This window comes from Shewanella submarina (genome assembly GCF_042646185.1).
Classification (GTDB): domain Bacteria; phylum Pseudomonadota; class Gammaproteobacteria; order Enterobacterales; family Shewanellaceae; genus Shewanella; species Shewanella corallii.
Genome location: NZ_JBHRTD010000001.1, coordinates 400,836 through 587,191 on the forward strand (window position 1 = coordinate 400,836; position 186,356 = coordinate 587,191).

The window sequence follows — 186,356 nt, forward strand, 5'->3', positions numbered from 1 at the left end:
GACATTAGCTCAGTTGGTAGAGCGATACCTTGCCAAGGTATAGGTCATCGGTTCGAACCCGATATGTCGCTCCAAATCCTGACCTCACAGTCATAAAACGTGAATGCGACATTAGCTCAGTTGGTAGAGCGATACCTTGCCAAGGTATAGGTCATCGGTTCGAACCCGATATGTCGCTCCAAATTCCGACTTCACAGTCATAAAACGTGAATGCGACATTAGCTCAGTTGGAAAAGTGAAGGAACGATACCTTCTCTCTTACCAATAGGGTGAAGTCCTTAAAAACTGTGATGCGACATTAGCTCAGTTGGTAGAGCGATACCTTGCCAAGGTATAGGTCATCGGTTCGAACCCGATATGTCGCTCCAAATTTTGTTGAAAAGCACTGCGACATTAGCTCAGTTGGTAGAGCGATACCTTGCCAAGGTATAGGTCATCGGTTCGAACCCGATATGTCGCTCCAAATTTGCTGAAAAGCACCGCGACATTAGCTCAGTTGGTAGAGCGATACCTTGCCAAGGTATAGGTCATCGGTTCGAACCCGATATGTCGCTCCAAATTTGCTGAAAAGCACCGCGACATTAGCTCAGTTGGAAAAGTGAAGGAACGATACCTTATCTCTAACCAATAGGGTGAAGTCCTTAAAAACTGTGATGCGACATTAGCTCAGTTGGTAGAGCGATACCTTGCCAAGGTATAGGTCATCGGTTCGAACCCGATATGTCGCTCCAATCTCCCCCCGATTTTTCCCCAAACACTCCACCATTAGATTGATTCATGACCTGTTTATGATTTCGCTCAAAAGTTTCCTGTGGAAACGGATTGATAATGGCGTTAGGCAAAAACGTATTCAATCAGTGGAGGGAATCTTATGCGGATGCAGCAATTGCGGGACGTGCTGGAAAGAATTGCGGAGTGCCATCTGGAGATGCAGGCGCTTTATCGGCGACTGCATAATCATTGTGATTCGGCCAGAACCAAGCTTCTGCTCGAGTATCTTCAACAACATCAACAGCATATCGCTGAGACGATAGAATCCTACATTGATGATGCCCCGAGGCGTATGCTGGATACCTGGTATGAAAACCTGGAGATGGGCGGATTTAAGCAGGCCTGTGAATCTATCGTACCTGTTGCGGGAATGAATGAAGACGATCTGATTGAACTTCATCTTAAGTTTGACAACAGGATTCTTGGATATCTGGAAACATTGGTAGAAGTCGCGCCAACAGGTGAAATTGAAAGCGCCATGTCAGATTTGCTGAGAGTGAGCAAAACCCAGCAGCAGAGGCTGGTTCATTCTGTGATGAGAATGGAAGATATCTGATTCTCTTCTCAAGGCCAGAGACTAAGCCAGAGCCTGCTTGTCTTGACGGTTTGTCTGAAAATCTATCGCAATCGCGTATATTCTTTTAGCAAATAGCCGGGCGATTCGTATTCGTCCGGTATGTTTGTAGCTGAACTCCATATTATGACCACTTCAGGAGAGTGCTATGGCAAAGCATCCCCTTCCCACACATGTTTTCAGTAGCCAGGAGATCCGACAGGCAGAACTGGATCTGGTCAGGTTGGAAAGCATCAGTCTGTTCAGCCTGGTAGAAAGAGCCGCTGCCTCGGCATTTGACCTGCTGTTTTCTCAGGGGCTGCCAGCAACTCCTGTCGTGGTGGCGGGCAGCGGAAACAATGGCAGTGATGCTTTGATGTTAGCACGTATGTTGGCTGATAAAGGTGCATCGTGCAGGGTGCTTCGACAAGATTCCCAAAAATACACTGATGAAAATGAGCAAGCCTTTGAGCGATTGATGGCAGCAGGTGTGCGAGTTGAACCGCTAAACAGAGATAGTTTGCACTGTGCCTTAACTGGTGCTGACTTTCTGATAGATGGCCTGCTGGGGACCGGAGTTAAAGGCGCTCCCAGGGAGGACGTGAGCACCATCATCGAGATGATTAACAGTACGCAGGTAAGTGTTCTGAGCCTGGATCTACCCTCAGGGTTGAATGCGAATACGGGCAGGGTTCATGGTGTCGCGGTAATTGCTGATTTGACCATCTGTTTTGGGGCGCTTAAGCAGGGACTGTTTACCTCAGATGCCAGAGATCATTGTGGCGATATCTGCTTCGGCGATATTGGCCTGCAAGCTGTCTTGCCGGTATCTCGCTGTCGAATGTTGCAGGGCGCCTTTCTTCAGCAAGTGTTCAGGCCGAGACGACAAAATAGCCACAAAGGCAATTATGGCAAGGTATGTATTGTGGGTGGCGATCAGGGGATGTCCGGTGCGGTAAGACTGGCCGGTGAAGCTTGTCTCCGGGCTGGAGTCGGGCTGGTAAAGCTGGTCAGCCATTGGTCCCACGCTTCGACAATCAACCTGACCAGGCCGGAATTGATGGTTCATGGTTGCGAATTGGTTGATATGGAAACCTATCAGGTGCTTGGTTGGCCTGATGTTCTGGTGATAGGGCCGGGATTAGGAGTGGACGACTGGGGATTTAACCTGTTTAAGGCTGCGCTCATGTCTGACAAGCCAATGCTATTGGATGCCGATGCACTTAATCTGTTGGTCAAACAACCGGAGCAGCGGCGCAATTGGGTTTTGACACCCCATCCGGCCGAGGCTGCACGCTTGCTGAATTGCAGTGTAGCGGAGGTTGAAAATGACAGGTTTGCTGCAGTAGATGCGTTGCAAAACCGATATGGTGGCGTGGTTGTTCTTAAGGGCTCAGGCACTGTGATTAGTGATGGTAATGAGGTGGTTGTGGCCCCGGTTGGCAATCCAGGGCTGGCCAGTGGTGGTTGTGGCGATGTGCTTTCGGGTATTATAGGCGCGCTGCTGGCTCAGGGCTTTGCGCCAATGACAGCCGCGGTGGCTGGTGTGATCCTACATGGTGACGCAGCAGATTTAGCCGCAGCCTATGGTATACGTGGAATGTTGGCTTCAGATTTAATGTCGGGCATTCGCCAACTGGTCAATCCTTTATAATTGAGAAATGATGAAAGAGTTAAGTTTTTTTCTGCAAAATGAAGATGACACCGTCGCATTGGGACGGCGTCTGGCGGAGGTAGTTAGCGCGCCTTTGGTCATCTATCTGACTGGTGAGTTGGGTGCAGGCAAGACCACATTCAGTCGCGGCTTGATCCAGAGTCTGGGTCACCAGGGCGCGGTGAAGAGTCCAACATACACCTTGGTGGAACCCTACGAGATTTCCGGTGTCGAAGTATATCATTTTGATTTATATCGGTTGGCTGATCCTGAAGAATTGGAATTTATGGGGATCCGCGATTACTTTTCAGACAAAAGTTTGTGTATTGTAGAGTGGCCTGATAGGGGAGAGGGATTATTGCCGGAAGCAGATTTGCACCTGCACCTCAGCTATCAGAACAATTCCCGGGATCTGACAATTTCCGCAAAATCACAAAAAGGTGAAGCACTGCTTTCAAAACTAAAATAACGATGGCAAGCATTCGACATAGTTTTCAATTTTGGCTGACAATGGCTTTTTTTCTGGTCAGCCTTGGGGGTATCTCTCCGGCAACTGCTGCCGGGAATAAGCTTAATGGTATCAGGATTTGGGCCGCTCCGGATTCCACCCGGGTGGTTTTTGACCTCTCCAAGTCACCGGATTACAGCTATTTCACCCTGACCAAACCAGATCGTCTGGTGGTGGATATGAAGTCTGCTGCCAGTGGCGTTGATCTCAGTAAAATCAGTAATAACAGTAAGCTGGTTAAGCGTGTTCGCCTGAGTAAACCGCCACAAAAGGGGACACTCAGGGTCGTTATTGATCTTAATCGTCCTGTGTCTGCCAACCTGTTTGCGCTGAAACCTACGGCTCCCTATGGGGATCGTTTGGTGTTGGACCTGGCAGACTCCAAAGCCCCCTCAAAAACGGTAACGCCTCCCAAGCGAGAGATGCGGGATGTGGTGGTAGCCATTGATGCCGGACACGGTGGTGAAGACCCGGGCTCCATTGGCCCAAGCGGCATGTACGAAAAGAAAATCGTACTGGATATTTCCAAACGCGTTGCGGCAAAAATCAATGCGACACCTGGAATGCGAGCGGTAATGACCCGCAGTGGCGATTACTTCGTTAACCTGAACCAGCGTTCTGAACTGGCTCGCAAGAGTAAGGCAGATTTACTGATCTCTATTCATGCGGATGCTTTTACCTCTCCTCAGCCCAGAGGTGCATCGGTATGGGTGTTGTCCCGTCGCCGTGCAAACAGTGAGATAGGTCGCTGGCTGGAGCAAAAAGAAAAGCACTCTGAGTTGTTGGGCGGTGCCGGAGAGATTATTCAAAGTGCGGACAGCGAGCAGTACCTTGCAATGACGCTGCTGGATATGTCCATGGACAGATCCATGGCTATCAGTCATTCCATTGCCCATGACGTGCTGTCTGACCTGGGTCATGTGACCAAGCTGCATAAGCATCAGCCTGAATCGGCCAGTTTTGCCGTGCTTAAGTCGCCGGATATTCCGTCCATTCTGGTGGAGACTGGTTTTATCTCAAATCCGGGTGAGGAGAGGTTACTGAAAACTGCGTCCCATCAGGATAAACTGGCCAAGGCGATTCACCGTGGTGTGATGAGATATTTTGAAGCCAACCCGCCGGAGAATACGCTGCTGGCATCACGGGGCTCGGTTAAACACAAGGTTCGCAGTGGTGAGTCATTGTCTGTGATTGCCCACAGATATGGTGTCACTGTTGCCAGTATCAAACGAGCCAACAAGCTCAAGTCCGATATGTTGCGTGTGGGACAGCAACTGACTATTCCCAGATAACAGGAATCCAAATGGCAATTAAAATATTGCCACCTCAGCTGGCCAACCAGATAGCCGCGGGAGAGGTGGTGGAGCGGCCAGCGTCTGTCGTCAAAGAGCTGGTAGAAAACAGTATTGATGCCGGCGCCCGTCGTATTGATATCGACATCGAGAAGGGCGGCGCCAAGCTTATTCGTATCCGGGATAACGGCGGTGGTATAGCTAAAGACGAATTGGCATTGGCGCTATCCCGTCATGCGACCTCCAAAGTTGAAACCCTGGATGACCTTGAAGCTATCCTGAGTTTTGGCTTCCGTGGTGAGGCGCTGGCCAGTATCAGCTCTGTTTCCAGATTAACCATGACTTCACGTACCGCTGAGCAATCTGAGGCCTGGGCGGCCTATGCTGAGGGTTCAGAAATGGCGGTTAAGGTGATCCCTGCGGCACATCCCGAGGGGACCACAATTGAAGTGGTGGATCTGTTCTTTAATACCCCAGCACGCAGACGTTTCCTGAAAAGTGACAAAACCGAATTCGGCCATATTGATGAATGGCTGAAACGTATCGCGCTGGTTCGCAGTGATGTGCACTTTACCCTGTCTCACAATGGTAAAACGGTACGGAATTATCGTCCTGCGACCAATGAGGCTCAATACCTGCAGCGTCTGGGACAGGTATCAGGCAGGCCTTTTGCTGACAATGCGCTGAGAGTGGACTGCCAACATGACGATATGTCATTGAGCGGCTATCTGCAGTCCCCTGCGTTGGTGCAACCGGCCGATGTCCATTACTTCTACGTTAATGGCCGCTTGGTGCGTGACCGCCTGGTGAATCATGCTGTACGACAGGCGTTTGCCCAGATGAGTGAGCTGGATCAGCCCGGGTATGTGCTGATGTTGGAACTGGATCCCCATCAGGTCGATGTCAATGTGCATCCAGCCAAACATGAAGTGCGATTCCATCAGAGCCGATATGTACACGATTTTATTCTGCAGGCGCTGCAATCAGCCTTGAGTCAGGCGCATACTTTGCCTGTTAATACCCAGTCTCAGATTGAGCAACCACAAGCGGATTACAGTGCGCAGCCATGGCAGGGAATGAGCTCTCCTGCCGGTGTGGTTTCTCAGGGGAATGATAGAGCGGTAGATGGAATGACCGGCCAGCGCAGTTATTCGGGCAACTACCCGTCCTCTTCCAGCGGAAGTGGGCGCAATGGCGACTGGTCCGGGAGTGCAGGTCGGGCTGCAGACAGATATGTCAATCCGCAGCTGGATAAAGCGGCAGTTGAAGCCTATGGACAACTGATGCAAACCCCAGAACAAAGCCGTGCCGAACAGGTAAGAGATGCGGCTGATATGCCTCCGGTGCTGGCGGGTAAATTCTGGGTGGTAGCCAAAGACAGTCAACTGGTTTTGGTCGATATTGCAGCGGCCGCTGCTGTTTGTCGTAAATCAGGGATCAGAGATAAGCTTGAAACCGGTCTCGTTGGCCAGCCTTTGTTGATGCCGGTGTCGGTAGCTGCAGATGAACAGTGGGCTGATACTATCGAGATGCGTGAGACTTTGTTGCGGCGTTTGGGAATTGAGCTGGTCATCAAGTATGGGCAGTTGATTATCAAAAAAGTGCCCCCATATTTAAGAGACAGCCAGCTGGCCAGCAATATTCCTGATTTATTACAGTGGCTGGCCGCAGAAGAACCTGCCAATGAGGCGCTTGCAGCCTGGCTAACAGCGCAAACTAAAGGCGGTTTCGATGCTGCTGCATCTGTCTGGCAACAGCTGAAACAATATCCTGAAACACAACAACAGATCCTGGCTCAGGGGCGATCGCTCCCCTGGGAATCCTGGTTAGAAGAGCAATTGAGTGAGCACACAACAACAGCCTGAAATTATCCTGCTGATGGGGCCTACGGCCTCTGGCAAAACACAGCTCGCGATTGATCTGGCCACCCATCACAACTGTGAAATTATTTCTGTGGATTCAGCCCTGATCTATCGGGGGATGGATATTGGCACGGCGAAGCCCTCTCAAGAGGAATTGGCACAGGCTCCTCACCGGCTTGTGGATATATTGGATCCGGCAGAAAGTTACTCTGCTGCAGATTTTCGTGCAGATGCGATCAAGGCAATTGAAGAGATAGTTGCCAAAGGTAAGACCCCAATATTAGTGGGTGGAACCATGATGTATTTTAAAACGCTGTTGGAAGGGCTTTCGCCACTGCCAAGTGCGGACGAGAGTATCAGAGCGGAAATATTGGCTCAGGCCACTGAACAGGGGTGGCAATCCCTGCATGATGAGCTGACACAAATAGATCCTGTATCCGCTCAGCGAATACATCCAAATGATCCTCAGCGTCTGTCCAGAGCAATAGAAGTATTCCGGATAAGTGGTAAAACTTTAACCGAATTAACGCAAACCAAATCCACCGCTTTACCTTATCGTGTGGCACAATATGCGATTGCGCCTAAAGAACGTAAAGTGTTGCATGAATTAATCGCCAAGCGCTTTGAGATTATGTTGCAGCAGGGATTTGTTGAAGAAGTCCAACAGTTAAAGCAAAGAGGTGACCTTCACCTTGAGATGCCGTCCATGCGCTGTGTAGGATATCGCCAATGCTGGCAATATCTTGATGGGGAGTTTGACCATCAGACAATGGTCGAAAAAGCCGTGGCTGCAACTAGGCAATTGGCCAAGCGTCAATTAACATGGTTGCGCGGCTGGCCAAACCTGGAATGGCTGGAAAGCGGTAATGAAGGAAATTTAAAGACAATTATAAATCGTGGTCACTAGATTATTCGACCGTGCTATATAATACTGAGTTTGAGATACAGTGTGATACAACTGTAATTCTTGATTTTGAAGATAAATTAAAAAAGGAAAGACGAAATGGCTAAGGGGCAATCTTTACAAGACCCATTTTTGAACGCACTGCGCCGCGAGCGCGTTCCAGTTTCTATTTATTTGGTTAACGGCATCAAACTGCAGGGCCAGGTAGAGTCTTTTGACCAGTTTGTTATTTTGCTGAAAAACACTGTCAGCCAAATGGTCTACAAGCATGCCATTTCTACTGTTGTGCCTTCCCGTCCATTTAACGTGGGTGGTCATCAACAGAACCAGGGTGGTTACAACCATCAGCAGGACGACGCCAATCACGGCGAATAAGCTTTAGGGGTTTGCTTCTTGTTTGATCGTTATGAGGCGGGAGAGACAGCGGTACTTGTCCATATCGATTTTTCTGACGAAAACAGTCGGGAAGATCTTGTCGAACTTCAATTATTGGTAGAGTCGGCAGGTGCACGCTCTGTAGGTGTGATAACGGGAAGCCGCCGCGCGCCTGATCGCAAGTTTTTTGTTGGTTCAGGCAAAGCTGAAGAGTTAGCTGCCATGGTTGCTGCAACAGACGCCAATGTGGTGATTTTCAATCACGCGTTGACGCCGGCACAGGAAAGAAACCTGGAGATGGTTTGTAAGTGCCGGGTGCTGGACCGAACCACGCTGATTCTAGATATTTTTGCTCAGCGGGCCCGTACCCACGAAGGTAAGTTGCAGGTGGAGCTAGCGCAGTTGCGCCACATGTCGACTCGCCTGGTACGGGGATGGACTCACCTTGAACGCCAGAAAGGCGGTATTGGCTTACGTGGCCCGGGTGAGACCCAGCTGGAAACCGACAGACGTTTATTACGGGGCCGGATTAAGGCTATTAACCGTCGTCTGGACAAGGTTGACCGTCAGCGTGAGCAAAGCCGTCGTGCCCGCCAGCGAAGTGATATGCCCACTGTATCATTGGTGGGTTATACCAATGCTGGCAAATCTACACTTTTCAATGCATTAACTTCAGCGGAAGTCTATGCCGCGGATCAGTTGTTTGCGACGCTGGACCCCACGTTGCGCAAACTGGAACTGCAGGATGGTGCCGTCTTTCTTGCTGATACCGTAGGCTTTATCCGTCACCTTCCCCACGATCTGGTCGCTGCGTTCAAGGCTACTTTGCAGGAAACCCGTGAAGCAGATCTCCTGTTGCATGTTGTTGACTGTGCAGATGAAAACATGGCTGATAACTTTGAGCAGGTGCAGGAAGTGCTGAAGGAGATTGATGCCCATGAGATCCCTCAGCTCATCATTTGTAACAAAATTGACCTGCTGGAAGAGGTTTCGCCACGTATAGATTATGATGCAGAGGGCGTTCCAACCCGTGTGTGGGTCTCTGCACAACAAAGGTTGGGGCTGGAGCTTATCCAGCAAGCGATTACTGAACTTGTGGGTGACACCATTCATGAAGTGACGCTGAAGATCCCCGCCGCTGCTGGACACTATCTGGGACAGCTATATCGACTGGAAGCTATTCAGGACCAGGAGTACGATGATCTGGGTAACTGTATACTGAATGTACGCCTGTCGGATGCTGACTGGCGAAGATTGCTCAAGCAAAGCGAAGGCGAATTGGAAACCTTGGTTGTTCATTAAGGAACAAATAAGGTACTTTTGGTAGTAATCTCTTTTATTTTATCCGCTTATGGAGTGCTAAATGGCTTGGAATGAGCCCGGAAACAAGGGCAATGACCCTTGGGGAAATAAAGGCAGCAATGATAAGGGGCCACCGGATCTGGATGAGGTGTTTCGTAACCTCTCCAAGCGCTTTGGTGGTAAAGGTTCCGGGTCCTCGGGATCTGGCATAGGTAATTATGGCGTAATTCTGATTCTGGTTATTGCCGCCATCGTCTGGTTCCTGTCTGGTCTCTACTCCGTTAAGGAAGCTGAGCGAGGGGTGGCTTTGCGATTCGGTGAGTACGTAGGTCTGGTTGAGCCTGGCTTGCAGTGGAAGCCTACTTTCATTGAAGAAGTGTATCCGGTTGACGTAGAAACTGTACGTTCTATCCCTGCAGCGGGCAGCATGCTGACGGCTGACGAAAACCTGGTTCAGGTTGAAATGGATGTTCAGTATCGGGTTACCGATCCATACAAATATCTGTTCAGTGCGGTAGACGCCAATTCCAGTCTGCGTGAAGCCACTGACAGTGCGCTGCGTTATGTTATCGGCCACAACAAGATGGACGATATCCTGACGACTGGCCGTGAAGGTATTCGTAACGATACCTGGAAAGAGCTGGAACGTATTATCGAGCCTTACAATCTGGGTCTTACCGTTGTTGATGTGAACTTCCTGCCGGCGCGTCCGCCTGAAGAAGTAAAAGACGCCTTCGATGATGCCATTGCGGCACAGGAAGATGAGCAGCGTTTCATTCGTGAAGCTGAAGCTTACTCCCGTGAAGTTGAGCCTAAAGCTCGTGGTATGGTAGAGCGTATGTCTCAGCAGGCAGAAGCTTACAAGCAACGAGTCACACTGGAAGCAGAAGGTCAGGTTGCTCAGTTCGAAAAGCTTTTGCCCGAGTATAAGGCCGCGCCGGAAGTAACCCGTCAGCGTCTTTATCTGGATACCATGCAGAAGGTGATGTCCGGCAATAACAAGGTGATCATTGATGCCAAAAACAGCGGCAATATGATGTACCTGCCTTTGGACAAGATGATGGAGCGTAAGCCATCGGGTAATGTATCTGAGTCTGCTTCTCCTAAGGTAACTTCACCTTCGGAACAAGCCAACTCTGTTAACAGTGTACATTCCAATATGCCTGCAAGCGGGCGCTTGTCCCGCGAAGAACGAATTCGACTGGGGAGGGAATAACAGATGGGTCGTTTTGGTCTGATTATTGCCGCGATACTGCTGGTAGTCGGCGTATCCTCGGTATTCGTGGTTAATGAAGGTGAGCGGGCAATTGTGTCCCGTTTCGGTAAGGTAATGAAGGTGGATGACCAGACCAAGGTATTTGCTCCTGGTATTCACCTGAAGATCCCTGTAATTGATAAAATCCGTTATCTGGACTCCCGTATCCAGACTCTGGATGGTGCGGCTGACCGTTTTGTGACGTCTGAAAAGAAAGACTTGATGGTTGATTCCTATGTGAAATGGCGCATCAAGGACTTTGCCAAGTACTACCTGTCTACCAACGGTGGTATTAAGGCAAACGCTGAGAGCCTGCTGCAGCGTAAAATTAACAACGACCTGCGTACTGAGTTTGGTCGTCGTACCATCAAGGAAATTGTGTCTGGCAGCCGTGATGAGCTGCAGATGGATGCCTTGAAGAATGCTGCAGAGAGTGCCAAAGATCTGGGTATTGAAGTGGTGGATGTGCGTGTTAAGCAGATCAACCTGCCTGCCAACGTGAGTAACAGTATTTACCAGCGTATGCGTGCAGAGCGTCAGGCTGTGGCCAAAGAGCACCGTGCTCAGGGCCGTGAGCAAGCTGAAATCATTCGCGCTACCACAGACGCCAACGTGGAGATTCAGATTGCAGAAGCTCAACGTAAAGCGCTGACGGTGCGAGGTGAGGGTGATGCGCAGGCGGCAAAGATCTACGCTGATACTTACTCCAAAGACCCAGAGTTCTATGCGTTTATGCGTAGTCTTGAGGCCTATCGTGAGAGTTTCAATAACAACTCTGACGTAATGGTACTTGAACCAGACAGCGAGTTTTTCCGTTATATGAAGAGTGAGACGGGAAAATAATCCAGTTTGCTCTGTAAACGAAAACCCGGCCTGACGCCGGGTTTTTTATTGCCTGAACAGGCACCGTACGGCTGGATAGTCTCCGACACAGAATGTTGGAACAGAAACGGAAAATACTCTCAATTGAATGTGCAGTCTGGAGAGATGGCTAATATCAGACGTAACTTATTCATAAATAGGACACTTTATTTTTGCGTTTGGCATTTGTCCTGTGGAGTAAGGGGATTGTTGGTATTGTTATCTTTGGTTTTGGCCGGTTTTTCACAAAAATGACAAAGTTACATCGATTGTTATCTGTTTTCGCTATGATCTGCTTCTAAATTTTCGTTATAATGAGCCGCGTCTCAAATTTCTGCCGGGAAGGCAGAACTTTGTAGGACGACTATTATTAGAACGAACATTCCTACACCCTCTTGGAGATAAGTGGATGAGCAATGCGCCAGTCGATACCGGACGTCGCAGATTCCTGACCGCCGCAACCGCTGTAATTGGCGGTGCTGGTGCCGTCGCTGTAGCGGTTCCCTTTATTAAGTCATGGAATCCGAGTGCCAAGGCAAAAGCTGCGGGCGCGCCGGTAGAAGTCAATATCAGTAAGATTGAACCGGGTCAATTGATCCGCGTTGAATGGCGAGGCAAGCCCGTATGGGTAGTTCGCCGTACCAAGGAAGTTCTGGATGTGCTTCCCTCTCTCGATGATCAGCTTCGTGATCCCAATTCAGAAGAGCCTCAGCAGCCTGAATATGCACAGAACCCAACCCGTGCTATCAACCCTGAGTACTTTATCGCTGTTGGTCTTTGTACTCACCTGGGTTGTTCACCTACCTACCTGCCTGATTCATTCGGTGAGCAGGTTGAAGGTGTTGCATCAGGTTTCTTCTGCCCTTGTCACGGTTCCAAGTTTGACATGGCCGGCCGTGTATTCTCGGGTGTACCGGCACCACTGAACCTGGTTATCCCGCCACATCAGTATCTGGATGATAGCACCGTGCTTATCGGTGTCAGCGAAGGAGCTGCGTAATGGCTAACAAGATTATTGATTGGATTGATGCCCGTATTCCGATGACGGCGACCTATAACCGTCACGTCGGCCAATACGCTACCCCAAAGAACTTTAACTTTTGGTACTTCTTCGGCTCTCTGGCTCTGCTGGTATTGGTAAACCAGCTGCTGACCGGTATCTGGCTGACCATGAACTATGTACCAACTGCAGAAGGCGCCTTTGCCTCCATTGAGTACATCATGCGCGATGTGGAATATGGCTGGTTGTTGCGCTATATGCACTCCACAGGTGCTTCTGCATTCTTCGTGGTGATCTACCTGCACATGTTCCGTGGTTTGATCTACGGTTCATACCAAAAGCCACGGGAGCTGCTGTGGTTGTTCGGTATGCTGATCTTCCTGGTGCTGATGGCTGAAGCCTTTATGGGCTATCTGCTGCCATGGGGACAGATGTCCTACTGGGGTGCTCAGGTAATTATCTCTCTGTTTGGTGCGATTCCTGTTATAGGTGACGACCTGACTCTGTGGATCCGTGGTGATTACGTCGTGTCCGGCGCGACCCTGAACCGCTTCTTTGCTCTGCACGTTATCGCGCTGCCACTGGTGTTGGTTGTGCTGGTATTCCTGCATCTGATTGCACTGCACGAAGTGGGTTCCAACAACCCAGACGGCGTTGAAATTAAGAAGAACAAAGATGAGAATGGCTGGCCTGTGGATGGCATTCCATTCCACCCATACTACACAGTGAAAGACATTGTTGGTGTGGCAGGCTTCCTTATCCTGTTCTGCTATGTGCTCTTCTTTATGCCAGAGGGCGGCGGTTACTTCCTTGAAAAGCCAAACTTTGAAGCGGCTAACCCAATGAAGACGCCTGAGCATATTGCACCTGTTTGGTACTTCACTCCTTTCTACGCCATTCTGCGTGCTGTTCCCGATAAGTTGGGCGGCGTGATCATGATGGGTCTGTCGATTCTGGTGCTGTTTGTACTGCCTTGGCTGGATCGCTGTAACGTTAAGTCTATCCGTTATCGCAGCATTGTCCATAAGCTGAACATTGCTCAGTTCACTGTGTCCTTTATCGTCCTGGGTTACCTGGGTGCGGTACCGGCAACACCTGCACTGACTATCGCGGCACGTATTTTCACCATCACTTACTTTGGATTCTTCATCGCACTGTGGATTTACAGTAAGAACGAAAAGACCAAGCCTGTACCAGAGAGGGTGACATTCAAATGAAAAAATTACTGATTGCATTGTTTGCTCTGGTACCCAGCCTGGTACTGGCAGCGGGCGGTCCTAAGATTGAGCCTACCGGCATCGATTGGACAGAACAGCTGAAGGATCAGGAGTCTCTGCAACGCGGTCTGGGTTATTTCCAGCAGTATTGCGCAGCCTGCCACAGCACTCAGTATCAGCGTTATGGTCGCGTGGCCGAAGACCTGGGTATCTCTGTTGATGAGATGCGAGCCAACTACATCCCTACCGACGCCAAGATCGGTGAGCTGATGGAAAACGCCATTCCTGAAAAGGATGCGGCAAAGTGGTTTGGCGCGGCGCCACCGGATCTGACCATGGTATCCCGTGTACGCGGTGAAGATTGGGTTTACACCTATCTGAACAGCTTCTATCAGGATCCATCGCGTCCATTTGGTGCTAACAACACTGTGTTCCCTATGGTGGGTATGCCGCATGTGTTGGAAGAGCTGCAGGGTGTTCCGCTGCTGCAGGAAGATGGCACTATCGTAGCGACCGGCGGCCAGCTGACTCCAGAAGAGTATCAGCAGGTAGTGAAAGATCTGACAGCTTTCCTGGCTTACTCGGCTGAACCTGTGCGACTCGAACGTGAGCGCCTGGGTTACTGGGTACTGGGCTTCCTGTTCATCTTCTTCATCTTTGCGTTCCTGCTCAAGAAAGAGTATTGGAAGGATGTACACTAGGCCTGTTTAGCAGGTAGAATATACTATCCGCATAGTGTAAACGGGGGGCTGGGCCCCTCGTTTCTTTGTTTCTGATTCTGGAGGGTATCAATGGCTCTTGCTGCCAATAAACGCTCTGTCATGACCCTGTTCTCCGGGGCCGATGATCTGTATAGCCATCAAGTTCGCATTGTTTTGGCAGAAAAAGGTGTCACTGTTGATGTGTTGCAGGTAAACCCAAGCGATATGCCAGAGGACTTGTTGGAAGTTAACCCTTACAACACAGTTCCGACTTTGGTAGACCGTGAACTGGTTCTGTACGAGTCTCGCATCATCATGGAATATCTGGATGAGCGCTTCCCTCACCCGCCTCTGATGCCGGTTTATCCTGTATCCCGCGGCCAAACCCGTCTGATGATGCACAGAATCGAAAGCGATTGGTATGTGCTGGTTGATCGCATCAAGAAAGGTGACCGTGCCGATGCCGCTCGTAAAGAGCTGGCTGAAAGCCTGACTGCTGTGGCGCCAGTATTTGCTGAAATGCCATACTTTATGAGCGAAGAGTTCGGTCTGGCTGATTGTTATCTTGGTCCACTGTTGTGGCGTTTGCCTGCTCTGGGTATTGAGCTGGACGCCCGTATTGCCAAAGACATCAATGCTTATATGACCCGCATTTTCGAGCGTGAATCATTCAAGGCTTCTCTGACCGAAGCTGAACGTGAATTGCGCATGGGGCTGTAAATGGCAAATATGACTCCCCATCGTCCATATCTGTTGCGTGCCTACTTTGAATGGTTGCTGGACAATGACCTGACCCCCCATCTGGTGGTTGATGCTCATGTCGAAGGCACCCGGGTTCCGCAGCAATATGTTAAAGATGGGCAGATAGTGCTGAATGTTGCGCCTTCGGCGGTCAGCAATCTGCAATTGGGGAATGATTTTGTTGAGTTCAGTGCCCGCTTTGGCGGTGTTCCTCAGCAAATAGTCCTGCCTTTAGCTTCCGTTATTGCCATCTATGCCCGTGAGAATGGTGCAGGCGTGGTGTTCGAAATGGAAGAAGCTTATATGGCTGATGATGCCATGATTGAAGAGCAGGAGTTGATGAGTGATGACGTGGTTAAGGCTGAAGAAGAGCCTGAAAAACGTCGCCCTCATCTGACTGTGGTCAAATAACAGGACCACAGATATTCGCCAGAAAAAACCAGCTGATTCAGCTGGTTTTTTTGTATTCAGGGGCTGAGTTGGTGATCACTCTGTCGCGACCCTGAACCTTGGCCAGATACAGAGCCTTATCTGCTCCCCTCATAATATCTTCTTCAGAGTCACCATTGCCCTTTTGATAGACGCCAATAGAAACTGTGAGGTCTATGCGTCTGGATTTATAAAAGAGGGGGGTAGATGCAATGGCAAGCCTGAGTTTTTCGGCTCGTTGACGGGCCTCCTTTGCCGGTAATATCAGCGCAAACTCCTCTCCTCCAATTCGGGCAAAGAGTTCATTTGAGCGCAAATGCTCAGTCACCACCTCTGCCAGGTGCTTCAACGCCTGATCTCCCGCATCATGACCATAGTTGTCATTTACCTGCTTAAAATGATCTACATCCATCATCAGCAAACATAGGGGAGCCTGAGCCATTTTTTGCTTGAGCTGGATGGAGAAGTAGCGACGATTGTAAAGGCCCGTCAAACCGTCTGTGAATGCCTGTCGCTGCAGTGATTGCTCCGCCTGTTCAGCGTAAACCTCGTTAATGGATTGCAATATCATCAAGCAGGAGATACAGGATGCAGCAACCATGACCTGCAGAAACATAACCTGACTTTGGTTCAGGAGTTCCATTGCCGGATCATGGGGCCAGCCAAACACCTCAAGATAGATATAGATAATCATGTTGAGCGATGTCATAGCAGCTTTACTTAACCATTCTTCATTGCGAAACAATGCAATGGGAAGGATGGCAAAAAGCATAAAGTAAAAATGGGTGTTGAAGACGGTTCCCTGTCCTGTAGTGATAGCCGTCAACACACTGATCACTGCAACTAAAAACAGCAGCCAGCGGGCTGAGGTGAAATTACCTCTATAGTTGTTCCACAATGACAGCGAGAACAGCGGGAGTAACAACATCTGACATCCCCCTGAGAACATCAGGGCTGAATTGTCGTAGATGAGATAAAGCAGGTAGTAAGCGGTAGTGGTAATAATAGAAAGCAGCGCAGCAATGTTCACCAGAATGATCTTTCGTTCCAGTGTCTTGGTATCAGAGTATTCGCACCCCAGTGTTATCAGTCGACGCAACATATAGGCTCTGGGCCATCCTTACCGGTCCAGTTAAATTAACAGCTCAGGGAAAGGCGGTGATGTTTTGGTTATAGTCATGCCTTCTGTCAAGTCTAGACCATGTTTGGTGTTGATGAATGTCGGCTTTGGCTGTGGTAGCATTCGCCGCCAGTAAGCCAATCTTGGCAATGGATTTTTCGGGACACTTTAATGCTGTTGATGATCGACAACTATGACTCTTTCACCTTTAACCTGGTGCAATATTTCCAGCAGCTGGGGCAGGAGATCATGGTTCGCCGCAATGATGAGATCAGTGTGGCGGAGATCAAAGATATTGCTCCCTCACATCTGGTTATCTCTCCGGGTCCTTGTAGTCCCAACGAAGCTGGCGTGTCCCTCAAAGCGATTGAGAGTTTTGCCGGCCAGATTCCCCTGCTTGGCGTTTGTTTGGGGCATCAGGCGATAGGTCAGGTATTCGGTGTTGAGGTGGTCAGAGCGCAAAGAGTCATGCACGGCAAGACCAGTAATATCAGCCATAATAACTGTGGTGTGTTTAGGGGGCTTGAGAACCCTTTAACAGTGACACGATATCACTCTCTGCTATTGAACAGCATTCCCAAGTGCTTTGAACTGGATGCTTGGTATGACGATCCCGTTCATGGACGCGAAATTATGGGAATGAGCCATAGTGCCATGCCGTTATATGGTGTTCAGTTTCACCCTGAATCAATCCTCACTCGCCAAGGTCACGAACTGCTGCAGAACTTTTTAGATACGGGATTGAGTTAGTTTAGGTGGTTGACCGAGGTGCCAGCAAACTGTTCCAACAGATATCTGGAAGGTGTCAACTGTATTCAGGACGGGTCAGAGGAATAAAAAAGGGCATCAATCGATGCCCTTTTTTCAGCGAAGATTTAGCTTAGAACTCGTAACGTAAACCTACACGGATTTCCCACAGCGATGCATCACCAATACGACCTTCTGCTTTTTCGCCGATAGTCACATTACCCGGGAAGTTGGCTTTTTCAAGAATGCCCCAGTCATCGTTTAACAGGTTGGTCAGGTTATCGATAACAATGAAGGCCTCAGACTTATGCTCTGCACTGAAGGCAGGCATTTGTTGAGTAACTTGCATATCCACCTTGCCCCACCAAGAGCCAATTTCTGAGTTTCTTACACCACCAACTGGCAGCACATTGTTCGTCTCATCAAGAAATGGAGAAAACTTATAAATCCCAAAACTATCATCGGCACTCAGTGTCAGACTGTAGGGTTCACCTTCTGTCAATAAACCAAACAGGGAGACAGTGGTTTCATAGCCAGCAATCAGTTCTTTGCTCCAGTTAAAGTTCGCGGTGAAACGGTGGCGAACATTATAATTAGAGCGGCTGACGACCTCTTCCTGAGGGTCGAAAAAGGCTCTATTTACGTAGTTGGAGAATGCCACTGAACTTGTCATAGGCTGCACATCTTCAGCATCATTATAGGCGTAACCGGCCATCCAGCTGATGCCATTTTCATGACTCTTACTGATACCTAGAGATGCAGTATAAGAGGTGCTGGTTTCATTAGTGTTGGTTAAGACGAAAGCTCCTAACTTGGTACTTTCATAGATGGGATAACCTTCATCCGTAGTACCCGTTTGTTCCAAGTCTGCACGTTTTACAATAGCGGCGTCTTTTGAAATTGATACCAACAGGTCGGCATTCAGCACATAGTCCTGAGGGAAGATATGGGTAACTCCGGTAGAGATTTTCCACTCAGAGGGTAACTTAAAGTTGGGATCCAGATAGTTCAGCTCAAAGTTACGGCCATCTCCAGCAGCAACCGCGTTATACAGCTCAGAAGGAACTCCATACCCTGGGCCATTAGGTACGCCGTCTTCCAGCCCGAGATAAACTACATCACTGTCAAACAACGAGCGTGAACCATCGGTGTAACCAAAGTCTTTACCTCTTTGGCCAAATTGAAGCACATTGTTATTTGAAAAGTTATTGGATAACCATACATTTGGGTTACCACCGGTAAACAGCCCCACGCCGCCACGGATTACTGTGTCGGTATCCAGCTCATAGGTTAATCCCAGGCGGGGTTGTAGCAGGCCTTCGCCATCAAGATTGGTAGAGTTGGAGAAGCCATAAGATTCAACAAACTCAGGGTTCTCAATCGGACTGTCGCTGGTTTCATACCAGTCATAACGCAGGCCAGCGACTACTCTCAGGTTGTCCGTTGGATAAAACGCATCCTGGAAATACACAGAGTTGGCGCTATACCCCCAATCGGCGGCAGCATCGTTTGGATTACCAGAAGGGGCATTGTTGTAATAGATGGCACTGGCATAGCCGTCTCTGAAATCTTCAATGCTATTGAAGCGAATTTCAGTCTCTGTATGCTGCACAAACAGGTTAAATACATCCAGAGTGTCACGCTCATAGCCAAAGGTCAGGTTGTGACCATTGTCCATGTAGTAGTAACCGCGCAGTGACAGGTTAAACAGATCATAATTCAAGTCGTTCGCCTGACGGCTGTCATCTCCACCCAAATAAACATTAACACCGTCTACTTTAACCCGCATTTCACCAAAGTCAGTGCCACCCACTGAGTTTTGGCGGTTGTCCAGCTTCAGATAGCCCACACGCATTTCGGTAGAGAAGCTATCAGTCCAGTCTGAATAGAGCGCGCCTGAATATGAGTTAAGTTCAGCCCCTCTCTCATAAAGGTGGTTTTCGAACTCAAACTCATCCAAATCACCATCGGACTCTGTGAAGTTATTGCCATCATTGTAGTTATAAGTGAAGGCAAAACGATGAGCGTCGTTGATGTTCCAGTCGAGTTTGATAAGAAGTTTTTCATCTTCATTATCCAGACTGGTTGGAATACCACCCGGATCATACTGGTACTTTGTCTTGGCAATTTCGGCGATTTCATCAAGTGCGGCTTGTGAAAGCCCTATCTCTTCGACTGCACCTGAGCCAATGGGGCCGCGGTTAAACAGGTTAGTGCCCTGCTGTTTCTCATAGGCCGCAAACAGGAATACTTTATCTTCAATAATTGGCAGCCCAACGTTTACGCCATAACGGGTTTCGTTGTAATCACCAATATTGACTTTATCGCCTTCAAGCGAGTCACCACGCATATTGTTATTGGTGTAGTCAATAAACATGCCGCCATATACTTCATTGGCTCCGGATTTAGTCACCGCGTTGATATTACAAGCGGTAAAGCCACCATAGGTAACATCAAAAGGCGCCAGTTCAACAGCAACCTGCTCGATGGCATCGTAAGAGAATGGCATTCTTTCTGTGGGGTAACCATTGGCATTCAAGCCGAAAGAGTCGTTCATTCTGACGCCATCCAGGGTCAGGCTATTAAAGCGAGGGCTTTTACCGGCGCACTGGATGGCATTGATATCACCGCGTGATTCATCCACTGAGATACGCGGGTCCATTCTGACAATGTCTGAAATATTTCTATTGATGGCTGGAAAATCTTGAAGCTGTTCCAGGTTAAAGTTTGCTGAAGGACCATTTTCACTGTAAGCAACTGCTCGGGAGATGTCTCCGGTGACGGTAATAGTTTCAATCGCCGAATTGCTCGCGTTCTCCAGCTCTACGCTCAAGTCGTATGCGCGACCCAGAGACAGGAAGATGTCATCAACGTCAGCATCCTGATATTCGTTAGAGTCCAGAATAACCTTGTATGGGCCACCAACCCTCAGGCCTTTTGCGGTAAAAATACCTGCGTCATTAACTGTAGCCACTTTCGTTGTACCAGATGGTATGTGGATAATGATGACTTCAGTTCCTGCTGCGGGTTGGCCTGTCGGCGTCAGGACACGGCCATTAATGCTGGACGTTGTCTCATTAGCGAAAGCGGCGCCGCTCATACCAAGACCGGCAACAATTGCCAGTGCAAGAGCGTTTTTCTTCAGTGCGTTGCTCATTTCAACATTTCCCTTAACGGTTATTTTTTTGGGTACTGAGGTTTGATGTTTCCGCGCCGACATCTGTCTTACCACTGACAGACATAGGTGCAGAATCATCGAAGATTTGGTTGAGTAATCCGGCAAGACGTACGCCCCCAAGAAGCAGTTGTTGCTTCACCAGCGGCATAAAGTCGTAGATATAGCGATAGGAAAGGCCGGTTTTAGGTTGCTGATACAGACGCTGGGCCAGAGTATGAGACTCCAGTACCCAGTCTGAAGGCGCGGAGTTCAGTGCTTCGTCAATCAGCGATGAATTATTGGTATCGATAAACGCCGCCAGCTCTGTGTATGACAGGTTTAAAGATTCAATCAGCTTGGTATCCCACAGGGCATGCAGGTTGGTGGGGCTGCAGAAAAACTCGACATCGACATCGTTACCGCCTTTGTCATGTTTATGTCCTGCATGCATGGGCTGATGAATATCGCCGACCATATGAGTAAGCAACTTCAGGTGAAATGCTTTTTCCTGCTGGCTGCTGGTTGGGGATTCGAGCACAGCAATCGATTTCAGAATGGCCCCATAAATGTTCTGAATATCTTTATGGGGGGTATCGGCATCCACTTTGTAGGCATGAGGGTTGAAGTCATTGGTGCCATTGATGTTGATGTAGTGCCAATGGTGCATACCCTGCCACATTTCATCCGGGTTTGAACGCATCTCATCTGCCCAGGTGGAGACTTCCGCGAGACTGTCCTCCCCCAGCAAAGCCGCCACAGTTCTGTTGGCATTGGGCGTCAGGTGATTCTCTGCTACCTGACCTATAACTCTGTGGCCGTTCTGTCCCCAGGCCAGGGCATCTGAACTGACCAGTGCCGAAACCAGAATTAATGCCAGCAGTTGCGCCCCAAATAGAATGTTTCTCATTGGTTGGTGTTGTTGTTATCTCGTTAATTTGTTGGTGCTATTGTCCAACATTTAACATAGCTCTTGAAAGTACTTATCAATATTCATAATTTCTTGTTAACAATTTAATGTAAACAATAGGTTGCGTGTGACAGGTAAATTAACCTGTTGTAACAGGTAATTTTTTTTGTTTGAATTGCGGTGGACTTGAGATTCAATGAGGATTGAATGACAGCACTGACGGATTACAGAGCATCAGGCTGGTTAATTGTTTCGTTTTTATTACTTTTTTCCGCCGTAAGTATGACGCTGGGAATGCTGCAGGGAGAGGCTCCAGATCTTTCCGGGCGTTCTCTGTTGTCGTTGTCGGCTCAATGCGAGATCCCCGGAGCCGTTAACAGAGATATGTTCGTTGTGCATATCCCGGAAGAGGCCCTTGCTGCCCCCTTGCTGGAAAAGTTGTGTCAGAACCCAGTGATCGTGAGGCAATTTGGCACAGTAGAGGTAGTCTGGGGATATAAAGTCAGTGATGCGCTTGAGTTTCTCGGTAAGGGACTGGCAGATCTGGTCATGACCAATGAAAACATTATGCAGGCTCTAATGGGGGAGCCTACGCACAACTACCACGCCATACTTCAATACCCCAGCTATTCTGCATTCCTGCTTTCCAATAAAGAAAAACCCCTGCTGGAGAAGTCTTACTACATAGGGAAAACTCTGGGCCTCCTCTCTTCACCGACCAGTCGCTCGGGTCATATTCTGCCAAAACGGCTTTTTAACACCCTGGGTCTGGATGTGGATGAGTTGGATATTCGCTATGCCAGTTCCCACGCTGAGCTGAGAAACCTGTTGGCTGCCGGTGAAGTGGATATTATTTCGACCTATTGGCAGGAGGCAGACGAAAAAGCGTTCTCCCGCAATTACATTACCCCGATACGGGAAAATATCAGCGGGGCTCGCTGGTATCTAAAGCTCGCCCAAAGAAACACAGATCTGGTTTGCGCTGTACAGGATGATCTTATCTCGCTGTCGCGGACAATGAATGGCTACTTCAGAGATGTAACTCCCGTCTGGCAGTGCGAATCGCCGGAGGGCCAATGAGTATTGGTAAACGCTGGCAGTTGTTGCCGATATTTCTGGGATTCTGGTTGCTGTTGCAGCTGATATATATTGCTGGTGTTGACTGGTCCAGGGCTGACAATCAACAAGCCGGAGTCGACACTGTTGCCAACCGTGTTGCTTTGGACATGAGCCGATTGCCACTGTCTGGCAACGCGGGGTATCAGGTTGAGCGGGGAGAAATAATATCCCGCTACATAGAGACAATTAATCAAGAGTTGCAACGTCAGGCTTCACCTGTGCTATTGATTGAGTTGGGGCCCCCCGAGAGAATCGCAGCCGATGCGGAAATCATCAAAATACTGGTTACGCCCAGTGATAAGTTGGTGCTTACTTTTTATGCGGCCCCCAGGAATATTGCGGACTATACCTCTTTTACCTGCCTGGTGTTGGCACTTATCCTGACTGCTCTTTGTTATTCGAGGCTTCGTCCGGAAGTTGTAGCGGAAATCACTCCCGAAGATCAATTGCTCAATCCCAGGCTGATTCTCGACCTGCAACAGCGGACCTTGAGGCATTCAAGCGGTGGGTCTGCCGTGGTGATGGCGAACAAGCCTATTTGCTTTTACGCGGCGTTGCTGGAGTTTTGCTCCAGGGATAACGAGACTTTACTGAGCCAGAATAAAGATATGCCGGAAGAGTTACAGACACTGGCGAACAAATACTTCTTACGTTTGGTTGAGCTGGGGCATACAGTTCGCAAACGGCCAAACTTTAAAAACAGTCTTGATAAAACTCTAAGTGATATCAGGGCTGTATTGGATGAGGTCTATGCCGAACAGCCATCGCTAAAGGGCAATTACTATCCTCCCAAGGCTCATGGTGAGGGCTCCAGATCCAAGCTCCACCATTATGGTCTCAGACAAATATCGGACCAGGATTACGAGATTCTTGGCCGGTAACCAGGGCTTTATTCTGGAATGCTCCGCAACGTATCGATTGTTTGTCAAAGTTCAGATTCAACATGGCTCAAGCTAACTGGGCATCCTGTGATATAAATTGACCATACTGCCTGATTGGGAAGAGAGATCGGGCAGAAATAATAAGAAAGGAAGGAATATGATCAAACATCTTGCTGTCAGCGCTTTGTCGCTGGCACTTCTGTCAGCCTGCAGCACGACTCAGGCTCCCGCTGATTCCAGGCCTGCTGCAACTGCAGCGGTCAATGTGCAATTGCAGGCGCCTCCACAGGCTGACCAACCTCTTACTCTGCAACAGGTTATGGCTGACCCTGACTGGATGGGAATTCGTGCGCAGGGTGCTTACTTTGCTGATGACGGACAAAGCATCTATTACAGTCGCCAGCCAAGTGCCTCAGTATTGAAAGACTATTATCAATTGGACTTGGGCAATGGCAGTAAAACCAAGCTAGAGCTGGCTCAGCTTCACAGTGCTGATCAGCGTGTTGGTGTTCTGAATAACAAGGGAACAGAGAAAGCCTATATTTATCAGGGAAATCTGTTTGTTAAAGACTTAGCGTCAGGAAAGGTTCGTCAGCTGACTCGCAGTAACAACGCCATTAAAGATCTACGTTATTTAAACGATGGCTCAATAGCATATTGGCAGGGTGGTAAGGTGTCCGTGGTTGATACTGAATCTGGCCTGACTCATCAGCTGGCGCAGATTGAGACTCAAAATGCTCCCAAAGGAGTTCAGGAACCTGACACCTATCTGGCCAAACAGCAGCACAGGTTAATCAAATACGTCGCGCTGCAACATGATAATGCCAAAGATAAAGAGCAGCGTAAGCAGGCACTGCTGGCTGTCGACCCGACCATGGCTGCCGAGCCGTTTTATGTTGGTAAGGGTAAGCGTATTGCGGAATTGAGTGTGTCACCGGATGGTCGTTACATCCTGCTTGCCCTGTCTGAAAAGTCAGATAAGTGGCGCAGTGACCACGACATTATGCCGGACTATCTGGGTAAGGATGGTTATGTCGATGCGGTCCCTGTGCGTGCCCGGGTTGCGGAGGCAAAATCCAGCGGTCACAGCTTTGTGCTGCTGGATATTCAGGAGGGTACTCAAAAGCCAATCACCATCGAAGGTTTAACCGGTTACGATGAGGATGTTCTGGCACAAGTTAAGTCAGAGAATGCGGCCGCGCAAGGTGAACAGTACGACTCAGAAAAGTCGCCGCGCACCATAGCTTTGATGCTGGACTGGGGCTGGACTCAGAGTCCGGTTCAATGGCACAGCAGTGACAACAAGCTGGCTTTGATGGTGGAAGCACTCGATAACAAAGACCGCTGGATCGCGACAGTAGATCTGGATAAGGGTAAGTTCAGCACTCAGCACAGGCTGCACGATGATGCATGGGTCAATTACACCCACAACCAGTATGGCTGGTTGCCGGATACAGACACCCTTTACTACCTGTCGGAAGAGAGCGGCTATTCACACCTTTATCTCAAACCTTTGGATGGTAAAGCGAAAGCTCTGACGCAGGGAGCTTATGTGGTCAGCGATATCACCCTGAGTCCGGACGCAAAATATATCTATTACCGTGCCAATAAGCAGCACCCCGGCATCTATAACGTTTATCGTGTCGAGCTGGCATCAGGTAAGGATGAGCAATTGACTCAGTGGGACGGCAACCTGGAATATGAGTTGAGTCCCCAGGGGGATGCGCTGCTGCTGAATGCTTCAAGGCGAACAGAGCCGTCAGAGCTTTATCTGCAGCCCATTGGCGGAGAGATGAAAAAGCTGACTGATTACACGAGTCATGAGTTCAAGTCCTACCCCTGGCAGGCACCGGAAGTGGTTGCCGTCCCCTCCAGCCATGGCGCTGAGGATATTTATGCCCGGGTTTATTTGCCGACTGGATTTAATCCGGACAATGCCGATAAATATCCTGCGGTGATCTTTAACCACGGAGCCGGTTATCTGCAGAACGCAGATTATGGTTTCTCCGGTTATTTCCGCGAGTTTATGTTTCATAACCTGCTGGCCCAACAGGGTTATGTCGTAATGGATATGGATTATCGGGGCTCCAAGGGCTATGGCCGGGATTGGCGTACCGCGGTTTACCGCAATATGGGTAAACCCGAGGTTGAGGATCTGAGTGATGGTGTGAGCTGGATGGCAAAGCATGCCAATGTGGATGCGCAGCGAGCCGGTACCTATGGCGGTTCTTATGGTGGCTTCCTGACATTTATGGCGCTGTTCACGCAACCGCAGTTGTTTCAGAGTGGCGCTGCATTACGCCCCGTAACTGACTGGGCACACTATAATGCTCCTTATACATCAAATATTTTGAATACGCCGGATGTAGATCCCATCGCCTATGAGCGAAGCTCGCCCATTGAGCACGCCGAGGGCTTGCAAAAGCCTTTGCTGATTATGAGTGGGGTACTGGATGACAACGTGTTCTTTCAGGACAGTGTACGCCTGGTACAAAGGTTGATTGAGCTGGAAAAGCCAATGTTTGAAACTGCCATCTATCCGGTAGAACCCCATGGATTTAAGCAGCCTTCGAGCTGGCTGGATGAGTATCGTCGTATACACAAGTTGTTCGAAGAGACACTTAAAGAGTAGCCACAGTCAGTTTTGGTGGCATTTATGGTGGCAGCCGGGTCCCGGCTGCTCCATATTTATTTGAAAGGGAATGATTGGCCGACTTTTGGCCTGCCACGTAATTTGAGGAAGGATACAGGGTGGTTGTTTCTATAGCGGGCGGAGTAAAGCCAGGAAAACTGTTGGACATAGAGGCCAAGCTCTATCGCTTGTTGATTGTGGGTAAGCAGAAAAGCGGCGCTATGTTGGACGGGCTCGATGAAGAAATTGAAGCCCATGCCAATAAGCTTGCAGTAGAGCGTGATGCAGTGTTGGACCGACTGGAGAAACAGCTGCAGAGCCGTCAAATTTTCGAAGCGGTATCAAGTCAACTTTCTGAGGCGGTCAGGCGCAGCATAGATTTCAGGTTGGCAGAGCCTGCAGATGTGCTCAGGCATACCAAAATCAGTGAGCAGCAGATCATGTTGCTGGAATTACTGCAGTCGCCAGCGCCTGATATGAACCAGCTATATCTTTATGTCAATGACCTTTCCTGGCTGGTCCATGATCTCACCAATCTGGTTAACAGTCCCTCCTTCCGGGCCAAGCGGCCCAACCGTTCTGATGTGAAAGTGTCTGACCTTAAGCTGGTGCTGAGCTTTATCGGTATTGAAAACCTGCAGACCCTTATCCCCTATTTCTGTGTTCGGCGGTGGTTGCCCAGCGGACACCCAAACCTGCTGTGGACTACCCGAAAGTTATGGCGTTACAACATAGTGACGGCTATCGCCAGTCAGACCCTGGCGACAGCTCAGGGCAAAGATGCAGCATTTGCTTATATTTGTGCCTTGCAATATCAGTTGGGTACGTCAGCAATATTGAATAACAGTGCTGAGATTTTCGAGCAGATATGGGGATCCTGGCTGCGAGAGGCTGAGAACAGCAAGGAAAGGGAGGTATATGATGCCGTTCTGGCAACAGAGTTCCCTGCCAAACAGGTCTATGAAAAGGTAATGGAGTACGAGCTTGAGCTGAACTGGCAGCTTTTGGATCTGCTTGGATTCGGTGAGAGTCGTATTACTGAAGTGCTCAGGGAGCTGAGCTATACCATGCGCTATGCCGATCTCTCTGAAGATGCCGCCCTGATTGCCAGAGGTAATGCCTTTGCCAAGATACTGTTTCTGGAAGAGCAGAGGAAACTCTACCCTCAGGAAAGGGAGCTGATTATCGACTATTATCAATTTACACCGGACGAGATTGAGCTGCTGCGCGGACAGAACTATCGCAAGTTGGATCTTGTCTGAAATACAGCTCCGAGGTGATTTTTAATCGGGGATGCTTGTTTATTTATTCATTATCAATGCATATAAACAATGGTTTGCGGTAAAGTGATATTTTTTATGACTAAATATGCTGTAAACCCCCGTCTAAAACGCCTGAACAATTCTTAAACTGCAATCTTTATGCACTGAAGAGTGCAGTATTCACCCTATAAGCTGTTAAAAACTGGCTTTCTCGTCACATTTTCGCTAATAATGACCCACAAGTAACAAAAAACTTCCCTGCCGTGTTCATATTCAAATAACAAAGCGGCGGGCTGGACCTGTGGTAATCGCACTGGCAATTACCCCTGATAACAACAAAGGACGAAAGCACTATGAGCAATGCAATGAATCTGACCCGAGCCCAATTCGATGAGGTGATGGTGCCTAACTATTCACCTGCAGCAGTAATTCCTGTGCGTGGAGATGGTAGCCGGGTATGGGATCAGGAAGGTCGTGAATTTATTGATTTCGCCGGTGGTATTGCTGTGAATTGCCTGGGTCACTGTCACCCAGCTCTGGTTGATGCTTTGACTACTCAGGGACAAAAGCTGTGGCATCTGTCCAATGTCATGACCAATGAGCCTGCTCTTGAATTGGCGACTCGCCTGGTGGAAGGCACTTTTGCTGACAAAGTGTATTTCGCCAACTCAGGTGCCGAAGCCAACGAAGCTGCCCTGAAGCTGGCACGCCGTTATGCTTTAGACAAGTTTGGTGCAGAAAAGGACGAGATTATCGCCTTTAATCAGGGTTTCCATGGCCGTACTTTCTTCACTGTCAGTGTCGGTGGTCAGGCTGCTTATTCAGATGGTTTTGGCCCTAAGCCACAGTCTATCACTCACCTGCCATTTAATGATGTGGCTGCACTGGAAGCTGCCGTATCCGATAAGACCTGCGCCATTATGATGGAGCCTCTGCAGGGTGAAGGCGGCATTATTCCTGCGTCTAAAGAGTTCCTGCAGGCGGTTCGCGCTCTGGCTGACAAGCACAATGCATTGGTGATTTTCGATGAAGTGCAAACCGGTATCGGCCGTACAGGTCATCTGTATGCTTATATGGATACTGACATTGTTCCGGATATTCTGACCAGCGCCAAGGCGTTGGGAGGCGGTTTCCCTATTGCCGCTATGCTGACCACTGCAGAAATCGCAACACACCTGAAAGTCGGTACCCATGGTTCTACCTATGGCGGTAATCCACTGGCATGTGCTGTGGGTAATGCGGTACTGGGCGTGGTAAATACCTCAGAAACTCTGGAAGGGGTTAAGCAGCGCGAGCAGATGATTCGTGAAGGACTGGAGCGCATCAACGCCAAGTACCAGGTGTTCTCTGAGATCCGTGGTAAAGGCCTGCTGCTGGGTGCTGTGCTGAATGATAAATATCAGGGCCGCAGCCGTGATTTCCTGGTGGCCTCTGTGGCCGAAGGTTTGATGGCGCTGGTTGCCGGGGCCAACGTAGTTCGTTTCACTCCCTCTCTGGTGATCCCTGAACAGGACATTGCCGAAGGTCTGCAGCGTTTTGAGCAGGCTGTTGCCAAGGTAGTGGCAGGCTAAGATCCAAGGCGCCACGGATTGCCCGTGGCGCAGTTCAGGAGACATCAGATGCTAATTATACGTCCAATCCGCTCTTCGGATTTCAATGCGCTGTTGCAAATCGCCCATGAGTCGGGGCATGGCTTTACCTCGTTGCCTGTCAACGAGGAGTTACTGCGCAATAAAATCGCCAGAGCTGAAGCGTCTGTCAGCAAACAGGTAGAAAAACCTTTCGACGAAGGTTACCTCATGGTGATGGAAGATTCAGAAACCGGCGAGGTTGTAGGTACCTGTGGCATTGAGGCCGCGGTAGGCATGGAAGATGCCTTTTATCACTACCGTCTGGGAACAGAGGTTTACCACTCGGAGCAGATAGATGTGCGCAACGAGGTGGAAACCCTGACGCTGTGCCACGACTACACAGGTGCAGCAGAGCTTTGTACCTTGTTCCTGCGAGAAGGTTATCGTCAGGGGAACAATGGCCGTTTTCTGTCACGCAGCCGTTTCCTGTTTTTGGCTGAGCATCCCGAGCGTTTCGGTGAAATTGTTATCGCCGAGATGCGTGGTGTCAGTGATGACGAAGGTAACTCTCCTTTCTACAATTGGCTGCAACAGCATTTTCTCGGCATTGATTTCATTCACGCTGACTATTTGTCCGGCTTGGGGCAGAAAGCCTTTATGGGGGAGATGATGCCCCGCAATCCTATCTATGTTCCTTTACTGCCTTCAGAGGCTCAGGAAGTGATAGGTGAGGTTCATGCCAATACCCGCCCGGCATTGCGTTTGCTGCATGCCGAAGGCTTCCGTCACAGAGGCTATGTCGACATTTTTGATGGCGGCCCTACGGTGGAATGCAACCTTACAGATATCCGCTCAGTGCAGGCAAGCAGAAGCCTGGAGGTCAGTACAGGTGAGGTGGATGCTGTGGGCGATACCTACATTGTGGCCAATGGTGAGGTGCAGAACTACCGCGCCATCATTGTTCAGCGAACTCTGGACGATGAGGCCAGGAACCTGATGCTGACAACGGAAGAAGCCGAAGCCCTGATGGTGAATATCGGCGATCAAGTAAGAATTTTGGCGATTTAGGAAAAGCAAGATGACACAGTTTATCAACGGAAAATGGTTGGCCGGTGAAGGCCATGCTATGGCGTCCGGCAATCCTGCCAACGGCGAACAGATTTGGCAGGGGCAGAGTGCAACTCCTGCACAGGTAGAAGCAGCAGTCACTGCGGCCAGAGACGCGCAATTTGACTGGTTTATGTTGGGCTTTGAAGGCCGATTGAAAGTGGTAGAGGCATATCGCGATCTGCTGCAGGAGAACAAAGACCATATTGCAGAAGTGATTGCTCAGGAAACAGGTAAGCCTCGTTGGGAAACCGCCACTGAAGCGGCGGCAATGATAGGTAAGATTGGTTTATCCGTCAGTGCATTCCACAAGCGTACCGGCGAAACCGAGTCTGAGACTCCTGCCGGCAAGGCGGTATTACGTCACAAGCCCCACGGCGTAGTGGCAGTATTTGGCCCCTACAACTTCCCGGGACATCTGCCAAATGGTCATATAGTGCCTGCACTACTGGCGGGTAATACTGTTATTTTCAAGCCTTCTGAGTTGACCCCAAAAGTTGCAGAAGAAACTCTGAAGCTGTGGGAGAAGGCAGGGCTGCCTGCCGGTGTTATTAATCTGGTTCAGGGTGAGGTGGAAACCGGTAAAGCACTGGCTTCGCATCCACAGCTGGATGGTTTGTTCTTTACCGGCAGTTCCCGTACCGGTCATCTGCTGCACCAGCAGTATGCCGGTCATCCAGGCAAGATTCTGGCACTGGAAATGGGTGGCAATAACCCACTTATTGTTCGGGATGTTGCCGACACCAAGGCGGCTGTTCACGACATTATTCAGTCTGGCTTTATCTCCTCAGGTCAGCGTTGTACCTGCGCCCGTCGTCTCTACATTCCTGTAGGCGAAGCTGGAGATCTGTTGCTGACAAATTTGGTGGAAGCCACCAAACAGATCCGTGTTGGCGCATGGAACGACGAACAGCAGCCATTTATGGGCTCTATGATCTCCGAAGCTGCTGCTAAAGGTATGGTTAGCGCCCAGGATAACCTCTTGTCTCTCGGCGGTAAGTCGCTGGTGGAACTCAAGCACCTCAAGGCGGGCACTGGCTTGGTTTCTCCGGGAATCATAGATGTGACCTCCGTAGCGGAATTGCCCGATGAAGAGTATTTCGGTCCTCTGATGCAAGTGGTTCGTTACTCAGACTTCGATGAAGCGATTCGTCTTGCCAACAATACCAAATATGGCTTGTCTGCCGGCCTGCTGGCCGACAGTCGCGATGACTATGAGTATTTCCTGGCACGTATCCGCGCCGGTATCGTCAACTGGAACAAGCAGATAACAGGTGCATCCGGTTCCGCTCCATTTGGTGGTGTCGGCGCATCCGGTAACCACAGAGCGTCAGCTTTCTATGCTGCCGATTACTGTGCTTATCCTGTGGCATCCATGGAATCTGATTCTGTGAGTTTGCCAGCAGCTTTGAGTCCGGGCCTGAGCCTGTAATTGAACGCCCGCTCAGCGGGCGTTTTTTTATATTTTCTTACTAATATTAAATACGACCTAAAGCCGGGACTGCCAGCCAGTGAGGCTTAAAAAGGAGACCAGATGCACACTGATGTGAATGAGCTGTTTTCTGCTCTGTGGACGGATTACATCCAGATGACCCCTTCAGCCGCCAAGGTACACGAACTTCTTGGTAAGGGTGAGGACATTATTAATGACCATATTGCCCTGCGTACTTTTAACCTGCCCAAGGTTAATTTACAGGTGCTGGCGGCTCATTTTGAAGCGCTTGGTTATAAAGCCTGTGGTGATTATAACTTTGAAGCCAAGAAGCTGAATGCCAAGCATTATGAGCACCCTGACCCAACTCAACCCAAGGTATTTATTTCTGAGTTGCTGGTTGAGGAGTTCAGCCCTGAACTTCAGGACAAGGTGGCATTTCTGGTTGAACAGATTGATGAAAAGGCTCTGACTCAGAAAGATTTCCTCTATTCCGGTCGTCACTGGAAGTTGGACAGTGAAACTTATCAGGCCTTATTGGCAGAGAGTGAGTACGCTGCCTGGGTTGCTGCCATCGGATACCGTGCTAATCACTTCACTGTTTCAGTCAATCATCTGCCCGGCTACGACTCCTTACAAGAGGTCAATCAGGCATTGAAAGAGGGTGGCTTTGTACTGAATACTTCTGGTGGTGAGATCAAAGGCTCTGCTGAGGTATTGCTTGAGCAGTCCTCAACTATGGCTGATCAGATTGAAGTCGCCTTTGAGGATACCAAGCTGAAAATCCCAAGCTGCTTTTATGAATTTGCACTGAGATACCCCAAGCCAGATGGTGAACTGTATACCGGGTTTGTTGCCGCCTCAGCAGATAAAATTTTTGAGAGCACCAATGCTGTGTTCGGGAAGCAGTCTGCCTGATACCCTCTGTTATGCATTGATAAAAAAGCGGCCTGGGGCCGCTTTTTTTACTGGGCAAACTCCAACAATATACTCAGACCGCTCAGAGACTGGCCCCGGCTGAAGCTGAGGCGAATATCGTACTGTTCACAGATCTCTTTCACTATCGACAAGCCAAGGCCATGTCCCATCACTGACTCGTCAAGACGGGTGCCTCGCTCTGTCAGCAGGTTAAGCTCATCATCCTCAACGCCAGGTCCGTCATCCTCAATGGTGACTTTGACGCCATCGGTTGTCTGGCGTACAGAAATGCTCACCCGGCTTTGGGCCCACTTATAAGCGTTATCCAGCAGATTGCCCAGAAGTTCCATGCCATCTTCTCTGTGGATGGGAAGGCGGCTGACCTGGGTGTCCAGATCAAACTGGCAGTGAAGCTGCTTATAGCCATAGACTTTGCCAAGAGTGTTGGTAAGACCATCCAGATCATCAGGCAGTTGCATTCGCGCTGCCGGCAGCATACTGCCAGTGATTCTGGCTGCGGCCAGCTTGCGCTCAATCATCTTACGGATCTGATCCAGCTGCTGTTGCATCGCTTCGGCAAGTTCAGGATCTTTTAGCCCAAGCACTTCCACCTGTTGCTGCATCACCGCCAGCGGGGTTTTCAAACCGTGACTGAGGTTGCCCAGGTTATTGCGGCTGCGTTTGATTTGATTGGCTGCATAGTCCAGCAGCTCATTGTGGCTGCGGGCCAGTGGAACAATCTCCGGGGGAAGGTCATCCAGCTCAAGTTTGGTTATGTCGCCGTCTCTGAGCTGTGACAGGGTTTGGGTCATTCGCATCAGGGGTTGGAAAGACTGGCGCAGCACCAGGAATATACCGGCTATCATGGCGGCCAGCATACCCAGATTGACTACCAGTTTGGTGCCATAGATTTCGCTGAATACCCTGCGGCCGATACTCAGGTCCTGAGCGACTGTCAGGGTTGCAGTCAGGTTGCTGGTGTTGGAGCTCAGGCCTACAGACAGCAGCTGCATATCATGATTTTTGGGGCCTTTCGCCTGCCATACCCGGGTTTCCCCTTTGGCCAGGTTTTCAATATCCAGGGTTTGATCCCACAGCGAGCGGGAGCGAATCACTTCATTGGGCAGGTTAAGCTGAAAATAGCGGCCGGAGTAGGCGGGTTTGTAAAAGATCGACAACTCTGTCTCATCAATACTTATCTCGCCGTCGTGGAAGTGGGTAGCCATGATGACATGCTCAAGGTCCTCTTCCAGACGATTGATAATCGAGTCGTGGAAGGCTTGCCTGAGCATGGATTCGAACAGCACCATGCCTATGATGGTGCCCAGCACCACCAAAGCGGTCAGCCAAAGGCTGAGTTTGGTGCGAATTGACATCATAGGTTTTGGCCGTGGAAGATATATCCCTGACCGCGACGGGTCTCGATGGCAGTTTTACCCAACTTTTTGCGCAGGTGAGTCACATAGACTTCAACCACATTGCTCTCTTTCTCATCATCAAACTGATATAGCTTGTCTGTGAGCTGAGATTTGGACAGTAGTTTCTTGGGCGACAGCAGGAAGATTTTCAGCAGACGAAACTCCATTGCGGTCAATTCAGATGTCACGCCATCAACCGTGACAGTTTGCTGGGATTCGTCCAGCGTTACACCGCCAAAGCTGAGGGTCTTGGTGGGGGAGTTCATTCTTCCGGAGGCGCGATGGATCAGGGCCTGGACCCGGGCCAGCAGCTCTTGGGCATGAAAGGGTTTGCCCAGGTAGTCATCGGCGCCGGCATTGAAGCCTTCCACTTTTTCGTGCCATTGGCTGCGTGCAGTCAGCATGATCACCGGGGTGTTCACGCCGCGATTACGCCAGCTTCCCAACAACTCTAGGCCATTACCGTCGGGCAGGCCGATATCCAGGATCACACAATCATATTGGGTTTCGCTGATCAGGTAATCAGCTTCGGAGGCCTTGTCTGTTACGTCGGTAACATAGCCTGCCTGCTTGAGTTGTTTTTGCAGTTCCTGCACCAGCAGGTGGTTATCTTCAACGAGCAGTAGTTTCATTTGGCTGACATTCACTGGGTAGAGGGAGACCGGGTACAGGCTTACCACTGCGGGCGTCCACGCTCAACTTTAACAGTTGACCTTTATGTACCTTGAGTTCCAAATCATACCGCCATTTATTACCCTCCTGATAGAGGTGCGCGTCCATTAATTTGCCTTTGCAGTAATGGCTTACGATGGCGAGAGTATCTGTCAGTGAAAGTATCTGGCCGGAGGCGACCAAAGTGACGGCCTGATTATGGTGTAGCTCTGTGGATGAGGCGGCCACCCTGACCCAGGGCTGGAAAGCTAACAGGCTGAAAAAGCAAATGAAAAACAGCCTTATCATAAAAGCTCCCCTGATTACCCAAAAGAAAAAGTGGCCCAGAATTCATTCTGCGCCACTTTAATGTTTCAGGCTTAAACCAAACTGAACCCTAACTTAGGGTTGGAGATCAGCGGGTGCCGTAAACTACGATAGTCTTACCGTGAGCCTGGATCAGGTTTTGCTCTTCCAGCATCTTCAGGATACGGCCTACAGTTTCGCGGGAACAACCTACGATCTGACCAATTTCCTGACGGGTAATCTTAATCTGCATACCATCTGGATGGGTCATGGCATCTGGCTGTTTGGCCAGGTGCAGCAGAGTCTGAGCGATGCGACCGGCAACGTCCAGGAACGCCAGGTTACCCACTTTCTGGCTGGTGCTTTGCAGACGGTAAGCCATCTGAGAAGCCAGCTTCATCAGGATCTCAGGGTTTACCTGGATCAACTGCTTAAACTTTTTATATGAAATTTCAGCAATTTCACATGCCTGCTTGGCGCGAACCCAGGCAGTACGTTCAGCCTGCTCTTCAAACAGACCCAATTCACCGATGAAGTCACCCTGATTCAAATAAGACAGGATCATCTCCTTGCCTTCTTCATCCTTGATCAAAACGGCTACAGAACCCTTAACTATGTAGTACAGAGTGTCTGAGTCTTCACCAGCATGGATCAGTGTGCTCTTGGCTGGATACTTGTGAATGTGACAGTGTGATAAAAACCATTCCAGAGTTGGATCAGGTTTTGGTTTACCAATCAGAGCCATGCCTATGTTCCTCTACTGATAAAAACGAAAGTTAGAATATTCTAAACAAGCATTTTACGTCAATTAAACCCTTAATTCCTTGACTGGCGTCTTACTATGCAAATTTCTAAGGGCAATGCGCTTGTCAAGCTTGGTTTTGACATTCGCGGTATTCTGCTACTTTAGTGATATTAGTCAACTCAGCAGACCGTTAACTCTTCAGGATTCGTTGAACTCTGTAGGTTACATCACATCTTAACCTTTATTTGGACATTATGACGTAGTTATCTGGACAGGGGCTTAACGCAATGTCAGGAGAGGTCGACTTGAGCGCAGTTTTCTGGCTAACTTGTGGCTGAGCAATAAAGCGATGACAAATCAATAACAGAGGTTAATGACATGACAAAGCGGTGGACATTCGCAGTCGCAGTAACTGCGCTGTTGTCAGTCAGTCAGGGCGCCTGGGCATTCAGTGTTCCTCAGCCTGACGCAGAGAAAGTGGCAACCAAGGTCGCCTTTATTGAGCTTAATGCTCAAAGTGGTGATGCAGAAGCCGAATACCTGCTGGGGTTGATGTATCTGTCCGGTCGTTATGTGGACCAGCAGGCTGAAGTGGGCCTGGAGTGGTTGCAGCGAGCGGCCAGTAATCAGCATGTCAAAGCGATTCAGACACTGGCCGACCTCTACTATGACGGTAAAGTCGTCCCCAGAGATCTGGAGCAATCTGTGCATTGGTATCAGGAGTTGGCGCAAACCGGCCAACCTTATGCCTATTTCCGTCTTGGGTTGATTTTCGGCGCTGGAGGAGATGGTATTCAGCGAAATTGCGGTCAGGCTGTTGAACACTTTAACAGTGCGGGCGACCAGGTTTCACTTGGCAATGTCGCCTGGATTTTGGCTACCTGCCCAGAGGGAGAGTATCGTGATGGTGCCAGGGCGGTTGAACTGTCGCTTGAGCTGCTGAAACATGATGAGCAGGACCCATCTATTCTGGATAACCTGGCGGCAGCCTATGCTGAAACAGGGGATTTTGCCGCTGCGGTGTCGACTCAACAAAAGGCGATAGATGCTCTGAGACAACGTCCCGAAGTGGCGGATATCAGTGAATTTCAGCAAAGACTGCAGATTTACCTGCAAAAGCGGGCCTATCGGGAAGTGATCCCACTGCTGTAATTGGAGTGGTCAAGACATAAAAAATGCGCTGCTTGAGCGCATTTTTGCGTTTCTGTGAGTGAAGAAACCAGATCCAATCCACAGGGTGAATTGGTATATCGGGACTGTTGACTTACTCAAGGGAACGAACAGATCAAGATGGGGGAATTCATCCCCAAGAGCAGGTCAACCATCAGTCTTTCGCCTGAAATCCCGACGTGTTGAAGCATAAAACAGTCTGCTTAAACCAATCTTAAGGGATTACTCATTTTCCGGGCTGAGCAACTGGCGACGCTTTTCCATCAGATCTCTTATCAGAGGCGTCAGGATCAGTTCCATTGCCAGCGGCATCTTTCCTCCGGGCACTACCATGGTATTGATGCGAGACATGAAGGCGCCGTCTATCATGCTCAAGTAGTAGGGGAAGTCCACATTCTCTATGCCGCGAAAGCGGATAACCACAAAGCTCTCATCCAGGCTGGGAATGCCTTTGGCGCTGAATGGGTTTGAGGTATCAACCGTAGGTACACGCTGGAAGTTGATATGGGTGCGGGAAAACTGGGGCGTCATATGGTTGATGTAATCATCCATGCTGCGCACAATCGAGCCCATCACTTTTTCCCGGGTATGTCCCCGCTCTTTGGTGTCCCGCACAATTTTCTGGATCCACTCCAGATTGACTATGGGCACCATGCCGATAAGCAGGTCCACATGTTGGGCGACATCCGCATCATCGGTCACTACACCGCCATGCAGGCCCTCGTAATAGAGCATGTCAGTGCTTTCCGGCAACGACTTCCATTGGGTGAAAGTACCCGGCATTTGGTTGTAGGGTACGGCTTCATCAAAGGTGTGCAGGTAAGAACGTGTCTCACCATTACCTGTGGTGCTATAGTCGCTGAAGCACTGCTCCAGTCGGGCAAAATCATTGGCCTCAGGACCAAAGTAACTGATATGACGATTCTCAGCCTGGGCTTTACGGATCATGACTTCCATTTCTGCCCGGGTGTAGTGATGAAAACTGTCGCCTTCCACAAACGCCGCGTTGATCCCCAGCTGTCTGAAGATGTGGCTGAATGCCGTTGTAGTCGTGGTTGTTCCTGCGCCCGAAGAGCCTGTTACGGCAATAATAGGGTGTTTCGCTGACATTCCAATTGCCTGCTTTTACTTTTGAGTTATGCCTTGTTATACGGCAGCCTTGCCGTAAAGGTCAATTTTGAGTGCCGATGATCTGATCGCGGTTGCGAATAGCGATCGACTCATCCTCTTCACCATACTCCACTACCAACTCACCCCGTTTCAGCGCATCTCTGCAGCGGCTCATAGCATGTTTCAGGGAGTCGCCGGACAGCGTGTCAAAGCCACCGTCTTCCACCTGAGTGAACAGGTATTCGCGGATCAGGTTGTTCAGGGTTTCCTCGGGCAACTCCAGCAGTGAGTTGTAGGGAATAAGCATCAGGATTCTCCGGTCAGGAAGTACAGAATTCTCGGCTCCAGATAATACCTCGGGCGCCAGGGAAGACCACCATTGATAAAGCCAACATGACCTCCAAGTGGTTGCAATTCATACTCGACATTTGGTGCAAGACCGTTAGGGGGAGGGATGACATCCGAGGTCATAAAGGGATCGTCACCGGCGTGGAGGACCAGAGTGGGTACCTGGATCTTTGCAAGGAAAGGCATGCCGCTGGCCCGCTGATAATAATCCTGCACACCCTTGAATCCATGCAAGGGTGCTGTGACTGCGTCATCAAATTGATGAAAGGTCGTTAGCTCCCTGACTTTGCTTTCGTCCAGTGGCATCTGCCTGCCCAGCTGTGGGTGGTTTACCTTTTCGAGGGTTTTCGCCTGCAGCTGGCGGATAAGGTAATTCTGGTAAACCCGGGAGAAGCCGGCTTTAAGGCGCTCAGCACAGGCGCCCAGCTGTAATGGAGCGGAAACCACAACGGCGCGGTCGATCAGGCTGTCACTGCCTGTTTCTCCCAGATATTTGGTCACGACATTGCCTCCCAGGCTGTAGCCACAGGCCCAGACAGGGGAGTCAGGCAGTCGCGCACGGATCTGCGCCAGTGTATGGCCTAAGTCCTGAGTGTCGCCACTGTGATAGCTGCGGGCTAAACGATTGGGCAGGCCTGAGCAACTTCTGTGGTGGTGGACCACGGCGGTCAGTCCCCTAAGATGGCACTGGTTAAGCATCCGTCTGGCATAGTGGGACTCTGAACTGCCTTCCAATCCGTGTATCAACACCAGCACAGGCTCTCCATTACTGGCCTGTCCACACCAGTCCAGGTCTATGAAGTCCCCATCTGCCAGCTCCAGCCTTTCGCGGGTGACCTTGGGGGATTGCTCCTTGGTCAGTACCGGCAGGATAGTTTGAATATGTGGGCTGCGTGCCCACCAGGGAGGAGAGAACTTGTCTGGAGTCATAGGGATGGCGATTGTTTTCTTTATTTATTCTGAGTGCCAACACTATACCTGATTGTCTGCTTGTGTGGTCGGATCCCCTCTGCTTGTTTATTGCGCGCTTGCCGGAATTTAAAACGTATGTTTAATTAACTCTTTATAGCCAAAGGATGAGGCGATGAAAAGAAGACATTTTATCACCGGAGCATTTGCCACGACGGCAGCCCTGGCTCTCGGTGTCAGTCTGTACCGGCCCGAGTTGGAGCCTGTTGAGGCGGAGGACAGCCACAGAGCCCTTTTTGCCGTGTTAGTGCCTGTTTTGCTGGATGGCGCCCTGCCCAGGATGTCCAGTCCCAGAGAGGCTGCAATAAACCGCACACTGGATGCAATAAGCCAAACGCTGACAGTGTTGCCCCAGTCGCAACGTGATGAACTTGAACTTCTGCTCGATGGTTTGGAAAATCGCCTCGGTGTGCTGGTGCTGACAGGCAGTATGACGCCGCTGCTGTTGCGCTCGCCTGAGCAGTTGGTGGTGATGCTGGAAAGCTGGCGTGATGGTTTCCTTGAGATGCAGCAACAGGCTTATTACGGTCTTCGAGAGCTGATTATGGCCAGCTACTACTCCTGCCCGGAACACTGGGGCACTCTGCATTACTCCAAACCCAAAATATAAGTGAAGGAACACAGATGCCGATAAAAGATCCCATTGCTGAAGGTCTGGCTGCAGGTTGGCACCATCTGGATGGCAGCACTATGACTGAGGATGTTCAGCTGGAGGCCGATGTGGTGATCATTGGCAGTGGTGCCGGTGGCGGGACTGCTGCGGATATTCTGTCTGAGGCCGGACTCAAGGTGATTGTGGTTGAGGCCGGGCCGTTGAAGTCCTCCAGTGATTTTGACATGGAAGAGCGCACTGCCTATCCCAATCTTTACCAACAGGCCGCGTCGATGAAAACCAGCGACAAGGCCATAGGTATATTTCAGGGGCGCGCGGTTGGCGGGTCGACGACGATTAACTGGACCACCTCTATTCGGACTCCCGAACCCACACTGGATTTCTGGGCTGCAGAGAAGTCTGTCAGTGGTTTGTCCCGAAAGGAGTTGGATCCCTGGTTTGAGGCGATGGAGAACAAACTCTCCATCCGCGAGTGGGCCCTGCCGCCCAATGCCAATAACGACAAGTTAAAACAGGGCTGCGAGCAGCTTGGCTGGGAATACACTGTTATCAAGCGCAACGTGGCTGCCTGCTGGAATACCGGATATTGCGGTATGGGGTGCCCGGTTAACGCTAAACAATCCATGTTGGTGACCACCTTACCTGCCATGATGGCCAGGGGGGGCACTCTGCTCAGCCGGGTAAAGGCGATTCAGATAGAGCACCATAAGGATAAGGTGTTCGGTATAAGGGCTCAGGCGCTCAATGAGCAGCTTAAGCCAACCGGAGCCAGTGTGATGCTGAAGGGGCGTCACTATGTTCTCGCCGGTGGTGCGATTCATACTCCGACACTGATGATGCGCTCAGGAGTGACCGATCCCTACGAACTGCTGGGCAAAAGGACCTTCTTACATCCAACCCTGCTTAGTGGAGCCTTGTTCGACGAAACTATCAGTGCCCACAGCGGCGCACCTCAATCCATCTATTCCGATGAGTTCGTCTGGCGGGACGGCGTGGCCGGTAAGCCGGGATACAAGTTGGAGGTTCCTCCTCTGCATCCCGTACTGCTGGCATCCAAGACCATAGGCTATGGTCGCTCTCACGCTGAGTTGATGGAGCAATTCAATCAACTGCAGGTGACTATTGCCCTGGTCAGAGATGGATTCCACCCCGAATTGGAAGGGGGCAGGTTGTCGGTAAAGGCTGACGGCAGCTTTTCGCTGGATTATCCATTGACCGATACTTTCTGGGAAGCCGCAAGGGATGCGTTTGCGTCCATGGCTGAGTTGCAGTTTGCCGCAGGTGCTCAAAAAGTCCTGCCCATTTCCGAGGGAATGGCGATGATGGGCAGCTGGAAGCAGACCCGGCAAGCGATTGCTGATATGTCTCTGGCACCGCTGAAAACAGTTGTCGCTTCGGCGCATGTGATGGGCGGCTGCCCTTTGGGTGAAGATAGACAATTGGCCATGGTCGACAGTCATGGTCGCAGCCATTATCTGGAGAATTTATCTGTGATGGATGGTTCTGTGTTCCCATCCAGTCTGGGAGCCAATCCGCAATTGACCATCTATGGTATGACTGCCCGCAATGCTACCCGGCTGGCCGGTGAACTGCTGAAAACAAAATCGCCCGCTTGAGCGGGCGAGGGAGTTTGAAGCTGAGTCAGCAGTGTCAGGCGACAGCTTCAGTTTGATCGCTAAAGGCTGCAACGGCACTGATATCCAGATCGTAAAGGGCCAGATAATGACTCAGGTTATGGCTGTGAGGTTGGATGGACTGTTGCCCCAGCCATTTCTGTACAAGCTTTTGGCCATTACGCTCGAGGGATAGCTCCACATCCAGCATCTTGCGATATTCGGCCTGAGGCAATTGCTCTTTTCCCAATTGCCGGAGACGGCGATAGGGCTGTAGCAGCTTACTTTCCCATTCGGTCAGATGTTGTAGTATCTGTTGCCACTGTTCACCTGAGAGTCCTTGCTGTCTGCCATCCAGATACCAGGCCAGCAGCAGGAGGTTGACGTTGACGCCATGCTGATTTTGCAGCTGCAGGCAGAGATCTTTGTGCTTGGCGTAGTGCAGGTCACAGAGTTGCCACAGGCGTTGTTCAAAAGTCGTCATTGATACTCCCAACAGGCTTGCTTGATTTAAGCAGATGGCGTGAACACTCCTTTGAGTTCACGCCTGCCGATTACTGCAGCACGGCCGTGGCGGCTTCCTGCTCCATCATATCAATTGTTTCCTGCAGTTCAAGCCAGTCCATTTCACTCTCTTCCAGGGTATTGGTCAGCTCGGTCCTTTCCTTCAATACTGCTGTGAGTTTGGCTTTATTTTCTGCGTCGTACAGGCTGGTGTCCGCCAGCATGGCTTCCAGCTCTGCCAGTCTGTCGCTGCAGGTTTGCTGCTGGGCCTCCAGCTTTGCCTGCTGTTTTTTCAATGGTGACAGCTTTTGTCTGAGCTCTGCTTCCAGTCGTTTTTGCAGTTTTTTGTCTACTACCGGCTTGTCCGCTGGCTTTTCTGCAGCGGCTTCCACCTTGGCTGCCTTGGCAGCGTCCAGCAACCACTGATGGTAATCCTCGAGAGTACCGCCAAAGGCTTTGACTTCTCCGCCATCAACCAGGTAGTAGTCGTCGCAGGACAGGCGCAGCAAGTGACGATCGTGGGAAACAATCAGCATGGCTCCTTCAAACCCCTGCAGTGCCATGGTGAGGGCGTGACGCATCTCCAGATCCAGGTGGTTGGTGGGTTCGTCGAGCAGCAGCAGGTTGGGTTTTTGCCATACCAGCAATGCCAGCACCAGACGGGCTTTTTCGCCGCCTGAGAAAGGCTTGACCGGTTGCAGTGCCATATCACCCTGGAAACCGAAGCTACCCAGGAAATCACGCAGTTCCTGCTCTCTGTGATCCGGTGCCAGTCGCATCAGATGCTGCAGTGGGCTGTCATCCATACGCAGATAATCAATCTGATGCTGGGCAAAGTAACCGATGTTCAGACCGGCATTGGTCTCGTATTTGCCGTTCATTGGCTGGAGTTCACTGGCCAGTAGTTTGATTAAGGTGGACTTACCCGCGCCATTACGACCCAGCAGCCCGATACGGGCACCGGGAACCAGGTTAAGGTGAACCTTTTTCAGCACTTCTTTATCGCCGTAACCGACGGAGACTTGCTCCATGCTGACCAGGGGATTGGGCAGCGCATCAGGTTCACGGAATGACATGGTGAACTGAGAGTCGGCTTTGGCCGGCAACAGATCTGTCATACGTTCCAGCGCTTTCACCCGGCTTTGAGCCTGCTTGGCTTTGCTGGCTTTAGCCTTGAAGCGGTCGATGAATGACTGCATATGAGCACGCTCACGTTGCTGACGTTCAAAGGCTACCTGCTGCTGTGCCATGCGCTCGGCACGGATGCGCTCAAAGGCTGAGTAGTTACCTTTGTAGAAGTTCAGCTTCTGATGTTCCAGATGAACAATCTCATCCACAATACCATCGATAAAATCACGGTCGTGGCTGATCAGTACCAGGGTTCCCTGATAGGCTTTAATCCAGCCTTCCAGCCAGTACATGGTATCCAGGTCAAGGTGGTTGGTCGGCTCATCGAGCAGCAGTAGGTCTGAGCGGCACAGCAGAGCCTGCGCCAGGTTAAGGCGCATACGCCAGCCGCCGGAGAAGCTCTTGACCGGATTGCTTTGCTGCTTTTCTGAGAAGCCCAGGCCTGCCAGCAAAGTACCGGCTCTGGCTCGAATACTGTACCCGCCAATGGCGTCCAGTTTGCCGTGCAGAGTGGCAATGGCGTTGCCGTCATCGTTTTGCTCAGCCTTTGCCAGTTGGCTTTCAAGTTCACGGAACTCTTTATCACCATCCAATACATACTCCAACGCCGACTTTTCCAGTGCTGGTGTGTGCTGAGCGACAGAAGCAACCGCCCAGCCGGATGGCACTTTTATCTCACCTTTATCCAGGGTTACCTCTCCCTGAATCAGTGCCAGCAGTGAGGACTTGCCTGTGCCATTGGCGCCAACCAGTCCAATTTTATGGCCTGGGTAGATAGTCAGTGAGGTCTCTGATAACAGAGTTTTGCTGCCGCGAATGAGCTCAGCATCGGTAATGGTGATCATGGGTCGGAATTCTGGCCGGATGGAACATAATTGGGCGGCATCTTACCGCAAAGGCCAAGGGTGGGGAAATCCTATACCGGTTAATCCTGGCTGATGTGATAGAACGTATTGATTTCTCGCCCAGTATGGCAAAATGGCCGAAAAAAAGGAGCAAATCCAATGACCAGAATGAAAAAACGCTTCGTGGCTGGCGCCCGGTGTCCCAAGTGTCAGGCGATGGACAGCATTATGCTGTTTATGGAGAACGGTGTGGAAACCGTGGAATGTACCGAGTGTGACTATCGCGAGAAGCAGACTGACAAACAGGTCAGCGACCAGGCTGGTGGTGACATTATTGGGGTGTTCAAACCCTGAACATTATTTGGGCTTTCACTCCCAGTTTGTAGCCTGCAATGCACACCAGCAGCAAGAATGCTGCTGACAGCGTCAGTGATAACCATGCTGGCGCTCCCAATCCAAATGCCAACATAAATGCCAGCCCGTTAATTCCTTCCCAGAGGTTAAACACAGACAAGATGCTGCCATCTGCTGACGTACCAAAAACCTGATTGAAGATCATCAGCGTGACCAAAGTAAAAGTGAGTGGTAAGGCTTTATATAAAGCTGGCATAGCCAAATCCGGGAAGTGAAGGGCGACTGCAGACAATTTTATCAAAAAGGTTCAATCTGATTACACTGCAGGTATTACGCGCTGTGATGGCTAAGCCAGTATCCGGCTTTGTTCATCTGTCTTCATTGAAAACTGTTTGTGAAACAGATAAGTAAACACATTTCTATGGCGTTTCCCTCCTATCCTGTCACTTTTGGCTGTTAGTCGTCTTTTGTTTCCTTTGGCGCTCAGAACTCTTGTGAGCTATTTTTTGAATCAAATGTTTTGAAAATGTTGCGTTGACAGCATTTAATCCTGTGTGTTTACAATTTCTCAGGCTCATTGATTCAGTGAGTGATTCAAACACCTGTTTTGAGAGTAATGTGCGGTCTTTTGTTTTCAATCGAACGAAAGACAGGGGCGTTGTTGTTTTCTGCAAACCTGTGTTGCTGTTGAGTGTGCTTACCTAAGTGTGACGATTGGAGAGGTGATGGCAATGTGGCTGTCTCACCTTATCCGGGAATGTGCCGTTTAATGCGATCATCCGGGGTCGTAAAATAACAAGCAGCGTTTCTATCGGTCGATAGGGAGATCCCGTCAGCTGCCTGAACATAAAAAAGGTTTTGTGGCATGCAAGATGAACAGCAGAATATTAAGTATTACTCTACGTTTTTGATCCGCCTTGCGTGGACCGTAGAGGTGATTGCCGTGTTGATCGGCTTCACTATCTCAATCCTGATGTCGGTTTCGGCATTCAACTCAATTTCAACCTTCGAAAATATCAGCTTTATCGACAGCGCCTCGGCGATTGTGATTGCCGGTTTGCCCTTCCTGCTGGTGGCTGCGGTAGAGCTGTGTAAAATCCCACTGGTATTTGCCTTTATGGCAACGCGTAATCTGTGGTGGCGCAGTATCTTCCTGTTTTTCGTATTCTTCCTTTGCATTATTACCTTTGAAACCATGCTTAATGGTTTCGAGCGTAACTTCTCCAACCTCAGCAGAGCCATTGATAATCGTAAGAACGAAATTCTCAATGTAGACACTGAGATTGAACTGCTCGAAAAGCGTCGGGCTCATGTACAGAAGTTCACTGAAGAGGAGCTGATGGCCGAGATTGCACAGGAGGATGCGCAATCTCAGTTGGTGTTGGATGAGAACCTGGCTCGTATTGAGGCCAGTAAGAACCAGCAGCTGACCGCTATTAATGCCAACTTCGAGCCCAAGCTTAAGCAGGAAATTGCGGAACTGATGACGATCCGCGATGGCTACTATAAAGATTGGAACGAAGAGAAAGTGCTGATTGAAGAGCGCTTTACCAGTACCGTGGTGAGTAACGTCTCTGGCAGTAAAGATGAAAGAGAAAGGTTGCTGGCGGAACTTGAGGCACTTAAGGCGGAAATGAAGCGGGAAATGGACGATGCCAGCTTCCTTACCGAGGCTTCTGTGGAGCGCAAATATCGTCAGCTTATTCGTGAGAAAGAGCAGATGCTGGCCACTATTACTACGGGTTATCTCGGTGGCGGCGCACTTGAGAAGCAGTCCCTGATGGAGAATCAGTTAAGACAGCAAATTGAGTTTGTGAACAGCAAGTATGACCGTCGAATCAAGGATATCAATGAGCGTATCGATGAGAAGAAAGCTGAGATCCAAAGTCGCTATAACCAGAATGCCCGTCTGAGAAACTCTATTGTCGCCAAAGCCAGGACTGAGCAAAACCAGTTTATCGGTATGCGGGAAGACAATCTTGCTGAACTGGCGGAGTATGAAGCGACCAAGCGCAATGAATTAGAACGCATCAGCCAACAGGTGTTCGGGTTTGAGGAGCAGATCTTCAAACTCAGAAACGAGCAACGACTGTTGAATACCCAGATTAATCACCTGATTAATCAAAACCAGGTTTACCGTATCGCCATGTATGTGACCGGCAAAGATAACGCCGCAGAAGTCGGGCGCAGTACTGTGGGTATAGTTGCACTGGTGTGGTTTGGTTCGCTGGCACTGATTGCCGCTGTAACCGGGGTTATGTTGGCACTGGCCAGCTTCTATCTAAGACGAGAAGCCCGGAATTTGGCTACAGAAGAGGTAAAACCTTCGTCTGAGCCGGTAGATTCTGAGTCGGGTGAGGTAGCACCTTCCACTACAAGTTAAGCAAATCCAATTAGATACGTAATCGACTGGCCATGGTTATCCAACCATGGCTAGTACAAAATCTATTTCAAAGGCGCTAATTAGCGCCTTTTTGTCATTCTAAATAATGATATTTCGTTGTTTTTGTTAGTTCTTTTTTCTATTTCTGCACTTTCAAATAGTCCTTTTGACAAGCCTCAGTCACACAGTGGTGGTATCCCATTTGGTATATCCCCACTCCATAATAGCCAGCAATAAAAACAACAACAGCAGGGATGGCGACGTTGAACTTCAGGTTTGGGCTGACAACATTGATGTTACTGGCAACCTCCTTATCTACAGACGCTAGTGCTCACCCGGACTTCAGTGAGTTTGATGAGCTGGGTTTGTACACTCAATCTGCTTCTGTGACTCAGTCTGGTGATCTGCTCACAGCTGATATCTCTCAAAGCGGTATAGGTAACGCTGCGGTAATCATTCAGGCCAATTACAACAATTATGCTGAAATCAAACAGGCTGGTGCCGGAAACCTGGCAATGGCTTATCAGGATGGGGTAGGGAATGAAATCTATATTACTCAAACCGGATATGCCAACGTCGCTGTGACTGGCCAAATTGGCAATGGTAACTATATCGATGTCAATCAGGTCGGCACGGGAAACGAAGCCTACATATTGCAGACTGGAGACGGCCATCGTCTCGAATTAAATCAATATCACTCCAAAGAACCGTTTTATATGTGGCGTGCCGGTATAGGCAGTTCCACCACTATTACTCACGGTTCACCAAATTAATCGAGCGTTATTTAACCAAAGGAAGGTAACACTATGAGATATTCTAAAATTGCCATTTTAGTAACAGCTGTGTTGAGTAGTTCTGCTGCGGTTGCTAAATCGACAGATAATACAGCTGATATTGATCAGTTTGGAAACCACAATACAGCAGAAATTATTCAACAGGGAGATAGTGTTTGGAACAATGCTGAAATAGTTCAGAATTCTATTGCCACGAGTGCTGAAAATAAAAATACCGCTAAAATTACTCAGGAGCTAACTGGAGCTGCTAATAACGGTGCATTTGCAAAAATTACTCAAACTGCTGCAGAGGGAAGTGAAGCTGATATTACTCAGGAGAATAATGTCGGAACCAGCCGGGCTATTATTGACTCTACTGGCGCAAATAATGATGCAGATATTATTCAAAAGAATAACTTTAAAGTGAATGCCACCGCTAATATCACCCAAGCAATGGGTGAGAATGAGGCTTATATAGAGCAGCGGAATGCAGATAATGCACAGTCAAATATATATCAGAATGGTACAGGTGATAAGGCTGACATCGTCAATGTCGGGTCTGATTACTCTGATGCAACTGTGACTCAGGATGGCAACGGGCTTGACCAGAATACTGCTAAAATTGAGCAAACAAGGGCTGATCACGCGTGGGCTGATGTGACTCAGACGGGAGATGGGAACTATGCTCTGGTCGTGCAGGATACTAAAAACTATAATGCGAGTGCCGGACCAGACGCCCGTTATACCAACACGGTTGATATTGCTCAGGATGGTGATAACGATGCGTCTGTATATCAATATGCGACCAACAATAACGTAGACTTAGAGCAGTTCGGCACGTCGACAGCGACCATCACTCAAAATGATACCGGCAATAGTGTCGACTCAAAGCAGTTCGCGGGCAGCAATGTTTTAACTGTAACTCAAAGTGGTAATGCTGGTGATGTTGTAACGGAACAAACTCAAAATGCAGGCACAGCGAACTCAATCACCATTTCACAGCATGCTGCAAGTAATGGTACTTTTGCCAAAGTTATTCAAACTGATGGTGGCAATACAGCGACAATTGATCAATATGGCTCAGAACAATGGGCTGAACTTACTCAATCTATGGGGAATACTGCAGATGTCGAGCAGTCAGGACAAAACCAGACCGCTAATTTAATGCAGTCTGGCTCCGGTGATACTGTATTCATCACCCAAAAAGTGGGTGGAGCGTCTGAGGCGGATGGTAACTTTGTAAAGGTAATTCAGCTGGAAAGTAGCGTTGAAAATACCATAGACATTACTCAAGATGGTATGGGGAACAAGGCCGGTGCCGCAACTGAAAATGGTATTGGCAGCAGCATTACCATTGTGCAGGATGGTAACAATAACGAAATTACCGGTAAAGGCCAGTTGGGTGATGATACGTATGGCCATAATATTTATGGGGAGGGCATTGGAGCCTCAACCAATGGCGGAAATAATTCAGTAGATATTTATCAGGATGGTAACTCAAACAGGGTGTTTGCCCACGCCTCTGTAAATAACTCAATCATTGAAATTGACCAAACAGGCAACGGCCATTTCGCACAAGTGAACAACTTTAATGGCAATGGCGGTGAAAGTGATATGGTCAACGTAGACATAAAGCAATATGACGTTGATCAAAACGCCTATGTTAACTTTCATGGTGACCGAGCTGATATAGATATTGAACAGTGGGGAGGTAATAATACGGCCGATGTTGAATTCTGGGGGAATGACATTCAGGTTGATATTAACCAAAGCGGGTATTTAAATACAGCGGTCGTTGATATGGATATGGAAAGTCACGCCACATGGAATCAGGTGACGATTAATCAGGGTGACACTAATAACACGGCAAATGTGTATATGAGTGGTAGCCACAATACCGCGACTATTACTCAGGGTGTATTTGGGCCAAGCAGTTAATTATTGGTAAGCCGATTATCAGGGGAGCTTCGGCTCCCCTGTGCCGTTGTTATTGTACTGATTTAACAATTAATTTACGATTGTGGCAGTTGTGAGTGGGCCAGTGAATCACCGGATGTGAATCATGCTGTTGCAGGGAGGTGTTATGGGTGAGTGCCGTTATCTTGTGTTGCTTTTTCTGTTATTGGTTAAGCCATTGCAGGCCAGTGATGAGACTTTACTCAAAGCCAAGCCACATGAAGCTGACATTAATGACAGTAAGCCTAAAATCGAGGCAGACCTGATTGATGGCCTGATCCTCAATCGCACCATGACTCGCTTTGGGCACAGATTCTACAAAGAGTTTGTGATGGATTACCGCAATATCGGTGGCATGACAGACCATGATGGTTTGACCATAAAGGAGCAGGCTTCAGCCCGTAATGGCTCCCGCATGACCATACTCCACAACCGTAAACCTGTATTTGTGACTGTGGTGTCTCCCGCCAGCAGAAACATTGATGCGCAGGCTAAATCTGCTGCTTCATACGTAGATAAAGTTTTAAGACAACAAAGAGATCAAGCTGCCTGGTCCTCGCTGATGGATCCGGACCTGGCGGCAGATGAGTTTTAGGACTCACTTTTAACAACAAGAATAAGGGTGACAGGGATGACAAGAAAACACTCATTAAGGATGATGGCATTAAGCTGTTTATTAGCCTCGTCTGCCATTTCCGCAACTCAATTGACATACACACCGGTTAACCCGGCATTTGGTGGTAACCCGCTGAATGGCTCCTATCTGATGCAAAATGCCTCTGCCCAGAACGACAATAACTCAGGCAGTGGTTATGTGCCGCCTACCGCACTTGAACGCCTGGCCAGCTCTCTGGAGTCCCGGCTGATGAGCCAGCTGTTTAATGATGCCGCTAACGGTGGCGAAGGCTATCTGCGCACCGATGATTTTGAAATTAATGTGGTCAATGAAGATGGTTCTTTGCTGGTTCATATTCTTGATATTGCCACGGGCGAAACCACAGTGATTGAGGTCGGCGGTCTGATCTCGGAGGGAGGTTGATATGAAATATTGGCTCCCTGTGTTGGCAGCGCTGGCGTTGGCTGGTTGCAGCTCAACTACAGATATGCTTGAAGAGATCGAGCACTCCTCCAGTTTGATGCCCAGAGGGCAAACCTACTTTGATTTGACTGAGTTGCCATCCCCGCAGGGGGCAATTGTCGCGGCGGTCTATGACTTCAGGGATCAAACTGGGCAGTACAAGCCTATCCCCTCCAGTAACTTTTCAACCGCAGTTCCTCAAAGTGGCACCGCTTTGTTGGCGAAAGCACTGAGTGATTCAAACTGGTTTATCCCGGTTGAGCGGGAAGGGCTGCAGAACCTGCTGACTGAGCGCAAAATTGTTCGCGCTGGACTGAATGGTGATGGTGGCAAGCTGCCTCAGTTGAACAGCGCTCAAATCCTGCTGGAAGGGGGGATAGTTGCCTACGACACCAACCTGAGAACTGGTGGCGCAGGTGCAAGATATCTGGGAATTGGCGCTTCAACCCAGTTCCGGGTAGACACCGTGACTGTGAATCTGCGAGCGGTTGATATCCGCACCGGTCGTATGCTGAGTAACGTCACTACAACTAAATCTGTTCTGTCTCTGGAAGTGACTACCGGGGTGTTTAAGTTCATTGATGCCCAGGAGTTGCTGGAGGGCGAGGCGGGTTTCACCACCAATGAACCTGTGAGTTTGTCTGTATCGGCTGCCATTGAGAGCGCAGTGACTCACCTGATTGCCGATGGGATATGGAAGGGCAGTTGGAACCTGCAGAATCCGACGGAGCAAACCAATCCGGTACTGCTTAAATACTGGATGGAAGCGTTTGGAGAGAAGCAGGTACGCAAGAGACTGAGTATTGAGGAGCAGGTTTAAAGTAATTGCTTGGCCGAATTCAAAATTCAGTCGTTTCATAATGTTCAACAGCGGGTCGCATATGGATAATTGCGGCCCGTTTTTGTTGAGAGATGACCCCTGTTTTGAAAAAGCTCTGGCTATTGTTGTTTCCTCTGCTGTTGTCCGCCTGTGCACAACAGCCTGTCACCTGCGTATGTGAATCGCCTGCCAATAACACTGCACACAGTGGAAGCAGCAGACCTGCTATCCCCGCCAAAGACAGAGAAGCTTTTGAAAAGCTGATTCAATATTTCGCCACTCAGGTTAAGAAAGAGTGGGGCGATGATGATTATATGGTGGCCAGTAAGCATCACTATGTGAAGTACATCGACGGTTATCGTACCCGTGCCCATATTGACTTTGATAAAGGCAAAATCTGGGTCAGCACAGTAGCCCGTTATCAGCCTGAAGCCAGATTAAAAAATGCCATTATCGAAACCCTGCTGATGCCATCAGATCCTTCCAAGGTGGACCTTTTCAGCGACAAAAAAGTCGTGGTATCGGGCAAGCCATTTCTGCTGGGGCAGGTGGTGGATCACGATGGGAAACCTATTGAGTGGCAGTGGCGGGCCAACCGCTTTGCTGAGTTTTTGCTGGCCAATAAGCTAACCATGAAGCAGCTGAAAAAAGGTCATGCCTACTATGTTGAAATTGATATGGTGCAGGATCACCTGAGCCAGCGTGAGTACCAGTACGCCCATCTGATCCGTGAGGCGTCCCGACGTTACCAAATCGACGAAGACCTGATTTACGCCATCATCAAAACCGAGTCCAGTTTCAACCCTTATGCGGTCAGCCATGCCGGAGCCTATGGATTGATGCAGGTGATCCCCAAGACTGCCGGGGCAGATGTGTTTAAGTTGGTAAAAAACAGAAATGATATTCCTACCCGGGACTACCTGTTTGATCCGGCCAATAATATCGACACAGGTGCCGCTTACTTCCATATCCTGAAGAATCGTTATTTAAGGGATGTGGCCAACCCAACGACCAAGCATTACTCCATGATCTCTGCATACAACGGTGGAACGGGCGGTGTACTGTCGACCTTTGACAGCGACCGTAAGCAGGCGATGCGGGAGTTGAATGCCATGTCTCCGACTCAGGTGTATAACGCACTGACTACTGAGCATCCCAAAGCTGAGGCGAGAAGGTATTTGCAGAAGGTTTTGTATTTTCAGAAGGAGTTTAACGCCGGAAACCTCTGAGGTAACTGCTGCCTGCCCAGCGTTCTGACGGCATTGCTTTCACCGCCTCAGCCAATCACGTAGCGCTGCTACGCTCATGGACTGAAACGGCTCAGTGGCTTTGTCAGAGCCTCGGGCAGATTGCAGATCGAGGTGCGGTGAGCCTCGGTGAGGTGGTCTTTCTGCCAGTATTGACGGCTTTGCCACAAGGGCCAGCTCTGTGAATATTGAGCATGATGTCATGACCAGTGGTGGGTTCGATTGTTTCTAAAGGCTTGTGTCGTTTTCTTCCCTTCCAACAAAATCCCTTAAGTTTTTCGCTGAAGTTACACAAAGTCTCAATAGTGATTTAAATTAACTGCATATTGAGCCTTTGTGTGGTGCGTGGTGGTTTTCATCTCTCTACACTGTGTCCATCAAATATAGGAGGACACAAGATGAAAGCGAGATATTTACTGCCATTGCTGGCCATGGTTTCCTTTGCCAGTTCAGCCATGACTCTTTCAAGTCAGGATATTCAGGAAGGTTCACGTATGGCCAACACCTATGCCTATAACGGCTTTGGTTGTAGCGGTGATAATCAGTCCCCACAGCTGAGTTGGCAGGGGGCGCCCAAGGGCACTAAAAGCTATGCCATTACCGTCTATGACCCTGATGCGCCAACCGGCAGTGGCTGGTGGCATTGGCAGGTAGTGAATATTCCTGCCAAGGTTCACAGTATCAAGCGTGATGCATCTGGTCATATTAAAGGCGCCGATGAGCTGATCAATGACTATGGTAGTAAAGGCTTTGGTGGTGTGTGCCCGCCAGCGGGAGATGGTATGCACAGATATGAGTTCACTGTATGGGCTTTGCCAGACGCTAATCTGGAACTGCCAGCCAATGCATCTGCAGCGCTGGTGGGTTATATGCTCAATGCCAAGGCATTGGATAAAGCCACTTTGACCGCGACGTATGTGAACCCCTGATACAAGGGGCCCCAGCAACGAGAACATGATGAGCCGTAAACCTATTCAGACCAGTGTGTTTTCCGGCGTGCAGCGTCAGCCGTTGCGCAATGTGCTGATACATGCGCCTACCATTATCTGGGTGGATAAAGGCCAGAAGAACCTTTGGTGGCACGATCAGGAGCTGGCGTTTTCCCGGCGGGAGTGGTTGCTTGTACCAGCCGGTCAGTACCTGACTTTTGTTAACGAGCCCGGCGCTACTGAGTTTCACTCCCGGTGTTTGGGCTTGCTGACGCCACCGCCCGAGGAATGGTTGCTGCAGGATGAAGGTGCAATCTCAACGCAAACGCCTCCGTCCACCGCTGTGACTGACAGTTTGGCCTGGTTGTTTGAGGCGATATTTGCGATGCCAACCCTGAGCCACACTGCCCAGCAGCAGATGCTGTTTGCGCTCTATGCTGAGCTCAGGTCGCAGCGTGCACTGGGACTCTTGTTTCCCAGTGCCAATGAGTCCTTACGCGACAGACTAAGCCGCTACTTTGCCGTAGAGCCCGGTCGTGAGCATAAGCTGGAAGAGGTATCTCTGCACTTCAATATGAGCAGAGCGACCATGATACGTAAGCTGGCGGCAGAGCACACCAGCTTCAGAGATTTGCTTGCAGAAGTGCGCATGGTACATGCGCTGTCTTTGATGCAGGAGTCCAGATCTCAGCTGGATATTGCTCTGGCCTGTGGTTATCAGTCTGAGTCCCGATTCGCCGCCAGATTCAAGCTGCTGTTTGGCCTGACCCCGAGGCAATATCAGCAAACCTTATAACAGCTAAAACCTGGCCTGTTAATCCAGTGTCAGCGCCACAATTTTCAGTGGATGATTGCCATCAAATGAAGGGAAATCCTCATGGCAGTCGAGCCACTCATGGCTGACGACTTCACGTCCCTGTTTCTGCACGCAGCGGATCAGAGCGTCAAACCACACCTGTTTATCCACTTTGGCGACGTTGTTACAGCACACCAGAGTGCCACCGGCAGCAGTTGCCAGTACGGCGGGTTTTTGCAGGCTTTGGTAGTCGTTAATCAGGTCGACAATACCAAAGGGGCTTTTGGCGTAACGGGGTGGGTCAAGAAACACCAGGTCGAACTGGGAGCGTGGCAATTTCGGGTATTTCGGCAGACGTTGGCCACGGCGTCCGCCGACATTCAATCCGGCCAACTGTCTGAGCGCCGGAAACACATCACTTTGCACAAACTCGCAGCGCTCACTGACCTGGTTCAGCTCGGCATTGCGACGCCCGGCTGCAAGTGCAAAGGAGGAAAAGTCGACATTCATTACTTTGTCGGCACCACCAACAGCTGCAGCCGTGCCGATTCCACAGGTGTATGAGAACAGATTCAGCACCCGTTTGTTGAGACTGTGTTTGCGCACATATTCACGGCCAATTCGCATATCCAGAAACAGCAAAGGGTCTTGGCCTTCATGACGCATTTTGGAGGTAAACCAGATGCCATTCTCCTGCATCAGGGATTCCTGCTCTGCGTCACCGATTTCTTCATCTGTCAGGCTGTTACTGACTCTGGAGTGGTTGCCGGATCTGTCGTTGTAGGTCACTGGCAGTGCCGCGTGTGTGATGAGGATCTGAGTGATTTCGGCAAGCTCGTCTTCTGTCAGGCTGGTATGAAACGTTTGTACCAGCCAGTTATCGCCATAGCGGTCGATGTTCAAGCCATTGATGCCTTCCACTGTGCCATGGAATACGCGATAGCAGTTGGTGTTGTCGGCGACTGCCTGGGTAAGAAAGTGCTGTCGCTTGGTAATGGCGGCGGTCAACAGGGATTGTATAGACATGTGGTGGCTCGATTGAAGCTGGGGTCAGGATTGACCCCGGCATGGTAGCAAAATGCGCTAAGGCTTACCTGTTTTATTCTGCTATGGGGCCGCCAAGCTCCCAAACTTCCCAACTTTCAAAGCCCTGCGCTTGTGCCAGTTCGATAGCTTTGCGGTGCAGCACTTCGGCCTCTTGAGCATGCCCAAGCGCGGACTGTGCCAGACTCATTTGCTGATACCAGTCGGCGCTTTCGCCTGCGGCTGACTTGATGCTGTCCAGCAGGGAGGCAGCTTTTTCCGCCTGCTTGGTCTTATTGAAGCCTTTGCTGATCCCCAGTGCAATTTCTACATAAGAGTCAGGCAACTGAGTTCTGGCGCTGGCCAGAATCTGTTCCAGCTCGTCTATCTGCTTGGAAGCAAATAGATATTTCGCCAGGTAGTATGCCTGCAACCAGTCCATACGGTATCCGGCCCATTGCGACTGCTTGTCGGCAAAGTGCTTGAATACAACCTGATAGTCCGGCATCTCCATCAGCTCATCCATATCTGTGTAATGGCTGTCGGCAAGGATATTCAGTCCATCCATCATGGCCGGTATCGCAGTGGTGTAGTGGGTATCATTGGGATAGGTATTAAAGGTCACCTGCCAGCCTGGCGCCTTCTCAGTCAGTAAGGTGTGGAAGTCTCTTATGCCCATGCCCTGTTCATTGGCGACCGACAAAAACAGGGGGGGCAGTGGTTTACCTTTATTGGCTTTTATGAACTCTGTCAGCTGATTATTGAAGCTGTAGTTGTCATACCAGAGGCTGGGGCTCATGGAGATAAAGGCGTTGAAAGGCGTGTCTTTCGCCATCATGGCCTGCAGTACAAACAGACCTCCAAGTGAGTATCCGGCAACGGCATTGCTGCCGGACGTTCGATAATGTTTGTCGATGTAAGGCACCAGCTCCTGACTCAGATGCTGCATCATTACATCAATGCCACCAAACTCATCCCCCTCTTTTTCTGATTGCCAGGTAGTACTGTAGAGGTAATCCGGGTTGCCCTGATTGGCAATACCCACCACTATCATTGGCGGCAATTTGCCCATGCGGGACTGGGTGTGGGCCAGCATGGCGGTGTGGCGAAACTGGAAGTCGCCATCCATTACATAAAGCACTGGGTAGTGCCTTTGCGGGTAGGCTTGATATCGCTCAGGTAACGACACCATAAAGCGCCGTTTTGCATCATAGGCTTTGGACTCTATATTGTCCGCAATGCCATAACTCAATACCTCTGGTGCCGCGTTGACCATAGTCGGAAGGCAGATACACAACAGCAGCCCAACGGACTTAGGCGCGAGGACTTTGGGCAGAAGTGAACTGAAAAGTGAGCGTGAAAATACCAGCCTGGCCATCATTGGCTCCGATTATTATTTTGATAAGAGTTGCGAACAGCCTACAGAGTGGCAAGGGGATGGTCTGTAGGAAGAAAGGATTAACACCTGTGCTCAGCTGTCTTAAGTCACGGCTGAGCACAGGGGCGTTCTGTAGCAGTTAAGGTTTGCGGAACAGCAAGGTCATACGGTCAGACTCACCAATGGCCTGCATGGCTTGCTTTTGCTCAGGGTTGTCCCGACTGCCGTTAAAAGAAGGAGGTAAGCGCCAGACAATGTCTGTCTCACTGGGTTTGTCCTTGGCGTTGGCGTTGATTTCACTTTTGGCAACCAGTTTGAACCCGGCATTGGTAAACAGCTTGATGATGTCTGATTGCTTCATATAACCGCGGTTACCCTGAACACTTTCATCTGAAGCACTTTCTGGCGCTCTGTGTTGCACTACGCCCACCATGCCGCCTTTTTTGAGCAGTTTACTCGCTGCCTCAATGGCCTGAGTCATTGTGCCTGCTTCCTTTTCAAAACGATTCAGATTATGCAGGGCGCGGATAAAGAGTACGCGATCCGCAGTCCCCTCTGCGGATGCAGGCACAGAAGCAAAAGTGAAGCCTTCAGCTTCAGGACCATCTTTGGAGAAACCGGCGACCAGCTCAGGGAACTTACTCGTGCTGGCAACACGCTCTTTAATGCGCTCGGGAGAGAAGAAACCGAATCTGGCCCACATGTCATCGGCATAGTTGACGCCATACAGTGTGCCGTCTTCACCCAGATAGTCCGCCAGAATTTCGGTATACCAGCCGCCACCGGGAAGCGCTTCAGCGACAACCATTCCGGGCTTTACCTGAAAGAACTCCAGTGTTTCGACCGGGTGGCGGTACTCATCTCTGGCCTTGGCCTTATCACTGCGGGATTCAACGACCTGCTCCAGCGTTGGCGCAGGACTGGCAACGACAGATGTGCTGCCCAGTGCCAGCAGCATAGCTGCACCGAGCAGGTGGAGTTTGGACTTGTTCATGGCTAACCTTCCTGTGGCGATAGAAATCGGTAAATAATTCACCAATTTCTGAAATAAGCCCGGAGATTACCAGTCGAGAATTGTAAGCGGATATTGATTGCGCTCTTGTTTACATCAGGGCTTCCACTTCAGTGCGCAGCAATCGCAGGATATTGACTGTATCCAATTGTTCTCCCTGCTGTTCTATCTCCAGCAGTCGAGCACGGATATCATTTTGATGCTGACGCATTACTTCAAAGAAATAGGGCGAGTTGGCATCTTTCAACAGGCGGTTATGCCAGTTGTCGAACACTGCAATGGTTTCTGTAAGTTCCCGGGTTATCAGATCGTCAGCGGCCAGTTTTTGTGCCTGCCAATTCAACAGGGTGAACAAGCGCAAAATAATGTTGGACCCGTGGCAGCACAGCAGGATCACTTCGGCGACACTGCTTTTGGGTCTGGGCTCGGCCAGGTACCCCAGCCAATGGTCAAACAGGTTGGTGTCGTTGCGTACGCACTGTTTGAAACTCTCCTCCAACTCCTTGCTGTCGTCAGGCTGAGACTGATTAGTCTGGGCAGGATGGCCCAAATACAGCTGCATGGATTTCAGATAGGTCAGGTAGCCGGAGACAGTCGACAACAGTTGGTTGGGGAAGGCGCGCTTTTGCCACTCGGGCGCGATAAAGAGTACGCACAATACCGGCAGAGCCACACCCAGCAGGGTATTTTCCAACCTTGGCAGCAAAATACCATCTCCATGGCCACTCAGGGCAAAGCCACAGAATACAAACAGGGTGACACAGAACACGCCAAAGCCGTAAAAACGGTTGGCTGTGTGGAAGAAGCCTATGGCGGCCAGAGTAAAGGTGGCAACCAGCAGAGGTTCGCCTATTTGCCAATGCTGCATCAGGGCAACAATTGCCAGACCGCCTATGGTTCCCGTGAGACGCTGAAGTAGTCTGGGCCAGGTCAGCGCCAGATTAGGCTTGAGCACCAATAAACTGGTCATCAGAGTCCAGAAACCAAACTCCAGATGCAGCGCAGTGACGACTGCCCACCCGAGTGTCAGGCTAATTACAGCCCGAACTGCATGGCGGAAGTGGTTGGACTTCAGAGTCAGTTGGCTGCTGAATTTCTGCCAAAGTACACTGGCGGAGGAAAGCTGCAGTGACTTGCTGCCCGTATGGCTGTTGGCTGGCACAGGATAACCGGACTCAAGTTGGGTCAGAGCGATATTGATCAGCTCAAGCTTATCGATAACAGCCAGGGTTTGCAGGTATTCATGGCGAAACTCAGGGCCGGGTTCCATCCCTTCCCGCGCGGGCATTTGACGCAATGCATCAAAGCGCTCCATAGGCAGACTCAGGTTGGCGGCCTTGGGTTTGGCGGTACGCAGACGTTGCGCCAGGTCTCCGGACAGCGCATGAATTTGTTCAAGCCAGAACTGATGTTGGGACTGATAGGCGGCTCCCGGGGTGAAGTGCAGCAGACGTGTTAACTCTGCGATTTTGTCTGCCGTGTTAATACTGCCCAGCAGCCAGCCCAGCTCCTGACTTTGCTCACCGGCGGTCAGGCGCTGCTGCACCTTTTGCTGCAGCGAGTTGTATTTACCTGCATACAGGGCACGCAGTTTGGCGGTGACCACAAAGGTCTGGCAATAGCTTCCCGGCAACAGTGGCCGGGTATGGGAAATCAACTTCTGCGCCAGCTCCTGGTAAAGCTCATGTTGCAGGTCTCTGTCTTCTCGTCCCGGCCAGCGCCAAAGGGCAAAACACTGCCACATGGCATACCAGATTGCACCTGCAGTCAATGCCAGTGGTAGATGCCAGTCTTCCAGTCCCGGCTGGTAAATCAACATGGTGTAGATACCCGCCAGCACAGTGGCGAAGCCCACGGCACCCAATCTTGGGGAGTATACAGACTGCATGAGTAGTACAAAGCTGCTGCCTGCCAGATACAGACCATAGAGCCAGGGCGTAGGGAAGAGGACTACGCTCAGATAACAGTGTATTGGGAACAGGATGAAACACAGCAGAAAATCAAGCAGCCGATGACGGGTCACACTGGCGCTGTCACCTAGGTGGCAGGCGATACTGCCCAAAGACAGGGCAAACCCAGTGGTGTAATGACCCAGAAAGAACAGCGGCAGGGCACAGCTCAGGTAGCTGAGGGCAGCAATGTTGGCGCGTAAGTTCAGCGCATAACGTAGCAAAGGGATTTGAAAATATTTAGGAAAGCGCTGTAACGATGAGCCGGATGGACTGTTCTGGTTCATATTCGTTGGTGTAAGTCACTGAGGTTAGAAGATTCTACCACTTTTGTGTTGCACCTGTAGTGGCTTGTATTTGGCTTTGAACTGAGTGAAATTTACTTATTTTTAAATAAAAACAGTTGGTTATTAGTGTGTTGATGCTCTTGTCGCTGCATGATGAATTAAAATTCAGTTTCGGGGAAACAACCTGTTGATGAACCGGTTTTTAGTTCTGAGTCAGTGATGCTGAAAATTTGATTTTTGCCAGTGATTTAGCTGGTTTGTGCAAGCGTTTTTGGCGATATAAATCGTCCTGTTGTGTGTTGCTTGAATGTTAAAATCTCCATAGATATCATCCCTCTGGATTCATGTTATGGCTGTTAAATAATTAAAAACATTAGTTTTTGTGCGGAAATTAAAGGGTGCCCCTTTTGACTGTGCAGAAGCAAGGCCTTGGGGGACGAAGAAAGTGAGATATTTAGTTGCAGGCACTTTGATGCTTGGTTTGACCGGCTGTGGTGGTGGGGACAATGATGAGACTGACATCAATGAACCTCTGGCAAATGTGCCGCCTTCGTTTATTGTGGGCAGTGTTTCAACTCCTGAGGATACCCCGCTGACCGTAGGACTCACTGCCATTGCGAGTGATGGCGATTCCAGGTCCCTGACATTTAACATAGATCAATGTCCTCAGAACATAGTTTGTAGTCTTGAAGAGGAGAGTCTGGTTCTGACTCCCGTGACTGACTATTTTGGCCAGGAAAACCTGATTGAGATGACAGTGACTGACGATGCTGGGGCGTCAGTCAGTGGCAGTTTTAACCTGATAGTCACCGCTGTGAATGATGCGCCGGTTCTCTCCTTAAGCGATCAGGTGACGGTTGAGGATAAGCCTTTGAGTATACAGTTGGCTTCCATAGCCGCTGATATTGATAACGATCCCCTTGCGTTTCAGGTAGAGAGCTGTCCTCAGTCAGTGGAGTGCGTTATTCAGGATGGCATGCTGACCATGACACCTGCCGCCAACTATTTTGGCGACACAAATACTATTTCAGTCTCTGTATCTGACGGCCAGCAAGTAGGTGTCACTGACACTTTCAACTTGGTTGTGAGCCCAGTTAATGATGTCCCTCAATGGCAAAGCCTGCCATCGCTGGAAATGGAAATATCCAAATCTGTCAGTCTTGATCTCGGTGGTTATGTCAGCGATATAGAGCAAGATCAGCTGGACCTCTCCATCTCTGCCTGCCCAGCCGGAATAGAGTGTCGGATTGAAAATAATGAGTTGATTCTGGATGGCGCGACGGAAGTTGGAACGGAGCTTCGGGTCGCGGTGACTGCGACAGATGGTTCCGACACCGCTGAAGCAGAGCTGCTGCTTAATGTGAATCGTCTCAGCGTAAGCAGTCTAAGTGGTGTGGCGTTTTACCCTGAGTTCAATGGTCTGACAGGAAACGACAATATCACTTTATCCTTTACTTCAGACCAAACAATAGAAGCTGTTTTGGTTAACGGCCAGTCTGAATCTTTACCCGATGAAGGCAAAAGTTGGCAGAAAAACTATTCGCTGGTAATGGGTGAAAACCTGTTTGATATTGAGATTAGAACTCACGATAAGAGTTGGCAATTTGAGCGAGTTTTAAAATACTCAGGGCCAATGCATCACGGCAGTTCACACGGCAAGTTTGATGGTAACAGATCTTTTATCGTCAGTGACTATCGTCGTGGAGGATTATTATCCTTTGATTTGGAAACCTTAGAAACCAAGTTTTTTGATGATGCCCTATTGCCAGAGCTTGCCGGCAACATGGATGCATTTTTAGTCCATGGCGATACCATTCTGGCGTCTGTTTATGATTACGATCTGGGTAAATACACCCTGGTAGAAATAAACACTGCAGATAGCACGTCATCGGTGATCCATTCTTTGGAATCGGGGAGTAAATATGACCTGATGACGCTGTCTGATGATGGTAACCAGCTGTATTTCTTTAATAATAATTATATTTATGATGATGGGAATGATACCTGGATAGAGGTTCAGGAATTTTATCGTTTAGACTTGGCCGCTCAAGAGCTGACTTTGCTGGCTGATACCGCGAAGGTGCCTGACGATGAGGAGATTAACTCATTAAGGCATATGATCTATGACCCATCTGAAAACCGTTTGCTGGTGATTGATGATAACTACAGGGCATCTGAGCTTCGTCTCTTGTCTATGCATTTGGACGGCGCAAATTCAGGACGGCTACAGGAAGTGAGCCTGAGTGCTGATGGTCATTGTATTGCTGGATTCTCAGATTTAAGGATCTCCTATGTTTCCCCGAATAGAGATGGCAAGTGGTTTTGGGCGAACGGCATAGATAGAGGCAATGTATACCAATTTGATATTGCGTCAGCCTGTATCACCCAAGTTCATAGCGTGCCTGATAAGCTGCAACGTAACAGGCACTCGCTGCAGGGCGTCGATATCAATACCGCGACAGGTGAGATGATTCTCGGTTTTTATCCGGGACCTATATTGTTTAATCCTGCTATCGATAACTATAAAGGCCTCGAAATAGATGGTTTTGCCGGTCCATCCTGGGAAGTTGGCGAGCCCGCTTTTATGGCGTTCGATGCCGGAACGGATACCATCTATTACACGGATCAGAAGTTTCTGCTCAGCCTTAATTTCGCTTCTGGAGAGTTCCGTCAGCTTCATGAACTGACTGATGATGCTTATGGTGTTGAGCTTGATGACATTAACAAGGTGCTTTACATCGCAGATGAAGGTGATGAACTAGGCAAGTTTGATCTGCAGAGTCAAACCTACACCCAGCTGTTGTCATCAACAGATGGATATGATTTTGAGCATCTGACACTGGGAGACAATGGCATACTCTACTTTGAGCACCGAGATGTCATTATGTCCTACGATACCCAATCCGGGTTAGTGACTGAGTTGTCGCCTGATGATGCAGAGCATACTTTGTATCGGGAAAATCATATGGTGTTCGATAGCGTCAACCAAAGGCTGATTATTGATACTGAAGATAAAGTTACGGACGCAACCTACTTTATCGCGATAGATGTGCAGACTGGAGAGCGAACCTCGTTAAACCCTGATAACACTGTGGAGTATTATATAAGTGACTATCTGGATATTACCGATGATGGTGCGGGTTTAATATTCTATGAACCATCCAAAGACAGCCTGGTTGAATTCGACTTCGCGACCGGGGCGATGACTGAATTGCTCTCTGAGTCAGAAGAGTTGAACAAAATAAGTGATGTCACAGATATTATTAAGGTCGGTGAGCATAGATATTTATTGGGCGATGATGACTTGGGTGGTTTTTGGTTGGTCAATTCGATAACCAATGAGCGTATATTGTTGAGATAAGTATTTTCCAAATCGCGCTGTCTCTATTAAAGGCCTGCACTTTGCAGGCCTTTTTTGTGACTTATATCGGCTTTTGTTAAATTAACCAAGCTTCACATTGACTCGGCTGGAGAACTCCTTAGAATCCCGCACCGTTTGCCCGGGTGACGGTGACAAGCACACACAATTTATAAAATTTAAAAAGGTGTACTATGGCGGCTGATAACAACTACAGCCTGGGGCCGGTTCCCAGTGCTGCGCGCAAAGGAGTGCTGTCCCTGACGATGGTGATGTTGGGGTTAACCTTTTTCTCGGCAAGCATGTGGACCGGGGGAACATTGGGAACGGGGCTCCCGTTTAATGATTTCTTCCTTGCTGTTCTCATTGGTAACCTGCTTCTCGGCATCTACACTTCTTTCCTTGGTTATATCGGCGCCTCTTCTGGCCTTTCTACTCATCTCCTCGCTCGCTACTCTTTTGGCCTCAAAGGCTCCTGGCTTCCTTCTTTAATTCTCGGTGGTACCCAAGTGGGTTGGTTCGGTGTTGGCGTGGCCATGTTTGCCCTGCCGGTACAAAAAGCCACAGGTATCGACACCACAATTCTGATTGCTGTTGCCGGTCTGGCTATGACAGCGACTGTCTACTTCGGTATAAAAGCCCTGATGATTCTTTCTGCCATTGCAGTGCCTGCCATCGCCCTGTTGGGTGGTTACTCTGTGCTGGAAGCAGTAGACAGCGTGGGTGGTATCGAAGGTCTGCAGGCCATCACCCCGAAAGAGCCGCTGGACTTTTCTGTGGCACTGGCGCTGGTGGTAGGCTCCTTTATTTCTGCCGGTACCCTGACGGCTGACTTTGTGCGCTTTGGTCGCAGCCCTAAAGCGGCCGTTATTGTGACCATGGTGGCCTTCTTTATCGGTAACAGTCTGATGTTTATCTTCGGCGCAGCTGGCAGTGCTGCAACCGGTCAGTCGGATATCTCAGAAGTGATGATGATGCAGGGACTGCTGATCCCGGCCATTATCGTGCTGGGCCTGAATATCTGGACCACCAATGACAACGCCCTGTACGCCTCAGGCCTGGGCTTTGCCAATATCACCGGCTGGAGCAGCAAGCACCTGGCCGTTGCCAACGGTATTATCGGTACCCTGTGTGCCCTGTGGCTGTATAACAATTTTGTTGGCTGGCTGACCTTCCTGTCGGCAGCTATTCCACCAATCGGTGGTATCATCATCGCCGATTTCTTAAGGCACCGTGAGCGTTATAAAGACTTTGCCAATGCCGAGTTTGCTACGGTTAACTGGGCAGCGATTGCCGGTGTGGCTATCGGTATTGCGGCGGGTCATTTCCTGCCGGGTATTGTGCCTTTGAATGCTGTGATTGGCGGTGCACTGAGCTACCTGATTCTGGATGCGTTGCAAGCGCGTCTGGCGAAACCTGCGCAAGCGGCTTAACTGGCCAGTGGTTTGATAGACCTGCGGTTTGATAGACCCACGGTTTGAATAGAGAGTAATAGATGTCTGATTTGCTGATTAAAAATGTGGTTATCCGCGGCCAGGAAGGCAGCAAACAAATTCTGGTGAAAGATGGCAAGATTGCCGCTATTGCCGACAATGATGCCCAGCTGGATACCACAGCGCCTGTGCTGGATGGTGAAGGCGGTATGGCGTTACCTCCTTTCTGTGAGCCGCATATCCACCTGGATACTACCCAGACTGCCGGTGAGCCAAGCTGGAACATCTCAGGCACCCTGTTTGAGGGTATCGAGCGCTGGGCTGAGCGTAAGGCGCTGCTGTCCATTGAAGACGTTAAAGCCCGTGCCAAGCAGACACTGAAATGGCAAATCGCCAACGGTGTGCAGCATGTGCGTACCCATGTGGATGTGTCTGACCCAACGCTGATTGCACTGAAAGCCATGCTGGAAGTGAAAGAAGAGATGAAGCAGTGGGTCGATTTGCAGATTGTGGCTTTCCCGCAGGAAGGCATTCTCTCTTATCCCAACGGCAAAGAGTTGCTGGAAGAAGCCGTTAAGCTGGGCGCCGATGTGATTGGTGCTATTCCGCACTTCGAGTTCACCCGTGAATACGGTGTGGAGTCACTGCACTATGTGTTTGAACTGGCACGCAAGTACGACCGTCTGATCGACGTACACTGTGATGAGATTGACGATGAGCAATCTCGCTTTGTTGAGACTGTGGCGGCTTTGGCGCACAAGTACAACATGGGTGAGAAAGTGACCGCAAGCCACACCACGGCAATGCACTCTTACAATGGCGCTTACGCCTCGCGTTTGTTCCGTCTTCTGCGCATGTCAGGCATCAACTTTGTGGCCAACCCACTGGTGAATATTCACCTGCAGGGCCGCTTCGATGACTATCCAAAGCGTCGCGGGGTAACCCGTGTGAAAGAGATGCTGGCATCCAACATCAACGTCTGTTTCGGTCACGACGATGTGTTCGATCCCTGGTATCCACTGGGCACCGCCAACATGCTGCAGGTACTGCATATGGGTCTGCATGTGTGTCAGATCATGGGTTATGACCAGCTGAACCAGTCACTGGATCTCATCAGCACCAAATCTGCCCGCACCCTGCACCTGCAGGACACTTACGGCGTTGAAGAGGGCAAGGCGGCCAACCTGCTGATCCTGCCTGCCGAGAACGACTTCGATGCTCTGCGCCGTCAGGTACCTGTACGTTACTCTGTTCGTAAGGGCAAGGTGATTGCACAGACTCAGCCTGCGACTACTCAGCTGCACCTGGACGCCACTGAGACAGTGACTTTCAAGCGCTAATCGGTCAGCTGATTCATAAACAGTAAGCCCTGCACTCCATTGGAATGCGGGGCTTTTTGTTTTTGGTATCTTTGTTGTATACGGCTGGCGGATAAATATTCTAACGTCCGGCCATCCAATAACATAAGTGAATGATTCTTAAAAATTGGTGAATTCCGGGTGTATTTATTATCACCATCCAGTTGATTGGGATTTGGGCAAGGCCAGGCTCCGTAGCCAGTTGGTGTGGTGGGCTTTTTGTGCATCAAGTGGGCGTTTTCCTGGGAGTGAATTATGTTGTTATAACCGGTGTGGGTTTAATTTTTGTGCTTTTGCCTGAAATCATGCCCGGCTGTCAGCGGTCTGCTCAGGCAGGCTTTGTTTTCAAAGGGAGCGACTTGGTGAAGACCGAATCTCAGCCTTTGTTGGGAGAGCCTGATTTTCACTTTAAACAGGAAAAGCAAAATGAAAAAGACTCAAACCCTACTCTCGGGTGCCGCAATGGCGGTTGCTATGGCTGGTCTGGCCGGATGTAACTCAACTGCAGAATCCTCTTCTGCGGCGCCCGCTGTAGCCGGTAAAACTGATTTGGTGCACTGTTATGGTGTTAATGTCTGTAAAGGTCATAACGACTGTAAAACAGCCACCAATGCCTGTGGTGGCCACGGCAGCTGCAAAGGCAGTGGCTTTGTGGCGATGCCATCCAAGAGCTGCGCAGATGTTGGCGGCGAAGTCAAAGATGACTGGGTTGGACAGATTGCACAGTCTGAGCTGGTGCATTGCTATGGTGTAAACGTGTGTAAGGGCCACAACGATTGTAAAACGGCGGAAAATGCCTGTGCCGGCCACGCTACCTGTAAAGGTACCGGTTTTGTGGCTGCCCCAGCTAAGTCCTGTGCGGATATCGGCGGCAAAGTCGGTGCCTGATTACTTGTTGTAACTGTATAAGGCTGACGTGGTTTGTCAGCCTTCATTTACTGGCTATCGGTACTGGGGTGACTTGTGACAGATAAGATTAAACGGGAGTTTTTGGGGTTCGGCCTTGGGCTGAGAACCAAACACTTTGAGTATATTTTGCAACATCAGCCCGATATCGATTGGTTTGAAATCCTGAGCGAAAATTATATGGTCGCCGGAGGTAAACCAAGATACTACCTGCAGGCAATTGCTGAGCAATATCCGCTGGTGATGCATGGGGTGTCACTCTCAATAGGCAGTTCCGACCCTCTGGATATGGACTACCTGAGAGCGCTGAAAACCCTGGCCAATGACGTCGAGCCCAAGTGGATTTCCGACCATATCTGTTGGACTGGTATTCACGGCATCAACAGCCATGATCTGTTGCCACTGCCTTACACCATGGAAACCGTCCGCCATGTTGCTGAGCGCATCTCCAGGGTGCAGGATTTCCTGGGCAGACAGGTATTGATGGAGAACGTCTCCAGTTACCTTTCTTATCAAGACAGTGAGATGGATGAGTGGACCTTTGTCAGCGAAGTGGCCAAGGCCTCAGACAGCCTTATTTTGCTGGATATCAACAATGTTTATGTGAGTGCTCGTAACCATGGTTTTGAACCCATGGATTACCTCAATCGCATTGACCCTGAACGGGTGCAACAGTTCCACCTGGCCGGACACTCAGATTATGGTGACTATGTGATAGACACCCATGACCATGATGTGCCGGACAGTGTCTGGGACCTATATCGTCAGGCTCTCGTGCGTTTTGGTGCCGTCAGCACCATGATTGAAAGAGACGCCAATATTCCGGAATTTTCGGTGTTGGAGACTGAACTTGGGAGCGCCAGAGATATCGCGACTCAGGTATTGCCGCCAAATCAGCTGAACATTGCTGACTCGGCAGAAAATAGAGGTGTTAAATCATGCCAGGCCTGAAACACACCCAAAATACCGTGATGCAATACCTGTTGCAGCCCGATGAAGAGGCAAGAGCGTCACTGGCTGAGCTGGTGGTTGCTCAGGGTAATGTCAGCCTTGAAACCCGAATGGGTATTTATGCCAATGCTTACCGTATTAGGTTGAAAGAGGTGATAGAGACAGATCATGAGCAGCTTTGTTTTTACCTGGGAGATGAACTGTTTGAGCGAATGGCCGATGAGTTTATTGCCGCAAGCCCCTCTCAAAACCGCTCCCTGAGAGGTTTTTGCGAACCATTACCTGAGTTTCTGGCTGAGGATGAGTTTTTCAGTCAATATCCGATATTGGCTGATATTGCGAGATTTGAACGACGTTTGCTGACTGCGTTCGATGCAGCGGATACCAGCAGAGAGGAGTTTGCCGCCCTGGCTGCTTTACCTCCAGAGCAATGGCCAGCAGTGTGTTTGCGCTTTCACCCCAGCGTGCAACTGTTTCGCTGTGCCAGCAATGCTGTGGAAACCTGGCAGGCGCTGAAACAGGGGCAGGAAGTGCCGGGTGCAGATTATTCCGGTTGGCGATACTGGTTAATCTGGCGAGGCAGATCACGATTGACCGAGTTCATTTCTCTGCAGCCCTGGCAATTGGTGTTGGTGGAAGCTGTGATCGCCGGAGAAAACTTTGCCGGACTTTGTGAGCTTATGCTGGACTTCTTCGATGAGTCGCAGGCTCCTGCTCAGGTATTTGAGTCATTGAAGGCCTGGTTTGAAATGGGGCTCATTCGAAGCCTTGTTGTTTCCGATTAAGTCCGACCTGTTGGCAAGCGCGGCGTTACCACAGAATAAACCCAGCGGGCAAAGCAATCCCTGCCAGTACCAGCAGGCCGCGTTTGCGCCAGGGGCTGTGTCTTCCTTTGACCATAAACAGGGCGCTTATCGCCAGAAAAATAAGCATACCAGCGTACAGATCGGAAAAAATCACCCAGGCTTTGTGTGTTTCGTTGAGGTGAAGGCGATTAAACTCATTCAGCAGGGGCCGCTTGCTGATTTTCTCCACCTCCAGGCTGTGACGCGTCAAATCAAGTGTCAGGTTGCTGGCGTCCTGCAAAAACACCTTAAACTCGCCGGGGTGACTCCAGTGAGTGGCTTTGACACCTGCTGCATCAGGTACCTGTTCAATCAGCGTCTGACTTAGCTCGCGGTCGCTGAGCGCCAGCCAGTCTCTCGGCGCTAACTGCAGCTGACTCAGCTCAACGCTATAGTCAGGGTTCCAGTCATCATTGTGATTTACCGCAATGCCTGAGATGGCGAAGATCAGCGTCATGCCAATGCAAAAGTAGCCAATATCCCTGTGCAGACTGCGGTTGAGCCGGAACCAATTCACCTTGGCTTTAGTCAAGAATACTGACTCCCACAGGCACCAGCTGATAGTAATTCATCCCTTCGGTGATAGACGCCGGGTTAAAGGATTCCCCTTGTTCTTTAGCCAGATAGGCCATCATTTTGCGGGTAGCTTCCAGGTCGAGCTCATGCTTTTGCAGCATTCCTGTGGCGATGGCTTTACTGCCTTTGGCACTCATGGGGAACACCATATCGCCATCTTTTACTTTGATTTTGAGGTTCTGAAAGCGCTTGTCTGAGGCGATACTCATCCAGCAGCCGCGCTTTTGGCATACCGCGACCACAGTGCCTTCAATGGTTACCGGAGCTTCCAGATAGTCATCCGGGGTCGCCATCAGAGTCGAAATTGGAGTGACCTTGGTTGCATCCACTGGTGAGCCAAAGTTCAAAGGTACAGCCTGAACACTCAGGCCTGTCAGTAAAACTGCGAGAGGCAGGGCTTTTATCATCCGGGGCAACATGGTGACTCCTGTCAGGGGAATGGAAACTCGGATATACATTAGAGTCTGTGGCGTTATCTTGTCCAGTGACTGGCGACAGCATTGTGAAACAGGCAAAAAAAGACAGCGCTGTGCGCTGCCTTTTGGGTGTGACTAAAGCAACCAGATTATTGGGTATAGTAGTAGATGCGGTTGGCACGCATTCCACCACCAATACATCTGGGATCGCCCGGGTCACATCCTTTGGCTGGTTCAATGGGATCCATGTGATCCCCAGCATTACCTATACCGATAAAGTACATGTTGTCATCCCCCCCTGGCGGGATCACCAGCTGTGGAGTATCTGGTACCTGCTCACCCATATCGAGATACTCTTGTTTGTATACTCTAGTGCCACGATGCAGGTCGAAGCCGTAGAAACGCCCCTGGCCTAATGCGAGGCAGACGTTTTCTGCACTGGTATCCCCCGGTACATAGGTGCTGAAATAGACTCGTCCAAAGACAACAGACGCTGCAGATAAGCTTTTTTCACCGATACCGCTATAGCTGTAGTACCAACCTCTTTTGGTTCCGAACTTGATGTGGTCAGCCTCTGAGGTTGGGGGGGCATCGGTCACTGAATACAGGTCGACAATAGTCAAAGGCGCTGGCGCTGGGTTTTCTGACACAGCAAAAGATTTGGTGACTACATTCCTGTCTTGCAGGGTAAAAAACATATCCTGTCGCTCAGTATTTGTTGGGCTTGGCCTTAACCCTGAGCCAATAACAACAGCATCATAGGGGATATTTTGATAACTGAGTCGGGTTGAGGTCTCGCCTGAAACATCGTCGCTGACAGAGGTTTCCGTAATATTGCTGAACATAGTCTGGGCGACAATAGGCTCAGCAAAAAAACGCCTGTCGGTTAAGTTCGTGTTTCCACCAAGATCTGCAAACTTAAATGCGCTCCAGGGAGCTTTAGAATCAGTTGGAGTGGGGCCAGGCATATCCATTCGCCAAACGTTGCCACCAGTATCCGTTGCATAAATTCTGTCAGCCAAACCGTCGCTGTTGCTGTCCAGTACTGCGACTGCATTGGGGATACTGTCTGTAATGCCCGGCATCTGAGTCATCTGGCTCCCTTTAGAAGGTCCAAAACTATGGACCAGCTCCCCAGACTCGGCATCTACAATAAATACTCCCCGCCCTTCGGCATCGTTAAGACCTACACCTGTGAGATCTTTCGTGCCGGGTGCATAGCCCGCCCCAAAGATGAGTACAGGCTTGGCTGTATCGGCATTGGTGTTACCTGTTGGCCAACCGGGAATTTTCGTGACCACTGGTTCGGACCAGCTTTGTCCCATCTCTGACATTCCTGGACTTTCAGGGGTGAGTTGCCACAAAAGCCTGGGATTATCAGGACTGGTAATATCCATGCCATAGTAGGACTTACCTCCTCGGCGCATACCAAAAAACACTAATGCTTTCTCAACGCCTGAGGGACCTGTTTCGACATAGCTGATCGCAGGGCTATCCAGACCATATACAGAATGAACTCCTGTCTGAGGATCTGTTACCAGTTCCTGGAGGTTGGGTAACAGCTCATAGGGCATAAAGGCCCAGGATTCAGATAGCTGATTCCCGGTGTCCCGGAACATATGCATAAAGCCATGGTTTGTTCCCATCATGATTCTGACATCTGGGGTTGAGGCTGTACCAAAGTTGATGGCCAACGGTTTTGAATGAAGTGGATCGCCGAGAATATCCTTACGTATATCCGTCTTAGATCCATCTCCGTCATCGTCATCAACGTCAATCCCCTTAGCCCAGTCAAAGTATCTATTCAGCTCGGCTTCCGGTACACCCATATGAGTCGCCAGACGAGAGGGGCTGCCTGCTGCAATCTCTGCCTGCTGAAGTGAGAAAGCTGTAAGGCTTCCTGAACCGCCGAAATTTCCATATAAAGCCCTGGTGTTTCTGGCGCTTGCCTGACGCAGAATTTCTGCAGCTCCACCAGTCTTGACATCGTTACCATCACCACCTTCATTCTGAGCAGAGCAAATTGCATCGTCGGTCCAGTAAGTACAGGCGGAAGCGGCAATATTCCCCGTTTTGCTGTCTATGGCAGGGTTGCCTTTTTTATCGACAATATCTCCGGAAGAGGTGACTCTTAGCTTTTTAAGGTTACCCATCCAACGAGGACCTCGTTGTGGCAGGAACATCGCGTAATAAACGGCGTCGAATGTGTGTGTACGGTCGAAGTTATTACTGGCAATGGATGGGGAGGTGAAACTGGCATTAACTTCAAGAATATCGGCAAATACCTCCATCAACGCATTTTGTAGGTCCAGCCCATTTTTTGCGAGGAAGTATCCACCGCCACCTCTGGTACCGGTTTCTTTCACTAAAGGCCCTACAGCTTCTGCATCCGCTCCTTTACCAAAACCAATAGCAAACGTTTTAACGTGTTGCTCACCCTCAAGGTTTGGGTTCACATCCTTGGTAAACATCCACTCAGCGAGGTTGGGCAGATGGCTGGAGAAATCTTGCTCTTCGCTCTCGAAAGGCTTGGTACTAATTCCTGGTAACCTTTTTACCTTCCCATCTGCGGCACTATCCAGAGTCGGCACGCCATCTGTAATGTAGATAATATAGGCGAGGTTATTACACTCTGAAAACGGCGTGATGTAGTTGCCGTTTTGCTCGATGCTGGTGTCTCTTGGCGGACGATTAGGTTTGTAATTATAATCGTCGGGTCTGGCATCATCATCACCAAACCACACAGATTCACCTGCAAAGTACCTTTTTGCCTCATAAAGAGTTTCACAAAGAGGGGTATTGGTATTGGGATCAAGATTATTAATTGTTGCCAACAAATCATTTTTGTTGGCATCTGTCATCTGCTGAATACCTGCTACTACACGGCCGCCATCAGCAAAGTTTTCTTTAGGAAAGTTAACGTTGAAAATGGCAAGACCAAAATCAACACCCGGCGTGGTCAGGACTGTATTACGAATCGCGTCCTTTGCAATATCCAGACGGCTTTCAGGCACAGTTTCTTTGTCGCCGTGGTGCCAGCGCAGATAGTTAGCTGTGTATAGTGTTACTGGCTGACCTGTACCAAACCCAACACCTTTTGCAGTGCCCTGGGCCGTTTTTAAGGCTTCAGGATCTAAGATGTCTACTGCTTGGTAAGGGGCTGGATCTTTTCCTGTACCATTCTTTGGCAGACCAGGGATATTTGGTTCGGCGTTGGCGGTTAAGGCTCTCTCGATATCCTGGAGGCAGTCGATAGTTTGGATATCTGCGCCATTGTTTTCTCTGACCTCTTGCCAGCGTTTTTTATTGGTTCGGTACTCCATGAAGTAGTCAGTATAGAACCCGAACTCATTGAGATAAGCTTTAGATGCTTCACAGCCATTGATCGCTTCAAGAAAACGACGGGACTCGGACGGTGAATCCGGCACCGGCATACCGGTATTGTCGATACCACCTTTGGTAAAGTACACCATGCGTTCTTGCAATGAATTATCACTTCCAAGAGCCGGGTACTCGGGACAAGTCTGGGTTTCAGCATATTCCGGGCAGTAACCTTTCTCAGACGTAGTGTCCATCGTGCTCATACTGCCCGAGTTATCAAAGATAATCAGCACCTGCGGCCGGTTTCCCGTTCTGGACGAGGATTCAAATACATAAAGCTCGGTGTCATCCGCAAAGCTGCTGCCTGCAGAGAGGGTGAGGGCGGCTATGGCCGCAGCTGTGATTTTCTTGATAAACATAAGCAACTTCCTGTCTTTGCCGACAAAAGACGCCGGTTACATCCGCAGGCGGTCCTCCGCGCTGCTTCAATTATTGAATCCTGTTGGTGGGACGACCAAGCGGGCGTGCCCACCAACTTTGGGGATATCCCCTGTTAACGTCCGCCGGGTTCGGCGAATTTGGTCATCCAATCTTCCACCTGGTTGTACCAATAGATGGAGTTGTTGGGTTTCATGATCCAGTGGTTCTCATCCGGGAAGTAGATCATGCGGGACTCTACGCCACGGCTTTGCAGGGTACGGAACAACTCGAAGCCCTGACCTACTGGCACCCGGTAATCCAACTGGCCATGGATCACCAGCGTCGGGGTATTAAAGTTACCCGCGAAGTAGTGAGGTGAGATGGACTTGTAGATTTCCGGTTTTTCCCAGTAGTGGCCGAAACGGGTTGAGTGCACTGCGAAGTCAGCCGACATCTGTGAGTACATGTTGTACACGGCCGCATGGATCAACAGGGCTTTAAATGGGTGTTCGCTGCCCAGAATGATGGAGGTGAGGTAGCCACCATAACTGGCGCCACCGGCAACCATACGGTTACTGTCAATCCATGGCTTGGCCTTGAACCAGTCAGCAGCCTTGAGCACGTCATCCAGAGACTTGTTCTTCCAGTCCGGGTTGATAGAGTCTGCAAACTCCTGACCGAAACCACTTGAGCCGTGGAAGTTGGGCCATGCGGTGACATATCCCCAGGAAGCGAAGGTCTGGGCATTCCAGCGGTAGTGGAAACCGTCGGTGATGGCATTGTGTGGACCACCGTGAACCAACATCATCAGCGGGTATTTCTTGCTCTTGTCAAAGCCCGGCGGGTAGTGCACCCACATCTGAATATCCTGACCATTGTGGCCTTTGTAGGTCACAGACTCGTAGGTACCGACATCCACATCTTTCATGATGTCGTCGTTGAAGCTGTCCAAACGAGTGGTTTTACCGTTACGGGTATTGACCTTTACCAGACGTGCCGGGTAAAGGAAGCTGTCATTGGTCGCTACCAGGGTGCCGTTTTCGCTGACATCCGGCGTGCCAAAGTTGGTGTTCTTGGTGATTGGCTTCACCTTGCCTTTGACGCTGATCTGATACAGGCGGCTGGTGCCGGCATCGTCAATTGCGGCATAGAAACCATCACTGTCTTCGTTCCAGGTCCAGCGGGAGACGCTGCGATCCCAGTCCGTGGTGATCTCTTTTTTGCTGTTGTCATCCAGATCCAGCAATACCAGATTGGAAGTGTCAGCGTAGAAGCCGGGGATCTGCTGGCGGGTGTAGGCCAACGTGTCGCCGTCTGGGCTGAACTGAGGGCTGGCATCAGGAGCCGGGTTGTCAGCGGTCAGGTTAATGCTTTCACCGCTGCCAATTGTCGCCAGGAAGATATCAATATTGGGATCGACCTGGTTTTCCCAACCGTTGGCGTTAAAGGCAATTAACTTACCATTCGGGTGAATGTCATAGCTGCCAGCACTTTGATATGAACGAGGCAATTCGGTATTCAGCGGCTGGGTAATGGCTTCTACCTCACCGCCTTTGGCTGGAATACGAAATACATGGGCCTGCTTGTTTTCATCCAGCCAGTGATCGAAGTGAGAGTAAGGCAGGGCATTCCACTGGTGTGCAGATACCTTGTCGTCCTTGTCGGCTTTCAGTTGCTTGCCCATCTCATCCCAGTTCTGGCCTGGATAGATGCGGCTGATAAAGTAGATGTAGTCGCCCACCCATTTAATGCCATACACCCCGGTGGGGACTTCGCTCAGGCGCTGGGCCTCACCCGGGCCATTCATGGGCAGCAGATAAATCTGACCTGCGTCGTCATCATTACGTTTGCTGATAAAAGCCAGAGTCTTGCCATCTGGAGAGAATACCGGCTCGCTGACACGCATGCCTTCGACAGTCAGCGGACGCTGGGTTTTGCCGTCTTCATCGAACAGGTACAGCTGAGTTGAACCCTTATCTGTGTCGACATCATATTTGGTGACTGGCGCAATGATTTGCTCGCCATCGGGGGAGATGGTGGGACTGCCAATACGATTGAGTTGCCACAGCACATCAACCGAAAGTGGCTTGGCTGCTTCTGCCACTGCTGATGCCACAGGCATCATGGCACAGAGCAATGAAATACCGACTTTCTTCACGAGTGGTTCTCCAATTAGTTGTTGATTTTATTCCCTTCTGCTAACTCGTCAGTATATCTAGTTAGGTTAACCAAATGCTATTGCAATCAGTGGTTTGGTGGTGCTCTGTGGCTATTTTGTGGGTTTTGTTTGTGAAACGTTTTTAGGTTGGTTTTTATGCTTGTTTATGGGGGTGTTGGTGGTGATTGATGCTGGCGTAATTGGGTTGGGTAGTGATGGTTATCCTCCCTGTGAATAAGGATATATTGTTCGCTGATATGCATTTGCTGTTTTTGTGTGAGAACTATGTTAATCTTTGGTTGCGAAAAGATGACATTTTTTCGTTTTTCAGTATGATGCACACCGAACTCGGACTGGTCAGAGTTCCCGAACTGGGGGGAGCTGGCGAGAAAGTCAGTTTTGGTCGGAACAGCGGGTGATGTTTTCGGGCAGGTATTAAAAAGCCGCTTACAAAGAAGTTAGGGATAATAAAATCAAATATCGCCATGGAACTGGCGCTTTGTTGTGCGGGAAAAACGCAGCCTGAGGCATTACGTCTCACATAACAAGAATGCGAGTCCACAGGATGAAACCACTACATAAAACCAAGATAGCCACTTTGATCAAGCTGTCGCTGCTGGCTACTGCATCAGTAACTTCGGGCCATGTGATTGCCGAAGAAACTGCAGCCAAAGAATCCAAACTTGAAGTGATTGAAGTTACTGCACGTAAACGAGTAGAGAATGCTCAGGAAGTGCCAGTGTCTGTTTCTGCATTGCAGGGTGAAAACCTGGATGCATACTCAAGTGCCGGTATGGATATCCGCTTTATGAACGCCAAAATCCCCAGCCTGTCTGTGGAGTCTTCCTTTGGCCGTACCTTCCCACGCTTTTACATCCGTGGCCTCGGTAACACTGACTTCGATTTGAATGCTTCTCAACCGGTTTCTTTGGTGGTTGACGATGTGGTTCAGGAAAACCCTATTCTGAAAGGCTTTCCGGTATTTGATGTTGAGCGTATTGAAGTACTGCGCGGTCCACAGGGAACCCTGTTTGGCCGTAACACGCCTGCTGGTCTGGTAAAGTTTGATTCAGTGAAGCCTTCGCAGGTGTTTGAAGGTTACGCTTCTGTGTCCTATGGAACTGAAGGTGCGGTTGATTTTGAAGGTGCCGTCGGTGGTGGTCTGACTGACCGTATCTCTACCCGTATTTCCGCCCTGTGGCAGGAAAAAGACGACTATATCGATAACATGGCTCCGGGTTTTGTACAGGATGATGTGTTGGGCGGGTACAGCGAGAAAGCTGCCCGTGTTCAGTTCCTGTATGAAGGTGATGATTTCACTGGCCTGCTGGCATACCGGGTTCGTGATCTGGACGGCAAGCCAATTATTTTCCACGCCAACCTCATGGACAAAGGCTCAAACGGTATTCGTTCCGGTTGGGATGACAAAGTGGTATTCCATGATGCCGCCAGCCGTGCGACCCAACAGGTTGAAACTCAGGGACTGAGCCTCAAGCTGGAATGGGACCTGGGTGACTATGATCTGACCAGCATTACTGCCTGGGACAGTGCCGAGATCTTCTCCCGTGCCGATGTCGATGGTGGCTATGGTGCTGCTTTCCTGCCTGACTTCCAGGGCCCTGGTGTTATTTTATTCCCCGCAGAAAGTGCCGATGCAATTCCTGACCATAATCAGATTACTCAGGAGTTCCGTCTTGCCAGTAACTTCGATGGTCCGTGGAACTACCAGACTGGCCTGTTCTACTTTTATGAAGATCTGACGATTGACAGCTACAGCTACGACACGCTGGCTGGTGGCGCTCAGAACGGCTATGCCTTCCAGAATCAGGAAACCAATGCCTGGGCGGTATTCGGCTCGGTAGATTATGACGTTAACGACCAGTTCTCAGTCAGTGCCGGTCTGCGTTACTCAAGAGATGATAAAGAGTTTTACGCCGAACGTGTGCAGGGACCATTTGGCAGTGGTACAGCCGTGGGCACTGCCAATCCTGACGATGACCATATTTCCTGGGATCTGTCCGGTGTTTATAAGCTGAATGATGATGTGAATCTGTTTGCCCGTTTGGCCAACGGTTTCCGTGCTCCGAGTATTCAGGGCCGTATTCTGTTTGGCAACGACGTGACGGTAGCCAACTCAGAAACCATCAACTCTGCCGAAGTTGGTTTCAAGTCTGACTTGCTGGATGGTAATGGACGCCTGAACCTGACCGCTTTCTACTATGAAATGAAAGATCAACAGCTGACGGCCGTTGGTGGTGACTCTAACTTTAACCGTCTGCTGAATGCAGACAAGACGACTGGTTACGGATTGGAGCTGGATTCAACCTGGGTATTGGCAAGTGAACTGCTGGCGACCTTTAATGCCAGCTACAACAAAACTGAACTGGATGATGCCAACCTGTTCCTGCCTGGTTGCGCTCAGTGCACCATCACAGATCCCTTTGTTGATGGAAAGGGTTACAGCCTTGATGGCAACAACCTGCCTCATGCGCCAGAATGGATTGCCAACCTGACGCTGGAGTACAGCAGGGATCTGGGTGAAGGTGAGTTCTATGTATTCACCGATTGGTCATACAGAAGCGAAATCGACTTCTTCCTGTATCGCTCTGTTGAGTTCACCGGCGAAGCTCTGCTGGAAGGTGGCCTGAGAACCGGTTACAAGTGGGATATGGGTGACAACCAATATGAAGTCGCTGCTTTTGCCCGTAACCTGCTGGATGAGCGTGTGGTTATCGGTGGTGTCGACTTTAACAACAATACCGGCATGGTTAACGAAGGCCGCTTTGTTGGTGTTGAAGTCCGGGTAGACTTCTTCTAAGCCTGATTGACCCGATAAAAAGAAAGCCAGCATCAAGCTGGCTTTCTTGTTATTAGAGCCGGTCTAATCGCCGGCTTTGTCCTTCCATAATGACAGTATGCCCACGGACACCGCGGCTACTGCCAGAAAGCCGCCCAGAATAATGACAGGAATGGCGCTGTAACCCAGAATGTGCCAGATAACTGATTCAAGTGTACTCATATCTGTGCTCCTTATTGCCAGCCTTCAACGCCATGCATATCCGGCAGTTTGTGGGCGATACCTTTGTGACAATCAACACAGGTTTTTTCGCCATTAGCCAGTGCCGTTGAGTGCAGTTTGGCGCTGCGGGATCCCTGCTCAGAGAAGTCCATATACTCAAACTGGTGACAGTTACGGCACTCCAGCGAGTCGTTGGCTTTCAGGCGAGCCCACTCGCGTTCGGCAAGATGCGCTCTTCGCTCCTGAAACTTCTCGGGTGTATCTATGGTGCCCATAAAGTGAAACACCAGCTCTTTGGATGCCTGCACCTTGCGCACTATTTTGTCTGTCCATTCGTGAGGAACATGACAGTCAGAGCAGATAGCCCGTACACCCGAGCGGTTGGAGTAGTGAATGGTTTCCTGAATCTCTGCGACTATAGGGGCGTGACAGCCCGAGCAGAACTCTTCGGTATTGGTTGCTTCCATCCCCATATTAAATGCGCCCCAGAACATCAGGCCACCGGCAAATCCCATAAACAGGACGATGCCGAGTGCTGCCTTGCTTGGACTTTTTAACTTTGTCCAGAATGCTTTTATCAGTTTCATATTCAGCCTCATCTCATTGCTATGGATTATTGCTGACGCAATGAGTCAACACGCTGGAAGTCATTTTTCACCAGGGGTTTGGCATTGGCCTGAGGGACATGGCATTGCAGACAGAAGTAGCGCCTTGGGGACATGTCGGCCAGCACGGCATCTTCTCTGTTTACGTAGTGAGTCACACTGATTTTAGTGGCGCCCATCTCTTTGGCGTTTTTCCAGCTGTGACAGGAAAGACACTTATTGGCATTGAGCGACACCTCATAGGAGCGAATGTTATGGGGGATCAGTGGAGGCTGATAAACATAGTCACTTTCCAGCGCCTGCTCCCGTGGGAACTTCTTCAGGTCGTCGGCTGGCCGGGTATCCTGCAGGGGAGTAACCCCGCGTAAAGAGGCCAGCCCGCCGGTATCACCCAGATTGTCCTGTTGCGCCCATGCGGCTGTCGAAAGCAGTGCAGCCAGTATGATTAAGCTTGGTTTTTTCATTATGAATTCTCCGCCTTATTGGCTTGGGGCGGAGCATGAATCCAATCATGCTCCTGCTCAGGGTTAGGCCACTTTGGTGATCTTGACCGGACACTTCTTGAAGTCTGTCTGTTTGGACAGAGGATCTGTGGCATCCAGGATCAGTTTGTTCACCAGAATTCGGGCGTCGAAGAAGGGCACAAATATCAGCCCCTGAGGTGGGCGATTTCTGCCTCTGGTTTCAACCCTGGCTTTCACCTCACCACGCTTATTGGCAATAAGTACTTCATCACCCCGGCGAAGTCCCTTGGCTTTGGCATCGGCCGGGTGGATATAGCAGAGCGCGTCAGGTACAGCCTTATAGAGTTCAGGTACCCGGCGGGTCATGGTGCCTGTGTGCCAATGCTCCAGCACCCGACCGGTACACAGCCACATGTCATATTCGGCATCCGGTACTTCTGGTGGCGCTTCATAGGGGGCGGAGATAATCAGTGCCTTGCCATCTGGCTTGCCATAAAAGTCCCAATTGCTTCCCGCTTTGGCGTAAGGATCTGAGCCTTCTTTGTAGCGCCACAGCGTCTCTTTGCCATCCACTACTGGCCAGCGAAGTCCCCGCACCTGATGGTAGATATCGTAGGGGGCGAGATCGTGCCCATGGCCGCGACCAAAGGTGGCGTACTCTTCGAACAGGCCCTTTTGAACATAGAAGCCGAAGTGTCTGGCATCATCATTCAATGCCTGTTTCTCGGGCAGTGGATACTTGTCGACCTGACCGTTGGCATACAGCACGTCGTACAGTGTCTTACCACGGTATTCCGGTGCCTTGGCCAGCAACTCTTCCGGCCATACTTCGTCTACTTTGAAGCGTTTGGAGAACTCCATCAGCTGCCATAAGTCTGACTTGGCCTCACCGACGGTCTCCACCTGTTGATACCAGGCTTGAGTACGCCGTTCGGCATTGCCGTAGGCACCTTCTTTTTCAATCCACATGGCGGTGGGCAGAATCAGGTCCGCTGCCTGTGCGGTGACTGTTGGGTAGGGATCAGAAACCACAATAAAGTTCTCAGGGTTGCGGTAACCCGGCAGACGCTCGCCATTGATATTGGGGCCTGCCTGCATATTGTTGTTGCACTGAACCCAGTAAGCATTAATTACACCGTCGTGCAGCATACGGTCCTGCAGTACTGCATGAAATCCGGGTTTTGGCGGAATGGTGCCTTCAGGCAGTTTCCATATATCTTCGGCAATCGCTCTGTGCTTGGGATTGGCAACCACCATATCTGCCGGCAAGCGGTGAGCGAAAGTCCCTACTTCCCTGGCGGTCCCACAGGCGGATGGCTGACCGGTCAGTGAGAATGGGCTATTGCCAGGAGTGGCGATTTTTCCCGTCAGCAGGTGTAGGTTGTAGACCAGACTTTGCATCCATACTCCACGGGTATGTTGATTCATCCCCATGGTCCACAGAGACATCACTTTGGTATTTGGATCTGCATATTGCCTGGCCAGCTCAATAAGTTGGTCAACGCCTACGCCTGACATCTCAGCCGCTTTCTCTGCGGTATAAGGTGCGACAGAGGCCTTGTACTGTTCAAAATCAATACTGATCAGTTTCTTGGAGTTGGGGTTTTGCGCCTGTTTTTGCAGTGGGTCATCATCTCTCAGGCCATAACCTATATCGGTTTCTGCCTGTTTGAAGTTGGTGTGCTTGTTAACAAAATCCCAGTTAACCGCATCGTTTTGAATGATGTAGTTGGCAATGAAGTTGGCGATAGCCAAATCTGACTGAGGCTGGAAGATATAGCCGTTATCAGCCAGTTCGAACGAGCGATGATAGTAGGTGGACAGTACGTTAACTTTCACATGAGGGTAGCTCAGGCGGCGGTCTGTGATACGGCTCCACAGTACCGGGTGCATCTCTGCCATATTGGATCCCCAGAGCACAAACGCATCGGCATGTTCAAAGTCGTCATAGCAGCCCATGGGCTCATCGATACCAAATACCCGCATAAAGCCGACTACAGCAGAGGCCATACAGTGACGGGCGTTGGGGTCGATATTGTTGGAACGGAAGCCAGCCTTCATCAATTTGGCGGCAGCGTACCCTTCCATGACAGTCCATTGACCAGAGCCAAACATCCCTACGCTGGTAGGCCCTTTTTTGGCGAGAGCCGCCTTCCACTTTTCTGCCATGATATCGAAGGCGGTATCCCAGGATACTGGGGTAAATTCACCGTCTTTGGCGTATTGGCCATCTTTCATGCGCAGCAAAGGTTGAGTCAGCCTGTCTTCGCCATACATGATTTTGGACAGGAAGTAGCCCTTGATACAGTTAAGCCCTTTATTTACCGGCGCTTCAGGATCGCCTTGAGTCGCGACCACTTTGCCGTCTCTGGTGCCTACCAGCACTGAGCACCCCGTGCCGCAGAAACGACATGGTGCCTTATCCCAGTGAATTTTGGTTTGGTCTGAACTGGCAATTAAGTTGGTTGCTGAAGCGGGCAGGTTTACCCCGGCGACTGCAGCTGCAGATGCTGCAGCACTTGCCTTAATAAAGTTCCGTCTTGACAGTGTCATAACCCCTCCTCGGGTCGACGCCCCTCGACGCCGTTGTTGAGCTGATCTGAAGTTGGTTCAAATTGGTGGTAAACCAGAGCGGTTCCCAAAACGTTGGGCAGGTTATTAATTTTCTCTATGGTTTCAGTAAGAAACCCCTGAGTCTCCGACTCAAGCACCACGACAATCTTGCCCTTGGGGTTATCACCCCAGACTTCGGCATTGGGTATTGCATTTATCTGCTCACTGATCCCGGCGATATGTTCGGGAGCTGTGTGTACGACCAGACTTGAAATATGGACTTCTTGCATTTGAGTCATGCCTCCCGCAGGACTAAGTTGATGGCATCGGCCGGGCAGGGGCTGATACAGGCCCCACAGCCTGTACAACTTTCTGTTTGCAAATTGGGTTGCGCGACTTTGCCGATAATGGGTTTGAATTGGATAGCCATGGGTTCGCAGGCATCTGCGCAGCTGCGACAATCAATGTTCTGCAGGGCAAGGCATCTGTCTGTCAGTTGTATATCTGCCTGCCATGGGGCTTCCGACTCAGCTTTAAAAAGGGGTTCACTGCATACGCTGGCGCAGCGGTAGCAGAGGGTGCATTCGTCGATGGTCAAATCGACATGGGGAAAACCACCGTCGCCGACCTGAATGATCTGGGTGTCACAGGCATCAACGCACTTGTTACAGCGGGTGCAGGCATCAACAAACTGCTGCTGGCTGAATAGCCAGGGAAGACTCAGTTGCCCGGCACGGCCGCGAGTCAGGGTAACCAGTTTTCTGCGTGCGAGATCGACCATTTATTCACTCGGCGAAGCGATTTATCTTTTGAGATAAATGCATTTATTGTTGTTGTGAGTCCATTTTGTGACCACTGTTGCAAATGGTGAATACTCACAAAGTGATAACATTTGTATATAACTTGATCCAGAACAAGTTTAGATGTTTTAACGTTTTTTTCTTCTGTCTTTGAGCGCCGAAAGGTATGAGTTTTGTCTTTCTATTTTGTGAAATGGCGAACCGCTTTACCCAAAAGGGCAATGTGAAGCATGGATATACTGGTCTAGAGTGGGGAGGCGTAATCTGAATCGTCCATAAAAAGGGATTTACCTATGTCCATCCGAACCTTATCCACCTTGCCTGCTTTAATGTTATCTATGCTTGCGGTCACTGCCGACGCAGAGTCGATGCCAAAGATGACAGAAGAGCAGAAAGAGATGTTTGTGCAGATGTCTATTGCGTCAATAAAGCAAGAGGCTGAGGTGCTGGCCAGATTTGCTGAATGTACAGGGAAGAGCGAGGCAGCTGTAGAAAAGAGCTTTGCCCGGGAAATCAGGGCTTGTTTTGATAACTCCAGTCACTCAGAACAAGCTATGGAAGCCTGTATGGATAATCTGTCACAGGCAGCGGTGGGGCTGTCCGAAGCTGAGATGATTAGCTGTATGGGCATTTCCGATGAGGTGGTTGCGATAGAGCAACAGCTGATGGAGATAGAAGATAGACTTGATGAACTGATGGGAATTTATCCCCGCAGTGAAGCTCAGGAGAAAGAGCTTTACAGTTTGCAGGATAAGCAGAGTCAACTTCAGATGAAGCTGTATCAGGCCGGTGGTGAGAATATGTCAGATGCCGAGTATCAGTTGACTGAGCTTGAGGCGTCAATTGGAGACAATGAGCCAACAGAGGCGCAGCTGGAGCAGTTGGACAGGCTTTATCAGCAGGTTCAGCAGGAACAGATGGCAGAGGCTAAGCGGGTGATGGAGCTGATGCAAAAAAACCGGCAGTAACGCTGGCTAATCAGATGCAAAAAGGGCCAACAGGCCCTTTTCGTGTTAAGAGAGCGCCTTGCGAGCCACAAACCAGGCATGACTGGCGAGCAGGTTAGTTTGCACCCCTTTTAGGTTTATTACCGCTGCATTTTCCATAAAGGTTTCATAATGGGGGAAATTGTCTAATTGAAATGGATCCCATTCATCCAGCTTCTGGTGACGGATTTCATCGGCCAGTTCCTGTGACGCCAGACTGTCCTCCCACGCCTTGCTGCGTTGGTTATAGACCCAGGTGACTGTCACCTTTTGGCCACCTGATACCCCAAACACCTTATTCTTTCTGGTTTCCAGTTCCTGAGTGTAAAACAGCCCCTCTTCGGCATAGCTGCTCAAGCCATCATTGGCGACGGTAATCTGTTGGTTGAAGGCCTGGATAAGCTCCTTCAGCTTGTTCCTTCCATCTTTAAACACCAGATTGTCTTCAAATTTTTTCAGTCCAAACCAATCCCGAAGCGGAACGAATAAAGCCTTTACCGACTTATTGATATTGGTTTTTTCAATATTGACGGCTGAAGCGCTGGAGTCTGGCTGCCAGTTATCCTGGGGAAAGTAAGCGCATTTGGTATTGATAAAGACATAGATACGGCTAACCCCTCTGGCAAGCAAGGGCATGATCCCCAGGTTTTCCATGTGACCACCATCAGAGTGGGCATACTCGTCGGCGACTTTGGGCGCATTGTTTTTGGTTTGAATCGGGATATGGAAAAACTCCGGGAACCCCAGCGACCTTAACCCCAGAGTGTCGGTAATCTCCTGAGGAGCCGCTCCGGAACTCGCCATAATATCCGACAGGGAAAAAGCCTTTTCATTGGTCCAGTCGCCAAACTGTTTGGGTGAGCGCCTGACCGTCATAGTGTGAACTGCCGTGCTCCTATCTTCTCTGTATGGTCCTTTGCAGTCATATCCCAGAGATTCAATATAGCCTCCGCCGAAATGATCGTCCGGGGTAAACCAATCATCATCAGTCCATTTGGTTCTGATACCTGAATAAAGTGGCGTGTACTCGACCGGGTACTTTTGTTTGAAGTTAAGGCCGTCATGGTTGAGTAAAGTTGCTCCGACAATAAGGTAAGGAGTATTACTTCTTTGTAGTTGAAAATCAGTGGCTTTCAGCCTACCTGACTGAGACTGTTCCAAATTGCGGGTCAGTGCATCATCCCGGGTATTCTGATCATAAGTGAAGGACTTATGGGGTTGGTGAAGATCGAAAGGTTTGAGAAAAATTCTGCCGATGACATCCGCATAGCTTTCATCGCCCTTGCCGCTGAGCGCTGCTGCCAGTAATCGAGAGAGTACACCGGCATTGGTCAGACAGGATTGAAAACTGCCGGGGACAATATGTTTGGCGGTCGCTTCATCCAGATGATTGGGTTGTTCTATTCCCGCAAAGTAATGTACCAGCTGCTCATTACTGATAAATAGAAAAGGGACGCTGGCCCAGCTGCCACCCGATACCGCCGAGATATACCTGACCCTTTCCAGGACACCACTCTCGTGAAGGGCTTTGAGCTGGCCCAGAGTGCAGCAGGCGCTTCGGGTTCCACCTCCGGAAAATGTCACGCCGATATTGCATTCATCGCCGTTATTGAAGCCAGTAAGAGAGGCTTCCGGAAAATCATTCGGCTGAGAGTAAGCAGCCATTGGATAGCTGGCGACTTTTAAGGTAAGTGTCATGATGTGTCCTCCTTGGTTATGAGGCTTTCACAGAGAATGACGTAAATTACGAGGGCGTCAGAGCCTTTAATCTGTCAGGTTGGAAAACTGAGGTGCTCTTCCCCGAAAACAGAAAGCAGAGTCCTATATTAGGGACTTGTGATGAAAAAGACATCTGAAAGGTATGAATGAAAATAAAACAGCCCGGCGGTGACCGGGCTGTTCTCAACAACTCAATAAGTTAGTTCGCCGGGGCGTAGGCTTTACCCTGACCGTGCACGTCGTCGCGGCCACGCTTACCCAGATCCTGTGCCAGCTTACGCATTTCGGCTTCCAGCTTTGGTGGGTCCATACGTCCACCGTTGGCACTCACAATAAGTGCTGCCACGCCTGCCGCGTGTGGTGAAGCCATGGAAGTGCCTACAGACCAATACCAGCCTTGGTTACCTGTGCTGAAGACAAAGTCAAATACGTAACAAGAGCGGGTCAAACCAGCTACTGTACATGGATCAAAGCCACCCGGAATGAAGGCGCTGCTATAGTCTCCACCCGGCGCACTGAAGTTGATTTCAGATTGGCCATAGTTGGAGTAGATTGCCAGCTGATCAAGATCAGCGCCTGGATTGGCGCCCCAGAGTTGAGGGCCCAGAGCAGAAATGGCGTTGACCGCCTGCAAGCCTGATGGCAGGTGTATAAGGCTGTCGGTGTGATCCAGATCTGTTGCATCATTACCAGCTGAAGCAAACAGAGTTACACCATTTTGACGGGCATAGGTAGCAGCCTTGGAATAAGCACCGATAAACTGAGCAATACCATCTTTTCCGCCCACGTCGAAACGAATGTCGTCAGAGGTATCATAAGGCGTGTCATTGATATCAAACAGGCCATTGCGTCGTACAGACAGACCCAGGCTCATATTGATAATATCGACATCGTTGTCCGCAGCATAAACCATGGCTTGCATGGTACCGTATGAGCTGCCACTGCCGGTATCTGCAGACAGTACTTTCAGGATCACCAGTTCAGCCTCAGGAGCAACCCCGATGCTGCCGATGCCATTATCGGCTGCAGCAATAGTACCCGCTGTGTGCGAGCCATGGTTCCCTACATCTGTACCGGCATAATCCCATGCTTCTCCATCAACAAAGGAGCGGCTGAGATCTGTATTGATATTGGGAGCAAGATCCGGGTGGCTGCCATCTGCGCCACTGTCCAGCACTGCTACTCTGGCGCCCTGGCCACGGTAACCGGCATTCCACGCATCGACAGCGCCAACAGCCACATGGCCCCATTGCAGGTCAAAGAATCTGTCATCATCGCCGCTGGCTGGAGGGTTGCCGAAACCGGACTCAATGGTAATGCTCATCTCTTCTGAGCTGGCAACTGAATCCTGTACACCTGGAACAAATGCAGTGGCGTCAGGTACCAGTGCCAGACCACTTTGGGCTGCGGTATCAGCATTTTCAAAGGCGACCTGACAAACACCGATTTGTGGGATACAGCTTTTCAGTGTACCGCCGGTGCGATTAACTTGGCTCTCTACTCGTTGCTGATTGAAATTCCCTTTTACATCAAGAATAAAGTCCATTCCATAGGAAGGGGCCGCGCAAAGAACAGCAGCGGCAAGCAGTGTCTTTTTCATATTGTTATTCCAGTGAGTCTGATTGATTAACACAACTGCTGGTAATACTTACCGACTAGTTGCAGTGCACTAGGAATAACCGATTGAGTAGATTGTTACAAGAATGTTGTTGGATTGATTTGGGGAGAAATTATCGCTGAGCCCCAATACAGCAGGATATGGGCAGGTTGAATTTTGTTACTACTTTATTTTGTTACTCTCGGTAAGTATCTGCTAGCTTGAGACAAACTCTAAAAAAACCGTTCAAAAGGAATTGGTATGAAGAAAACTCTGGTACTCAGCACTTTGACCCTGGCGATATTGGCCGGTTGCAGCAATACAAATCAAAGTTCACAGACTATCCCGGCCCAGCAGTTGGCTCCTTTAACTGAGCTGGCGGTCAGCCCCAATGATCAGCGTGGTTATCGCACCCTGAAGCTGGACAACAATCTGGAAGTGATTCTGGTATCAGATCCCTCTACAGATAAGTCAGCAGCGGCATTGAATGTGGGAGTGGGTTTGCTGCAGGACCCCATGACCCAGCAGGGGATGGCGCACTATCTGGAGCATTTGCTGTTTCTGGGCACAGAAAAGTTCCCGGATATCAATGAGTACAAAGAGTTTCTGTCTCAGAATGGCGGTATGTCCAATGCCTCTACCTGGATGACCTACACCAATTATATGTTCAAGGTGAACAACGATGCCTACGACGAAGCGCTGGACCGCTTCTCCGATTTCTTCAAGTCTCCCAAGCTTTACCCTGAATATACAGAGAAAGAGAAGAGTGCGGTGAATGCCGAATGGTCCATGCGTCGTGAGCTGGATTTTTTCGGTCAGTTCAAGCTGTCACGTCAGATGATGGGCGAGCACCCCGCCAACCGCTTCCTGATCGGTAACCTTGAAACCCTGGGCGATAAAGAGGGTAGCAAGTTACACACAGAAACCGTGGCCTTCTACGACAAGTACTACTCGGCCAATATTATGAAAGTGGCGCTGATCAGCAATCTGCCACTGGATGAGATGGAAAAGCTGGCGCGCAAACATTTCTCCCCGATCAAAGACAAGCAGATAGACAAACCTGCCGTTACCGCTGAAATGAACTTTGCGGATGTGGGTGGCAAGAAGGTGTACTACAAGCCCAATGAAGATGTGAAGCAGCTGAAGCTGGATTTCACCATACGCAACAATATGGATGAGTTCATGTATAAGCCCAATGGCTTTGTGACTTATCTGCTGGGTTCTGAAATGCCGGGCACGCCCGCACAGCTGCTGAAAGAGAAGGGTTGGATAAGCGCGCTTAATGCCAGTTCCAGCCCGAACCACTACGGTAACTATGGCGAACTGAGTATCACCATGGATCTGACCGATGAGGGCATGAAGCACAGAGATGAAGCCCTGGCGTTGGTGATGCAGTACATAGATCTGGTGAAGCAACAGGGGGTCGATGACAAGTATTTCAAAGAGATCAAAACCTCGCTGGATAACGAGTTCCGCTTCCTGCCCAAGGTCGAAGAGTTCCGTTATGCCGCCACTCTGGTTAACACCATGCAGAACTACCCAACCAACTATGCAATTAACGCCAATTACTATTACGGCCAGTTTAATGCTGATGCCATTAATCAGGTGCTAGAGCAGTTAACCCCGGAAACTCTGAGAGTTTGGTATATCAGTAAGGATGAAGAGGTTTCCGATACCCAACACTTCTATGCTGGCGAGTACCGTATTGAGGATATCCCGCAAAGCCAGGTCGACAGTTGGACAGGAACTAATACCGCTTTGGTTCTGCCTCAGGTTAACCGCATGATGCCGGAGAGCTTTGCCCTGAAAACTCAGGGTATGGAGCAAGCCAAACCTGAGCTTAAAGTGGATAAAGATGGCGTTAAGGTGTGGCATTACCCCAGTCAGCAGTTTTCCCAGCAGCCTAAAGGTGTGTTGATTGTTGATCTGAACGCCGGCAGTGCCACCGAGCAGATAGAAAACCAGGTGGCACTGGACTTGTGGCAAGACCTGTATGGGCTGCAGCAAAGCCAGCTGACCGCTGAGGCAAGTGCAGCCGGTATGTATGCCACGCCGATTGTGGGTCAGGGCATGGCGTTGCGGATCACCGGCTTTACCGACAAGCAGCCACTGCTGCTGGAAGAAATGTTGAAGTTGCAGCCTAAAGTGGATGAAACCAGCTTTGAGCAAGCTAAAGACAGATATGTGCGGGCACTGGCCAATAAGCAAAAACAGTTTGCCATCTATCAGGTTTTCCCCGCGGTTCGGAAGTTGACCCAACAGCATCAGTTTGAAGATAAGGCTCTGAGCGCTGCGGCTGAGAAAATGTCACTGGCAGATTTCAACAACAGGGTTAGCGGACTGATTAAGCAGAACCAACCCCGTGTTCTTGCCTTTGGTAACTATGACAATGCCGAGCTTGAGCTGGTGGCCAAAGAGGTTGCCAATGCCCTGGGTGCTGACCACAAGCAGACTGATTTCGTTAAAGTGGTGGATGTGATGCCACAGCCGGGCCAGGTGCTCAGCTATCAGCAGGATACCGCTGCGGCAGATATCGCGCTGGCCGATCTGGCCGTACACGCCAAACCGGGTGTGCAGCAAAAAGCGATCGCCAAGGTGCTGGCAGCCCATTTCCGTCATGAGGCGTTCAATCAGCTCAGGACTGAAGAGCAACTGGCCTATGCCGTAGGCGCGCTGGACTACCCCATGGATGACTATGCGGCAGTGGGTCTCTATATCCAGTCTCCGGTTATGGACCTGCCACAGGCCCAGGACAGGTTTGACCGCTTCAAAAAAGAGTATCAGGCCAAGTTGGATAAACTGACTGAGCAGGAGTTTGCTGCCATCAAAAATGGTGTGCTGGTGGGACTGAAAGAGGCACCCAAGAATATGTTTGAGGAAGTGCAACCTCTGATGGGGGATTGGTACGATGAAAAGTGGCAATACGACTCAAAAGACAAGCTGATTGCTGCTGTTGAGGCCGTCGGCCTTGATGATATCAAGACCTTCTATGCTGAGACCATGCTCAACCCGGACGCTGCCCGTATTAATGTGCAGCTGAGAGGCAGCAAGTATCAGGACAAGCCGTTTGCTAAGCTGCCTAATCAGATGAAGGTGACGGATGTTGCAGAGCTCAAGGGTAAGCTGAAGTATCAGCTGTAAGCTGCTTTAAACCATGAAAAAGCCGCGACAGTTCGCGGCTTTTTTGTTTTTTACAGGGTTAACCTGCGGCATCAAGCTGTGACAGCTGATTGATGATTGCGGGGTCAGGCACGATTGCTCTGGGTTCCATAATCAGACTGTGTTTGTTGTTATGGTGGATTAACCCCCGTACCAGGCGGGTCGTTTGTGCCTGCATATTAAAGCCCAGATGTGCCAGGTCATCCATCGGGTGAATGTCCTGCTCTTCCACGTCTACACTGTCTTCAACTTTATCGACAAGCAGGCCTATATCGGGCGTTATACCATCGCGGGTGGTAAAGACGATGATGGGTTTGTAATCCAGCGCAAGCTGGTCTTTGGCCACACCAAACAACCTCATCAGAGTGGCATAACTTGAGTGCTCTTCCCGGCGAAATGCTTTCAATGCTTGCTCTTTTTCGTCCCGCTCGAGCAGCTCAAGTACTTCGCCAGCCAATGCGTGCAGCTGTTTGTGGGGGGCATCGAATTTTTTCAGTAAGTCCGCAAAATCTTCATTGTCAGTCTGAAAGCTGTCATACCACTGGGCGAATGCACATTCATGGGGATCGCAGGCTTTGGTGAAGGGAGTCCCTTCTTCTATAGTGCTGCGCAGGGTTTTGAACCAGGTGACATGATCCTCTTCTCTGTCTGCGAGCAACTTTATCAGTTCCTGATTGGTCAGGCCTGTTGATACGCCATTGAGCATAATGCCCAGGTCAAAGATAGGAACAGGCTTGTTCGCATAGTCTCTGACCCCCATGAAACTGCTGGTGTTATTGGGCAGAGAAGTTAGCTTGCCGTCATGTTTTTCTGTTTGAAGTATGTCGAGAATTTTAAAGGCCACCATCTTCTGGCCGACCTTGAAATTGATAAAGTCCATTAGCTATGTCGTCCCTGAGTACAGTAAAGAAAGCATAGCTCAGCTGACAGGTATCGCTTAGTCGATGTGATACAGAATGCAGTCTTCGCTCTCTTCCAGGGCAAAGGCATCCGCGTTGGTAAGACTGCCATCCTGCTCACTCACTCTGACAAGAGTCGAACCCGCCCTGTATACCAGCTGTAAGCCGTGCTCAGGCTCCCATTCACAATTGGCCTCGACACTGATGTAAACGGCTTTATCACCATAGGCGCGGCGACTTACGTAGATCTTCTTGAATTCGATGAAGTCCCAAATCTCACTTGGGTCCTCAATCTCCAAATCCCACTCCTCCAGCTCAAACTCTTCCAGCTCATCGAGCATATGTTGGTAAGACTGAAACACATATGGCTGGACTACTTGCCGGGATTCTAGGGACAAAGACATAAAAGCCTCGATGGCTGCGACAAACTCCTGCGGAGCCGGGTCTTCTGCGATGTCTATCAGGGTGAAGGAGAGAGCCTGGTTATCCAGAACTGCTATCGTTTTAGGCTCAGTTACGAGCCAATCCTGAATATCTTCATCGGGATGCAAAGCACCCAGCGGAGAGAGTAAGTCCATGCGTCAGTATCCTTTAGGTTGAAGGCTGAACTCATTAAGCCGTTTGCCCTGTTGATAGACAATGAGCCATTAGGGCTAAAACCTGATCAAGAGTATAGGAAGTTGTTCTGCATGACAGAGAATGCATACGTATGTTTATTGCCGGTGAGGCAGGCTGCTGCATACTCGTAAGATCGAAAAGGGCAAGGAATCCGGATGAGAGCGATAACCAAGGTAGCCACAGGTGTGGCCTTACTGCTGGGGGCTGTGCAGGCGTGGGCAGAAAAAGCACCACAGGTATCTGCAGGTCAGTTGGAGCAGCTACAGGGCGTCACCTTTAAATCAGTCCAGCCGCGTACGGTTGAAGTTTGGTTGCCGGACAATGTCGACGGAAAAAAGCTGGCGGTGCTTTATATGCATGACGGCCAGATGCTGTTTGATGCGACGACCAGTTGGAATGGACAGGAATGGCGGGTTGATGAAGTAGCCCAGCAACTTATCGACAACGGAACGACAATTCCATTTATGGTAGTGGGGGTGCATAACGCCGGTGAGCACCGACGGGCTGAGTATTTTCCGCAGCAGGCTTTTGACGGCCTTGATGAGCATGGGCAGCAAGCCTTTTTTGAGTTTCAGAAGCAGTCCGGGGTTCCCGTGCGTCAGCCCTATTCTGATGATTATCTGAAGTTCCTGGTTGAAGAGCTGAAACCCTATATCGATCGTCATTACCCGGTACACACAGGGCCAGAATACACTTTCCTTATGGGCTCCAGCATGGGAGGACTTATCTCCATGTATGGCCTTACCCAGTATCCTGAGGTGTTTGGTGGTGCAGCCTGTTTATCCACCCACTGGCCCGGTATTCATGACCTGAATAACAATCCGATACCGGAAGCATTCAGAGACTACCTTGAGCATAAATTGCCTGAGGCCAACAGCCGTAAGCTGTATTTTGACTATGGCGATCAGACTTTGGATGCGCTCTATCCTCCATTGCAGCAGGCGGTGGATAAGGTGATGGCTGCACAGGGCTGGTCGAGTCCTCAATGGCAAACCAGGTTCTTCCCGGGTACCAATCACTCTGAGAATGCCTGGGCTGACAGATTGGCAATCCCCTTGACCTTCCTGCTGGGAAGAGCTGAGCTGCAGGGGGAGGAGTGAGTCGCCGCCGGTTATAAAATTGACTAGACTGGTGTCAACGTTAACAGTATGACTTTCCAGCCTGGAAGGAGAGCCGGTTGGCCACACAAACAAAAGGCAAATCAAAGAGCAGACGCACTGTCAGTTGGCTGTGGTTTTGGGGGCGGCGATTGCTGTTGGGCTTTGTGTTGCTGTCCCTGCTTATGGTGGTGTTGGTGACCTTTGTTAATCCGCCAACCTGGGCCTGGCGGATGGAGCGTGCTTTGTTTCCCCCGGATCCTGACATAGTGGCCATGCATGAGTGGCAGGATCTCAAACAGATATCACCCAATATGCAGTTGGCGGTTATCGCTTCAGAAGATCAGCGATTTCCGGTGCACTGGGGCGTGGATTTTGAGGCTATCACGGTCGCTCTGGAAGACAGGCAAGCCGGTGAGCGGTTGCGTGGTGCCAGTACCCTGACTCAACAAACCGCCAAAAACCTGTTTCTGTGGCCATCACGTTCGCTGGTCCGCAAGGGGCTGGAGGCCTGGTTTGCCCTGCTGCTTAACGCCATCGCCGGTAAAGAACGGACGCTGGAGCTGTACCTGAATATAGCCGAGTTTGGCCCGGGTATTTATGGCGTTGGCGCGGCCGCTGAGTTCTATTTTCATAAATCAGCGAGCCAGCTTACTGCCAGAGAAGCGGCTTTGCTTGCAGCGATTTTGCCCAGTCCCTGGAAATACCGTATCAGTCCACCCTCTGCCTATATGAACGAGAGAGCAAACTGGATACAAAAGCAGATGCGACAGTTGGGGATGGGAACCTTGAAACAGTTGCAGTGATGACTGGTCCGTCATCACTGCGATAAAAGTTTTTACTGTTTCAGATTCTTATCAAAAAACTCGACAAAGGCTTCCAGGGTTTCAACCCGATGGGCCTGATGAGACAGATGGTGATCGCCATCCTCAAGTTCAATATAGGTCACTTCTTTGTCGGCACTTTCCAGGGCTGACGCCATATCTCTGCTCTGACTGACAAACACTGATGCATCGTCAGTCCCGTGAACCAGTAACACTGGCCGGTTAATCTGTTTGGCTGCATTCACAGGAGATACCGCCGCCAGCTTTTCGTCATCTTCACCGAATTGGGCGCGATAGAGATCCTTGTTGGTGAAATGTCGGATACGACGGGACACCAGCTTTTCAAGGTCTGAGACGCCGGCAAAACTGGCTGCGCACTTGAATGTTTCAGGGTGTTTTACCACGGCCATTAGTGCTGCGTAGCCCCCATAGCTGCCACCTCCGATACAAATGCGCTCCGGATCGGCCAACCCTTGCTGTACCAGATAGTTGGCGGCGTCCTGCAAGTCATCCTGCATAGCGCCACCCCAGTCCTGCATGGCCGACATTTCAAACTCATAACCATATCCTGATGAGCCCCTGAAGTTTGGCTGAAGCACCAGATAACCTCGATTGGCAAGTAGCTCTGACCAGTAGTCAAAATTGGCAAAGTCCCTGGCGTGAGGCCCACCATGGGGAAGAATAATTGTCGGCAGCTTTTCCTTGTCCTGTCGGCTCAGGGGCACAGTTAAATAGCCAGCTATCTCCAACCCGTCACGGGCTTTGTAGCGAATCGCTTGTTTGCCAGCATAGTTGCTCTCGTTGATAGCGTCGTAACGGGAACCGATGTAATCCAACGTACCTTGTTTTCGATCTCCCAGCAGGTAGATCCCCGGCTCAGAGGCGGAGGTGTGATAGACCAGATAGCGGTTGCCATCCTGACTCGTATCCAACACATAGTTATTACTGTCGGGCAGGGCTGCAGCCAACGACCTTTGTAGCTTGAGCATGTCTTCATCCCAGTAAACCACTGCATCCTGGGCATTGGAGTGTGCAAAGCCAACCACTTCTCCTGTGCTGTCTGAATAAACCAGGCTTCCCTGAACATCAAATTTGGGATCGGCATAAATCAGCTCAGGTTTGTTATTACCTTTAAGTGACTGGCGAAAAAGCGCGTCTCTTCCTTCATGGATAGCGGTGAAGTAAAGGATATCTGGGTCTTTACCGAAGCCTTTTACGCTGATTGAGTCGGCTGAGAACAACTCGTATTCTGCAAACGGCTGCCACTCATTGGTATCAGGCGAGTACAAACGGTAAAACGCCTTGCCATCTTCCTGTCCGTAACCCATGCGGATATTGCCCTGGCGGTCTGATATCCAATGGCTGATTTGGCTTTTACCCCGCAGTACTCGCTGGTAGCGACCGGTTGTCGGGTTTACTCTGTACACCCCCGGCGCATTGGTTTGCTTCAGATCCAGCTGCATCAGCACCCTGATATCGTCATCGGGGAGCATACTGATGATGTTGTCCTGAAACTGGGGGGGCTTATCACTCTCTTTTAATTTCAGTGCAGATGTTAGCTTCACTCCATCGGAAAGGTCCGCATTCTGCATGCGTGTTACTGTGTACCTGATTGCTCCATCCCGTCGTACATCCCGTGCCCCAATCAGCAGGTTGGTATCGTTCAACCAGGAGAACCAGTCAAGAAATACCTCTTTGTTATCTGATCTGATGATTGGGTTGTTGGTGCGTTTTTCCAGGTCGAACACCATGAGAACCAGAGTGCCTTCCATATTTTTAATGAAAGCCAGGCGTTTTCCGTCCGGAGACAGATCAGGCCTGCTCATATCAGGCAAGCTGGCATAAGCTTCAAGGGGGAGCTCTGGTACTTTCTCTGCTTTGGCATGTGAAACCAAAACAAGTGTGCTGAGCAATGTGGCAAAAAGTGGCATGAATTTCATCGGTTCCCTCCGGGAATCATTGGCAAATTCAGTTTGTTCGCCAAGGTTGCAACCTCATATTTGCCTAGTATGTTATTTGAATGAGGGAGAATTACTATCATGCTTTTTTCCATGCAGAGAGGCAGAGAACGAAAACAAAACTTGAGGCTGAACTGGCGGCAGTGAAGAAATCCATGCTGATGACTCAGCTTATTGGCTTACCGGGGGCGATTATGTTGGGCTTGGGGGTATACGGGATATTTGTTGAGGGTGAGAAGTTTTTGCCTTTTCTTGATGATCCTATCAACTGTTATGGCTTGCTTGCTGTGGGCGCATTAATCTCAATGTGGGAGGCTATGCGGGTGCTACAACTCAACCGCCGGCAACAAGATATCCAGTCCAAACTTGATACGCTTTAAGCATATAAAAACACCCGGCAATGACCGGGTGTTTTGTTAGTAAGTCAGCAGACTTAGCCTTGCTGCTGTTGCATCTTTTCTTTAGCGGCTTCTACTTTGGAGAAGTCCAGCCCCAACTCTTCCACAGCTTCTTTAATCAGGGCAGGATTCTGCATAACCTGCATCATCAGAGCCTGCAGCTTTTCAGGTGGCAGGCCCAACTGGCCCAGAGTCGCCATGGCCATCATAGGGTTTTCAGTCAGGGTCTGAAACAGAGAATGGATCTGCTCGTCACTGACATTGTGTTCTTTTAACAGGGCAATAATTGGATTCACAATACTTCCTTAATACTCAACTTAATTCGTTCTGAGCAAGATTTTAGCACTACCGTTAAGTGGTGTGTTAGCTTGGGACGTCCCGGGGCAATTTTTGATGATTTGCCCGATATTGCCCACTGTTTCGTTCGTTTTGTCTATCGACTCGGTAATAACATGCTCTCAAAGGGTCACTGTGATGTTGAGAGGCATACAAGATGGAAGAGAGTCTGATAACTGTCCCCGCTGACACCGTTTGTTCCTTTGTTAATTTCATCCGTCAACACGGGCTGGAGCCTGAAAATGAAATCGATATGTATGCCATGGAAGCTCTGTGTCCGGGGCAGACGATTGATGTAGAAATCTATGAGCGCTTAATCAGCTTTGCCCAACAACGGCTCAACAGGCCTCAGCTTGGCTTCGAGTTTGGACAATGCGTCGATGCCGGTCAGTGGGGAATATTGGGATATATCGCCTACACATCATCGACCATCAAGGATGCATTGGAAAACCAGATGAAGTTCCAGTCTCTGGCAGGAACCTGCGGTTTACCCGAACACGAATATGGGGAGCAATTCACGCTGTTGAAGTGGGTTCCTGCTTATCACTGCAGCCACCACGTGGTTGAAGCTGTGGTGACGAGCTGGGTTGCGATGGCAAGACGGTTAACAGCAAAGAAAATACCGCTGCGCAGGGTCTGCTTTCAACACTCAGCTATGGCATCGCAACAAAGCTATGAAGAGTATTTCCAGTGTGAGGTGAGTTTTTGCAGTGACTTCAATGGAGTGGATGTGTGTAATTCTGCGTTTGGCCTGCCGCTGAACCAGCATAACCCGATAGTGCACGACTCACTGATCCGTAAGGCGGAAAACATCATGGACAGATTTGTGACCAGCTGTTCGCTGGATGCCATTGTCGGGTTTATTCAGGAGCAGCTTCCTTATGGGGTGCCGGAAATCGAGTCTACCGCTGCAAAATTCAGTATGAGTGTAAGAACCTTGCAACGACGATTGGATGACTATCAGCTTACCTATCGGGAGATTGTTGATCAGGTTCGTCGTAAGAATGCCATTCGTTATCTTGAGAATGCTGACGTCGAGATCCTACAGGTTGCTCAGCTGCTTGGCTTTGCAGAGCAGAGCTCGTTTCAAAGGGCTTTCAAGCGCTGGACCGATAAGACACCCAATGCCTTTCGCCAATCATTACTAACCGCCTCTCATTGACCCGGGATGCCATCTCAAATGGCATCTGAAGTCAGTACTCCTTATGCGCTCTTTTATAGGCTGATTACGGGGATAAACATCCTTCAGTTCGGCTGAAAATCATCGGGCTGGGATTTGTGGCTAGCAGTTGGGTCCGTTGTAACCAATAACAAAACGAACTTTTCGTACAAGGGTGTTTTCCCCGCCTTGCAGATACCTGCCAACCGCCAAAAGGCATCAGGCAGCAGTCATTAATAAGGAGATGGGAATGGATAAATTAGGGCAAAGGTTTGTTGCTGCAGCAATAGCCGGAAGTATCGCAGTGGCACATGCCGGAACTGCTGAGAATAGCTTTAATAGCTATGAGGTAAATGGGAGGACAGTTCAAGAGCAACTGACGGTGAGCGATGGCAGTGTGGCAGAAAACCTGGAGCTTATGTTCTCGGCGTTGGACAGGTCTGAGTTACCTTCTGGTTTTTGGCTGGAGAAAGGGGCACTACTGCATCGGCAATCCATTTTACAGCGTAATGGAAAGGTCAGTGATGATAGCCGGGATTCAGCTAAAGGGGCTGTATTCTCTGATATGTACAGTGAGCTGTTCCAGGCGGCAAAAGAGACTAACCAGCTTCCCTCCCTTGCCGATATTCGACTTCGTACGCAGCGCAATTTCGAGCGTTTTCAGGCTTTGCCTTTGGCAGTCTCATTAGTGAACTATGACTCGATAGACCCTGCGTCACTTGAAGATGGACGCTTGATTGTACGTGATAACAAACTGTACCACCCCCGCGGGGCACAGGCCTATTGGCGTTCAGGATTGTTTGTAAGCGCCGGTGTTACCGGGGTGAGTTCTGCCATGTGCACCAGTCCCCAAATGGTGCTTCCCAGCGACATGCTTGTCTCGAATATGAATTATCGCGGCAGTCCAGTATCTCTGCATTCTGCATCTATTCAGTTCGAGGGCAGCCGTGAAGTTATTTCAGTCAGACCAGACGTGCCTTTTGAACTCCCTGGAGAGGTCCAGAATTTGTCGGGTGCAGGCTTCAATATCACATTGAACACCAGCGCGGGCGTGTTTCATGCTGTCTCTGAAGTTGATGTGTTGCCCTGTGGTATAGGTGATTTGCCTTATCAGCCGCCTTTGCCTCACTGCGATCTTCCCCAAACCGTAGCTACCCATGCTTACGCTGGAGAGTTTGGGCGTCTCAACGCCAGGGTGTATCCGGCATCGGGAGACACAGATGACTGTCATCAGCTTAAGCGGGCGCTGGTGATTATGGATGGCTTTGACATCCTCAATAACCGCAATGCCACCACGCTGTGGAATGAGTTTGGTGAAGGCATAGACCGTTTTATCGATTTGGGCTTTGACGTTATCACGCTGGATTATCATGTGGGCAATGACTATATCCAGCGCAATGGGCAGGCGCTCAGAACATTTATGGTGGATACGCTGCCAACGCTTATGGACGCAGCCCCAGACACAACGGACGTGGCAGTTATCGCCGGAAGCATGGGAGCGCAGGTGGTGAATTACGGATTGCGTCATGCAGAGATGAATAGCGAGGAGCACAACACCAGATTATTTATGGCGTTTGATACTGAATATCAGGGGGCAAATATCCCGATCGGACTGCAACTTGAGCTCGCGTATCTGGATAGCTTGCCCGGTGATAGTGAGGCATTGGGAGGCTTCATCGATGCCATCAACAGTCCTGCTGCCCGTCAGCTGTTAATGCATCACTACAATTCAGGCTCAGGTACCTATGCTCCATCAGGTCTTTTCAACAGCTTCATGGCTGAGATTCATGGTCTGGGCTTACCTCTGCTGAGTCGCAATGTAGGTGTTGCCAATGGCAGTGGCACAGGTGACAACTTTAACAATGGTCTGGCGGCCAATTTATCCTATGTGGCTGCTTCCGAGGGCGTTAAAAAAATCTATCTGTCAGCGAATACTGACCACAATGGCAGGGTGTTTCATGGCAAGCTCAAATGGCTGGGCATATTACTGTCTGAATGGACATACGATATCTATTCCGGTGCTTTGGCTGATGATGTCAGACCGGGAAGCTTCAGGCACACCCCTATAGATATAGCCGGTGGTTATAACGGCAGCAGTGATTCTATTGGCACCATGACCTATGCCATTGATGAACATGCGTTTGTCCCCACAGAAAGTGCACTGGGTGCCGATTTTGATGATATTTATCATGAAAAGTGTAATTCCCAGCATGCCACTTTAACTGTCGGAAACCTGGAAGTCTTTGAGGCTGAATTGATTGCCATGAGAGATGGTGTAACACCGACGCCCATCGAACCCTGGACAACCCCCTGTGAAGAGCCTGAGCCAGTATTGTGCGCTCAAAATGTTGCATGGTGGGATGGCACCTTTATCTCGCCGACGATTGTTGGTGCCTCATGTAAAGTGGCCGATATACCAACAGGCAAAGTTGGGTTTGTTGAGGGACAGGACTATTACCTGGAAAATGAAGTTGAATGTCCAGGCGCTTCCACTTACGACTTCGTAAACGGTAATTGCAGATTGACTATCGTTCCACCCGGCGGTAATTACAGCAGTGCTTCAGGCAATATTACTATTTACCCGGTAACTGGTCCTGTAGCGGCATTCTGTCCACTGAATACGACAAATATTGCGGGAGGTGATGACTTTGCCAGTTACCGTGTCTGTGAGGTGAATATTCCTGTCGGCTATACACCCGGAGATATTGAACAAGAGGGCGATAGGCTGGTGATAGATATAGGTGACCCTTGCCCAATTGGGACACCGGACTATCCCGGCTGCTGGATAGGTGAGGCGCCTGCAGGCACGGCGCCAACAATTGCGGCTGATGCCTTCTACTACATAGAGTAGCGACCATAGTAAGGTCATAAAAAAGCCCCGTCTCAATGACGGGGCTTAATCTTTTGAAAGCTTAGAGTTCAGCAAGTACCTGTGCAGGTTACTTGTAGAAAGCTTCTACCTGACCCTTGATGGTCATCAGCAGTGGCTGACCACGGCGGTCCAGTGCCTTTGGAGAGGCGACTTTAATCCAACCTTCGCTGATGCAGTACTCTTCAACGTCAAAACGCTCTTTGCCATTGATACGGATGCCGATATCGTGCTCAAAAACTTCAGCAATATGGTGTGGGCTGCGTGGGTTGATAGACAGGCGGTCAGGCAGTGCCGGCAGAGATTTAGTATCAGTCATGATAATTATCTTCAATAAATAGAAACGAGCGACATTGTAGGCAATCGCTATACCGGGCTCAACAGATAATGAGCCTGTCAGCCGGTGCTTGTTAAAGTGGATTCCGCATCTGTGAGCTAAATACTCAGATTGAAGATAAAGAGAGCTGCCCCGAACTAAGCAGATGGGTGATATAAAAAGTTAATACAATCAGGCTAATGTTGATGAAAATGCGAGCAGTGATGCCCCGCCTTTTGTAGTTGATATCAAATGCGCTGGATAGCACGACCACTAATCCCATAAAGGTGAACCAGGGGGTAAAGAAAAAGATGGGTTTCCATTTGAACAGGGTAACTGCCAGATCGTGTAGTGCGCCACTGACGGCAAAGGTCATCAATATCGCCAGCCAACGGGGCAGAAATTTGACCAGAGGTCGCATCACATAACGGGATAGGTAGTAACTCCATATCGGGTTCCAGTGCTGCCAGAATTGAGGAAAGGACTCTGCACCTAACGAGCGCCTCAGCATCGCCTGTAACGACCCAGACGCACCCAAAGGCAGGCCATTGCGCTTTTTGACGTACTCTCCCAGTGAACTGGATTTACTCATATTTTTGTTACTTCCCTGTAGCTGCATTGACTGTTTACCGTTTAACCAGCCTACACAATATCTCACCCAAATGGAGCTTACGCCCTAAAACTCAGTTACGTGTCCCTTGTTATTCATACCTGAAACTTATGAGGATAACCGTCTGACTGTCGGGGGATGCTTTAAAAAGGTAGAAATGTCCTGTATGTATATTAATCATATCGTTTCCTGATGACTGAACCCGGGGGCGATATTAGATGCAAAGCACTGGGACATGACGGGAGAAAAGGATGCGCGGAGCAGGCGGCAGTAGCGGTGGGCTGGGACACTTTTTTATTGGCCTGACCATGATGATAGTGGGTTTATATTTGTTGCTAAATGCCATCCAGGTGCGCTCCAGCTTCGGCATGGGTATGTCTCTCTACGGCTTCCAGGCGGGGGGATTCAACGTCAGTATCACCACAGGTATGGTGATGGTGCCCTTTATCTTCGGTGTCGGCATCATGTTCTACAACTCAAAAAATCCCATTGGCTGGCTGCTCACCTTCGGCGCCATCGCCGCCCTGCTGTTTGGGGTTATCACCTCTGTTCACTTCAGTATGCGCGCTATGACCGCATTTGATCTGATTGTCATCCTGGTTCTCAGTTTCGGCGGTTTGGGGCTGTTCCTTAGGTCGCTTAAGAACTTTGATACCACGGCGAGTGAAGCGGATTGAGTCTCTAACTCCTCGATTGAGTTAAGGTGATGTTCTTCATCGACGAATCTATGTCTTTTTTCTGCTTTACTTCTCCAAAGCGATAAGGAAAAGAGTGATTACTCTTGAACATTGGGCCAAATGAAAAGGAAAACGGTAAGTATTGGGTCAGGTAGAACTGTTGAATTTCCTGCTGACGCCAAGCTAAGTATTTTACTGTCATCTTCACCGCCCTTTGCTTCGACGCTAATGGCCGGAAATAAAAATTGATACCAATACTCGAATCCCAAAGAATAGTGCTTCGCCCTTATCGGCAATCGGACGCTAAAAGTATCCAAAAATTAGCTGGCGCAACGGTTATTGCTGAGATGACGGCCAATATTCCTCATCCATATTTAGAGGGGATGGCGGAAGATTGGATTTCAAAACATGAGCCGTGGTTCCAAAACAGAGAAGCCGTCGTACTTGCTATTCAGCTTGCTGACACTGGGGAGCACATTGGAGCCATCAGCATTACGCAAATAGATGGCTTGTCGGGAAATTTGGGGTATTGGCTTGGTGTTCCATATTGGGGAAATGGTTACTGCTCGGAAGCTGCTTCTCTTGTTGTTAAATATGGCTTCAATAAATTTGGGCTAGACCTTATTTACGCAAGGCATCTACCAGAAAACTTGGCTTCTGGAAAAGTCCTGTCAAAAAATGGTTTCGTATTCAAGGGCGAGGTGTTGATTGGTGGTCGTGAGCTTCTACACTATGAACTACCCATTAGTCAGTGGCAAAACACTAACAAGCACGAGCTTGGGACGCATAGTTCGCCCCAGCAGTGAAGATTATGTTAGCCGTAAGCGTCAAAGGGAAATTGGAGGCTGATAATGTGGTTCGAGTGTAAATGTGGGCATCGAATACATGATATTTCAGACGCTCACCATTATAAGGCTCACATCATTCCAGACAAACAGTGGAATCCTTTTTGGGACGAAGTGGATGATGCTATCGAGAATTCTGGACCGTCTTCTAAAGATAAGGAGCGCGCATGTATGGCGCTTAGATCTAAGGAGTATGGGCGACAGAGTGTTTATCAATGCCCAGTTTGTGGGCGAATCTACTTTGAACTGGGAAATGGTGAGATGGTTTGCTTCAAGCCCGAATTGGACTCTACTTCAAAGAAGCTTTTTGATACTGATTAGAAGGCTTTAGCTTTTATGACTAACTTGGCAAGGGAGCTGCAGGAGGGCGAATGGCCACGATGTGGCCAGCTTTGAGCGCGAGATAGGGATATCGAGCTGGCAGTTAAACATGGATGTTTGCCGCTGTTGATCCCCTCTTGCACGGGTTTGGGGTGGAAACCCAAGATGTACTTCGGCCGTCAGGCCGACTTTAACACCGCGTGAGCTTAAGTGAAGTCCTGACTACTCAGGACCTCACTCCACATCATAATCCAACACTGGCTGCAACCACTTCTCTACCTCGGCAACACTCATTCCCTTACGCACAGCGTAATCTTCTACCTGATCTCTGCCCACATTGGTGACGCCGAAATAGCGGGATTTGGGGTGAGCGAAGTACCAGCCACTGACTGCGGCTGTAGGGTACATGGCAAAGCTCTCGGTGATCTTCAAGTCAATACACTCGTCGGGCTTAAGCAACTCCCACAGCAGGCCCTTTTCCGTGTGGTCCGGGCAGGCAGGGTAACCTGGGGCAGGACGTATGCCTTTATACTTTTCACGGATAAGCGCTTCGTTATCCAGCTCTTCCTCGGCAGCATAACCCCAGAATTCTTTACGAACGCGCTCGTGCATGCGCTCGGCAAAGGCCTCTGCCAGACGGTCAGCCAGTACTTTAAGCATAATGGCGTTGTAGTCATCATGGTTTGCTTCAAAGCGCTCAAGATGCTCATCAATGCCATGCCCCGCAGTCACCGCAAAACCGCCGGTGTAGTCGGCCACGCCTGAGTCTTTGGGAGCGACAAAATCCGCCAGACAGAAGTTGTCATTGCCGACACGCTCTATCTGCATACGCAGGTGGTGAGTGGTCATCAGCACCTCTGAGCGAGACTCATCGGTATAGAGCTCAATGTCGTCATGGTTAACGGTATTGGCCGGGAACAGACCAATCACGCCTTTGGCGGTCAGCCACTTTTCATCGATGATGGTTTGCAGCATTACTTTTGCGTCCGCATACAGCTTACGGGCCTCTTCGCCCACCACTTCATCTTCCAGAATCCGGGGGAAGTGACCATGTAGCTCCCAGGCGCGGAAGAATGGCGTCCAGTCGATACGGTCCACCAAGTCTTCAAGCGGGTAGTCGTCAAACACCTGAATGCCCAGCTGTTTAGGCTTAAAAGGCGTGTGAGCCTGCCAATCCAGCTGGCAATGGTTTTCCCGTGCCGCTTCAATGGAGACAATCTCTTTGCGCTTGGCCTGAGACAGGCGCTTTTCACGCATTTCGTCATACTCCTCATAGATGGCATCTATGGTGGGTTGACGGGTTTGGTTGTTAATCAGCTTACTGACCATGGGCACGGCACGGGAGGCATCCGGAATATAGATGGCGCCATGGGGGGCATGGGGCGCAATCTTCACCGCGGTATGGATTTTAGAGCAGGTGGCGCCGCCGATAATGGCGGGAATGGTCAGGCCTTCACGGGTGAAGGCTTTTACATTGTGTACCATCTCATCCAGGCTTGGGGTTATCAGGCCTGACATACCAATAATGTCGACTTTCTCCGCCTTGGCCACCTCAATGATTTTCTCCACCGGCACCATAACGCCGAGATCTATCACCTCATAGCCGTTACAGGCCAGCACCACGCCAACAATGTTTTTACCTATATCGTGCACATCGCCCTTCACCGTGACCATAAGCACCTTACCATTGCTTTGGCCTTCCACCTTTTCGGCTTCGATATAGGGATTGAGGTAGGCCACTGCTTTCTTCATTACCCGCGCGGATTTAACCACCTGAGGCAGGAACATTTTGCCTGAACCAAACAGATCGCCTACCACATTCATGCCATCCATCAGCGGGCCTTCAATCACATCCAGCGGACGGCTGGCTTGCTGACGGGCCTCTTCGGTGTCGCTATCTATGTACTCGGTAATGCCTTTGACCAGTGCATGCTCCAGGCGCTTGTTGACAGGCCACTCGCGCCAGGCCAGATCTTCCTTCTTGGCACCGGCGCTGCCGTCCCCCCTGTACTTCTCTGCGATCTCCAGCAATTGTTCGGTATTGGAGGAGTCTGCCACCGGGCAGGGCAGGTTAAGCACCACGGCTTCAACCTTTTCTTTCAGTTCGGCATCAATGTCGTCGTAAATCGCCAATTGACCGGCGTTAACAATGCCCATGTCCATACCCGCCTTAATCGCGTGGTACAGGAACACTGCATGAATGGCTTCGCGCACGGGATTATTGCCGCGGAAGGAGAATGAGACGTTGGAGACTCCACCGGAAATCATGGCGTGGGGCAGGGTACGCTTAATCTCTGCCGTGGCCTCAATAAAGTCCACCGCATAGTTGTCGTGCTCTTCAATGCCTGTGGCAATGGCAAAGATATTGGGATCGAAGATGATATCTTCCGGTGGAAAGCCCACCTGATTCACCAGAATATTGTAGGCGCGGGTACAGATCTCAATCTTACGGTTGCGGGTATCGGCCTGGCCTGTCTCATCGAAGGCCATGACGATAGTTGCGGCACCATAGCGTTTGATCAGCTTAGCCTGCTGAATAAAGAGCTCTTCGCCTTCTTTGAGCGAGATGGAGTTGACTATGCCCTTGCCCTGAATGCACTTAAGGCCTGCCTCCAGCACTTCCCACTTGGAGGAGTCAATCATCACAGGTACGCGGCTGATATCAGGCTCAGAGGCAATCAGGTTGAGGAAGGTGGTCATCACCTCCACGCCATCCAGCATGCCTTCATCCATATTGATATCGATGATTTGGGCGCCGTTCTCTACCTGATCCCGGGCGACTTCCAGCGCGGTTTCATACTGGCCTTCTTTAATCAGTCGTAAAAAACGCGCTGAGCCGGTGACATTGGTGCGCTCACCTACGTTCACAAACAGAGAGTCCGCTTCTATGGTGCAGGGCTCCAGACCAGACAAACGGCAGGCGACCGGGATATCCGGAGCGATGCGGGGAGCAAAGTGATCAATGGCCTCGCGGATAACCCGGATATGCTCAGGGGTGGTACCACAGCAGCCACCAACGATATTGAGCATGCCAGCTTCGGCCCACTCACTGATCACTTCCGCCATCTCCTCAGGCGTTTCATCATAGCCGCCGAACTCATTGGGCAGACCGGCATTGGGGTGAGCTGAAATAGCGCATTCACTGATGCGGTGCAGTTCTTCCACATAGGGACGAAGCTCTTTTGGCCCCAGAGCGCAGTTCAGTCCCATGCTGATTGGGTTTACATGGCGCAGCGAGTTATAGAAGGCTTCAGTTGTCTGGCCGGTCAGAGTGCGGCCCGAGGCATCGGTAATAGTGCCTGAAATCATTACCGGCAGTTTAAAGCCCAAAGACTCGAACACACCTTCAATGGCAAACAGCGCAGCCTTGGCGTTGAGGGTATCGAAAATGGTTTCCACCAGAATGATGTCGGCGCCACCTTCAATCAGTGCTGTGGTGGATTCTGTGTAGGCCTCGACTAGGTCATCAAAGTGCACATTACGAAAGCCCGGGTTGTTCACATCAGGGCTGATGGAGCAGGTTCGGTTTGTAGGGCCCAGTACCCCGGCCACATAGCGCTGAATACCCGTTTGGGCAGTGATCTCATCTGCTACTTCCCGGGCAAGGCGGGCACCTTCGCGGTTAATTTCTGCCGACAGCGATTGCATATCATAGTCAGCCATGGCGATAGTGGTAGCGTTGAAGGTATTGGTTTCCAGAATATCGGCGCCAGCCAGCAGGTACTCTTTGTGGATATCCCTGATAAGCTGTGGCTGACTCAGTACCAGCAGGTCATTGTTGCCTTTGACATCGCAATGCCAGTCGCTGAACCTGTCGCCACGGTAATCGACCTCCTCCAGTTTGTGCTGCTGGATCATGGTTCCCATGGCACCATCGAGAATAAGAATACGTTTGGCCAGTGACTGCTGCAGGGAGTCAAAGACTGCCTGGCTGGATTCGAGGGTATGTGGTGTAGGGCTTGCCATGCTTTACTTCCTGTGCGCTGCGCCGCTGCATCTGCAGGCGGTTGTTCATACTCAATAACTTAGTTCAATAGCCTGACTTGAGAGCCTGGGTTATTACAGAAATTGGTTTGGACATTTATACGTATAGACGTCCATAATATTCACCTTGAGTGTGCAGGGCAAGCCGGGCGCTCAAATTTTATCAAAACTCATGATGTACAAGAGATTGGAGCTAACATGAGCAGCAGTTTGCGATTGGTGTTTCTGCGTCACGGTGCCTGCGAAGGGGGAAATATTCTACGGGGTGTGACCGATGTGCCCTTATCCGCTGAAGGAGAAATGCAAATGCAGCGTCGGGCTGACGGTTTGCTATCTCGTTATGGATATCCATCAAGAGTTATTACCTCTCCCCGTATCCGTTGTCGGCAATTTGCCTGTGCCAGGGCGGCTGAGTTTGGCCTGAGTGCTGAGGTGCTCGAGGGCTTTGCCGAGATGAATTATGGCATTTGGGATGGCAAAACATTTGATGAGATATATCAGACCGATGGCGAGGCGTTTGATGCCTTTTATCGGGATCCATGGAGCAATCCGCCGCTAGCTGGGGAAACTATGGAAGCCTTTGAAAGTCGTGTTAAAGAAGCGTTTGAGCAAGTCTGTGACCAGGCGTTTTCAGCATCGAACTTAAGTCCTGGCTCAGAGCCCGTATGGGTCGTGTGCCACGCTGGTGTCATGTTGGTATTGATGGCTCATATTATGGGGCTCCAGCAGCAGGCGGGAATTTTTAATGGCATGGCGCTACCCTATGCCGCTGCCATGGAAGTGACTGTGATACGTCACGATCATAAGTACTGGCCGAGGCTGCATTGGCCCGGTTAGCTCCCCATTATGAACTAACCCAAAGTGATAGTTTGACAATATCTCTGATGCGGGGCAGTCCCCCTAATGCTATTTATTCTTAAAAACAGCATAATGCAAAACTCTTGTAAGACTTTTTGACTAGTTTGCGTCACACACGCAGGTATTCGTTTCAAGGGAATCGGGTTAAGCCCGAACTGTGCCCGCAACTGTGGTGATAGCCTGTCACGTATGGCTATCAGAGTCAGATTACTTGGCGAATATCATTTGAACACCCCGGGCGGGGCCACCCGGAAGGAGCGAGAATGCATAATCAATTATTACTAACTCTTCCTGGCATACATCAGACTTATGGTGGCTGATATGCAACATCATGAGCCAGCCGTTCTGACTGTGGATCAACTGTCGTGGTCCGCTGCAGGTAAAGCTTTGCTGCGGGAGATCAGTTTTTCTATTCCCACCGGAAGCATGTTGGGGCTGATTGGACCCAATGGTGCCGGTAAGTCCTCTTTGTTGCGCTGTCTTTATCGCTATATCAGAGCGCAGCAGGGACGGAGCTTACTGGATGGCCGGGACATAGAGAGCTTCAGTGCCAAAGAGTTTGCGCGTTGCGTTGCTGTGGTACAGCAGGACACGCCAGCGCAAATGGATCTGTCGGTGCGCGAACTGGTCAGTATGGGGCTGACTCCTCATAAAGGCTGGCTGGAGTTTGACAGCAGGCAAGACAGACTCAAAGTGTCTGCTGCATTGGACAAAGTGGGGATGCAGGCGCTGGCGGATCGGCCGTTCAACCTTTTGTCCGGCGGTGAAAAACAGCGTGCCCTTATTGCCAGAGCCATAGTTCAACAACCCAGATTGTTGATTTTGGACGAGCCGACCAATCATCTGGATATTCGTTATCAAATTCAGATACTCGAGCTGGTACGAAGCCTGGGAGTCAGTGTCATTGCTTCCATTCATGATCTCAATCTTGCCAGCGCCCTGTGCGATAAGCTGTTGCTGCTCAACCGCGGTGAGCTGGTCGCCAGAGGAGTGCCTGAAAAGGTGCTGACAGAGGCGATGATTGCTGATGTATTCGGTGTCTGCTGCCAGATTTCCCCTCACCCTCAACATGGTAAGCCATTGATCTCCTACTTTTACGGCTACCAGCGGGAGGTCGACCATGGGGTTTGAATGGCGTGAGCAGTCGTTGGCAACGAAATTCAGTTTGCTGCTGTTTGTTATTTTTGCCCTGTTAACACCATTACTGGCCACAGGGTTTGGCGCTGTGCATCTGTCTGTTGAGCAGGTGTGGCAGTCTCTGTTTGGTGGCGGGCAGGACCTGACCAGTCGAATTGTATTTGAGCTCAGGTTGCCCAGAATATTGCTGGCCTTTATTGCGGGGGCCGGACTGGCACTTGCCGGTGCCGCACTGCAACTGGCCACCAGAAACCCTCTTGCCGACCCTTATCTGTTTGGCATCTCTTCGGGTGCGTCTTTCGGTGCCATCTGTGTGATGACCTTGTTGGGAGGCAGTTTCTCAGGGCTGTTATCAGGTTCAGAGTTACTTTCCGGAGCCTGGCTCAGTCAACTGACCTTGCCTGTTGGGGCCTTGTTGGGTTCTGCACTGTCTGTACTGCTGGTGTTCTCTATGAGCGGTGGCGGTTATCAGATTGAGAGAATTTTGCTGTCAGGCGTCGCGGTGTCATTTATGTTCGCGGCGCTGGGAAGCCTGTTGTTGTATTTTTCTGAGCCACAGGCTGCCGCTGCGGTGCTTTTCTGGACATTGGGCAGTTTTGCCCGGGCCAGTTGGACCGGACTTTGGCTGCCAGCCCTCGCAGTGGCAGGAGGCTTCGTTGTGCTATTGGCACTGAAGCGTTCCTTGCTGGCCCTGTTGGGAGGCGATGAAACGGCTCATACGCTGGGGATTAAAGTCCCTTTTTTACGTATGGGCATTTTGTTACTTTGCTCTGTGATGACCGCAGTTTTAGTGGCGACCTGCGGCGGCATAGGGTTTGTAGGGTTAATGATTCCCCATATTGTCAGGCTGTTGGTGCCGGGTGTTCAGTCTCTTTGGCTGACGGCTCTGGCTGGCGGTGTGTTTATGGTATGGGTTGATGTATTGGCAAGGACGCTGTTGGATAATCAGGAGCTGCCGGTTGGGGTGATCACCTCGGCATTGGGCAGTTTGTTTTTCTTGTATGTGTTGCGCCGTCGGCGTCGGGTGATCCATGAATAATTACAATATCCATTACCTTAATCACGACCGTGACAAGGAAATTCAGACTCGAATCGATCAGATGACCAAACCCCCCGGGGCTTTGGGAGAGCTGGAAGTTCTGGCCACACAGTTGGCCAGAATTCAGGGGACTGATGAGCTTAATATCAAGCGTCCTGTGATGATGGTTTTCGCCGCCGACCACGGCATTGCGGCCCATGGTGTATCGATTGCTCCCCAGGCTGTCACCCGTCAGATGGTGCAGAATTTTATCGCCGGCGGTGCCGCTATTAATGTGTTCTGTCGCCATAATGGCTGGGAACTGGAGGTAGTGGATGCCGGTATACTTGAACCCCTCGACGGCGAGGAGGCCGAAGGCGTCACAGTCAGAAGGTTAGGAGCTGGTACCCGGGCTTTTCATGAAGCTCAGGCGATGACCCAAAGCCAGATGCAGCAGGGCTTTGAATGGGCAAAAGAGCTGGTGGATAAACACTATCAACAGGGCTCCAATGTGATTGCCTTTGGTGAGATGGGTATAGGCAACACCTCTTCTGCTGCCGCAATCATGTCCGCCATGATGGATCTGGATGTGAGCGTTTGTGTTGGCCGGGGTACCGGGATTGATGACAGTTCGCTGGAGTTGAAAAAGAAACTGATTGCTCAGGCGGTAGCGCTGCACAAACCCAATATGAATAACGCCCTGGACATACTCACCTGTGTTGGCGGCTTTGAAGTGGTGCAGATTACAGGAGCGATTCTGGCCGCAGCGGAAAGGGGCATGTTGGTGGTTATCGATGGCTTTATCGCCTCGGCCGCCGCTATGGTGGCAGTCAGCATCAATGCCGCCAGCCGGGACTATATGGTGTTCGCCCATGAATCCTCTGAGCAGGGGCATCAACTTATGTTGCGCTTGCTGGATGCCAAGCCACTGCTGCGTCTGGGGTTGAGGCTGGGTGAAGGAACCGGTGCGGCCTTGGCGTTGCCACTGATTCGGGCGGCGGCTGATTTTTATAATGAGATGGCAAGTTTTGAGACCGCAAAGGTAACCGATGTCAGTGGTAAGGAATGAAGTTGCATTAATCTGGGTTGCACTGGGTTATTTCACCCGCATACCTGTGCCTCAATGGGTGTGGACAGATCAGGATAGACTCAACCGGGCCAGCCGCTACTTTGGGCTGGTTGGTTTTTTGATGGGCGCTGCGAGCGCTCTTGTTTTCTGGCTTTCATCTTTGGTTTTACCTGCTCCAATCGCTGTAATACTGGCGATGGTAGCCAGCTTACTGCTTACCGGATGCTTCCATGAAGATGGCCTGGCCGATACCGCTGATGGTCTTGGCGGTGGTTGGCAACTGGCCGATAAACTCAGAATTATGAAAGATTCCCGTTTGGGCAGTTATGGCGCATTGGTGCTGTTAATGGCTGTGCTGCTCAAGTGGCAATTGTTGACTGAGCTGGCGAATCTTTCAGTAAATTTCACGGCAACGGCTCTGATCCTTGGTCATACTTTGAGTCGGGTCCTGGCGGCCAGCATGATTTTTACTGAGCCTTATGTTCGCGATGATGACAGTAAAAGCAAACCCATAGTGACCGAGCAAAACTGGAACGATTTGTGGGTGTTGCTGACGACGGGAGTCCTGGTTTTACTGCTCTTGCCCGGTATGCAGGCCTTGATGTTGTTGATCTCTCTGGTGGTATGTCGCTGGCTGTTGGTGAGATGGCTCAGAGCCCAGTTGGGAGGATATACCGGTGATACGCTGGGGGCGTGTCAGCAAATAGGTGAGCTTGTTGTATATCTCTTATTGGTCGCTCTCTTGATTGGTGGCGGGCAATGATTCATCTGGTGATTGGTGGTGCCCGCAGCGGTAAAAGCCGTTTTGCCGAAGCCAGGGTTGGTGAGTTTGCGGCCCGGGGTTATGAATGTCATTACTTTGCCACTGCACAGGGCCTGGATGAAGAGATGCAGCACCGCATTCAAAGGCACCAGCAGGACAGGTTGGGTTCAGATATTTATTGGCATAATCATGAGGTTGGTGTTGATTTGCTACCTGCGCTCCAGCAACACACCAGCGACAACAGGGTGATTCTGGTCGATTGTTTAACCTTATGGCTTACAGGGCTTTTGTGTGAAGAGCATGAGGAGTACCATGATGAGTCGGATAATCATTCTCACTCACTGATCAGCCAGCATATTGATGCTCTGCAAGAGGCTCTTGGACAAGTGCCAGGCGAGGTGATTCTGGTCAGTAATGAAGTCGGTTCAGGAATTGTGCCTCTGGGACAATTAAGCCGACAGTTTGTCGACGAAGCCGGACGAATGAACCAGGCTATCGCGGCAATTGCACAAAAAGTCACTCTGGTGGTGGCAGGACTGCCAGTAGAACTAAAAGGATAACAGGATGGGTAAATCTTCTCTGCCCAAGGCACCTGTGGGAAAGGACGCACATACCCTGATGGTGCAGGGCACGGCATCGGATGCCGGAAAGACTACGCTGGTTGCCGGACTGTGTCGGCTTTATGCCCGTAGTGGCACAGCAAAAATCGCTCCTTTTAAGCCCCAGAATATGGCGCTCAACAGTGCTGTCACCATTGATGGTGGTGAAATAGGCCGCGCCCAGGCACTGCAGGCCGCAGCATGCTTTCAGTCTCCCCATACAGATTTCAACCCGGTACTGCTTAAGCCAGCGAGTAACACTGCGGCTCAGGTGATATTCCAGGGTAAGGCGTTAACCCAGTTGGAAGCGGCCTCATTTTTTGGCAAAAATCGCGGTGAATATAAGTCCCGGGCTATGGAAGTCGTACTGGACTCATGGCAGCGCCTTAAATCCCAGTATCAACTTATCTTCGTGGAAGGCGCCGGAAGTCCGGCTGAGATCAACCTCAGAGAGGGCGATATCGCCAATATGGGCTTTGCTGAGGAGGTCGATTGCCCGGTAATTTTGGTGGCTGATATCGACAAAGGTGGGGTGTTTGCTCAGCTGGTGGGGACGCTTGAGCTGCTCAGTGATTCAGAGCGAGAGCGAGTCAAAGGTTTTGTTATCAACCGCTTCCGGGGTGATATCAGCTTGCTGCAATCAGGCCTTGAGTGGTTGGAAGAGCGCACCGGTAAGCCAGTCATTGGGGTGTTACCTTACCTTGAAGACTTGAGGCTGGATGCGGAGGACGCCGTCAATACCGCCTCCACAGATTCATCCGGGGCGAACTTTAAGGTGCAGGTGTTGGTTCATCCGAGGATCAGTAATCATACCGATTTCGATGCTCTGAGACTGAACCCGCATATTGATTTCAGCTATCTCAACACCTCTGTCAGTGCTCAGGGAGCCTCTGCGGCAGATTTGATGATTATCCCGGGCTCAAAGAGTGTACGGGATGACCTGAGAACCCTGATCAACAATGGCTGGGGAGAGCATATTCGCAGGCATCTGAGATACGGCGGTAAAGTCATCGGTATTTGTGGTGGTTACCAGATGCTCGGGTTAGAAGTTGATGACCCGGCCGGTGTAGAAGGGGAGGCTGGGGTAACCGATGGACTTGAGCTGCTATCACTGATCACCGAGCTCAAGCCTCAAAAGCAGGTTCACAATGTTGAGGGAACCCTGAGACTTGGTGGCCACGAATATCCGGTTAAAGGCTATGAAATCCATTGTGGTCACAGCCATAAGCTACGCCCTGTAGATTCACCGCTAACCTGGCAGCGCGCTGTTATTGAAGACGCTGGCAGCGCGATTCATCGGGGGGATGGTTTACTGGTTGATGATGGCATGATCTCAGAAGATAACCAGATATTCGGTACCTATCTTCATGGATTGTTTGACTCTCCTGAAGCCACTGCGGCGTTGTTGCAGTGGGCAGGCATGAGCGAAAATATCCATGCTCTGGATATGGATGAGCTCAGAGAGCAGGAACTTGATCGCCTGGCTGACACGCTCGCCGAGCATCTGGATATCAACCTGCTTAACGCCATTCTTGACGGTAGTGACACCATAAAAACTGAAGCTGCCAGTTGATCCCGGCAGTCTTGAATTATCGTATAACCCAGGCATTACGGCTGGCCTGACGGACTGATTATAAGTTCGCGGGCTGGCTTGCTTACATTAAAAAGAAGAAAGCCCTACCCATGTCAGAACAACAAGATAACAACCAGTCAGAAGCGGACAAAATTGCTGCAGAGAAAGCCCTGCGTCACAAGGCCCGTCAACAGAAAGTAAAACAAGCCGTAGATGCCCGAGTGGCAGAAGCCACCGAAGAGCGTGGCGTATTGATGGTGATTACCGGTGATGGCAAAGGCAAAAGTACCGCTGGCTTTGGCACTGTGGCCCGTGCAGTGGGGCATGGCCAAAAAGCTGCTGTGGTGCAGTTTATCAAGGGCAACTGGGAATGTGGTGAGCGCAACTTGCTGGAAGGTGCCGGAGTGCCTTTTGCTGTGATGGCGACAGGTTTTACCTGGGAAACCCAGGACAAGGCCGCCGACACAGCGGCAGCGCTGGCGACCTGGGAGCAGGCGGAGCAGTTTCTGGCGGATGAAAACATCAACCTGGTATTGCTGGACGAACTGACCTATATGGTGAGCTATCACTACTTGCCACTGGAAAGAGTGGTCGAGGCATTGAACAGTCGTCCTTTACATCAGCATGTCATTATCACTGGTCGTAACTGCCATAGAGAACTGGTGGAGTTGGCGGATACGGTAAGTGAAGTGGGGTGCGTAAAGCATGCGTTTAATAGTGGAATCGCCGCCCAGCCAGGCTTCGACTACTGATCCTGCTGCCTGTTCGTCGTTCTGACGGCATTGTCTTCCTTGTTTCACCCCATCACGTAGCGTTGCTACGCTCAGGGGCTGAAGCCTTTTGACGGCCTTGCCACAAAAGCGATCACTGTGAAATTACTATCCTCGGATGCCGCTGTAATGTTGAAACAAGTCGACGGCTTTGTCAGAGCCTCGAACAGATTGCAGGATGGCACTAATAGCACCTTCCGAGCTGAAACCTTTTGCTAATTATCCCCATATACCGAGATCAACAAGAGCTGGGCGGTTAGGTTTTATCTACTGGTCACTGGGGTGATCTTCGCCATCCAATACCGGCACATTCTTCAATACAAATGGGTCAACACCATCCAGACAGGCAATGTTGATAGCGTACAGTTTTGGATTGGATCTGCGTTGATGATGGGTGTAAATACCACATCTGGAGCAGAAGTAGTGTTTTGCTGTGTTGGTGTTGAATTGGTAAAGGCTCAGGAACTCTTCACCTTGCTCAATAGTCAAGTCAGCAAGTTCTACTGAGGCGACTATTGCCCCCCGGCGTCGGCACATTGAGCAATTACAGCGTCTGGGATCAATCAGCCCATTAGGTAAACGGACGCTGAATCTGACACTGCCACAGTGACATTGCCCCTGATGGACTGGCTTCACCTTGATCTTATCGACCAGAGGTTTGGAACTGTAGGTGTACTTCACACTCATCTGTATGTCCTTTACCAAAGTGTTGGGGATCGGGTGTTCCTGTTTATTACTGGCTTAACAGATAAGCAATCGCAAATGCCAGAGTGAAAGATATCAGGGTTGCACTCTTGTTCATTTGAGAGAGTTTGCAGGCAAGAGCAGCTGAGAATGTCGGTGCAAACTCTGGTTTGGTTTTTTGGTGAATCAAGAGTTCATCAAGTTTCACTTCAAAGGTGGCACACAGAGATTTGACTGATTCCGGTGATGCGACACCCGACTTTTCAATACGCTGAATGGTCCTCAGGCTGATGCCACTGACTTCAGCCAGATGAGCCTGACTCCAAGCTCTTGCTTCTCTGAGTTGCTTTAATTTGATGTGGTCTAATTTCATTTCCATTGCGGCTTCCTCCGACATTTCTCTATTGCTATTGTCGTTGAAAGCCTCTGTTTTTCGGTACGTCATCAATAGGACACAATTACGTCAACTCAGTGTCGTCAGTGCGTCTGGGGACTTTTTGTCGCAGTGAGCGGTGGCAGTTTTGGAGCAGGCCTTATTTGGCTTCAGTCACCGAGATTTTTTGTACCCCGGCGGTTCTTACCTGATCCATCACTTCCACAACCAGACCGTGTGAAGCGGCGGTTTCTGCGCGGATAAGCACTGCTGCTTCAGGCGCTTCCGCCAGCATACGTTCAACGTTGGCTGTCACACGTTCGATATCCACCAGCCGGTTTTCCATGGTAATTAAGCCACTTTGGCTCACCAGTATCAGAATATTATCTGTCTTGGAGTCAGAGTTTACGTTCGCCTCAGGCTTGTTGTAGTCAAGCCCTGAAGGTTTGACAAAAGAGGTGGTGACGATAAAGAAGATCAGCATGATGAAGACAATGTCCAACATGGGGGTCATGTCGATTTGAGCTTCCTCTTCAACTTTGGGGCGCTTTTTTAAAGACATACCTTTGCTCTCTCTTTGGTGTTGTACTGTGGGGATTAAGCACTATGTGCTGGCCGTCTATCCAACTTAAGCGATTCCTGAAATTAATACCAATCTCATTCGAATAGGGAGTGGTACTGCCAGCAAGTGAGCAGCGACTGTTGCCTGTGGCAGGGTTAGCGAATCAGCGGATTTTGTCTGATTTTCCAATGACGGCGTGATCCTCTTCGCGCTTGTTATTGTGGATGTTTTAAAGTCTTTGCTTGTCCTAAATGATTGATATCTAATTCAGGCGCACAACATAGATTGTGACGATAACGATATAAAGATGATGGTATTAATCATGAAAAAGAAACTAATCCCTGCACTGCTCTCCTCCATGTTTTTGATGGCTTGCAGCTCCGATGAAACAGTAATAGTCACCGAGCCAGCACCAGTGTCTGAAGTGAAATTCGCTCAGTTCAACCTGTCTTTTGCCGTCGATAATGATCCCGCAGAAAGCTACGAACGTTGGGTTGAATACATGTCTTTGACTGTGGCTGAGCAGGATAAGTTGATTGCAGCCTGGAAAGAAGAGCCGACTGACAGTCAGGACGTGAGTGCCGAGCATCTGCTGGCAGAGCGTGTGATTCAAATCCGTAATATTGCGGCCATTATCCAGAAGAACCGTCCAGATGTGCTGTTAATGAACGAGTTCAACAACGACGGTGATGCAGTCGATACCAAGGTGCTGGAAGGATTCCAGAACAACTATCTGGCAGTGTCTCAGAGTCTGAATAGTGTGGACGGTGGCGACATGCTGGAGCCTATCGAGTATCCATTTGCGCAAAACTATGCCACCAACACAGGTTTGATGACAGAGTTTGATCTGAATAACGATGGTAAGAAAAACGGTGCCGATGATGCGTACGGCTTTGGCTTCTACCATGGCCATTATGGTTTTGCCCTGTTGTCCAAATTTGAGATCGACACAGACAACACCCGTACTTTCCAGAAGTTCCTGCGTAAAGATCTGCCGGGCGCAGTAAATCCTGAGATTGTAGTTTGTGATGGCAGCAAACCTATGCCTGAAGGTATGAAGTGTGGTGACCTCTGGTACAGCGAGGCAGAGTGGAATGCGCTGCGTCTGTCATCCAAGAACCATGTTGATGCGCCTATTTTGGTGAATACACCAAGCGGCAAAGTGACAATTAACGTGTTACTGGCTCATCCAACGCCATCCGGCTTCGATACTGTGACCTATAACAACCGTTACCGTAACAGCGAAGAAAACGCCTTCTGGCATCACTACATCAGTGGTGAAGAGAGCCTGTATGATGACAAGGGAAACAAAGGCGGCTTCAGCGGTGAGCACTTTGTGGTAATGGGTGATATGAATGCCGATAACGTGATTGGCACTCAAATCAATAAACCCTGGGATGGCATCATTCAGTTGCTGGGCAACGAAAAAGTGAACCAGAGCGTGGCTCAGGTGGGCCAGGAGTTTACCCCAACCAGTTTGGGCGCTGCTGAGTCCAGGAACCCGGCCAATAACTGGAATCCGGTTCATACCAACCCTGAAATCCGCACCAGTGTATTTGGTTCCCGTGCCGATTACGCTGTGCCTTCAGCCAGCCTGGAGGTGGTGGACTCAGGCGTTTACTGGGCTGCAGAAGGGTACAAAGGTCGCCTGCTGTTTAACGATTCCCGTGTGGGTAAGTTCGGTGACAGTAAAGAGATCTCTTCAGACCACCGCTTTGTTTGGGTGACAGTGAAGGTTGACTAATCTTCAGCATATCAGTTGAATGAGAAGGGCAAGCCAATGGCTTGCCCTTTTTTATGAGCGGGGTTTTATATCCACCTTGGTGGTAACTGAGTTGGCTATATAGCAGTTGTTATGGGCCATCTGATGCAGCTTTTGTAGTTGCTCGTGAGAAGGTTGTTTTTCTTCGCTGAAACTGACTTTGGGGGAGAGAGTAAGTTGGCTGACACCTGTTTTGCCGTTGGCCATTTTGCCCAGCGTTCCGACCGGAGAATCCGAGTAGTGGGTGACAATATATTTACGTTTGGCTGCTATGGCGAGAAAGGCCATCATATGACAACTGGACAATGCGCCAATAAAGGCCTCTTCAGGGTCGATAGCCTGAGTTGAAGACAGAGGCTCGGCAATAATCGAAGGTGAGGATGAGGCTTTGAGTGTGTCACCGTTATCCAGCAGCCACTCATGCTCACGACTGAACTCTCCGGTTGCGAAATTGTCCGATGCTTGCTGCTGCCATCTAACATCCAGAGTGTGCTTGCTCATCCTGAATCCTCCCTGTTTTTAGCTAATTGATTACTGTGAATAGGCGGTGCGGGCCTTATCCAGTGCATCACAGGTGGCTTTGACTCCCAGTGTGACACGAGGGCCAGCACGGTGCAGAAGATCGGCATTCAACTGATAAATCTGATGCTGCTTTACTGCGGGTATATCAGGCCATTGCTGCCAGTCCACGCCCAGAATATTACCCTTATCCTGGCTTTGCAGTATGACCTGGGGAGAGGTCAGCAACACATTTTCCAGACTGACCTGTGGGTATGCAGAGGCGGCATTGGCAAATACGTTTGTGCCACCGCAGACCGCCAGAATTTGTTGGATCCAGCTGCCCTCAGCCACTGTCATCAGTGGTTGAGACCAAAGTTGATAGAAGACTTTGACTGGGGCCGCGTTGGCATGAGCCTTTCTTTGCTTCGCCAATTGGTCACGCAGTTGTTTGGCTTGTTCAGCTGCTTTTAGGGTTTGACCTGTCAGCTCGCCCAACTCTTCAAGCTCATCGGCGACCGCTTCCAGTGTTTTGGGATCTGAGTTATACAGTTTAAGTCCCAGTTGACGCATTCTGTCCATATCTTCCGGGCGGTTGCCACTCCCCCACACCACTACCAAATCAGGATTCAACGCCAGCAGCTTTTCCATTTGAATGCCATGGTAACCACCAATGCGAGGGATCTGTTTGGCCGCTTCGGGGTAGTCTGCGTGATCTGTGGTGGCGATAATCCTGTCTCCAGCTCCTATTGCATACAGCATCTCAACGGCATGGGGAGATAGGGCTACAATGCGATCGGCTTTAGCCAATGCGGCTTGGGAAATAAGCAGAGTGCCAAGAAGGAGGCTGAGGTTAATTCCGACTGAAAAAGGTTGCATTATACTTTCCTTGTTATTGCCCCAACTGCAATTGGAGTGGGCCTATTTGCTAGCCTGATGAAACTACAGGAACAGCAAGGTCGCCAGACCCAGAAAGGTCAGAAAGCCCACCACATCTGTTACTGTGGTAAGAATGACCGAGCCGGAGAGCGCAGCGTCCTGATCCAACTTCTGCAGTATCACGGGAATAAGTACCCCTGACGCAGCAGCGACCAACATATTAATGAGGATTGCGCAGGCGATAACCACGCCGATTTCCGGGCTGGTAAACCACCATCCGGCCACCAGGCCTATGACACCTGCCCACAATACGCCGTTAAGGCTGCCGATCCCTAATTCGTTTTTCAGCAGTGCCCACATATTCCCCGAGCTTATCTGGCCAGTGGCCATGGCACGAATCATCAGAGTCAGCGATTGGCTGCCGGTGATACCGCCCATGGAGGCAACGATTGGCATCAACACGGCCAAAGCGACCACCTGCGTCAGCACATCTTCAAACAAGCCAATGGTGGCCGACGCCAAAAAGGCGGTCAGCAGGTTAATGCCAAGCCAAACTGCCCGCTGGGATGCGCCTTTGATAATGGGGGCAAACAGATCGTGAGTTTCATCCAGACCTGCTGTTGCCATCAACTGAGCTTCATAATGTTCACGCATCAGCCAGGTGGCGCTGCGCAAAGTGATCCGTCCAAGCAGCCTGTCATCCGCGTCGATAACCGCCAGCTCAAGTTGCTCGCTGTGCTCCATGGCTTCGGAGGCATCGAACAAAGAGGTGTCTGCCCGGATACTTCTGGCGTCGTCAGCCATCAACTCCTTTAACGGCAGTGAGGGATCGGCGCGACGGATATCCTGATGGCTGACGCAGCCTACCAGCACGTCATCGTCATCGGTCAGAAACAGGGTGTCGTTACAGTCCAGTTCGATACGGCGGATAAACTTCTGAGCCTGACTGACGCTGGCCTGAGGACTCAGCACCAGCACCTGATGGTCCACATAGCGACCAATTTCATTTTCCGAATAGAGGTCAAAGCGGGCGTATTGTTGCCGTTGACGCTCATGCATCAGAGCCAGGGCTCTGTCTGTGAGCTCATCGGGCAGCGAGTCACTCCAGTCGATCAGTTGCTCTGCAGTCAACTGCGACAGAATGCTGTCCACCTGAACATCCGACATATGCCTGAGCATGTCGATTCTTGGCTCAGCCCGCATATCGTCAAGCACTGCCAGCTGTTCGTCTTCACTGACCTGCAACCAACGTTCGTGACGTTCATCCAGCGGCAGAGCTTCCAACAAGAGTGCTATGGTGCCGGGCTCTGCAGCTTCCAGAATTTCGTCAAAAACGACCGCCTGCTGTTCTCCTTCGGCGCCGGTAAGTTGTTCTACTACCTGGCCCACCTCAGGTTGAGGCGCGACCGGCATTTCGGTATTGGCTGATGTCTGAGGCACGAGATGGGACCTTAGTGAATGATGGCGCCACTATAGCCAAGGGGCCTGACTGCATCAAGTCTGTGTGTTTGCAGTTATTCTGAGTGTGCTCAAATGATTAGAAGAACATAGTGTGGGTTAAGTAAATAAAAATGCCTCCGGTGGGAGGCATTTTTCAGGTTTGGGTTCGCAAGAGATTAGCTGGCTTTGAACGCCTGATGACCATTATCGCTTGGATTGTCTGTCAGTGCTTCCTGCTGCTTGCGGTATTCGGTCAGCTGTCTTTCGGCACGGCTGAACATACAGGTGTCGCCCTCAACCGGGGTGCCGGTAAGAATGCTGGCAGCTTCGGTGACATGATTAACCGTCCAGATATGGAACTCACCCTTTTCAATGGCTTCCACTATGTCTTTACGCAGCATCAGGTTTTGACGGTTGGACTCGGGGATAATCACGCCCTGGCCGGGATCCCGCCCCTTGATAGAGCAAACATCAAAGAAGCCTTCAATCTTCTCATTCACTCCGCCGATTGGCTGAGCCTCGCCAAACTGGTTCATTGAACCTGTAATGGCGATGTCCTGTTTCAATGGTACGCCGGAAATAGCCGACAAAATTGTACAGCATTCGGCCATTGAGGCACTGTCGCCATCGACACCACCATAGGACTGCTCAAAGGTGAGATACATGGTCAGTGGGATTTTGGCACTCTTACCCAGTCGCGCAGCCAGGAAGGCGGTCAGGATATATACGCCCTTGGAGTGGATTTGGCCACCCAGGCGAACCTTGTGCTCAATATCCAGTACCTCGCCCTCACCGTAAGCTGTGCTGGCGGTGATGCGATTGGGCAGGCCGAACTGGTGATCTGTGGTGGCAAGTACTGACAGGGCGTTGATTTGCCCCACTTTCTCACCCACCACATCAATCAATGTAGTGCCGTTGGTAAAGGACTCCAACAGATTGTCCTGTAGCCTGGATACCCGGGTTTGCTGGGCTTCCAGCGCCTTCTCCACATGCTGTCTGGCTATGCTCTCTGCATTGTCTCCACCGGCATAGTAATTGGTTTCACGCAGCAGGTTGGCAACATCAGCAGAATAGAGTGACAGCTTGTTCTGGTTATCCGCCTGACGGGCACTGAACTCAATGATCCGCTCCATGGCATCCCGCTCACAGGGCAGCATCTTGTTGTCCTGCACGATTGAGGCGATAAAGCGGGCGAACTGGGCTTCGGACTCCTGAGTTCGAGCCATCACATTTTCGAAGTCGGCGGTGACCTTAAACAGTTCTGCAAAGTCGGGATCGTACTGCTGCAGCAACTGGTATGTGTGTCTGTCTCCAAACAGCACTATTTTGACATCAAGTGGCACAGGTTCCGGTGACAGTGAGATAGCACCTGAAAGCGAGACTTCCCGCTCCAGCGAGCTTAAATCCAGTTGGCGGGAGCGAAGAGAGCGCTTAAGACCATCCCATACATAGGGGCGCTCCAGTACTTTCTGCGCATCCATCATTAATACGCCACCATTGGCCTTATGCAGGCTACCGGCTCGGATTAACGAGAAGTCAGTAAATACAGTGCCCTTGTAGGTCGCGTTTTCCACATAACCGAACAGGCTGTGGTAGTTGGGGTTTTCCTCGACCACGATGGGGAAGCCGTCATCTTCTCCGCTCACCAGTACATTAACCTGATAGCGACGGGGCAGCTTTTTATCCAATGAAGCGTAAGAGAAGGCCAACTGCTCTTCGGTTTGCTCCAGAAAGATATCCAGATTATCGAGAATGTCCTTCTGCATCTCTTTCAGATAGCCCTGCACTTCGGGCAAAGATTTATACTGGCGCTTCAGCGGCTGCATATAGTGTTTGAGGACATCTTTGGCTACCTGCTCATCATGGGCCTGTTGCTGATCAGAAAACTCCTCTTCCCACTCAGTCATATCCCGAACAATGCGCCGCAGCTTGGTTTCCAACCCTTTGATGTCGGTCTCAAACTGAAGCTGCTCTTCGGGGGAGAGGGCATCATATGTCTCTTCACTGTGGGGTTCTTCGCCATTAAGGGCGACCAGTTGGTAGTCTCCATTGCTGCTGATGGAAAGACTGATCTGCTTGCTTTTGGCATCCTCCGCCAGTTCACCCAACACCTCTTCCTGACGACCGGCCAACTGGGCTTTGCGCTTTTCAGCCCGGCTGTAGTACATCTCGTTATCGAAGGCCATCGGCAGGGCTTTGGCCAGCTTTTTCATCAGGTTTTCTATGGATTTCTTAAAGCCGGACGCACTGCCAGCAGGCAGGCTAAGTACCTTGGGCTGGCGGCTGTCATCGAAGTTGGCGACATAACACCAGTCCTGGCGTTGCTTGTCGTTGGCGGGGTGAGTATTGAGGTAACGCAGCATCATAGTGCGCTTGCCCAGGCCGTTCTCGCCTATGGCGTAAATGTTGTAGCCCTTGTCCTTGATGGACATGGCAAACTCCACCGCCTGTCTGGCCCTTTGTTGGCCAATAATGTCATCCAGTGGCACCAGGTCGTCAGTGGTCTGACAATCACAGTGGGGAGTTTGCAACTGCGTGGCGCGGTACACTTGCTTGCTGCTGAGAGTCGTTATCGCCATATCAGATCCTTTTTTGGTGGATTCTTATTTACGACAATAAGATACGAAATCACAGATAGCAAAGACTATGGGCTCATAAGGTGATTTTTTCGCCAGTAAAAACACTAAATCAGGATAAAGTGTTAAGGCCTTAACTCCTGCTGTGTGTACGTTCCGTAGAGGGATCACAGACAGGTGAAGCGCAGGGGATTATGCTGAGCGGATAATAAGGAGAAAACCGATGACTGATATGACATCAACTGTTACCCCTCGTCCCATTATTCTTGATTGTGATCCTGGCCATGATGACGCAATCGCCATGATCATGGCTCTGGCAAACCCGCAACTGGATGTGCTGGCTGTGACCACCAGTGCCGGTAATCAAACGCCGGATAAAACCCTGCGCAATGCCCTGCGTATTCTTACCCTGTTGGGACGCACAGATATCCCTGTGGCCGGGGGCGCCGCCAACCCGCTTAAACGTGAGCTGATTATTGCTGACAATGTTCACGGGGAGAGTGGGTTAGATGGCCCTGAGCTACCAGAGCCCGCCTTTGCAGCCGTCGAGCTCACCGCCTGGGAGCTGATGGCGCAGCAAATTCAGGCCAGCGAACACCCAGTGACTTTGGTGCCCACAGGCCCTTTAACCAATATTGCCACCTTTCTGCTGGCCTATCCTCACCTGAAACCTCGTATCGAGCGCATCGTATTGATGGGGGGCGCTGCAGGTGTCGGTAACTGGACCCCGGCAGCTGAGTTCAATATTTTTGTCGACCCGGAAGCGGCAGATATTGTATTCCGCTCAGGGATCCCTTTGACCATGTGCGGTCTGGATGTCACCCATAACGCTCAGATTATGGATGAAGACGTAGCGCGTATGCGCGCTATTGATAACCCTGTTGCCCAGTGTGTTGCCGATCTGCTGGAGTTCTTTGTGATTTATCACAGAGATCCCAAATGGGGCTTTGATGGCGCACCACTGCACGATCCTTGCACTATTGCCTGGCTGCTGAAGCCAGAGCTGTTCACTGGTCAGGATTGTTATGTTGCCATTGAAACCCAGAGCGAGATGACAGTTGGAATGACGGTTGTGGATCGTTATCACCTGACCGGCAAGCCTGCCAACACTCATGTGTTGTTTGACCTGCAGCGGGAGCGATTCGTTGATCTGCTGGCAGAGAGCCTTGAGGCCTGGTAAGCCACTACCATCAAAGAATGCCACCTGAGGGTGGCTTTTTTGTGTCTCAGGTTTCTGCTTATATGGTCAAACAGCCTTTCCCATTTGGGAAACTTATCAACTCTGATATTAGCTATCTGTTTGTTTTTATTGCCACCAATTGTTGGCACATAGCTTGATGTAACTAAGCTTCTTTAAATAAGGAGCAACCAATGAAAGTCATAACAACAATAGTCATTTCCGCGATATTAACGGGCTGTGCATCTTCAGATATTAGCCCTCCGCACCCTCTTGGTGCCAGCAGCACATCTGAGCCGGTGCTAACCCGGGTTGATTCGGCCCCGGGGATCGTTCTGTGGAGCGATGGTGTAGCTGCGCCGGAGAATACTTTGCAGCTATTGATTGAGGCGAGAGCCAAGTTCAGTCGTCAGGTGGTGACTCCGCCGGATTTTAATACTCTTAAGGTGCTGAATAATGAAGCGCTGATTGCCCTTAGCTCTGAATTACCCGGGACCGCAAACTTAACTCTTACCGAAGAGATGTTTGATGGTGATGAGCACAGAACGGCCACTATAGTCAGACATGAGGCATGCCACATCATGGCTATTGAAGGTTGGAAAGCTATGGGGCTGGGCAGTCAGACAGATGTTGGATTGAGCTATGGTCATCCGGCGGTGGTAGACTGGCTGGATGAAACTCTGGCTGTGATGTGTGAACCAGAAGCGAGCCGGTTGGATCAGCCTTTTACACCAATTCCCATGGCTGACTACCTGACCATGGAGCACCCGGCATTTGCCACCATAAAGGCTCAGCTTGAAGCAATGCGGAATTCTGCTGGACAGGGAGATTCAGAAGATGGCAGCGGGCCAATGGTTATTGTGAAGGACGAACCGGAAGAGTCAGATTTGCCGGGAGACTATTACACCCAGAGCGCCTGGATAAGAGAGTTGATTTTGGATCAACTTGGGTATGAAGGGATAAGACAGATATACAAGAGTGCTGCAGCCGGTGTTAATCCCTCCAGAGTGTTAATGCAAAAGCTGGGCGCTGACAGTTGGCAACAAATGGATACTCTGTTTGCTGATTATCTGGCTCGTGCTGGTGCGCCATTAAGATAAATTCACCGTCGCTGTTTTATTACGGCAAGGAAGAGGAGCTTATGATGAGGAAAATCTTCTTTATCAGGAGGCTCCATGAAGCCACAAAACCTTGATATTCAAACCAGTGAGGTTTGGCAGCATCTGAAATCCGGTGAAGACTTTCCGACAGGGTTTACCATGCGCGGTACTTTACCTGCCGATCCCGACGGTGTTGAGCTGATGCTTGAGGGCTGGGAGGCGGGCAGTACTGAACCTCCTCACTGCCACCCGGGCGATGATATGACTGTGATGAGTCAGGGTGAAATGCATGTGCAGTTCTATCTGGAACAGGACGGCAAATTGCTGAAAGATGGCCCGATTGAAGTGTTTCATCAGGGGGAAACGGCATATATTCGTAAAGGACGTATCCACAGCGTGTTATATGCCAGTGAATGCCGTTTGGTCTATGTGCACAGTGGTGAATTCGATTTTATTGAGAGCAAGTTGCCGCAGGCGTAAGTGCTTTAGAATAATATAAAAATGCCGCAGAACTCTGCGGCATCTTTTTTTTCGGCTACTGTCAGATTGCCTGGGTGGCTTTGGTCAGCCAATCCAGTTCATCACCGCTCAGCAGTGGCGAGATAGCTCTGAACACGCGGGTGTGATAGCTGTTGAGCCAGCTGATTTCTGCCTGGGTCATTAATGACTTATCCAGCAGGCGCAGGTCGATAGGGATCAGCGTCATGGGCGTAAACTCAAACATCTCCCGCTCGGCATCTTTCAGCGCATCACAGCGGCGAACTTCAACCAGGTTCTCGATACGGATTCCGAATCCATCAGCCTTGTAGTATCCGGGCTCATTTGACAGCACCATACCAGGCTGCAGTGCGACGCCATTTGCGTTTTTACCGATACGCTGCGGACCTTCGTGTACGCTCAGGAAGTGACCCACACCATGACCTGTGCCATGGTCATAATCAAAGCCATGCTGCCACAGATGCATACGGGCAAACGCATCCAACTGCTGTCCTGTGGTGCCTTTGGGGAAGCGGGCGGTATCCAGCGCAATATGCCCCTTCAATACCAGAGTTACCATGGTTCTGTGTTCATCAGTTACTTCGCCAATGGCAATCGTCCGGGTTACATCAGTGGTGCCGTCGAAATACTGTGCGCCGGAGTCAACCAGATACAGGCTGTTCATTGTCAGTTGCGCCGGTGTGCCATTCATATGGTTGTAGTGGCACATGGCGGCGTTGCTGCCTGCGGCGGAGATGGTGTCGAAGCTTGGCTCAACATACTGTTTATCCACCAGGCGGAAGCTTTCCAGCTTGTCCGCCAATAGGGCTTCATCATACAGTTTGTCCGCGGCAACTTCCTTATCGAGCCAGGCCAGGAAACGGCTGACGGCAGCGCCATCGCGAACATGACAGGCACGCATACCGGCAAGTTCAACCGGGTTCTTGGCCGCTTTGGGCAAAGCAACCGGGTCCATCCCCTCTACCAGTCTGGCTCCGGCATCGCGGGCAATAAGCTGAGACGCTGCGTTGGCACTGTTGGCGTCGGCCAGCAGTCTTTGTCCTTCCAGCGCCTTAAGGGCGGCAGGCAATTCTGACTCTTCCGCAAAACTTACGCCTGGGCCCACATGGCTTTGAATCTCTGATGGCAGCTTGCTGATGTCGGTAAAGAAACGCATATCACCATTGGCCCAAAGCAGGCCTGTGCCCATCACTACAGGCAAGCGTGGCACAGCGCGACCACGGATATTGAGCAGCCAGGCAATAGAGTCCAGCGCAGCTATCAGGGCAACATCTGCGCTCTCTTTGGCAATCAGTTCACCAATCTGTTTGCGTTTATCAAGGCTGGCAGCACCCGTGAGCTGGTCACTGATCAGCAGTACATCATCGCATTCAGGGAGTGGGCGATTTTGCCAGTGCAGATCGACAGGGTTTTGTGCCACAGCCACCAGTTCGATATCTGCCTTGGCCAGGCGCTTTTGAGTGGCCTCATACCAGGCCAGAGTGTGCAGCCTTGCGTCCACGCCTACTTTGCTGCCTGCAGGAAGTGTTCCGGCGAGATAGTCAGCCTGTGGTGTATCGGTCAGGCTTTCGTAATCAAACAGTTTGCCATCAACCTGTTGACGAACCTGCACCGTATAGCGGCCATCGGTAAAAATTGCCGCTTTGTCTGCCATAACTATCACAGCCCCGGCGCTGCCGGTGAAGTTACTTATCCAGTGCAAACGCTCATTGTGAACGGGGACATATTCACCCAGATATTCATCAGCGCGTGGGATAATAAACGCCTGCAGCTCCTCTTTGGCCATCTCGTTGCGAACAGCATTCAGACGGGTGGCAATAACTTCTGACATACGGATTCCTTTACTCATTCGTTCGTCAGGCATTTGGCGAACGTTGATATCTTATTGTGCAGGGATTATGGCAGGGGGGAGGAAGCGGGTGCAAGTCGGCCCGCGGGCCAGTGAATTTCGCTGCGAGGGGACAGTATATTCTGTTACAGGTGTCTGGTTTTCCTTTATTTACATTCGTGAAACAATGCCTGCACGTTACGGGGAGACACGGAGTCACGCGGCATAATGAACAAAACGGTTTGGTTACTGACCCTGGCTCAGGCATTGGCCATGAGCGCAACGCCGATAATGGTGTTGTTGGGTGGCATTGTTGGCGCTCAGCTCAGTCCGACTCCGGAACTGGCAACCCTGCCATTGGCGCTGACCGTGGTGGGAGTGGCACTGACTGTGATCCCGGCATCCAGACTGATGCGCCGTTATGGTCGTCGCGTGGTGTTTCTTTTAGGTTCGCTCTGGGGGGCAGGTTCAGGCTTGCTGGCCATGGCGGCGATTCAGGCTTCTCACTTCTGGCTGTTTTGTTTCTCTGGAATCATGCTTGGGGGCGCGGCCTCCATTGTTCTTCAGTACCGGTTTGCCGCGATGGAGGCGGTACCTGTCACTCAAGCTGCCAAGGCGGCATCACGGGTGTTATTGGGCGGTTTGGCCGCTGCCATTATCGGACCTGAACTGGCAGTGTTTGGCGAGTCTTTGCTGACAACCCGGTTTGCCGGCGCATTTATGATGCTGAGCCTGATCTGTCTGGCGTCGTTTGTTGTCTTGCTGTTCTACCGGGAGCCTGAATCTCTGCAGGATGAGTCCTCTTCCCATGAGGCTGGCAGGCCTCTGCCTGAGATTCTCTCATCTCCCATGATATGGGTGGCTATTCTGGGCGGTATGCTTGGCTATGCCCTGATGAGCCTGATTATGACGGCCACGCCTTTGCATATGCACCACCATGGCAGTCATTCACTGGCTGATACCAAATGGGTGATACAAAGTCATATCATCGCCATGTACCTGCCATCTCTGTTTTCCGGCTGGTTAATTGCCAGACTGGGCATTGTCCCTATGATGCTCGCCGGGCTGGTAGCTTACCTGGCGACTGTGGTTATGGCGCTGTCCGGCAGTGACCTGCTGAATTACTGGAGTGCTCTGGTGCTTCTGGGTATTGGCTGGAACTTCCTGTTTGTGGGAGCCACAGCGCTGCTGCCTAACTGCTACCGCCCAGTGGAGAAGTTTCGGGTTCAGGCTTTCAACGACAGCTTTGTGTTCAGCGCTCAGGCGGTGGCGTCCTTAAGCGCGGGCTGGCTACTGCATAGCTTTGGCTGGCAGACCTTGTTGCTCAGTACCTTGCCCTTTATTGGCATGCTACTGATAGTCATTGCCAGCTGGCAGTGGCGTCAAAGGGCTGTATCTCAGGCATGACAGGCGTATGCTGAAGTAACACTTGTTACCGGAGCAGCTTATGACTGATAAAAAACACAGAGTCGGTAATGGCGTGGGAATAGGCGCTGTCATAGGCCTGGCCATAGGTGCCGGGCTGGGGTTTATGTTTGGCGACCTGTTTTACTTTATGGCCTTGTGGTTGGTAACCGGGGTGTTTCTTGGCATGCTGGTAGACTATGTACGGCTTGGAAAGCGTAAATAGTTTTTCTTTTTCTCTGGCTTACATTTCTTTTTAAAAACAATCCATTCAGGATTTATCTCCCTGTTGTGCCGTGCAGTTTCCAACATTATTGGGCAATTTTTTGGTCGGTTAACTGGGCATTGGTTTTTAAATTGTATATTTTATCCTGATTATCTGTTGGCCAGGTTTGTGCCGACTTCCGAATAACGAAAAGACAAAGGTGACCTTATGACCCTGGGCGTTGGGGGTTCAACCCCTGAAATCGAACTGGCTAAACTGTCAGATATGACTGGTGGTATTGAGCCAATTTCACAAGCTGAGTTGAGTGCAAGGCTGGAAAAAGCACAGAGACTGATGCAGGAGCAGGGGATTGAGGCGCTGTATCTGAATGCCGGTTCTAACCTCTATTATTTTACCGGTCTGCGTTGGTACGCCTCAGAGCGTATGGTGGGGGCAATTTTGCCTGCCAGGGGCAAGATTGAGTATATTGCTCCTCACTTTGAGATGGGCACCATCCAGGGCTTTATGAATGTTCAGGGAGAGGTGAACACCTGGCATGAAGATGAGTGTCCATATGAGTTGGTCAATACCGTGATTACCCGTATGGGTATCAACTCAGGTAAGCTGGCCATTGATGAATCCGCCGCGTTCTTCCTGTGTGAAGGAGTTCGCCTGGCCAACCCGAACATGCAGTTGCAATCTGCTCAAAGCGTGACTCAGGCCTGCCGCGCCTGTAAGTCAGAGGCTGAGATTGCCATTATCAAGCGTGCCATGGATATGACGCTGGAAGTTCATAAGGCTGTTGCCCGCATCCTGCATCCAGGTATTACAGTTGCCAACGTGGAAGCCTTTATCGAAAAGGCACACATCAAGGTGGGGGCACCGGCTGGCAACTACTTCTGCATTGTGCTTTTTGGTGAGGATTCCCAGTATCCTCATGGCGTGAAAACCCCCAAAGCGCTGGAAGCGGGTGAAATTGTATTGATAGACACCGGCTGTGAGTTATTTGGTTATAAGTCAGATATCACCCGTACCTATGTGTTTGGTGATGCTACCGAACGTCAGCGGGAGATCTGGGAACTGGAGAAAGCAGGTCAGGTGTCGGCCTTTGCTGCAGCCAGGTTGGGTGAGCCCTGTGGCAATGTAGATATCGCAGCCCGTAATACGCTGGAAGCGGCTGGGATGATGCAAGATTACGGATTGCCCGGCCTGCCGCACAGAACCGGCCATGGCATTGGTCTGGACATTCATGAGGGACCCTATCTGGTGCGCAGCGATAAAACGCCGCTGCAGGTGGGGATGTGCTTCTCCAATGAACCTATGCTTTGTATTCCCGGCGAGTTTGGTATTCGACTGGAAGACCACTTTTACATGTCTGCCAATGGACCTGTTTGGTTTACTGAGCCTGCACACTCGATTGATGACCCATTTGGTTATCAGGCGTGATTGATATCAATTGAGATAAAAAAAGCCCGGCATTGCCGGGCTTTCGTTTATTGAACTTGGCCGTTATTCGTTAATACCCAGCAATTCCACATCAAAAATCAATACTGAGCCACCTGGGATTTTTCCGGCGCCACGATTTCCATAGCCCAACTCTGCCGGAATAAAGAAACGTACTTTGTCGCCGACAGTCATCAGTTGCAGACCCTCAGTCCAACCTTTGATAACCCGGTTCAGCGGGAAAGATATTGGCTCGCCACGTTCTACCGAAGAGTCGAATACGCTGCCGTCAATCAGAGTACCGTGATAGTGCACTTTTACCGTGTCTGTGGCTTTGGGGTGAACGCTGCCATCACCCTTGTGCAGGAATTCATATTGCAGGCCTGACGGTGTGACTTTTACCCCCTCGCGGGCCTGATTGTCATTCAAAAATGCCTGACCGGCGGCCATATTGGCCTGAGCCTCTTTGTGGTTGTTCATTGTGGTGAAGAAGTAAAAAATCACACAGGCGATAACCACCACGGCGAGCAAGATACGCATATCTCTATTTCCCTGAAATTGAATTGGTATTTATGTTACTGAGGGTATATGACAGGGTAAAGCAGATTCAGTTCCAGCTGGAGTGGATTGATTGCCAATAAACCAATCCCACTAACCCACAGACATTTATCAGAGCCATCAGATAAAGCACGACCGAGAACGAGGTTTTGCTGCTTTTGTGTCTCAGCCAATGGCGGGCAATGAGTGCGCCGGGCCAGCCGCCTATCAATGCCTGAAGTTGCAGGCTCATTTCACTCAGTCGCCAGTGTCCCAGCTTTGCAGCAGACTTGTCTCTGGCATAGCTGATGAAAGTAAACAGGCTCATCAACAGGTAGAGCCCGACCACCCAGTCCGGCAGGTACCTGAGCACAGTTGCACCGGCTAAGGTTGTAAGAAATGTAATGGCGAAAAGTACGCTGAACGAAATCCAGCCGCCATGGAGGTTGATCCTGATAGCACTTGGCTTACCTCTCTGATCTGGCACCTGTTCAAAACTGATGGTGTCGCCAATGCGGGGGCGGCGTCGTTTGCTGCTGAACTGTTTGATATGGACAAAGACCTTGCTGCCTTTGTTATTCTCGGCGAAACCAAAGCCCCTTTCATCCTGCCATTCGATGATTTTGCCCTTGTGTCTTGTGCTCAAACTTTGCCCCAATGATTACAGCGATACAGCAAGCTACTGAAATACTTGGAAGACTGCAAATATTGTAGAAAAAAAGCCGGCAAACGCCGGCTCTGACAGGTCAATGAAGTAGCAAGGTATAGCTTAGTCTGGGGGCATCATGGGCGTCATCATATTGCCAGTTACGGCTGGCGGGATTATATCCATCAAGCCAAAACGAATAGCGCTGGCCGCTCAGGGTAATGGTGTTGGCTTGATGAGGTTTTATGTGTTGTACAGGGCCAACTTGCGGAACCAGCATCAAGCTGCCATCCCGGTTGTAGGAGAGAGCGAAGTGACGAGGACCCTCAGTAGTTGGGAAGGTGGCGTTATCGCAGGCACCATCCAGTTTAATCGCTTTTAGTTGATTGTCCTGATAGAGATGACGCGCCTCAAGCGAGCCCGTCGTATATTCGGAGGAAGAACGGATATCACAGTTATCACAAAGTGTTGTCTCGCTTTCCCAGTTGATAGTTTGCTGCTGGAAATTGAGTTGGCCTTTAATAAGCTGCCACTCAGTCGATGCCATAACAGAGGTTGGCAGAGCCAAGGACAGCATTAACGGGAAATAGGACATCGGTACTTTAATCATAATCAATCCCTGAAAAATCAAAAAAATAACGCATTGAAAATAGTGTTGTCTTGCAGCAGCTTTTGCAAATTAGCTAGTTTTAAATCAATCGGTTATGTTTTTCTGAACTGTCGGTGGAGAGAGTGCTTTTTGCTATCTCATGCTGATTTTTTCATCTGCTGTGACAGGGAATGTTGTCGAATCAGGTTTGGCCAAGGTTTCGACAATTTGATTAAATTTTTGTTTTGCCGAAGTGGAATGAGAAAAACCGGCCGGAGCCGGTTTTTCGTCATTGAACTGTCCGCCATAGGCGGGCAACAGGTTACAGAGCCAGCAATGTGTATTTGATGGCGGGAGCGTCATGCTCATTGTCATAACGCCAGTTGCGGCTGGCAGGGTTGTATCCATCCAGCCAGAGCGCAAACTCCTGACCATCCAACTCCAGCTTGTTGGATTGGTGTAGATTCAGGTGCTGCATTTCGCCGTTCGGCTTATGCAACATCAGACTGCCATCCTTGTTATGGGAGAGGTGGAGTTTGACTGGGGCTTGCTGATGAGGAACTGTCACCCAGTTTTTAAACTGCTCAACTTTTACTGCGCGTAATTCATCGCCTTGCAGTAACTTGTGGCTGACTGTTGGGCCAGATGGATGCACTCCGTTGTCAGTTTCTATGCTGCAGTCGTTGCAGCTATGCAGTGAGTCAGAGCTCCAATCAATAGTCTGACCTGCATAGGCAAGCTCTCCCTGAGTCAGTTGCCAGTGTTGTGTGGTTTCTGTCGTTGACTGACAGGCTGTCAGCGAGATCAGTGCAGCAAGGGGAAGCAGGGTTTTTATCATCATTCTTCTCTGAGTTGTTGTTTTTGGTTTGTTTTAATTGTGTTGATTTTGTTTGTTTTATGCAAATTAGCTGGCGCTTAACTAAATTCTGAGTGCTGGTGAGTTGTGTTGTTGGTTGTTTTTTTTGTGTTGGGTTGTTCTGTTTGTGGTTGTATTTTCCGGGTTTTGGCGTGGAATCTTGTGGTTATGGTGAAATAAGTCAGTTGTTAACGAGTTATCGGTATTATCCGGAATGAAACGGTTACACCCTATAGCTGTTGCAGGCCTCCAAGAGTAAATCTTGTGCACTCTGTCTATTCGTTGATAACAGTGATTGAAAAGCCAGCCAAACTCGCCTTATTATCCGGCTGACGCGAAGGATTGTGTTGCGGACGGTTGGTTAAGTAGTTGAACTTTCTGGAAACAATTTGTTTACCTTGGGCACTTTTTCAGCCGCCGGAATCGATAATTACAAAGCAAGGCGAAACACATTCCCTGCGCTGTCAACAAGCAAGAGACCTCTGAATGACGCTCGAACTATTCACTGAAATCCTCGGCTGGACTTCAGTCGCTTTTTATATTTCCCTGACCATCTTCAACTCGATGAAATTCACCCGCTATGCCGCCTTTGGCTCTGCGGCCAACGATGTACTTTGGTCTTTTCTGATGGGATGGTGGCCCAAGGTTATCCTTAACCTGTCGGTCGCATCATTGAATACCTATCGCTATGCCAAGGATTTCACTTCAGTATCCAAAAACGTGATAATGGCTTTGGGCGCTGTGATGGCTGCTGGGATTGGTTATATCTCCTGGGTCGCGGTAACCAACTTTCTGGCTCAACCGACCCTGACGGTAGCGCTGCAGTTTGCCGATCTGGGTATCATACTGCTGGCACTCTATATGACGACTCTGCGCAATTATCGCATGTTGATGTTGATGTCAGGCTTTGTCGGGATGGCGGCCTACTATGGTAATACCCAGATGATGATCATCAAGGCACTGGTTATTGGCATCATGACCTTTAAGTTGTTGTTTGATAAAACTGAAGAACAGCAGATCCCGGTAGTGGTTAAACCGGACGAGCAGCAGCCGGCTTAATGTGAGCTGTCAATGTTCGCACCCAAAAAGCACCTGAACCCAGGTGCTTTTTTGTTGGTTGAATCCCAGCTCGTGCCCCGATAGACTGCCGTTCACTAACGACTACAGGGAAGAAGCATGGAGCAGGATAAGTCAGTCGGAGATGAGCCATTAGCTCTGTCGGAGTTTATTCAGGGATACTGGCGTTTAGCACAATGGCAAATGACGCCACAGCAGCGACTCACCTTTATTGAGCAGCACCTGGAGTTGGGGATCAGTTCTATCGACCAGGCTGATATTTATGGTGGTTACACCAGCGAGACCTTGTTGGGGGAGGCTCTGAAACTCAAGCCCTCCATAAGGCAACAGCTGCAGATTATTACCAAGTGTGGCATTAAGCTGGTGTCTGAAAATGGCCCCGGATGTCAGGTTAATCACTATGACTCTGGGCGCGATCATATTCTTAAATCTGTTGATGACTCTCTTACCCGCATGGGATTGGAGCGGATTGATCTGCTGCTTATCCACCGACCTGATTTTCTGATGGATGCCGATGAGATCGCCGGGGCCTTCAGCTTGCTGAAAAGTGCAGGAAAGGTGCGTCATTTTGGTGTGTCGAACTTTACCTCTTCTCAATTCTCTTTGCTGCAGTCGCGGCTGGATGAGCCGTTGGCGACTAATCAGGTTGAGATTAATCCCTTTAATTTCGCCGTGACAGAAGATGGTACTTTGGATTTGTGTCAGCAACTCAGAGTACGTCCTATGGCCTGGTCCTGTTTGGCTGGTGGACGATTACTGACGGACAACAGCGACAAGGCAAACCGTCTGAGAGCCGAGTTGCAGGCCATTGCTGAGGAGTTAAATGCTGATTCCGTCGAGCAGGTGGTATTTGCCTGGATCCGTATGCTGCCATCCCGACCCAGACCAATACTGGGGAGTGGCAATATTGCCAGAGTGAAAGAAGCTGTTGGGGCGTTGCAATTGCATATGAGCCGCGAGCAGTGGTACAGAGTGTGGATTGCCGCCAAAGGACATGGTGTGCCTTAGCCTAGGGTCTGTAGACCTTTAATGGTTGAATTTTGCTCGAGATAGGCACGCTTTAATCGCGACGCAAGGTGTGCCGCCTAGGAGCCTAAGCAAGTACCTTGCAACAAAGAGTAAAGCGCGTATAGCCGAGCCCTTCGGGCAGCGTTTGTCGTCGCTTTCTACTGCATTAACGCTCATTTATGTAGAACAACTACACCGCAATCGCGTTGCTTTGTATAAAACAACGACAAAGTGCTGCAAAAACCATCTTCAAAGGTCAACAGACCCTCGAAAAGGAAGATTGATGGAAACGGAAATTCTGTTGTTGGAACCGGGCATATCCATTGGCAAGTTTAAGCTGATGGTATGGCTGGCGGTTACGGCTTTTGTTGTCACCTATATTGCCGGGCGTGTTATCAATAATAAAAGGGGACGTACAGCTTCGGTACCCAAGGCAGCTTTTATCTCGGCGCTGTTTCCCCTGTTTCTGGTGTGGACCGGATATGGGACACATATGGATACCTTTTACCGGGTGACAGTGCCAGAGTCTGGCGCCTTGACTCTGGACTACGTTTACCCGGAAGGTAAGCAGAGACAAGTGATTGCCGACTATGCGGCAGTCAAATGGCAGCGTGGTGCTCAGTGCAGTCTGACGATAGACTCAGAGGGTGAACGTCTGGTGAGTGTTATGACAGTGAATAAAGATGCCTGCCGTCAGGCGCAAAAAACCATTGCTAATCAGACTAAGTCACTGAAGAGCCTTTGATACAAGCTTTACCTGGTTCTCATCGGGATTAGGTAAGTGATTGAAATAACGTTTTCATTCGGATAACTCGAACAATACCTCCAATTTAATCTAATTTTCTAATGTTGTTTTGAAGCGTAGGCTTCGCTCTCCCGGGAAGGTAAGCAGATCTGCACTCTGATGTTGCTGGTCGCTGGTTTGCCGTTTCCATGATTTGGGAGGTAGCTGAAATGAAACCCGTAAAAGTCATTGTTTTGGTGTTTGTTTTTATCCTGTCTTTTCCGCTGAAGGCTACTGGGTTAGGCGTGTCGCTTGATTACATTCAGGGAGAAGGAGATGTTCAGGGCGTTAAGCTGGCTGCCCAATATCACACCGATTGGTTATCACGCCTGTCTGAGCATTTGCACCTCTACTTTGAAACCAGCGCCAACTTCTGGGAGTTCGGTGCCAATAACCGTTACGACTCAAATCTGGTGCTGAGTCTCTCCCCTGTCATTCAATACCCACTGTTTACCCTTGGCGAGCAGGAGGTACTGGCTGAGTTGGGGATAGGTGTTGCACTCCTGGATGACACCACATTTGCGGGCAAGGATGTCAGCACTCACTATCAGTTTGAGGATAGGTTTGGCGTGCTGACAAGGTTTGGGTCGCGGGATGAGCACAGTGTCACACTGAGGTACTTTCATTATTCGAATGCCGGACTGGACAGTCCTAATCCGGGACTGGACTTTGTCGCCCTGTCCTACGCCTATCGTTTCAGATAAACCTGAGTCAGGCAGCATCAGGTGCCCTGCTGAAAATAGCGGGCGATATTGTCCCGCTCCCTGTTCATCACGCTGAGTTCATGCGTATGCAGTCTCTGGTATTCAGTTTCCGGCACAGGTGTTGGCGCTGAAATGTAATGCTTGTGCCAACCGTTAAACAGAGCATCGAAGATCAGTTGAACTCTGGGCTGGTGGAAGTCAGATGTGACAATCAGCAGTTGGGTGTTATCCGACGTAAATCTCTCTTGAGTGGACAACCAACTGAGTGTCAGGCTGGCATCTTCAAAGGTGAAACGGCTGTCTATGCCTGGCAGTAAAGCTCTCCGTGGTACACCCAAACGCTGTAACTCTATTTGCGACCAGTGCCAATGGGGGTTATCTGTCTGATTGAAATGGCTACCAAAGCCACCGGTACACAGAATATGAGCGTCAGCATATTGCTGCCAGGTGCTGAAGGTGGCGTGGCAGCGGGAGTTGGCAATTGCTGGCAGGCTGCCATCGACATTGTTGGGGGCGCCCAGTTGGATAATCAGGGTTTGCAAAATAAAGGCCTGCATTAAGCGATTGATATGCAGGCCAGTTTAGCTGTTTTACCGGTTACAGTGTAACGCTGCTGGTGGCGTTATTTAGGCTTCTTCTCAGAGATCCACAATTTGATACTGCCTTTCACCACAACCACATCATTGCTGTCATAGGCGGTGACAGCCACATCCATATCTCCAGGCTGCCAGGCTTCAGGGGAGACTTCTGCGACACAACGGATATCGCTGCCTGCCTTGGCTGTGTAGTCCAGAGTCATACCTTTGGGGATCCAGCGCAGATGGGCGGGAATTGATGCTTCGGCCATAGCACCCATGGCGATTTCCAGTCCGTTACAGATGGCAATGACATGCATGGTTCGGATGTGGTTTTCTACCTTGCGACGTTTCTTAATGATGCATTCACAGCGGTTGGGGCGCAGGTCGGTGATCAGCGGACTGACACTGCCAAAATAGGGAGCCATACGGCAAATGGCCAGTGAAAACAGCTTGTTGCCCATGGGCCATCGTTGCAGCTTATGGTAAAGGGCGAGGGTTTTATTCTTCTTGGTCATGCCGGCGTCCTTTTGGCTGGTACTGACAGTCGGAGTGCCAGTGTTATAAAAATGATCTGGTCGGATGAGTCTATCAGTGATTTTTTCATCAACGCAAGGGGATGCCTGATTTATCAATAAACCAAGGCTTAGATGTTTCTTCGACATCAGCTGGGTATAATCCGCCTGCGCATAAGCACAGATATTTTTATAAGGACTAACTGTGAAGTACCTGCTTACTTATTTTAAGGGCCTGGCTATGGGGGCGGCAGATGTGGTTCCCGGTGTATCCGGTGGCACCATTGCCTTTATTACCGGCATTCTGGATACCTTGCTGGACAGCATTCGCCGTATCAATCCAAGCCTTTGGGGTGTGATTCGTAAAGAGGGCATCAAAGCCGCCTTCATGCATATCAATGGCCCGTTTCTGGTGTGTCTGTTCGCCGGTATCCTGACCAGTATTGTGAGTCTGGCCAAGCTGATCACTTATCTGCTGGAGCACCATCCAATCCCCGTATGGTCCTTCTTCTTTGGCCTGATCCTTATCTCTGTGGTGCATATGCTCAAGCAGGTTAAGGGATTCACCCTTGGTCGTCTGGGGTGGTTTGTCGCCGGTGTGGCAGTGGCTTATGTGATTACCATTCTGAATCCGGTATCGGTTGAACCATCACTGCTGAATATCCTGTTTGGTGGTGCCATTGCCATTTGCGCCATGATCCTGCCGGGGATTTCCGGCAGCTTTATTCTGTTGCTGCTTGGCCTGTACGGTCCTGTGATTGGTGCGGTAAAGGCGTTTGATATGACCATTATTGCCACCTTTGCCGTGGGTGCCATTATCGGCCTGCTGACATTCAGCCATGTGTTGTCGGCCCTGCTGCGTAACTTCCATGATGCGACCCTGGTATTCCTGACCGGATTAATGTTGGGTACTCTGGGTAAGATTTGGCCCTGGAAAGAGGTACTGACCTGGCGCACTAACTCCAAAGGTGAACAGGTTCCGCTGGCTGAGCAGAACCTGCTGCCATGGAACTACGAGCATGTGATGGGGCAGCCTTCTCAACTGGCGCTGGCGGTTGTGTGTTTGCTCGCCGGTATAGGTATTGTGGTGGCGCTGGAGTATTTTGGCGATAAGCTGAAAGCCGCCGAGTAATTAGGGTCTGTTGACCTTTCATGGTTGAATTTTGCTCGAGATAGACGCGCTTTAATCGCGACGCAAGGTGTGCCGCCTAGTGGGCCTAAGCAAATACCTTGCAACAAAGAGTAAAGCGCGTATAGCCGAGCCCTTCGGGCAGCGTTTGTCGTCGCTTTCTACTGCATTAACGCTCATTTATGTAGAACAACTACACGTCAATCGCGTTGCTTTGTATAAAACAACGACAAAGAGCTGCAAAAACCATCTCCAAAGGTCAACAGACCCTAGTATCCCAGGTTATTGAGACGCCCTTTTGCGTAAGCAAAAGGGCGTCTTTGTTTTTTATCAATTAAGCGAAGCTACTCTCTGGTGCACTCAGCTCCGCCGAAATCGGGGAATTGGTCGGGAAGCGATGGATGGATATTAAAGAAGCTAATCTCTCCCATCTGCTGCCAGAAAGCTTTCCCCTCAGGGCTGTCAGCTGCTTTGGGCGGGCACAGGTGTTTGACGTTTTTGCTGATATTGGCTTCAAGTGCCTGACTGTGAGTCCAATAATCATTGGAGGCTATAGCCAGGGCATAGAGGGTTTTGTAGGAGGCGACTTCTTCCGGACTGAGCTGAATTGCAGCGTAGTAGAAGCCTTCGCGGCCATCAACCCCTTTGATTTTGTAACCGTACTGGGTGAATTCGGGTCTGGCTTTCAGCCATGACTCAATCTGGTCACTGACGGGATCGCTGCAGGCGGTCAGCAGTAAAAGCGTGCCAGCCGCCAATATCCATTGTTTGAGCATGAGATTGATCCTTGTGCTGTATCGACCACCCATAGTGTTGATTCCTTGCTACCGCGACAATCCAGCTTTTGGGTTAATTTACTCGTAATGAGTAGCCCTTCTCTATGAGGTGTGATTGCTTCATCCCATCCTTGCGAACCCTTTCAGCTTACATTCATCTTGGGTTCCGTAGCTTGCTGCAACAGTGAGCAAATGGGGGATGGGAATGTTCGAGTCAATTTTAAAGTTTAATGTATGCCGGATGTTGGCCAATCAGTATGCGCTGCAGGATTTTACTGAAAACAGTGCCTGGCGCATCAACCTGGAACAGGGCAAGTTGTCATTTGCCAATGGCGCTAGTTTTGACTTTGATGTACTGGGCAGTGAATCATTTCAAAGCAATACCTGGGTATGGAGTTGGGCTAACAGCAGCCTGGGGTTGAATCAGGCTGACATGACCAAAGCCGAGGCGATTAGAATCGCAGGTGAAGAGCATGGTATGGAGTACATGACAACGCCCAGATTCTCCCTTGAGTACGTTAAACCCCACCATATTGCTATGGTCAGCGCATCCATGACTGGCGATCTTTGCTACTTTGTCGCCACTCACGAACATGGTGCACTGTACTTGTTGTTGCGGGGGTTGCCAGCGGATATGGAAATGGCGTCAGAGGAGCGCATTATGATGGTGATAGGGGAAGCCATCCAGGACTATCCCTTCGGCCATAAAGAGATGGTGCTGCCTTTTCTGGAAAGTCAGGGCTATGCACTCAGTAAGCTGGGTGACCGTATCAATGCCGTGAAAGATGACGTCGCGTTGGCGCTAATCTTTGATGGTCAGGAACGGCTACAGAAGATTCAAAGTTCAGATGACGTCCAATCTCCCACGACTCCCTGGTGGAAGTTCTGGGTGTGACACCTGAGCGCCGATATGGATGACTTTAGTGGTAATAAAAACAGGCACCCTTGGGTGCCCGTTTCGTTCATGATGCTTGAGGTTAGAACTTGCGGCCGGTAGCCTTCTCAACAAACTCAATATTCAGTTCGATTCCCAGGCCTGGCTTGTCGCTGACTTCAATGATGCCATCGATAATTGGTGGTTCATTCAAGGTCAGGTTCTGAGTCAGGGTACCGTTCCAGAAATCCGGGTGCAGGTATTCAACGTACTCAGAAATCCCCAGACAGATACCAAGATGACGGGCCGCAGCAGCTGTGATGCCTGTTTTCCAGTTATGTGGCATCAACTGGGCATTGTGGTGCTCACAGATATCCATGATGCGGATAAGTTCAGTGATACCGCCACAACGGTTGTAGTCAGACTGGACCACGCTGATACCGGTTTTCTGCAGCCACTCCTGAGCTTCAAAGCGGGTGGTGGACATTTCTGCGCCACACAGACGGGTGTTGATGCTTTCCGCCAGTCTGCGGTGACCTTCCAGATCGTCATGCTGCAAACAGGCTTCGATAAAGTACAGGTCGATATCTTCCAGCTGACGGAAAGTCCAGCGAGCCTTCTGCCAGTCGGTCCAGCGATACAGACAGTCAACCATCATGTCCATGTCCCAGCCGATGATCTCGCGCAGCTCACGCAGGTAAGCCACGACCTCTTTATCGGTGACATTGTCATCCGGGATGATGCACACCTTGATGGCCTTGGCGCCGTTCTCTTTGGCTTTGGCGATCAGCGGCTTGTAGGCTTCAACAATCTGGGCCAGGGTCGCACCGGCCGGCAGCGAAGGATACAGAGTGAAGTACGGCGTCAGTGCCTTCTTCTGCTTACCGCCCATCAGCTTGTAAGCTGGCACGCCCAATTGCTTCCCAGCCAGATCGTACAGGGCCATATCGATACCTGAGATAGCGAACATACCCAGACCACGCATACCGATCCACTTGGTGGTATCGTACATACGCTGGTAGTTGGCACGGAACTCAAGAGGGTCATGACCAATCACAGCTTCAGTGATGTTGTTCAGCCACTTGTGCTCATTCTCAATTTCGGCGAAGGCCTTCATCACCTCTGGTGGACCGTCGGCCTCACCCAGACCATAAAGACCATTCTCGTCAGTTACCTTAACGATACAGGTGTTTTCACTCCAGTTAGTGGCAGCCACTTCAACCGGGATGAATTCAACGGAAGCAATATTTGCGCGCATGCTTATTAAACCTCAGATGCAACAGCGGAGTTATTTACAGCTTGAGCCGATTCTGGCGTCGCTTTAGCAGCAGGTGCTACAACAGCATTTTTCATCAGCTCAGGGTGATCCTGACGGATCCACTTCATCAGACAAACTACCATCAGGATGTTCAGCATGATCATTGGCAGGCCAACGATGATACACATGGACTTGATGGTGTCGATGCTGCCACCCATGAAGAAGGCGGCCATAGACACAGCGCCAATACCCATAGCCCAAATCATACGGACAGACACGTCCGGATCGGCGTCGGCGTCCAGCTCTTTGGTGGTCATCATAGAGATAGAAACCGCCGCAGAGGTCATGGTGGTGGACATCAGGAAGAACTCAACCACCAGGAAGATAATCAGGATGCCTGCGCCAAATGGCAGTGCGTTGATCACTTCGATTACCGCCATGGATACACCGGCTTCGTTCATCCACTCCAGCACCGGCAGTACGCCGAACAATTCGCTGTGTACTGAGTAAGAACCGAAAATCGCGATAAAGAAGGCACAACCGGCAGAGCCGAAGAAGATGGTGGTTAGTACCAGTTCTTTAATGGTGCGGCCTTTGGAGATACGCGCCAGGAAGATACCCATCATCACCAGGTAAGCGAAGTACCAGGCCCAGTAGTACATGGTCCAGGCTTGTGGGAAGCCGGATTTTTCCACTGGATCAGACCAGAAGCTGATACGGATAAAGTCGTTCAGCATCACGCCCAGGCTGTCGAAGAAATAAGAGAAGATAAAGGCAGTTGGGCCTACCAGCAGGATAAAGATACCCAGAGCAAAGGCGGCATACACACACCAATCAGCCAGTTTGGCAACACCCTTCTTCATACCGGCCAGCATGACCACGGCATAGAACACGATAAACAGCACAATCAGGCCAACCTGCAGCCAGATATCGTTTGGCAGACCAGTTACTTTCTCAATGCCTGAACCAATCAGGTCAACCGCCAGACCCATAGAGGTGGAGAAGGCGCCCAGGGTGCCGAAGATAGCGATAATGTTGATCGCATAGCCAACCGGGCCGTTAGCATTCTTCTTGCCAATTACATCTTCCAGCAGATTGGACAGACGCAGGTTACGCTTTTTCTTTTTGTGCAGGTAGTAAGCGTAGGGTACAGCAGGCAAACAGAAAATTGCCCAACCGATAGGACCCCAGTGGAACAGGGTATAGGTGATCAACCACTGGGAGGCTTCAGGGCTGCCAGCTTCGGCAAACATTGGCGGGCTTTGCATATAGTACATAGGCTCGCCTACGGCCCAGAAAATCAGGGCTGCACCCACACCAGCGGTAAAGATCATAAAGGCGTAGGAAGAGTAGGAGAACTCAGGCTGGTCGTCGTCAGCACCAAGCTTGATGCTGCCGAAGCGGCTCAGGGCGATCCACAGCAGGAATACCAAAGCGCCGAAACCTGCCAATTGCAGGAACCAGCCCAGATCATTGGTGATCCATTTCATACCCGCGTGGGCGACGTCTTTTGAACCTTCCGGGAAGAACACAGCCATGGCCAGCGCCAGGAAGGTAAAGCTGATGGCGGGCCAGAACAGCTTGTGGTCGAGATTATTGAATTTCATTTTTATTGAATCCCCGCTGTCGGGTGTGCTTCCTGCTGCCCAACGCGAATATTGCTCGCATTGCTTAATGTAATGCTTATTTAGTTGTTTTTTATATGGTTACATTCAAGGCTGATATTCATCTGATATATCAGTCGAGTGGTGGCTAATATATCGGTATTTAAGGAATTCGCAATTTGCACCGGCAAAAATGTGATGCACAGCATTGTGCGCTTGAATTAATGTTAGTTGTTGTGAAATTAAATTAATACAAAACAATTGGTTACCTAGTTGCTTGTCGATGCCTGAAACCAGGGGAAGCAGTATGCTTGATGGTGATGCATGTCGTGGTATTGGTGTTTTTGGGGCGTCTGTCACCGTGTATTTTTGCATTAAAAACACCTCTTTTGTGATCTCGGTCACACTGGTCTGTGGCATCTCAGGTATGGCTTATATTTGGCTGTCTGCTGTTGGGGATAGATCTGGTTCTGACAGGGCTTTATAAGCATCAGGTACGCAGCCTGGGTGACCGGAGTTGGCTTTGAATCACTGCGCCCAGTTGAGTGTCCGTATGGGCAGAGAAACGGCCCATTGGATTGTGGGTTTAGCTTTTAAAATCAATTCATTCCAGTGCGAAAAAACTGACCTCTCTGAGAAGTGGTCAGTTTGGTGATTTGGTATAGCGTGTGAAATCAATCAATGTTTAAACAAAAAAAGCAGACACCTCTGAGAAGGTATCTGCTTTACGGGGGTGTGAAATCAATTACGCCATAGGGCGGTAACTGTCACCGTCAATCTGATTTTCGTTTGTTAGCGCAAAACGTTATCAGGCTTTGGCGGCGTTATCGACGGACTGCTCGTCAGCAATACCGAGGATTTTGTCCTGCTCATTTTGGTGAGCCATGATGCTGTTGTAGTTGTTCTTCAGGTACTGCAGGGTCTTCACTGCGGCGACGAAGAAGATTGGGATAATCAGGGTCACAATCAGCACAGGGAACGACTTCATAATGTTCAGGTCAGCTTCAATCACCAGGAAGATGATTGGCAGTGCAGTCAGCAGCATACACCAGAACAGACGGAACATAGGTGATACGTTTGCTTCGTCATCCAGCTGTTTGGTTGCGATACCCGCCAGAGAATAAGAAGTACCATCCAGCGTCGTTACAGTGAACAGGATCATGGTGATCAGGTAGATAGCAGTCAGGATCATCGGGATAGAGGTCGAACCGAATACTTCTGCCACCAGAGCCGCTGGCTTACCTTCGTTAATCAGCTTAACGCCATCAACCACACCGTTGTTAACCAGATCCATGGTGAAGGTACCGCAGATACCGAAGATAACGGCTGAGCCCAGAGTACCACCGATAACCAGTACCAGGATCAGGTCGCGCAGTTTCTGGCCCTGAGCAATCTTGGTGATGAATACGCCGATACCTGGAGAGTAAGAGATCCAGTTAGCCAGGAAGAATACTGTCCAGTACTGAGGGAACAGGGTAGAACCGAATGGGTCAGTGCTGGTGCTCATACGGATGTAGTCGCTCAGCATGATACCGATACCGTTGGACAGGTTGTTAATCATCAGAGCAGATGGACCGATGATAAAGATCAGACCAATGAAACCGGCACAGATATAGATGGTGGCGCTGGACAGAGCTGCCATCCCTTTTTCAATACCTATGTAAGAGCTCAGGGAGAAGATCACGGCCAGACCTAGGATCACGCCTACACCCAGCATCAGGGTATCCGGAATACCGGTCAGGCTGGCGATGTTGGAAGAGATCATTGGAATACCCAGACCCAGAGTCAGGGCAGTGGCAGCCAGAGTGGTAATGATGAACAGCAGGTCGATAGCTTTCTGGGCCCATACAGGCAGAGCATCGTTACACAGGCTGTTTACCACGCCAGACAGGCTCAGAGACTTGCTGCGCTTGAGGTAGAACACCACTGCGAAAGGCACGGCTACGATCAGGTAAGAGAACCAACCTGCAGCACCCCAGTGGAACATGTTGTACGCAGTCGCGTATTCCATGGCCATGTGCTTATCGTCAATACCGAACTGTGGATCCATGAAGTAGTAAACTGCTTCGATGAAACCCCAGTACATGGTGCTGGCGCCCATACCGGCAGACAGTGCCATGGCGAACAGCTGGAATTTGGTGAACTTTGGTTTGCAGTCACCCATACGGATATCACCGTATTTGGAGAATGCCAGATACAACAAAGCAACCGTGGCAAATACGATGTACCACAGGAAGCCGGTGCCAAGGTTGATTACGGTGAAGTCGAGCATAGTGCCCATGGTGCTTTTGACTTCGGCCGGGAAAAATACTGCGAGGATGCCCAACAGCAGAACCAGGCTGAAACTGCCCAGGGTGAGTTTCAGGTCAATGCCGGATGTGTTTAGTTTCATTGTGATGGCTACTTCTTTCTTATCATCAGAAGGATATGAAGCAGTCAATCAGGCCGGGTCACTGCGACCTTCCTGCAGAGGTTCCGGCTCGTTGACTTCCGGAACCCCTGAGGAGGCGCGTAGGCAGAGATCAGTCTGTTGCTGTCTTCATATCAATTTTTTTGCCGACAGCCATGTCGGCGTGTTTGTCGTCATCAGATAAAGGCAGTGGTTCTCAGGTCACTGCCGATATCTTGAGTATTTGCTTTTATTCAAATACGTAAGAGGCGACAGACATTTCCTTCACTTTGTCCCAGTCCATTTCAATACCCAGACCGTTTCCGGTAGGTGCGTGGACAAAACCTTCCTTGTCAGTGCGAATCGTGTTGATAGCACCCAGTTCGAAGTCTTCGTATGGGTAGAACTGCTCGAAGTACTTGCAGTTGTTGTGAGCCAGTGCCACATGCAGGTTAGCAGCCTGAGTCAGGGTGTAACCCATTGCCTGGATTTCCAGGTTCTTGGAGAAGCCTTCAGCAATGTGGAAGCACTTGTTCAGTGGAGTAATACCTCCACATACAGTGGCATCCTGACGTACGTCGGACCACATGCCCTGAGACAGAGCGTAAGTCACTTCCTGCAGCGTCAGCAGACAGTTACCGTGGCTGGAGATTTCCAGGTCAGTCTTGGCAGTCAGACGTTTGTAAGTGTTGTAGTCGTAGTCAGAAACCGGTGCTTCCAACCATTCCCAGTCGTAGCTTTCCAGACGCTTGGCCATTTTCATTGCCTGCTCTGGGGTGTAGAAGGTCGCAGTATCCAGCATAAAGCGGATGCCGGTTTTACCGTAGCGAGCCTGAACCGCATCAACCAGTGCAACGTCTTTGTCGTATACGCAGTAGCAGTGCAGTTTAATGGCAGTGAAACCGTGCTCAATGCAGTCGTCGATGTAGGGGAAGTACTCTTCCACTGTGTCGAACATAGGAGTAGAAGCGTAAGACAGCATCTTGCTGCGCGCGCCGCCCAGCAGCATGTACAGAGGCATACCGGCTTTCTTACCCTTGATATCCCATGCAGCGATATCGATTGGCGACTTGGCTGGCAGACCGCCCCAGGTACAACGAGCCATCAGCCAGTCGTACAGTTCCTGAGTTGCCAGTGGGTTCTTACCCAGCAGGCCTGGCACGATAGTGCGCTGAGATTCAATAATGCAGCGGTCAAAATCGTTTTCGGTGTAGCTGATGGTTGCACCGGCACCTTCGGTACCGTCGTTACAGATCAAACGTACGATGTTGTTGGTGTACAGCAGTGGCTCCTGGTTGTCCGCCCATGGGATCGGCGCTGCCAGACGGTCAGCTACTGCATAAAGTTCAACGCGTGCAATTTTCAAATCAGACATTTTCTTTACCTACTCTTCTCGCCTTACAGGGCAGAGCCATTGGCAATCATGGTTTCGCGAATATCGGCAACGTTCAGGTTGCGAATTGCGGTATTGGTTTCAATCGCTTTTACTGCGGCTACGCCAGCGGCGTGACCCAGTTCGAAGCACTGGGCAGTTACGCGGGCAGAGGCCAGCGCTTCGTGCTCGGCGCTCAGGCAGCGACCTGCAACCAGGATGTTTTCACCCACAGCCGGTACCAGAGTGCCGAATGGGATGTCGTAGAAATCGTTCAGCAACCAGTGCAGTTTTGGCTTGTTACCGTTGTGCAGCTCGATTGGCCATGGGGTGCGGCAGATACCGTCTTCGCGCTTGCGGCAGCTCACTACGTCGTCGTTGGTCAGGGTTTCAACGCCTACGATAGAGCGGGTCTGACGGATACCCACTTCAACACCGGTATCAACCACGTAGCCATCTTCACAGCCTGGAACGAATTCGTTCAGGAACTTGGTGTAGGCACGTACCTGACGGCGACCGAATACTTCAGCCTCGGTGAAGTCTACCGGGTCGATCACGTTCAGCATGCGACCGTCCTGACCCGCCAGACGAGTGGCGTTAACCATCAGCTCGTTTGGACGAGTAGTCGGGAAAATCCAGATTTTGTGACGTGGCAGGTCCCAGCCTTCCTGGTTGCACTTGAGGATGTCCTCAGTGACCTTTGGCGGACAGATGGTGTCGGTGCCGAAATAGTCCAGGTACTTGTCCATGTCTACACCGGCCATGCGGAAGAACATGGTTGGGTTCTGAATGCGGCCTTCGTCACCGAAGTAAGTTTCCAGACCTGCGCGGGCTACCACAGCAGCATCACCGGAAGCATCGATGATGATTTTGGCCAGAATCACGCTCTGACCGGCGTTGGATTCGATAACCACGCCTTTGAAGGTGTTGCCGTCCATGATCACGCCGCTTACTGCAGTGTGATACAGGATGTTCACGCCAACCGCAGTCAGCATGTCGTCGGCTACTTCACGCCATACCAGTGGATCGTGAGTCACTGTGTAGGTTTTACCGTAACGCTGAGGCTCAGTTACGCCGTTACGCTCGGCCAGAGCCTGGCGGAAACGCTCAGTAAAACCGAAAACAACCTGCTCAGGCTGAGCATCAGCGTCATCGGAAGCCATGTACATACCACAAATGGTACCGGACAGACCTGCTACTGCGGCGCCGCCACAGAAACCGTACTTTTCAATCAGGTAGGTAGACTTACCGCTTGCTGCTGCAGTCTCGGCAGCGGCTACACCAGCTGGGCCGCCACCGGCAACCAGCACGTCGATGTCTGCCAGCACCGGCAGATCTGGCATCTGCTCATAACGGCGGATGATTTTCCAGTTGTTCATAATAGCTCCAATATGCGGCTGATATTCATCTGATATATCAGTTGTGTGGCGCTAATATATTCCTGTAAAATACGCAGTACAAATTAGCCTTGTCTGAAATGTGACGGGGATCCCATCAAGGACTTAATAACGCCATGAACGTTATCAATGATGCTGCGAACAAATCTGAGTTCGCCTACGACAAACTGGAAAAGATGATCACCTTCAGAGAGCTGAAGCCGGGTTCCATGGTCAGCGAGAAGCAGTTGGCTGATTCACTGGAGTTGGGGCGCACGCCGGTGCGGGAAGCCCTGCAGCGGCTGTCCTATGAGCGCATGGTGGAGATCCACCCGCGCCGTGGCATCCTGATCCCGCAAATTTCACTTGAGTGTCAGCTGAAGATTCTGGAAGTGCGTCGTGATATTGAGGCCCTGTGTGCCCGCTTTGCTGCCGACCGGGTCAGCCCTTCTCAGAAAAGCCGCATGACAGCACTGGCCAACGAACTGGAAGCCTGCGCCAATAAGCAGGATGACCTCTTGTATGCCGATCTGCTTAAGGAGATCCACATTCTTTTGGTACAGGCGGCCAATAACGAATATCTGCAGCTGGCGATGGCGCCATTGCAGGGGCTTTCCCGTCGTTTCTGGTTTGCCTATAAGAATGAAACTAATGATCTGGCGGAGGCCGCCCATCTGCACGCTGCCACTCTGCGCCGTATTGTTGAGGGTGACCCGGAAGGCGCAGTACAGGCATCCCATGATCTGAACGATTACCTGAGCAAGATGGCCCACGCCACCATCAACCAGGGCGCACGGGTTAACTAATTCATTGAATTAGAGACTGCTTATTTGAAATCCTCCGGGTTTTTTGGCTAGTCTGAAAGAGACTGTCGTTTCAATAATTTGTAATTGAAACGTCTTACTCTTGAGTTCGTTGTCGGCTTTGAGTTGACAACGACAGACTGCAAAAAGGAGGATTTATGGCTTCTTGCCGTAAAAGCAGTAGTGAGCAGCTGGCGCTGCGAATTTCACTGGCCGGTACTGTATTGATGGCCGCCAGTGGTCTCGGAATGGGCTTCTATGTTAATTCCGATGCCATCTTACTCGATGGACTATTTTCCCTGCTCAGTATGGGCATGACAGGTCTGACACTGTATACGGCTCATCTGGTATCCCGCCCGGACGATGATGTTTTTCAGTTCGGCTACTCTCATCTTGAACCCCTGATCTCGGTCGTTAACGGCCTCATCATTCTTGCTGTCTGTGGCTTTGCCCTGTACGGCGGTATCAGTGCCATGTTATCCGGTGGTACTCAAATCAATCTGGATATGGCGCTGACCTATGCCGCTGTATCGACCCTGTTCAGCTTCACTATCTATTTTGCCGAGCGACATATCGCCCGGGAAGTGGACTCTGAGCTGGTGCGGGTTGACTCTCAGGAGTGGCTGGTCGACGGCATTCTCAGTACAACAATATTATTCGGTTTTCTGCTGGTGTTGCTGCTCGATGAGCTTGGTTATAACCAGTGGAACGCTTATGTGGACCCGATTTTGGTGTCCAGTCTGGCCATTGCTGCCGCCATGCTGCCGCTGCAGGTACTCAGACGTAATCTGAAAGAGGTGCTGCTGATGGCGCCGGACAATCGGGTGCGTCAGCGGGTGGAATATACGCTGGCCAATATTGCCCGTAGTCAGGAGTTTGCCGATTACTCCTGCCATTTCAGTAAGTCAGGTCGTCAGTATGATCTGGAAATCAATATTCTGGTGGAGGATAGCCATGACTGGCCGTTGGAGCGCCAGGACAGGATCCGCGAGATGATCCACAGACGCCTGGTCAGGCCCTTAGGAGACACCTGGTTGTCAGTCTCTTTTACCTCCAATGCTAAGTGGCTCTAGTCAGAGATAAATCAAGTGTATCGGAGGGATTGGTCTCCGGTACCGAAATCCGCGGTGACTCATGAGTTGCCTTAAGCTCAGTTATGTTCCTGCTGGAGCAGAGCAGATAAGAGCAGAGTTTAGTCCTGATGGGACAGGTGAAACAGCAGCACGGGTGTGAGTTCTGTAACCAGGGCTTTAACGCTGTCATCTTCTAGTTTTAATGCCAACCAGCCGTCTGTCCCCATCATTTCCAGCTCGCCGACCGACTCCAGCACTGGACTCCCCTCAGTGCCTTGAGGTTGCCACTCACCACTGATCTTGAATATGCCTCTGTGGGTATGGATGCGACTAATTTCAAATGCGGCCATGGTGCCTCCGATCTGGTTCTCTTTTCCTGTTTGCCCTTCGAACAGCATCACAAAACCTAAAGGTTGTCAGTAATTCACTGAAATAATGGCCTGTTGTCTGCTTGGTTGCCAGCGAATGGTGAAAATGAATCCTAAGCTTGGACATTTTTGCCTTGTAAAGCTGAATAAAGGACAAAAAGAGGCAACACCCTATGAAGTATTCTGTATTGACCATTGTACTGCTGGCATTTACTGGCGTGACACAAGCCGCCGATTGCAAGGCTGTATTCGGTGATGGCAAACAGGAATTTATTCTGGCGACCGGCAGCCCTGGCGAACTGGGTCTGCTGGAAGAGTTGGCCGATGCATTTAATAAAGACCATAACAGCCGTATGTGCTGGGTTAAAGCTGGCAGTGGCAAGTCACTGTCTTTGCTCAAGGCTGGTAATGTGGATATGGCCATGGTGCACGCACCGGCTGCCGAGAAGCAGGCGGTAAAAGATGGATGGGCGGCGCAGCGTACCCTGATTGGTTCCAACGAGTTTTATCTGGTTGGCCCTGCGGCTGATAAGGGCAAGGTGAAGGGTGCTGAGTCTGTGGCTCAGGCATATCGCAATATCGCTGATAACCAAGCCCTGTTCTACACCCGTGCCGATAACTCAGGTACTCACAAAAAAGAGCTGTCTATCTGGCAAAGCGCCGATATCAAACCTGCTGGTGATTGGTATCAGCCGACCAATGACTTTATGCGGGCATCACTGAAAAAAGCTAACGCCAATGGCGGATACTTTATGACAGACAGTTCCACCTGGGTGGCGACCGCCAGCCAATTGCCTGATTTGACCATTTTGTTCAAGGGTGACCCTGTACTTATCAATACCTATCACGCCCTGCGTGGCGCCGACCTGAATGATCAGGGGATGGCATTGTCCAAAGCCTTTATCGAGTTTGTGGCCTCCAGGCAGGGTCAGCAGATCATTACTGAATATGGCGTAAAAGAGCATGGTCAGGCTATGTATGACAATGCAGTAGTCGCCTCTAAATACGAGGGCTAATGAGTGTTAAGGGGGTCTGTAGACCCCCTTTATTATTGAAACATAAGCTTATTTGAAATTGCTTGATAAAAGGAAGTAGACTCATTTACAAATTATTAACCCAGCACGGATGCTGGGATAAAACATGTGAGGATAACGATGAAGGTCAAGCTTTTGGGCGTTACTGCAGCCCTGGCTTTACTGCCTGTGATGGCAATGGCAGATGACTCAGCTGAAATATATGGTCAGAGCCTGACGGTAAGCTTACCGCTCGACTGGAAAAAGGTGCATGACAGGGAGTTGGGGGGCATGCACTCAGTTGAGTTCGTACCCGAAGGGCAGACTATGTCTGAGTGGCAGGAGATCATCTGTTTGCAAGGGTTTGAGGGAATGGCATCCCGGGTAGATGTGTCAGAGTTCCTTGATGCATTTGCTGCCAGATATCAGGAATCCTGTCAGGGAGACTGGACCTTTGACTCTTTTGGAGAGATGACTGAGGCACAGGGCGTGCACGCAGTAATAGGCTGCAGCCGTATTATTAACCAGCACAGCACAGGCGGTAAATCCAGGTACCTGGCTGAAATGGGGTATTTTCAGGTACTGGCTGGCCCAAGAGATCTCTACCTGCTGCACAGATCCTCCCGCGGCCCTGATTATCAGTCCATGAAACAGGAATACAGCGATTACACCAGCCATAAGCTCTCTTCTCTTAAGCTCACTCCGGCCAGCAATTAGACATTTATACGTATAGACGGCTATAATGCGGACGCTTATTGGCTACTGCATGTTAGCCTGATGCCTGTTTAAGGTATAAGCAGTCAACTCTTCTGGTGCCCGGAACTTGATTGGTTCGGGATAATCGGGAAGCCGGTGCAGTGGTTTTTACTTGTTATACAAGTAAAGGCTGTGAGTCCGGCACTGCCTCCGCAACGGTGAATGGTGAGAGACAGGCGCGCTCTGTTGAGCGTTATAAAAGTCTGTACTCGTGCGACGTTTGAATAAGCTTAAGCGTTTTCGCAGATCCTCAGTCCGGAGACCGGCCAGCTGGGTGACTTTGGGATTTCGGAGGGCAGATCCCTGAGTGCGACAATCCGGGATCTGGTGCCAACAGGTGCAGTCTCAGGGAGGACGTGACATTTTGCCCCATTTTCTTTTTAAGAGGTAAAAGGTAAATGGGTAGATTCAATTCCGTAAAAAACTATTCTTCCAACACGGGTTCTTATAAAGCCAATTCTGTGGCTGCTGCCGTATTGCTTGGCCTGCTGGGCTCTGTACCAGCAGCGTTTGCCGACGATATTGAGCATATGCTGGTACTGGGTCGCGCCGGTGATGATGCGCTGAATATGGCGGCAGACGTGACGGTTATCGATGCGGCTGATATTGCTCAAAGTGGTGTCACCAATGTCACCGAGGCTCTGCGTAATATCAGTGGTATTCAAGTCTCTGACAATAACACCAATGCTGTGTTTGCCATGCGTGGTTTCTCTTCCGGTCAGGCCGCGAATAATACGCTGATCCTGGTCGATGGCCGTCGCCTTAATAATATCGATATTGCCGCCCCCAGTCTGAATGCGATTCCCCTGAATATGATTGAGCGGGTGGAGATACTGAATGGTAGCGCCGGTGTGCTTTATGGCGACCAGGCTGTCGGTGGTGTAATCAACATTATCACCCGGGTACCGGGTCGTGATGGTGGCTCATTGAGTGTTTCCGGTGGCAGTTTTGATACTGGTGAAGCCAAAGGTGATCTGGCTGGTCAGTTTGCCGGTAACTGGCACTACTATCTGTCGGGCAACTACAAAAAATCAGATAACTATCGTGACAACAATGCCAGCGAAACCGGCGCCGTGCTGGGACGTCTGGGCTACCGCGATGACACCACTGACTTCTACGTCGAAACCAGCTACTACGACAACTCTGTTGAAACGCCGGGTGGTTTGACGGCGAGCGAATACGCAGCGGATCCACGTCAGAGCAACCCCACTTCCTTAGGGACTTATCAGCATGATGTCACTAAAGCCGCCCGTGCCGGCGTGTCTCAGCAGATTAATGACAACTGGCTGCTATCTGCCGATGCCAACTACAGTGATACTCAGGTGGTATCTCTCAATTCTTGGGGGCCTAGCCGCAACGACCGTAAGCAATTTATGCTCTCCCCCAAAGCCGTGGCTACTTATCCGACTTCCGCCGGTGACCTGTCGATTGTTATGGGTGCTGATATCAGCCGTGGCGAGTCCGAGTTCGATTTTGGTCGCAGTAATACCCAGAGCCAGTTAAGTGGTTATGTGCAGGCGACCGTGCCTTTAACTGCCGAGCTGAGCTATGTGGTGGGGGGCCGCTACGCTGATGTTAAGGATGATTTGACCGATGCTTTTGTTTTCCCTCAGGGAACAGAGCTAAATCAGGATGCCAAAGCGTTTGAATTGGGTTTGAACTACCAATTTAATGATGCCAATAAGTTCTACCTGCGCGCCGAAGATAACTTCCGCTTTGCCAAGGTGGATGAGCAGGCCTATACACCGCCAAGTGTAGTGGGTCTTAAACCACAGACAGGGCGTTCCTACGAAGCGGGCTGGCGTTACAGCGGTAATAAGCTGCAATCCTGGGTAAATCTGTACCGGTTGGAGCTTGAAGACGAGATTGTCTATGACCCAAGTGCTGAAAGTCCTGGAGGGGGACAAGGGGCTAATATCAATGCTGAGGCTTCCCGTCGTCACGGTTTGGGCCTTGGTCTGGATTGGCAGGTATTAAGTGCGCTGCAACTTGGTGGTGAACTGCAGTTTGTGGATGCGGAATTTACCGAAGGTGCTAACAAGGGTAAGCAATTGTCCTGGGTCGCCCGTGAGTCAGGCCGTGTCTATGCCAGCTGGGATATCAATGACCAGTGGCAACTCTATTCAGATGTGGCCTATACAGGAAAGCGCTATGAGGAAGGTGACAACGCCAATGTCGCTCCTGAACTGGCCTCTTACACTCTGGTGAATATGGCATTGAACTACAGAACTAATGATTGGTTGGCCAGTGTTCGGGTGGATAACCTGCTGGATAGAGACTACGTCAGTGCGGCCTATTATGCCGAGTCGTTCCCGGGATATGAGCCCGCCAAATATTATGTTGGTAATGGCCGAAATATCAGGCTGACATTGAGCTATAGTTTCTGAGAGTGATTCAGGCCAAGGTGAAATCTGCTTGGTAGCGATAGCCGACACTCAGGTGTCGGCTTTTTAATATCAAGAACTTGGTGTGATATTAATCTCATTGAAGAAATGTTATCCTGTCGCGAACAGGCAAGGGATCTTGCCTTAGCCCTTGATAATGAAAATGAATTTCAGGTTCAGACTAACCGATGACAGAGCTAGAGCAGCAGGTATTGACCCGTATTCGGGCTATTATGGCCAACGAAGAACAGGTGATTGGCCGAAGGGGGGTGTTGTTGCCCCTGAAACAGGCCATTATCAGTGATGGTGATATTCGTGTCGTGATTGACATTGTTGCCGGTGATCCCGCGCTGTCAGCTCATCTGCTGTGGCGAAGCAGCTGCGCCCATGGCAGTGGGTCAAGCAGTAAAAATCGCTCCCTCAAAGAAGCTTTGGTTCGACTTGGGCAGGTCAATATTTATCGTTATGCCTTCACCTATTACCTCAAAGAAAGATTGGATGAGCTGCCTGAACCCTATCGAAAGTTGGTGCATGGCTACTGGCATCTGACTGAGGGCATTGCCCACGCAGCCGTAGATTATCTGGCTGAGCTGGAAGATTGCAAAACGGATCCTGATGAGCTGCACACCCTGGCGCTGTTCAGCGTTTACGGACAGATTATTGCGTTAACCGCTTTTGCTCACTTGAATGCAGATCTTGACGAGTCTTATCCCTTAGGCGTGATGAAATCGCTGATCGATACTCAGCAGCAGACGCTATCTGTTGAAGCTTTTACCGCGTTGAATATGGACCCTGAATTAAGTCGGGAATTTTTGGTGGCGCACAATATTGAAAGTACTGACTGGGAAGAGTCTCCCGGTATGTTGCTGAGGGCGGTGTTGGCCAAAAAAGGCTTGTTGTTAAATCCTTTGACTGCATAAATAAGGCCCGGAATTTCCGGGCCTTTGTTGTCCAGGGTCAACGATTTCTCTGGTGGTCGTTAAGGAGTGTCAGCAGACTTTGGATCAGGCTGGCATTGGTCGCACTGCGATGATAAGCACCAAACATGGGGCGCATCATACCTTCCTGTCCCAACCTTACTGTTTTCAAACTCAGCCCTTGAGCTTCAGACACCGACCAGCTGGGTAGAGCTGCAATTCCTTCCTGACAGGCAATACGCTGTAGCAGCATCATGGTCAGATCACAGGTCTTTTGCTCCCCGGGCAGTACCCCTGCAGGCTCCAGGAAGTGACGATAGAGATCCAGTCTTTCCAGTTTTACCGGATAGCTCAGCAGTGGCTGTCCGGCCAGATCCTGTGGTGTAACAAAGGGCTTATCCGCCAGCGGATGATCGCTGGAGACAACCAACTTCATTTCGTAATCAAACAGGTGTTGATAGGCAATCCTGTGACTGGGAGCCGGGTCCGGCGTCAGTACCAGGTCCAACTCTTCATTTTCCAGTGCATGAATTGCGTTGAACAGATGACGGCTGGAAAGGTTAAGTTCGGCCCCCGGGTGACGTTGGCGAAATTGCTCCATCACGGGCATTAGCCAGCGTACACATGAGTGGCACTCTATCGCTACAGTGAGCTGCTGGCGCTGCGTGGGGACACCTCGTTTCAGCACCTGCTCTATCTCTGTGACTCTTGGCAAAATCTCTTCAGCCAGTTGTACCAATCGAATACCTTCCTGGGTAAAGGACAAAGGTTTGCTCTTGCGGATAAAAATGGGGGAATTGATTCGGGTCTCCAGCTCTTTAATCTGGTGCGACAGGGCTGACTGAGTCACAAAACGTTTCTTCGCCGCAGCCGCCAGACTGCCACTTTCTTTCAGTGCCACCAGAGTGCGCAGGTGCCTCAATTCAATCATCTTGCCTCCACCTCATTGAATTATCCTCAGTGCTTCAATTCACGGATTGGGTATCCATAACAAGCAGGCTAACACAATAAACTTCTAGACGTCTAGATGCCCATTGTTCGCGTGGCAGAAATATTGTTTTGTGTAATTGACATTGTCTGGGGAGGCTCGGAAGCCCAGCTGCCTATCTCCGGCTTGACCTTGACGTGTCCCGGCGCTACTCATAGTAGGGTGTTGACCAATGGAGAGCGCCATGAGTCATGTATACAAAATCATTGAGCTGACCGGCTCATCCCCCATCAGCAGTGACGATGCAATACGTAATGCCATCGAGGCTGCCAGTCAGTCGTTACAACATTTGCGTTGGTTTGAGGTGATGGAAACCCGTGGCCACCTTGAGGCAGGGGGTGATTGCGCACTGGCAAGTGACCATCAAGGTAGGCTTTACCCTGGATCAGGATATGAAAGAAAGCTGACAGCTGGTCAGACAGTATTCTGGTCAAAGGATACAGAGGAGGCTTGTCAGGCGTCTCTGGGCAGGCCCTTTTCTATGCTCCGGATCAGTCGTTGCTGTTTGCGGTTGTCGGCGACCAGCTTGTCTTTGGCGGCGAGCTGACGGGCTAATGCCCATTGCAGATGTTCTTTTGCCACATCACCGGGCAGATCTGAGCCCAGCTGCTGTTGAAGTGCTGACACTATGTCGTCGGAGTAGGGAGCGTTACCCAGTGCCACTGCGATATTCCGCTGCCACCTTTGCCAGCCAATACGGCGAATGGCACTACCCTCTGTATGTTTCAAAAACTCGGTCTCGCTCCATCCGAGCAGGGTCAGTAACTCTGGCTGTTTTAACTGCTGGCGGATATAAAAGTCTGCTTCCTCAGTCAGTGGTGCGTCGGCGTTGACCGGGCAGGCTAATTGGCAATCATCACAGCCATAGATACGATTACCCAGCAAAGGCCGCAGCTCTTCCGGGATTGGGCCGTCCAGCTCAATGGTGAGATAAGATACGCAGCGACGGCTGTCTACCACGTAGGGCTCAACAATAGCGCCGGTTGGGCAGGTCTTGATACAGGCAACGCAAGTGCCACACGCTTCACTGACAGGTATGTCGACAGGCAGGGGCAGGTTAATGACCAGTTCACCCAGAAAGAACCAGCTACCCGCTTCCTGACTGAGCAGCAGTGAGTGTTTACCTGTCCAGCCCAGGCCTGCTTTGTCGGCCAGTGGCCTTTCCAGCAAAGGGGCTGAGTCGACAAATGGGCGGTTGTCTGATTGGCTGAACCCCTGCTCGCTGAGCCAGGTATCTATTCTCTGCCCCAACTGTTTCATTCGGTTACGGATCAACTTGTGATAATCACGGCCGCCGGCATATCGGGAAATATAGCCGAGGTTGGGATCTCTCAGATTGGTCGCAAAGCCTGCCGAGGGCGGCAGATAGTCCATCCGCCCACATATCACTCTCTGGGTGCCCGGGTGCAGCTCATGAGCACGGGCACGCATCATGCCGTGGCTGGCCATATAGCCCATCTCACCGTGATAGCCTGCATCCAACCAGGCCTGAAGCTTTGGCTCCTCCTCTGTCAGGTCTGTATCACTTATCCCTATTTGAGCGAAGCCCAGCTCTTTGCCCCATTGTTTGATCAGTTGGGCAAGCTGGTTAAGCGCAGCAGCATCCGGCAAATGAGCTTGAGTCTGGGAGGGATTGGAGGATTGAGGCTTGGACATGATTTCCCGGTGCAAAGGAGTGAAAACCCTACAATGATACCTGTTGGCTGGATTTGGCTCCACTGATGCCGGGGTATCGGGGTTGATACCTATCGCCCCTGAGCTCATGAAATCAGGTATAATCGGACGTTTTTTACCATATTGGACGGAGACTTGATGAGACTATTGGTACTGCTGACGGCCATGGCTGGCCTGCTTTTAACCCCGGTGGCGCGGGCAAACAGCGATCTGGAAACCTCCGGTGATGTCTTGCATCTGCTGCTGCCAGCCACTGCATTTGGTGCCACTTTGTTTCATGAAGAAGGGGATGAAGGCAGTTGGCAGCTTATCAAGGCTGCGGTCAGCTCCCGGGTTGTGGTGGAAGGTCTGAAGTGGGGAATAGACAAAGAGCGTCCCGATGGCAGTGGTAATGATTCTTTCCCATCAGGCCACACCTCAGACAGCTTTATGGCTGCAACCTTTATCAATCAAAGGTATGGCTGGGAGTGGGGTGTTCCCGCCTATGCTGTGGCCACTTATGTTGGTTATACCCGGGTGGAAAGTGACAAGCATGAGATTGAGGATGTACTGGCAGGTGCCGCCATCGGCGCGCTGGCAGGCTGGTACTTCACCACGCCTTATGAAGGTCTGACCGTGGTACCGATTGCCGGTAATGGTCAATATGGGCTTTATGTCAGTGGTCGCTTCTAACCTCAGTGTTTCTGCCGCTATAATGCACGCCATTTAACATTTGAGACCGAATAAGATGAGTGATTATCAGGATATCGCCCGTGCAGTGGCGTTAAATGTGGCATCCAAAGTGATGCCTATGGATCAGTTGCCTGAAAACCTGAAAGGGGCCTATGAGGATTTGGCCGCGCAACTGCTGGCGGATGAGCAGCAAGGCTTTGCCAACACCTGGAACGCACTGCCTGCCAGCGCACAAAAGCTGATGCCGCAGGCTGAGTTTCATGGTTTCTTTATCGCCCAGAGCTGGCTGAAGCTGAGCATGGCCGGTCAACAACTGGCTGAACTGGCTGAGACTGACAATGCCATTGCCGAGAAAGAGTATCAGGGTATTTTTGCACAGCTGATTGATGATGCGTTGAAAGAGAGCATCAAGAAGCTGAAGAAGGCCCGTACCGACCGCTCTATGCTGAACAGTTTTAAGCAGGTCATGGCATAAGCCAGTGATTAAAAAAGCCCGGCAGTCGCCGGGCTTTTTGTATTGGCAGAGATTAGAACGAGGTTCGCTTGTATTGACGATACTCGGGAGTCCAGAAGTTCTTCTCGATAGCCAGCTTGAGCAGTTCGTCGGTCTTGGGCAGTGCCAGACCCTGTTCAATTGCCACTTTACCTACGGCAAAAGCGATATGCTTGCTTACATCATGAATATCTTCCAGGCTCGGCAGCAAGCCACCTTCACCATCTCTGGCCAGTGGAGAGCACTCGGCCAGCGCTCGGCTTGAGGCCATCAGCATTTCATCGCTGACCCTGTCGGCTCGGGTAGCCAATACTCCCAGGCCTATGCCGGGGAAGATAAAGCTGTTGTTACACTGGGCAATTTCATAGGTGTTTTCACCATAGACCACTGGTTCGAACGGGCTGCCTGTAGCAACCAGAGCCTGACCTTCGGTCCAGTAGATAATGTCCTTTGGTGTGGCTTCAACCCGGCTGGTAGGGTTGGACAGCGGGAACACTATCGGGCGCTCACAGTGCTTGTGCATAGCGCGGATAATCTCTTCACTGAACAGGCCAGGTGCACCGGAAACGCCAATCAGCACGGTTGGCTTGGCATTATTGACCACATCCAACAGGGAGATATTGTCATTGACCGAGAAAGTCTCCCAGTCCTGGGTATCGTCTGAGCTCTGGGCCAGCTTCTGCTGGAATGGCAGCAGATTTGGCATGTTGTCCTGCAGCAAGCCCCAGCGGTCCACCATAAAGATGCGGGCACGGGCCTGCTTGTCACTCAGGCCTTCGGCCATCATCTGGGCGATAATCGCTTCGGCAATACCACAACCTGCGCTGCCAGCGCCCAGGAAGGTTACCGTTTGCTCACTCAGCTTGGTGTCTGCAGCCTGACAGGCCGCCAGCAGAGAACCCACAGTGACCGCAGCAGTACCCTGAATATCATCGTTGAAGCAGCAGTATCTGTCTTTGTATCGCTCAAGCAGTGGCATGGCATTTTTCTGGGCGAAGTCCTCAAACTGGATAAGGGCATCGGGCCAGCGACGGGAAACCGCATCCATAAAGGCTTCGACAAACTCGGCGTACTCTTCACCGCCAATGCGGGGATGACGCCAACCCATATACATAGGGTCTTCCAACAGGTGTGGGTTATCTGTTCCAACATCCAGCGTGATTGGCAGCGTATATGCCGGACTGATACCACCACAGCTGGTATATAGAGACAGCTTACCGATAGGGATACCCATGCCGCCGATGCCCTGATCGCCCAGACCCAGAATACGTTCGCCATCAGTCACTACAATCACCTTCACTTTGTGACGGGTGGAGTTGTTGAGGATGTCATCGATTCTGTCTTTGTTGGGATAGGAGATAAACAGCCCCCGGTTGCGACGATAGTCTTTGGAGAAACGCTCGCAGGCCTGACCGACTGTCGGGGTATAGATGATGGGCATCATCTCAGTAATATGGTTCTGAATAAGACGGTGAAACAGGGTTTCATTGGTATCCTGGATATTGCGCAGATAGATATGCTTTTCCAGATCACTGTTAAAGGCTTTGAACTGATCGTAAGCCCGGGAAGCCTGTTCTTCGATAGTCTCGATGACATGAGGAAGCAAACCTTCAAGGTTAAAGAAGATTCTTTCCTCTTCGGTAAAGGCACTGCCTTTGTTAATCAATGGGGCTTCAAGAATCGCAGGGCCGGCGAAAGGCAGATAAAGGGGGCGTTTGTTATCGTCCATGGGTAACCTTTGGCAGTATTGTGGTTTTTTCTATCATTGCTGTTAAAGATAACATGAAATCTGAGACTTGTCGGTCTGAGCAGTGATATTCCAGCCATAAAAAAACGCCGCCCATTGGCAGCGTTTTCAGATAAAAACAGGGGTTATTTACCGCGCAGTTTAACTGACAGACCTTTAATAAAGTTTCTCAGCAACTGGTCACCGCAAACTTTAAAGTTTTTATGTTCCGGCTTTTGGAACAGGGCTGAGATTTCTGACTTTGAAGTACGGAAGTCTGCCAGAGACAGCAGCTCAACGATATCATCATCACGCAGTTCCAGAGCGATACGTAATTTACGCATTATCAGGTTGTTGTTCAGTCGGGTCGGCTTGGGCGTTTCCGCACCTTCGCGCTGACCACGCTTGAAAATAATCAGGCCATCAAGGAAACGGCACAAATCCTGATCTGAACAGGCTTGAAACCCTTTCTCATCATCTTTTCTCAGCATGTTGTGCAGGGTTTCCTGCGGCATTTCAAATTTTACCTTGGCAAACAGACGGATAACTTTACCGTCGCTGAGATCCAGGGCGTAGCGCAACCGGCGCAAAACATCATTATTGGTCATTGAGTTCCCACTGAGGAAAGCGTGGCCGACACAGTTTGCGGCCCTTGTATAAACTTGCGGCACATTCTACCACAGGCTCTTGGCTCAATCTTTATTGATTGATTTGGCTTGGCAGTGAAATCACTTGTGAGAATGTCGAGACATTGCAAAATAGGGTTAGCTTATTTGTCCTAGTACTTTTCCCGAGTATTCCTTTGTATCAGGGGGATTTGATTGACACCAGCAAGGACGCTCTTAATTTGGATTCGTTGCGGTTTTACAGGTGTGAAGGAGTACGCGACTGAACTCTCAATCCAAGGGAAGGTGAACATACTGAATATTAGTTCGCCACCTTTCCTAACCAATTTGGGGAAAGACATGGACCTTTCTAACAAGCTAAAGCACAGCTGTGCGCTGGCGGTGGCAATGGCCATCTCACCAGCTCTGGTTGCAGCCGAGAATGATGAGCAAGTTGAACGCATTGAAGTGACCGGCAGTCACATTAAACGAATTGATCTTGAAGGAGCTTCACCGATAACTGTGTTATCAGCTGAAGATATCGCCCGCTCCGGCGCTCAGGATATGTCTCAGCTGCTGCGTAAATTACCAATCTCAGGTAATGGTACCTTCTCGACTCAGGGTAATAACTCTGATGATACTTCCAATGGTGGTGCGGCTATCTCGCTAAGGGGCCTGGGTGCCGACTCAACCCTGGTACTGCTTAACGGCCGCCGTATTTCAGTCAACTCATTCGCCAAGGATATCGACACAGCCTTTGTTGATATCAACTCTATTCCAATGTCGGCGGTTAAGCGCATCGACATTCTCAAAGATGGTGCTTCTGCACTTTATGGTTCCGACGCCATTGCCGGGGTAATTAACATTATCCTGAAGAAAGATTTTGAAGGTTTTGAAATTAACGCCAAGGTGGCCGATACCATTGAAGATGGTGATGGTCAGGTGTCAGTTTCCATGCTCTGGGGTACCCAGGGTGAGAAGAGTCATACTACAGTGATTCTGGATTACTTTAAGCAGAACGAGACGCTGTTTGCAGATAGAGACTATTCGAAATCAGCTAATCAAGAGTTTCGTGGAGGCGTTGACCGTCGCTCTTCTTCTGGAAATCCAGGAACTTTTATTCCAGCAACTCTTCATTCTGATGGGCGTATTGATGTTAAGCGAAAATCAGACGACGGTAATACGATTTATGACTGGACTCCAGATGCTAACTGCCCGGCAGAGAACATTAATGATGCGCCTTTTTGTCGTTATGACTATGCGCCACATATGACATCAATTCCAGAGTCGACCCGGGTTGGTCTGTCAGTGTTCCATGACTATGAGTTCAATGATGAGCTCAAGATGTTTGCCGAAGTGATGGTGCAGCATAACAACAGTGTGGTTAAAGGTGCTGCAAGTCCTTCTTTCTCTGAATTCTATATTCTGAAAGATAACCCTTTGTTTACCAGTGGTGCCCAGGTCAACCCTTTCCCCGGCGAAGACCTGACCATGCGTCGTCGTTTGACGGAAGCCGGTAATCGATTAAAAGAGGCTGAATCCAACAGTGCCCGTATGGTATTGGGTCTGAACGGTATGCTCAGCGACTGGGAGTGGGAGCTGGCTTATACCTATTCCTACAACCGTAACCATGAGTATGGTCGCCAGGGCTTTGTGCATACGCCAAGACTGCAGGCTGCGATCAATGTCGGTGAATACAACCCATTCAGCCAGACTCAGCCTCAGTCAGTGATCGATGATATTACGGTGAATACCACACGTAATGGTAAGTCCACCACCCAGGCATTTGATGGCAAGATGTTCGGCGATATATTCTCTCTGCCTGCTGGTGATGTAGCCATGGCGGTAGGTTTTGAGTATCGCGAAGAGGAGCTGAGTGATGACCCGGATGAGCTGTTCCTGCGGGGCGAGATCTTCGGTACTGAGGCGACTCAAGCCAGTGGTGACCGCGACCAGACCTCTATCTTTGTCGAGTTCGTAGTACCTGTGGCTGAGCAACTGGAAGCTCAGCTGGCAGTGCGTCACGAGGACTATAGCGACTTTGGTACCACAACCAACCCTAAGATTGGCCTCAAGTATACGCCTCTGGATAATCTGACCCTGAGAGCCAGTTGGGGTGAAGCTTTCCGTGCCCCATCATTGGTACAGTTGGGCTTGGGACCAACCCAGGAGTCTCCTAGTCTTGTTGATCAAACTAGATGTAAGCTTACTGGCGCCGTTGAAGATTGCTCAGCGCAAGAGGTAACAGTCATCTTTTCTGGTAATCCGGATCTACAACCGGAGGAGTCTACTTCATATAACATAGGTGCTGTGTGGGAGATTGTGGAGGGGCTGTCAGTTGGGGTGGATTACTGGAACTACGATCAGGACGGTTTGATTACGTCAGATACCCAATACCTGTTAAATAATAATGGCACTAATCCTGCGGTGGTCAAACGCGAGCCAACTATCGATGGTATTCCAGGTCGTCTTGTCGAAGTTTATGACAAATTTATTAATTTAGGCTCTCAGTCCACTGATGGTGTGGACTTTGACCTGGCGTACCTGATGGAAACCAATGGTGCCGGTGACTTTAACTTCAAGTACAACCTGACCTGGGTTAACTCATTCGAGCAGAAGCGAGTCGATGGCAGTGCCGAGCAACTGGTGGGTGAATATCAACACCCTGAGTTCCGCTGGGTTGGTGGTGTTGACTGGAACTATGGTGACTGGCAAACCGCGGCTCGTCTGAACTATATCGGCGAGTACGAGGATGACAGTGATGCCGGTGCCACCGGAACCATAGACTCCATGCTGACCTTTGATATGAATGTCAGCTATGTGGGCTTTGAACACTGGACCCTGACAGTTGGTGGAACCAACCTGTTTAATGAAGACCCACCATTCAGCTCAGCCCAATTTATGGGCTATGACCAGACCACACATTCCGCCCAGGGCGCCTTTGTGTATGGTCAGGCAAGCTATCGCTTCTGATGCTGAGTCTCAGCGTTTAAAAAGCGTATAGCACAGACAAAAAGCGACTCTGAATTCAGGGTCGCTTTTTATTTTGCTCAGGCTTTTCCAGCGCCTGCCAGCTCCTTATTGAGCGCTGCAGTAAAGCTGGCACGCTTGCTCATTCGCGCCATATAGGCACTGAGCTTTGGCGGGATCTTCTGCTCGAAACGGTTGGCCCACAACAGCGTCTGTGCCAGCATAATATCAGCGATACTGATCTCTTCCCCCAGCAGAAACGCCGAGTCAGGCATCCAGCTTTCAGCGATGGCGGCGGCTTTATCAAATTCAAACACAGCAACCCCAAGGAACTCTCTGTGACGATAAGCTTCCGGCAACGCAAACTTATGTTTACCCATAGTCCATAAGGGCTGTTCAAGCTCGGTAACAATAAAGCTCATCCACTGGTGATGCAGGGCTGATTCGTCAGAACCCGGTGCTGGTAACAGGTCGCCATTACCGTATTTCTCTGCCAGGTGGTAGGCGATAGCGGCTGATTCCGTCATCACCAACTCATCATCTTTCAGTGCCGGGACTTTCCCCTCCGGACTGATGGCAAGAAATTCAGGGTTGCGATTATCCCCTTTGGCAAAATCAATAAATTGATAGTTCCAGTCGAGCTCCAGCTCTTCCAGAATCCAGGAGATACGCAGCGACCGGCTGCAGGGTATGCCGTAAAGGGTAATCATTGCCAATGTCCTTTGCTTAGTGATGTCATCCATTGAAGCATAAAAAACGGCCTCCTTGGAGGCCGTCTTTGGCATAAGTCAGAGCTTAGCTTACTTCAGCTGAGTAGCCGCCCATTTGGCGCGGGCATCACGGCTTTCGCCCATGCCGTTTGTTTCACGGAAGGCTTTGTAGGACTCGACATCCAGCGCGACCAGGCTAACATCCACCTCAAGCACCAGTTTGCACTCTTTCTTGATGCGCCAGGCGGCAGTGTTGTAAAGCTCTGTCACTGGCAGGGCGGACAAAAACTCAGGGTTGTACTGCTGGTACAGTGCCTGGGTTGGATAAACCACAAACGCCAGATGACGCTTGGGCTCTTTTTTGAACAGCTCTTCAATACCATCACAGGTATTCAGTACCTGCATTTCAATGGTGTCGTCCAGGTCCAGCAGGGTCTTCTGCGCCAGACCCGGTATTTCAGCTTCACCGGCTTCCCAGGCGATAACATCGGCTTCAGTCTGCTTGGTCAGCTCAGCTACCTGAGCCTGGCTCAGACCCAGAGACAGTCGCAGATACTGCATTTCAATGGCATTCAGGCCAATCGTTTTAGCCATATCAGGCTCCTTATAAAATTGCTAATTCAGGCTCAGGCTTGTTCCAGCCAGACATCCTCAACCCATTGCCAGAAGGATTCCCAGCTGTCTTCCAGCAGTTCATCATCCTGCCACAGGAAGACTTCACCTTCCTGACTGATGCAGTAGAAATCATCACCGACCTGACAAACAGGGATTAGGTCTCTTGGCAGACCAATAGACCAGGCATGAGCAGCCACCTCTGGCAGGTATGTATGACTGCCTGAGTCCGCAGCGGTAACCGGCTCCAGTGTGCCGTAAACCACGTCGCTGGCATGCAACAGATACTCTTTCAGTTCGGCCGGCAGGGGGATCAGGATCTCTTCCTCTACTTCAACCAGTTGGTCAAAGTCAGGCAGATCCAAAGGCACAGGAACCTGTTCGCTCAGTTCCTGCAGTTTATCTATCACTTCATGCATGGCATTGGGGGAGAGGGTGGGTAATGGCGGGAGTATAGCGGCAGATGGGGTAAATCCAAAGCAAACCGGCACTCAATGAGTGCCGGTTCAGTCTTGTTAAGCCACCTTAAGTTGTTCGTCCTGACGTTTATAGTGCAGCCATGCTTTGTGGTACAGCTTATGGGAATCCTGTTGAAGGCGGACAATCCGGGCCCTTTCGAGTTCTGTCAGAGCACGGCTTTGTTGACTGGCTCGATACTCGATACCCTGAACTTCCTGATACACCTGATGCTCTATACCAGATTTGATGTCGGCAATCTTACGCAGGTGCAGTTGCACTTCTGCAATCATGCCTGTTTCGGGGAGCTCTACCAACAGGTTAAGGTCACGATAACCTGAGCGCTTGGGCTCGGCGAAACGATTTTTCAGCTGCACAACGCGAGCCTGTTGTTCCAGCTGGTGGAAGCTGGCCATCAGGTCTTCCAGACTGTCGGCGATAATTGAGCCACGGACAATATCTGTCAGACGGCTGGCATCACCCTCAAGTTTGCCAGCCACTTTCTGCTCCGCCCTTTCTCGGGACTTAATTTGGCCAACGATGGGCTGGGTGCGGCTGTTTTCTGCGGTCAGGTATAATAGCTGAGTCAGTTCAGCCTGAGCATGGGGAGCATCCAGATAGAGGGTATTGAGGTCGGAAGAGGACTGACAGGTATTATGATCGCCACTGCGTCTCAATTGAGTCAGCCCAAGTCTGTCCCAGCCGGGAGCGGGTCTTTGGGTTTGATGATGGGCTGGCGCGCTCAGCAGTGTAGTGAGTGTCAGGCCAACAGGGGCTGCGATGCCAGCTTTGGCACTCAGTACCACCATAAGAACCAGCAGGCTGCGAAACAGTTTGTTCATTCAACTCCAGCGAATTTGATGAAACTGGAGCCCAGTATGCACAGGCAAGTCTGAACCAATACTGAATCAGATTTTGACTGCCGTCATCAGTGTGATCTGATGAGTATAAAAAAGGCGCCTTTCGGCGCCTTGAACACACTATCAATATTGTCAGACAGGGATTACCAGATCTTCACCTGCTTCTCTGCCGGGATATACATCTCGTCGCCTTCTTTTACTTCGAAGGTCTGATAGAACTCAGGCATGTTGGACAGTGCACCAATGGCACGGAACTTGGCCGGAGAGTGAGGATCTGTGGCAACACGGTTGCGCATTGCTTCCTCTTTGAACTTGGCTCGCCAAATCTGGGTAAAGCCAATAAAGAAGCGCTCATCGCCGGTCAGGCCATCAATCACTGGGGCTTCTTCGCCGTTCAGCGACATCTTATATGCTTTATAGGCGATGGTCGCACCTGACAGGTCACCGATGTTTTCACCCAGAGTGAGCTCACCGTTAACGGTAAGATCATCAAATACCTGATAGCCGTTATACTGGGCTACCAGTGCCTTACCCAGCTGCTGGAATTTTTCCAGATCGCTGTCAGTCCACCAGTTCTTCAGGTTGCCCTCACCGTCGTACTTGGACCCTTGATCGTCGAAACCGTGGCCCATTTCGTGGCCAATAACCGCACCGATACCGCCATAGTTAACTGCGTCATCTGCTTCCATATTGAAGAAAGGAGGCTGAAGAATCGCAGCTGGGAACACGATTTCGTTCATGGTTGGGTTGTAGTAGGCGTTTACCGTCTGAGGAGTCATAAACCACTCCCACTTCTGGATAGGGCCACCCAGTTTGGCCAGTTGGCGATCATGCTCTACACGGGAGGCGCGGATTTTATTGCCTACCAGTTCATCGGATTTAATCACCAGAGCGTCGTAATCCTGCCACTGATCAGGATAACCGATTTTAGGATTGAACTTGGCCAGCTTCTCCTTGGCTTTCACCTTGGTTTCAGGGCTCATCCACTCCAGCTCATCAATGCTGGCACCATAGGCCTTGCGCAGATTCTCAACCAGCTCCTGCATGCGAGCTTTGGCTTCCGGGGCAAAGTGCTCTTTAACGTATACCTTACCAACGACTTCACCCAGGGTGCTGTTAACTGAGGATACACCGCGCTTCCAGCGTGGCTCCTGCTCCTGTTGACCGTTCAGGGTCTTGGAGAAGAAGTTGAAGTTCTCCTGATCCAGCTCTTCACTCATCAAAGAAGCGTAGTTGGTCAGCAGTTGCCACTTCAGGTAGGTTTTCCATTCGTCCAGTGGCAGGGTATCTACCAGGCCAGTCAGCCCTTCAATAAAGCTTGGTTGGTTAATGATGATATCTGGCTGCTTGTCGCCGCCCAGAACCTTAAGATAACCATCCCAGTTAAAGTTGGGTGCCAGGGTCTTCAGATCAGCCAGTTCATACTTGTTGTAGCGCTTGGTGGAGTCACGTACGGCGACTTTATCCCAGTGATGCTCGGCAATCGCAGTTTCCAGTGCCATCACGGTTTGCGCCGCTTGCTTGGCATTGTCGAAACCGGCCAGGTTGAACATCTTCTCGATATGTTCAACGTAGGCTTTACGGATATTGACGAAGCGCTCTTCCTCGTTGAAGTAGTAATCCCTCTCAGGCAGGCTCAGACCATACTGCCAGATATGGGTGGCATAGCGGCTGGAGTTCTTGGCGTCTACACCTATGTAGAACGCCATTGGGGTACCGCCACCAACAATCTGGCTGTGGGCAAAGTACTCGGCCAGTTGAGCTTTGTTTTCAATGGCGGCGATCTTCTTTAATTCGGCTTCCAGTGGTTGTACACCCAGCTTATTGAGGGTTTCCACATCCATATATGAGCGGTACAGATCTGCCACCTTCTGCTCGTCGCTGCCTTCGGCCAGATCTTTTTGGGCTGCCACTTCTTCAATGATGGCTTTTACATCTTCTTTGGACTTTTCACGCAGATCGTAGAAGGCACCGATGGAGGTACGGTCACCCGGGATCTCGGCGGACTTGAGCCAGCCGCCGTTAACATAGGAGTAGAAGTCATCCTGAGGGCGCACGGTGCGGTCGAAGTTGTCGAAGTCTACGCCTGAGCTCAGGGTCGCGCTGACTGCCTCTGCAACAGGCGTTTGAGTCGCTTCAGGTTTGGTGTCGGTTTGCGTGGTTGCTGGCTTGTCATCACTGCAAGCCGAAAGTGTGGCGATGGCACACAGGCCCAATACGCCCAAGACTGATTTTTTCATGGTTATTCCCTGTTATCTTCCCCTGGCAAGTATTGTCATTGCCTTTTAATCCAGCTCACATGCTAAAGCATGTTGATTAAATGTAAATATCTGCGGGCTTGTATCAGCCTGATAACTGTAACGAATCGTTAACTCACTGGTTTCTGTGGTTTACGGGACGAAGCAGGCCTGTGAGACAGGGATAAATACAGGCTAAAAAGGGGCAACTGTATTGGAGAAGGGGAGCGGACAGGGGATAATAGCCTCAGTGATTATGTTGATGAGAGAACACGCCCGTGCGTTTGGATAAATTTATCTGCGAAGCCACCTACCTGACCCGCAGTCAGGCCAAAAAAGCCATGCACAGAGGTGAAGTGTTCTGTGATGGCGTCATGGTGAAAGATCCCTCTTTTAAAGTGAAAGAGGACACTAAAGTGACGTTGGATGGTGAAGAGCTTAGCCTGATCGGCCTCAGATACCTGATGATGCATAAGCCTGAAGGGGTGATTTGCTCCACTCAGGATGAAGAGTATCAGTGTGTTATCAGTCTGCTCGATATTGAGAAGCCTGAGCTATTGCGTATTGCTGGCCGCCTGGATGTGGATACCACAGGCCTGGTGTTGATGACGGATGATGGCCAATGGTCCCATCAAATCACCTCTCCTAAGAAAGCCTGTGGCAAGCGTTACCGGGTTGAAGTGGCAGACCCCCTGACCGAGGAGGTGGTTGCTCAGTTTGAACAGGGCATCATGCTTAACGGTGAGGACGAACCAACCCGTCCAGCCAAACTTGAGATCCTTTCTGCCAATGAAGCGCTGCTGACGATTGTTGAAGGGAAATACCATCAGGTTAAGCGTATGTTTGGTGCGATAGGTAATAAGGTAGTCGGCCTGCACCGTGAGTCCGTGGGGCGTATTGAACTGGATGCAGATTTGGAGCCGGGCGAGTGGCGCTACCTGACTGAGGCGGAGATCGCATCAGTACAGGGCAATAAAGCCTGAGTTTATGAAACTTAAGCTTGCTGTGGTCTGAATTAAAAAGGCCTTCCGCGTGGAAGGCCTTTTGCTTTTAATTGATTGCCAGCTTACCGCTGATAGTATTTATCACCACAGTACCGTCACCTGAGCCGCTGGTAAATTGAAGGCTTTGCTGGCGGGTGTATTTGGCTTTGTTTGGCTTATCGTCAGTCAGTTGATTGTCGATACGGCCACCCGGTCCGCCGTTAATACGGAACCTGGCATTGGGAGCAGAGTCAAAGTTGATACTGATATCGCCACTGACACTATCCAGTTTGGCTTGCTCCAGTATTCCTGAGGTTTTGATATCTACGTCGCCACTGACGCTGTTGACCATAAGTTGCGTCAGTTGTGGCGCTTTAAGTTCCACTTCCCCTGAGACGGTTTCCAGCTTAATGCCGGTGGCATTGGTGTTGGCCTCTATTTCGCCACTGACAGTGGACAGTCCCAGTTTACGTTCGCCGCCGTTGACCTTAATCTCTCCGGAGATAGTAGACAGGTCCATCGCGCTATCTATGTCTGTTGCTTCGATATCGCCGGAAATCGTAGTGAGGCTGGCGCCACCACCGATTTTGGATACTGTGACATCGCCGCTGACATTCTGCATGGACACCAGCCCGCCAATTTCGGTAATTCTGTAATCGCTGGAAACCCCTTCTGCTTCAATATGAGAGTCAGAAGGAAGCATGATGGTCAGCTTAGAGCCCTGGCCTTTACCCTTGTAACTTTGCGGCATGGTATCTTCGATAGTGACTTGCTCTCCAGAGACTGTGAAAACAAGGCCCTCACTCAGGTCATCCAGGGTGCCCTTTACCTGGATCTCAGATCTGTCCCAAGACTTTATATTCACATCGCCTCGCTGAACCTTAATGCTGACATTGGATTTACCGGAAACGTCGCGGGTTTCCTCCAATGTCTCTGCGGCGATAGCCCATCCTGAGCCGAGCAGGGTAAGGCTCAGCAGCAGAGTATTAGCCGTTAATCGGGTCATATTTGTGCTCCTTGTGGTTGACTGGACACCTGTTGGCTGTCCAGCTGAAGTTCGATTTCCTGACGATGCAGCCATAGCCACATCTCCCATAAAGATTGGTTATCCGGTGCTTTGAGCAGCTCCTGATAGACTTGCTGTTCTGCGCCTTTCAGTTGTTCTGCACCCATTTCAATCGCTTGCTGGGCCTGACTGGGTTGCAACTTGACCGGGCGAAACGCTTGCTGCAGCTGACTCAGCTGATCTTTGTGCTGCTGGCGGGTAGACTCGACCAAAGCTATCAGGGCCGGGTCGACACTCTGGTTTATTGGGCCTGTTAACTGCCAGCCAAACATCAGACAAGCCAATAACAGTGCTGCGATGGCCAGTGCCGGGCGATAACTGCGCTTACCAGTCGTCTGGTTTTTTTCCTGATGGATACGCGCCTGAATCCCCGGCCAGAGGTCACGCTCCGGTGCAATCTGTTCCCGGGCTGTGTTCAACAGTTGCTCGAGCTGTTTATCCTGGTCACTCATACCAACATCTCCTTCAGCAGTTGTCTGGCTCTGTGGTACTGAGCCTTGCTGGTCCCCGATGCTATCTGCATCAGCTCTGCTATCTCTTCATGTCTGTAGCCTTCCAGTGCGTGCAGGACAAATACCTGACGGGCGCGCTGTGGCAGTTTTAGCAGCACTTTGTCCAGGCCCTGATATTGGTCACCTTGCACTTCTATATCCGTCTCGCCCGGCAAAAACCTGTGCCAAAACCTCTGATGGCGCCGCAGCGAATAGAGACATTGATTCACGCACACCCTGTGCATCCAGGTAGCGAATTCTGAGTGGCCATCAAACTGGGCCAACTGCTGCCAAAGGTGCACAAAACAGTCCTGGGTTAACTCTTCAGCCAGAGGAATATCTGCAGCCAGCCGCAGCGCCAGGGTATAAACCCGGTTTCGATATTTGAGGTACAGCTGGTGGAATGCCTGCTGATCTCCCGCTCTGGCTTGTTCAATCCAGAAGGCTTGCTGTTGACCTGTTTCCGGTATCGATTTCAGTGCCACTGGATGAGGGTTTCCTTTTCCGTTTTATCTGGTCGCTTACTGTTTAGATGCTGTCAAAGGCATAAAAGGTTTAAAGCCTGATTAAAAAAACATCGGTTGAACTAAATAAAGTTGGCTGGCAAACGATAAAGAGTGTGTGAAGTTGACATTTTTATGACAGTTGTCGCACTTTTGTAGCGAGTTTAATAAGTTGCGCACACTGGGGGTTAGTATCACAAATGTATAACAAGGTTGCGAGTTAAGCTGGATGTCGCCATCTGAATAATAAAAACAACAGGAAATAATATGTTGATTCGTCGTAAATTGATGCTGAATGCATTATTGGGATTGGGCACAGTTGTGCTGATCTTTGTACTGCAGCTGCAGGCCCAATCCACTCAGGAAGAGCTGGATACGGCAGTAAAGCATATAGTAGAACTGGAGCGGGATTTGCTCCGTTTGAGAAAAGACGAAAAGGATTTCTTCACACGACTTGATGACAAGTACACCGCCCGCCATCAGAAAGACAGAGAGCACCTGGCTACTACCGTGGCAAGCTTAAGCCGTATTTACGCAGGGTTTAATGTCTCCCAGCAGTTACTGGATGAGTTTATGAGTGTCAGCCGACAGTACACTCAGTCTTTCGACAATGCAGCTCAACTTCAAGCTGAAATCGGTATGACCCCCAAGAGTGGGCTTTATGGTGAGCTGAGACAGGCAGTGCATAATGTAGAGTCAAAGTTGAAACAGGAACAGCAGGATGCTCTGACAGTGCTGATGCTGCAGCTCAGACGCAATGAGAAAGACTTTATGCTGCGTCGCGACGTCAAGTATCTGGATCGTTTTGATACCAATATCGCTCTTTTTTCCCAGCGCCTAATAAGCAGCGGTGTATCGTCAGATACCCAGAGGGAAATCAGCAGCTTGATGCAGGTCTACCTGAGTGACTTCAGGGCGTTAGTGGAGAGAGAGCAGCAACTGGGGCTCGGTGACGGTGATGGTTTGAAAGGTCAATTGAGTCAGTTGAGTGCGCAGATGGACAAACTGTTTGTTGCCCTGAATCAGCAAACCCTTGCTGTCTATGAGGCTGAAACTTCCCGTAATACTATGATATCTCTGGGCGTATTTGCCTGTTTGGCTGCCGTGCTCGCGGTGTTTACGGTGGCGATTATCCGCAGCATAGTGAATCCGGTAGAGCAGATCACCGCGCTGATTACCCGGGTTGAAACCGAACGGGATTTGACCCTTCGTTGTGACGCATCCCGTCAGGATGAACTCGGACAGATAGCGCTGCACTTCAATAATATGCTGGAAAACTTCCAGGCGCTTATCAAGCAGGTCAACGACTCTGTCACTCAGGTCAACGACTCCTGCCTGTCTCTGTCTGAGACTGCGCGTAAATCTTCTGATGGCATTACCAGCCAACTGAACGAAACCGATATGGTGGCAACGGCCATTACGGAAATGGGGGCGACCATAGAAGAGATTGCCAACAGCACTGAGCTGGCAGCAGGCAAAGCCGCCAAGACCCATGAGAGTGCACAGCAGGGCCAGCAAGCTGTGCAGCAAACCATAACCATGATTCAGACCTTGGCCGATAAACTGGATGACAGTGGGGATGTGGTTTCCGAGCTTGCCAAAGATGGGGAGACCATAGGTCAGGTGTTGGATGTAATCCGTGGAATTGCCGATCAAACCAACCTGTTGGCATTGAATGCCGCCATCGAAGCCGCACGCGCCGGTGAGCAGGGAAGGGGATTTGCTGTGGTGGCCGATGAAGTGCGTTCACTGGCGATGCGAACTCAGGAGTCTACCAATGAGATTGCCACCATTATTGATAACCTGCAGACTCGCACTCAAACTGTGGTGTCCATGATGCAGACCAGCCAACTACAGGGCAATGACAGCGTAGCTCAGGCTGCAGCTGCGGGAGATGCTCTGGAGCAAATCAATCAGGACATCAGCAATATCATGGATATGAGTACTCAAATTGCTGCAGCGATTGAACAGCAAAGCATGGTGGCTAACGAGGTGAACAAGAATGTGCTGGTGATCCGGGACGTGGCCGAGAGTTCCTCAAAGGCGGCAATTGTTAACGCCAAAGACAGTGCAACCCTGGAAGATAAGGCGGCCGAACTGCTGGCCTCTGTCAGTAGGTTTAAGGCGTAGTCTTCTTTAGTTTCCAGAATCCCAGGTGGGCCGGTTATCCGGCCCTTTTTATGTGAGCTAAAAGCTATTTCAGGCAGAGAATGATAGATACAAAAAAGCCTCGCTGAGCGAGGCTTTTTTGTATTTCAATGTGGTACAGGTGAGAAGACTTGAACTTCCACGCCCGTGAGGGCACCAGCACCTGAAGCTGGCGTGTCTACCAATTCCACCACACCTGCATTGAACTTTTAAAACTCTTTACCCTTGGTAGCAGACTTTTCAGCCGAAGTAAAGAGTGGTGCCCGAACCCGGAATCGAACCAGGGACACGCGGATTTTCAATCCGCTGCTCTACCAACTGAGCTATTCGGGCAAAACTTTTTGATAAACCTGATGTTTATCGCTTTGCTGTGTACCAATAATCAGCTCACAACAAAGCCTGTATTTGGTACAGGTGAGAAGACTTGAACTTCCACGCCCGTGAGGGCACCAGCACCTGAAGCTGGCGTGTCTACCAATTCCACCACACCTGCATTGAGAACAGTAAACTCTTTACCTTTGGTAGCAGACATCAAGATGTCAGAGTAAAGAGTGGTGCCCGAACCCGGAATCGAACCAGGGACACGCGGATTTTCAATCCGCTGCTCTACCAACTGAGCTATTCGGGCTTTAACGGTTTTATTTTCCGCTAAAAAAACCTCGACGTTATCGAGGTCTTAAAATTGGTACAGGTGAGAAGACTTGAACTTCCACGCCCGTAAGGGCACTAGCACCTGAAGCTAGCGTGTCTACCAATTCCACCACACCTGCATAGAATTTGTTGTTAATCGAATCGTCAGAAATTGGTACAGGTGAGAAGACTTGAACTTCCACGCCCGTGAGGGCACCAGCACCTGAAGCTGGCGTGTCTACCAATTCCACCACACCTGCACTGACGACCTGTGTGATCAACAACTATTTAAACAAGATTGGTACAGGTGAGAAGACTTGAACTTCCACGCCCGTGAGGGCACCAGCACCTGAAGCTGGCGTGTCTACCAATTCCACCACACCTGCACTGTACTATCTTGCTTAAGCTCTTTAATTTAGCCTGTTCAGCACCAAAGTTAAAGAGTGGTGCCCGAACCCGGAATCGAACCAGGGACACGCGGATTTTCAATCCGCTGCTCTACCAACTGAGCTATTCGGGCGACGGCGTGCATTAAAAAGCTTTTGCGGATTTGAGTCAACACTTTTCTTTGGGAAAAACCAAAAACCCGTGTGTTTGCATAAGATTTGCCCGCAAGCGCTGATAATGCTGAGTTTTTGCAGTAAAAGCGTTAGCCTGTTGTGACGTAAAGCGCGAAAAATCACCAGCTTGCACCATAGCTGGGAGCATTGGTGGAAAAAGCGGCGAGAGCAGGCCAAACAGGGCTGGTCGCTATAGGGTAACCAGTAAGATTGGCATTAACGGGATGATTCAGGGAGAAGCATCGGTCTCTATGTACGGATATTTGATTAAGCTGTGGCGACACCCCCTGAGCATTGTCCTGTTTTGGCTGGTGCTGGCAGCTGCTGTTTCTCCAATGATTTGGCAACTGAATATCAATACCCGTTATGACGCTTACTTTGCGCCTGATGATTTGCGATATGAGTTGAGCCGGGAGCTGACTGATACCTTCAATCGACCCGATACCCTGTGGTTGATTATCAGAGGTCAACAAGGCTGGCAGTGGCAACATCAGCAAAGTCAGCTTGAGCTGATTAACGATACGCTGACCGCCAACTCTGAGGTTTTGTCTATTGGTGGTTACACTGAGCTCGTCCATGGTTCCGGGCACAGTGAAGCACTGCTTTCCTATAAAGCTCACCCAAGAGAAAGCCTGGTGATTTCCAACGATGCCAGAACCGTGCTGCTTGAACTGGAGTTTGAGCAGTCAGCCTTATCTCCCGAGTTGTTTGGTCAATTGATAGAGCAGTTGCAATGGCAATTGACAGAGTTGGTTGATGGTCAGCAGCTCGAACTGTTCTTCTATGGCCCTTTGGCACTGAACTGGCAGTATGCCGAAGTATTCAGCAGTGACCTTGCCTGGTTTATGCCTTCTCTTATGTTGTTAACCGCAATATTGTTGGGCTGGTATGTCAGGTCGTGGCCCTGGCTGCTCGGTATTGGCAGCAGTGCTTTGCTTAGCCTTTGGTTAACTCTGGGCATCGCCGGATGGTTGGCTTTGCCTCTGACGGCAATCAGTGGTGTGATCCCAGTCATTCTGGTGGTGCTTTCGCTGGCGTCGGGTATTCATCTGTTTACCGGTTGGCGCAGGCTTTCTAATCTGGGACTGGATTGCATAGAGGCCCGGCGCAGAAGTATAGAGGAGCATTTGCCGCCACTGTTTTGGGGGGCGCTCACTACCTGTTGCGGCTTTTTGCTGCTGACTTTCAGTCCTTCACCCCCCATAAAAGCCTTCGGCATTCTTGTGGCATTCGCGGTTGCGATTAATTTACTGCTGCATCTCACCTGGTTGATGGTGATTGTGGGGTTGGGCAGGAGCAAGGGCCACAGCCGGGACAACAATCCAAAAGGGGCGCGACGACTCGAATGTTCATCCCGATTGGCTATTAAAGCCTTGCGGCGTCCGCTGCCGGGTTTGAGTTTGGCTCTATTGGCCTGCGTATTTGGCGGAGTCGGCGTGACTCAACTTGTGTTTAAAGATGACCCGCTGGGGTATTTCCCGGCTGATAATCCTTTGCACCAGGGGGCGGAGGTGACGGCCAACACGTTTTATGCCGCTAATTATCAAACCTTCCTGTATACAAACCCGAATGGCGCGCTGGATTCTGAAGCCGTCAGATTTGTTAATCGCTTTTCCCGCTTTTTGAAGCAGCAGCCTGAGGTGGTGAGAGTCGATACTCTGATTGACTGGTTCAGAGCAGCAGGGCTGGGGCGTTCAGCCCTTGAGCAGGTATTTAAGTCTACACCGCCATCAGAGCTTGGCCTGGGAAGGGAGGTCACAGATGATTTGCAACGTCAGTTGGTGCAGGTGTACTTACGGCCAACAGATACAGCCAGCATGTTGGCACTGGAGCAGAGAATCAACAGCTGGCTGGCGCAGCAGCAATATCCCGGTGAATTGTCCCCTGCACTCGGGCCCCAAAGCCTTTACGCTCATTTGAGTGAGGACAATGCCATTAATATGTTGCTGTCGTTTTTGGTGGCATTGGTGATGCTGAGTCTGCTGCTTTACTGGTTAAGAGGATCAATACGTCTGGCGCTGCTGGGGTTGATGGCTAACCTGCTGCCGCTGATATGGGTGTTTGGTTACTGGGGAATGACTGGGGGAGGCCTCAGTCTGGGAAGCACCATGGTGATAGGTATGATCCTGGGTATTATTGTCGATGATACTCTGCATCTGCTGTTACGGCTGGATGCCAAAGCAGCGCATCACCCCTTTATATTGAGAAGGCAGTTAATCAGGATCACTCCGGCAATTTCTCTGACCAGCCTGGTGCTGGTCGCCGGGTTTATGCTGGGAATGTTGTCAGACTTTGGCCCCATACTTGAGTTGAGTCTGCTGTCAGCCTTGATTATCGGCTCTGCCTGGTTTTTTGACCTCTTGGTATTGCCAAGCCTTTGGCGGCATTGCTTCCCAAAACAAAACGCCCCATAACTGGCAAAGCTATTCGTTCAAGAAAAGCGTCCATGAAAAACGCTAAAAGAAGGCGAGCCACGAAGAAAACAAAGGGCACGAAGAAAAGCTGTATTCATCTTTGCTTTTTCAAGCCAGTCCTTGGACTTGAGCCAGTTCACCTAACTTGGTTCTCGCTCATAACCATATGACTTTGCCATATTCGCCGTGTTCTCTATGAAGTGAGTAAAGCGAACACTTGTTAGTAGCTGCTTTTAAAGCAAAAAAGCCTTGCGCAAATACGCAAGGCTTTCCAATTTTTTACAGATTAGCCAAATAGCATTACCCAACAGAAGGGGCGCTTGTCAGACCAATGACTGTTAGTTAGCGACCAGTTTATTTCCCGGGAAGTTAACTTTGAGCACCTGCAGAACATGCTCTCTCAGCTTTTCCTGTCCGAGTTCTCCATAGGCTTCAGCCATAATTTCCAGCGCGCGCTCAGTCGAAGGAGTACCCGGGTAGGTTTCCATCACAGATTGAGCTCGAACAGCTGCAGCACTCCAGGCGTTCATCTTCAGGTAGTACTCAGCCACATCGATGGAGTAGCGAGCCAGACGATCTTTCAGCCACTGCATACGCTTTTGCGAATCGGCAGCATATTTGCTGTTTGGGTACATCTTGATCAGGCGTTCAAAATCTTTGAAGGCCTGCATCGCGTGCTTGGGATCTCTGTCGGTGCGGTCAATACCCAGCATATCGTGGAACATATAGCTGTCTGACTGCATGTTCACCAGTCCACGCATATAGTAGACATAGTCGATATCAGGGTGGGTTGGGTTCAGACGAATGAAACGGTCAATATTGGCAATGCCGGAAGCCGGATCATTCAGCTTATAATAGGCATAAATCATATCCAGCTGGACCTGAGTCTTGTGAGGTCCAAAGGGATAGCGGGAATCCAGAGCTTCCAGGGTGCGGACTGCTTTGGAAAAATTTCCCAGTTCCATTGAGGTACGGGCCTGGGTGTAGAGGGCCTCAGGTGACTGTTTGGACAGGGATTCATCCAGCTCGTTGTTACTGCTACAGGCTGAAATCGCAAGGGATATCAAGGCAACGGCAGCGCACTTGGCAAATCTAGACATAGGAGAATTCAATTCTTTTATAAGTTGTAGTTAAGAATTTTTCCATTTCACGATAAAATAGAAACAATCCGATTGTAACAGATAGCACTTTCTTATTGGACCCCAAATCCGGGGAACGGTTCCTTATGGCTCAAGAGATTAATCTAAAAAGCGAGATTTCAGCAACTCAAACAGGGCTGAGATTGGATCAGGCATTGGCAGAGTTGTTCCCTGACTACTCGCGCACACGCATCAAGGAATGGATCGTATCCGGTGCAGTATATGTAGATGGGGTCAAGGTAGATAAGCCCCGAGAAAAAGTACTCGAATCCCAGCAGGTAGAGATTGAGGCGACCCTTCCAGAGGAAGTGCACGCCGAAGCTCAGGCCATAGATCTGGATATCGTTTACGAAGATGACCACATTCTGGTGATCAACAAGCAGGCTGGTCTGGTGGTTCATCCGGGCGCAGGCAATACAGATGGCACTCTGATGAATGCCCTGTTGCACCACTGCCCGGAAATTGAACTGGTACCCCGTGCCGGTATTGTTCACCGTCTGGATAAAGACACCACAGGTTTGATGGTGGTGGCAAAGACAGTAGAAGCACAGACTCATCTGGTCGCTGCGCTGCAGGCCCGTGAGATCACCCGTGAATATGAGGCGATCTGTATCGGTACCATGACTGCGGGCGGTACCGTTGATGAGCCTATTGGTCGTCATGCCACCAAGCGCACTCATATGGCGGTGATCCATAATGGTCGTCCTTCTGTGACCCACTATCGTGTGGCAGAGAAGTTCCGCGCCCATACCCGTCTGCGTTTGCGCCTGGAAACCGGTCGTACTCACCAGATTCGTGTACACATGGCCCACATTGGCCACGTACTTGTAGGTGATCCTGTGTACGGTGGTCGTCCTCGTCCGCCTAAAGCTGCCAGCGCTGAGTTCACCGAAGTGCTGAGAAACTTCAAGCGTCAGGCGCTGCACGCTGTACGTCTTGAGTTGGTGCACCCGGTTGATATGGAAATCATGAGCTTCCAGGCACCGGTTCCTGCCGATATGGTTGAACTGACCAAAGCACTGCGTAAAGACACAGAAGAACATCCGATGGAGTACATCTAAGGGTGTTTGACTGGGCGGTACCCGACAACATAGGTTTTGCTGTCTCCACCCGTGAGGGGGGAGTCAGTCTGCCACCTTTCGACAGCTTGAATCTGGGGGATCATGTCAATGACGACCCGCAAGCTGTTACCGAAAATCGTCGTCGGGTGCAGTCCATGTTCGCCATGCCTTCTCAGCCGGTTTGGTTGGAGCAGGTTCATGGTACAGATGTGGTTTCTCTTCCCCTTGATGGTTCCAATCAGGCTGATGCCAGCTACACCAACATACCCGGTCAGGTGTGTGTGGTCATGACGGCTGATTGTCTGCCTGTTCTGCTGTGCGACCGCCATGGTACTGAAGTCGCTGCCGTTCATGCCGGTTGGCGTGGATTATGTAACGGCGTGATTGAAGCCACTCTGGCAAAGTTTAAGGCTCGCCCTGAAGATATACTGGCGTTTACCGGTCCGGCCATAGGTCCAGCTGCTTTCGAGGTTGGTGGCGAAGTCCGCGATGCTTTTATGGCTGTTGACGAAGCTGCTCAACAGGCTTTCGTGGCTGTTTTGCCAGGCAAGTTCCTCGGCAATCTGGAGATGTTGGCCCGTCAAAGACTGGAGTCGGCAGGTGTCTCTCAAATCCTGTGTGCCGGTGAGTGTACCTACACCCAGGATCATAAATATTTTTCTTTCCGCAAAACCGCGACCACAGGACGTTTTGCCTCTTTTATCTGGCTTAAGGCCTGACCCTTCCCTTGAAAATCCGGATTCAGACTCCATCTTTTTGTTAGAAGACGGTGCAGACGAATCTGCCGGTGTATATTTATCTATTTGATTGAATTATCTTTTTATACACTGGATATATGCTGGATTAAAAAGCAGCCGATATCTGCCCCGTTGGTGACTATATTTGGCTTTCCTCAGGAGGTTTTATGCGACTCGATCGTATGACCAATAAATTCCAGATCGCCATTTCAGATGCCCAATCCCTGGCCCTGGGCCGGGATCACCAGTTCATTGAACCCGTGCACCTGATGATGGCGTTGCTCAATCAAGATGGTGGCTCTATCCATCCCCTGCTGACTCAGGCGGGGATCCGCGTCAGCAATCTGCGTTCTTTGCTCAGTCAGGAACTGGAGCGTTTGCCACAGGTAGACGGTACCGGTGGTGACGTACAGCTTTCCCAGGCACTGATCCGTTTGCTGAATTTGTGCGATAAGCTCGCCCAAAAACGTAAAGACAAATATATCTCCAGCGAATTGTTCGTCCTGGCAGCGCTGGAAGGCAATGACACCCTGGCTCGTATTCTAAAAGAGTCGGGTGCCACCAAAGAGTTAATGGAGAAAACCATAGAAGCGATTCGTGGTGGCCAGAAGGTGGATGATCCCAATGCAGAGGATCAGCGCCAGGCATTAAAGAAATACACAGTGGATCTGACCGAGCGTGCTGAACAGGGCAAGCTGGATCCTGTTATTGGCCGTGATGATGAAATCCGTCGCACTGTTCAGGTGCTTCAGCGCCGCAGTAAAAATAATCCTGTGCTGATTGGTGAGCCGGGTGTGGGTAAGACAGCTATTGTTGAAGGTCTGGCCCAGCGTATTGTTAATGGTGAAGTGCCTGAAGGTATCAAGAACAAGCGGGTGCTGTCGCTGGATCTCGGGGCGCTGGTTGCCGGTGCCAAATACCGTGGTGAGTTTGAAGAGCGTCTCAAGGCTGTGCTAAACGAGCTGGCTCAGGAAGAGGGACAGGTGATCCTGTTTATCGACGAGCTGCACACCATGGTCGGGGCGGGTAAGAGTGATGGCGCCATGGATGCGGGCAATATGTTAAAGCCGGCATTGGCCCGTGGTGAGCTGCACTGCGTCGGTGCCACTACCCTGGATGAATACCGTCAATATATAGAGAAAGATGCCGCCCTTGAGCGCCGCTTCCAGAAAGTTCTGGTAGAAGAGCCGAATGTGGAAGATACCATCGCTATTCTCCGAGGCCTGAAAGAGCGCTATGAATTGCACCACCATGTGGAGATCACCGACCCGGCCATTGTTGCTGCGGCAAGTATGTCTCACAGGTATATCTCTGACAGAAAACTGCCAGATAAAGCTATCGACCTGATTGACGAAGCTGCTTCCAGTATTCGTATGCAGATTGATTCCAAGCCTGAACAGCTGGATCGTCTGGAGCGTCGTGCCATTCAACTTAAGTTGGAAGAGCAGGCGCTGGTGAAAGAAAACGATGAAGCCAGTCGCAAACGTTTGGCGACACTGCGGGAAGATCTGAAAGAGATTGAAGCCAAAGCCAACGAGCTGAATGAGATCTGGTATACAGAGAAAGCTGCACTGGCCGGGACTCAACAGATCAAGGCTGATCTGGAGCAGGCGCGTATGGATATGGAAGTGGCGCGCCGTGCCGGCGACCTGACCCGTATGTCTGAGCTTCAGTATGGCCGTATTCCAGAGCTGGAAAAGCAGCTGGATCTGGCGTCTCAGGCCGAAATGCAGGACATGACGCTGCTGCGCAATAAGGTCACAGATGTGGAGATTGCCGAAGTGCTTTCCAAGGCGACGGGGATCCCGGTTGCCAAGATGCTGGAAGGTGAGCGTGAAAAACTGTTGCAGATGGAAACCGCATTGCATGAGCGGGTGATAGGTCAGAATGAAGCAGTTGACGCTGTGGCCAATGCCATTCGCCGCAGCCGTGCCGGCTTGGCAGATCCCAATCGTCCGATTGGCTCCTTCCTGTTCCTCGGCCCCACCGGGGTGGGTAAGACTGAGTTGTGTAAAACCCTGGCAAAATTCCTGTTCGACAGTGAATCGGCGCTGGTTCGTATCGACATGTCTGAATTTATGGAGAAACACTCGGTGTCCCGTTTGGTCGGTGCACCTCCTGGATATGTGGGTTATGAGGAAGGGGGATACCTGACTGAAGCTGTGCGTCGCAAACCTTACTCAGTGATCCTGTTGGATGAGGTTGAGAAGGCGCACCCGGATGTATTCAATATTCTGCTGCAAGTATTGGATGACGGTCGTCTGACCGATGGTCAGGGCAGAACCGTGGATTTCCGCAATGCCGTGGTGATTATGACATCCAATCTGGGATCGGATGTGATTCAGGAGAGGTTCGGTAGCTTCTCCTATGAGGACATGAAGACTGAAGTGATGGATGTAGTGAATAAGTACTTCCGTCCTGAGTTCCTGAATCGTATTGATGAAACTGTGGTGTTCCATCCTCTCGATGCCGAGAACATTAAACGCATCGCCGATATTCAGATTGGCTCTTTGCGCACGCGATTGGCTGAGAAAGAGTTCGATCTGCAGGTGTCTGACGAGGCGTTGGCAATTATTGCTCAGGCTGGGTTCGACCCTGTATTTGGTGCCCGTCCTCTGAAGCGGGCACTGCAACAGGAGATAGAGAACCCACTGGCTCAGCGCCTGCTTAAAGGAGAGCTGGTACCGGGTAAGGCAATTAAGGTCGAAGTGGAAGGTAATGCTCTAACCTTTACTCAGTAATAGATTACACAGGTCTATAAGTAGAAAGGGCGTCCATGGACGCCCTTTCTTATATGTATTTACTTCTTGCTATGCCTTTGCTGGGATGGGCTACTCTTCACAAAAGAGTTTGACTCTTTCCTGACTCTCTTTAATTGCAGCTTGCTTCTGCTCTTGTGTCATAGTCATCATTTCACCGTTACTTTCATCCTTACGGGTCACCTGAGCATGGGTGAGCAGTACGTTCAGAGTGTGCTTGGCATTATCACAAATACTCTTGGCCTGCTCAGCGTTCTGGGCTTTTATCTCGTCGGCCTGTTTGGCCATGTCGTCTTCAGTGGCTTGTTCTGCTTTTGCCACGGCTCTGACCGGAGATACTGTGCCTATTTTTTTGGGCTCGAGATCCTGATTGTTCAGCCGGGTCACTTCATACTCACCTTGTGGAGGGAGCTGACTGTAGTGTTTGGTTCCGTTTTCATCTACCCAGGTGTAAATGACGTCGTTGGCATTGGTTGATGTTGAAAACAATATCCCAGCAATCATTATCTGCAGTGCCACCAGTTTCAAAAGCGTTGTCATTGCCATTCCTTGCATTTCAGCTTTGTTCTTGTCGCCTTGGCGGTTATTCAACCAACTTTATCAATGTTAACGATAAATACAATCCAGTCTGGTCCAAAAACAGCCACCACTCATTGGTTTCTGAGCTAATTATAACCGCAATGCCTAAATTGCAGGCGCTTGATAAAGTGTTGCTATAAAAGCGCTTGCGCAAACGAATTTGCTCCCTATAATGCGCCCTCACTGACACGGCACACAGCGACAAACGGCGCTGATTGCAGGTCAGGTCGGCAAGGGCCGAAGAGATGGGAAAGCAGTGTTGAAAACGACCTCTGGTCAGAAAATAACCGCTTGAAAATCTTCTTCAAAAAAGCGCTTGACGAAAGAGGTTTGAAGCGTAAAATACGCAGCCTCTTCAGAACGAAACAAGTTCTGAATCGCTCTTTAAAAATTAGACAGACAAGCAAATCTGTGTGGACATTCACAGTAGTTGATGAGGTCGACAA

At 50.3% G+C, this 186,356-nt stretch carries 160 protein-coding genes, 14 tRNA genes, 3 pseudogenes and 1 riboswitch (1 of these 178 only partly in view); of the genes and pseudogenes, 96 read left to right on the top strand and 81 right to left on the bottom strand.

The features are described from left to right. The 21 genes from ACFOE0_RS01860 to ACFOE0_RS01960 form a co-directional block, all read left to right on the top strand. Window positions 1–74, top strand: a tRNA-Gly gene (locus tag ACFOE0_RS01860) (it extends 2 nt beyond the left edge of the window). A 31-nt stretch (window positions 75–105) separates the two neighbouring features. After that, window positions 106–181, top strand: a tRNA-Gly gene (locus tag ACFOE0_RS01865). Between the two features lie 111 nt (window positions 182–292). Then, window positions 293–368, top strand: a tRNA-Gly gene (locus ACFOE0_RS01870). A gap of 19 nt (window positions 369–387) precedes the next feature. Continuing rightward, window positions 388–463, top strand: a tRNA-Gly gene (locus ACFOE0_RS01875). Between the two features lie 18 nt (window positions 464–481). Continuing rightward, a tRNA-Gly gene (locus tag ACFOE0_RS01880) sits at window positions 482–557 on the top strand. A 98-nt stretch (window positions 558–655) separates the two neighbouring features. Then, a tRNA-Gly gene (locus ACFOE0_RS01885) sits at window positions 656–731 on the top strand. Window positions 732–871: 140 nt separating this feature from the next. Further along, window positions 872–1,327, top strand: a complete 456-nt coding sequence (locus ACFOE0_RS01890) for a hypothetical protein (RefSeq protein WP_115137136.1) — start codon at window positions 872–874, stop codon at window positions 1,325–1,327. A 166-nt stretch (window positions 1,328–1,493) separates the two neighbouring features. Next, window positions 1,494–2,978, top strand: coding sequence for an NAD(P)H-hydrate dehydratase (locus ACFOE0_RS01895; RefSeq protein WP_248937261.1), 1,485 nt, complete (start codon window positions 1,494–1,496; stop codon window positions 2,976–2,978). Window positions 2,979–2,988: 10 nt separating this feature from the next. Beyond that, on the top strand, window positions 2,989–3,447 hold the full coding sequence (tsaE, locus tag ACFOE0_RS01900; protein WP_115137134.1) for a tRNA (adenosine(37)-N6)-threonylcarbamoyltransferase complex ATPase subunit type 1 TsaE: 459 nt from the start codon (window positions 2,989–2,991) through the stop codon (window positions 3,445–3,447). A 41-nt stretch (window positions 3,448–3,488) separates the two neighbouring features. Next, window positions 3,489–4,778 (top strand): N-acetylmuramoyl-L-alanine amidase, encoded by a 1,290-nt coding sequence (locus tag ACFOE0_RS01905; protein ID WP_248937262.1) that lies wholly within the window; start codon window positions 3,489–3,491, stop codon window positions 4,776–4,778. Window positions 4,779–4,789: 11 nt separating this feature from the next. Beyond that, complete coding sequence (mutL, locus tag ACFOE0_RS01910; RefSeq protein ID WP_248937263.1) at window positions 4,790–6,643, top strand: DNA mismatch repair endonuclease MutL; 1,854 nt, start codon at window positions 4,790–4,792, stop codon at window positions 6,641–6,643. Further along, the gene (miaA, locus tag ACFOE0_RS01915) at window positions 6,621–7,547 is read left to right on the top strand and encodes a tRNA (adenosine(37)-N6)-dimethylallyltransferase MiaA (protein ID WP_248937264.1); all 927 of its coding nucleotides are present in this window, start codon (window positions 6,621–6,623) and stop codon (window positions 7,545–7,547) included. Before mutL ends, miaA begins: the two co-directional genes overlap by 23 nt. A gap of 96 nt (window positions 7,548–7,643) precedes the next feature. After that, the gene (gene hfq, locus ACFOE0_RS01920; protein WP_248937265.1) at window positions 7,644–7,919 is read left to right on the top strand and encodes an RNA chaperone Hfq; all 276 of its coding nucleotides are present in this window, start codon (window positions 7,644–7,646) and stop codon (window positions 7,917–7,919) included. 18 nt (window positions 7,920–7,937) lie between these two features. Continuing rightward, complete coding sequence (gene hflX / locus ACFOE0_RS01925; protein ID WP_248937266.1) at window positions 7,938–9,221, top strand: ribosome rescue GTPase HflX; 1,284 nt, start codon at window positions 7,938–7,940, stop codon at window positions 9,219–9,221. Window positions 9,222–9,282: 61 nt separating this feature from the next. Then, the gene (hflK, locus tag ACFOE0_RS01930; protein ID WP_248937267.1) at window positions 9,283–10,437 is read left to right on the top strand and encodes an FtsH protease activity modulator HflK; all 1,155 of its coding nucleotides are present in this window, start codon (window positions 9,283–9,285) and stop codon (window positions 10,435–10,437) included. 3 nt (window positions 10,438–10,440) lie between these two features. Then, window positions 10,441–11,319 (top strand): protease modulator HflC, encoded by an 879-nt coding sequence (gene hflC, locus ACFOE0_RS01935; RefSeq protein WP_248937268.1) that lies wholly within the window; start codon window positions 10,441–10,443, stop codon window positions 11,317–11,319. Window positions 11,320–11,746: 427 nt separating this feature from the next. Next, window positions 11,747–12,337: a ubiquinol-cytochrome c reductase iron-sulfur subunit gene (petA, locus tag ACFOE0_RS01940; RefSeq protein ID WP_248937269.1), complete on the top strand. Its 591-nt coding sequence runs from the start codon at window positions 11,747–11,749 to the stop codon at window positions 12,335–12,337. After that, window positions 12,337–13,554 (top strand): cytochrome b, encoded by a 1,218-nt coding sequence (locus tag ACFOE0_RS01945; RefSeq protein WP_248937270.1) that lies wholly within the window; start codon window positions 12,337–12,339, stop codon window positions 13,552–13,554. Before petA ends, ACFOE0_RS01945 begins: the two co-directional genes overlap by 1 nt. Further along, window positions 13,551–14,255 carry a cytochrome c1 gene (locus ACFOE0_RS01950; RefSeq protein WP_248937271.1) on the top strand — a complete coding sequence of 235 codons (705 nt, stop codon included), beginning with the start codon at window positions 13,551–13,553 and terminating at the stop codon, window positions 14,253–14,255. The genes ACFOE0_RS01945 and ACFOE0_RS01950 overlap by 4 nt, the downstream gene beginning before the upstream one ends. 90 nt (window positions 14,256–14,345) lie before the next feature. Continuing rightward, entirely contained in the window at window positions 14,346–14,975 is a 630-nt protein-coding gene (gene sspA / locus ACFOE0_RS01955; RefSeq protein ID WP_248937272.1) for a stringent starvation protein SspA, read from the top strand. After that, window positions 14,976–15,407, top strand: a complete 432-nt coding sequence (locus ACFOE0_RS01960) for a ClpXP protease specificity-enhancing factor (protein ID WP_248937273.1) — start codon at window positions 14,976–14,978, stop codon at window positions 15,405–15,407. 37 nt (window positions 15,408–15,444) lie between these two features. On the opposite strand, the gene ACFOE0_RS01965 is transcribed toward ACFOE0_RS01960, so the two are convergent. Then, window positions 15,445–16,527 carry a GGDEF domain-containing protein gene (locus ACFOE0_RS01965; RefSeq protein WP_248937274.1) on the bottom strand — a complete coding sequence of 361 codons (1,083 nt, stop codon included), beginning with the start codon at window positions 16,525–16,527 and terminating at the stop codon, window positions 15,445–15,447. A gap of 189 nt (window positions 16,528–16,716) precedes the next feature. Between ACFOE0_RS01965 and ACFOE0_RS01970 the strand changes: the two genes are divergently transcribed. After that, window positions 16,717–17,295, top strand: coding sequence for an anthranilate synthase component II (locus tag ACFOE0_RS01970; RefSeq protein ID WP_248937275.1), 579 nt, complete (start codon window positions 16,717–16,719; stop codon window positions 17,293–17,295). A gap of 130 nt (window positions 17,296–17,425) precedes the next feature. Here ACFOE0_RS01970 and ACFOE0_RS01975 read toward each other — a convergent pair whose 3' ends face one another. Further along, window positions 17,426–20,449, bottom strand: a complete 3,024-nt coding sequence (locus tag ACFOE0_RS01975) for a TonB-dependent receptor (RefSeq protein ID WP_248937276.1) — start codon at window positions 20,447–20,449, stop codon at window positions 17,426–17,428. A 13-nt stretch (window positions 20,450–20,462) separates the two neighbouring features. Further along, the gene (locus ACFOE0_RS01980) at window positions 20,463–21,356 is read right to left on the bottom strand and encodes a S1/P1 nuclease (protein WP_248937277.1); all 894 of its coding nucleotides are present in this window, start codon (window positions 21,354–21,356) and stop codon (window positions 20,463–20,465) included. A 207-nt stretch (window positions 21,357–21,563) separates the two neighbouring features. Here ACFOE0_RS01980 and ACFOE0_RS01985 point away from each other — a divergent pair, with 207 nt between their 5' ends. From ACFOE0_RS01985 to ACFOE0_RS02020, 8 genes are all read left to right on the top strand, one after another. Then, window positions 21,564–22,436 carry a hypothetical protein gene (locus tag ACFOE0_RS01985; protein WP_248937278.1) on the top strand — a complete coding sequence of 291 codons (873 nt, stop codon included), beginning with the start codon at window positions 21,564–21,566 and terminating at the stop codon, window positions 22,434–22,436. Then, window positions 22,433–23,356 carry a hypothetical protein gene (locus ACFOE0_RS01990; RefSeq protein WP_248937279.1) on the top strand — a complete coding sequence of 308 codons (924 nt, stop codon included), beginning with the start codon at window positions 22,433–22,435 and terminating at the stop codon, window positions 23,354–23,356. Before ACFOE0_RS01985 ends, ACFOE0_RS01990 begins: the two co-directional genes overlap by 4 nt. Before the next feature lie 157 nt (window positions 23,357–23,513). Continuing rightward, on the top strand, window positions 23,514–25,988 hold the full coding sequence (locus ACFOE0_RS01995; RefSeq protein WP_248937280.1) for a prolyl oligopeptidase family serine peptidase: 2,475 nt from the start codon (window positions 23,514–23,516) through the stop codon (window positions 25,986–25,988). A gap of 119 nt (window positions 25,989–26,107) precedes the next feature. Beyond that, on the top strand, window positions 26,108–27,250 hold the full coding sequence (locus ACFOE0_RS02000) for an HDOD domain-containing protein (RefSeq protein WP_248937281.1): 1,143 nt from the start codon (window positions 26,108–26,110) through the stop codon (window positions 27,248–27,250). 353 nt (window positions 27,251–27,603) lie between these two features. After that, entirely contained in the window at window positions 27,604–28,821 is a 1,218-nt protein-coding gene (locus tag ACFOE0_RS02005; protein WP_248937282.1) for an aspartate aminotransferase family protein, read from the top strand. 48 nt (window positions 28,822–28,869) lie between these two features. After that, window positions 28,870–29,889, top strand: coding sequence for an arginine N-succinyltransferase (astA, locus tag ACFOE0_RS02010; RefSeq protein WP_248937283.1), 1,020 nt, complete (start codon window positions 28,870–28,872; stop codon window positions 29,887–29,889). A 10-nt stretch (window positions 29,890–29,899) separates the two neighbouring features. Continuing rightward, window positions 29,900–31,360, top strand: coding sequence for a succinylglutamate-semialdehyde dehydrogenase (gene astD / locus ACFOE0_RS02015; protein ID WP_248937284.1), 1,461 nt, complete (start codon window positions 29,900–29,902; stop codon window positions 31,358–31,360). Window positions 31,361–31,462: 102 nt separating this feature from the next. Then, window positions 31,463–32,278, top strand: a complete 816-nt coding sequence (locus ACFOE0_RS02020) for a DUF1338 domain-containing protein (RefSeq protein WP_248937285.1) — start codon at window positions 31,463–31,465, stop codon at window positions 32,276–32,278. A gap of 47 nt (window positions 32,279–32,325) precedes the next feature. Here the strand turns inward: ACFOE0_RS02020 and ACFOE0_RS02025 are convergent, their stop codons facing one another. From ACFOE0_RS02025 to crp, 4 genes are all read right to left on the bottom strand, one after another. Further along, entirely contained in the window at window positions 32,326–33,657 is a 1,332-nt protein-coding gene (locus tag ACFOE0_RS02025; protein ID WP_248937286.1) for an ATP-binding protein, read from the bottom strand. Then, window positions 33,654–34,328: a response regulator transcription factor gene (locus tag ACFOE0_RS02030; RefSeq protein WP_248937287.1), complete on the bottom strand. Its 675-nt coding sequence runs from the start codon at window positions 34,326–34,328 to the stop codon at window positions 33,654–33,656. Before ACFOE0_RS02030 ends, ACFOE0_RS02025 begins: the two co-directional genes overlap by 4 nt. Then, window positions 34,309–34,656: a PepSY domain-containing protein gene (locus tag ACFOE0_RS02035; RefSeq protein WP_248937288.1), complete on the bottom strand. Its 348-nt coding sequence runs from the start codon at window positions 34,654–34,656 to the stop codon at window positions 34,309–34,311. Before ACFOE0_RS02035 ends, ACFOE0_RS02030 begins: the two co-directional genes overlap by 20 nt. A 106-nt stretch (window positions 34,657–34,762) precedes the next feature. Next, window positions 34,763–35,398 carry a cAMP-activated global transcriptional regulator CRP gene (gene crp / locus ACFOE0_RS02040; RefSeq protein ID WP_115137106.1) on the bottom strand — a complete coding sequence of 212 codons (636 nt, stop codon included), beginning with the start codon at window positions 35,396–35,398 and terminating at the stop codon, window positions 34,763–34,765. Window positions 35,399–35,776: 378 nt separating this feature from the next. On the opposite strand from crp, the gene ACFOE0_RS02045 reads away from it, so the two are divergent. After that, window positions 35,777–36,550 carry a tetratricopeptide repeat protein gene (locus tag ACFOE0_RS02045; protein WP_248937289.1) on the top strand — a complete coding sequence of 258 codons (774 nt, stop codon included), beginning with the start codon at window positions 35,777–35,779 and terminating at the stop codon, window positions 36,548–36,550. A 240-nt stretch (window positions 36,551–36,790) separates the two neighbouring features. On the opposite strand, the gene ACFOE0_RS02050 is transcribed toward ACFOE0_RS02045, so the two are convergent. The 3 genes from ACFOE0_RS02050 to ACFOE0_RS02060 all read right to left on the bottom strand — a co-directional run bounded on the left by ACFOE0_RS02050 (window position 36,791) and on the right by ACFOE0_RS02060 (window position 38,956). Beyond that, window positions 36,791–37,678 (bottom strand): phosphoribulokinase, encoded by an 888-nt coding sequence (locus ACFOE0_RS02050; protein ID WP_248937290.1) that lies wholly within the window; start codon window positions 37,676–37,678, stop codon window positions 36,791–36,793. Window positions 37,679–37,739: 61 nt separating this feature from the next. Beyond that, window positions 37,740–37,985: a YheU family protein gene (locus ACFOE0_RS02055; protein WP_248937291.1), complete on the bottom strand. Its 246-nt coding sequence runs from the start codon at window positions 37,983–37,985 to the stop codon at window positions 37,740–37,742. Further along, the gene (locus ACFOE0_RS02060; protein ID WP_248937292.1) at window positions 37,985–38,956 is read right to left on the bottom strand and encodes a hydrolase; all 972 of its coding nucleotides are present in this window, start codon (window positions 38,954–38,956) and stop codon (window positions 37,985–37,987) included. Before ACFOE0_RS02060 ends, ACFOE0_RS02055 begins: the two co-directional genes overlap by 1 nt. 154 nt (window positions 38,957–39,110) lie before the next feature. Between ACFOE0_RS02060 and ACFOE0_RS02065 the strand changes: the two genes are divergently transcribed. Next, entirely contained in the window at window positions 39,111–39,605 is a 495-nt protein-coding gene (locus ACFOE0_RS02065) for a TAT leader-containing periplasmic protein (RefSeq protein WP_248937293.1), read from the top strand. A gap of 14 nt (window positions 39,606–39,619) precedes the next feature. After that, window positions 39,620–41,224, top strand: coding sequence for a GMC family oxidoreductase (locus ACFOE0_RS02070; protein ID WP_248937294.1), 1,605 nt, complete (start codon window positions 39,620–39,622; stop codon window positions 41,222–41,224). A 34-nt stretch (window positions 41,225–41,258) separates the two neighbouring features. Here the strand turns inward: ACFOE0_RS02070 and ACFOE0_RS02075 are convergent, their stop codons facing one another. Continuing rightward, the gene (locus ACFOE0_RS02075; protein ID WP_248937295.1) at window positions 41,259–41,705 is read right to left on the bottom strand and encodes a TIGR02444 family protein; all 447 of its coding nucleotides are present in this window, start codon (window positions 41,703–41,705) and stop codon (window positions 41,259–41,261) included. Window positions 41,706–41,775: 70 nt separating this feature from the next. After that, window positions 41,776–43,698: an ABC transporter ATP-binding protein gene (locus tag ACFOE0_RS02080; protein ID WP_248937296.1), complete on the bottom strand. Its 1,923-nt coding sequence runs from the start codon at window positions 43,696–43,698 to the stop codon at window positions 41,776–41,778. A 159-nt stretch (window positions 43,699–43,857) separates the two neighbouring features. On the opposite strand from ACFOE0_RS02080, the gene ACFOE0_RS02085 reads away from it, so the two are divergent. Beyond that, a complete protein-coding gene (locus tag ACFOE0_RS02085; protein ID WP_205407327.1) occupies window positions 43,858–44,052 on the top strand; it encodes a YheV family putative zinc ribbon protein in 195 nt (64 codons plus the stop codon). Here ACFOE0_RS02085 and ACFOE0_RS02090 read toward each other — a convergent pair. After that, the gene (locus ACFOE0_RS02090; RefSeq protein WP_248937297.1) at window positions 44,042–44,308 is read right to left on the bottom strand and encodes a hypothetical protein; all 267 of its coding nucleotides are present in this window, start codon (window positions 44,306–44,308) and stop codon (window positions 44,042–44,044) included. The two genes, ACFOE0_RS02085 and ACFOE0_RS02090, sit on opposite strands and share 11 nt — an antisense overlap. Before the next feature lie 609 nt (window positions 44,309–44,917). Here ACFOE0_RS02090 and ACFOE0_RS02095 point away from each other — a divergent pair. The 9 genes from ACFOE0_RS02095 to ACFOE0_RS02135 all read left to right on the top strand — a co-directional run bounded on the left by ACFOE0_RS02095 (window position 44,918) and on the right by ACFOE0_RS02135 (window position 54,034). After that, window positions 44,918–46,435: a hypothetical protein gene (locus ACFOE0_RS02095; protein ID WP_248937298.1), complete on the top strand. Its 1,518-nt coding sequence runs from the start codon at window positions 44,918–44,920 to the stop codon at window positions 46,433–46,435. A 254-nt stretch (window positions 46,436–46,689) separates the two neighbouring features. Further along, on the top strand, window positions 46,690–47,208 hold the full coding sequence (locus ACFOE0_RS02100; protein WP_248937299.1) for a hypothetical protein: 519 nt from the start codon (window positions 46,690–46,692) through the stop codon (window positions 47,206–47,208). 33 nt (window positions 47,209–47,241) lie between these two features. Continuing rightward, window positions 47,242–49,146, top strand: coding sequence for a hypothetical protein (locus ACFOE0_RS02105; protein WP_248937300.1), 1,905 nt, complete (start codon window positions 47,242–47,244; stop codon window positions 49,144–49,146). A gap of 124 nt (window positions 49,147–49,270) precedes the next feature. Then, window positions 49,271–49,759: a curli production assembly/transport protein CsgE gene (locus tag ACFOE0_RS02110; RefSeq protein ID WP_248937301.1), complete on the top strand. Its 489-nt coding sequence runs from the start codon at window positions 49,271–49,273 to the stop codon at window positions 49,757–49,759. A 36-nt stretch (window positions 49,760–49,795) separates the two neighbouring features. Further along, window positions 49,796–50,203: a curli assembly protein CsgF gene (locus tag ACFOE0_RS02115; protein WP_248937302.1), complete on the top strand. Its 408-nt coding sequence runs from the start codon at window positions 49,796–49,798 to the stop codon at window positions 50,201–50,203. Window position 50,204: 1 nt separating this feature from the next. Beyond that, complete coding sequence (locus tag ACFOE0_RS02120; protein WP_248937303.1) at window positions 50,205–51,062, top strand: CsgG/HfaB family protein; 858 nt, start codon at window positions 50,205–50,207, stop codon at window positions 51,060–51,062. A gap of 104 nt (window positions 51,063–51,166) precedes the next feature. Continuing rightward, complete coding sequence (gene mltC, locus ACFOE0_RS02125) at window positions 51,167–52,291, top strand: membrane-bound lytic murein transglycosylase MltC (RefSeq protein WP_248937304.1); 1,125 nt, start codon at window positions 51,167–51,169, stop codon at window positions 52,289–52,291. 416 nt (window positions 52,292–52,707) lie between these two features. Further along, on the top strand, window positions 52,708–53,238 hold the full coding sequence (locus ACFOE0_RS02130) for a YbhB/YbcL family Raf kinase inhibitor-like protein (protein ID WP_248937305.1): 531 nt from the start codon (window positions 52,708–52,710) through the stop codon (window positions 53,236–53,238). 25 nt (window positions 53,239–53,263) lie between these two features. Then, window positions 53,264–54,034, top strand: a complete 771-nt coding sequence (locus tag ACFOE0_RS02135) for a helix-turn-helix domain-containing protein (protein WP_248937306.1) — start codon at window positions 53,264–53,266, stop codon at window positions 54,032–54,034. An 18-nt stretch (window positions 54,035–54,052) separates the two neighbouring features. On the opposite strand, the gene ACFOE0_RS02140 is transcribed toward ACFOE0_RS02135, so the two are convergent. The 4 genes from ACFOE0_RS02140 to ACFOE0_RS02155 form a co-directional block, all read right to left on the bottom strand. Continuing rightward, window positions 54,053–55,060, bottom strand: coding sequence for a class I SAM-dependent rRNA methyltransferase (locus ACFOE0_RS02140; protein ID WP_248937307.1), 1,008 nt, complete (start codon window positions 55,058–55,060; stop codon window positions 54,053–54,055). Window positions 55,061–55,133: 73 nt separating this feature from the next. Further along, window positions 55,134–56,438, bottom strand: coding sequence for an alpha/beta hydrolase-fold protein (locus ACFOE0_RS02145; protein WP_380711299.1), 1,305 nt, complete (start codon window positions 56,436–56,438; stop codon window positions 55,134–55,136). Window positions 56,439–56,574: 136 nt separating this feature from the next. Continuing rightward, complete coding sequence (locus ACFOE0_RS02150; RefSeq protein WP_248937309.1) at window positions 56,575–57,429, bottom strand: class I SAM-dependent methyltransferase; 855 nt, start codon at window positions 57,427–57,429, stop codon at window positions 56,575–56,577. 109 nt (window positions 57,430–57,538) lie between these two features. Beyond that, window positions 57,539–59,683 (bottom strand): FUSC family membrane protein, encoded by a 2,145-nt coding sequence (locus ACFOE0_RS02155; protein WP_248937310.1) that lies wholly within the window; start codon window positions 59,681–59,683, stop codon window positions 57,539–57,541. Window positions 59,684–60,128: 445 nt separating this feature from the next. Here ACFOE0_RS02155 and ACFOE0_RS02160 point away from each other — a divergent pair, with 445 nt between their 5' ends. From ACFOE0_RS02160 to ACFOE0_RS02185, 6 genes are all read left to right on the top strand, one after another. Next, on the top strand, window positions 60,129–63,044 hold the full coding sequence (locus tag ACFOE0_RS02160) for an Ig-like domain-containing protein (RefSeq protein ID WP_248937311.1): 2,916 nt from the start codon (window positions 60,129–60,131) through the stop codon (window positions 63,042–63,044). 191 nt (window positions 63,045–63,235) lie between these two features. Beyond that, complete coding sequence (codB, locus tag ACFOE0_RS02165; protein WP_248937312.1) at window positions 63,236–64,474, top strand: cytosine permease; 1,239 nt, start codon at window positions 63,236–63,238, stop codon at window positions 64,472–64,474. Between the two features lie 62 nt (window positions 64,475–64,536). Beyond that, entirely contained in the window at window positions 64,537–65,814 is a 1,278-nt protein-coding gene (locus ACFOE0_RS02170) for a cytosine deaminase (protein WP_248937313.1), read from the top strand. A 444-nt stretch (window positions 65,815–66,258) separates the two neighbouring features. Further along, on the top strand, window positions 66,259–66,720 hold the full coding sequence (gene bufA2, locus ACFOE0_RS02175; RefSeq protein ID WP_115137082.1) for a BufA2 family periplasmic bufferin-type metallophore: 462 nt from the start codon (window positions 66,259–66,261) through the stop codon (window positions 66,718–66,720). Between the two features lie 75 nt (window positions 66,721–66,795). Further along, window positions 66,796–67,689 (top strand): MNIO family bufferin maturase, encoded by an 894-nt coding sequence (bufB, locus tag ACFOE0_RS02180; RefSeq protein WP_248937314.1) that lies wholly within the window; start codon window positions 66,796–66,798, stop codon window positions 67,687–67,689. Then, the gene (locus tag ACFOE0_RS02185; RefSeq protein ID WP_248937315.1) at window positions 67,677–68,474 is read left to right on the top strand and encodes an HvfC/BufC N-terminal domain-containing protein; all 798 of its coding nucleotides are present in this window, start codon (window positions 67,677–67,679) and stop codon (window positions 68,472–68,474) included. The genes bufB and ACFOE0_RS02185 overlap by 13 nt, the downstream gene beginning before the upstream one ends. 25 nt (window positions 68,475–68,499) lie before the next feature. Here the strand turns inward: ACFOE0_RS02185 and ACFOE0_RS02190 are convergent, their stop codons facing one another. From ACFOE0_RS02190 to ACFOE0_RS02205, 4 genes are all read right to left on the bottom strand, one after another. Then, window positions 68,500–69,066, bottom strand: a complete 567-nt coding sequence (locus ACFOE0_RS02190; protein ID WP_248937316.1) for a PepSY-associated TM helix domain-containing protein — start codon at window positions 69,064–69,066, stop codon at window positions 68,500–68,502. Further along, window positions 69,059–69,529 (bottom strand): DUF4920 domain-containing protein, encoded by a 471-nt coding sequence (locus tag ACFOE0_RS02195; RefSeq protein WP_248937317.1) that lies wholly within the window; start codon window positions 69,527–69,529, stop codon window positions 69,059–69,061. The genes ACFOE0_RS02190 and ACFOE0_RS02195 overlap by 8 nt, the downstream gene beginning before the upstream one ends. A 146-nt stretch (window positions 69,530–69,675) precedes the next feature. Then, window positions 69,676–73,266, bottom strand: coding sequence for a pilus assembly protein (locus tag ACFOE0_RS02200; RefSeq protein WP_248937318.1), 3,591 nt, complete (start codon window positions 73,264–73,266; stop codon window positions 69,676–69,678). A gap of 134 nt (window positions 73,267–73,400) precedes the next feature. Beyond that, complete coding sequence (locus ACFOE0_RS02205; RefSeq protein WP_248937319.1) at window positions 73,401–75,425, bottom strand: S9 family peptidase; 2,025 nt, start codon at window positions 75,423–75,425, stop codon at window positions 73,401–73,403. A gap of 565 nt (window positions 75,426–75,990) precedes the next feature. Here ACFOE0_RS02205 and ACFOE0_RS02210 point away from each other — a divergent pair. Beyond that, window positions 75,991–78,243 (top strand): TonB-dependent receptor, encoded by a 2,253-nt coding sequence (locus ACFOE0_RS02210; RefSeq protein ID WP_248937320.1) that lies wholly within the window; start codon window positions 75,991–75,993, stop codon window positions 78,241–78,243. A gap of 63 nt (window positions 78,244–78,306) precedes the next feature. Here ACFOE0_RS02210 and ACFOE0_RS02215 read toward each other — a convergent pair whose 3' ends face one another. From ACFOE0_RS02215 to napF, 6 genes are all read right to left on the bottom strand, one after another. Then, on the bottom strand, window positions 78,307–78,444 hold the full coding sequence (locus ACFOE0_RS02215; protein WP_248937321.1) for a TIGR02808 family protein: 138 nt from the start codon (window positions 78,442–78,444) through the stop codon (window positions 78,307–78,309). Between the two features lie 11 nt (window positions 78,445–78,455). Then, window positions 78,456–79,031 (bottom strand): NapC/NirT family cytochrome c, encoded by a 576-nt coding sequence (locus ACFOE0_RS02220; protein ID WP_248937322.1) that lies wholly within the window; start codon window positions 79,029–79,031, stop codon window positions 78,456–78,458. Between the two features lie 26 nt (window positions 79,032–79,057). Continuing rightward, a complete protein-coding gene (locus ACFOE0_RS02225; protein ID WP_248937323.1) occupies window positions 79,058–79,513 on the bottom strand; it encodes a nitrate reductase cytochrome c-type subunit in 456 nt (151 codons plus the stop codon). A 63-nt stretch (window positions 79,514–79,576) separates the two neighbouring features. Next, complete coding sequence (napA, locus tag ACFOE0_RS02230; RefSeq protein WP_248937324.1) at window positions 79,577–82,066, bottom strand: periplasmic nitrate reductase subunit alpha; 2,490 nt, start codon at window positions 82,064–82,066, stop codon at window positions 79,577–79,579. After that, window positions 82,063–82,365 (bottom strand): chaperone NapD, encoded by a 303-nt coding sequence (locus ACFOE0_RS02235; protein WP_248937325.1) that lies wholly within the window; start codon window positions 82,363–82,365, stop codon window positions 82,063–82,065. Before ACFOE0_RS02235 ends, napA begins: the two co-directional genes overlap by 4 nt. Next, complete coding sequence (gene napF / locus ACFOE0_RS02240; protein ID WP_248937326.1) at window positions 82,362–82,847, bottom strand: ferredoxin-type protein NapF; 486 nt, start codon at window positions 82,845–82,847, stop codon at window positions 82,362–82,364. Before napF ends, ACFOE0_RS02235 begins: the two co-directional genes overlap by 4 nt. Before the next feature lie 312 nt (window positions 82,848–83,159). Here napF and ACFOE0_RS02245 point away from each other — a divergent pair, with 312 nt between their 5' ends. Further along, window positions 83,160–83,834 carry a hypothetical protein gene (locus tag ACFOE0_RS02245; protein ID WP_248937327.1) on the top strand — a complete coding sequence of 225 codons (675 nt, stop codon included), beginning with the start codon at window positions 83,160–83,162 and terminating at the stop codon, window positions 83,832–83,834. A gap of 45 nt (window positions 83,835–83,879) precedes the next feature. On the opposite strand, the gene ACFOE0_RS02250 is transcribed toward ACFOE0_RS02245, so the two are convergent. Together ACFOE0_RS02250 and ACFOE0_RS02255 are read right to left on the bottom strand one after the other, a co-directional pair. Beyond that, on the bottom strand, window positions 83,880–85,550 hold the full coding sequence (locus ACFOE0_RS02250) for a patatin-like phospholipase family protein (RefSeq protein WP_248937328.1): 1,671 nt from the start codon (window positions 85,548–85,550) through the stop codon (window positions 83,880–83,882). Between the two features lie 220 nt (window positions 85,551–85,770). Beyond that, a complete protein-coding gene (locus ACFOE0_RS02255; RefSeq protein ID WP_248937329.1) occupies window positions 85,771–87,171 on the bottom strand; it encodes a S8 family peptidase in 1,401 nt (466 codons plus the stop codon). Between the two features lie 258 nt (window positions 87,172–87,429). On the opposite strand from ACFOE0_RS02255, the gene ACFOE0_RS02260 reads away from it, so the two are divergent. Next, window positions 87,430–90,309, top strand: a complete 2,880-nt coding sequence (locus ACFOE0_RS02260) for an insulinase family protein (RefSeq protein WP_248937330.1) — start codon at window positions 87,430–87,432, stop codon at window positions 90,307–90,309. Between the two features lie 58 nt (window positions 90,310–90,367). Here the strand turns inward: ACFOE0_RS02260 and ACFOE0_RS02265 are convergent, their stop codons facing one another. Both ACFOE0_RS02265 and ACFOE0_RS02270 read right to left on the bottom strand, forming a co-directional pair. Next, a complete protein-coding gene (locus ACFOE0_RS02265; protein ID WP_248937331.1) occupies window positions 90,368–91,207 on the bottom strand; it encodes a CZB domain-containing protein in 840 nt (279 codons plus the stop codon). Between the two features lie 57 nt (window positions 91,208–91,264). Then, a complete protein-coding gene (locus ACFOE0_RS02270) occupies window positions 91,265–91,804 on the bottom strand; it encodes a DUF6985 domain-containing protein (RefSeq protein WP_248937332.1) in 540 nt (179 codons plus the stop codon). A 195-nt stretch (window positions 91,805–91,999) separates the two neighbouring features. On the opposite strand from ACFOE0_RS02270, the gene ACFOE0_RS02275 reads away from it, so the two are divergent. Continuing rightward, on the top strand, window positions 92,000–92,944 hold the full coding sequence (locus ACFOE0_RS02275) for an alpha/beta hydrolase (RefSeq protein WP_248937333.1): 945 nt from the start codon (window positions 92,000–92,002) through the stop codon (window positions 92,942–92,944). 77 nt (window positions 92,945–93,021) lie between these two features. Then, the gene (gene mtgA, locus ACFOE0_RS02280; RefSeq protein ID WP_248937334.1) at window positions 93,022–93,747 is read left to right on the top strand and encodes a monofunctional biosynthetic peptidoglycan transglycosylase; all 726 of its coding nucleotides are present in this window, start codon (window positions 93,022–93,024) and stop codon (window positions 93,745–93,747) included. Window positions 93,748–93,779: 32 nt separating this feature from the next. Here mtgA and ACFOE0_RS02285 read toward each other — a convergent pair whose 3' ends face one another. After that, window positions 93,780–95,705 carry an alpha/beta hydrolase family protein gene (locus tag ACFOE0_RS02285; protein ID WP_248937335.1) on the bottom strand — a complete coding sequence of 642 codons (1,926 nt, stop codon included), beginning with the start codon at window positions 95,703–95,705 and terminating at the stop codon, window positions 93,780–93,782. A gap of 80 nt (window positions 95,706–95,785) precedes the next feature. Here ACFOE0_RS02285 and ACFOE0_RS02290 point away from each other — a divergent pair, with 80 nt between their 5' ends. Next, window positions 95,786–96,103 carry a hypothetical protein gene (locus tag ACFOE0_RS02290; protein ID WP_248937336.1) on the top strand — a complete coding sequence of 106 codons (318 nt, stop codon included), beginning with the start codon at window positions 95,786–95,788 and terminating at the stop codon, window positions 96,101–96,103. Window positions 96,104–96,156: 53 nt separating this feature from the next. Here the strand turns inward: ACFOE0_RS02290 and ACFOE0_RS02295 are convergent, their stop codons facing one another. Continuing rightward, the gene (locus ACFOE0_RS02295) at window positions 96,157–96,417 is read right to left on the bottom strand and encodes a DUF2999 family protein (protein WP_115137064.1); all 261 of its coding nucleotides are present in this window, start codon (window positions 96,415–96,417) and stop codon (window positions 96,157–96,159) included. Window positions 96,418–96,614: 197 nt separating this feature from the next. Between ACFOE0_RS02295 and ACFOE0_RS02300 the strand changes: the two genes are divergently transcribed. Continuing rightward, a complete protein-coding gene (locus ACFOE0_RS02300; protein WP_248937337.1) occupies window positions 96,615–97,619 on the top strand; it encodes an AraC family transcriptional regulator in 1,005 nt (334 codons plus the stop codon). Window positions 97,620–97,866: 247 nt separating this feature from the next. Continuing rightward, window positions 97,867–100,467, top strand: coding sequence for a hypothetical protein (locus ACFOE0_RS02305; protein WP_248937338.1), 2,601 nt, complete (start codon window positions 97,867–97,869; stop codon window positions 100,465–100,467). An 88-nt stretch (window positions 100,468–100,555) separates the two neighbouring features. Here the strand turns inward: ACFOE0_RS02305 and ACFOE0_RS02310 are convergent, their stop codons facing one another. Together ACFOE0_RS02310 and ACFOE0_RS02315 are read right to left on the bottom strand one after the other, a co-directional pair. Continuing rightward, a complete protein-coding gene (locus ACFOE0_RS02310) occupies window positions 100,556–100,804 on the bottom strand; it encodes a DUF3297 family protein (protein WP_248937339.1) in 249 nt (82 codons plus the stop codon). Between the two features lie 124 nt (window positions 100,805–100,928). Then, window positions 100,929–101,393: an MBOAT family protein gene (locus ACFOE0_RS02315; protein ID WP_248937340.1), complete on the bottom strand. Its 465-nt coding sequence runs from the start codon at window positions 101,391–101,393 to the stop codon at window positions 100,929–100,931. Window positions 101,394–101,662: 269 nt separating this feature from the next. On the opposite strand from ACFOE0_RS02315, the gene ACFOE0_RS02320 reads away from it, so the two are divergent. Beyond that, window positions 101,663–102,088, top strand: coding sequence for a hypothetical protein (locus ACFOE0_RS02320; protein WP_248937341.1), 426 nt, complete (start codon window positions 101,663–101,665; stop codon window positions 102,086–102,088). A gap of 245 nt (window positions 102,089–102,333) precedes the next feature. Then, window positions 102,334–102,894, top strand: a complete 561-nt coding sequence (locus tag ACFOE0_RS02325; RefSeq protein ID WP_248937342.1) for a GNAT family N-acetyltransferase — start codon at window positions 102,334–102,336, stop codon at window positions 102,892–102,894. Between the two features lie 594 nt (window positions 102,895–103,488). Here ACFOE0_RS02325 and metH read toward each other — a convergent pair. Next, the gene (gene metH / locus ACFOE0_RS02330) at window positions 103,489–107,220 is read right to left on the bottom strand and encodes a methionine synthase (protein WP_248937343.1); all 3,732 of its coding nucleotides are present in this window, start codon (window positions 107,218–107,220) and stop codon (window positions 103,489–103,491) included. A 216-nt stretch (window positions 107,221–107,436) separates the two neighbouring features. Between metH and ACFOE0_RS02335 the strand changes: the two genes are divergently transcribed. From ACFOE0_RS02335 to cobO, 8 genes are all read left to right on the top strand, one after another. Next, window positions 107,437–108,075 (top strand): histidine phosphatase family protein, encoded by a 639-nt coding sequence (locus ACFOE0_RS02335; protein WP_248937344.1) that lies wholly within the window; start codon window positions 107,437–107,439, stop codon window positions 108,073–108,075. Between the two features lie 342 nt (window positions 108,076–108,417). After that, window positions 108,418–109,227, top strand: a complete 810-nt coding sequence (locus ACFOE0_RS02340) for an ABC transporter ATP-binding protein (protein WP_248937345.1) — start codon at window positions 108,418–108,420, stop codon at window positions 109,225–109,227. Continuing rightward, the gene (locus ACFOE0_RS02345) at window positions 109,217–110,272 is read left to right on the top strand and encodes a FecCD family ABC transporter permease (RefSeq protein ID WP_248937346.1); all 1,056 of its coding nucleotides are present in this window, start codon (window positions 109,217–109,219) and stop codon (window positions 110,270–110,272) included. Before ACFOE0_RS02340 ends, ACFOE0_RS02345 begins: the two co-directional genes overlap by 11 nt. After that, window positions 110,265–111,320, top strand: coding sequence for a nicotinate-nucleotide--dimethylbenzimidazole phosphoribosyltransferase (gene cobT, locus ACFOE0_RS02350; protein WP_248937347.1), 1,056 nt, complete (start codon window positions 110,265–110,267; stop codon window positions 111,318–111,320). Before ACFOE0_RS02345 ends, cobT begins: the two co-directional genes overlap by 8 nt. After that, window positions 111,301–112,083, top strand: coding sequence for an adenosylcobinamide-GDP ribazoletransferase (locus tag ACFOE0_RS02355; RefSeq protein WP_248937348.1), 783 nt, complete (start codon window positions 111,301–111,303; stop codon window positions 112,081–112,083). Before cobT ends, ACFOE0_RS02355 begins: the two co-directional genes overlap by 20 nt. After that, window positions 112,080–112,643 carry a bifunctional adenosylcobinamide kinase/adenosylcobinamide-phosphate guanylyltransferase gene (gene cobU / locus ACFOE0_RS02360; protein WP_248937349.1) on the top strand — a complete coding sequence of 188 codons (564 nt, stop codon included), beginning with the start codon at window positions 112,080–112,082 and terminating at the stop codon, window positions 112,641–112,643. The genes ACFOE0_RS02355 and cobU overlap by 4 nt, the downstream gene beginning before the upstream one ends. A gap of 4 nt (window positions 112,644–112,647) precedes the next feature. Further along, entirely contained in the window at window positions 112,648–114,255 is a 1,608-nt protein-coding gene (locus ACFOE0_RS02365; RefSeq protein WP_248937350.1) for a cobyric acid synthase, read from the top strand. Window positions 114,256–114,365: 110 nt separating this feature from the next. Further along, entirely contained in the window at window positions 114,366–115,007 is a 642-nt protein-coding gene (gene cobO, locus ACFOE0_RS02370; RefSeq protein WP_248937351.1) for a cob(I)yrinic acid a,c-diamide adenosyltransferase, read from the top strand. A gap of 285 nt (window positions 115,008–115,292) precedes the next feature. Here cobO and ACFOE0_RS02375 read toward each other — a convergent pair whose 3' ends face one another. The 3 genes from ACFOE0_RS02375 to ACFOE0_RS02385 all read right to left on the bottom strand — a co-directional run bounded on the left by ACFOE0_RS02375 (window position 115,293) and on the right by ACFOE0_RS02385 (window position 116,644). Continuing rightward, entirely contained in the window at window positions 115,293–115,712 is a 420-nt protein-coding gene (locus ACFOE0_RS02375) for a GFA family protein (RefSeq protein WP_248937352.1), read from the bottom strand. Window positions 115,713–115,758: 46 nt separating this feature from the next. Continuing rightward, on the bottom strand, window positions 115,759–116,088 hold the full coding sequence (locus ACFOE0_RS02380) for a helix-turn-helix transcriptional regulator (RefSeq protein ID WP_248937353.1): 330 nt from the start codon (window positions 116,086–116,088) through the stop codon (window positions 115,759–115,761). A gap of 154 nt (window positions 116,089–116,242) precedes the next feature. Further along, window positions 116,243–116,644 (bottom strand): ExbD/TolR family protein, encoded by a 402-nt coding sequence (locus ACFOE0_RS02385; protein WP_248937354.1) that lies wholly within the window; start codon window positions 116,642–116,644, stop codon window positions 116,243–116,245. A gap of 322 nt (window positions 116,645–116,966) precedes the next feature. Here ACFOE0_RS02385 and ACFOE0_RS02390 point away from each other — a divergent pair, with 322 nt between their 5' ends. Next, window positions 116,967–118,388, top strand: coding sequence for an endonuclease/exonuclease/phosphatase family protein (locus ACFOE0_RS02390; RefSeq protein ID WP_248937355.1), 1,422 nt, complete (start codon window positions 116,967–116,969; stop codon window positions 118,386–118,388). 51 nt (window positions 118,389–118,439) lie between these two features. Here the strand turns inward: ACFOE0_RS02390 and ACFOE0_RS02395 are convergent, their stop codons facing one another. The 4 genes from ACFOE0_RS02395 to ACFOE0_RS02410 all read right to left on the bottom strand — a co-directional run bounded on the left by ACFOE0_RS02395 (window position 118,440) and on the right by ACFOE0_RS02410 (window position 123,802). After that, on the bottom strand, window positions 118,440–118,907 hold the full coding sequence (locus ACFOE0_RS02395; RefSeq protein WP_248937356.1) for an OsmC family protein: 468 nt from the start codon (window positions 118,905–118,907) through the stop codon (window positions 118,440–118,442). Window positions 118,908–118,937: 30 nt separating this feature from the next. Continuing rightward, window positions 118,938–119,783 carry a cobalamin-binding protein gene (locus tag ACFOE0_RS02400; protein WP_283106536.1) on the bottom strand — a complete coding sequence of 282 codons (846 nt, stop codon included), beginning with the start codon at window positions 119,781–119,783 and terminating at the stop codon, window positions 118,938–118,940. A gap of 63 nt (window positions 119,784–119,846) precedes the next feature. Then, on the bottom strand, window positions 119,847–121,196 hold the full coding sequence (locus ACFOE0_RS02405) for a magnesium transporter (protein ID WP_248937410.1): 1,350 nt from the start codon (window positions 121,194–121,196) through the stop codon (window positions 119,847–119,849). Between the two features lie 203 nt (window positions 121,197–121,399). Beyond that, window positions 121,400–123,802 (bottom strand): Lon protease family protein, encoded by a 2,403-nt coding sequence (locus tag ACFOE0_RS02410; RefSeq protein WP_248937357.1) that lies wholly within the window; start codon window positions 123,800–123,802, stop codon window positions 121,400–121,402. Between the two features lie 229 nt (window positions 123,803–124,031). Here ACFOE0_RS02410 and rihA point away from each other — a divergent pair, with 229 nt between their 5' ends. From rihA to ACFOE0_RS02425, 3 genes are all read left to right on the top strand, one after another. Beyond that, window positions 124,032–124,979 (top strand): pyrimidine-specific ribonucleoside hydrolase RihA, encoded by a 948-nt coding sequence (rihA, locus tag ACFOE0_RS02415; protein WP_248937411.1) that lies wholly within the window; start codon window positions 124,032–124,034, stop codon window positions 124,977–124,979. Between the two features lie 191 nt (window positions 124,980–125,170). Further along, a complete protein-coding gene (locus tag ACFOE0_RS02420; RefSeq protein ID WP_248937358.1) occupies window positions 125,171–126,076 on the top strand; it encodes a hypothetical protein in 906 nt (301 codons plus the stop codon). Window positions 126,077–126,151: 75 nt separating this feature from the next. Next, complete coding sequence (locus ACFOE0_RS02425) at window positions 126,152–126,556, top strand: hypothetical protein (RefSeq protein WP_248937359.1); 405 nt, start codon at window positions 126,152–126,154, stop codon at window positions 126,554–126,556. A gap of 61 nt (window positions 126,557–126,617) precedes the next feature. Here ACFOE0_RS02425 and ACFOE0_RS02430 read toward each other — a convergent pair whose 3' ends face one another. The 3 genes and pseudogenes from ACFOE0_RS02430 to ACFOE0_RS02440 all read right to left on the bottom strand — a co-directional run. Further along, window positions 126,618–127,475 (bottom strand): M24B family metallopeptidase, encoded by an 858-nt coding sequence (locus tag ACFOE0_RS02430; protein WP_380711336.1) that lies wholly within the window; start codon window positions 127,473–127,475, stop codon window positions 126,618–126,620. Window positions 127,476–127,496: 21 nt separating this feature from the next. Continuing rightward, window positions 127,497–128,000, bottom strand: a pseudogene (locus ACFOE0_RS02435) (aminopeptidase P family N-terminal domain-containing protein); the annotation flags it as partial. Between the two features lie 6 nt (window positions 128,001–128,006). Further along, window positions 128,007–128,438, bottom strand: a pseudogene (locus ACFOE0_RS02440) (aminopeptidase P family N-terminal domain-containing protein); the annotation flags it as partial. A gap of 192 nt (window positions 128,439–128,630) precedes the next feature. Between ACFOE0_RS02440 and ACFOE0_RS02445 the strand changes: the two are divergent. From ACFOE0_RS02445 to ACFOE0_RS02455, 3 genes are all read left to right on the top strand, one after another. Beyond that, window positions 128,631–129,809: an MFS transporter gene (locus tag ACFOE0_RS02445; RefSeq protein WP_248937361.1), complete on the top strand. Its 1,179-nt coding sequence runs from the start codon at window positions 128,631–128,633 to the stop codon at window positions 129,807–129,809. A gap of 40 nt (window positions 129,810–129,849) precedes the next feature. After that, entirely contained in the window at window positions 129,850–130,032 is a 183-nt protein-coding gene (locus ACFOE0_RS02450; RefSeq protein WP_248937362.1) for a hypothetical protein, read from the top strand. 207 nt (window positions 130,033–130,239) lie between these two features. Further along, window positions 130,240–131,457 (top strand): M24 family metallopeptidase, encoded by a 1,218-nt coding sequence (locus tag ACFOE0_RS02455; RefSeq protein ID WP_248937363.1) that lies wholly within the window; start codon window positions 130,240–130,242, stop codon window positions 131,455–131,457. A gap of 63 nt (window positions 131,458–131,520) precedes the next feature. On the opposite strand, the gene ACFOE0_RS02460 is transcribed toward ACFOE0_RS02455, so the two are convergent. From ACFOE0_RS02460 to ACFOE0_RS02475, 4 genes are all read right to left on the bottom strand, one after another. Further along, the gene (locus ACFOE0_RS02460) at window positions 131,521–131,994 is read right to left on the bottom strand and encodes an FKBP-type peptidyl-prolyl cis-trans isomerase (RefSeq protein ID WP_248937364.1); all 474 of its coding nucleotides are present in this window, start codon (window positions 131,992–131,994) and stop codon (window positions 131,521–131,523) included. A gap of 67 nt (window positions 131,995–132,061) precedes the next feature. After that, window positions 132,062–132,637, bottom strand: coding sequence for a DUF1294 domain-containing protein (locus ACFOE0_RS02465; RefSeq protein ID WP_248937365.1), 576 nt, complete (start codon window positions 132,635–132,637; stop codon window positions 132,062–132,064). A gap of 100 nt (window positions 132,638–132,737) precedes the next feature. After that, window positions 132,738–133,247, bottom strand: coding sequence for a hypothetical protein (locus ACFOE0_RS02470; protein WP_248937366.1), 510 nt, complete (start codon window positions 133,245–133,247; stop codon window positions 132,738–132,740). 301 nt (window positions 133,248–133,548) lie between these two features. Further along, window positions 133,549–134,067 carry a hypothetical protein gene (locus ACFOE0_RS02475; protein ID WP_248937367.1) on the bottom strand — a complete coding sequence of 173 codons (519 nt, stop codon included), beginning with the start codon at window positions 134,065–134,067 and terminating at the stop codon, window positions 133,549–133,551. A 501-nt stretch (window positions 134,068–134,568) separates the two neighbouring features. Between ACFOE0_RS02475 and ACFOE0_RS02480 the strand changes: the two genes are divergently transcribed. The 4 genes from ACFOE0_RS02480 (at window position 134,569) to ACFOE0_RS02495 (ending at window position 137,655) form a co-directional block, all read left to right on the top strand. Continuing rightward, a complete protein-coding gene (locus tag ACFOE0_RS02480) occupies window positions 134,569–135,141 on the top strand; it encodes a phosphopyruvate hydratase (RefSeq protein ID WP_248937368.1) in 573 nt (190 codons plus the stop codon). A gap of 117 nt (window positions 135,142–135,258) precedes the next feature. Next, a complete protein-coding gene (locus ACFOE0_RS02485; protein ID WP_248937369.1) occupies window positions 135,259–136,167 on the top strand; it encodes an aldo/keto reductase in 909 nt (302 codons plus the stop codon). A 283-nt stretch (window positions 136,168–136,450) separates the two neighbouring features. Beyond that, complete coding sequence (locus ACFOE0_RS02490) at window positions 136,451–136,912, top strand: hypothetical protein (RefSeq protein ID WP_248937412.1); 462 nt, start codon at window positions 136,451–136,453, stop codon at window positions 136,910–136,912. Between the two features lie 209 nt (window positions 136,913–137,121). Beyond that, on the top strand, window positions 137,122–137,655 hold the full coding sequence (locus tag ACFOE0_RS02495; protein ID WP_248937370.1) for an acyloxyacyl hydrolase: 534 nt from the start codon (window positions 137,122–137,124) through the stop codon (window positions 137,653–137,655). Window positions 137,656–137,672: 17 nt separating this feature from the next. Here the strand turns inward: ACFOE0_RS02495 and ACFOE0_RS02500 are convergent, their stop codons facing one another. After that, window positions 137,673–138,212, bottom strand: coding sequence for a YdcF family protein (locus ACFOE0_RS02500; protein WP_248937371.1), 540 nt, complete (start codon window positions 138,210–138,212; stop codon window positions 137,673–137,675). A 65-nt stretch (window positions 138,213–138,277) separates the two neighbouring features. Beyond that, window positions 138,278–138,748: a hotdog fold domain-containing protein gene (locus tag ACFOE0_RS02505; protein WP_248937372.1), complete on the bottom strand. Its 471-nt coding sequence runs from the start codon at window positions 138,746–138,748 to the stop codon at window positions 138,278–138,280. A 202-nt stretch (window positions 138,749–138,950) separates the two neighbouring features. Between ACFOE0_RS02505 and ACFOE0_RS02510 the strand changes: the two genes are divergently transcribed. After that, the gene (locus ACFOE0_RS02510) at window positions 138,951–139,877 is read left to right on the top strand and encodes a DUF368 domain-containing protein (RefSeq protein WP_248937373.1); all 927 of its coding nucleotides are present in this window, start codon (window positions 138,951–138,953) and stop codon (window positions 139,875–139,877) included. A gap of 341 nt (window positions 139,878–140,218) precedes the next feature. Here the strand turns inward: ACFOE0_RS02510 and ACFOE0_RS02515 are convergent, their stop codons facing one another. Further along, the gene (locus ACFOE0_RS02515; protein WP_248937375.1) at window positions 140,219–140,650 is read right to left on the bottom strand and encodes a hypothetical protein; all 432 of its coding nucleotides are present in this window, start codon (window positions 140,648–140,650) and stop codon (window positions 140,219–140,221) included. A 205-nt stretch (window positions 140,651–140,855) separates the two neighbouring features. On the opposite strand from ACFOE0_RS02515, the gene ACFOE0_RS02520 reads away from it, so the two are divergent. Then, window positions 140,856–141,545, top strand: a complete 690-nt coding sequence (locus ACFOE0_RS02520) for a DUF6882 domain-containing protein (RefSeq protein WP_248937376.1) — start codon at window positions 140,856–140,858, stop codon at window positions 141,543–141,545. A gap of 82 nt (window positions 141,546–141,627) precedes the next feature. On the opposite strand, the gene ACFOE0_RS02525 is transcribed toward ACFOE0_RS02520, so the two are convergent. The 5 genes from ACFOE0_RS02525 to ACFOE0_RS02545 all read right to left on the bottom strand — a co-directional run bounded on the left by ACFOE0_RS02525 (window position 141,628) and on the right by ACFOE0_RS02545 (window position 149,526). Beyond that, a complete protein-coding gene (locus ACFOE0_RS02525; protein WP_248937377.1) occupies window positions 141,628–142,782 on the bottom strand; it encodes a mandelate racemase/muconate lactonizing enzyme family protein in 1,155 nt (384 codons plus the stop codon). A gap of 5 nt (window positions 142,783–142,787) precedes the next feature. Beyond that, window positions 142,788–144,389, bottom strand: a complete 1,602-nt coding sequence (locus tag ACFOE0_RS02530; protein WP_248937378.1) for a BCCT family transporter — start codon at window positions 144,387–144,389, stop codon at window positions 142,788–142,790. 805 nt (window positions 144,390–145,194) lie between these two features. Next, complete coding sequence (locus tag ACFOE0_RS02535) at window positions 145,195–146,778, bottom strand: BCCT family transporter (RefSeq protein WP_248937379.1); 1,584 nt, start codon at window positions 146,776–146,778, stop codon at window positions 145,195–145,197. A gap of 247 nt (window positions 146,779–147,025) precedes the next feature. Beyond that, window positions 147,026–148,150, bottom strand: coding sequence for a mandelate racemase/muconate lactonizing enzyme family protein (locus ACFOE0_RS02540; protein WP_248937380.1), 1,125 nt, complete (start codon window positions 148,148–148,150; stop codon window positions 147,026–147,028). A 23-nt stretch (window positions 148,151–148,173) separates the two neighbouring features. Continuing rightward, window positions 148,174–149,526 carry an FAD-dependent oxidoreductase gene (locus tag ACFOE0_RS02545; RefSeq protein WP_248937381.1) on the bottom strand — a complete coding sequence of 451 codons (1,353 nt, stop codon included), beginning with the start codon at window positions 149,524–149,526 and terminating at the stop codon, window positions 148,174–148,176. A gap of 134 nt (window positions 149,527–149,660) precedes the next feature. Between ACFOE0_RS02545 and ACFOE0_RS02550 the strand changes: the two genes are divergently transcribed. Continuing rightward, complete coding sequence (locus tag ACFOE0_RS02550; protein WP_248937382.1) at window positions 149,661–150,329, top strand: GntR family transcriptional regulator; 669 nt, start codon at window positions 149,661–149,663, stop codon at window positions 150,327–150,329. Between the two features lie 155 nt (window positions 150,330–150,484). Next, window positions 150,485–151,399: a cation diffusion facilitator family transporter gene (locus ACFOE0_RS02555; RefSeq protein WP_248937383.1), complete on the top strand. Its 915-nt coding sequence runs from the start codon at window positions 150,485–150,487 to the stop codon at window positions 151,397–151,399. 119 nt (window positions 151,400–151,518) lie between these two features. Here the strand turns inward: ACFOE0_RS02555 and ACFOE0_RS02560 are convergent, their stop codons facing one another. After that, on the bottom strand, window positions 151,519–151,749 hold the full coding sequence (locus ACFOE0_RS02560) for a hypothetical protein (protein WP_248937384.1): 231 nt from the start codon (window positions 151,747–151,749) through the stop codon (window positions 151,519–151,521). A 191-nt stretch (window positions 151,750–151,940) separates the two neighbouring features. Between ACFOE0_RS02560 and ACFOE0_RS02565 the strand changes: the two genes are divergently transcribed. The 4 genes from ACFOE0_RS02565 to ACFOE0_RS02580 all read left to right on the top strand — a co-directional run bounded on the left by ACFOE0_RS02565 (window position 151,941) and on the right by ACFOE0_RS02580 (window position 156,840). Continuing rightward, on the top strand, window positions 151,941–152,783 hold the full coding sequence (locus tag ACFOE0_RS02565) for a substrate-binding domain-containing protein (protein ID WP_248937385.1): 843 nt from the start codon (window positions 151,941–151,943) through the stop codon (window positions 152,781–152,783). A 138-nt stretch (window positions 152,784–152,921) separates the two neighbouring features. Then, window positions 152,922–153,497 (top strand): hypothetical protein, encoded by a 576-nt coding sequence (locus ACFOE0_RS02570; protein WP_248937386.1) that lies wholly within the window; start codon window positions 152,922–152,924, stop codon window positions 153,495–153,497. A 76-nt stretch (window positions 153,498–153,573) separates the two neighbouring features. Next, window positions 153,574–153,821: riboswitch (cobalamin riboswitch) on the top strand. Between the two features lie 113 nt (window positions 153,822–153,934). Further along, the gene (locus ACFOE0_RS02575; protein ID WP_248937387.1) at window positions 153,935–155,923 is read left to right on the top strand and encodes a TonB-dependent receptor family protein; all 1,989 of its coding nucleotides are present in this window, start codon (window positions 153,935–153,937) and stop codon (window positions 155,921–155,923) included. Between the two features lie 185 nt (window positions 155,924–156,108). Next, entirely contained in the window at window positions 156,109–156,840 is a 732-nt protein-coding gene (locus ACFOE0_RS02580; protein ID WP_248937388.1) for an HDOD domain-containing protein, read from the top strand. Window positions 156,841–156,877: 37 nt separating this feature from the next. Here the strand turns inward: ACFOE0_RS02580 and ACFOE0_RS02585 are convergent, their stop codons facing one another. Continuing rightward, window positions 156,878–157,768, bottom strand: coding sequence for a LysR family transcriptional regulator (locus ACFOE0_RS02585; RefSeq protein WP_248937389.1), 891 nt, complete (start codon window positions 157,766–157,768; stop codon window positions 156,878–156,880). Window positions 157,769–158,009: 241 nt separating this feature from the next. Here ACFOE0_RS02585 and ACFOE0_RS02590 point away from each other — a divergent pair. Beyond that, window positions 158,010–158,232: pseudogene (locus ACFOE0_RS02590) on the top strand (dodecin). 46 nt (window positions 158,233–158,278) lie between these two features. Here ACFOE0_RS02590 and queG read toward each other — a convergent pair. Further along, window positions 158,279–159,481, bottom strand: a complete 1,203-nt coding sequence (queG, locus tag ACFOE0_RS02595; protein ID WP_248937390.1) for a tRNA epoxyqueuosine(34) reductase QueG — start codon at window positions 159,479–159,481, stop codon at window positions 158,279–158,281. 156 nt (window positions 159,482–159,637) lie between these two features. Between queG and ACFOE0_RS02600 the strand changes: the two genes are divergently transcribed. Together ACFOE0_RS02600 and ACFOE0_RS02605 are read left to right on the top strand one after the other, a co-directional pair. Then, the gene (locus tag ACFOE0_RS02600; protein WP_240317061.1) at window positions 159,638–160,171 is read left to right on the top strand and encodes a phosphatase PAP2 family protein; all 534 of its coding nucleotides are present in this window, start codon (window positions 159,638–159,640) and stop codon (window positions 160,169–160,171) included. A 55-nt stretch (window positions 160,172–160,226) separates the two neighbouring features. Then, entirely contained in the window at window positions 160,227–160,646 is a 420-nt protein-coding gene (locus ACFOE0_RS02605; RefSeq protein WP_248937391.1) for a DUF3069 domain-containing protein, read from the top strand. A 52-nt stretch (window positions 160,647–160,698) separates the two neighbouring features. On the opposite strand, the gene ACFOE0_RS02610 is transcribed toward ACFOE0_RS02605, so the two are convergent. Next, a complete protein-coding gene (locus tag ACFOE0_RS02610; protein WP_248937392.1) occupies window positions 160,699–162,393 on the bottom strand; it encodes an NAD-dependent malic enzyme in 1,695 nt (564 codons plus the stop codon). A 143-nt stretch (window positions 162,394–162,536) separates the two neighbouring features. Further along, on the bottom strand, window positions 162,537–162,998 hold the full coding sequence (locus tag ACFOE0_RS02615) for a YehS family protein (RefSeq protein WP_248937393.1): 462 nt from the start codon (window positions 162,996–162,998) through the stop codon (window positions 162,537–162,539). Window positions 162,999–163,355: 357 nt separating this feature from the next. On the opposite strand from ACFOE0_RS02615, the gene ACFOE0_RS02620 reads away from it, so the two are divergent. Continuing rightward, window positions 163,356–165,968 carry a TonB-dependent receptor plug domain-containing protein gene (locus ACFOE0_RS02620; protein WP_248937394.1) on the top strand — a complete coding sequence of 871 codons (2,613 nt, stop codon included), beginning with the start codon at window positions 163,356–163,358 and terminating at the stop codon, window positions 165,966–165,968. A gap of 77 nt (window positions 165,969–166,045) precedes the next feature. Here the strand turns inward: ACFOE0_RS02620 and ACFOE0_RS02625 are convergent, their stop codons facing one another. The 5 genes from ACFOE0_RS02625 to ACFOE0_RS02645 all read right to left on the bottom strand — a co-directional run bounded on the left by ACFOE0_RS02625 (window position 166,046) and on the right by ACFOE0_RS02645 (window position 170,843). Further along, window positions 166,046–166,675 carry a glutathione S-transferase family protein gene (locus ACFOE0_RS02625; protein ID WP_248937395.1) on the bottom strand — a complete coding sequence of 210 codons (630 nt, stop codon included), beginning with the start codon at window positions 166,673–166,675 and terminating at the stop codon, window positions 166,046–166,048. 90 nt (window positions 166,676–166,765) lie between these two features. Beyond that, complete coding sequence (locus ACFOE0_RS02630; protein ID WP_248937396.1) at window positions 166,766–167,269, bottom strand: DUF4447 family protein; 504 nt, start codon at window positions 167,267–167,269, stop codon at window positions 166,766–166,768. Between the two features lie 32 nt (window positions 167,270–167,301). After that, window positions 167,302–167,706: an SMI1/KNR4 family protein gene (locus tag ACFOE0_RS02635; RefSeq protein WP_115137002.1), complete on the bottom strand. Its 405-nt coding sequence runs from the start codon at window positions 167,704–167,706 to the stop codon at window positions 167,302–167,304. A 96-nt stretch (window positions 167,707–167,802) separates the two neighbouring features. Further along, the gene (locus tag ACFOE0_RS02640) at window positions 167,803–168,585 is read right to left on the bottom strand and encodes a RelA/SpoT domain-containing protein (RefSeq protein ID WP_248937397.1); all 783 of its coding nucleotides are present in this window, start codon (window positions 168,583–168,585) and stop codon (window positions 167,803–167,805) included. Between the two features lie 161 nt (window positions 168,586–168,746). Further along, on the bottom strand, window positions 168,747–170,843 hold the full coding sequence (locus ACFOE0_RS02645) for a M13 family metallopeptidase (protein WP_248937398.1): 2,097 nt from the start codon (window positions 170,841–170,843) through the stop codon (window positions 168,747–168,749). Between the two features lie 275 nt (window positions 170,844–171,118). Between ACFOE0_RS02645 and rsuA the strand changes: the two genes are divergently transcribed. Then, window positions 171,119–171,823 (top strand): 16S rRNA pseudouridine(516) synthase RsuA, encoded by a 705-nt coding sequence (gene rsuA / locus ACFOE0_RS02650; RefSeq protein WP_248937399.1) that lies wholly within the window; start codon window positions 171,119–171,121, stop codon window positions 171,821–171,823. 67 nt (window positions 171,824–171,890) lie between these two features. Here rsuA and ACFOE0_RS02655 read toward each other — a convergent pair whose 3' ends face one another. From ACFOE0_RS02655 to ACFOE0_RS02665, 3 genes are read right to left on the bottom strand one after another with little or no spacing between them, the layout of a single operon-like run. Beyond that, window positions 171,891–172,829: a DUF4097 family beta strand repeat-containing protein gene (locus ACFOE0_RS02655; RefSeq protein ID WP_248937400.1), complete on the bottom strand. Its 939-nt coding sequence runs from the start codon at window positions 172,827–172,829 to the stop codon at window positions 171,891–171,893. Then, window positions 172,826–173,341, bottom strand: a complete 516-nt coding sequence (locus ACFOE0_RS02660; RefSeq protein ID WP_248937401.1) for a hypothetical protein — start codon at window positions 173,339–173,341, stop codon at window positions 172,826–172,828. Before ACFOE0_RS02660 ends, ACFOE0_RS02655 begins: the two co-directional genes overlap by 4 nt. Then, a complete protein-coding gene (locus ACFOE0_RS02665) occupies window positions 173,338–173,865 on the bottom strand; it encodes an RNA polymerase sigma factor (protein ID WP_248937402.1) in 528 nt (175 codons plus the stop codon). Before ACFOE0_RS02665 ends, ACFOE0_RS02660 begins: the two co-directional genes overlap by 4 nt. A 285-nt stretch (window positions 173,866–174,150) precedes the next feature. Here ACFOE0_RS02665 and ACFOE0_RS02670 point away from each other — a divergent pair, with 285 nt between their 5' ends. Next, entirely contained in the window at window positions 174,151–176,013 is a 1,863-nt protein-coding gene (locus tag ACFOE0_RS02670; RefSeq protein ID WP_248937403.1) for a methyl-accepting chemotaxis protein, read from the top strand. A gap of 131 nt (window positions 176,014–176,144) precedes the next feature. On the opposite strand, the gene ACFOE0_RS02675 is transcribed toward ACFOE0_RS02670, so the two are convergent. From ACFOE0_RS02675 to ACFOE0_RS02710, 8 genes are all read right to left on the bottom strand, one after another. After that, window positions 176,145–176,231 (bottom strand) — tRNA-Leu (locus ACFOE0_RS02675). A gap of 57 nt (window positions 176,232–176,288) precedes the next feature. Further along, a tRNA-Phe gene (locus ACFOE0_RS02680) sits at window positions 176,289–176,364 on the bottom strand. Between the two features lie 73 nt (window positions 176,365–176,437). Next, window positions 176,438–176,524 (bottom strand) — tRNA-Leu (locus ACFOE0_RS02685). A 59-nt stretch (window positions 176,525–176,583) separates the two neighbouring features. Further along, a tRNA-Phe gene (locus tag ACFOE0_RS02690) sits at window positions 176,584–176,659 on the bottom strand. A 55-nt stretch (window positions 176,660–176,714) separates the two neighbouring features. Further along, window positions 176,715–176,801: transfer RNA gene (locus ACFOE0_RS02695), tRNA-Leu, on the bottom strand. 33 nt (window positions 176,802–176,834) lie between these two features. After that, window positions 176,835–176,921, bottom strand: a tRNA-Leu gene (locus ACFOE0_RS02700). Window positions 176,922–176,960: 39 nt separating this feature from the next. Next, window positions 176,961–177,047, bottom strand: a tRNA-Leu gene (locus tag ACFOE0_RS02705). 58 nt (window positions 177,048–177,105) lie between these two features. Then, window positions 177,106–177,181, bottom strand: a tRNA-Phe gene (locus ACFOE0_RS02710). Between the two features lie 291 nt (window positions 177,182–177,472). On the opposite strand from ACFOE0_RS02710, the gene ACFOE0_RS02715 reads away from it, so the two are divergent. Further along, window positions 177,473–179,635, top strand: a complete 2,163-nt coding sequence (locus ACFOE0_RS02715; protein WP_248937404.1) for an efflux RND transporter permease subunit — start codon at window positions 177,473–177,475, stop codon at window positions 179,633–179,635. A gap of 338 nt (window positions 179,636–179,973) precedes the next feature. Here the strand turns inward: ACFOE0_RS02715 and ACFOE0_RS02720 are convergent, their stop codons facing one another. Next, window positions 179,974–180,735: an outer membrane protein assembly factor BamD gene (locus ACFOE0_RS02720; RefSeq protein ID WP_248937405.1), complete on the bottom strand. Its 762-nt coding sequence runs from the start codon at window positions 180,733–180,735 to the stop codon at window positions 179,974–179,976. A 125-nt stretch (window positions 180,736–180,860) separates the two neighbouring features. On the opposite strand from ACFOE0_RS02720, the gene rluD reads away from it, so the two are divergent. From rluD to clpB, 3 genes are all read left to right on the top strand, one after another. Then, a complete protein-coding gene (gene rluD / locus ACFOE0_RS02725; RefSeq protein WP_115136988.1) occupies window positions 180,861–181,835 on the top strand; it encodes a 23S rRNA pseudouridine(1911/1915/1917) synthase RluD in 975 nt (324 codons plus the stop codon). A gap of 2 nt (window positions 181,836–181,837) precedes the next feature. Next, complete coding sequence (gene pgeF / locus ACFOE0_RS02730) at window positions 181,838–182,554, top strand: peptidoglycan editing factor PgeF (protein WP_248937406.1); 717 nt, start codon at window positions 181,838–181,840, stop codon at window positions 182,552–182,554. Window positions 182,555–182,739: 185 nt separating this feature from the next. Then, on the top strand, window positions 182,740–185,313 hold the full coding sequence (gene clpB, locus ACFOE0_RS02735; protein WP_248937407.1) for an ATP-dependent chaperone ClpB: 2,574 nt from the start codon (window positions 182,740–182,742) through the stop codon (window positions 185,311–185,313). A gap of 90 nt (window positions 185,314–185,403) precedes the next feature. On the opposite strand, the gene ACFOE0_RS02740 is transcribed toward clpB, so the two are convergent. After that, window positions 185,404–185,871 (bottom strand): DUF4124 domain-containing protein, encoded by a 468-nt coding sequence (locus ACFOE0_RS02740; protein WP_248937408.1) that lies wholly within the window; start codon window positions 185,869–185,871, stop codon window positions 185,404–185,406. Window positions 185,872–186,356 lie beyond the last annotated feature (485 nt).

Coding starts and splice junctions, on each gene's coding strand:
- ACFOE0_RS01890 (WP_115137136.1), top strand. CDS start 872: ATGCGGATGCAGCAATTGCGGGACGTGCTGGAAAGAATTGCGGAGTGC.
- ACFOE0_RS01895 (WP_248937261.1), top strand. CDS start 1,494: ATGGCAAAGCATCCCCTTCCCACACATGTTTTCAGTAGCCAGGAGATC.
- tsaE (WP_115137134.1), top strand. CDS start 2,989: ATGAAAGAGTTAAGTTTTTTTCTGCAAAATGAAGATGACACCGTCGCA.
- ACFOE0_RS01905 (WP_248937262.1), top strand. CDS start 3,489: ATGGCTTTTTTTCTGGTCAGCCTTGGGGGTATCTCTCCGGCAACTGCT.
- mutL (WP_248937263.1), top strand. CDS start 4,790: ATGGCAATTAAAATATTGCCACCTCAGCTGGCCAACCAGATAGCCGCG.
- hfq (WP_248937265.1), top strand. CDS start 7,644: ATGGCTAAGGGGCAATCTTTACAAGACCCATTTTTGAACGCACTGCGC.
- hflK (WP_248937267.1), top strand. CDS start 9,283: ATGGCTTGGAATGAGCCCGGAAACAAGGGCAATGACCCTTGGGGAAAT.
- hflC (WP_248937268.1), top strand. CDS start 10,441: ATGGGTCGTTTTGGTCTGATTATTGCCGCGATACTGCTGGTAGTCGGC.
- petA (WP_248937269.1), top strand. CDS start 11,747: ATGAGCAATGCGCCAGTCGATACCGGACGTCGCAGATTCCTGACCGCC.
- ACFOE0_RS01945 (WP_248937270.1), top strand. CDS start 12,337: ATGGCTAACAAGATTATTGATTGGATTGATGCCCGTATTCCGATGACG.
- ACFOE0_RS01950 (WP_248937271.1), top strand. CDS start 13,551: ATGAAAAAATTACTGATTGCATTGTTTGCTCTGGTACCCAGCCTGGTA.
- sspA (WP_248937272.1), top strand. CDS start 14,346: ATGGCTCTTGCTGCCAATAAACGCTCTGTCATGACCCTGTTCTCCGGG.
- ACFOE0_RS01960 (WP_248937273.1), top strand. CDS start 14,976: ATGGCAAATATGACTCCCCATCGTCCATATCTGTTGCGTGCCTACTTT.
- ACFOE0_RS01965 (WP_248937274.1), bottom strand. CDS start 16,527: ATGTTGCGTCGACTGATAACACTGGGGTGCGAATACTCTGATACCAAG.
- ACFOE0_RS01970 (WP_248937275.1), top strand. CDS start 16,717: ATGCTGTTGATGATCGACAACTATGACTCTTTCACCTTTAACCTGGTG.
- ACFOE0_RS01975 (WP_248937276.1), bottom strand. CDS start 20,449: ATGAGCAACGCACTGAAGAAAAACGCTCTTGCACTGGCAATTGTTGCC.
- ACFOE0_RS01980 (WP_248937277.1), bottom strand. CDS start 21,356: ATGAGAAACATTCTATTTGGGGCGCAACTGCTGGCATTAATTCTGGTT.
- ACFOE0_RS01985 (WP_248937278.1), top strand. CDS start 21,564: ATGACAGCACTGACGGATTACAGAGCATCAGGCTGGTTAATTGTTTCG.
- ACFOE0_RS01990 (WP_248937279.1), top strand. CDS start 22,433: ATGAGTATTGGTAAACGCTGGCAGTTGTTGCCGATATTTCTGGGATTC.
- ACFOE0_RS01995 (WP_248937280.1), top strand. CDS start 23,514: ATGATCAAACATCTTGCTGTCAGCGCTTTGTCGCTGGCACTTCTGTCA.
- ACFOE0_RS02005 (WP_248937282.1), top strand. CDS start 27,604: ATGAGCAATGCAATGAATCTGACCCGAGCCCAATTCGATGAGGTGATG.
- astA (WP_248937283.1), top strand. CDS start 28,870: ATGCTAATTATACGTCCAATCCGCTCTTCGGATTTCAATGCGCTGTTG.
- astD (WP_248937284.1), top strand. CDS start 29,900: ATGACACAGTTTATCAACGGAAAATGGTTGGCCGGTGAAGGCCATGCT.
- ACFOE0_RS02020 (WP_248937285.1), top strand. CDS start 31,463: ATGCACACTGATGTGAATGAGCTGTTTTCTGCTCTGTGGACGGATTAC.
- ACFOE0_RS02025 (WP_248937286.1), bottom strand. CDS start 33,657: ATGATGTCAATTCGCACCAAACTCAGCCTTTGGCTGACCGCTTTGGTG.
- ACFOE0_RS02030 (WP_248937287.1), bottom strand. CDS start 34,328: ATGAAACTACTGCTCGTTGAAGATAACCACCTGCTGGTGCAGGAACTG.
- ACFOE0_RS02035 (WP_248937288.1), bottom strand. CDS start 34,656: ATGATAAGGCTGTTTTTCATTTGCTTTTTCAGCCTGTTAGCTTTCCAG.
- crp (WP_115137106.1), bottom strand. CDS start 35,398: ATGGCTCTGATTGGTAAACCAAAACCTGATCCAACTCTGGAATGGTTT.
- ACFOE0_RS02045 (WP_248937289.1), top strand. CDS start 35,777: ATGACAAAGCGGTGGACATTCGCAGTCGCAGTAACTGCGCTGTTGTCA.
- ACFOE0_RS02050 (WP_248937290.1), bottom strand. CDS start 37,678: ATGTCAGCGAAACACCCTATTATTGCCGTAACAGGCTCTTCGGGCGCA.
- ACFOE0_RS02055 (WP_248937291.1), bottom strand. CDS start 37,985: ATGCTTATTCCCTACAACTCACTGCTGGAGTTGCCCGAGGAAACCCTG.
- ACFOE0_RS02060 (WP_248937292.1), bottom strand. CDS start 38,956: ATGACTCCAGACAAGTTCTCTCCTCCCTGGTGGGCACGCAGCCCACAT.
- ACFOE0_RS02065 (WP_248937293.1), top strand. CDS start 39,111: ATGAAAAGAAGACATTTTATCACCGGAGCATTTGCCACGACGGCAGCC.
- ACFOE0_RS02070 (WP_248937294.1), top strand. CDS start 39,620: ATGCCGATAAAAGATCCCATTGCTGAAGGTCTGGCTGCAGGTTGGCAC.
- ACFOE0_RS02075 (WP_248937295.1), bottom strand. CDS start 41,705: ATGACGACTTTTGAACAACGCCTGTGGCAACTCTGTGACCTGCACTAC.
- ACFOE0_RS02080 (WP_248937296.1), bottom strand. CDS start 43,698: ATGATCACCATTACCGATGCTGAGCTCATTCGCGGCAGCAAAACTCTG.
- ACFOE0_RS02085 (WP_205407327.1), top strand. CDS start 43,858: ATGACCAGAATGAAAAAACGCTTCGTGGCTGGCGCCCGGTGTCCCAAG.
- ACFOE0_RS02090 (WP_248937297.1), bottom strand. CDS start 44,308: ATGCCAGCTTTATATAAAGCCTTACCACTCACTTTTACTTTGGTCACG.
- ACFOE0_RS02095 (WP_248937298.1), top strand. CDS start 44,918: ATGCAAGATGAACAGCAGAATATTAAGTATTACTCTACGTTTTTGATC.
- ACFOE0_RS02100 (WP_248937299.1), top strand. CDS start 46,690: ATGGCGACGTTGAACTTCAGGTTTGGGCTGACAACATTGATGTTACTG.
- ACFOE0_RS02105 (WP_248937300.1), top strand. CDS start 47,242: ATGAGATATTCTAAAATTGCCATTTTAGTAACAGCTGTGTTGAGTAGT.
- ACFOE0_RS02110 (WP_248937301.1), top strand. CDS start 49,271: ATGCTGTTGCAGGGAGGTGTTATGGGTGAGTGCCGTTATCTTGTGTTG.
- ACFOE0_RS02115 (WP_248937302.1), top strand. CDS start 49,796: ATGACAAGAAAACACTCATTAAGGATGATGGCATTAAGCTGTTTATTA.
- ACFOE0_RS02120 (WP_248937303.1), top strand. CDS start 50,205: ATGAAATATTGGCTCCCTGTGTTGGCAGCGCTGGCGTTGGCTGGTTGC.
- ACFOE0_RS02130 (WP_248937305.1), top strand. CDS start 52,708: ATGAAAGCGAGATATTTACTGCCATTGCTGGCCATGGTTTCCTTTGCC.
- ACFOE0_RS02135 (WP_248937306.1), top strand. CDS start 53,264: ATGATGAGCCGTAAACCTATTCAGACCAGTGTGTTTTCCGGCGTGCAG.
- ACFOE0_RS02140 (WP_248937307.1), bottom strand. CDS start 55,060: ATGTCTATACAATCCCTGTTGACCGCCGCCATTACCAAGCGACAGCAC.
- ACFOE0_RS02145 (WP_380711299.1), bottom strand. CDS start 56,438: ATGATGGCCAGGCTGGTATTTTCACGCTCACTTTTCAGTTCACTTCTG.
- ACFOE0_RS02150 (WP_248937309.1), bottom strand. CDS start 57,429: ATGAACAAGTCCAAACTCCACCTGCTCGGTGCAGCTATGCTGCTGGCA.
- ACFOE0_RS02155 (WP_248937310.1), bottom strand. CDS start 59,683: ATGAACCAGAACAGTCCATCCGGCTCATCGTTACAGCGCTTTCCTAAA.
- codB (WP_248937312.1), top strand. CDS start 63,236: ATGGCGGCTGATAACAACTACAGCCTGGGGCCGGTTCCCAGTGCTGCG.
- ACFOE0_RS02170 (WP_248937313.1), top strand. CDS start 64,537: ATGTCTGATTTGCTGATTAAAAATGTGGTTATCCGCGGCCAGGAAGGC.
- bufA2 (WP_115137082.1), top strand. CDS start 66,259: ATGAAAAAGACTCAAACCCTACTCTCGGGTGCCGCAATGGCGGTTGCT.
- ACFOE0_RS02185 (WP_248937315.1), top strand. CDS start 67,677: ATGCCAGGCCTGAAACACACCCAAAATACCGTGATGCAATACCTGTTG.
- ACFOE0_RS02195 (WP_248937317.1), bottom strand. CDS start 69,529: ATGTTGCCCCGGATGATAAAAGCCCTGCCTCTCGCAGTTTTACTGACA.
- ACFOE0_RS02200 (WP_248937318.1), bottom strand. CDS start 73,266: ATGTTTATCAAGAAAATCACAGCTGCGGCCATAGCCGCCCTCACCCTC.
- ACFOE0_RS02210 (WP_248937320.1), top strand. CDS start 75,991: ATGAAACCACTACATAAAACCAAGATAGCCACTTTGATCAAGCTGTCG.
- ACFOE0_RS02215 (WP_248937321.1), bottom strand. CDS start 78,444: ATGAGTACACTTGAATCAGTTATCTGGCACATTCTGGGTTACAGCGCC.
- ACFOE0_RS02220 (WP_248937322.1), bottom strand. CDS start 79,031: ATGAAACTGATAAAAGCATTCTGGACAAAGTTAAAAAGTCCAAGCAAG.
- ACFOE0_RS02225 (WP_248937323.1), bottom strand. CDS start 79,513: ATGAAAAAACCAAGCTTAATCATACTGGCTGCACTGCTTTCGACAGCC.
- napA (WP_248937324.1), bottom strand. CDS start 82,066: ATGACACTGTCAAGACGGAACTTTATTAAGGCAAGTGCTGCAGCATCT.
- ACFOE0_RS02235 (WP_248937325.1), bottom strand. CDS start 82,365: ATGACTCAAATGCAAGAAGTCCATATTTCAAGTCTGGTCGTACACACA.
- napF (WP_248937326.1), bottom strand. CDS start 82,847: ATGGTCGATCTCGCACGCAGAAAACTGGTTACCCTGACTCGCGGCCGT.
- ACFOE0_RS02245 (WP_248937327.1), top strand. CDS start 83,160: ATGTCCATCCGAACCTTATCCACCTTGCCTGCTTTAATGTTATCTATG.
- ACFOE0_RS02250 (WP_248937328.1), bottom strand. CDS start 85,550: ATGACACTTACCTTAAAAGTCGCCAGCTATCCAATGGCTGCTTACTCT.
- ACFOE0_RS02255 (WP_248937329.1), bottom strand. CDS start 87,171: ATGAAAAAGACACTGCTTGCCGCTGCTGTTCTTTGCGCGGCCCCTTCC.
- ACFOE0_RS02260 (WP_248937330.1), top strand. CDS start 87,430: ATGAAGAAAACTCTGGTACTCAGCACTTTGACCCTGGCGATATTGGCC.
- ACFOE0_RS02265 (WP_248937331.1), bottom strand. CDS start 91,207: ATGGACTTTATCAATTTCAAGGTCGGCCAGAAGATGGTGGCCTTTAAA.
- ACFOE0_RS02270 (WP_248937332.1), bottom strand. CDS start 91,804: ATGGACTTACTCTCTCCGCTGGGTGCTTTGCATCCCGATGAAGATATT.
- ACFOE0_RS02275 (WP_248937333.1), top strand. CDS start 92,000: ATGAGAGCGATAACCAAGGTAGCCACAGGTGTGGCCTTACTGCTGGGG.
- ACFOE0_RS02285 (WP_248937335.1), bottom strand. CDS start 95,705: ATGAAATTCATGCCACTTTTTGCCACATTGCTCAGCACACTTGTTTTG.
- ACFOE0_RS02290 (WP_248937336.1), top strand. CDS start 95,786: ATGAGGGAGAATTACTATCATGCTTTTTTCCATGCAGAGAGGCAGAGA.
- ACFOE0_RS02300 (WP_248937337.1), top strand. CDS start 96,615: ATGGAAGAGAGTCTGATAACTGTCCCCGCTGACACCGTTTGTTCCTTT.
- ACFOE0_RS02305 (WP_248937338.1), top strand. CDS start 97,867: ATGGATAAATTAGGGCAAAGGTTTGTTGCTGCAGCAATAGCCGGAAGT.
- ACFOE0_RS02310 (WP_248937339.1), bottom strand. CDS start 100,804: ATGACTGATACTAAATCTCTGCCGGCACTGCCTGACCGCCTGTCTATC.
- ACFOE0_RS02315 (WP_248937340.1), bottom strand. CDS start 101,393: ATGAGTAAATCCAGTTCACTGGGAGAGTACGTCAAAAAGCGCAATGGC.
- ACFOE0_RS02320 (WP_248937341.1), top strand. CDS start 101,663: ATGCGCGGAGCAGGCGGCAGTAGCGGTGGGCTGGGACACTTTTTTATT.
- metH (WP_248937343.1), bottom strand. CDS start 107,220: ATGGCAAGCCCTACACCACATACCCTCGAATCCAGCCAGGCAGTCTTT.
- ACFOE0_RS02335 (WP_248937344.1), top strand. CDS start 107,437: ATGAGCAGCAGTTTGCGATTGGTGTTTCTGCGTCACGGTGCCTGCGAA.
- ACFOE0_RS02340 (WP_248937345.1), top strand. CDS start 108,418: ATGCAACATCATGAGCCAGCCGTTCTGACTGTGGATCAACTGTCGTGG.
- ACFOE0_RS02345 (WP_248937346.1), top strand. CDS start 109,217: ATGGGGTTTGAATGGCGTGAGCAGTCGTTGGCAACGAAATTCAGTTTG.
- cobT (WP_248937347.1), top strand. CDS start 110,265: ATGAATAATTACAATATCCATTACCTTAATCACGACCGTGACAAGGAA.
- ACFOE0_RS02355 (WP_248937348.1), top strand. CDS start 111,301: ATGTCAGTGGTAAGGAATGAAGTTGCATTAATCTGGGTTGCACTGGGT.
- cobU (WP_248937349.1), top strand. CDS start 112,080: ATGATTCATCTGGTGATTGGTGGTGCCCGCAGCGGTAAAAGCCGTTTT.
- ACFOE0_RS02365 (WP_248937350.1), top strand. CDS start 112,648: ATGGGTAAATCTTCTCTGCCCAAGGCACCTGTGGGAAAGGACGCACAT.
- cobO (WP_248937351.1), top strand. CDS start 114,366: ATGTCAGAACAACAAGATAACAACCAGTCAGAAGCGGACAAAATTGCT.
- ACFOE0_RS02375 (WP_248937352.1), bottom strand. CDS start 115,712: ATGAGTGTGAAGTACACCTACAGTTCCAAACCTCTGGTCGATAAGATC.
- ACFOE0_RS02380 (WP_248937353.1), bottom strand. CDS start 116,088: ATGGAAATGAAATTAGACCACATCAAATTAAAGCAACTCAGAGAAGCA.
- ACFOE0_RS02385 (WP_248937354.1), bottom strand. CDS start 116,644: ATGTCTTTAAAAAAGCGCCCCAAAGTTGAAGAGGAAGCTCAAATCGAC.
- ACFOE0_RS02390 (WP_248937355.1), top strand. CDS start 116,967: ATGAAAAAGAAACTAATCCCTGCACTGCTCTCCTCCATGTTTTTGATG.
- ACFOE0_RS02395 (WP_248937356.1), bottom strand. CDS start 118,907: ATGAGCAAGCACACTCTGGATGTTAGATGGCAGCAGCAAGCATCGGAC.
- ACFOE0_RS02400 (WP_283106536.1), bottom strand. CDS start 119,783: ATGCAACCTTTTTCAGTCGGAATTAACCTCAGCCTCCTTCTTGGCACT.
- ACFOE0_RS02405 (WP_248937410.1), bottom strand. CDS start 121,196: ATGCCGGTCGCGCCTCAACCTGAGGTGGGCCAGGTAGTAGAACAACTT.
- ACFOE0_RS02410 (WP_248937357.1), bottom strand. CDS start 123,802: ATGGCGATAACGACTCTCAGCAGCAAGCAAGTGTACCGCGCCACGCAG.
- rihA (WP_248937411.1), top strand. CDS start 124,032: ATGACATCAACTGTTACCCCTCGTCCCATTATTCTTGATTGTGATCCT.
- ACFOE0_RS02420 (WP_248937358.1), top strand. CDS start 125,171: ATGAAAGTCATAACAACAATAGTCATTTCCGCGATATTAACGGGCTGT.
- ACFOE0_RS02425 (WP_248937359.1), top strand. CDS start 126,152: ATGAAGCCACAAAACCTTGATATTCAAACCAGTGAGGTTTGGCAGCAT.
- ACFOE0_RS02430 (WP_380711336.1), bottom strand. CDS start 127,475: ATGCGTGCCTGTCATGTTCGCGATGGCGCTGCCGTCAGCCGTTTCCTG.
- ACFOE0_RS02445 (WP_248937361.1), top strand. CDS start 128,631: ATGAACAAAACGGTTTGGTTACTGACCCTGGCTCAGGCATTGGCCATG.
- ACFOE0_RS02450 (WP_248937362.1), top strand. CDS start 129,850: ATGACTGATAAAAAACACAGAGTCGGTAATGGCGTGGGAATAGGCGCT.
- ACFOE0_RS02455 (WP_248937363.1), top strand. CDS start 130,240: ATGACCCTGGGCGTTGGGGGTTCAACCCCTGAAATCGAACTGGCTAAA.
- ACFOE0_RS02460 (WP_248937364.1), bottom strand. CDS start 131,994: ATGCGTATCTTGCTCGCCGTGGTGGTTATCGCCTGTGTGATTTTTTAC.
- ACFOE0_RS02470 (WP_248937366.1), bottom strand. CDS start 133,247: ATGATTAAAGTACCGATGTCCTATTTCCCGTTAATGCTGTCCTTGGCT.
- ACFOE0_RS02475 (WP_248937367.1), bottom strand. CDS start 134,067: ATGATGATAAAAACCCTGCTTCCCCTTGCTGCACTGATCTCGCTGACA.
- ACFOE0_RS02480 (WP_248937368.1), top strand. CDS start 134,569: ATGACGCTCGAACTATTCACTGAAATCCTCGGCTGGACTTCAGTCGCT.
- ACFOE0_RS02485 (WP_248937369.1), top strand. CDS start 135,259: ATGGAGCAGGATAAGTCAGTCGGAGATGAGCCATTAGCTCTGTCGGAG.
- ACFOE0_RS02490 (WP_248937412.1), top strand. CDS start 136,451: ATGGAAACGGAAATTCTGTTGTTGGAACCGGGCATATCCATTGGCAAG.
- ACFOE0_RS02495 (WP_248937370.1), top strand. CDS start 137,122: ATGAAACCCGTAAAAGTCATTGTTTTGGTGTTTGTTTTTATCCTGTCT.
- ACFOE0_RS02500 (WP_248937371.1), bottom strand. CDS start 138,212: ATGCAGGCCTTTATTTTGCAAACCCTGATTATCCAACTGGGCGCCCCC.
- ACFOE0_RS02505 (WP_248937372.1), bottom strand. CDS start 138,748: ATGACCAAGAAGAATAAAACCCTCGCCCTTTACCATAAGCTGCAACGA.
- ACFOE0_RS02515 (WP_248937375.1), bottom strand. CDS start 140,650: ATGCTCAAACAATGGATATTGGCGGCTGGCACGCTTTTACTGCTGACC.
- ACFOE0_RS02520 (WP_248937376.1), top strand. CDS start 140,856: ATGTTCGAGTCAATTTTAAAGTTTAATGTATGCCGGATGTTGGCCAAT.
- ACFOE0_RS02525 (WP_248937377.1), bottom strand. CDS start 142,782: ATGCGCGCAAATATTGCTTCCGTTGAATTCATCCCGGTTGAAGTGGCT.
- ACFOE0_RS02530 (WP_248937378.1), bottom strand. CDS start 144,389: ATGAAATTCAATAATCTCGACCACAAGCTGTTCTGGCCCGCCATCAGC.
- ACFOE0_RS02535 (WP_248937379.1), bottom strand. CDS start 146,778: ATGAAACTAAACACATCCGGCATTGACCTGAAACTCACCCTGGGCAGT.
- ACFOE0_RS02540 (WP_248937380.1), bottom strand. CDS start 148,150: ATGTCTGATTTGAAAATTGCACGCGTTGAACTTTATGCAGTAGCTGAC.
- ACFOE0_RS02545 (WP_248937381.1), bottom strand. CDS start 149,526: ATGAACAACTGGAAAATCATCCGCCGTTATGAGCAGATGCCAGATCTG.
- ACFOE0_RS02550 (WP_248937382.1), top strand. CDS start 149,661: ATGAACGTTATCAATGATGCTGCGAACAAATCTGAGTTCGCCTACGAC.
- ACFOE0_RS02555 (WP_248937383.1), top strand. CDS start 150,485: ATGGCTTCTTGCCGTAAAAGCAGTAGTGAGCAGCTGGCGCTGCGAATT.
- ACFOE0_RS02560 (WP_248937384.1), bottom strand. CDS start 151,749: ATGGCCGCATTTGAAATTAGTCGCATCCATACCCACAGAGGCATATTC.
- ACFOE0_RS02565 (WP_248937385.1), top strand. CDS start 151,941: ATGAAGTATTCTGTATTGACCATTGTACTGCTGGCATTTACTGGCGTG.
- ACFOE0_RS02570 (WP_248937386.1), top strand. CDS start 152,922: ATGAAGGTCAAGCTTTTGGGCGTTACTGCAGCCCTGGCTTTACTGCCT.
- ACFOE0_RS02575 (WP_248937387.1), top strand. CDS start 153,935: ATGGGTAGATTCAATTCCGTAAAAAACTATTCTTCCAACACGGGTTCT.
- ACFOE0_RS02580 (WP_248937388.1), top strand. CDS start 156,109: ATGACAGAGCTAGAGCAGCAGGTATTGACCCGTATTCGGGCTATTATG.
- ACFOE0_RS02585 (WP_248937389.1), bottom strand. CDS start 157,768: ATGATTGAATTGAGGCACCTGCGCACTCTGGTGGCACTGAAAGAAAGT.
- queG (WP_248937390.1), bottom strand. CDS start 159,481: ATGTCCAAGCCTCAATCCTCCAATCCCTCCCAGACTCAAGCTCATTTG.
- ACFOE0_RS02600 (WP_240317061.1), top strand. CDS start 159,638: ATGAGACTATTGGTACTGCTGACGGCCATGGCTGGCCTGCTTTTAACC.
- ACFOE0_RS02605 (WP_248937391.1), top strand. CDS start 160,227: ATGAGTGATTATCAGGATATCGCCCGTGCAGTGGCGTTAAATGTGGCA.
- ACFOE0_RS02610 (WP_248937392.1), bottom strand. CDS start 162,393: ATGGACGATAACAAACGCCCCCTTTATCTGCCTTTCGCCGGCCCTGCG.
- ACFOE0_RS02615 (WP_248937393.1), bottom strand. CDS start 162,998: ATGACCAATAATGATGTTTTGCGCCGGTTGCGCTACGCCCTGGATCTC.
- ACFOE0_RS02620 (WP_248937394.1), top strand. CDS start 163,356: ATGGACCTTTCTAACAAGCTAAAGCACAGCTGTGCGCTGGCGGTGGCA.
- ACFOE0_RS02625 (WP_248937395.1), bottom strand. CDS start 166,675: ATGATTACCCTTTACGGCATACCCTGCAGCCGGTCGCTGCGTATCTCC.
- ACFOE0_RS02630 (WP_248937396.1), bottom strand. CDS start 167,269: ATGGCTAAAACGATTGGCCTGAATGCCATTGAAATGCAGTATCTGCGA.
- ACFOE0_RS02635 (WP_115137002.1), bottom strand. CDS start 167,706: ATGCATGAAGTGATAGATAAACTGCAGGAACTGAGCGAACAGGTTCCT.
- ACFOE0_RS02640 (WP_248937397.1), bottom strand. CDS start 168,585: ATGAACAAACTGTTTCGCAGCCTGCTGGTTCTTATGGTGGTACTGAGT.
- ACFOE0_RS02645 (WP_248937398.1), bottom strand. CDS start 170,843: ATGAAAAAATCAGTCTTGGGCGTATTGGGCCTGTGTGCCATCGCCACA.
- ACFOE0_RS02655 (WP_248937400.1), bottom strand. CDS start 172,829: ATGACCCGATTAACGGCTAATACTCTGCTGCTGAGCCTTACCCTGCTC.
- ACFOE0_RS02660 (WP_248937401.1), bottom strand. CDS start 173,341: ATGAGTGACCAGGATAAACAGCTCGAGCAACTGTTGAACACAGCCCGG.
- ACFOE0_RS02670 (WP_248937403.1), top strand. CDS start 174,151: ATGTTGATTCGTCGTAAATTGATGCTGAATGCATTATTGGGATTGGGC.
- ACFOE0_RS02715 (WP_248937404.1), top strand. CDS start 177,473: ATGTACGGATATTTGATTAAGCTGTGGCGACACCCCCTGAGCATTGTC.
- ACFOE0_RS02720 (WP_248937405.1), bottom strand. CDS start 180,735: ATGTCTAGATTTGCCAAGTGCGCTGCCGTTGCCTTGATATCCCTTGCG.
- rluD (WP_115136988.1), top strand. CDS start 180,861: ATGGCTCAAGAGATTAATCTAAAAAGCGAGATTTCAGCAACTCAAACA.
- clpB (WP_248937407.1), top strand. CDS start 182,740: ATGCGACTCGATCGTATGACCAATAAATTCCAGATCGCCATTTCAGAT.
- ACFOE0_RS02740 (WP_248937408.1), bottom strand. CDS start 185,871: ATGACAACGCTTTTGAAACTGGTGGCACTGCAGATAATGATTGCTGGG.